Raw genomic sequence first — 229,454 nt, 5'->3', positions numbered from 1 at the left:
GGGTCTGGAACCCATCGCTCAATACGAGATTGCCGGGCGCCGTCTCGATTTTGCCCTCTTCGGTGCCGGCGACATCAAGCTTGATCTGGAAGTCGACGGACGCCGATGGCATGCGGACATGGACGGCAAGAGGAAGCTTGCCGACCACTGGCGGGATCAACAACTCAAATCCATGGGATGGCGCGTACGCCGCTTCTGGGTGGATGAACTAGCTAGGAACCTGGAGGAATGCATTGAACTCGTCGCAGAAGACCTTTCATAAGTCTCGGCGCTTCAGCTACATCTCGGCGGCGCTCGGCCTCATAGCCATCGCAGGCGTCGGCGCTGCGATCGTTCAGGTGGATTCTCTCGAGAAGACCTATGGCGCGATCCGCACCGACATCGCGAGGTTCAACAAAGAGCGTGACGATGCTCAGATCCGTCGCGACGGAGTGCTCACGGACATATCTAAAAGCACGTCCGAGGCCGAGGCGCAGCGAAGAACGATCGCAGATCTGAACGCACAAAAGGCGAAAAGCGCCGCTGACCTCGCCGATCAGGAAGAGAGAATCGCCAAGGCATCCGACGCATTGAAAGACATCGAAGGTCGATCTGCGGCCGCAACCGATGTCATTGCGAAAGCCGCTCAGGCTACCAGAGAACTCGCGGACATGCGGGCGCGAAGCTCTGCTCAGGAGAAGACGATCACGGCCAACCAGAGCCGGCTGGGCGAACTGAACGACGACATCGAGGTCGCGGAGAAAAAGAAGCAGGCCGCCGACGATGCCGCGACGTCGTCGGAAAGAGAGCGCGATCGCCGTCTGGCCGAAGTAAAGGACCTAGGCGAGCAAATCGAAGATCTCGACGTCAAGAAGCGGGAGCTAGCGGATGCGGAAGCACGCAGGAAATCCGCACAGTCCGATCTTGGCGAAGCAACTAAGAACATCGCCGACAAGACCAGAGAGGCCACGGCCCTTCAGGCTCAGCTTGGCTCCTTGCAGCAGCAAATAACGAAATCTAAGGACGAGTCGTCTTCGATCTCAGCGGATCTTGCGAAGCTCAAGGAGCAGAGGACGGGTCTCGAAAAGGAAATCAACCAGCTCGAGTCCAGCAGGGCGAAGGCGATGGGCGAGCTGGCGGCGCTTCAAGGAGAGGCCGAACGTGCAAGAGCCGACGCCGCGGCAGCAGAAGGCCGCGCGAAGGCCGCGGAAGACAAGTTGACGCAAGCTGGTCAGGATCTTCCCGCTCTGACAGCTCAGCTTGACTCAATCAGGTCCGACGTCGCCTCTGCGACGGCACAACGTGATGCAATGACTAGGGAGGTTTCGAGCCTGCAGGCGGCGAAAGCGAGCTTTGTACTCGACAAGACGGAGGTCGAGCGCACGTCGGGCAAGAAAATCACTCTTGAGGGATCGGTCGCCGATCTCGAGAAGAGGCATTCACAGGTGTCCAAGGATATCGAGATTGCAGAGGGCGAGCTGACAACGTTGAAGAACAAGGTCGCCGAGTTGAGCGGGCGACGTGGGAGCCTCATGCAAGAGGTCGAGACGCTGGAGGCTTCAAAGGCGGCGTTGCAGCCGAAGACTGCGGAATAGGGACAGGCACCGATGCTCACGGAAAACATACTGCTTCTAGTCCTCACCGCTGTTGCGCTTGTGTCTTTGATCGGCGCCCAGACTATTCTGGCGATCTACCATGATCGCGCAGTTACGGCCGCCGGCCCTACGATGACCCTCGAGGCTCTGATCGTGAGTATCGAACAGAAGCGAAACGCGCTTTCGGATATCGAAAGCGATCTGGCGGAGCGGCGGAAGGCGTTGGCGAACATAGCCGACGTCCAGGCCGATTACGACGCCACGAAGCGGCAGTTGGACGATCTCAAAACGGAGTGGCTCCAGCAGGACGAGCGCCGTGCGGAAGTGCGGGCGGTGCGCGAAGAAATCGAAGAGAAGATCAACGAAAAACTCGCTGTCGAGTCCGACCTGGCAACGGGTCGTGCCGACCTCGAGGCCGTTCGGGAGCGACTGGCGGCGGCCGAACGCCTATTTGCCGCCAACGACGAGATGAAGCGGGAGCATGCGGCGCTCGAAGCCAGGCTGGGAGAACTTCGGTCGGAAGCGGCCCGCCTCTCCGAAGCGCAGGAGCGCGTGCAATATCTTGAGGCCACGGCGTCGGAGCTCGCACGGGCCGTGGCGCAGGACGAGGGAAGGCTGGAAGTTGCGACCCGCGAACTGGCGGTCGCGCGGGAAGCGCTGGCTGCGGAACAGCAGGCCGTCGCGACCGTGCGTGCGGAGCTTACGCAGGCGGCGGCCCGAGCAGCGGCGTCCGAAGAACGGGCCATGGCCATCGAGAGCGAGATCGGCAAGCTCGACGAACGCAGGTCCTCGCTCATGGCCCAGCTCGCGAGGCTTGAGGATAACATCGGCGAGGCGGCAGGTTCTGGGTCCGGCGGAGAAGATGACGACGATCGCATCAAGGAACTCATCGCTCTTCCGCCGGTGCTCGAGCACATGAAGATCTGGCCGGAACGAGCGGGCGAGAACGAGGACGAAGCCATCACCCGCGTCAAGCGACGTCTCAGCGAAAACGGGCTGCAATACCCGGACCGTACAGTCATGGCGTTCCATACTGCGATGAAGACGAACGAGACCACGCAGATGGCCGTCCTTGCAGGCATTTCCGGCACAGGCAAAAGCCAGCTTCCGAGACAATACGCGGCCGCGATGGGGATCGGCTTCCTACAGGTGCCCGTACAACCCAGATGGGATAGCCCGCAGGATCTGATGGGCTTCTACAACTACATCGAAAAGCGGTTTCGTCCGACCGACATGGCCCGCGCACTCTATCAGCTTGACACCATCAACAATACCAAGAGTGAATTCCAGGACCGGATGATGATGGTCCTTCTGGACGAAATGAACCTCGCCCGCATCGAATACTATTTCTCGGACTTCCTAAGCCGTTTGGAAAGCCGGCCGAGCAGCGACAGGACGGGCGAACGGTCCCTCCGCAAGGATGCGGAAATCGAACTCGAGATCCCGATGCCGCGAAGCAAGAATCCGCCACGCATCTTCCCCGGATACAATCTGCTGTTTGCGGGCACGATGAACGAAGACGAGAGCACGCAATCCCTCTCGGACAAGGTAGTCGACCGGGCCAACGTCATCAGGTTCTCGGCCCCGAAGCGAATTCATACGAGCGCCCAGTCGGGCAAGTCGCCGGAGCCCGAGGCACTGTCGGCCAAGCGTTGGCGAAGCTGGGTCCGGTCGGTTTCCAACGTAGAAGGCGACGCAGCGGTTACATCCCGTATCGAGCGCATGGTCGAAGTCATGACGGACTTTAAGCGGCCCTTCGGGCATCGTCTCGGCCGGGCCATCATGGCCTATGTAGCTAACTATCCTGGCCGCGGCGGTGACGTTCGCATTCCTCTTGCAGACCAGATCGAGATGCGTCTTTTGCCCAAGCTGCGAGGATTGGAGGTCGACGCCAACGACTTTGCTTTCGGCAAGCTCAAGTCCTTCGTGTCCGACGATCTACAGGACGACGCGCTTGCACAGGCCATCGAGGCCTCGATCCAAACAGCGCGGGATGGCGCCGGTCAGTTTGTTTGGAACGGGGTCAGCCGCTGATGCTACATCTGGGGCGCCCGTGGGATCGTTCAGGGTTGGAAAGCTTCGGACCCAGCGATTGCCTGGTCAGCGAAATCGCAGGCGACGCTCCGCGTAAGGGCGGGCATGCCCGCCTCATGCGAACGCAGTTGCGCGACGGCGTGCGCGAGCTAATTCTACATCCCTATCCCAAGGGCGGCTACGCGCCCAATCCTCTCCGTCAGGGATTTCCAGTTCGTCCGCGAACGGCGAAAGAGCATGAGACGCCGGAAGAAGTCAGGGCGCGCGAGCTGCTTCGCAGGATGAACGAAGTTCTTGCCCGTGTGCAGGAACTCGGAGAGGCGCTGGAGGACCCGATCTCGGTCTGGTCGCGGTTGCGGCTCGCGTGGGAGCGAGCCGAAAATGAAGAAGACCCCCGAATGGCGGAAATCGTACGTCAGGCCGAGGACGTGCTTCCGAGACTGAAGGCCCTCGAACCGCGAATTCGCCGGGTACTTCGGCGAAGCCGCGAACTCGTTCCGCTCGACCGCGTGCAGGAGATGGACAGGGCGTCGATGCGCTGGCTGGTGCGCCAGCCTGGGCGTAACATCGCCGAAAGAGCGGGGGCCAGCCAGCGAATTCTCGCAACCGTTCGAAGGGAGAACTTCGACACGCCCGAAAATCGGGTTCTTCATGCCTATGCCCGCCTCGCTTCGGACGTCGCCAGAGAATGGATGCAGGAGCATCCCCGCGCCAAGGCTAGCAAACGCTATTTGGAAGTCGACGCGTTCGGCCGTTTCTGCAAGACGTTCGCCCGCATGCTCGCAGAGCTCGAAGTCCGCGTCGCCGACACCGGCATCGTTCCGAATTACGTCCTCATCCAGGATCCCGGCTATCGGGCGATCTACGAGGCATGGCGGCGGCTGCTGGAAGAGGACAAGGTGCTCGATGACCTATGGGCGTGGCAGGCCGAAACATGGACGGACTTTGCAGTCCTCGCCATGGTACTTGCCATCGACGAGCTCGAGGATTCCGAACTCGTCGCACAGTCGCCGATTGTCTGGCGTGCAGAGGCATCACTTGGCCGATGGTTCGAGCAGGATCGCCCTATTGCGGTGTTCTGGCTCAAGAACAGCGGGCGCATCGTCGAAGTCCAGGCCCGGCCCGAAGCGTCCGGCACGCTTCTAGCACTGGCGCGAGCTCACGTCTCGCTACGCATCACCGATGTCTCGCGAGCGGAGCTGCCAAGGCGAGTGGCGGTGTGGACTCCGCACACGATGGAAAGATTTGATCTCTCGCAAGCCGTCCTTCGGGCAAACGATCGTCTGGCTGACATTCAACCGTTCGCACAGACGGAGGTTCTCCGTAATGGACTAATCATTACGCCCTCCCATGGACAATTCGAGAAGCACTCCGCCACCGGCCCGCGGACCCATGTCGACGCAATCGCATTCGAAGCGTTCGGAGACGGTCTTCGAAGCGGACTGGAAGCGATCAGAGCGTTCGCGCGCAGCGAAATTTATAGAGCTGGGCCATGAAGAAGCTCACGGGCTTTGATCTGAATGGCTGGCGCGACTCCGCGGCGCGAAACTGGGAGGTGCTGGCGGACGGCGAAGAGCGGGAGGTGCCGTCGTCGATCGTGGATGGCGGTCTGAACAGTGTCGTGGTTGTGACTGGTGCAAAGGCCAATTCAGGCTTCGTCGGGGGCGCGCAGGCGGCACTCGCTCCGCACGGTCTTGGAGACGGCTGGGGAAACGTAGGCGGAGCCGGCAAGCGTGCGAGGGTGCGGAGCCTTATTTCCGGCGAGGGGTCCGTCGAGCAGTTGTCGGCAGCGTTCCGGGGCATTGCACCACATGCAGACTTCGGCGTCACTAGCTTGGACGATCATCCAGGCGTCAGCGAGCTGCAGCAGGAGCGATTGCTTGCCGCATTGCGGAAGGCGAGAAACGCCACTCCGCTGCTGGTGTGGCGCTCGGTGCTAGCGGCATTGCATGCCATTGAGCTAGGGGCGATCGAGCATGGGCAATTGGTCGGGATCATCAGTCACGTCGCCGACGGCTTCACTGTCCAGAAGCTTCGTATCCGCCGGGAGAACAGCCGTGGTCAGTCCCTTCTGGCGCCCGAACGACGGGCGGTGGGAAAGCTGACGGCTTCGGACCTTGGATACAACGGTCTTGCTCTTCGAGCCAGAGACGCGGTGCTGAACGCCTCGCAGAGTGATAGATATGAGCATCTGGAGTGGGCTCGCGCGCACGGTCGTCTTACTATCGGCGTCGAGGCTACCCCTGAAGTGCTCCGTTTGAAGAATGGATCCTGGGAGGTTCTGAATCCGCCGATGGAAATGCCTGTCGGCAGTCTCCCAGCAGCGCCCGACATGTCCCAAGAATTTCAACGATGCGACGTCGTGCTGTTCGAGACTTTGACCGAGGGCGCATTAAGCGAGGGCCTCTTTGCACGTGCGGCTAACGCCGTGGGAAGATCACCGCTGCGTTTGGCCGCGACCGCGGTGGCACAGGGAGCGTTGACGGCGGCTCGACGCCTTAGCAGACGCGAGCCGGTGTATTTCGACTTTCTCCCGCAGATTTCGACGATCGTTCAGCGCCGCGATGCAGCGGAGAACTTTGATCTCATCGATCCCGAATCCACGCTGCCGGCTGGGTCTGTTTATCGGAGTCCGTCGCCCGCGCGTCTGGCAATTCAGGCGGGCCAGGATCGGTTTTCGATCTTCCTACGCAAGGAAACTGCGGACCTTCCTCGAAAAGCCCAAGTCGTCATCGGTACGAAAGTCACTGAAGCGACGCCGGTCGATCTATGGGTGGAGCAGAGCCCGGCGTCCGGGCGCGCCAAGATCCTCGTACATGTACAGAAACTCGGCAATCAGTTTCAAATCGACTGGGACGGCGCTGCGGAGCTACCGACCCGATGGGAGGATCTCCTCGACGGGTTCAAGAGATCGCAGCCAACGGTTCCCGGACGTCTGGTGCTACCGTGCGGGCCGGATTCTTGGAACGACAACCCTCGCGGCGACGGACTTCTTACGCTGCTGTCAAAAAATGTCACGGCGAGCGCGGTAGACTGGACGGCGTTGGCAAAACGCTTGGCGGCGAGGCCTGCCGGGCGTTACGCGATCTCCAGCGACGGCGAGATTCCGCCCGGTATCGGGCAGGAGGCCGTCGCGCAACTGGACAGGCTTATCAAGCGAGCGGTGGAGGATGTCCGCCACAAGATCGATCAGCGCAGGGACGGTACGGATTCCCTCCGGTTCTTGACTTGGCTCTTCCGACGCTGTCCTGAGCAGGTCTCCGCCTGGCTATTAGATGCGTGGGATCAGGAGGAGCGAGGCGGCCACCCGATCTTCAAGATGGGCAGCCATTGGAAGCTGGCGTACCAGGGACTGGGTCGTATCGCCAGCGGCGAGGCCTACGAGCTTCGAGCCATCCGCACGATGCTGTCTAGGACGATAGATACGTGGAAATGGCAGAAGGAAACGGCCGCGATGGCATTTCTCCTGTCGCGTTCCGAAGTCGCTCCTCGGCTCGTCAACAGGACCGAAGCAGAGCGGATTGCGAAGCGCGTTCTTAGAGAGTTCAAGGAAAATCTAGGCTCGACATATACCCGATTCCAGTATGCTCCGTTGCTTCTGGTCGGTCTGCTGCGTTATCGGCTCCGCGAGCCATTCGCACTCGTCATCGGCCAGGATCCCATGGCAGATCGTCTTGGTCAGGCTGTCGAAGCAACGCTCGATGATCTCGCCCACAGAAGTAGGGCAAAGCCCCTCGCCAAATACGGTCGTATCCTCGAGCAGACTCTTGAAGAACTGCGCGGAGAGGGCTCGAATCCCGAACTCCTTCTCGATATTTTTGGTGGCGCAGAAGAGGACGAGCCGGCCGGCTAGAAGACGTTTAGGATGCAATAAATGATCGACAAGAGTTGCAACAAGAACATTTTTCAGATTTGGCGGGACAGGGGCGAAGTCCTCCCATTCGAAGTCATCCGCTGGTCATGGTCGCCATCCAGCAGCTTTCTCGTAGAGCAGATCGAAATCGGCAAGTAGCCCTATGGAAAAGCATGGGGGCGGAAGACAGTCGAATGCGGCAGTCCATCCGGAGCCTGAGAAGCCTCAGGTGCTCAGCCGGCAAATCATCTTGGGGGTAACACGTCGTGTTGGGCTTACCCGCCCTTGGCGAGACCACTCCAATTGCGGATTTGGACCGTATCGGGCTGACTCGCTCTCTAACATCACCGTCGGCGAGCGCCCATCGGAGGAACCCCGCGGGCCAATGAGCATGCAAACTAAGGGCTATTCCGATTTCCTCATTTTCACGTTGGAAATTGGGACCGGCAACGTTCTGAAATGTACCTGAGAAGGTCATCAAGCACACCCATGCTGGCCGTCTTCTAAGGTGCCTTCTCGGCATGCTTGGGGCCTTGTTGAGGAAGCAAAGTGTGAGCGCTCATTGACTGATACCGGGTGAGAATCAAGCGCTGATTGTGTATATCAACGCCATCGATGGATACGCGTGCGAGGACGCCACTTTGATCACCGCTCACCAACATACCGTTTTTGAAGTCCTCGGAGATAAGTTTCTCCACGAGATACCTGCCTATCAGCGGCCATACGCTTGGCGGACCGAAGAAGCAGAGCAACTCCTAGTCGATCTTCTGGAAGCGATGGATCATGCGACGGATGAACCTTATTTTCTCGGAAGCATCGTACTCATAAAGCCCAAGGGCGAGATCATAGGGCAGGTCGTTGACGGACAGCAACGCTTGACAACCGTGACAATTCTGGGCGCTGTCCTTAGAGACCTGGCTACTGCACCGCAGGAGCGCGCGGCCCTCGATTCCATTGTTTATATAGAACCGAACGCCTTCCTCGCGCAGCAGGAAGCAATTCGCCTTAAGGCTCACGAAGACGACCGGGTTTTCTTCAAAGAATCAATCCAGCGTCCCGGCGCGACTGGGAAAGAAGGGCCCTCGGAAAGCCCTAAGACCGAGGCGCAGAAGAATATGTGGGCAAATGCAAAAGCCCTTCGAACTATGCTGCGGGATTTGCCAGAAAACGTGCGCCAGTCACTGGTCACGTTCTTGATCAACAAGTGCGTGGTCGTCGTTGTGAGCACCGAGTCAAGGACGGCCGCGCTCCGCATCTTCAAGGTACTCAACGATCGCGGACTAGACCTGTCCAACGCCGACGTCATCAAAGCGGATTTGTTAGGCAAGTTCAAAGACGAACAGGAAATGAAGCATCAGGCACAACGCTGGCGCAATTATGAAAACGAGTTGGGCCGGCAAGAATTTGAAGGTCTTTTGGAGACGCTGCGGTTCATCAACGAAGAAGGAAAAAATCGGCGCACGTTGAGCGACGCCTATTCGGAGCGCTTCAAAAACAGCAGCGCCGATGATGTCAGGCAGTTCCTGGACGATGAACTTGCCCCAGCAAAGATTCATTACGCTCGAATAATCGAGGGCGATGTATCGTCATTTCCGGAGTCTGTACAGGGCGCCGCCGCGGAGGCTTTGGCAGGGCTTTCTTTGGTGCCAAACAAGGATTGGGTGCCGGTCGCACTTGCCGCATCGCTCCGGTTGCCGCCGGAGATGCTCATTCGAACGCTCGAGGGACTCGAAGGCATGGCCTGGATGATGCAGCTTGCTCGGCGTTACGATACGCAGCGTATGAACCGATACGTCGAGGTTCTTAAAGCCCTGAACCTTCAGCCAATCGAACTCGAGAAGTCGCTGGGCCTGACGCCCGAAGAGGCTCAGGAGGGACGTGATGCCCTTGGCGGTCCGCTCTACGGAAGGTTTCCAACCCGTGTCGTGCGTGCAATCCTTGAGCGCCTGGACCGTCTGCTGGGAGAACAACCTGTCAATTGGCCCGGCCACAAGACGGTCGAGCACATCTTGCCGCAAAATCCGGGCGAAGGATGGACCGAGTTCGAGGAGATTGAGCGCGAGCGCGTTACCAACACGCTTGGCAATCTTGTGTTGCTGACTGGCCGTAAGAATTCGGGTGCGTCGAACCTGCCGTACGCTGATAAGGTGAAGGTTTATTTCGGCCTCGGCCAGAGCGCCTCGTCGTCCAAGCGGGCTACATACGCCAGTGCTCAGGAACTGGCTCACATACCAGACTGGAAGCCTGCTGCATACGAATTGCGGCACGCGCGGCATGTCAGCCTCCTCTCAAAAAGGTGGAGGCTGACATAGCTTCATGGTGGCCTCTTAGTTCGCACGCACCTGTGAGGCTATGTCGAGCAACAGGGTTCCTGCAATGACTCATGCGACCAAGTCGCTCTAGAGTGGCCGAGTTAATCTTCAAGACTTGGCACTGCGGCCTGTCTTCTTCAGTCTGGTCTCAGTTAGCTTCAGAATAACCCTGTTTCCAGGTGACGATCTCATTGGCTAACTCACCCCAGAAACGTAAGCGGTGCTTTCCTCGCACATTGACCAGGCTTGATTGCCATTCCGAAAAATGCCGCTACGACATTGATGGCCAGAATGCGCCAACACCGGACATTAGGTGGGCGGCAACTACCATGCTGCGGAAAAACGACTCTGTTGCAGTTCGGCTTATCGTGCCATTCCCCGCCGACAGTTGAAGACAGAGGTCATTTTGAGCAAGCAGGAAACGGGTGGCACGAACCCTCCGTCCCAACTAGCACTGCGTCCGTTCTTCATTCACAACCAATGGGCTTACTATGCAGCAAGATAATCCCCTCTCATCGATGCAGATACTGGAGAAGATGTTCGATGTGGAAATGGCTTTCATGGCGTCCAAGGGGAAGGATTCCGTCATCTTGGCAGAAGCATTCCACACTGAAGTTGTTGTTCACGAGCCGACGTCGGTTCCCTACGCAGGAGATTGGAGGGGATTAGCCGGAGTAGCCGAGCTTATGCATCTGATGAGTGAGACGTTTAGCACGTTCGAGGTCGAGAACCTAACCTGTTCTGGCCCTCCTGCTAGCATGCACGTCTCCTGTACATTGCGGATGGTCTCTCGAAAAACAGGTATTTCAGTCTCTCAGCCATTCGCTCAACTGTTAAGATTTCAGGAGGGACTGCTGATCGAGGCAACGCCATTTTACTTCGACACAGACGAGATTAAAGCTGCTCTCGAAGTTCCTCCTGTGGCAGAGGTCCTCGCCACAGAAGCGCTATAAGCGGTTATCGGTGATGACAGCGCATCCGCTGAGCTATACCTATTCCAACTGACGTTTAGGAGAAATCATGGCAACAGATTCAGTCAAGGGTCCGGCTTCTTATTTTCCGTCTATCGAGGCCAAGTATGGCCGTCCCATTGCAGAGTGGAAAGACCTCATCCGTGGCCAAAGCGGAAAGAAGCACATGGAGCTTGTGGCTTGGCTCAGGCAAGAGCACGGCATGGGCCACGGTCATGCCAACGCCCTTGTCGCGGATACACTACGCGAGTAGTTGCCAGCCGCATCATGTTCGCCAAGGCCGACTATCGCCTTGGCAGGATTGCGCCAAAAGACAGGGCCTTAGCGTCAAAGTGTGAGCGCCTGCGCTGGAGGCGGCCCTGTCCGGCTACGGCTACGAGAGAGTTTGTGGCCGACGCCGAATCCAGACAAGACACAGTGGTTGCGGTTACCGCCGAGTCGCGAACCTCGTCGGGTGCTACCCACTAGAGCGTCAGCCCGCTACCTGCCTAAAGTGGTGCCTTCTAGCCGCTCTGCTTCTTCTCAGCACCGAACTGCAGTTCATCGCTCCTCTTCTGGAAGGTCGCCAGGTGCCGAGCAGGGCTCCAGACCCTCGAAAATCAATATGTGGAAAAGCATCAGCCGTCCTGGGCTGCGTCGATCACGCCGCCCATAGTGCGCGGATGACTCAATGTCCCTTCTGCACCGCGGAGTTGAAGCGAATCGTCTTCATGGACGATCATGTCGTCGCACTATGGGATGGCTTCCCGGTATCTCCGGGGCATCTGCTCATCGTTCCACGAAGGCATGCGGCGACATGGGATGATCTCTCCGAGGACGAAAGGCATGCCGTCTGGGGAAGCATCGACCGCGCAAAGGCTGAGATCGAACGCCAGCATCAACCTGACGGCTACAACGTCGGCTTCAATTTGGCGGAGGCCGCGGGCCAGACGATCTTCCATTTCCACCTGCATGTCATTCCACGCTACCTCGGCGACGTCGATGATCCGAGAGGCGGCGTTCGCCAGGTCATTCCGCACAAGGCCAACTATTTGGTCGAGGAGTTCGGCAGCACCGACGCGGTGAAGCGCCTCGTCACCGGTGGAAGCGATCACCTTCTGCCCCACCTCGTCCTGCACATGGATCAGGCAGACGCCTGCGACATTGCTGTGGCGTTCCTGCTGGACAGTGGCGCAAGGTTGATAGTCGAGCATCTGAAGGACTTCCTGGCCCGTGGCGGACGCGCCAGAATTCTCGTTGGCGACTATATGGACGTGACCGAGCCCATGGCGCTGCGGCGGCTGGCCGATCTGGAAGGCGACCTGACGCTTCGGGTTTTCGAGGCCGCGGCGCAGGGATTTCACCTCAAAACCTATATCTTCTTGTCGGACAGGGAGGGTGTGGCATTCGTCGGCAGTTCCAACCTGTCGGAAGCAGCGCTCACCACATCGATCGAGTGGAACTACAAGGTCATTTCGAGCCACGACCGGTCGGCCTTCCCCCAGATCACCGATAGCTTCGAGGACCTCTTCAATTCATATAACGCCTCGGCCGTCACGCCCGAGTGGATCGACCACTACGACAACCGAAGGAATCCGCTGGGTTTCAAGGATGCGGGGGTTGCATACGAGCCGCCGCTGCCTGCTCCCGAACCCCACACCGTCCAACAGCAGGCTCTCGCAGCACTTGAGCGGACGCGGCAGGACGGGTTCACTGCGGGGCTCATGGTTCTCGCAACGGGTCTCGGCAAGACTTGGCTGGCGGCCTTCGACAGTAATCGCATCGAATATCGTCGCATCCTCTTCGTCGCCCATCGCGAGGAAATTCTCAACCAGGCCGTCGAGACGTTCCGGCGTGTCCGGCCGACAGCGCGGATCGGCAGGCTGTCTGGCGATTACAAGGATTCGGACGTCGATCTCCTTTTCGCCTCCGTTCAGACGCTCGGCAAGGCCAACCGGATCAGACAGTTCCGACCGGACGCCTTCGACTATGTCGTTATCGACGAGTTTCACCATGCTGCGGCGAGCACCTATCGACGGATCATCGATCATTTCGAGCCGAAGTTCCTCCTCGGACTTACGGCGACGCCAGAGCGGAGCGATGGGGCCGATCTTCTCGGCCTATGCCAGGAGAATCTCGTTTTCCAGGCAGGCATTCATCTTGGGATCGACGGCGGGCATCTATGCCCCTTTCACTATTTCGGTGTTCCGGACAACGTAGATTACAGGAACATCCCCTGGCGCAGCACCCAGTTCGACCTGGCCGAACTTACCGCCGCCGTCGCCACGGAAGCACGCGCGCAGAACGCGCTCGAACAATATCTTCTGCGAGGCGGCAACAAGTGCATCGGCTTCTGCTGCTCCCAGACGCATGCCGATTTCATGGCCGACTTCTTCAATCGGCATGGCGTCTCAGCCGTCGCCGTTCATGCCGGAAGCAATTCGGCACCGCGGGCGACGTCACTACAGAGGCTAGAAGCGGGCGAAGTCGAGGTGGTGTTTGCTGTCGACATGTTCAATGAAGGCGTCGACATTCCGAGCATCGACACCGTGCTGATGCTGCGGCCGACGGAATCGACCATCATCTGGCTGCAGCAGCTCGGCCGCGGGTTGCGAAGGTCTGCGAACAAGGATCATCTCGTCGTCATCGACTATATTGGCAACCATCGTATCTTCCTCACCAAGCTTCGCGCGATCGCCTCTATCGCCGAAGTCGATGCATCGTCCAACGGTCGCATCCGCGAGCTTCTGGAAAGGCTGCAAAGCGATGAGGTCAGTCTGCCGACCGGTTGCGAAGTGACCTACGATCTTGCGGCGATCGATATACTGCGCGTGCTGGTCAAACCAGCCAGCACGGAGAACGCGCTGGAAGATTTCTACCGCGACTTCCTGGAGCGGCATGGCGTCCGGCCGACGGCGTCCGAGGTTTTCCACTCAGGCAACAATCCGAGAAGTAGCAGCGAACGTTCCTGGCTCAGTTTTGTGGAACGTATGCGCGGGTTGGATGATCTGGAGCAAGCGACCTGGTCGGAGCATCGGGAATTGTTCCAGGAGATGGAGAAGACCGAACTTACCCGGAGCTACAAGCTCGTGACGACGCTGGCATTGTTCGACGACGAAACTGTGCAGGACCGCTGCACCGTCGACGAGATCGTCGAGCGGGTAGCGCGGCTGGCCTCCCGCATTCACAAGCTCCAGCAGGATTTTTCTGTCGATCTAGCCAATCGGGCGGCACTCAAAGCGCTGCTGCTCAAGTTCCCGATAGATGTCCTGACGAAGCTGCGGGATGGCAACGGCGCTCCCTATTTCGTTCTGGATGGGGGCCAGTTCGGCTTGGCGAGCTCGCCACGGGATAGGGAGACCTTCGGCCATCTGCTGCGGGAAATCCTCGATTGGCGTCTCGCGCAATATCTGAGCCGAAGCGGTGGCACCAGTGAACTGACGGACTCGGTTTGCCGCGTCGCCCGAAACGCGAGCGGACAGCCTATCCTGTTCCTCGCGACGACGGACGGGGCAGGACAGTTACCCGAAGGTCCATTGGACGTTGTCGTCAACGATCAGCCGATGGAAGCGACGGTCGCTAAGATCGCGATAAATGTTGTGCGGAGAGTCGGCGAGCCATCCAACCAGTTACCCGCCATCCTGCGCGGATGGTTCGGCGACGATGCAGGACTGCCGGGCAAAGCCGATCGTGTCCGCCTCCGGTTCCAGAATGATTCCTGGCGAATGGAGCCAATGGGCGCACAGGGCCAAGCACAGGCCGGCCTGCGACTTTGGGAGCGCTATTCACGCGACGCCATCCCTTCGGCCTTCGGACTAACCTTCGATCAGGCGACGTGGAACGCTGGTTTCGTGCCAAAACCGCCTCACATCTTTGTTATGGTCACGTTGGAGAAGGAAGGGATGATGAACGAGCACCGCTATACCGATCTCTTCGTCTCAGCCACGGAATTCTCCTGGCAAAGCCAGAACAGGACCAGACAACGATCGAAGCATGGCGAGATGATCCGCGACCACCAAGCGCTCGGTCTTCATATCCATCTGTTGGTTCGCAAGACCAAGAAGATCGGGTCGAAACCGGCACCTTTCATTTATTGCGGCGAAGTGGATTTCGGGGCCTGGTCCGGCGAGAACCCAATTAACGTGACATGGCGACTGCGGGAGGCGGTGCCTCCAATGCTGCTGTCACAGTTGAAGGGCTGAACAAGCACACTGGAGTCCGTTGGAAGGCACATAGACGACTGTGGTCGAAATGGCCGTACTGCCAGCTCAGTTCGATGTTTCCGCTCCTGGGGAGGCCGCTGCTACTTATTGAATTTTGTATGCCTCGGAGCCACGGGTCGGAAGCGAACCATTGATCGAAAGGATGTCCGAAATTGTGGCTTTAATGGAAGTTTTGGCGAAAGCGTGGCCCGAAACACGTCTAGCCGTGTTGTCCATTTTGGACGAACTGGGCGACGAAGTAGATACGATCACCGCCTGCGACTATGTCTGGCGGACAGCTTTTGCTTTGCGGGCGGATTGAGTTGACCTGGGTGTTCTGAACCAGCACTGTGAAAATCAATTAGCCGCCGTCGTTAAATGAAAAGTGCATTCCGCAGCATCTCGATGTCGGCTTAGGGCCGACAGCAGACTTCAGCCGTTTGTTCTAATATTTCCACGGCTGGAGCTCATCGATGCGGCTCTGCTTGTGGCCGTTGACGATGGCGGTGAGCATGCTGGTCAGATAGGTCAGCGGATCGACGGCATTGAGTTTACAGGTCTCGATCAGCGAGGCGATGGCGGCCCAGTTCTCGGCTCCGGCATCATGACCCGCAAAGAGTGCGTTCTTCCGATTGAGCGCAATCGGCCGGATGGTCCGCTCAACAGGATTGTTGTCGATCTCGATGCGTCCGTCGGCCAGGAAGAGCTTCAGACCATCCCAGTATTTGGCGGTGTTGGCCAAAGCCTCGCCGAGTGGGGACTTGGTTGAGACACGGGCACGGTGATGGACAAGCCAGGTTTGCATGTCGGCAACGAGCGGCGCAGACCGTTCCTGTCGCCCGGCGAGGCGAGCCTCCGGATCAAGACCGCGCAGTTCGGCCTCGATCCGATACAGTTCACCGATCCGTTTGACGCCGCCCTCGGCAATAGATGCTGCTCCGTTCGGGGTGATCTCCACCAGCTTGCGACGAGCATGTGCCCAACAATAGGCAAGCCGAATGTCCTGTCCAATGCGGTCGGGTCCGACCACCCTGTTGTATCCGGCATAGCCATCGACTTGCAGAATGCCGGAGAAGCCCTCCCGTATCCGTTCGGAATTGGCAAGGTGGGAGTGGAACAGCGGTTACCCAGAAACATCCTCACACGTCTGCTCACCGTGCGTTTCTCTAATTGTTGACAATTGGTCCCATTTGCCGCCTGCTCGGTCCATGGATTCGACGTCGGAAATTATGAATGTTCTCCGCGCTGGGCGCGCTTTGATGGGACTTAGCCAGGACGAGCTGGCTGGCTTGGCTGGTGTTAGCCGTCAAATCATCGTTAGGATAGAGAGAGGCGAAACCAACATTCTCGTAGACGCAATCGAGAGGGTACGCGCCGCACTCGAGGCCCGCGGCGCAGTCTTCATCGACGGAAATAGCGAGCGCGGTCCAGGGGTTGCTATGACGCGCGTTGCTAACCACGAATCCAGCTTCAACAAGGTTCCGAAGTAGAATTAAATCGGCCCTCTGCGTTTCTAAAAGGTGCGGGTCTCCTGTACGGCGTCGCTTCTGTCAACCCTTAGTCGCCGCCGAATCCTTCAAGGATTCGACTGAATGAGGCAGGCCGGTTGCCCCTGCTGGCGCCCCGACGGCTCTATCATACTGCACGACCAACTATATATAACAAGTTGCTCATGTCAAGCCTTTTTGCTCGCTTGGTGATCGTGGCGATTATAGAGTAAGCAAAAAGTTTTGGCTATGGGTCGTTCTAGATCATCTTTTGCTTCTGAGCATGCAACGATGCTGCAGGACTCGTAGATAAGGAAGACTCAGCGAAGTGTACTTCAAGGATTCGACTAGTGCGTGAGTAAAAAATTGACATATTGTCAACAATTCCTCCAAAAGTTGCATTTATACTTGGTTTTTGCTAAAGTGTACATGATGGCGCACGAGCGGGAGACCGCTGGCCGGAGCCATCGTCAACAGAGGAGAATCGAAATGAGCCGATTCTATCGACTAAACGAAGCTTGCCAACGAACCACCCTCTCGGAAAGCACGATCAAGCGACGAGAGAAGGACGATCCGGACTTTTTCAAGCGTCATAGGATATCCAGAAGACGCATTGTCTATGACGCCGATCAGGTCGACGGCTGGATGGCGCGGCAGTTGCTGAATCCATGAAGCTCGGTTGGAGTTCCGGCCGGCGTCTTCGCCGGCCGGAAAGGCCGATGTTGTCAAAAATGTTGTCAAGCAGCTTTCCCCCAGCGGTTCGATGCCTGCAAACCACGTAAACGATTGGTAGGCGCGGAGAGATTCGAACTCCCAACCGAGCGGGTATGAACCGCCTGCCTTTATCGCCAGCCGGCACGGGCGTGTCGATAAGTATACGATCTCAAACGATTTTTCCCGAAAAACGATAGGGAGCGTGAGGCTTGTCCGAACGCGGCGTTCGCGTTGTTGTCTCGGAAGTGCCCAAGAGGCATGAAATGGTGGGCCCGGAGGGACTCGAACCCCCAACCAAGCGGTTATGAGCCGCCGGCTCTAACCATTGAGCTACAGGCCCTGACGCCGGTGGTGGGCGTCGCGGTGCCGAAGATCGGCACCGTGATGCCGGGGCAATGGTTCCCGCAGCATCGGTTCGCTCTAGCCCAAATTGCAGGGAGCCACAAGCGGGCAGGGCAACATCTGTGGATGATGCATATTTCATGGGCAAAGGCACTGGAACCTTGCCGCGCGGAATACACTTATTCGAATCAGATTCCGCATGAAAAGGGCGTTTGCAGATGGTCGCTTCGAACAGTGCCGTGGTGCTCATCGTGGAGGATGAGCCGCTGATCCGGTTCAATATCCTCGATGTGCTGGAGGATGTCGGGCACGTGGCGCTGGAGGCGGCGAATGCCGATGAGGCATTGGTGGTGCTGAAGGGCCGGCAGGATGTCGATATCCTGTTCACCGACGTCAACATGGCCGGTTCGATGGACGGCATCCAGCTTGCCAAGCGGGTGAGGGCGATGCGGCCGAATATCGGCATCATCATCACCTCGGGCATGGTGCGGCTCGATCCGATGGCGCTGCCCGCCAACGCAGCCTTCCTGCCGAAACCCTACATGCACGATACGCTGATCTCGACGATCGATTCCCTGATGACGTGAGCGGATGGCCTGGCGACAAGACAGGGGCGCGCAGCCGCAAAACGGGGACAGGTTTTGCGGCTGCGCGCGAGGCGCCGGGAGACATGCTCCCCTTCAGGCGGGCGGAGGGGAACCGCACCCTCAGCTGAAGCTGCTCTTCAGCGCCTCGTTCTCGTGTTGGGCCTTCTTTTCGTAGATCGTAAACAGCGCCATCGAGAGCAGATAGGAGAGGAAGGGATCTCCTATCTGAGTGGCGATGTCGCGGGATGCGAGCACATGGCGCTCGAGCGCGCTGATATCTTTCTGCGTTGTGGTTTCAGCGAGGCGGTTCATGCTGCCATCTCCAGGAATTGCGTCACGACCGAGCGGGTCGGAACGTGTCTGACATAAAGGGGTAGGGTCAGGCCGAGGGCGGCGCGCATCCTGCGCAGCACGCGATCCGACACTTCGAAGGCGCCGCAGCAGACGGGATACTTGCCGTAGCCGTCTGCGCGGCCGAGTTCTTCCACTTCGGCGCCTGCGCGCTTGTAGACGCGCTTGAGATAGGGTTCGTAGTTGGAAATCATCGTATGGATGCCGTGGTCGAGCGCGCATTCGCACAGCGCGAGCAGCATCATCGAAAAGGCGCGGCCGGCATCGATATTGGGGAAATCCTTGGCGATCGCGTCTTCATCGATGCACATGCGCGTGCCCTCCCAGATGCCTGGTGCGACGAGATCGGCGGCAGCGGGAAACGTCTCGCGGAAGACGTCGTAGAGAAGGGTCGGGCCGGTCGTCGGCATCAGGCGCATGCCGCCATAAAGACGCGTGCGGCTGTCGTTGCACCAGACGAGATAGGCCGGGGCGAGCGCATCATAGCTGTCGCGTTCGTAGGGGCCGATGACGGGAACGTCCCAGCCGAGCGTGTCGGCGAAGACCTTCTTGCGTAGGCGGAACATCTGGTCGAGTACGGCAGCGTGTTTCTGATACTCATGTGCCTGAATGATAACGAACATCTTGCCCTCCAGCGTTTGCAGTTCGTGGAGAGCAGAATGGTTCAGGCCGGCCGCATCGGAAATTCCCTCAGATGGGCCCCCACAGATGGGGGGATTAGCCCAAAAGTATGAGGACTGGGTTATGCCCTGCACACGGCAAGACGCCGAAGCGCGGCAACACTTCAGCGTCTCGAATCTCGCTTGCGAAAACAGGGTCGTGGATCGAAGAAAACGAAAAATGCTCTATGGATTGATGATGCGCAGTTGCACCGCCCGCGAGGCGGCCGCCGAAATCGTGGCGCAGCCGAGCTTGAAGCGGGCGGTCTTCAGGTAGTCGCGGGTGGTGTGCTCGGAAATGCCCAGGATCACCGAGATATCCTTGTAATCCTTGCCGAGCGCGGTCCAGTGCAGGCACTCGATCTCGCGTGGCGACAAGGCCGGCACCGGATCATGTTCGCCGTACAGTTCATAGACGGCCTTCTGATGGATCAGATGGGCGATCTCGATCCATTCGTTGCGGCAGCGACGCACGAGTTCGCTCCAGCCGTCGGCCGGGATGCGCGCATTCATCGACAGCAGCGCGCGGCGCTGCGCCTTGTCGGCAACGGGAATGGAATAACCATTGCCGCCGATGCCGTGCTTCTGGGCATCGACCAGCATGGCATAGGCCTCCGGCGTCGGCTCGACTTCGCTCCAGTCGAAGGGCAGCTGGCGTTCGAAGCCCTGCTTGACGATCGGATCGACCTTCACATAGCTGTTCAGGAGGTAGCGCGAGACCCAGGCATCGGGATAGGTGGTGCGCACGAAGGGCGAATCGATCTTGCTCGCGATCGTCTGGGCGAGATGGTAGGTGACGAAATCGAGGCCATATTCCGCCTGGAGAATACGGATGGCGGCATCCACATTGGGCGCAGCCTTGATCTGTTCGAAAGCGGGTTCGAACTTGTCGCTGTAAGTATTCTCAATCATTTCCATCGTCCCAATTCGCTCAATCCTACCGTGAGGACCGTCTAAAATACAAGGCATCCCCACATATGCGGGAGTGACAATCCGGGCACCACCTGCTAGCGCCTTCATGAGGAGACCTCATATGGACAGCAAGAGACCATTCGAGATTGCCGAATGCCAACAGGCCGCCAAAGGCCTCAAATCCAGCTGGCAGGACATGGCAGGTTCCGAAGCGTTGATCCGCGCCCTCGTTGCCGAACGCAACGGCGACAGCCCGCTGGCGCTGTTCTGGACCGAGGTCCATCGGGCACTTTGCCAGGAACACAAGGCTTTCTGACAAGTCTGCCCCGGCGAACGATTTCCGTCTTTTCCCTGATATGAACAGCATCGCCTGGCATCGAAGCCGGCCCCCCGGCGAAATGAAATCCGCGCTCCGCCCATGAGCCGGCTTCATGTCCACCCGTTTCCAATTTTGCAAAGAGGGTGTCGAGCGGCAATGTCGCCGGCGGGAAGGGGGATAGGCCTTATCCCCTATCTTTGTGCCAATATGCTTGATGAAGCGTTTAGAGCCGGAACAGTCGGCGGTCGGGGTGGCGGCTAGACTGTGCCATTACGGGTACTCTCTCTCCGCCCTCATCCTGAGGCGCCCCGGAGGGGCCTCGAAGGACGAGGGTCGGCCACCCCGCTCACTCAGCCCTGACCGGCCCGCGTTTCGATAGTTCCGGCAAGGCCTCGTAATCCAAGGCAATCAATGCCTCCTTCTTGCGGCGCGACCAGCCCTTGATCTGCCGCTCGCGGGCAATGGCGTCGATGACGCGGTCATAGGTTTCGGTAAAGACGAGTTCGACGGGGAGGCGCTTGGCGGTGTAGCCGTCATAGGTTCCGGCATTGTGCTCCCAGACACGCGCCTCGATCTCCTGCTTGGTGACCCCGGTATAGTATGAGCCGTCGCTGCAGCGGAGGATATAGACGGTGACTTCCATGACGGCAGGCTAGCATGGGGAGTGAACGGCCAGCAATCGGGCGGCGTTGGATCGCCCAGCCACCCCCGGTCTTCGGCCTGCCGTGGCCGACCTCGTCCTTCGAGGCCCCTGCGGGGCACCTCAGGATGAGGTCGGAGAGGGCGCAGCTTGTGGTCGGTGTGCCATGTGGCGGTGGCGCGTGTGATGCCGTGTAGAGAAGACCCTGGGGCTTGCCGCTCAGTCCTCCGATAAGCCGCGAGCCGCAGCCTCTCTCCGCCCTCATCCTGAGGTGCCCCGCAGGGGCCTCGAAGGACGAGGGTCGGCCACCGTGTCTGCTCCGGCAACGGATAAGGCTTAAAGCGCGTAGCCACCCGCCCCCGGAGGCTCCGGCCTTAGGCCTACGCACCTTCAGGATGAGGGCTGGTCGTGGTGCCGCGTAGCTGATGGGCTGATTGGTGTGCTGCGCGGCTGATGGTCTGATCGCCAGGCCGCGCGGCCGGCTCAACCAACCTTTGTCGACGGATTGATCCAGTCCTGGCTCGGCAGTTCCGGCCGTGGCGGCTTCGGGCGGAATTTCACCAGCACCTCGCGGCCGTCGACCGAGGCCTGCGTGCGCTCCAGGGCATCACGCTCGGCGACCGCCTGGCGCCAGTGTTCGTCGTCGCGGCCGTCGGGGCGGCCCTGCTTTTCCCAGATTGCGTAGGCTCGCTTGCTGATCCAATCGTGGCGTCTGTCGCTCATTTGTCCGTTCCGTTGGTGAAAAGGCGTTATTCGGCAATTCTGTCCGGCGGCACGGGCGCGCGGCGCTTGGCTGCCATCAGCAAGTCGAGTTCGATCGAGGAGGGCCCGAAACGGGTGAACAGGCTTTCGGCCTGCTCGCTGCGCAGGCCATATTTGGAGGCGAATTCGTCAAGACTATATGGACGGCCACGCAGAACCCTGGTCCGCCGCTCCGGTTCACGGATTTGCGTCATTGGTGGTAACCCCATCTGCTTTTTGCAAAGTGAGAACAAAACAGATTACAGCCGCAAAAGTTCCGTGATTTTTCACGGTTTTTCCGGCCTTTTGCACCAGTGCGGCGCGGCTGGCATGGATTTTCAAGAATGGCGTGTGGCGAGAAAATTTCGCCTAAAACATGCAGGAATTTCATGCCCTTAAGCAAATGGCTTCCGTTTCGGCGGAGAAATGGGCTTTATCCCTCGCGTGTTACTCTATAGAATCAATCGTGTTATTCGGTCTGCGAGGGGCAAAAAGCTGCGTTCCCCGCGTCGATGCCGACCGATCCAGGAGGAATTTGGCTTCAATCCATCAAGAGGAGACAGACATGATGAATGCCCTGCCGCCACTTCATAACGGCCACGCGCCGTTTACCCTCCAGCAGCTGTTTCGCGAGGCACTTTACGCCTTCGAGGAATGGGACAGTGAATTGACCGAACCGATCGTGACCCACGAAGGCCGGGTCATCCCGATCAGCTTCGTTTTCGAAGCCATGCGCGAATGCACCGACATCGTGCCGATGAATATCGTCGGCGCCGTCACCGAGCGGCTGACCAAGCCGTGGGAAGGCGAAGGTCCGCTCGACCAGATGACCTTCTCGACGGCGGCACGCGTCATGCGCGTGCTGGTGCGCAAACGTCTTCTCGCCAACGGCACGGCGGATCTCGTCGCCGTTTCCTCGCATGCGGCCGAAGACCAAAGCCGCGACTGACAGGAAAAGGATCGCGGCGCTTTAGGGCTGCGATCCTTTTCTGTTTCGGCGGAACCTCCCTTATTCCCAGCCGTTTCTTTCCATGTTTCCAATTCGCACCGGATTGGGAATTATTCAGTCATTCAGCGCGTTACAGCGTTCTCCGCGCCGTTTGCGCGCAGGTGCTGGAATGCGCAGACACAGCCCGTCGCATGATGACGGGCGAGGAATAGCACCATGCTGAAATCCATCGTTCAAGAAATCATCGGCACACCGCGGCGTGAGCCGGAACTTCCGCAATCGCTCGAACAGTTTCGCGACAGCAAGCGGGTGCTGATCATCTTCGCCGATGCGCAGGACGATCGCGCGGTGATCCAAGACGAATGGTTGCGCAACGCCCATATGCGTCTCATTGAGGAAGATGTCGAAGTGTTCATCATCGCCGGCGGCGGCGCCTTCTCGCTGTTCGACGACGACTGGGATCTTGATGCCGACGATGTCAGAGAGCGGCTGCAGGGACCGCCGTCGGGCGAGTTCGGGCTGATCCTGATCGGGCGCGACGGGACGGTGAAGCTGCGCTCCAGCGAACCGCGCACCGCCGAGGAGATTTTCGAGGCGCTGGACAGCCTGCCGAAGACGACGCCTTGGTGACTGCGACCCGCGTGGCATAGGCAGCCGCGCCGGCGCTCCCGTCAGAGTTCGAAGGCCTCCTTGAGGCCGAGGCTCTTGCGTTCGCGCAGATCGAGGTCGGCCTCGATATGGGCGATGTGATGCAGCATCAGCTGGCAGGCGCGGTCGAGTTCGTCGTTTTCGATCGCCGCGATGATATCGCCATGTTCGGAATGGCCGCAGCTTGAGGCGGTCGACTGGCCGTAGAGCGCGATCACCAGCGACGAGCGGGCGACGAGTTCCTCCATAAAACGCTGCATGATCGCATTGCCTGATATTTCCGCCAACATCAGATGGAAATCGCCCGACGCCTTGATCTCGGCGCGCCGCGCCGTCTGGCCGCGCTCGCTCATCAGCCGGCCTTCCTCGAGCAGCAGCTGTCTCAACTGGGCGATGTCGCCGGGCGTGATCCGCGCTGCTGCCTCGCGCAATATGCCCGGCTCGACCAGGCGGCGGGCGGCGAAGATCTGGCGGGCCTCGTCGGGGGAGGGATAGGCGACGAAGGCGCCGCGGTTCTTCTCGACGCTGACGAGACCTTCATAAGAGAGCGCCTGCAGCGCCGCGCGGGCAAGCGTGCGACTGACGTTGAACAGGTTGCCGACATCGCTCTCGGAAAGCTTGGTGCCGGGGGAAAGCCTGCGCTCGACGATCGCTTCGCGAATGGCGTCGCGGATCTGCTGCGCGCCGGTTTCGGCGGAGTCTTCGGCCTGCGCAGCCTTGGCGGCGGATTTCATGTAATTCTGTTCCCTGATGACGGGCAAACCATATCCGGCTTCGCGGCAAAAGTTAAACGGAATTTGTGGCCGAAGCAGCCGCTAAATTGTATACGATTTTTTGCGTAAATTGCGGACAATAGCCTAAATCATGTGCAGACGATGCTATGCTCATAATTTGCTCTAGCGCGGTCCTTCTGGGCAAATTCATTTATTTACAATGGTTTGAGCAGCTAAAATCGGATTGGCACGGCAGATGCATCATCTTCTTCGAACAGGGGAAGGCATGATGTCGAAAGCGGCAGAGATCGATATAGTATCCGTTTCGAAGGTCTATGGGGCGACGACGGCCGTCCATGGGATCAGCCTGAAGATTCCGGCCGGCTCCTATTGCTGCTTCCTCGGTCCGTCGGGCTGCGGCAAGACCTCGACGCTGCGTATGATCGCCGGCCACGAGAGCATTTCGTCCGGCGATATCCGGCTCGGCAATACCGTCGTCACCGATTTTCCGCCGGCCAAACGCGGCACGGCGATGATGTTCCAGTCCTATGCGCTGTTTCCGCATCTCGACCTCATCGACAATGTCGCCTTCAGCCTGAAGATGAAGGGCGTCGACAAGGCCGAGCGGCGGGCCAAGGCGCTCGAGATGCTGAAGCTGATGCAGATGGAGCCCTATGCCAACCGGCGGCCGGCCCAGCTTTCCGGCGGCCAGCAGCAGCGTGTGGCGCTGGCGCGCGCGCTGATCACCGATCCGGAGGCGCTGCTGCTCGACGAGCCGCTGTCGGCGCTCGATCCGTTCCTGAAGATCCGCATGCGCGCCGAACTGAAGAAGCTGCAGAAGTCGCTCGGCATCACCTTCGTGCACGTCACCCACAGCCAGGAAGAGGCGATGGCGCTCGCCGATATCATGGTCATCATGAATGACGGCCGGATCGAGCAGGCGGCGGCTCCGCGCGAGGTCTTCGAGAAGCCGGCGACTGCCTTCGTCGCCCGCTTCATGGGCGATCACAATGTGCTGACCGGCCGGGTGACGTCGAGCGGCAACGGCGTGCTCGTCATGACCGTGCCGGAGGGGCAGAGCTTTTCCGTGCGCGGCGCGGGCAGGGCAGTCGGCGAAGCTGTCGATATCGGCATTCGCACCGACCGCGTGCGCCTGCAGGTGGCGACCGAATGGACACTCGGCTTCAACGGCATCGTCTCCAACGTCGAATATCGCGGCTCCTCCGTGAAGATCACCGTGCTCGGCGCCGGCAGCGACGACTTCACCGTCATATCGGACGACAGCGACTATTTCGCCCGCCCGGTGGCCGTCGGCGAGGCGGTCTCGCTCAGCTGGGAACTCGATGATGCCTTGCTTCTCGGCCGCTCTTCCGCATGAACCATCACCATCAACAACCAGCCTTGCGCATTAACAAAAAGGGGAACTGACATGACGACTGAAACGACATCGACCAAGGCCGCGAATGGTCTTTCCCGCCGCACCCTGTTGAAGACGGGTGCTGCAGCCGTCGGCGCCATTGCCGGCTCCGGCGCTCTCACCGGCTTTCCCACCATTTGGGCGAAGACGAACATCACGCTTCGCCAGTTCGGCACCGGTGTTTCGAACATCAATGCCATCGCCGAGAAGTGCAAAGCCGATCTCGGCATCACGCTGGAGATGACGGCAACCGATTCCGACGCCGCCGCCCAGCGCGCCGTCACCCAGCCCGACAGCTACGACATTGCCGACATCGAATACTGGATCGCCAAGAAGGTGTTCCCGACGGGCGTGCTGCAGCCGATGGACGTCAAGAAGCTCAAATATTACGACAAGATCGTGCCGCTGTTCATCAACGGCAAGATGAAGCCGGACAGCGTCATCGCCCAGGGCACCGCGCCGCACACGGTCGGCTTCGTCGAGGGGCAGGATTCCAAGAAGTTCGCCAAGGAGCCGACGCAGTGGATGACGATGGTTCCGACCATCTACAACGCCGATACGCTCGGCATCCGCCCGGATCTCGTCGGCCGCGACATCACCAGCTGGGCCGATATCATGGACCCGAAGTTCAAGGGCAAGACCTCGATCCTCAACATCCCGTCGATCGGCATCATGGATGCGGCGATGATCATGGAAGCCATGGGCAACATCAAATATGCCGACAAGGGCAACATGACCAAGGAAGAGATCGACAAGACGATCGAATTCCTGATCAAGGCCAAGGGCGACGGTCAGTTCCGCGCCTTCTGGAAGAGCTTCGACGAGTCGGTCAACCTGATGGCCTCGGGCGAAGTCGTCATCCAGTCCATGTGGTCGCCGGCCGTGGCCGCCGTCCGCTCCAAGGGCATCGCCTGCAAGTATCAGCCGCTCAAGGAAGGCTACCGCGCCTGGGGCGGCGGCCTCGGCCTCGCGTCGCACCTCAAGGGCGCCGAACTCGACGCGGCCTATGAATATATCAACTGGTACACGTCGGGCTGGGTCGGCGGCTACCTCAACCGCCAGGGCTACTATTCCGCCTGCATGGAAACCGCCAAGAACTTCATGACGGCAGACGAGTGGGGCTACTGGATCGAGGGCAAGCCGGCGCAAGGCGATATCCTGTCGCCCGAGGGCAAGGTCATGGAAAAGGCCGGCGCCGTGCGCGACGGCGGCGCCTTCGAAGCCCGCATGGGTGCGGTTGCCTGCTGGAACTCGGTGATGGACGAAGACCGCTACATGGTCCGCCGCTGGAACGAGTTCATCGCTGCCTAAGGCGATTGCCGTTTTCCCCTCCCCAACCCTCCCCACAAGGGGAAGGGAGCCCGGAGGCGGTGCGGCAAAGAAACTCCCTCCCCCTTGTGGGGAGGGTTGGGGAGGGGCTTTCTGACCCTTCCCATTCGAAAACAAGCTTCGCGGTGGCCGAGACGCTGCCGGGATTCCTCTTCTCCCGGCGGGGGTCCGGAGGACGGGTCGAGACCAGTGGCTCGACCCAGGTAAAGGTGCCGGCAGGCGGATGAGGGGGCGGCACGCGCCTTCGTTCAACCTGACGTAATCAGAACGGAGAACGGGATATGGCAACCATCGCAATAGACACGGAAGAGCACAGCCGCCGCAGCCGCGCCTTCCGCCTCTCCCCCTCAGCCATCTCCTATCTCCAGGCGACGCCGCTGATCGCCATTCTCGGTTTCTTCTTCCTGCTGCCGATCGCCATGATCGCGGTCGTCAGCTTCTGGGATTACGACTTCGCCGGCCTCTATCCCGACTTTCTCACCATGAACTACACCGACACGCTCGGTTCGTGGGTAACCTGGAAGACCTATCTCAACACGCTGAAATTCACCGCCATCGTCTGGGCGCTGACGCTCGTCATCGGTTTCTGGGTAGCCTATTTCCTGGCCTTCCACATCCGCAAGACCTCGACGCAGATGATCCTCTTTCTCGTCTGCACCGTGCCGTTCATGACCTCGAACATCATCCGCATGATCTCGTGGATCCCGGTGCTCGGGCGCAACGGCCTCGTCAATTCGACGCTGATCGAGATGGGCGTCATCCCGCAGCCGATCGAATGGCTGCTCTATTCCGATTTTGCCGTCGTGCTCGCCATGGTGCATCTCTATACGCTGTTCATGGTGACGCCGATCTTCAACACGCTGATGCGCATCGACCGGTCGCTGTTCGAGGCGGCGCGCGATGCCGGCGCGTCCGGCTGGCAGGTGCTGTGGAACGTCGTCATTCCGCTTGCCAAACCCGGCATGGCGATCGGCACGATCTTCGTCGTCACCCTTGTCATGGCCGATTTCTCGACGGTGCAGGTGATGTCCGGCGGCCAGAGCGCCTCGGTGGCGCTGATGATGAAGAACCAGATGTCGCTGCTGCAATATCCGGCGGCGGCGGCCAATGCCGTGGTGCTGCTGGCCGTCGTGCTGCTGATGGTCGCGGCGATCCTGCGCGTCGTCGATATCCGCAAGGAGCTTTGAGATGAACCACGAGAAACGCGGCCTCGAATTCTATCTGCTGGCGATTTTCTTCGTCGTCTTCGTGCTGTTCCTTTACGGCCCGCTCTCGGCGATCCTGATCCTCTCCTTCCAGGGACCGGACGGCGGCCTGACCTTCCCGATGAACGGCGTCTCCACGCACTGGTTCTTCAACCTGTTCGAAAAGCAGGCGGTCGGCGATTTCGGCGCCTCCTTCCGGCGCTCCTTTTCGCTCGGGCTGATGGTCATGGTCGTGACCGTCGTCGTGTCGCTGCTTGCCGGTCTTGCCTTCCGCCGCCGTTTCCGCGGTTCGACCGCGCTGTTCTATGCGACGGTCGCCAGCCTCGTCGTGCCGTCGATCATCGTCTCGCTCGGTATCGGCGTCGTCTTCCAGGAGGGCGGGCTCAAACCCGCCTGGTATTCCTCCGCCTTCGGCGCGCATCTGACCTGGACCCTGCCTTTCGGCGTGCTGATCATGTTCGCGGTCTTCAACCGCTTCTCGCCGGCCTATGAGGAGGCGGCGCGCGACCTCGGCGCCAGCTCCTGGCAGACCTTCCGCCATGTCGTGCTGCCGATGATCGCGCCGAGCCTGATCGGCGTCGGCCTGTTCGGCTTCACGCTGTCCTATGACGAGTTCGCCCGGACGTTGATGACGTCGGGCACCTATAATACGCTGCCGCTCGAAATCTACGGCATGACGACCAACGTCACGACGCCGGTGCTCTATGCGCTCGGCACGGTGACGACAGTGTTTTCCTTCACCATCATTCTCATTGCGCTCGGCATCATGACCATGCTCAGCCGGCGACAGGCAAAGATCAACTGACATGCGCATTCTCATCGTCAATCCCAATACCACCGCCTCCATGACCGAAAAGGCGGCGACCGCCGCGCGCGCAGTGGCCGCATCCGGCACCGAGATCATCGCGGCCACCTCACGCATGGGGCCTGTCTCCATCGAGGGCCATTATGACGGGGCGCTGGCGATCCCCGGGCTGCTTTCCGAACTGAAGGAACGGCAAGCGGCCGGCTATGACGCGGCTGTCATCGCCTGCTTCGACGATACCGGGCTCGAAGCGGCGCGGAGTTTTGCCGACGTGCCGATCCTCGGGCTTTGCGAATCCGCCATCCTGACCGCAAGTTTTCTGGCGCAGCGTTTTACCGTGGTGACAACGCTGGAACGGTCGCGGGTGTTGATCGACAATCTGGTGCGCCGCTACGGCATGGGCGCGCGCGCCAAGGTGCGCGCCTCCGACATTCCGGTGCTGGAGCTCGAAGATGCGGCATCGGGCGCGATCGGCAAGCTCAGGGCAGAGATCGAGCGGGCGCTTGAAGAAGACGGCGCCGAGGCGATCGTGCTCGGCTGCGCCGGCATGACCGATCTGGCGCGTCAACTGCAGGATTTTTACGGCGTGCCCGTCGTCGATGGTGTCTCGGCCGCCGTCAAGCAGGCCGAGGCGCTGGTCTCGCTCGGGCTTTCCACCAGCAAGCGTGGCTCCTACGCCTCGCCGCTGCCGAAACCCTTCACCGGCGCGATGAGCGCCTTCTCGCCGGCCGGGAAGCTCGGCTGAGCCATGGCCATTTCCTTCGACTTCAAAGAGCTTTCCGAGCGCGAGCGTTACAAGCTGATGATCGGCACGATCATTCCGCGGCCGATCGCGCTGGTGACCACGGTCGATGAACACGGCCGGATCAACGCCGCCCCCTTCAGCTTCTTCAACTGCCTGTCGGCGGATCCGCCGATCCTGGCGATCGGGGTCGAGAATCATCCCGACATGTCGTTCAAGGACACCGGCCACAATATCCGCATGACCGAGGTTTTTACCGTCAACATCGTCTCCTTCGCGATTGCCGAGGCCATGCATGTCTGCGGCGCCAAATATCCGCGCGGCGTCGACGAGTTGAGGGAGGCAGGTTTGACGGCGATATCAGGCGAGAAGGTGGCTTCGCCGTATATCGCCGAGGCGCCGGCCGCCTTCGAATGCCGGCGGCATGTGACGCTGGAACTCGGTCGCTCCCGGCAGATCGTCATGGGCGAGATCGTCTATGCACATTACCGCGACGGCGTCGTCGATCCGGAGCGGCTGCATGTCGATCCGGCCGCGATCGACGCCATCGCGCGGCTCGGCGGCGATACCTGCGCCACAATACGCGACCGTTTCGAGATGCTGACGCCGAAGCTCTAACGCCAGGACAGATCCAAGTTTTGCTTTACTTTTTCGCCTCTGGCGAGAATGGTCTGCAACGGATCATTGCGGCAGAGGAGCGCCTTATCATGACACTCGACGACGATCTCAACCGGATCGCGGAGCAGGAAAAAGAGCTGAGCTTCGATGCCTTCGACCTGACGACGGCATGGCAGCTCGGCAAACTGCTGCAGGAACTCGCCACCGAGCGCTGCCTCGGCGTCGCGATCGACGTGACCCTGCATTCGATGCCGGTCTTCTATGCGGCGCTGCCCGGCGTGACGCCCGACAACGTCAACTGGGTCCGCCGCAAGCGCAATATGGTGTTCCGCTATTTCCGCAGCAGCTATGCCTCGGGCCTGAAGCTGAAAAAGGACGGCAAGACCGTCGAGGACAACGGCCTTTCCGGCGACGATTACGCGCCGCATGGCGGCAGTTTCCCGATCAACGTCAAGGGCACGGGCTGCATCGGCGCCGTGACCGTTTCCGGCCTGCCGCAGCGCGACGACCATAATCTTGTGGTCGAGGCCCTGGCGCTGATGCTGGCAAAGGATCTGGATACGCTGCGGCTCGCCCCGCTCTAAGCGGGACGTTGGCCGCGCCGGCGGGTGCCGGACCAGTGAACCTCAGAGCCTGCCGCCGGCCTCGGCGATGCCTTTCGTCAGGCTGCCGGTTGCCGGGAAGAGCGGAATGAGGCAGGCCTGCAGGGCGTGATAGATGTCGCCCTTGCCGGGGAAGAGCGAATGCGAGGGAACGAGGTCCTCCGTCAGTTCCTCGTGCCAGCCGCCGTTCTTGTGGTCGATGAAGGCGCGCTCGATGACGTTCCAGATCTTGCGGTAGCATTCCTCGTGGTAGTCGCTCGGCAGGTGCTCGTTGAGGAAGTGGGCGGCGGCGGCGCCCTCGCAGGCCGGCCACCAGAGCTTGTTGCGCTTGGCGGGCTTGTCGTTCCAATCGAGCGTATAGAAGAAGCCGCCCTTGTCACTGTCCCAGCCGAGCGCCATCGATTGCTCGAAGAGCGCCTTGGCCGCATCCGGCATCCATTCGATGCGTTTGCCGCCGAGCACCCAGAGCTGCAGGATGAGACGGGCCCATTCCAGCCAGTGGCCGGGCGTCGTACCGGCCGGGCGGAACATTTCGTTCGGATGATAATATTGCTTGTCGAGCTTCCATTCGGCGTCGAAATGTTCGGCGACGCGCCAGTCGACCGAGCCGGCCGCACGGCGGATGACGAGATCGGCGATGCTTTCGGCCTTGGCGAGGTATTGCTTGTCGCCGGTCGCTTCGAAGGCGGCCATCAGCGCTTCGGTCAGGTGCATGTTGGAATTCTGGCCGCGATAGGCGCCGCCATCGAGCGGCTGCCAGTCGGCGGTGAATTCCTCGGCGATCGCGCCGTGGCGCGGTTCCCAGAACTTCGTGTTGAGAATCTGGGTGATGTCATCAAGCATGCCGTCGGCAAGCGGATGGCCGATCGTCTTGGCGGAGGAGGCGGCCAGCAGCACGAAGGCGTGGCCGTAGCCCTGCTTGTTGCTGTCGACCGGACCATTCTTGTCGAGCGACCAGAAATAGCCGCCATTCTTGCGGTCGCGGTGATGGTTCCAGAGATAGTCCATGCCGTGGTCGACGACGTCGGCAGCACCCGGACGGCCGAGCAGGGCGCCGATGGCAAAACAATGCACGGCGCGCGCTGCGATATGGATATTGCGGACCTGGCCCTCGGCGTCGAGCGGCCTGCCGCTATCGTCGAGGTCGTAGAAGCCGCCACTGGGGTTGAGCGAATTGTGCTGGAAGAAATCGAAGAGGCCGTTTGCCTGGGCCAGCAGCCAGTCGCGGTGATAGGCGCGGCTCGTCCAGTTTCCAAGCGCGGCGTTGCCGGTTGCGGGTGCCATGATACTCCTCCGATTTGGTGGGCAATGCGTATCAATTGCCTATATAGAGGCCGTACAAGCCTGTCATCTGGCCAGCGTATCGTGCTTGCGAAAAATCGAAGTCGATTTTCGCAAGGCACGATACGCAGATTCAAAATGCTACAGCGTCCTGTGCGCGTCTGAAAAGACGCGCGGCGCTGTAGGCTTGCAAAGCACGAAATCGACCGGCATATATTGACATAAAGATATCTTTATGTGATTTGGATTGTCTGGTCTTATGACGTCAAGGAGCCCTCCCGTGTTTGATACTCTCTTTGGTCCGGAAACGGGCAAACGTGACGGCAGTGAAGTTTTCGCAGCGCTGCGCAAAGCCGCCAGCGAGCGCATCCTCGTCCTCGACGGCGCCATGGGCACGCAGATCCAGGGGCTCGGCTATGACGAAGACCAGTTCCGCGGCACCCGCTTCATCGGTTGCGCCTGCCATCAGAAGGGCAATAACGACCTTCTGATCCTGACCCAGCCGGATGCGATCGAAGAGATCCATTACAAATATGCCAAGGCCGGCGCCGATATTCTCGAGACCAACACCTTCTCCTCGACCCGCATCGCGCAGGCCGATTACCAGATGGAAGGCGAGGTCTATGCGCTGAACAAAGAAGGCGCGGAAATCGTGCGCCGCGCGGCAATCCGCGCCGAGCGCGAGGACGGCCGCCGCCGTTTCGTCGCCGGCGCCATCGGCCCGACCAACCGCACCGCCTCGATCTCGCCCGATGTCAACAATCCCGGTTTCCGCGCCGTCACCTTCGACGATCTGCGCTCTGCCTATGGCGAGCAGATCGACGGCCTGATCGACGGCGGCGCCGACATCATTCTGATCGAAACGATCTTCGACACGCTGAACGCCAAGGCGGCGATCTTCGCCTGCGAGGAGCGCTTCGAGGCCAAGGGCGTGCGCCTGCCGGTGATGATCTCCGGCACGATCACCGACCTTTCCGGTCGCACGCTGTCCGGCCAGACGCCGTCGGCCTTCTGGAACTCGGTGCGCCACGCCAATCCCTTCACGATCGGCCTCAACTGCGCGCTCGGCGCCAATGCGATGCGCCCGCATCTGCAGGAACTTTCCGGCGCCGCCGACACCTTCATCTGCGCCTATCCGAATGCCGGCCTGCCGAACGAGTTCGGTCAGTATGACGAAACGCCGGAACTGATGGCGGCGCAGATCGACAGCTTCGCCCGCGAAGGCCTCGTCAATATCGTCGGCGGCTGCTGCGGCTCGACGCCCGAACATATTCGGGCGATCGCCGAGACCGTCGCCAAATATAAGCCGCGTTCGATTCCCGAGCATCGTCCCTTCATGTCGTTGTCGGGCCTCGAGCCCTTCGAACTGACCAAGGACATTCCCTTCGTCAATGTCGGCGAGCGCACCAACGTCACCGGCTCGGCGAAGTTCCGCAAGCTGATCACCAATGCCGATTACACCGCAGCGCTCGATGTCGCGCGCGACCAGGTCGAGAACGGCGCGCAGGTGATCGACATCAACATGGACGAGGGCCTGATCGATTCCGAAAAGGCGATGGTCGAGTTTCTCAATCTGATCGCCGCGGAACCGGATATCGCCCGCGTGCCCGTGATGATCGACAGTTCGAAATTCTCGATCATCGAATCCGGCCTGAAGCGCGTCCAGGGCAAGCCGATCGTCAACTCGATCTCGCTGAAGGAAGGCGAGGAGAATTTCCTCGCCCAGGCGAGGCTCCTGCGCAATTACGGCGCTGCCGTCGTCGTCATGGCCTTCGACGAGACGGGCCAGGCCGACAATTACGACCGCAAGGTCGAGATCTGCACCCGCGCCTATAAGCTTTTGACGGAAAAGATCGGCTTCCCGCCGGAGGACATCATTTTCGACCCGAACATCTTCGCGGTCGCGACCGGCATCGAAGAGCACAATAATTACGGCGTCGACTTCATCGAGGCGACGCGGACGATCCGCGAGCGCATGCCGCTCGTCCATATCTCAGGCGGCGTCTCCAACCTGTCCTTCTCGTTCCGCGGCAACGAGCCGGTGCGCGAAGCGATGCACGCCGTGTTCCTCTACCACGCCATTCAGGCGGGCATGGACATGGGCATCGTCAATGCCGGCCAGCTTGCCGTCTACGACAACATCGACCCCGAACTGCGCGAGGCTTGCGAGGACGTGGTGCTGAACCGCCGTCCCGACAGCACCGAGCGACTGCTGGAAGTGGCCGAGCGCTTCCGCGGCGCCGGAGCCAAGGAAGGCCGGATCCAGGACCTTTCCTGGCGCGAATGGAGCGTCGAGAAGCGCCTTGAGCATGCGCTGGTCAACGGTATTACAGAGTATATCGAAGCCGATACCGAGGAGGCGCGCCAGCAGGCCGCCCGGCCGCTGCATGTCATCGAAGGGCCGCTGATGGCCGGCATGAACGTCGTCGGCGATCTCTTCGGTTCGGGCAAGATGTTCCTGCCGCAGGTGGTCAAGTCGGCGCGCGTGATGAAACAGGCGGTCGCCGTGCTGCTGCCCTACATGGAAGAGGAAAAGCGCCTCACAGGCGGCGACGATCGCCAGTCGGCCGGCAAGATCCTGATGGCGACGGTCAAGGGTGACGTGCACGATATCGGCAAGAACATCGTCGGTGTCGTGCTTGCCTGCAACAATTACGAGATCGTCGACCTCGGCGTCATGGTGCCGGCGACGAAGATCCTGGAAACGGCGATCGCCGAGAAGGTCGACGTCATCGGTCTCTCCGGCCTGATCACGCCGTCGCTGGACGAGATGGTGCATGTCGCGGCCGAAATGGAGCGGCAGGGCTTCGAGATCCCGCTGCTGATTGGTGGAGCGACGACCAGCCGTGTGCACACGGCGGTCAAGATCCATCCCGGCTACAACAAGGGCCAGGCGATCTATGTCACTGACGCGAGCCGCGCTGTCGGCGTCGTCTCGGCGCTGCTCTCGCCGGAAACGCGGCAGGGCTATGTCGACGATGTAAGGGCCGAATATGCCAAGGTGGCGGCCGCTCATGCCCGCAGCGAAGCCGAGAAGGTGCGCCTGCCATTGCCGCGGGCTCGCGAAAATGCCCATAAGGTGGACTGGTCTGCTTACCAACCGACGAAGCCGCAATTCTTCGGCACGCGGGTGTTCGAGGATTACGATCTGGCCGAGCTTGCGCGGTACATCGACTGGACGCCGTTCTTCCAGACCTGGGAACTGCGCGGCCGCTACCCCGCCATTCTCGAGGACGAGAAACAGGGCGAGGCGGCGCGTGCGCTCTGGGCCGACGCCCAGGCCATGCTCAAGAAGATCATCGACGAGAAGTGGTTCCGTCCGCGCGCCGTCATCGGCTTCTGGCCGGCCGGCGCCGTCGGCGACGATATCCGCCTGTTTACCGACGAGAGCCGCAGCCACGAGCTTGCCACCTTCTACACCCTGCGCCAGCAGCTGTCGAAGCGGGACGGGCGGGCGAATGTGGCGCTTTCCGACTTCGTCGCGCCTGTTGCAAGCGGCGTGCAGGATTATGTCGGCGGCTTCGTGGTGACGGCCGGCATCGAGGAGGTCGCCATCGCCGAACGGTTCGAACGCGCCAATGACGATTATTCCTCGATCCTCGTCAAGGCGCTGGCCGACCGTTTCGCCGAAGCCTTCGCCGAGCGCATGCACGAGCAGGTGCGGCGCGAATATTGGGGCTATGCGAGGGATGAGCACCTTAGCAACGAGGACCTCATCGGCGAGGCCTATGCCGGCATCCGCCCGGCGCCCGGTTATCCCGCGCAGCCGGATCACACGGAGAAGAAGACGCTCTTCAAGCTGCTCGATGCGGAACATACCGCAGGCGTGAAGCTGACGGAAAGCTACGCGATGTGGCCAGGTTCATCCGTCTCGGGTCTCTATATCGGCCACCCCGACTCCTATTATTTCGGGGTCGCCAAGGTGGAGCGCGATCAGGTGGAAGACTATGCCAAGCGCAAGGGCATGGAGATTTCCGAAGTCGAGCGCTGGCTCGGACCGGTGCTCAACTACGTGCCGCGCAAGGCGGACGACGAGATCGAGGACGCGGCATAATTGCCGAGTCTTCGTAGTCGCTTGAGGCGCCGTATTCAGAGATCGATTGAATGAATGGCAAGCCGAGAAGTGTTCACTTCCCGGCGCAATTTGATGACAAATGTGGTTACTCGGCGTCATCCTCGGCCTTGTGCCGAGGATCTGCTGCCCTATCGACCGGAGGCAGATGCTCGGGACAAGCCCGAGCATGACGAAGGAGAAGTTGGCGGACTTTGTCAGCAGTTTCCGGGATCATGCTTTTGATACGGCTCGATAATTACCGCGGTCAGACTGTTTGAATTCAATAGCGGAAATGACGATGGGATGGCATTCTTAAGCCAAGTTTGCAAATGAGGCCGCAATGCAAGTGACCATCCGGGCGGCAAAGGCCAATCTATCGAAATTGATCGATGCCGCTCTTTCCGGTGAGGACGTGGTGATCGCCAGGGGGCGCAAGCCCGTGGTGAAGATCATTCCGATTGGACGGTCTCCCTTCAAAGTCGGCCTGCTCAAGGGGCAAGTTACTGGAAATGGGCCGGACTTTTTCGCGCCTATGAACGAGGGCGAACTCGCGGTCTGGAAAGGGAGCGAGTGAACTCGCTTCTGCTCGACAACGCTTTATGTCAGCAGCTTGCAGCATCCATCTCAGCTTTCTCGATGGCATCGATGACGACGGGCGAGGCGTCGGCGGTTTTGTGCGCTCGTTGCGAGGCCGCTTTCTGCCAATCATAGTGCTCGGCCGACATCAGCACGAATTCGCATCGGCCATGACAGGTAATCTCGACGGGCTCATGCTGCGCCTGACGCTGAAATTCGCTGAATTTTCGCTGAAATTCCAGAGACGTGGTCCGAGCCATGATAGGTTTCCAGCCTTCGATATCCGGATATACGTATAATTTGGATAAGCTCAAGCCGCTATGTCACCCCGATCGTCAGTTCGGCGACGAAATCATAGGCGTCGCCGCGATAGAGCGAGCGGGTGAATTCCACGGCGCGGCCGGAGCCGAGATAGGAAATGCGCTCAATCGACAGGCCGGCGGCGCCGGCGGGGACGCCGAGAAGCTGGGCGTCGGCTTCCTTCATGTTGGTGGCCGAAATCCGCTGGACGGCGCGCACCGGGCGGACCTGGAGGCGTTCGAGTTCGGCGTAGAGCGAATTGGTGACGACGGACGGATCGGGCAGGAATTCACCGGAGACGCTGGCATTCTCGATTGCCAGCGGCTGATCATCGGCAATGCGCAGGCGGGAGAGGCGCGAAACTTTCACGTCGGTGCCGAGGCCGAGGATCATCATCTCGTCGGGCGAGGGGGTGTGGACACCCTTGTGCAGCCATTCGGAGCGGGAGGTCATGCCTCGGCGCGCCATGTCCTCGGTGAAGGAGGTGAGCTGCGACAGGCGCTGCTCGACCTTGGAAACCGGTTTGGCGACGAAGGTGCCGGAGCCGTGGCGGCGCACCAAGAGACCGTCGGCGACGAGTTCGTCGATCGCCTTGCGCACGGTGACACGGCTGACGGCGGCAAATTCGGCGATGTCGCGTTCCGGCGGCAGCGCATCGCCGTGACCGAGCGTGCCGGTGCGCACGGCCTCTTCGAGGGTGCGGCGCAGCTTGACATAGAGCGGGCCGGTGCCGGCTGCCTGCAGGCGCTGCAGGGACAGGAGGGTAGCGAGGTCGTCGGTCATGCCGCCCCTCTCTGCCGGTCGTTCAAAAGCTTGACGGCGAGTTCCACCGCACCCTGCAGGGCATCGCCCTTGGGGCTGGCAAGCCGCGATCTGTAACGTTCGGAAAGCCACGGCTCATAGGCTCCGGCAAGGCCGCCGAGCAGGCAGATCGACGGGCATTCGGGCCAGAGCAGTGCGTCAAGGCTTTCGCCGATCGCCGCTGCCGCATCCGTGACGATTCCGACCGCGACGGCATCGCCTTTGGCCGCATGCTCGAAGACAATGGGCGCATAGCGAGCAAAATCCGTCGGTCTTGCCGAATGCGCGAATTCGACGATGCGCTCAGGGTCGTTGCCGTATTCGGTCATCAGCGCTTCGGTGATCGCAGAAGCCGGACGCACACCGTCATGGGCAAGCAGTGATCGTTCCATGAGGTCGCGGCCGAGGCGGGCGCCGCTCGCCTGGTCGCCGACGACGAAGCCCCAGCCGCCAATGCCGTTCAGCCGGCCATTCCTGCGGGCATTATAGACCGAGCCGGTGCCGAAGGCGCCGACGATGCCGTCGTCGTCACCAAGCGCACCCTGCAGGGCAATCAGCGCGTCGGTGACGACCCGGCCTTCGGCAAAGGGCAGGGCCTTCTCGATTCGCTCGCCGTAATCCGTGACATTGGCGCCGGCGACACCGACGACAGCAGCGACAGAGGAGATTGTTTCATCTGCAAGCCCGGCATCGCGCAGCGCCTGCCGGGCAGATTCGACGATGTTGAGAAGAGAGTTTTCCAGGTCGGACAGGATATTGGCCGGGCCTGCTTTGCCGCGGCCGATGATATTTCCGTTTCTGTCTGCGACCGCGGCCCGGCAGCTGGTTCCGCCACCGTCTATGCCGATTGCAAGCTCCGTCATCGGGCCTCCGAATATGCCGTTCCCCGTGTTTTTTAATACAATACCAAAAAAATACCATTTACCAAGTGGGAAAGGTGGAGAAAATTTGCCTTTTTATCGTGTTGATTTTATTGATTAAAATTTTTTAATGAATTTTTGGAGTGCGAAAAGTTAAAATCGACTGGACAATTGGTATTTTTTTGGCCTTAATTCGGTAAAAGGGAACAGCACATCGAAGCCAACGAAAACCGGCAGCAAAGCCAAGTTGGAACCGCTTCGAAGATGATTGAGAACGACCCGCCGCCTGTCAGGCCGGTGGCGAAGTTCAGCATCCATCAGCTTTTCCCGATCGATTTTGCCGCGCCCGATGCAGGTGATGGGGCAGCGCGCAGTCCGGCCGCAAGCGATCCCGCCTTTGCGTCCGTCGAGCTTTCGGGGCCGGCAGGTGCTGGCGGCCCTCCAAGAGGCGTTGGGTGTTTCCTCAAGCACACCAATTGCTTGTTTCAGATCGAAAACAGCGCCTTGCGGCGCTCAAAACACAGGAGAGGGAAATGAAAAACACTGCTCTGAAAAGCTTGCTGCTTGCCTCCAGCCTGCTGACGTCAGCCGGTCTCGTGCATGCCGCCGATGTCACGCTGACGGTCGAAAGCTGGCGTAACGACGACCTGCAGATCTGGCAGGAAAAGATCATTCCGGCCTTCGAAGCCAAAAACCCGGGCATCAAGATCGTCTTCTCGCCGACCGCGCCGACCGAATACAATGCCTCGCTGAACGCCAAGCTCGATGCCGGCTCCGCAGGCGACATCATCACCTGCCGTCCGTTCGACGCTTCGCTGGAACTCTTCAACAAGAAGCAACTCGTGGACATCACCAGCCTGCCGGGCATGGAGAATTTCTCAGCCGTCGCCAAGGCCGCCTGGACCACCGACGACGGCAAGTCGACCTTCTGCGTACCGATGGCCTCGGTCATTCACGGCTTCATCTACAACAAGGATGCCTTCGATAAGCTCGGCATCTCGGTGCCGAAGACGGAAGACGAGTTCTTCGCAGCACTCGACAAGATCAAGGCCGACGGCACCTATATTCCGCTTGCCATGGGCACGAAAGACCTCTGGGAAGCCGCGACCATGGGCTACCAGAACATCGGCCCGAACTACTGGAAGGGCGAAGAGGGCCGCGAAGCGCTGATCGCCGGCAAGCAGAAGCTGACCGATCCGGAATGGGTCAAGCCCTATGAAGAGCTTGCCAAGTGGAAGCCCTATCTCGGCGACGGCTTCGAAGCCCAGACCTATTCCGACAGTCAGAACCTCTTCACGCTCGGCCGCGCCGCGATCTATCCGGCAGGTTCCTGGGAAATCGCGCTCTTCAACACGCAGGCGCAGTTCAAGATGGGCGCCTTCCCGCCGCCGGTTCCGAAGGCCGGCGACACGGGCTACATCTCCGACCATCCCGATATCGGCGTCGCCCTGAACGCGAAGAGCACGCATGCCGAGGAAGCCAAGAAGTTCCTCAGCTGGGTGGCTTCGCCTGAATTCGCCGATATCTACGCTAATGCGCTGCCGGGCTTCTTCAGCCTGAACTCCAAGCCGGTGAAGATGTCCGATCCGCTCGCTCAGGAGTTCGTCTCCTGGCGCGGCCCGTACAAGTCGACCGTGCGCTCGACCTACCAGATCCTGTCGCGCGGCACGCCGAACCTCGAAAACGAGACCTGGGTCGAATCGGCCAACGTGATCAACGGCACAGACACGCCGAAGGTCGCTGCCGAAAAGCTCCAGAAGGGCCTCGACAGCTGGTACAAGCCGACCAAGTGATGTGATCAGGGGCGGCGTTTGCAGCCCCTCATCCGGCCTGCCGGCCACCTTCTCCCCGCTTGCGGGGAGAAGGAGACTCGCAGCGACCTCTCAGCTCGATTTAGCATCCCAGCAGGGCATTGCCTCTCTCCCGGTCGGCAGAGAGTTCGGGTGAGGCGCAACATCTTCCATCTGCGTCCGCACGATTGCGGCCAGTCGACGAGAACAGGCAAACGCCATGAGCCAAACCGACAACGCGGCCGACATCGTCCCGATCAAGCGCCCGGTGCGCTGGCACATCTTCGTTTTCATGCTGCCCGCGGTGATCGTCTATTCCGCCGTCATGGTGCTACCGCTCATCGAAACGCTCAGGCTTTCGCTCTACAATACGGTCGACGGGCAGCCAGCCTTCGTCGGACTTGCGAATTTCAAGGTGCTGTTCGGCGATCCGCGCTGGGCGCATGATTTCTGGAACGGCCTGGTCAACAACCTGATCTTCTTCGCCATCCACATGTGCGTGCAGAACCCGATCGGCATTGCGCTCGCCGCCCTGCTTTCGGTGCCGAAGCTGCGCGGTGTGGCCTTCTACCGCACGGCGATGTTCCTGCCGACGCTGCTTTCCTTTGTCATCGTCGGCTTCATCTGGAAGCTGATCCTCTCGCCGATCTGGGGCGTGGCACCCTGGATGCTCGATCTCATCGGGCTCAAATTCCTGTTCGCGCCCTGGCTCGGCAAGCCCGGCTCGGCGCTGATCGCCGTGTCGCTGATCTCCAACTGGCAATATATCGGCATTCCGATGATGCTGATCTATGCCGCGCTGCTCAGCATTCCCGAAGAGGTGATCGAAGCGGCCGAATGCGACGGCATCACCGGCTGGGCCCAGTTCTGGAAGATCAAACTGCCGCTCATCCTCCCGGCAATCGGCATCATCTCGATCCTGACTTTCGTCGGCAATTTCAACGCCTTCGACCTGATCTACACGGTGCAGGGGGCGCTTGCAGGGCCCGATATGTCGACCGATATTCTCGGCACGCTGCTCTACCGCACCTTCTTCGGTTTCCAGCTTCAGCTCGGCGACCGCTCGATGGGCGCGACGATCGCCACCGTGATGTTCCTCATCATCCTCGCCGGCGTCTCGCTTTATCTCTTCGTCATCCAGCGGCGCATGCGTCGCTACCAGTTCTGAGGAGCGCGCATGTCCAAGGCACGCACATCTCCCATCCGCACCGGCCTCGTGCATCTGGCGCTCAGCGCCTACACACTGGTCGCGCTGTTTCCCGTGTTCCTGACCATCGTCAACTCGTTCAAGGATCGCGCCTCGATCTTCCGCGAGCCGCTGATGATTCCGACGCCGTCGACCTTCAGCCTGGTCGGTTACCAGACGGTGCTGGGGCAGGGCGATTTCGCCACCTATTTCCAGAACAGCTTCATCGTGACCATCGTCTCGATCCTGCTGGTGCTGCTCTTTGGCGCCATGGCCGCCTTCGCGCTATCGGAATACCGCTTCCGCGGCAATATGCTGCTCGGGCTCTATATGGCGATCGGCATCATGATCCCGATCCGCCTTGGCACGGTGGCGATCCTGCAGGGCATGGTGGCGGCCGGCCTCGTCAATACGCTGACGGCGCTGATCCTCGTCTATACCGCGCAGGGCATACCGCTGGCGATCTTCATCCTGTCGGAATTCATGCGCACGGTCTCGGACGATCTGAAGAACGCCGGGCGCATCGACGGGCTTTCCGAATATGCGATCTTCTTCCGCCTGGTTCTACCGCTGGTGCGGCCGGCCATGGCGACGGTCGCGGTCTTCACCATGATCCCGATCTGGAACGATCTCTGGTTCCCGCTGATCCTGGCGCCCGCCGAGGCCACCAAGACCGTGACGCTCGGCTCGCAGATCTTCATCGGCCAGTTCGTCACCAACTGGAATGCGGTGCTGGCAGCGCTGTCGCTGGCGATCCTGCCGATCCTGATCCTCTACGTCATCTTCTCGCGGCAGCTTATCCGCGGCATCACCTCGGGAGCCGTCAAGTGAGCCAGGAAAAACCGATCCGCGTTCTCGTCGCCGGCCTCGGCAATATGGGCCGCAGCCATGCGCTTGCCTATCACAACGATCCAGGTTTCGAGATTATCGGTCTGGTCAACCGCTCCCCGGCGAAGCTGGAGCCCGAACTGCGGGCCTATACGGTTCATCCCGATTTCATGACGGCGCTGGCCGAACTGAAGCCGGATCTCTGCTCGATCAACACCTATTCCGACAGCCATGCCGACTATGCCGTCGCCGCCTTCGAGGCCGGCTGCCATGTCTTCGTGGAGAAGCCGCTGGCGACCACAGTCGCCGACGCCGAGCGGGTGGTGTCGGCGGCGAAGAAAGCGGGGCGCAAGCTGGTGATCGGCTATATCCTGCGTCATCACCCGTCCTGGGCGAAGCTGATCGAGGAGGCGCGCAAACTCGGCCCGCCTTACGTCTTCCGCATGAACCTCAACCAGCAGTCCAGCGGCCCGACCTGGGCGACGCACAAGTCGCTGATGCGTACGACCTCGCCGATCGTCGATTGCGGCGTGCATTATGTCGACGTTATGTGCCAGATCACCGATGCCAGGGCCGTCGAGGTGCGCGGCATGGGGCTGCGCCTCTCCGATGAGATCGCCGCAGACATGTACAATTACGGTCAACTGCAGGTGCTCTTCGAGGATGGTTCGGTCGGCTGGTACGAGGCTGGCTGGGGGCCGATGATTTCGGAGACCGCCTTCTTCGTGAAGGACGTGATGTCGCCGAAGGGCGCGGTGTCGATCGTCATGGATCCGAACGCCAAGTCCGACGATATCGACACCCACACCAAAACTTCCGTGATCCGTCTGCATACGGCCGAAACCGGCCCGGACGGCAAGTTCATCCGGCCCGACCAGGACATGAGGATGACGGGCGAGCCTGGTCATCAGGCGCTCTGCGACCTGGAACAGGCCTTCATGCTGAGGGCGATCCGCGAGGATCTGAACCTCGATCGCCATATGGCGGATGCGGTGGCGTCGCTGCGCATCTGCCTTGCCGCCGACGAGAGCGTGCGCACCGGCCAGCCGGTCAGATTGTAAGGAAAAATCAGTGGGATCGCTTCAACTCAAATCCATCCGCAAGACCTATGGTACGCATGAGGTGCTGAAGGGCATCGACCTCGAGGTCAAGGACGGTGAATTCGTCATCTTCGTCGGCCCCTCGGGTTGCGGAAAGTCGACGCTCTTGCGCAGCATCGCCGGCCTTGAGGACGTCACCTCGGGCGCCGTCATTATCAACGGCCGCGACGAGACACTGACGCCGCCGGCCAAGCGGGGCATCGCCATGGTGTTCCAGTCCTATGCGCTCTATCCGCACCTGACGGTCAAGGACAATATGGGGCTCGGCCTCAAGCAGGCCGGCACGGCCAAGGATGAGATCGACAAACGCGTCAGCAAGGCGTCCGGCATGCTGTCGCTCGCGCCGTATCTGGCGCGGCGGCCGGCCGAACTCTCAGGTGGCCAGCGCCAGCGCGTCGCGATCGGCCGGGCCATCGTGCGCGAACCGGAGCTCTTCCTGTTCGACGAGCCGCTGTCGAACCTCGACGCGGCGCTGCGCGTTCAGACGCGTCTCGAAATCGCCCGGCTGCACCGCAGCCTGAAGGCGACGATGATCTATGTCACCCACGACCAGGTCGAGGCGATGACGCTTGCCGACAAGATCGTCGTGCTGAATGCCGGCGCGATCGAGCAGATCGGCTCGCCTATGGAACTTTACAACCGCCCGGCCAATGTCTTCGTCGCCGGCTTCATCGGCTCACCGCAGATGAATTTCATCGCCGGCGAGAAGGTCGGCGATCATAGCGCCAAGACGATCGGCGTGCGTCCCGAGCACATGACTCTGTCGCGTGAGCAGGGGAGCTGGGCGGCGAAAGTCGTGCATGTCGAGCATCTCGGCGCCGACACGATCATCTATCTCGAATCCGACCAGTGCGGCCTGCTGACGGCACGCCTCTTCGGTGAACACCAATACGAGCCCGATGAGATCGTCTACGTCACGCCGGATCAGGCGCGCGTGCATCGTTTCGATGCCGACGATCGGGCGATCCGCTGAACGATCCCATTCATCAGGACGATGCAAAATGGCGCCGCAAAACGGCGCCTTTTTGCATCCGCGACACGCGAATATCAATCGCGAATGATGAGCAGATCAGCTGCCATGAAACGCAGCGTCACGGTTTCGCCGGCTTGCGGCGGGGTGACGCCAGGGCTGTTGAACATGTCGAAGGAGATGACATTGCCGCCGACATTCATGCGGGTGCGGATGACCGACCCCAGGAAGTGAGCCGAGACGACCTGGCCGGTCAGCGCCGTATCGCTTCTGGCTGTGTCGGAGAGCGAGCCCGCTTCCGGGCGTAGCGCCAGCGAGATGGTCTCGCCGGCCTTATGGGCTGCGACTGACTGCTTCAACGTGATTTGCTGATCCCCGATCTGGATGAGGTTGGCGTCGGGGTCGACGACCTTGGCCTCGATGAGGTTCAGCGTACCGACGAAAGAGGCGACGAAGCGCGTCGCCGGCGTATTGTAGATCTCGAAGGGCGAACCGATCTGGTCGGCCTTGCCGGCATTCATGACGACGATGCGGTCGGAGATCGACAACGCCTCTTCCTGGTCATGGGTGACGAAAACCGTGGTGATGCCGAGCTGCTGCTGGATCTGGCGGATTTCCTCGCGCAGCGACACACGGATCTTGGCATCGAGGGCCGACAGCGGCTCGTCGAGCAGCAGTACCTGCGGCTTGACGGCGAGCGCGCGGGCCAGCGCGACACGCTGCTGCTGGCCGCCCGACATCTGATAGGGGAAGCGGTCGGCCAGATGGTCGAGCTTGATCAGACCGAGCATTTCCTTGACGCGGGCGTCGATCTCAGGCTTGGAGGCGCCGGCGACCTTCAGGCCGAAGGCGACGTTGTCGTGCACCGTCATATTCGGAAATAGCGCATAGGCTTGGAAGACCATGCCGATATTGCGCTGGTTCGGTTTCAGCGAACTCTGGTCCTTGCCGTTGATGCTCAGCGTGCCGCCGGTCGGCGTCTCGAAGCCGGCGATCATGCGCAGAACGGTCGTCTTGCCGCAGCCCGACGGTCCGAGGAAGGAGACGAACTCGCCCTTCTCGATGTTCATGTTGAAGTTCTTGACGACCTGCACCGGGCCGAAGGATTTCTGGATGTTGTTCAGTGTGAGAAAAGACATGAGCCGGTTACCTTAAGCCTTTGCCGGGCGGGCTTTGCCGAAGCGGGAAACGAGGTTGAGCAGGCCCATGCTGAGCCAGGTGATCGAGAAGGCGATGACGGCGAGCGCCGAAGGCTCGTAGGCCTTGTTGGCGCCGACAAGCTGCAGGTAGGGGCCGAAGGCCGGACGGTTGAGCAGGGCGGCGAAGGTGAATTCGCCCATGACGATCGCCAGCGTGATGAAGGCGCCCGAGAGCACACCGCTCATGACATTGGGGAAAATGCACCGGAACATGATGGTCGTCCAGCGCGCGCCGAGGCTCTCTGCCGCTTCCGTGAGGGTGCGGACGTCAATGGCGCGCATGGCGGTGTCGACGGCGCGATACATATAGGGCAGGGACAGCGTGATGTAGGAGAACACCAGCAGGACGTTGGTGCCGGTCGTCGAACCCGTCAACGGCAAGTAGGACGACGAATTGTACATCCTGAGATAACCGAAGACGATGACGATCGCCGGGATGACGAGCGGTAGCAGCGTGATGAATTCGACGACGGGGCGCATCTGCGGCAGGCGCAGCCGCACCCAGTAGGCGGTGGGAACGACGAGCAGCATGCCGAAGACGATGGTAAGAAGCGCCATCAGCATGGAGTAGCCGAAGGTCTCGCGGAACTGGGCATCGGAAAAGACCGACTGGTAAGCGTCGAAGCTATATTCGCCTCGGCGCATGCGCAGCGAAAACTCGATCGTGCCGATTAGTGGAATGACGAAATAGGATGCGCCCAGAATAATGGCGATCCAGGCGCCGAGGCGTTGAGCTTTCATTTCTGCCACCGTTCGGCGCGCATGCGCAGCATGAGGTAAAGGACGTTGGAGACGCCTGTTATGACGATCATGCCGAGCGCGATGGCATAACCGAGATTGGCATTGTGCAGGACGTCGCCGCGAATCTGGGCATAGAGCAGGATCGGTACGATGTTCAGCGAACTGCCGGTCAGTGCAAAGGCGGTGGCGATGGCGCCGAAGGCGTTGGCGAAGAGCAGCAGCGTCGTGCCGAGCAGGCTCGGCCACAGGATCGGCAGGGCAACCATCGTCCAGTATTGGCGGTTGGTGGCGCCCAGGATCTCAGAGGCCTCGCGCCATTCCTTCTTCATGCCGTCGAGCGCCGGCGTCAGGATCAGCACCATCAGCGGGATCTGGAAATACATATAGGTGATGGTGAGGCCGAAGAAGGACAGCAGATTAAAGCCGGTGCTGTAAAGGTTGAAGTCGAACCATTCGCGCAGGAAAACCGTCACGAGGCCGGTGCGGCCGAGCGTTGCGAGGAAGGCGAAGGCGAGGGGCACGCCGGCAAAATTCGACGCGACGCCGGAGAAGGTCAGAAGCGTCGAGCGCACCGAATTCGGCAGGCCGCCGAGCACCACGGCCCACGCGAGGAAGAAGCCGATCAACGCGCCGCCGAGAGCCGACGCTACGGAGACGCGAATACTGATCCAGTAAGCGCTCATGATCGACGGGGTAAAGAGATCGCCGATATTCTTCAGCGTGAAGTTACCCTCGGGCGTCAGAAACGCGCCCGCCACCAGATAAAGCGTGGGGATGATCAGGAACAGCAGCGAAAAGATAATGAAAGGTGCAATGCCCAGCCAGTCGATCACGCGGTCTCTGTTGATCAAGGGGGCGCTGCTCACCATAGGCGTTGAAACCGTGCTCATGAAAAGCTCATCCTGGGGCATCGGAGTGAGAAAAAAACCTCCCCGCCCTGAGGCGGGGAGGCAGGATCGAATATTACTTGACGCTGGCGCCGACGACGGAATCCCAGTTCTTGGTGATGGTTTCCTTGCCTGCAGCCTGCTCTTCGAGCGTCGGGAAAACAGCCTTTTCATAGGCTGCTGCCGGCGGCAGCTTGTCGAGCAGATCCTTCGGGATCTTGTTGTTCTTGGCAAGATCGTTGAAGCGGATCGGGTGGCAGTAGCCCTTCAGCCAGCCGAGCTGACCTTCGTCGGAGTAAAGATACTCCATCCAGAGCTTGGCAGCGTTCGGATGCGGAGCGAAGGCGGAAATCGCCTGGACGTAGACACCAGCAACGACGCCCGTCTTCGGCACGATGACCTCGAACGGAGGATTGCCCTTGAGGCTCTGACCCCAGGACAAGGCGTTGTAGTCCCAGGCGACGATGATCGGCGTCGAGCCTTGCGCGAAGGGAGCAGCCTTACCGACAACCGGCACGAAGTTGCCGGCCTTGTTCAGCTCGGCGAAGAACTTCAGGCCTTCTTCGCCTGCCTTGGCTGCGTCACCGCCCGATGCGGAAAGACCAGCGGCGTAGACGCCCTGGACAGCCTGGTTGGCGGTGCGCGGATCGCCGGCGAGCGCAACGGTGTTTGCGTAGTCGCTCTTCTTCAGATCGGCCCAGTCGGCCGGCGACTGCTTGACGAGGTCCTTGTTCACGAGGAACGAAAGAACGCCGTAATAGTCACCGTACCAATAGCCTTCCGGATCCTTGGCCGTATCCGGGATCGAATCCCAGGTGGAGACCTTGTAAGGCTGGATCAGGCCGTCTTTCTTGGCGGACGGGCCGAAGGAGAGGCCGACGTCGATGACATCAGGAGCCTGCGGGCCGGTGTTGCCCTTGTTGGCCTTGATGGCTTCGACTTCGTCGCCCGAACCGGCATCCGGGTTCAGCTCGTTGACCTCGAGGCCATATTTGGCCTTGAAGCCGGCAATGACGTCGCCATAGCCGCACCAGTCGTGCGGGAGGGCGATTGTGGTCAGCGTGCCTTCTTTCTTGGCGGCAGCGATAAGTTCTGCGCTCGGTTCTGCAGCGGCAATCGCGGTCGAAGCCACGATCATCGCAGTAGAAAGCGACAGGAGTCGAGAAATGTTAGAGATCACTGTTGTTCTCCTTCGGGTTTTCAGTGTCTGGCGATGCTGTTAATGAGCTTACATGAAGCTTGTGTGACGGCTACGTGACGGTGATTTTGCATGAATAGCGGGCGCTTGTGACAGATGTTCCATTTGCGACAGCGCGGTCTATTTCCGCAAAAATCCGCCATTGTTTTTCTCCCTCTTTGTCTTGTCCTCCTAACCCGGTTTGCGGAAGAGTTTGGTCTGCTCGAACAGCCCCTCCAATGTCTTCATGCGTTCCTTTGTCTCGTCCCAGGTCGAATTCTGGACGGCTTCGATCAGCGCCTCGACGATGAACAGGGTAACGACGGAGGAATCCCAGGCCGACGGTGCCTCGATCCGGACGCGGAAGGCGTGGCGGGCGAGTTTGGCGGCCGGTGAGCCCCATTGGTCGGTGAAGACAACAATTTCGGCGCCGCGCTTGCGGGCAGCGGTGGCAAGGCTGACCATTTCCTGCTCGTAGCGGCGAATGTCGAAGATGATCAGGATATCGCCGGCATTCATGTTGAGCGCATATTGCGGCCAGCTGCTGGAATTCGACGACAGCAGGGTCGTTGCAGGCCGGATGACCTGCATGTGGGTGAAGAAATACTCGGCCAGCGCGCCGGTGATGCGGCCGCCGACGAAATAGAGGCCGCGCTTGCGGTCCGACAGCAGCGTGGCGACGCTGTCGAAGGTCGCGGTGTCGAGATCGGTCAGCGTCTGGCGCAGATTGCCCATGATCGCATCGGCGAAGCGGTTGAGGATGTGGGTGCCCGGCGCGTTCTGGGCCCAGCGGTCGTGCTTGGCGATCGGGTTGGAGATCGTCGCCTCCACCTCCAGATGCAGGCGCGCCTGAAAGTCGGGATAGCCCTTGAAGCCGAGCTTCTGCACCATGCGCACGACGGTCGGCGTCGAGACGCCGGCATTCTCCGCGATCGTGGTGATGCTGCCGAGGCCGGAAACCGGATAATTGTCGAGAAGGCTTTCCGCCAACTGCTTCTCGGCACGCGTCAACACGCCGAGATGCGAATGTATGACGTCCGAAACCGTCTTCGACGCGGTGGTCACTGATCTTGCTCCCCGGGGGTGGTCTGGCGCCACTCCTCCGACCAAATTTAACAACGCTGTCACAATCCATGTCAACCACTGTCATGAAAAGAAATTTTCAGCGGATGCTTGACAGTCGCTAAAAGCTGAAGAATTCTTTTCTGTAAAGCTTTCATTAAGGGATAGGAGTGGCGCCGTTGGTGCTGGCCCGGCCGAAAATCCTCAGCGAAGCGGACGGCGATTGCGTCGGGATCGAACGCGCCGGCGGACGGAGCGAGGTGCTGCTCGTCTGCGAGCATGCCTCGAAAACGCTTCCCGCCCGTTTCGGTGATCTCGGCCTGCCCGCGGAGGCGCTGTCGAGCCACATCGCCTGGGATCCCGGGGCTTTGGCGGTGGCCCGCGGCGTATCGCACGCGCTCGACGCGACGCTCGTCTACCAGCGATTTTCCCGGCTCGTCTATGACTGCAACAGGCCGCCCAGTTCGCCCGGCGCCATGCCTGAGACTAGCGAGATCTACGCCATTCCCGGCAACAAGGATCTGACCGACGAAGAGCGCCTTGCGCGCACCGATGCGCTTTATGTGCCTTTCCATGATGCCATCCGCGGACTGATCCGCGACCGGCGGGCGAGGGGGCAGGATACCGTCATCGTGACGATGCACAGCTTCACGCCGGTCTATCACGGCCGCGAACGCGCCGTCGAACTCGGCATATTGCACGACGAGGACAGCCGGCTCGCCGACCGCATGCTGGATGCCGCGGCCGATGCGCCGCTTTACAGGACTGAACGCAACCAGCCTTACGGGCCCGAGGATGGCGTGACCCACACGCTGATCCTGCACGGGCTTTCGAACGGCCTGCGCAATGTAATGATCGAGGTCCGCAACGATCTCATCGCAGACGATGTCGGCCAAAGGGTCATGGCCGATTATCTGACAGGACTTCTCCAGCACAGCCTGGAAGCCTGATAAAAAAAGAAGACCCGAGGGAGCAGTTTAACTGCGGACGTCCGCATGGCGAAAATGCCGCGGGCAATTGGCACTGGATCGGCCCGCAATTCCGCGGCCGGTCGTGAACAGGGGGAAGTCATGTCGGACTATACCGAACTGGACAAGAAGCAGGATGTGCACATCCTGCATTCGATGGGCTATGCCCAGGAACTCGAACGGCGAATGAGTTCATTCTCGAATTTCGCCGTATCATTCTCCATCATCTGCATTCTCTCCGGCGGCATCAATTCGCTGGCCCAGGCGACCTCTGGCGCTGGCGGCGCGGCGATTGGCATCGGCTGGCCGGTTGGCTGCTTCATCTCGCTCGTCTTCGCCGTCGCCATGGCGCAGATCAGCTCGGCCTATCCGACGGCCGGCGGGCTCTATCACTGGGGCTCGATCCTCGGCAACCGGTTCACTGGCTGGTTGACCGCCTGGTTCAACCTGCTCGGTCTCGTCACCGTTCTCGGCGCCATCAACGTCGGTACCTATTACTTCTTCATGGGCTCCTTCGGCACCACTTATCTCGGGCTGACGGACACGATCACGGTGCGGATCATTTTCCTCGTCATAATTACCGGCGCGCAGGCGCTGGTAAACCACATGGGGATTGGCTTGACCGCGAAGCTCACGGACTTCTCGGGTTATCTGATCTTCGCAACCGCGATCGCGCTGGCGGCTGTCTGCCTTCTTTCGGCGCCTTCCTATGAGTTCGGCCGCCTCTTCAATTTCGCCAACTATTCCGGCGAAGTCGGCGGTAGCGTCTGGCCGTCGACCTCGGGGGCCTGGGTCTTTCTTCTCGGCCTGCTGCTGCCGATCTACACCATCACCGGTTATGACGCCTCGGCGCATACATCGGAGGAGACGGTCAAGGCTGCCCATTCGGTTCCACGCGGCATGGTCGCCTCGGTCCTGTGGTCGGCGCTATTCGGCTACATCATGCTGTGCGCCTTCGTCCTCATGCTGCCGAACATGGACGACGCGGCCAAACAGGGCTGGAACGTGTTCTTCTGGGCGATGGACAGCCAGGTGAACCCCGTTGTCAAGGATATCCTCTATCTTGCGATCTTCGTCAGCCAGTGGCTGTGCGGCCTTGCGACCGTCACCTCGGTCTCCCGGATGATCTTCGCCTTCTCGCGTGACGGCGGCCTACCGGCCTCCAAGGCGCTGTCGAAGGTCAGCCCGCAATACCGCACTCCGGTGGCCGCGATCTGGACGGGATCGATCCTGTCGGTGCTGTTCGTTTGGTTCACCTCACTCGACTTCGTGAAAATCGGCGATACGCCCGTTTACACGATCGTGGTGTCGTGCACGGTCATCTTCCTGTTCTTCTCCTTTGCGATCCCGATCACGCTCGGCCTCTTCGCCTGGGGCACGTCCAAGTGGGACAAGATGGGTCCGTGGAACCTCGGCGAAGGCCTCTTCAAGCTCTTTGCCGTGCTCTCGATCATCGCGATGGTCCTGATCTTCGTTCTCGGAGTCCAGCCGCCGAACGGTGCTGCGCTTTACGTTACCGTCGGGTTCCTCTTGCTGACGGCGATCGTCTGGTTCGGCTTCGAGCGCCGGCGTTTCAAGGGGCCGCCGATCGGCGCCGAAGTGGCGAAGCGCCAGGCCGAAATCGCGGCGGCAGAAGCGGCCGTCGGCGAAAGCGGCGAACGTTAAGCATCGAGGCTTCCCTCTCAAATGGCGGGGCCGCTCCTGCGGCCCCATCACCGGTTCAACGAAAAGGCATCGGGGCGCCAAACCAGGCCGAGCGCATGCGATTTCGTTGCCCCGATTTTTCAATCCCAATTTCAGGCGGATCACTCATGAGCAGCAGCTATACAATCGACGATCTCAGGAAGGATGTTGCCGAAGGGCGCATCGACACGGTTCTGGCCTGCCAAGTGGACATGCAGGGCCGGCTGATGGGCAAGCGCTTCCAGGCCGAATATTTCGTCGAAAGCGCCTGGAAAGAAACGCACAGCTGCAACTACCTGATCGCCACCGACATGGAGATGGAGACCGTCTCAGGTTACAAGGCGACGAGCTGGGAGAAAGGGTACGGCGACTATACGATGAAGCCGGATCTCGCGACGCTGCGCCGCATTCCCTGGCTTGAGGGCACGGCGCTGGTGCTCTGCGACGTCCTCGATCATCACACGCATGAGGAGGTCGCCCATTCGCCGCGCGCGATCCTGAAAAAGCAGGTGAAGCGCCTCGAAGACATGGGCATGAAGGCCTATATGGCGTCCGAACTCGAATTCTTCCTGTTCGACCAGAGCTACGAGGCGGCGCATGCGGCAGGCTACCGCAACCTCAAACTCGCCAGCGCCTATAACGAGGACTATCACATCTTCCAGACCACCAAGGAGGAAGAGGTGATGCGGGCGATCCGCACCGGGCTGCAGGGCGCCGGCATTCCGGTCGAGAATTCCAAAGGCGAGGCTTCGGCCGGCCAGGAGGAGATCAACGTCCGCTATGCCGACGCGCTCGCCATGGCCGACCGGCATGCAATCATCAAGAATGGTTGCAAGGAGATCGCCTGGTCGAAAGGCAAGGCCATCACCTTCCTTGCCAAGTGGAATTACAATGCTGCCGGCAGTTCCTCGCACATCCACCAGTCGCTCTGGAGCCTGGAGGAAAAGCCGCTGTTCTTCGACCATACCGGCAAATACGGCATGTCGCCGCTGATGCACAATTACGTTGCCGGACTTCTCGCCCATGCCAGCGAGATCACCTATTTCCTGGCGCCCTACATCAACTCCTACAAGCGCTTTATGGCCGGCACCTTCGCGCCGACCAAGGCGATCTGGAGCAAGGACAACCGCACCGCCGGCTACCGCCTCTGCGGCGAGGAAACCAAGGGGATCCGTATCGAATGCCGCGTCGGCGGTTCCGATCTCAATCCCTATCTCGCCTTCGCCGCGCTGCTTGCCGCCGGCATCGACGGGATCGAAAACAAGCTGGAACTCGAAGCGCCCTTCGTCGGCGACGCCTATGGCGGCAAGGATATCCGCGAAATCCCGCGCACCCTGCGCGCGGCGGCGACCGCGATGACGGAATCGGCAATGCTGCGCAAAGCGTTTGGCGATGATGTGATCGACCACTACACCCGCGCTGCCGAATGGGAGCAGGAAGAATACGACCGCCGCATCACCGATTGGGAAGTGGCGCGCGGGTTCGAAAGAGCCTAATAGGCATTGTGGGTTGCTTGCCCTCGCCCTAACCCGACCGGGGTCGAGCCGCGGGTCTCGACCCGTCCTTCGGACCCCCGTAAAACGGGGCGAGGGGACGTGCCCCGCGAGACGTTGGCGAGGGACGGAGAGGTTGCGGCTATCCCCCCTTCGCCCCGTTTACGGGGAGAAGGTGCCGGCAGGCGGATGAGGGGCTGGCCCTCGACGGAATTTTTGATCAATACGAGGACGGAAATCGATCATGGCAATGATCCAATGCATTTCACCGGTCGACGGATCGGTTTACGCGGAGCGTCCGGCGCTTTCGCTCGACGCCGCCAAGGAAGTTGTCTTGCGCGCCCGCAAGGCGCAGAAGGGCTGGGCGAAACGGCCGCTCGAAGAGCGTGTGCAACTGGTGCTGAAGGGCGCGGCACGGCTGAACGAGATGTCCAATGTCGTCGTGCCGGAGCTTGCCTGGCAGATGGGCCGGCCAGTCAAGTACGGCGGCGAATATAAGGGCTTCAACGAGCGCTCCAACTATGTCGCGTCGATTGCGGCTGATGCGCTGGCACCGCTCGTCGTCGAAGAGAGCGATCGTTTCGATCGCCGTATCGAGCGCGAGCCGCATGGCGTCGTCTTCGTCGTTGCGCCCTGGAACTACCCTTATATGACAGCGATCAACACGATCGCCCCGGCGCTGATGGCTGGCAACACGGTAGTGCTGAAACATGCCTCGCAGACATTGCTGGTCGGTGAGCGGCTGGTGCAGGCCTTTATCGAGGCCGGCGTGCCCGAGGACGTGTTCCAGAACGTCTTCCTTGATCACGAGACGACCTCGGCGCTGATTGCCGCCGGCAGCTTCAATTTCATCAACTTCACCGGATCGGTCGAAGGCGGGCGTTCGATGGAGCGGGCAGCTGCCGGCACCTTCACCGGCGTCGGCCTTGAACTCGGCGGCAAGGATCCGGGTTACGTCATGGAGGACGCCGATCTCGAGGCCGCCGTCGATACGCTGATGGACGGCGCCACCTATAATTCCGGCCAGTGCTGCTGCGGCATCGAGCGCATCTATGTGCACGAGTCCCTCTACGACGCCTTTGTCGAAAAGTCGGTGGCCTGGGTGTCGAACTACAAGCTCGGCAATCCGCTCGATCCCGAGACTTCGCTTGGGCCGATGGCGAACAAGCGCTTCGCCAAGGTGGTGCGCGAGCAGATCGCCGATGCGGTTTCCAAGGGCGCCAAGGCGCTGGTCGACCCGAAGCTCTTCCCGAGGGATGACGGCGGCGCCTATCTCGCGCCGCAGATCCTCGTCGATGTCGACCACTCCATGACTTTCATGCGCGAAGAGACCTTCGGTCCGGCGGTCGGCATCATGAAGGTGAAGAGCGACGCGGAAGCGCTTGCCCTGATGAACGACAGCCAGTACGGGCTGACGGCCTCGCTCTGGACGAGCGATGCCGAACGGGCAGCGCGGCTCGGCCGCGAGATCGAAACCGGCACCGTTTTCATGAACCGCGCGGACTATCTCGATCCGGCGCTCTGCTGGACCGGCGTCAAGGAGACCGGCCGCGGCGGCTCGCTGTCGATCATCGGCTTTCAGAATCTGACGCGTCCGAAATCCTATCATCTCAAGAAGGTCACAGCATGAGCAGCAACATCACCGCAAATTGGAGCTATCCCACGTCTGTCAAGCTTGGCCGGGGCCGCATCAGCGAACTGGCCGCCGCCTGCAAGAGCCTCGGCATGACGAAGCCGCTGCTGATCACCGATCGCGGCCTTGCTTCGATGGCGATCACCAAGAACGCGCTCGATGTCCTCGAAGAAGCCGGCCTCGGCCGGGCGATCTTCGCCGATGTCGATCCGAACCCGAACGAGAAGAACCTCGATGCCGGCATCAAGGCCTTCCGTGACGGCGGCCATGACGGCGTCGTCGCCTTCGGTGGCGGATCAGGCCTCGATCTCGGCAAGTGCGTCGCCTTCATGGTCGGCCAGACGCGACCCGTCTGGGATTTCGAGGATGTCGGCGATTGGTGGACGCGTGCGAGCCTCGAGGGCATTGCCCCGATCGTCGCGGTGCCGACGACGGCCGGTACCGGCTCCGAAGTGGGGCGCGCCAGCGTCATCACCAATTCCGAAACGCATGTGAAGAAGATCATCTTCCACCCGAAATTCCTGCCCGGCGTTGTGATCTCCGATCCGGAACTGACGGTCGGCATGCCTAAGATCATCACAGCCGGCACCGGCATGGATGCTTTCGCGCATTGCCTGGAGGCCTATTCCTCGCCCTTCTATCACCCGATGTCGGCTGGCATCGCGCTGGAGGGCATGCGGCTCGTCAAGGAATTCCTGCCGCGCGCCTATCGGGAAGGCACTGATCTCGAAGCCCGCGCCAATATGATGGCCGCCGCCGCCATGGGCGCGGTCGCCTTCCAAAAGGGGCTCGGCGCCATCCATGCGCTGTCGCACCCGATCGGCGCCGTTTACAACACCCATCACGGCATGACCAATGCGGTGGTGATGCCGGCGGTGCTGCGCTTCAACCGTGCTGCAATCGAAGAGAAGATCGGCCGGGCCGCCGCCTATCTCGGCATATCGGGCGGTTTCGACGGCTTCTACGACTATGTGCTGAAGCTTCGCTCCGATCTCGGCGTGCCGGAAACGCTGACGGCAATGGGAATCGCCTCCGACCGCATCGAGGAATTGTCGGCCATGGCGATCGAAGATCCGAGTGCCGGCGGCAACCCGGTTGCCATGACGCTCGAAAATACCAAGGCGCTGTTTAAGGATTGCTTCTGAGATCAGCGGAGCTGACCGCAGATTGGCCCGGAGAATCCTTGTTCTCCGGGCTTTTCATTTTTAGGGGCACCCTGAATTTTAGGGATGTGAAAAATACAGGCTGCAATTTCGCCGCGCGTGTTTGGAATTTGTTAACCATGATTAGAAAGGATGGATTAACCGCACGATGCTCCGATGGTGCGTAAAAGAGCGATTCCGGCTCGCACCATTTCCTTCCGAGGACTGAATATGCCTGTCATCACATTCGCAAATACCAAGGGCGGCGCCGGCAAGACCACCGCTGTTCTGCTGCTCGCGACCGAGCTTGCCCGCAAGGGTTACCGCGTCACCATTCTCGACGCCGATCCGCAGCACTGGATTTCGCGCTGGCACGAAATTTCAGGTTACGTGCCCAATGTTTCCGTGATCGATTTCGTGACCACCGCTTCGTTGCCGCAGCATATCAGCGAGAACAAGCACAATACCGACTATTTCATCGTCGACCTGCCGGGTGCGCGCAACCCACTGCTTGCCACTGCCGTCGGCCTTTCCGACCATGTGCTGATTCCGATCCAGGGCTGTGCGATGGATGCGCGTGGCGGCGCGCAGGTGCTGGAGCTGCTGCAATATCTGGACGAGAAGGCGGGGATCAAAATCGGCCATTCCGTGGTGCTGACCCGCGTCAATTCGATGGTGACGACCCGGGCGCTGCAGCTCGTCAAGTCGCTCCTCAGCGAGCGGCTTGTGCCGGTGCTCGACACCGCGATCATCGAACGTTCGGCCTTCCGCGACATCTTCGACTGTGGCGGCACGCTGCACACGATCGACCCCACGCGCGTCAGCAATCTCGACAAGGCGCGTGAGAACGCAACCTGTTTTGCCGAGGAAATGATGCGCAAACTGCCGGTCCGGCTGCCGGCCTCGGCTCGCATGGCGACAGCCGCCTGACTAAAGCGCGTCGCGATCTTTCAGATTCGCTCCTTGCGCTTTAGTTCTTTGTTTACGCATGTCGTTGACGCAAAACCGCTGCACACTTTTGCGCGACATGCTTTATCCCCTGCGATGAAACGAAAAAGGCCGCCGGAGCGATTGAACTGACCCCCAAAAGTTGGACGGTCTAAAGGCTGGGGAGATTTAGGGGCTGGGTCCTGTATTGTACAGGGCTCAGCCCTTTGAGTTTCAGTTTGATACGCTGATGATTATAGTAGTTGATGTAGTCTGCCACCCCATCTTGCAGGCTCTTGACGCTGTCAAAGTCGTTGGGGTGGAAGAACTCGGATTTGAGAATGGCAAAGAAGCTTTCGATGGCAGCATTGTCGAGACAGTTGCCCTTGCGTGACATGCTCTGATTGATGTGACGTTTCTGAAGCATGCGCTGCCAGGCCGGCATCTGGTAGTGCCATCCCTGGTCGGAATGCAGGATCGGCCGGTCATCGTCTTGCAAACGGCTCACGGCCTTGGTGAGCATGTTTTCGACGAGTTTGAACACCGGCCGTCTAGCGGTTTCGAACGCAATGATTTCCCCATTGAACAAGTCCATGATCGGCGAGAGATAGAGCTTTTCGCCGGCCACGTTAAATTCCGTCACATCGGTCACCCATTTCTGATTGGCGCGCTCGGCGGTGAACTGCCGCTTGAGGAGATCGGGAGCCACGCGTCCCTCCTCGCCCCTGTAGGATCGATACTTCTTCGGCCTGACCTTAGACTTCAAGCCGCTCTCGACCATCAGGCGCTGAACCGTCTTGTGATTGACCGTCTCTCCCAAGCCGCGCAGCGCCGCCGTCACCCGGCGATAGCCGTAGCGGCCCTTGTGGGTGTCGAAGATCGATTTGATCCTCTCCTTGAGAACTCCGTGCCGGTCGGGCCGGGACAATGCCTTTTGCTGATAATAGAACGTGCTGCGCGCCAGGCCCGAAAGCGCAAGCAACCCGTCAAGCGGATGGAACGGCCTTAACGCTTCGACGACTTGCGCTTTTTCGGCGCTCGTTGCTGCGTTAAGGCCTCCAGTTTTTTTAAGTAGGCATTCTCCATGCGCAGATAGTTCAGCTCCGCCAACAGATCTTCACGGCTCTTGGCATCGTCACTGTGTGGAGCATCTGGTCCACTGGCTATGATAGGCGACTTGGGCATCGATCGAGGTCTTCCTCTGCGGCGCGGGGCCAAGGCTTCGATCCCACCCCGTTCATATCGCCTCTCCCAATCCGGAAGGCAGCTGGCATTGCGAACGTCGAAGATCGCAGCCGTCTGGCGATAGGACAACCCATCCTCCCACATCCGCTGTAGGACCGATAGCTTGAAGTCAGCATTATAATGGCTGAATTTCTTCACCAATCCAGCCGAACCATGCGCAGCATGGCTCGCTACCCATTTGCGAACGGTCGCAGGATCAATGGCAAACCGCGTGCTCACCTCTTGATAGCTACGCTCGCCATTCCCGTAACACTCAACAACAGACTGCTTGAAAGCCAGGCTGTATTTGGACATGCAAAACCCCCGAAGGTGGATGTCCAACTTTCGGGGGTCAGTTCAGATCCGGCGGCCTTTTTATATTGCAGCAATAGAGATCAATCGACGAATTCCACCGTCACACCTGGCTTGACCATCTTGGCGAGTTCGGTCGCGTCCCAGTTGGTCAGGCGAATGCAGCCGTGGCTCTGGGTGCGGCCGATTTTCGAGGGCTCCGGTGTTCCGTGGATGCCGTAGGTCGGCTTGGAGAGCGCCATCCAGACGGTGCCGACGGGGCCGTTCGGGCCGGGCGGAATGTTGAGGATCTTATCGTTGGCACCCTGCTGGAAATTGATCTTCGGATTGTAGGTGTAGCCGGGATTGAAGGCGACGCGCTCGACCGTCACGGTGCCCGAGGGGGAGGGCGTGTCGGTGGAGCCGATCGAGGCCGGGTAGGCGGCAAGCAGATTGCCGGCGCCGTCATAGGCGAAGACCTGTTTGCGGGCCTTGTCGGCGATGATGCGGGCCACCTCACCGGATTTCGTTTCGCCGGGATTGACGACCTTGATCACCGTGCCGGGGACGCTGAAATCGGCGCCGGGGTTCATTTCCTTGAGGAAAGCCTCGTCCATGTGGAAGCGCTCGGCCAGCATTTCCGTGATCGAGGTATAGGCCAGCGACGGCAGAAGCGCCTTATGCGAATAGTCTTCCGGGATCGCTGCGACGAAGGGGCCGGCGGCATCGGCGGGCGTGATCGTATAGCTGACGACGGGCAGGCCGCCGTTCATGCGCAGCTCTTCGAGAATGGCATCAGTGTCGTTGGGGTCGAGCTTTGACCCGGTCATCTGGTCGTAAGCATAGATCCCCTTGGTGACGTTCGAGCCCATATGGCCGTCGATGACGCCGGGAGAGATGCCGGCGCGGTCGAGGAAGACCTGCAGCGCGACGATCTCGGGCTTCGACTTGTTCTTCAGCGTGATGACAGGCTCGTCAGGCGCGGCCGTCGGCGCATCGGCGGGCGGGATCTGCTGATCGGGATCGATCGAGGCGTAATCGTCGCCCGACTGCGGATTGCCGATGCTGTTGTCATCGGGATAGGGCTCCTCACCGAGCGGTTGGCGTTCGATCGCTGCGTCGCGCGGAATCCCGCCGGTGACGGCGCCGCGTTCGGCATAACGCGGATCGCCATAGGAATTATCGTCGGCATAATAGGGATCGTTGCCGTTCTGGTCGGCATCGCCGCCGCGCGGGCCGGGTCGCGGCGGGTAATAGCCGCGGGCGCGCATCTCGGTGGCGACGACATTGCCGTAGGCGTCGATCAGCACGCGATTGCCGCTGCGGTCGCGGGCGTAGATATAGCCGCGCGGGACATAGTCGAGGATTTCGCCGGTCGGCGTGACCAGGACGACGTCGCTCTGCCGGCGGTCACGAAACTGCTGCGCGCCTGCCTGCGGTGCCGCAGCCGCAAGGGCTGCCAGCACGGCCGCAAGCGAAAATGCCGACTTCAAAAAGCGATTCACGTCTCACACCTCGAACAGTGACTGGGCCGACACACACCCGCGAATTTTGACGCTAGTGTGGAATTTATGAAACCGTGCTGAACAAAATATGAAAATCCCTAAGATTTCCTTTTACTCATAAACGTTTGCGTCTCTGCGTCAGTTCCGCAAAATCCATGGTTGCGGCAAAAACACAAGAGGCGAAAAGCGCCCGATTGACGAAAGACGGCGCAAAACCTAAAGCGTAACGCGATCTTTCAGATTCGCTTGCCACGCTTCAGGTCCTTGATTCCAGCATGTCGTAATCGCAAAACCGCTGCTCACTTTTGCGCGACATGCTCCTACGCTACGCCGGCCGATAATCCTCGAGGAGACTGCGATGATCGAATTTGCCGCCGCAAGCGGGCCGCGCCTGATGCTCGATGAAACATCGGTGCTGGACATTGCCGGATGCATCGTCGAGGGCGTCGACATCGCCCCGAAGCGAGCCATTCCCGATGATGGCGATCCGCGAATCGATCACTCGCTGGAAGGCTTCCTCTTCACCTGCGGCCCGGACCATATCCGTCACCGCCAGCCGATCGCCGGGCGGGCGGACGGCAAGGTCTATCCGTTGCACGGATCGGCCTCCGGCCATGCGGCCAAGGTGCTGTGGACGAGGTATGAGAACGGCAATGCCGAATGCCGCGCTGATATCGACATTGTAACCGTCGAGGGACTGTCGCAGCGCCTCGAGCGGCTATGGCGGATCGATGGGGCGACCGGCGAGGTTCGGCTCGAGGACCGGGTCGTCAATACCAGCGACCGGACGGTGCCGACCTTCCTGATGTATCACATGAACACCGGCGGCAAATGGCTGGACGAGGGCACGCGGCTCGAAGGCCGGATGCTGGAGAATGGCGGTTTCCCCTGGGCATTCGGCGAGGAGCCGGGCGGCATCTTCTGTGTGCCGGCGCCGGCAACGGAAGACGGTTTGGCGGAAGTCCGCCTCGGACCGATTGCGGCGATCGGCGGCAGGACGCTCCGCGTGCGCTTTCGCGCCGACACGCTGCCCTATCTGCAGGTCTGGCGGAACCAGAAGGCGCCGGCCCATATTATCGGCATCGAGCCGGTGTCGCATCGCTGGGTATCGCGCGACGAGCTTGAGGCGGCCGGCGAATTCAATATGCTGGCACCAGGTGAAAGCCGCAGCTACGTGCTGAGCTTTGCCTTCCTCTGAGTGAAGTTTTGTTGACGCTCGCCGGCCTCCGTCGTAGACCTTCAGCCCACGATTTAATGAGGAGACAGGACGATGGATATTCGCCAGATCGACGATGAATATTCGGTCTCGGGCCAGATTACGCTCGAGGACCTCGACGAGATCAAGGCGCTGGGGTTCAAATCGATCGTCTGCCACCGCCCCGACCATGAGAGCCCGGATCAGACCTCGTTCTCGGTCATCGAGGCGCGCGCGCGAGAACTCGGCCTCGAGATCACCCATGTGCCTGTCGGGCCGATGGGCGTGACCGAGGAGGCGGTGCAGGGTATGGTCGATGCACTCGACGAATTCCCGCGGCCGATGCTCGGCTATTGCCGCTCAGGCGCCCGCTCGACGGCGATCTACCAGAAGACCCACCATATCCGCAGCTAGGCCCGTTCCGGCTGCCGATTTTCCGGCGCTGCACGGCAGCGCCATCACGTTCCATTCACTCAGGAGACTATGATGAGCATTAAGCGTATCGACGTCGGCGCACGCATGAGCGGCGCCGTCATTCACGGCAACACGATCTATCTCGCAGGCCAGGTCGGCGAGGGCGAAAGCGTCACCGATCAGTGCAAGTCCGCACTTGCCGAGGTCGATCGCCTGCTGGCTGCATCAGGCAGCAACAAGTCGAAGATCCTCCAGACCCTCGTCTATCTCTCCGACATCGCATATTTCGCCGAGATGAACGCCGCCTGGGAAGCCTGGATCGATCCGGCCAATCCGCCGGCCCGCGCCACCAGCGAAGCCAAGCTCGCAGCGCCGAAATACAAGGTCGAGTTCATCGTCACGGCCGCGATCGACTGACGTAGCGGAAGTTCTGTCTTTGAAAGCCGGTGGGGAAACCTACCGGCTTTTTGTTTGCGCGATTTCCGACAGCGTCCGTGTCGGCGTGATCGCCTCAGGATCGAGTTTGACTTCGATGATTGCCGGCTTGCCGCTGTGGCGCGCCCGCTCGAAGGCAGCGGCGAATTCCTCCGTCCGCTCCACCGTCTCGCCATGGCCGCCATAGGCGCGGGCAAGGGCGGCGAAATCGGGATTGGTGAGATCGGTGCTGCTGACGCGGCCGGGATATTCGCGCTCCTGATGCATTCGGATCGTGCCGTACATGCCGTTGTTGACGACGATCGCGATGATCGGCAGGCCGTAGCGGATGGCTGTGGCGAATTCCTGGCCGTGCATCAGGAAGCAGCCGTCGCCGGCAAAGCAGATGACCTCGCGCTCGGGAAAGAGCCGTTTGGCGGCCACCGCCGCCGGCAGGCCGTAGCCCATCGAACCGGAGGTGGGGGCGGCCTGGGTGTTGAAACGGCGGAAACGATGGAAGCGGTGCAGCCATGTGGCGTAGTTGCCCGCGCCGTTGGTGAAGATCGTGTCCGGCCTGGTATTGGCTTCCAGCCATTCCATGATCGGGCCCATATGGACGGCGCCCGGACCAGTTGCCGGCGGTTTCGACCAGGAAAGATAGGCCTGGTGCATGCGCTCAGTGCGCTCCGCCCAGAGCGGCTCGGCCGGCGCTTCGAGATCGGCGAGTGCGGCGACGAAATCGGAGGGAGCGGCGCAGATGGCGAGATCCGGGCGGTAGACGCGTCCCAGTTCGGAAGGATCGGGATAGACGTGCACCAGCGATTGCTGGGGGTAGGGGATATCGATCAGCGTATAGGACGAGGACGGCATTTCCGACATCCGGCCGCCAAGAAGGATCAGCAGGTCGCTTTCCTTTATTTCCTTGGCGAGGACAGGATTGATGCCGATGCCGACATCGCCGGCGTAACAGGGATGGAGATGATCGAACAGCATCTGCCTGCGGAAGGAGCAGCCGACGGGAAGCTGAAAACGCTCGGCAAATCCTGCAAAATCGGCGACGGCATCTTCATCCCAGCGCGTGCCGCCGAGGATCACCATCGGCCGATCGGCCTTCAGCAGTCTTCTATAGAGATCGTCGATCTGGCTGCGGCCGGGATGCGCCTCGACGCTCGTGTGACGCTTGGCGCCGGGCGCCTCGACTTCGTCGCGCAGCATATCCTCCGGCAGCGTGAGCACCACGGGGCCGGGGCGGCCGGAGGTGGCGATCGCAAAGGCGCGGGTGACGAATTCGGGAATCCGGGCGGCATCGTCGATCTCGCCCACCCATTTGGCGAATTCAGTGAAGGCGCGGCGGAATTCGACCTCCTGGAAGGCCTCGCGCTCGCGGGCTTCACGCTGCACCTGACCGATGAAGAGGATCATCGGGATCGAGTCCTGTCTTGATATATGCAGGCCGGCTGAAGCGTTGGTGGCGCCGGGGCCGCGGGTGACCATGCAGATGCCGGGTTCGCCGGTCAGCCTGCCCCAGCAATCCGCCATCATCGCCGCTCCGCCCTCCTGACGGCAGACGAGGACGTCGATATCGCTATCGCGCAGGGCATCGAGGACCGCAAGAAAGCTCTCGCCGGGCACGCAGGAAAGGCGTTTGACGCCATTGGCTTTCAGCGCCTCGACGATCAGTTCTCCACCGGTCCTCTTCATGACGATGCCTCCCTCTCGCGCTCGGCGAGCTCCGCCAGAATTTCTTCTCTGTGTTCGTCGAGGCGCGGGCTCGGCCTGACGTAATGCAGCGGCGTCTCGGACAGCACCACCGGCGTCCTGACCCCCGGGATGAGTGTGCCCACGGCATCCGCAAGGTCGATGCGCAGACCGCGGGCGCGCACCTGCGAATCGGCGAACATCTCCTCGATCGTATTGATCGCGCCGGCAGGAACGCCGTTCTCCTCACAAGCCTTCAACAGATCCGCTTTCTGCCATTTCAGCGTCTCGGTCGAAACGAGCCGGCGCAGTTCGGCCCGATTGCCGACCCGGGCCCTGTTGGTGGCGAAACGTTCGTCGCCGACAATCGCCTCAAGGCCGAGGATGCCGCAGAGGCGAGCGAACTGGCCGTCATTGCCGACGGCAAGAATGAGGTAGCCATCGGCCGCCGGCACGACCTCATAGGGCGAGATATTCGGATGGGCGTTGCCGAGCCGGGTCGGTGCAGCGCCGGAGACGAGGTAGTTCATGTTCTGATTGGCGAGCACGGCCGATTGCACATCGAGCAGCGCCATGTCGACCAGCTGGCCTTCGCCTGTTTTCAAGGCATGGATCAGGGCCGCCTCGATCGCCGAGACGGCATAGATGCCGGTGAAGATATCGGCGATCGCCACGCCTGCCTTCATCGGCTGGCCGTCCGGCTCGCCTGTAATCGACATGAAGCCGGACATGCCCTGAACGATGTAATCGTAGCCGGCCAGATTGGCATAGGGGCCGGTCTGGCCGAAGCCGGTGATCGAGCAATAAACGAGCTTCGGGTTCAGTTTGCGCAGGCTGTCGTAATCGAGCCCGTATTTGACGAGCCCGCCGACCTTGAAGTTCTCGATCACCACGTCAGCAGTGGAGACCAGCCGGCGGACGAGATCCTGGCCTTCCGGGCTTTTCAGGTCGGCGGCGATGGAGCGTTTGCCGCGATTGGCGGCATGGTAATAGGCGGCCGAGAGATTTTCGCCGTCGGCACCTTCGACAAAGGGCGGGCCCCATTGGCGCGTATCGTCGCCGCCATCGGGATTTTCGACCTTGATGACATCGGCGCCGAGATCGGCGAGCATCTGTCCGGCCCAGGGGCCGGCCAGCACGCGGGCGAGCTCGATCACCCGGATACCGGCAAGCGGCGGTTTTTTCGTCAGGCTCTCGGTCATGGTCCTCCCAGGCAATCTACGGCGCCAGCGTCACCTCAGATGTATCGGATACGGGTTTGGAAGCAAAGCGGCGCTCGCGCCAGAGGATGTAGATGCCGGAGGCGATGATGATCATGATGCCGAGCCATTTGATCGCATCCGGAAAGTCGCCGAAAACAAGCCAGGCAAAGATCGTGGCCGAGACGATCTCGAAATATTGCAGCGGCGCCAGCGTCGAAGCCGGTGCGGCGCGATAGGCGTAGACGCCGAAGATGCCCGCTATCGCGGCCATGGCGCCGACGCCGGCGACATAGAACCAGGCGTTGCCTAAGGGCATGACGGGATCGAAGATATCGGAGCCGCTGCCATCGCCGGCAAAAAGCAGGACGGCGCAGAAGATCAGGCCCCAGATGCCCATCTGAAACTGCATTGCCCAGGGATCTTCCTTGTGCGACAGGACGCGCGTCATCAGCACGAAAATGGCGATGCAGAGCGCGGTGAGGACGGGCAGGAGCGCGATGTAGCCGACTTCGTTGAAACTCGGCTGGATGATCAGCATCGCCCCGAAGAAGCCGACGCCGCAAGCGGTATAGCGCCGCCAGCCGATCGTTTCCTTCAGGAAAATGCCGCCGAGGATCGTCACGATGATCGGCTCGACGAAGAAGATCGCGATTGCGTCGGCGACCGCCATATATTTCAGCGTGGTGACGAAGCAAATCATCGAAATGGTGATGATCAGACCGCGGATGGCATGGAACAGGCTCTGGCGCCAGGAGAAATCGTCAAAGCTGCGCCGCCATATGACGATCGGCAGCATGCAGAGAGCCTGCACCGCGAAGCGGCCGGCGGTGACCTCGGCGGAGGGCACTGTGACGACGGCGAGCTTGGCGAAGATGTCGATGAGCGGCGAGAACATCACCGAAAGAAACATGAGCGCAAGCCCCATCGTCACGTCGGAGGGGGATGAAACGGGCCGGGCGGAGGTGCTGTTCATGGTGGGATTCTCGTCATCCGGGATTTTGGCCGTTCAGCTTTTGCCGACCGCGCCGTCACACCAGTCCGCGAAGGCGGCGATGGCCGCCTCTGCGCCGGTGTCATTCAGCGTTTCGTGCCGAATGTCCTGATATATCTCAGTGCTGATACGGGAGAAGCCCTGGCGTTTCAAATGGTTTGACAACCAGATCACGGCTTTTCCTCGCTCGGTCGCCGGATCTTCTCCGCCGCCGACCAGATGGATCGGCAGGTGGCGCCGCAGCCGGTCGAGATGCATCTTTCGCGGTGCGCGAAAGGTTAGTTCGAAGACATCGAGCCAGAGTGAAATCGAGGCGTCGAAGCCGCAAATAGGGTCGGCGACATATTTGTCGACTTCGTCAGGCTTCTGCGAAAGCCAGTCGAATTCCGTGCGGCGGTTGGCAATGGACCGGCCCCAGGCGGCGAAAGTGAGTTTCGGCAGGAGGCCGCTTGGCACATCCGAGCCTTTCAGCATGCGTTCGGCGACGAGGATCGCCTGGGCGGCGCGGCCGGCAAGGCCGACGGCGAAATTGGAATTCCAGACGGCGACCGCGTCGAAGTCGGCCGGGGCGGTGACGGCAGCATTGAGCGCAATGAGACCGCCCATCGAATGACCGAAGAGGATGACTTTCAGGCCCGGATGGCGCGAGACCGCGTGAGCGCGCATGGCGATGATGTCGCCGATCACCCGCTCGACGCCGTTGCGCCACGCGAAGCGGCCGATCGGGGCATCGGGCGCTGTCGTCTCGCCATGGCCACGGTGATCGTGGGCGTAGACATGATAGCCGCGCGCCGCCATCGCCTCGGCAAAGCGGCGATACCGCTTCGAGTGCTCAGCCAGCCCATGCGATATCAACAGAATGCCGCAGGCGGGGCCGGTCGCCTCGGCATGGTGATAGGCCAGCGATGCTCCCGGCACGGAGAGCCATTGCGTTTCAGAAAACATTCGGATCCTCCCGGCCGCAGCAGAGCAGATCGCTACCGCATAATTTCTTAATGCGAAATCGATTTGAGGATTCATGCTTCAACTCAAAGTGATGGAACGTCCTTTGTGTGACTTTAAAGCGTTAGAAGCAATCGATAACAAAATACGGGAACGTTGCGATTCAGGGTTGCTGATGTTTACTCTTTGTGCTTATCTGTTCGTGCATTGTTCTTATATGGGGGTTGAAATGAGCAGCATGCAGTTGCGTACCTTGACGTTCGCCGTATCGATAGCCCTTGCCGGCGCCGCCATGGCGCAGGAGGCCGACGGACGCACCCGTTTCATTCTTGCGGCGAGCTGGCAACCCGCCTTCTGTCAGACGAACCAGAAGAAGGCCGAATGCGCAAGCCAGACCGGCGAGCGCCACGACGCAACGAATTTCTCGCTGCACGGCCTCTGGCCGATGCGGCAGGATTATTGCGGCGTCAGCGACGACCAGAAGGCTGCCGACAAGGATGGTAAATGGGCTGCATTGCCGGAAGTGACGCTTTCGGCCGAGACGCAGGCGGCGTTGGCAAAGGCGATGCCCGGCACGCAGTCCGGCCTTGAACGGCACGAATGGACAAAGCATGGCACCTGCACGAAAATGAGCGCGGAAGATTATTTCGGCGTCGGCCTCCATCTCGTGGGTGCTCTCAACGCATCGGCCGTGCGCGACCTCTTCGCCGCCAATATCGGCAAGACGGTCAAGTCCGATGCGATCAAGGCGGCTTTCGACAAGAGCTTCGGGCCGGGTGCGGGCGACCGCGTCAAGATGAGCTGCCGGCGGGCCGGCAATGTCAGGATGATCAGCGAGCTGACGATCGGCCTGTCCCAGGATGCGGGAACGGCGTCGGCGAAAAGTGGCGCTCTCGGCGATCTGATCCAGGGGGCGGGAAAAACCTCTTTCGGCTGCGATGAAGGTGTCGTCGATGCAGCGGGCTTCTGACCGGAATCCTGCCTAAACCGGGTTTCGGCGTTGCCCACAGGCGCTGTTTCGCCTACATAGCGGCACGAAACGAAGTTTCCCGCCCGGAGCAGCGCAGCATGGCACGTCAATTCATCTATCATATGTCCGGCCTCAACAAGGCCTATGGCAACAAGAAGATCCTGGAGAACATCCACCTTTCCTTCTACCCGGACGCCAAGATCGGCATCCTCGGGCCGAACGGCGCCGGTAAATCCACTGTGCTGCGCATCATTGCCGGCCAGGACAAGGAGTATACCGGCGAAGCCTGGCTGGCCGAGGGTGCCACGGTCGGCTATCTCGAGCAGGAACCGCATCTCGACCCGAACAAGACAGTGTTCGAAAACGTCATGGAGGGCGTTGCCCCGAAGACGGCGATCCTCGATCGCTACAATGAATTGATGATGAACTATTCCGACGAGACCGCGGAAGAGGGCGCCAAGCTTCAGGACATCATCGACAGCCAGAACCTCTGGGATCTGGAAAGCCAGGTCGAGATGGCGATGGAAGCCCTGCGCTGCCCGCCGCGCGACGCCGAGGTCACCAGCCTGTCCGGCGGCGAGCGCCGCCGCATTGCGCTCTGCCGCCTGCTGCTTTCGCAGCCGGATCTGCTGTTGCTCGACGAACCGACCAACCATCTCGACGCCGAAACCATCGCTTGGCTCGAAAAGCATCTGCGCGACTATCCGGGCGCCGTGATGATGATCACCCACGATCGCTACTTCCTCGACAATGTCACCGGCTGGATCCTCGAACTCGACCGCGGCCGCGGCATTCCTTACGAGGGCAATTATTCGGCCTATCTGCAGGCGAAGGCCAAGCGCATGGAGCAGGAAGGTCGCGAGGAGGCCTCGCGCCAGAAGGCCATCAGCCGCGAACGGGAATGGATCGCGTCCAGCCCGAAGGCGCGTCAGGCCAAGTCCAAGGCGCGTATCAAGTCTTACGAGCAGCTGGTGGATGCCGCCGAGAAGCAGCGTCCCGGCGACGCGCAGATCATCATCCCGGTCAGCGAGCGCCTCGGCCAGGTGGTCATCGAGATGGAGGGCATCACCAAGGGCTTCGAGGGCCGCACGCTGATCAACGACCTGTCGATCAAACTGCCGCCGGGCGGTATCGTCGGCGTCATCGGCCCGAACGGCGCCGGCAAGACGACGCTGTTCAAGATGATCACCGGCCAGGAAAAGCCTGACAGCGGTTCGATCCGCATCGGTGAGACCGTGCATCTCGGTTACGTCGACCAGAGCCGCGACGCCCTGGCCGGCGACAAGACGGTCTGGGAGGAAATCTCCGGCGGCGCGGAAATCATCAAGCTCGGCAAGTTCGACATGAACTCCCGTGCCTATTGCGGCGCCTTCAACTTCAAGGGCGGCGATCAGCAGCAGAAGGTCGGCAATCTCTCCGGCGGTCAGCGCAACCGCGTTCACCTCGCCAAGATGCTGAAAGCCGGCGGCAACGTTCTGCTGCTCGACGAACCGACCAACGACCTCGACACGGAAACGCTGGGCGCGCTGGAAAACGCGCTGGAGAACTTCGCCGGCTGCGCCATCATCATCAGTCACGACCGCATGTTCCTCGACCGTCTGGCTACGCACATTCTCGCCTTCGAAGGCGAAGGCCATGTCGAATGGTTCGAAGGCAACTTCGAGGATTATGAAGAAGACAAGGTCCGTCGTCTCGGCCCTGATGCCCTCAACCCTGGCAGCCAGGCCCATAAGCGCCTGACGCGCTGATCGTCCTTCTTTTGGGCTGAGAAAGCCCCGGTTCGGCCGGGGCTTTTTTATGTCCGGCCCTGTCGCAATTTGAGCAGGCAATTTCGCTGGGAGGGCGAATTGGCGCTTGTCACCGTCGCCTAAATCACATAAAGATATCTTTATATCTTGATTGGGCCGAAGATGAGTGAACCCTTGAAGCTTGGATTGGATGGGCTGGTGGACGTCTTGAAGGCGGCCGGCGAGCCGACGCGGCTGCGTCTTCTGGCGCTTCTCGACGCCGGCGACCTGACGGTCACCGATCTTACCGAAATTCTCGGCCAATCTCAGCCCCGCATCTCCCGCCACCTGAAGCTGCTTGGCGAAGCCGAACTGATCGAGCGCTACCAGGAGGGCGCCTGGGCCTATTTCCGCCTCAAGCAGGAGGGCAAGGCGGCAATGCTCGTGCGGGCCTTGCTGAAACATGTCTCCGAAAACGATCCGACCGTCCTTCGTGACGGTGAACGGCTGTCAGCGGTCAAGCGCCAACGGGCCGAGCGGGCACAGGCCTATTTCAGCCGCAACGCGGCGGAATGGGACGAGCTTCGCCGCTTGCATGCGGCCGACGAGGAAGTCGATGCCGCCGTCATCCGGCTGCTCGGCAACCAGCCGATCGACTCGCTGCTCGATCTCGGCACCGGCACCGGCCGCATCCTCGAACTCCTGGCCGGGCTCTACCGCCGGGCGATCGGTGTCGATGCCAGCCGCGACATGCTGAGCGTGGCGCGCGCCAATCTCGACAAGTCCCGCATCACCAAGGCCACCGTGCGCCACGCCGATATTCTGAACCTGCCGTTCGAGGGACAGGATTTCGACCTGGTGACGATCCATCAGGTGCTGCATTTCTTCGATCAGCCTGAGATTGCCATCGCGGAAGCGGCGCGCATGCTGCGGCCGGGCGGACGGCTCGTCGTCATCGACCTTGCGCCGCACACGCTCGAATATCTCCGCGACGAGCATGCGCATGTCCGTCTCGGCTTTTCGCACCAGGCGATGTCCGACTGGCTGCGCAAGGCCGGGCTCGAGGTCGAGCAGGTCGTCGATCTTCATCCGGGTCAGCAGAGCGGGCAGGGACTGACAGTCACCGTCTGGCTCGCGCGTGATCCGAGGCGCCTCATGGCTTCGCAACTAAGCGAAGGCGCCGAACCTACATTTGCCGGGAGAGTATGACATGGCTTTGAAAAACGAAGCGCAGGCGCGCAACATCGGGATCTCCTTCGAATTCTTCCCGCCGAAATCGGAAGAGATGGAAGGCCAGCTCTGGAATACCGTCAGCGAACTGCAGGACTGGGATCCGGATTTCGTCTCGGTGACCTATGGCGCCGGCGGCACCACCAAGGCGCCGACGCTGACCGCCGTCACGCGTTTCCTGTCGCAAACACCGCTTGCCACCGCTTCGCACCTGACCTGCGTCGGCGCGACGAAGGAAGAGACGCACCAGATGATCGAGACGTTCCGCAAGGTCGGCGTCACGCATTTCGTGGCACTGCGCGGCGATGCCCCCGGCGGCGCCGGCGCCCCCTACCAGCCGCATCCAGGCGGCTATGCCAATGCGGCCGAGCTGGTGGCCGGCCTCAAGTCGGTCGGCGATTTCGAAATTTCGGTCTCCGCCTATCCGGAAAAGCATCCGGAGAGCCGTGACACGGCCGCCGATATCGACATGCTGAAGCGCAAGGCCGACAACGGTGCCGACCGGGCGCTGACACAGTTCTTCTTCGACAACGACAATTTCGAGCGTTATCTGGAGCGGGTTCGCCGGGCCGGTATCTCGATCCCGATCGTGCCCGGCATCATGCCGATCCAGAACCTGACGCAGCTGAAGCGTTTCGCCGGCGCTTGCGGCGCGGTTATTCCCGCCTTCCTCGACGAGCGGTTCGCGGGCTTTGACGACAAGCCCGAAGAGCGGGCGAAGGTGGCAGCCGATGTCGCCGCTGAGCAGATCGAAGATCTCGTCCGGCGCGGCATCCGCGATTTCCATCTCTATACGATGAATCGTTCGCCACTGGTTTCCGCCGTGCTCGACAATCTCGGCCTTTCCCGCCGGCCGGCAAAAAACGCCGGCGCGGCTGCCTGATCTTCCGCGTCCAACAAAGTGAAAAGCGCATGTCGGGCGGGACATGCGCTTTTTCATTGGCGGATTGATCAGGGGAGTTCAGGTACTACCAGTCGTCACACCCCGGCCGGCCAGCTCAAATAAAGAGCATGGACAGGACGAAGGCGAACGCTGCACTGACCAACAGAACATTCAAGGATTGCGTGAGTCCCATGTCTGTCTCCTCGCGTTAACCTGCCAATAATATGTCGGAAATGTGTCGGTTGGGAAGCGGAATCTATGCTGCATTGCCGAACGAGGCGGTGGATAAGGCGAAGGCTGAATCCGCAAGCTCCTGAAATTAAAAACCTATTTGCGACAAAATCGCATTCACAGAATTTAACATGCGGTTAAATCGGGCGATTGCCGATTTACCTATGCGCCTGAATCATGGCACGCGGCCAAGCGGTTGAAATCATGCGGGATTTGCAACCATTCTTCACGTCGTTCTCGCCAACAGGCGATATGCACGGCCATCGAGAATGACGAGGCCGCAACCGATCAGCGCCATGCCGGCGAATTCGGCAAGTGCGAGCCGCTCGCCGAGGAAGAGCACGCCGAGAAGGATGGCGCTCGGCGGCACCAACAAGGTGACGAGCGAGGCGTTGGTGGCGCCGGCCGCCGCCATGATCCGGAAATAGAGAATATAGGCGAAGGCGGTCGACACCAGCGCCAGCGCCAGTACGGCGACGAGGATATCGAGCGACGGCACGGGCAGCGTCCAGGGGCGATCGGCCAAGAGCGACAGCGGCAAGGTGATCAACGAGGAGGCGGTCAGCTGGCCGGCTGCGGTGACCGGGGCCGGAATAGTCTTGAACCGCTTGCCGTAGGTGGCCGCGAACCCATAGGAGACGGCTGCAAGCACCGGAAGCAGCAGCGCCCAGAGCGGCCCTTCGCCGCTGGCCGACAGGCTGGGGCCGATCAGCACGATCGTTCCGGCCAGGCCGACCAGGCAGCCGGCAATCTTGGCGGATGACAGCTTCTCGTCTGATGTGAAGTAGTTGGCGATCAACACGGTCCAGATCGGCGTCGTCGCGTTCAGGATCGCCGCAAGGCCGGCGCCGATGCGGGTCTGGCCGAAGAAGATCAGCGCGTGCGGCAGGGCATTGTTGATAAGGCCGAGGATCAGGAATTCGCGCCAGCGGGCTTCCAGGATCGGATAGATGCCGAAACGGCCGGCGATATAGACGTGCAGCGCCATCGCGGCCAGCAGCAGCCGGAGGAAGACGAGGGTCAGCGGCGGGACATGCTGGACGGCAATGCGGGCAAAGAAGAAAGAGCCGCCCCAGATGAGACCGAGCAGGAGCAGCAGGCTCCAGGTCCAGGCATTCATTCTGTTGTCCATGCCGCCGTCCTCTATCCCAAGCCGTTCCGCTGACGCCTCGTCGAACTCCGGAAGCGGATCCTCAGCATCATGCTTTAACGCCGACGGCGCGCGGCGCCACCCGTTTCTTGCGAAGCGAGCGGCGGAGCGGCAACGGTGCTCAGAGGGCGTTGAGAAGCGCCGGCGTCGCCCAGCCGTCGGCCGGTATGCCGAGGCGCTGCTGTTCCTTCTGGATGGCAATACGCGTGCCGGAGCCGAGGATGCCGTCGATCTCGCCGACATCGTGGCCGAGCGACTGCAGCTTCGTCTGCAGTGTCTTCATCTGGTCGTTGGCAAGACCCGGTTCCGGCGCGCCCTTGAGATAGGTCGGGGCGCCGGATAGGCGGGTCGCGAAATAGGCGGCCGAGGTCGTGTAGATGAACGACTTGTTCCACTCGAGATAGATCTTGAAATTCGGATAGGCGATGAAGGCTGGCCCCATGCGCCCCTGCGGCAGGACGAGGTCGCCTTCGAGATCACCGAAGCCGGTGTTGCCGTCGCGCGGCTTGACGCCGAGCGCGAACCACTCGCCGGCCTTCATGGTGCCGCCGAGGCCGGACTTCTCCCAGGGCAGGTTATCTGGCACGGTGACTTCCTGCAGCCACGGCTGGCCGCGCTCGAAGCCGAGATGCTGGATGAATTTCGCTGCCGTCAGGATGGCGTCCGGGCCGCTCTGCTTCAGGCGGATATGGCCGTCGCCGTCGCCATCCATGCCATAGGCGATGATGTCGCGCGGCAGCATCTGCACCTGGCCGATCTCGCCGGCCCAGGCGCCGGTGTTGGTGGCGGGATCGAGGTCGCCGTGCTGGACCATCTCGATGAGAGCGATCAGCTGCGGGCGAAAGAGCTCCGGGCGGCGGCAATCGTGCGACAGCGTCACCAGTGCGTTGCGGGTGTTGAAGTCGCCCTGGACGGCGCCGAAATCGGTTTCCATCGCCCAGAAGGCGGTGATGACGCCGGAGGGGACGCCAAATTCCTGCTCGGCGCGGGCAAAGACGTCGGCAAATTGCTTCATCTTCTGGCGGCCGATGTCGAGGCGGGCCTGGCTGACGGTACGCTGGGAAAATTCGAGGAAGGTCTGTTTGAAGACGCCTTGGGCGCGATCGCGGCTCAGGACCTTCGGGTCGATCTCGGCGCCGGCGAGCGCCTGGTCGGCCGCTGCGGCACTCGCGCCTGCGGCAATCGCATCGGCCTTGACGCCTTCGAGGAAAGCGGAGAGATCGCCGCCGCAGGGCGCTGCCGCCGGGGCGGCAGCCGGCGCCTGCTGGGCGGCGGCGGCGCCGGCAAGGGCGAGGGCAAACAGGAGGGCGAGTGCAGAGCGGCTTGTGAGCGAGCGGTGCATGAATGCGGTCCTTATATCAAATGGATGTCCGCCGCTTTCCCAGAGGAATGTGACGGAAGCAAGAAACATTGAAAGACGTTACTAAGAATTTCTATCCTTGGAAACGGCGGCGACCCAGTTGTTCCAGTTCTTTGCGCTGCCAGCAAAGACGTTGATATCGGTCGGTCCCTTGATGCCGGGAATGACGCCGGTCGAGGTATATTGCCAGAAGGCCCAGCGGCGGTCGGAATAGGTCACTTCGGGGTGTTTTGCCACCGAGCGGACCCAGAAATGATAATCCTGGAAATAGCCGGCGAGATTGTCGCGGTGGAAATCGACCGAGGTGTAGATGATTGGGCGCTTGCCGTAGTAAGCCTCCAGCCGGTCCATGAAACGCTGCATTTCGGAGCGCACTGTTTCCGGGTCGGGACGGTAGCGGCAAGTCTTCGATTCGCCGTTCCATTCGACGTCGAGCACCGGCGGCAGGCGCATGGCCTCCTTCGGCACGTTGCGTATGAACCAGTCGGCCTGCTCATCGGCCGAGGAGCAGAAATAATAGAAATGGTAGGGGGCGTGCGGGATGCCGGCGGCGCGCGCCTCTCGCCAATATTCGTCGAAGCGTGGATCGACCCTGTCCTTGCCTTCCGTCGCCTTGATGAAGGCGAAGCCGACACCGGAATTCCTCACCGTCGCCCAGTCGATATCACCCTGCCATTTGGAGATGTCGATGCCATGGATCGCATTCTGCTGCGGATGCTTCGGGCCGAAATCCTGCGGATCGGTGTCCTGGAAGCGCGTCTTCGGCTTTATCGATGCGGTTTCGAGATAGTCGTGACCGGAAGAGGAGCAGCCGGCCAGCATGATGGCCAGAGGCAAAACGCAAAACAAAAGCCGGCGCATGGGTATCCCGTCGTGAACCGAATGATCTCTTTGCCCCACAGCCTGACCTTCGAGAAAACGAGTCCAGCAGAGGAATAACCCTCTTTTCACCATATCAACGTAAAAAATCGGTTAGTTTCAAGCGAATTATGAGCGCTTGCTGATAATAGCCGCCCGCCAGGCATAACCGCCGCCGACGGTTTCAAACAACAATCTCGCGTTGTTTTCATGGGCTTGGGCTTCCAGGACCTCGCGCAGATCGGCGCGCGGGGTGACGTGGAATTTCGTAAGCCAGGACTGCAGCATGCGGCGGAACCAGCGCGGCAGGCCTTCCTGCTGGCCGAAATCGACGATGTGCAACTGGCCGCCGGGATTGAGTGCGGCGATCGATGCATCGACGGCGCGCTCCCAATCCGGGATCATCGACAGGGCATAGGAAATCAGGATGCGGTCGAAGCCGCTGACGCCGAATTCGCGCGGCGTGTACGCCGTGGCGTCGGCGACCCGGAATTCCGGGATTGTCGCCTTGGTGGCGAAGGTCTTGCGCGCCGAGATCAGCATTTCCTGGGAAATGTCGAGGCCGAAGAGCTTGGCGGTCGGGAAATGCTTATGGGCGAAGGCCATGTTGCGGCCAGTGCCGCAGCCGACCTCAAGCAAGGTGCCGCCGTCCGGCACGTCGAGATTGCGGATCGTACTGTCTCGGCCGAGAAGGTAATATTTGCGGGTGAGGTCGTAGATATGGCGCTGGTAGCGATACATGCCATCCATCAGGCTGGCATGTTCGTTGCTGTTTCCCGCCGTCTCGGTGCCGACCTTGCTCACGCCTTCTTCCCGTAAATGTGGAAGCCGCCATAGATCGCCGAGCGGTCGAGCGCCGTCAGCTCACGCGACTTCTCCTCGAAATAATCCCACTGATCGCGGATCGAAGGCGACAGGCGGCCTTCGATGATGCTCTTTTCGGCGGCGGTGCGGAAGATCACGCGCGCACCTTCACGCGCCGTGCGGGTGATTTCCCTCCAGACGTCGTTCAGCTGCGCGTCGGTCATCCAGTCCTGCGCGTCGAGCAGGATGTAACGGTCGCGCGAGGCGGCCGGCTCGCGGGCCAGAAGCTCGGTGAAGCTTGCGTGGTGAACGTTGACGCGGTCGACATTGGCGCGGATCACCTCATAGTGTTCCGACTTCAGATAGGTCGGCAGCGGGCCTTCCTCTTCAGTGCCGTAGCGGCGGCCGAAGGCCTGCCAGGCGAAATAATTGTCGCGCATCGGGAAATGACAGGCGAGCTTTTCCAGGCGATGCTTCAGCACCGGTGCGATCGAATGATCGGCGGCAAGACTTGCGAGCTCGTCATATTGCTGCGGCGGAATGCCGAGGCCGAAGAGTGAGCTCTTGCGGCCGGTGATCCAGCGCACGACCGGCTTTTCGAACAGCGGCGCGATCTGCTCTTCGAAGAACTGGCGCTGCTCGCGGATCGAGCGGGTCTTGGTCATTTCGCGCAGCTTGACGCCATGCAGGCGGGCGAGAAGGTGGGCTGCGCCGATGAAGCGGCCAAGCAGCCCGGTTTCGTAGATGTTGCGGTCGAAGACCGTGACGCGGCGGCGGCCGAACTTGCGGCCGTTCCAATAGCTGCGGGTTGCTTCATCGAGTTTGGCAGCGAGATGCTGGTCATAAGCGCGGCTGTTCGACTTCTCGTTCGGCATCGCCAGGAAGCGGACGAGATCGGCATGGACAGGCAGGTGCTTGAAGGCGGCAAGCTTCAGCCGGTTCAGCGCGATGTGGTGCGGGTTGAGGTCGACGACATCGATCGAGGCCGGCGCTTTGGAGAGATAGGCGAGCATGTTGCAGCCGCCGGAGCCGATGGTGACGATGCGATGGTTTGGCTTCAGCTCCATCGCCTGCATATCGAGATCCGGATCTTCCCAGATCTGCGGATAGACGAGGCCGGAGAAGAGAAGGCCGAAGAGACGCTCGGAAAAACCTTCCTTCGAAAAAGCCTTGTGGCGGAGAAGGGCGTCCTTGAGTTTCCGGTTCTTGCGGAAGCCGGCATCCGGTGCAAATTCTGACATGAGTCTGTCACCTTTTTAGCGTTCAGGGCGTGTAGCGCGCCACTGCTACAGTTTGATGACGCGGGCTGTGGGCGCCGTTCTCGGAAGGCTCCGGCATCAATGAAGAGTGATCGGAATGGTGCGCTACTTCGCGGCCCGCCCCTTTTCGACAGGCGCGATTCCTGCTTCTCTTCCGGCATGGAGGAATGCCATGCGATTTGTGCTGCGTGTCCTGAAGGCGCTTGCTCTCCTTGTGGTTCTCATCATCGCCGCCGGGACCGGCTGGCTCTTCGCCTGGCCGCCGGAGCTCTTGCGCGTCGGCGACGGCTACGCCGCCAAGATCGTCTGCTCCAATGTCTTCATCGCCGGCCGGGATGCCGACGATGTGCTGCATGACGACGTCCAGGCGCCGGGAAATCCGCTGCTGCGGCTGGTGCGCGTCAGTGTCGAGCGCGACAGCGGCCGGGTGACGGCGCGCTTCATGGGGCTGTTCGCATCGAGTTATGCGCTCTATCGCGGCGCTCTCGGCTGCACGAGCGTGCCGGACGGCAATTTCGAGGCGGCGATTGACGCTGTGCCGTTCGATGCGCCGGCCAAGATGCAGGCGAATGACGGGCTGTGGCCGCAAGGCGAGGACAGCGGCAATCAGCCGGACGCGAAGATCGCGGCGGTGCTGGCCGATGCGCGATTTGCCGGCCCGGCCATGCGGGCGATCGTGGTGGTGCGCGACGGCCGGATCGTCGCCGAAGCCTATGGTCCCGGATTTTCGTCGAAGACGCCGCTGGTCGGCTGGTCGATGACGAAGACGGTGAACGCGGCCATCCTCGGCCGGCTGATGCTCGAGGGCAAGGTCTCCTTCGACGACGATCAGTTGATGGCGCAATGGAAAGACGATCAACGTGCCAGAATCAAGGTTTCCGACCTGCTCGGCATGGAGAGCGGCCTTGCCTTCAATGAGGATTACGGCAGCGTCGCCGATGTGACGCGCATGCTCTATCTCGATCCAGACATGGTATCGCTGCCGGCCAATGCGCCGATGGAGGCGGCACCGGGCCAGCGGTTCCGCTATTCGAGCGGCACGGCGGCGCTCTTGTCACGCATCTGGATGGACAGGGTCGGGAATGCGCAGGCAGCCTTTTCCTATCCGCATGATGCGCTCTTCTCCCCGCTCGGCATGACCAGCGCCGTCTTCGAACTCGACGCGCGCGGCACCTTTGCCGGAAGCTCCTATCTCTATGCGACTGCGCATGACTGGGCGCGTTTCGGACAGTTCCTGCTGCAGGATGGCGTCTGGAATGGCCGGCGGCTGTTGCCGGAGGGCTTCGTCGGCGCCATGCGCACGCCGACGGCAGCATCGAACGGCCGGTATACGCAAGGCCAGGCGTGGCTCGTGCCCGGCGGCTCGAGTGCTGCATTCGGGCTGCCGGAGGATACGTTCTGGCTGACGGGGCATGACGGGCAGAGCATGGCGATCGTGCCGTCCGCCAATCTGGTCGTCGTCCGGCTCGGCCTGACGCCGGGCTGGCTCGGTTATCAGCCGCAAACGCTTCTCAAGGCAGTCGTGGCGGCGTCGCCGCAATCGGGCATGCCGCAACAGCAGGCTGGATCAGAGCGGCAGGTCCAGCCACGGCCATAGGCCGAAGCATTGAAGCCGTTTTTCTGGGGGTAATTGTCAGTAATTGCCCTGGGCGACGTCGTTCATGCCCTTGCGCTTGGCGTCATAATAATAGCCTCGCGCATAGAGGCGGACGGCATCATCTTCCTTGTTGTCGGAGACGAGCCAGGCACCACGCAGATATTTCGCGGCATATTTGATGTTGGTCTCGGCATCGAAGAGACCGCCTGGCGCGCCGTCATAGCCCATCGATTTGGCAGTGTTGTATTTGATCTGCATGAGGCCGAAATAACCCCGCTTGTTGTAGGCCTTAGGATTGTAGCGGCTCTCGCGATGAACGATGCGGTGGAGCAGCGTCTCGGGAATCTCGTAAATCTTCGAATATTTCTGGATGAGCTTGGTGACGAAACTTTTCTCGACGGTCGGCGCATCGTCCTTGTCGTCGTCGCTGAACATTGGAGGAGCCGTCGGCGGATCGATTGGCCCGGATTCGTCGAAGCCGTAATCCATGCTGGAACGCGGCGTCGTGTCGACTGCCGCAAGTGCTGCAAGCGCATTGTTCTGCGGGGTCGCGGCAAAGGCAAGCTGCGTCGCCGGCTGTGCCGGGGTCACCGGACGCGGCGTCGGCACGACCGACTGGATTGCGGTCATCTCGGGCGTCAGCGGGATCTGCGCATAGGCTGCCGGCTGGATGCCTGCCTGCATGGCGAGATCGGCGGGCTGAGACGCCGCAACCGTCGGCATCGCCGCTGCGGTCAGAGAGGAAGATGTCTGGGTTTGCGGAAGCATGGCGCCGGCGACCGCCTGGCCAGCTGTGCCGTCGGCTGTCGGGATCGCGGCCAGTGTTGCTTCTTCGCCGGGCTTGGGTGTCGGCACGACGGTCTGCACGGCTGTCAGTTCGGCCTGAGAGGTGTATTCGACGCTCGTGCAGCCGGCCATCACGCCACAGCAGAGCACCGTAGAAACGACAAGACTGCGTTTCAGGCCGGACAATCCGATCGCTACCATTCCGTCACTTTCGTGAAATCGCGCCGCCCCGGCAGCGTTATAAAAGTTACTAAAAAGCTTAAACCCTGCCGATCCCATTAACGTATTCGTGGCATTCCGGCAACCACGGAATATTTTTAGAGCCTTTCCCGGTCAGATTGCAGCATTCTGTTGGCTCAAACGGAGTCGGATGATCGACCGGCCGGCGCGCGTCGTAGCCCAGCTCTACGGCCAAGCCGGCCGGTCGATCAGCCGGCCCGTTTCAGCCAACCTGAAAGGCCGGGCATGTTTCCGCCAGGGCAGAGGCGATCGGCTCGGACATACCTTGAGGTATGCCCATCGCCAATCGCCTCTGCCCTGACGAAAACCTGCTCCGGCAGAATGCTGCAATCTGACCGGGAAAGGCTCTAAGCCGCAATACGGCGATAGCCGGCCGTTACAGCGCCAGCTGCGATCAGCAGGGTGCCGCCCGTGCGGTTTACGGCGCGCTGGACGCTCGCCTTGCGAATCAGTCCGCGCGCGCTATGGGCGAGAAAGGCGTAGGTGGAAGCGTTGAGGATCGCCAGCACGAGGAAGGTCGCTTCCATGATCGCCATCTGCCCGAAGAAGGGGAGGGCCGGGTTGAGAAACTGCGGCACGAAGGCGACGAAGAAGACGATGCTCTTCGGATTGAGGGCAGTGACGACGTAGGCGTGGAGGAAAATCTTGAGCGATCTTTCCTCCGGAAGATTGTCGTTGTCGGCAACCGGCTCACCGATGACGGGAGCCCGCCAGAGCTTGATTCCGAGCCATATCAGGTAGGCGCCGCCGATCCACTTGAGGACAGTGAAAAGAGCGGCTGAGGCGGCGAGGACGGCGCCGAGACCGAAGAGCGACGCCGTCATCGCGGTGAAGTCGCCGAGCGCCACGCCGGTCACCGTCGCAAAGGCCGTTCTGCGCCCATGGCCAAGCGCATAGGAGACGACGAGCAGTATCGTCGGTCCCGGTATGGCCAGCATAATGGCGGATGCGGCTGCAAAAGCGAGCCAGGCTTCAAACGACATGGTGTCTCCTCCCATTCCTCAGGAACAAGCAAAGACACCATATTAACCATCCGTCAATCATGCTTCTTTGTATTTCTGGCCTATATTGTCCATGACTTCGGCAAACCATGCTGTCGAAAGGTCAAAAGCCTTTCCGCCCTTGATGCGCGGGAATTCTATAGTGCGCAATTTACCATTCTGCGATTCATCATGGCCGGTGACGCCGGACACTTTATTGAGGGCGCTTTCGACGGCGAGATCGACCATGCTCTGGATCAATCGCAGGTCGTCGCCGTTTGCCGGCGCCGAGCGGGCGAAATAGCCGGATTTCTGCACGAGGGAACGCTCGGCGTTCAGGAGGCTGGCGAACTGCTTCTGGAACCATGCGCCGACGTTGATCGTGTCGATCTTGACATGGCCGAAGGCATCACGTTTGACGGTTTCGCCGGCGGCCTCGCGCTCGGCGACGATGGCGTCGAGGCAAGCGCCTTCCGACACGAAGACGGTAGCATGGCCGGTGCGATCCATGACTTCCTTCAGCCGGGCGGCCTCGGCATCGAGATCGAATGCCATTTCGGGCAGATAGACCGCGTCGATACCCTTCAGCTGCGCATCCATCATCAGACCGTCGACATATTGATTGCGGCTGGTGCGCTGAAGATAGGCCCGGGCGGTGGCGGCCGTCAGCCAACCGCAATGGCGTCCCATGACCTCATGGATGACGAGGGTGCGGGGGGCGGCAGTCTGCTCGTTGCCGACATTGTCGAAGAAATGGGCGCCAACTTCGGCGGCCGTCCAGGCGCCCAGCGACTGGCGGATCGGCACGACGTCGTTGTCGACCGTCTTCGGCAAGCCGACGACGGTCAGGTCGTAGCCGTTGGCGGCGAGGTAGGCCGCAAGGTCGGCGGCTGTGGTGTTGGTATCGTCGCCGCCGATCGTGTGGAGAATGGTGATGCCGTCATTGGCAAGGCGTTCGGCGGCGACCCTCAGCGGGTTCTCGCCTTCCTTGACGAGGCCGCGCTTGACGCAGTCGGCGGCATTGGTGAGCTTGACGCGGCTGTTTCCGATCGGCGAACCGCCATAGCGGTGCAGCAGCGGCGCCTTTTCACGCATCTGACGGGTGATCTCGATGCTGTCGCCGAGCAATACGCCCTGGTAGCCGGACTTATAAGCGACGATATCGAGCTCGGGCGCAACGTCGCTGTAGCGTTCGATGAGGCCGCCGACGGCGGAGGAAAGACAGGGTGCGAGGCCTCCGGCGGTCAGCATTGCAACTTTCTGCTTGGCCATGATTCCTCCTATGGCGTTTCGATGCGGCGGCGCAGGCTAAGGCGCTTCGCATCGAACTTCCGTATGCGATGCGTTTGCCCGTTGCTTGTGCATGCCGTGTCCCCGTGCCGCCGTAGAGTTCCGGGCGACATGCATCAGCGCATGGATGCGGCAGGGAACGGGGCCTGTAAAGTAAAGAATTTACGAAAAACGCCGCCTTTTCCCGCTTTGCGGCTGGAAGAGCTGATATAATCGTTTCAAGCGCGATACGCCGACCGAGAACTGTTGTGGAAATTGCGGCGTCGCGTCTCCAGCCAAAGTGAGACCGGTGGGGCAGGGCGCGCATTCGCTCAATCGAAGGGGGTGAATCGTTTGCTGCGGTGCGACAATTACAAAATCGTGAAAACTGTGTTCGCGCCTACGACCAATCGTCGCCTTGCAAAGGCTACGATTCTTTGGTCAAGCTGTTTGCTATAAGTTGACAAGTACGCGAGATTTTCGATGTCCTTCTGGGAAAAACTGGTGAATGCGATCGGCAATACTGCGGGCAATGCGCTGTCCGCGGTGATCGAGGCCATCCGCACGGTTTTCGAGGGCGATCCGGAGACACGGCGGAAAGTCGCTTTCTCGGTGGCGATCATCGCCCTTTCGGCGAAGATGGCCAAGGCCGACGGCATCGTCAGCGAGAAGGAGGTCGAGGCTTTCCGGGAAATCTTCGAGTTTCCGCAGGATCAGGCGAAGAACGTCGCCAGACTCTATAATCTCGCGCGTCAGGATGTTGCCGGCTATGAGGCCTATGCCGAACGTCTCTCGACGCTTTGCATTACCTGTGCTGCCAATTGCACGGTGCTGGAAGACGTGCTCGATGGCCTCTTCCATATCGCCAAGGCTGACGGGCTGATTCATGAGAAGGAATTGGATTTCCTGCGTCACATCGGCGAGATCTTCCAGATGAGCGAGACCCGCTTCGAGCAGATCGCCGCTCGCCATGTCTCGTCCGGCGGCGATCCCTACAAGGTGCTCGGCGTGACGCCTTCCGACGATTTTCCGACGATCCGCCGTCGTTATCGCGGCCTCGTCAGCGAACATCATCCCGATCGACTGATTTCGCGCGGCGTGCCGAAGGAATTCCACGTGATTGCCAATGAACGCATGGCGGCACTTAACGCCGCCTATGAGGCAATCGAGAAGGAACGCCGCGCCGCATGACCTCCTTCGAGGCGGATTACGCGGGAGCGTGCGTGCGGCCGTCGCCCAATCACGGGGAGCGGGCGGACGGGCGTCGCCCGGATATGATCTTGCTGCACTATACCGGCATGCCGACGCCGGATGGTGCGCTCGACTGGCTCTGCCGCGCCGAAAGTCAGGTTTCCAGCCATTATTTCGTGCATGAGAATGGCGAGGTAATCCAACTGGTGCCGGAAGGCAGGCGGGCGTGGCATGCCGGGAAGAGCAGCTGGCATCGCGAGAGCGACATCAATTCTCTCTCGATCGGCATTGAGATCGCCAATGCCGGCCATCCCGGCGGCCTTCCCGACTATCCGAAAGAGCAGATCGCGGCGGTGATCGAATTGTGTCGCGACTGTGTCAAACGTTGGTCGATCGCGCCCGAACGCGTGCTCGGGCATTCCGATGTCGCTCCGGTGCGCAAGGTTGATCCGGGCGAGAAATTTCCCTGGGCGGCTCTCCATCGCGCGGGTGTCGGGCATTGGGTCGAACCGGCGAAAATTACCGGCGGACGCTTCTTCCAGCGCGGTGACGCCGGCCAGCCGGTCGAAGCGCTGCAGTCGATGTTGTCGCTCTATGGTTACGGCACTGACATCACAGGTGAATTCTCCGAAGGGACGGCGGGCGACGTGGAGGCTTTCCAACGGCATTTCCGACCCGAACGGGTGGACGGCATCGCCGATTTCTCGACAATCGACACCTTGCACCGGCTACTGTCGGCTTTGCCGCGTTATTCCTGATTCCTCGACAGTTACTGAAACCCCGAATTTCGCACTGCAGCGCGAAATTCGACCTGCCACATCATTTCCCTATTATCTCCTCATTGCGATGGTCTAAGAACCTCCGCCAAGCGGTACTCGGGGTTGTTTTCGAGTTAAACCGCGGGCGCTATGTGAAACGATAAGAATTGCCGCGGATCCAGATCGGCCATTGATCTGGTATTCATCATGACAGCGAGGCGCGCCGTCCGGAAATTCTTTGGGTCGGAGTGTTCAAGACTACATGAGAAAACTGATTGTTGTTGCTGCAACATGCGTTGGCATGGTGCTGGCCGGAAATAGCTTTGCCTTTGCGAACGATTGGGGTGTGCGAGCTGATGCGCCGGTGAAGAAAGTCGAGCGTCCTTCGAAGAAGACAGAGCGTCCGTTGAAGAAAGCGGAGCGTTCGGTCAAGCCGGCGAAGCGTCCGCTCAAGACGGCGGAACGCACACTGAAGACGGTCGAGCGCCAGAGCGGTTATCCCGTCGCCAATATTTCCGGCAATTCCTATTCCGCACTGATCAGCAAATATGCGAACCAATATGATGTACCGGTTGCGCTTGCGACCGCTGTCATCCGTATCGAAAGCAATTTCAATCCGAATGCGCGCGGCAGCCACGGTGAAATCGGCCTGATGCAGATAAAGCCTGCAACTGCCCGCATGATGGGCTATTCCGGCAGCGCCAAGGGCCTGTTCGATCCGGAAACCAACATTAAGTACGGCATGAAATATCTGGCTGCCGCCCATGATCTCGGTGGTGGCGAAACCTGCAACACCATCCTCAAATACAATGCCGGTCATGGCGCCACGCGCATGAACCCGGTGTCCAAGTCCTATTGCGGCAAAGTTCTCGCAATGCTCTGAAGCGCTTATTCCTGACAAGAGCTGGATGATTCCAGATGATTGCCATGGTATCGCTGGAATTTAGCGAGGTGGGATATGGCGGTCGATTTCAGGTTCATCATCATCGGACGCGGCATGATGGGTGCCGCGGCCGCCCGGCATCTCTCTGCGATGGCTGACGGCATCGCGCTGATCGGCCCGCGCGAGCCGGCTGAGCGCAAATCGCATGACGGCGTCTTCGCCAGCCATTACGACGAAGCGCGCATCACCCGCACATTCGACGGCAATCTGGCCTGGGGAAGTTTCGCAGCCCGCGCGCTCGACCGCTACCGTGCGATCGAGGCAAAGAGCGGCATTTCCTTCTTTTCGGAAGTCGGCTGCCTGTTTGCGGCCCCTGAGAAGAGCGAGCAGGATTACATCGATCGGGCGTTGACCGTCAGCCGGACGCTCGGCAGCGAGATCGAGACCATCGCATCGTCGGACCTTTCGCGGCGCTTTCCCTATCTTGCCGTCGATGCCGATTTCAGCGGCTATTTTGAACGCAAGCGTGCCGGCTATATCAATCCGCGGGCGCTCGTGCGCGCCCAGGCTAAGCTCGCCGAACAGGGTGGCGTTACGCTGATCGCGGCAACGGCGACATCCGTACGCGACGCCGGCGCCCATGTCGAGGTGACGGTCGACGGGAGGCGTTACAGCGCCGAGAGGGTCCTGGTGGCGGCTGGCGGCTTCAGCAATTTCCATGCGCTGCTGCCGCGCCCCGTCGACACCCGGGTGATGGCGCGCACCGTTGTTTTCTATGAAATCGGCGAGCGCGAGATGGCGGTCTTCGGCGACATGCCGTCGACGATCGTGCTCGGCGAGCGGGAAGAGGATCACATTTATATTCTGCCGCCGGTGCGTTATCCCGACGGCAAGATCTATCTGAAGCTCGGCGGCGATACCGAGACGCTTTCCATCGATCGGCTGGAGGATGCCGGTGCGTGGTTCCGTTCGGACGGCAGCGCTGCCGAACGTGATCATCTCTGCCGCATCGCCCTGCAATTGATGCCGGCGCTTGCCGGCTGCCCAGTCACATCGGGTCCGTGCGTGGCGACTTTCACGCCGACCGGTTATCCCTATGCCGGGTTTACGCAGTCGCCACGCATTGCGGTTCTGACCGGCGGCAATTTCGTCGCCGCCAAATCCTCCGACGAACTCGGGCGGCTGGGCGCCGTACTGCTGACGGAAGGCGTACTCGGCGGCCAGCTGACGCCGATCTTTGCCTGAAGGGGAGCGGCATGGCAGTCGATTTCAAATATATTGTCGTCGGCCGCGGGTTGATGGGGGCGGCAGCTGCCCGGCATCTGGCTCGGCAGACGGACGGCGTGGCGGTGATCGGGCCGGACGAGCCGGCCGATCGCAAGACGCATCAGGGCGTTTTTGCCAGCCACTACGACGAGGGGCGCATCACCCGCACCATTGATCCCGACCGCAACTGGGCGCTGCTCGCCAACCGCTCGATCGGACGCTACGGCGAGATCGCTCGCGACAGCGGCATCGATTTCTATCGGGAGGTCGGCTGTGTCGTCGTCGCGCCCAATGGAAGCGATTATCTCGGCAGAACCAGGCAGGCCGCCGTTTCGCTGGGTGTCGAAACCAGGCTTCTCGACGAAGGGGCGTTGCAAGGCGCCTTCCCCTTCTTCGCCTTTGCTGATGGCTGCGCCGGCATCTTCGAGGCGAAGGGGGCCGGGCATATCAGCCCGCGCAAGCTGGTCAAGGCACAGTCGCTGCTGGCGGAAAAAGCCGGCGCCGCCGTCATCCGCGACAATGTCGTCTCGATCCGCGAGGAGGGTGGTTCGGCCGTCGTCAGAACTGCCGGCGGCCTGGCCTATCGTGCTGAGAAGGTGTTGCTGGCCGCAGGAGGGTTTTCCATTGCGGAGAATCTGTTACCGCGTCCGGTTGAGATGACGGTTTATGGCCGGACGGTAACGCTTTTCGAAGTGAGTGAAGCCGATGCCATCCACCTCGCCGGCATGCCGTCGCTTATTCTCGATGTGCCCGGGATCCATATCTACCTGCTGCCGCCGATCCGTTATCCCGACGGCAAATTCTATCTGAAGATCGGCGGTGACCCCGACGATCTGGTGCTTAGCAACGAGACGGAGATGCGCGCCTGGTTCAGGACCGAAGGGCGGGAGAGCGTGCGGGCGCATCTTCAACGCATTGTCGCTGATCTTGCGCCCGATCTGACACCGCTTTCGATTTCGACGGCCGCCTGCGTCGTGTCCCAGACGCAGAGCGGCTATCCGATGATTGGCTATACGTCTTCGCCTGCCATCGCCGTGATGACTGGCTGCGCCGGCACGTCGGCCAAGAGTTCGGACGAAATCGGCAGGCTCGGGGCCGAACTGCTTTTGTCGGGCAGAATCAGCGAACAGGGCTATTCGACGGATTTCGCACCGCTATTTCGTTAAGCCTATCGTTTTCGGTGGCAATTGCGATCTCGCTCGTTTATGGGAGCCCTGCCAGTTGGCCGGGCAGCCGCGCTTTACCAATGCCGAAAGGCGGTAAGGTGAGGAAAGTCCGGGCTCCACGGAGACACGGTGCCGGATAACGTCCGGCGAGGGCGACCTCAGGGAAAGTGCCACAGAAAGCAAACCGCCTGTCATGACAGGTAAGGGTGAAAGGGTGGGGTAAGAGCCCACCGCATTTCCGGCAACGGATATGGCACGGTAAACCCCACCGGGAGCAAGACCGAATAGGGATGACGCGGCGGGCCGAAAGGCCCTCCGGCCGGTTTCCAGGCCAGTCATCCGGGTGGGTTGCGCGAGGCAGCGTGCGAACGCTGTCCCAGAGGAATGGCTGCCACGTTCCGGTTCACGCCGGAGCCATACAGAACCCGGCTTACAGGCCAACTGGCGATTAACTTTCGTGGCGCGAAAACCTCTGATTTGACGAATCACCTCCAGGTAAGCCGCTGAAATCGAAAGTTTTCAAGCTGATGCTCATGAAATCCTCTGCGCGGAGATTGTTTTTGCGAAAGCACCGTCGCGCGCTCTTGCGGCAGGGTGATCCTAACCCTTTGTTAAACTTAACGGCTTATAAATTTTTGATCATGCGTCTCTTGCAAAACAGGCGCATCCCATTGACGCCCATATGGTCCCATGTTATCCCAAATGCGCACTGCACCAGGGCAATCACCTGCCCATTCATCGCAAAGCAAAGGCGTTTTCCTCTCCGGAAGCGTCGGGTGGGACCTTTCTCATCCGGCTTGCGAAGCTGTGCCTGATATGGGGAGTTTCGGGCGTCTTTCAGTCCGGATCCCTGCGGGAACGGATGTTTCGTGTCATGAGCCGCTTCCTTTCGAATGCGACCAACAGGATCGATGCCAAGGGCAGGGTTTCCGTGCCTTCGGCCTTTCGTTCCGTGCTGGCGCAGCGCAATATCCAGGAGCTTTACTGCTTTCAGGATTTTGTGTTTCCGGCGATCAGCGTCGGCGGTTTGGATCTTCTCGAGAGATTCGAGCGGCAGATCGCAGCGGAAGATCCGTTTTCGCCGGACGCGAACGAGATGTCGCTTCTGATTCACGGGGGCGGGGTCTTCATGAAGCTCGATGCCGAGGGGCGGCTGATGGTCACGGATTTCATCCGCGGCTTCACCGGCATCTCGGACGAAGTGACCTTCGTCGGTCGAGCGGATCATTTTCAGCTCTGGCAGCCGCAGGCATTTCTGGCGGCGCAGGCGCAGGCACGGGGGGAGCGCAAGCTGGCGGGCAAGCGTTCCTGAAAGGACGAGGGAACGGAATGGTGGCGAATCCTGGCGGAGGTTCAACTGATGCCGGTGGCGGACCGGTTCGTCACATTCCTGTTCTTCTCGAAGAGGTCCTTGCGGCGCTAGCGCCCGCGCCCGGGAAGCTCATTCTCGACGGTACGTTCGGTGCGGGTGGCTATACCTCTGCCATCCTTGCCGCCGGTGCCGAGGTGATTGCGCTCGATCGCGATCCGACGGCGATTGCGGCGGGGCAGGCGATGGTCGCCGCCCATGGCGGCCGTCTCAAGCTCGTTCATTCGCAATTCTCGCATCTTGCTGATCATGCGCCGCAGGGCGGCCTCGATGGCGTCGTTCTCGACATCGGCGTTTCCTCCATGCAGCTCGATGAGGCCGAGCGTGGCTTCTCCTTCCAGAAGAACGGGCCGCTCGACATGCGCATGTCGGCGACAGGCGTTTCGGCCGCTGACGTCCTCAATCGCGCCAAGGTCGCCGATCTCATCCGTATCTTCCATTTTCTCGGCGAGGAGAGCCAGGCGCCGCGCATCGCGCATGCGATCGAGAAGCGCCGTGCCGAAAAGCCGTTCGAGACAACTCGCGATCTTGCCGGTCTCATCGAATTGGTCACGCCGCGCAAGATGAAGGACAAGATCCATCCGGCGACACGAGTATTCCAGGCGCTGCGCATCTTCGTCAACGACGAGCTTGGCGAACTGGCGCAGGCATTGTTTGCGGCGGAAACGGTGCTGAAGCCCGGCGGACGGCTCGTCGTCGTCACCTTCCATTCGCTTGAAGACCGCATCGTCAAGAAATTCTTTTCCGACCGCGCCGGTAAGGCGTCGGGTTCGCGGCACCTGCCGGCCGCGCATGAGCGGGCGGCAACCTTTACGGCTGTGGGCAAATCGATGGTTTCGGCAAGCGAGGCGGAGGCCGAGAGCAATCCGCGCGCCCGCTCGGCCAAGCTGCGCGCCGGCCAGAGAACGGCCGCCGCCGCCGAGGCCGCCGATATGTCGCTCTTTGGATTTCCCAATCTGGCCAGCCTTGGAAAGCTTGGAGGTTGATATGCTGAAAACGTTCGATCTCGTGCTTATCGGCGTCATGACGGCAACTGCCGCCGTCACCTACACGATCAAGCACCGCGCCGAATTGAAGCTCGAGGAGGTCCATCGCCTCGAAGCCGAAATCAAACTCGAGAAGGATACGATCGATCTTCTCAAGGCCGACTGGGCGCTGCAATCGCAGCCGAACCGGCTGGAGCGGCTGGTCAAGGCCTATGATGACGAATTGCAGCTGCAGCCGACGGAATCGACGGCGCTGGTGCATGCCAAGGAATTGCCGATGCTTAAATCCGAGGTTCCCGTGCCCGATGTGACGGAGGCCAAGGCCAGCGCCAAGGGCGCGACCGTGGCCGGCGCCAAGGGTGCCACGGCGAAAGCGCAGCCCATCCCGGTGCCCGCGCCGCACGCTGGGGCCGAGGATGACGCAGATGCAGACGAGATCGAAACGGGGTCGGTGGAATAATGTCGTTTCTTTCCCGCATCATGGTTTTGAAGAGCCAGGCACATTTCTCCGCCGGCGTCTATAATCGTTTCGGCGGCCCTTCCGCCGGCGTGGCGATCGAGGGCACGCGCAAGAAGAAGTCGGGGCAGGCAAAGAGCCGTGTCGGCCTGCTGATCCTCGGTTTCATGGGTGTCTACGTCGTCATCGGCGGCCGCCTGGTCGAGTATGCGATGAAGGATCAGGAGGTCGTCTCCAGCATCCTGCCTCCCGACCGGCTGATGGCATCGCGCCCCGATATTCTCGACCGCAATGGCGAGGTGCTAGCGACCGATATCCGCACCGTCTCGCTGTTTGCCGAGCCGAACAAGATCGTCGATCCCGACGAGGCGGTCGAAAAGCTTGCAACGGTTCTGCCCGAGCTCGACGTCAAGGACACCTACAAGAAACTCTCGGTCAAGACTTCGCATTTCGCCTGGCTGCGCCGGCAGTTGACGCCGAAGCAGCAGAGCCAGATCCTGGCGCTCGGCATTCCCGGCATCGGCTTCCGGCCGGAAAAGCGCCGCTTCTATCCGGGTGGATCGACCGCCGCGCACATCCTTGGTTACGTCAACATCGACAACCGCGGCGTGGCCGGGATGGAGAAGTTCATCGACGACCAGGGGCTCGCCGATCTCGCCTCGGTCGGCATGACCAGCGATCAGCCGCTCGAGCCGGTGCGGCTGTCGATCGATCTGCGCGTCCAGAACATCGTTCGTGACGCTGTCGTCAACGCCGTCAACAATTTCCAGTCCAAGGGGGCAGGCGCAGCTGTCATCGATGTGCACACCGGAGAAGTGCTGGCAATGGCATCGGCGCCGGATTTCGATCCGAACGATCCGCAGGAGGGCGCCAAGGAGGGCTGGCTCAATCGGATGACCAACGGCACCTTCGAAATGGGGTCGACCTTCAAAACCTTTTCGCTGGCAATGGCGCTCGACACCGGCAAGGTGAAGATGTCCGACACGTTCGATGCCAGCAAGCCGATCTATATCGGCGGCTTCACCATCCACGATTTTCACGGTCAGCGCCGCTGGCTGACCGTGCCTGAAATTTTCCAGTACTCGTCGAATATCGGCACGGCGCGCGTCATCGACATCGTCGGCATCGACGCGCAGAAGGACTATCTGAACAAGCTCGGCCTGCTGACGAAGATGCAGACCGAATTGCCTGAGGTGAAGATGCCGACCCAACCGCGGGTGTGGAAGAAGATCAATTCGATCACCATTTCCTTCGGTCACGGCGTCTCGACGACGGCGCTGCAGACCGGGGTGGCGGCGGCCGCTCTCGTCAATGGCGGCAAGCTGATCGAGCCGACATTCCTGCCGCGCACACGCGAAGAGGCCGACCAGATCGCCAAGCAGGTGATCAAGAAGTCGACCAGCGACGAAATCCGCTATCTCCTCGATTTCAATGGTTTCAAGGGTTCGGGACGCGTCGCGCGTGTGCCGGGTTTTGCCGTCGGCAGCAAGACCGGCACGGCCGACAAGGTCGTGAACGGGCGTTATTCCTCGACGCTGAACTTCAACTCCTTCATCGCCGCCTTCCCGATCAACGACCCCAAATATGCCGTGATTACCTTCTGCGACGAGCCGAAGACCGGCGAGAAACAATATGGTGGAACGATCTCCGCCGGCACCGCCGGCCCGATCGCCCGCGAGATCATCAGCCGCGCCGCTCCCATTCTCGGCATCGAGCCGAAATTCGGGGAGGGTGGTTCGGCCTTGCTGGTGTCTTATTGAGCGTGAATGAATATCGACGCCGATTCGCGAGGGGCGGACCGGCTTCAAGAGGGAAAAGTGCATTCGATGAAATTGCGAGACCTGGCCGGAGATCTGTTTCCGGAACTTGAAGCACAGCTCGAAGGCCCGGCAGGCCTGCTCGATATTTCCGGCCTGTCTTCGGACAGCCGCAATGTGGCGCCGGGCAATGCCTTCGTCGCGGTCGCCGGCACCAAGGCGGACGGCGCGGGCTTCATCGCGGATGCCGCCGGCCGGGGGGCTGCCGTCGCGATCGCCTCCCAGCCCGTCGATGCTTCCATTCCGGTGCTTGCGGTCAAGGAGCCGCGCCGCTTCCTTTCGATCGCCGCCGCGCGGTTTTATGGCAGGCAGCCCGAGACCATGGTCGCCGTCACCGGCACCGCGGGCAAGACCTCCGTCGCCTCGTTCACCCGGCAGATCTGGGCGCATGCAGGCCATGCCGCCGCGATGATCGGCACGACAGGAGTCGTTTCGCCGACGCGCAACGAATATGGCGCGCTGACCACCCCGGATCCTGTCTCCCTGCACAAACTGCTGGCCGAACTTGCCGACGAAGGCGTCACGCATGCGTCGATGGAGGCTTCCAGCCACGGTCTCGACCAGAGCCGGCTTGACGGCGTAAAGCTTTCGGCCGCCGCCTTCACCAATCTCGGCCGCGACCACATGGATTATCATCCGACCGTCGAGGCCTATATGGCCGCAAAGATGCGGCTTTTCGATACATTGCTGCCGAAGGGCGCACCGGCGGTGATCTTTGCCGACGATCCGTGGTCGCGCCAAGCGGTCAAGGCCGCGGTCGATGCCGGTCTCGATGTACGCACCGTCGGGCGCAAGGGCGATTACCTCACTTTGAAACGCGTCGAGCATTTCCGCCATAAGCAGATGGCCGAGATCCATATTGGCGACGAGATTTTCGAAGTGGACATTCCGCTGGCCGGCGATTTCCAGGTCGCCAACGCGCTGGTCGCCGCAGGGCTTGCCATGTCGACCGGCGTCGTGCCGAAAGTTGCGATGGCCGCGCTCGAAAAACTCGTCGGTGCGTCCGGCCGCCTCGAGCTCGTCGGCCATACGAAAGATGGCGCTCTCGCCTATGTCGACTATGCCCATAAGCCGGATGCCCTGGAAAACGTGCTGAATTCGGTCCGGCCCTTCACGACCGGCCGCGTTGTCGTCGTCTTCGGCTGCGGCGGCGACCGCGACCGCGGCAAGCGGCCGATCATGGGCGAAATCGCCTGCCGGCTCGCCGATGTCGTCATCGTCACCGACGACAATCCGCGCTCGGAGGAGCCGGCCGCGATCCGGGCCGAGATCATGGCGGCAGCGGCTTGCGCCTCGGAAATCGGCGATCGCGCCACGGCGATCCGTGAGGCGGTCGGCATGCTGACATCCGGCGATACGCTGATTGTCGCCGGCAAGGGGCATGAGGAGGGGCAGACGATCGGGAGCGTCACATTGCCGTTCTCCGATCATGCGGAGGTGCGCAAGGCCTTGGAGGAACTGAAATCTTGAGCTGGCTCTGGACGACCGAAGACATGATCGCAGCGATGGCGGGGCGCCCCTTCGGCGCGCTGCCGGAAGGCATCACCGGCATTTCCATCGACAGCCGCTCGATTACATCAGGCGAAGCCTTCTTCGCGATCAAGGGCGACCGGGTCGACGGCCATGACTATGCGTCAATGGCGATGGCGAACGGCGCTTCGCTTCTCGTCGTCAGCGAGGCGAGGCTTCCGGCCATGGGCCGCCTGACAGTGCCGATGATCGTCGTCGAAGACGTGCTCGCGGCACTCGGGCGTCTGGGGCAGGCCTCCCGCGAACGCTCGCGCGCAAAAATCATCGCGGTGACGGGGTCGGTCGGCAAGACCACCACCAAGGAAATGCTGCGGCACGTGCTGTCGCCCTCCGGCAAGGTGCATGCCTCCGTCGCTTCCTTCAACAACCACTGGGGCGTGCCGCTGACGCTGGCCCGCATGCCTGACGATACGGATTACGGCGTCTTCGAAGTCGGGATGAACCATCCGGGCGAGATCCGGCCACTGGTGACGATGATCCGCCCTGATGTCGCCGTCATCACGACGATCGCGCCGGCCCATCTCGGCAATTTCAAGAGCATCAAGGAGATCGCCGCCGCCAAGGCCGAGATCTTCGAAGGGCTCGAAGCCGGCGGCCATGTCGTGCTCAACCGCGACAACGACCAGTTCAATTTCCTCGACCGCACCGCGCAATCGCTCGGCGTCGAGCATATCCATTCCTTCGGCCAGCATGCCAAGGCCGAATTCCGGCTCGCCGAATTCAACGGTTCTGACGAGAATTCGACGCTGTGGCTGACGATCGGCGGCGAGACGCTGGAAGTCGCGATCGGCGCGCCGGGGCGTCATATCGCCGAGAATGCGCTTGCCGCCCTCGGCGTCGTCAGGATCGTCGGCGCCGACCTGGAGAAGGCGATCGCAGCACTTGCGACGCTGAAGCCGGAAAAGGGCAGGGGCAAGCGTCACCGCCTTTCGATCGGCAGCGGCAACGGCAGCTTCACGCTGATCGACGAGAGCTACAATGCCAACCCGGCCTCGATGCGCGCGGCGATCGCGCTGCTGGCGGCGGCCGAGCCGACCGGCCGCGGACGCCGCATCGCCGTGCTCGGCGACATGCTCGAAATGGGCGAGTATGCCGAGAAGGTTCACACCGATCTCGCCGGGCCGTTGCTTGCGGCCGGCATCGAACATGTCTGGCTCGCAGGCGCCGACATGGCCGCGCTGAAGGAATCATTGCCGGAAAGCGTCCATGTCGAGTACCGCGAAAAGACCAGCGAATTGACGGATTATGTACTGAACGCGGTTGCGCCAGGCGACGTGTTGATGGTGAAATCGTCTCTGGGCATCGGTTTCGGCAAGATCGTCGCCGCGCTTCTTGACAAGTTCCCGGCATTTTCCGACACGCAACGCGAACTTTGACCGGGTAACAAGGGGCCCTGAATGCTGATCTGGCTTGTCGAACTGTCGGAATATTTCAAATTTCTGAACCTGTTCAGATATATTACATTCCGCACGGGCGCCGCTCTCTTCACCTCCGCATTGATCGTGTTCCTGTTCGGGCCGACCATCATCAATTCGCTGCGCATCCGCCAGGGCAAGGGCCAGCCGATCCGCGCCGATGGGCCGCAGACGCATTTCAAGAAGGCCGGCACGCCGACAATGGGCGGGCTGATGATCCTTGCCGGCATCGTCGGAGCGTCGCTGCTCTGGGCCGATCTTTCCAACGTCTATGTCGTCGCCACGCTGCTTGTTACGCTCGGCTTCGGCGCGATCGGCTTCTATGACGATTATCTCAAGGTGACGAAGCAGAGCCACAAGGGCTTTTCCGGCAAGGCGCGTCTCGGCATCGAATTCATCATCGCCGGCATCGCCGTCTATTTCATGATGCGCACTGCCCTTGCCTCAGGGACTGCCGGCTCGACCTTCGGCTCCTCGATCGCCTTTCCCTTCTTCAAGGACTTCCTGATCAATCTCGGCATCATGTTCGTGGTGTTCGGCGGCTTCGTCATCGTCGGCGCCGGCAATGCCGTCAATCTAACCGACGGCCTGGATGGGCTCGCCATCGTGCCCGTGATGATCGCCGCCGCCTCCTTCGGCGTCATCGCCTATCTCGCCGGCAACGTGGTGTTTGCGAACTACCTGCAGATCAACTTCGTGCCCGGCACCGGCGAACTGGCCGTCGTCCTCGGCGCCGTGATCGGCGCAGGCCTCGGCTTCCTCTGGTTCAATGCGCCGCCGGCCGCCATCTTCATGGGCGACACCGGCTCGCTGGCGCTTGGCGGCACGATCGGCACCGTCGCCGTCGCCACCAAGCACGAGATCGTCATGGCGATCATCGGCGGCCTCTTCGTCATGGAGACGCTCTCGGTCATCATCCAGGTCGGCTTCTTCAAGATGACCGGCCGTCGCGTCTTCCTGATGGCGCCGATCCACCATCATTTCGAGAAGAAGGGCTGGACGGAAAGCCAGGTGGTGATCCGCTTCTGGATCATCGCCGTCGGCCTGGCGCTGCTCGGCCTTTCGACCCTGAAGCTCCGGTGAGGCGGCAATGATTCCGGTCACGACGCTGAAAGACAGGAAGGTCGCGCTCTTCGGGCTCGGCGGCTCCGGCTTTGCCACCGCGCGGGCGCTGATCCTGGGCGGCGTCCGTGTGACCGCCTGGGACGACAACCCTGACAGCGTCGCGAAGGCCGCGGCAGAAGGCATCCACACCGAGGATCTGCACACGATCGACTGGAGCCAGCAGTCGCTTTTCGTGCTTTCGCCCGGCGTGCCGCTCACACATCCGAAGCCGCACTGGACGGTCGATCTGGCGCGCGCAGCCGGCGTCGATATCGTCGGCGACGTCGAGCTCTTCGTGCGCGAGCGCCGCGCCCACGCGCCGGATTGCCCCTTCATCGCCATCACAGGCACCAACGGCAAATCGACGACGACGGCGCTGATCGCCCATATCCTGAGATCAGCAGGTTACGACACACAGCTCGGCGGCAATATCGGCACGGCCGTGCTGACGCTCGATCCGCCGAAGGCAGAACGTTATTACGTCGTCGAATGCTCCTCCTACCAGATCGATCTGGCGCCGACGCTGAACCCGTCGGCCGGCATCCTGCTCAATCTGACGCCCGATCACCTCGACCGTCACGGCACCATGCAGCATTATGCCGACGTCAAGGAGCGGCTGGTCGCCGGCAGCGATGTCGCGGTCGTCGGCATTGACGATAGCCATTCGGCGCTGATCGCCGACCGCGTGCAGCGAGCCGGCGTCAAGATGGTCCGCATCTCGCGCCGCAACGTGGTGGCCGATGGCATCTATGCCGAGGGCACGAAACTCGTCCAGGCCGCCGGCGGCGCCATGCTGCCCTTCGCCGATCTCGACGGCATTCAGACGCTGCGCGGCAGCCACAATGCGCAGAATGCCGCGGCTGCCGTTGCCGCCTGCCTTGCGGTCGGTGTGTCCGCCGACGACATTCGCGCCGGCCTTGCCTCATTTCCCGGTCTCAAACATCGCATGCAGCCGGTCGGCCGACGTGGCCGAGTCGTCTTCGTCAACGATTCCAAGGCCACCAATGCCGATGCGGCGGCGCCGGCCCTGTCGAGCTACGACCGTATCTACTGGATTGCCGGCGGCCTGCCGAAATCTGGCGGCATCACGACGCTTGCGCCTTATTTTCCGCGTATCGCCAAGGCCTACCTGATCGGCGAGGCGGCGGCGGAATTCGCGGCGACCCTCGGCGAGGCCGTGCCCTACGAAATTTCCGGCACGCTGGAGCGCGCCGTCGCGCATGCCGCAGCCGACGCGGATCGCGACGAGGCGGCTGCTTCGGCCGTGATGTTATCCCCGGCTTGCGCAAGCTTCGACCAGTATAAGAACTTCGAAGTCAGGGGCGATGCCTTCGTCAGCCACGTGGCGGCACTTGACGGAATGACGATGCTGATCGGTCCTGTAGCAGGAGAGAAATGACATGGTAAGCCGCGCGGAACGTGGGCCTCTGGCCGATTGGTTCTGGACCATCGACCGCTTCTTCCTGGCGATGTTCATCTTCCTGATGGGCATCGGCTTCATGCTGTCGTTTGCGGCATCTCCCGCGGTCGCCGAACGTATCGGACTCGAGCCTTTCCACTTCGTCAAGCGCCATGCCGCTTTCATGATCCCGTCGATCGCCGTCATGCTCGGATTGTCCTTCCTGACACCGCGCCAGGTGCGGCGGACCGCGATCCTGCTCTTGATCATCTCGCTCGCCATGATGGTGCTGGTGCTGTTCGTCGGGCAGGAGGTCAAGGGCGGTAGGCGCTGGATCTGGATCGCCGGCCTTTCCATCCAGCCCTCGGAATTCATGAAGCCTGCCTTCGTCGTCGTCTGTGCATGGTTGTTTGCCGAACATGCGCGCCAGCCGGAAATTCCCGGCAACCTCTTTGCCATCATCCTGTTCGGCATCGTCGCGGCGCTTCTCGTTGCGCAGCCGGACCTCGGCCAGACCATCCTGACGACCGCCGTCTGGGGCGGCATGTTCTTCATGGCCGGCATGCCATGGATCTGGATCATGCTGCTCGGCATTGGCGGCGTCGGCGGCCTTTTCACCGCCTATTACGTCTTTCCGCACGTCGCACTGCGCATCGACAAGTTCATGACCGGCGAGGGCGACACGTTCCAGATCGACACGGCGCGCGAGGCGATCATCCGCGGCAGCTGGTTCGGCCAGGGACCGGGCGAAGGCATCGTCAAGCGCATCATTCCGGACGCGCATACCGACTTCATTTTTTCTGTCGCAGCCGAGGAATTCGGCATCGTCTTCTGCATGGCGCTCGTTGCGCTGTTCACGGTGCTGGTGCTGCGCGGTCTCTCGCATGCCTATCGCGAACGCAACGACTTCAACCGCTTTGCCGTCGCTGGTCTGGTGCTGCAGATGGGCATCCAGTCTATCATCAATATCGGCGTCAATCTCGAGTTGCTGCCGGCAAAGGGCATGACGCTGCCGCTGATTTCCTACGGCGGCTCGTCCATGGTGGCAATCTGCGTCACCGCCGGCTTCATTCTGGCGCTGACGCGTCATCGACCGGAAAAGCGCGCGCAGGACCGGAGCCTTTTCCGCGTCCCGCACGGCATGCCGGCGGAGTAAGAGAATATGAGCAAAGGCATCGTGCTGCTTGCCGCCGGGGGGACCGGCGGCCACGTATTCCCGGCGGAGGCGTTGGCCTTCAAGCTGAAGGAGCGTGGCTACTCGGTGCATCTCGTCACCGACAGCCGGGCCGAGCGCTTTGCCGGCAAATTCCCGGCCGAGGAAATTCACGTTGTGCCTTCGGCGACGATCGGCTCGAAGAACCCGGTTGCCGTCGCCCGCTCGCTGTGGACGCTGTGGAGCGGCATGCGGGCGGCCAAGAAGCTGATCCAGCGGCTGAAGCCTGTTATCGTCGTCGGTTTCGGCGGTTATCCCACCGTGCCGCCGCTGCTGGCCGCCACGCGGCTCGGTATCGCCTCGATGCTGCATGAGCAGAATGCCGTCATGGGGCGCGCCAACAAGGCGCTGGCCCCGCGCGTCAAGGCGATCGCCGGCGGCTTTCTTCAGGAAAGCGGCGATGTTTTTTCCGACAAGACGGTTGCGACCGGCAATCCCGTGCGACCGGCGATCCTTGCGGCGGCCGAACAGCCCTATCACCCCTCGCATCCCGGCGAGCCGTTCAATCTCGTCGTGTTCGGCGGCAGCCAGGGCGCGCAGTATTTTTCCAAGGCGATGCCGACGGCAATCAGCCTGCTCGACGACGAGCTGCGGGCGCGGCTTAGGGTCACCCAGCAGGTGCGTCCGGAGGATATGGAGATGGTGCGCGGCTGCGTGGCGCAGCTGCAGATGGGTGCGGATATCGCGCCGTTTTTCAACGATATGGCTGAGCGTCTTGCCAAAGCGCATCTGGTGATCTGCCGCTCCGGCGCGTCCACGGTTTCGGAAATCTCCGTTATCGGCCGCCCGGCTGTGCTGGTGCCGTATCCGCATGCGCTCGACCATGATCAGGCGGCGAACGCCGCCGCACTGGCTGCGACCGGCGGAGCGAAGGTGATTGTTCAGTCCGAGCTTTCGCCGGAACGCATCGCCTCTATACTGAGCCATGTGATGAACGATCCGGAAAAGCTGTCGCACATGGCGGCGGCGGCCAAGCTTGCCGGGAAACCGGATGCGGCAAACTTGCTTGCCGACATGGTTGAGGCTATTGCCGCCGGCAAGACAGTCTCAGAATTCAAGAGGACACGCGCATGAAACTGCCGAAGGCGATCGGTCTCGTCCATTTCATCGGCATTGGCGGCATCGGCATGAGCGGCATTGCCGAGGTGCTGCACAATCTCGGCCATAGGGTGCAGGGATCGGACCAGGCTGACAGCGCCAATGTCCAGCGTCTGCGGGACAAGGGCATCGAGGTCTCTGTCGGCCATCGGGCGGAAAACCTGGGTGACGCCGAGGTGGTCGTCGTGTCGACGGCGATCAAGAAGAGCAACCCGGAACTCATCGCAGCGCGTGAAAAGCTGCTGCCGGTGGTGCGCCGCGCCGAAATGCTCGCCGAACTGATGCGCTTCCGCAATGCGATTGCCATCGGCGGAACACACGGCAAGACGACGACCACCTCGCTGGTCGCGACCCTGCTCGAAGCCGGCGGGCTCGACCCGACCGTCATCAACGGCGGCATCATCAACGCCTACGGCACCAATGCCCGTATGGGCGAGGGCGAATGGATGGTGGTCGAGGCCGACGAATCGGACGGCACCTTCCTGAAGCTTCCGGCCGATGTCGCCGTCATCACCAATATCGATCCCGAACATCTCGACCATTACGGTAATTTCGATGCGGTGCGCGCCGCCTTCCGACAGTTCGTCGAGAATGTGCCGTTTTACGGTTTCGGCGTCATGTGCCTCGATCATCCCGAGGTGCAGTCGCTGGTCGGCCGCATTGAGGACCGCAAGATCATCACCTATGGCGAGAACCCGCAGGCCGACGTGCGTTTCAAGAACGTACGCATCGACGGCACGCGCTCGATTTTCGACGTCGAGATCCGCCGCCGCCGCACCGGCCAGGTGACCGAGCTCAAGGGGCTGGTCATGCCGATGCCCGGGCGGCACAATATTTCCAACGCGACGGCGGCGATCGCTGTCGCCAACCGGCTCGGCATATCGAGCGCCGACATCGCCAAGGGGCTTGCCTCCTTCGGCGGCGTCAAGCGCCGCTTCACCTTGACGGGCGAATGGAACGGGGTGCAGATCTTCGACGATTACGGCCACCATCCGGTCGAGATCAAGGCGGTGCTACGCGCTGCCCGCGAAGCCTGCAAGGGTCGCATCATCGCCGTCCACCAGCCGCACCGCTACAGCCGTCTCGCAAGCCTGTTCGAGGAGTTCGCGGCCTGCTTTAACGATGCCGACAGCATTTTTCTGGCGCCCGTCTATGCTGCGGGTGAAGATGCGATCGAAGGCGTCGACTCCACGTCGCTCGTCTCGCGCATCAAATCCGGCGGCCATCGCGACGCCCGCTTCCTGTCTTCGGCCGAGCTTCTGCCGCAGATGGTTGCAGAGGTTGCAAAGCCTGGCGATTTCGTGGTTCTGTTGGGGGCTGGGAGCATCACATCCTGGGCAGCCGCACTGCCCAAACAACTGGAAGGCCTATCGGGAAAGTCCGCATGAAACAGGTGAACGGGGAAAAGCTTCTCGCGTCTCTCGGAGACGGTGTAAAGGATATCCGCGGTCGTATCACGCCGGATGCCCCCATGGACCGCGTCACCTGGTTCCGGGCCGGCGGTCTCGCCGAGCTGATGTTCCAGCCGCATGATGTCGACGATCTCATCGCCTTCCTGAAGATCCTGCCGGAAGAGGTGCCGCTGACCGTGATCGGTGTCGGCTCCAACATCCTGGTGCGCGACGGCGGCATTCCCGGCGTCGTGCTGCGCCTGTCGGCCAAGGGTTTCGGTTTCGTCGAGCTGGCCGGTGAAAACCGCATCCTTGCCGGCGCCATCTGCCCGGACAAGCATGTCGCGGCGATGGCGATGGACAACGGTATCGGCGGCTTCCATTTCTACTACGGCATTCCCGGCGCCATCGGCGGCGCGGCGCGCATGAATGCCGGCGCCAACGGCGTCGAGACGCGCGAGCGGCTGGTCGAGGTCAACGCGGTCGACCGCAAGGGCAACAAGCATGTGCTTTCCAATGCCGAGATGGGCTATTCCTACCGGCATTCCGCAGCATCCGCCGACCTGATCTTCACTTCGGTGCTGTTCGAGGGCTATCCGGAGGATCGCGCCCAGATCCGCGCCGAGATGGACGCCGTGCGCAATCACCGCGAGACGGTGCAGCCGGTGCGCGAGAAGACCGGCGGCTCGACCTTCAAGAACCCGCCCGGCCATTCCGCCTGGAAGCTGATCGACGAGGCGGGCTGCCGCGGCCTCGTGATCGGCGGTGCCCAGATGTCGTCGCTTCACTGCAACTTCATGATCAATATGGGGCAGGCGACCGGCTACGATCTCGAATATCTCGGCGAGCAGGTGCGCCGCGAGGTCTTCGAGAAAGACGGCATTAAGCTCGAATGGGAAATCAAGCGCCTCGGCGTCTTCATGCCCGGCCGCGAAGTGCGCCCGTTCCAGGGTGTCACCAGCGAATAATGGCTACTTCACTGCCAGTTTCAGGCCTTGGCGCGGCGTGACGACGGGCGTCCAGCCCAGAACCTTGCGTGCCTGGGACATGTCGACCTGCAGCGAACCGCAAAGGCGTTGATAGACGGCCTCCTTCCCGACAGCCTTCGCCGCCATGTGCAGCAACGCGGAGGGGAAGGGGATCAGCATGGGTTTGACGCCGAGCCCCGCGGCAATTCCCCGGATGAGCTCCGGGGTCGACAGGTCCTCACCATCTCCGGCGAGGAAAATCTCGCCGCCGGCGGCGGGATGCGCCGCGCAGGTGATGATCAGATCGACGAGATTTTGCACCGCCACCAAGGTGCGGCGGTTCTTCAGAGAAGCGAAGGGGAGCGGTATCCGCTTGCGGACCAGCCCGACGAGAAGGGCGAAGTTGCCTCTCGCGCCGGGCCCATAGACCAGCGGCGGGCGGATGATGACGACTTCCATGCCGGTGCGGGCGGCGATTTCGCGCAGACCGATTTCGCTTTCCAGCTTCGAAATGCCATAGGGATCGATCGGCATCGGCGCGTCGTCATGCCGGAACGGCCGATTGTTCTCTTCGCCATTGACCTTGATGGTGCTGACGAAGACGAATCTCTTCACGCCCGCCCGGGCGGCCTGTTCGGCGAGGTTGAGCGTGGCGGCGGTGTTGGTCCGGCGGAATTCCGCCAGCGGATCGGCTGCACGGTCATTCATGATGTGAACGCGGGCGGCAAGATGGAGAATGACGTCGACGCCTGCAAGTGCCGCCGTCCAGTCGGTGCTGTCGGTCATTTCAATCGGAAAATGCCTGACATCATCAGGAAAGACAGATGTTTGAGATCTGGTGGTGACCACAAGATCGCAAATCTTCTCTGCATGCAGCCGCTCGACGAGTGGACTACCGACGAAGCCGGCAGCGCCGGTGACGAGGCATCGCATGATCTTCTCCCTACTCAATCCATGCGCCTTCGCTAACCGGAAGTCAGACCCGCATCAATACAAAAGCAGGGATGACCGCCCGCCGCGGCTCTCTGCATTAATCAATCAAGCTGCCACCCGCCGTTGCGGGATGACATCTCAGGCCTTTGACTGAGTTCATCGGGGTTCAGCGTGACACGATATCTTATTGAAGAGATAAGATTTTCCGCCTCTGCTCGGGCCCGTCTCCGATTAATGTGGGAATGGTGGCGAGATGAGCGAAAGGTAAAAGATCGCGAATTTCCAGGACAGAAGTTAACGAAAGTAAACACTTCATTAACCATAATGATGCTCTAATGCATGCAGGTCGGACAAAGGCCCGAAACGGCGCAGACAGCTTCGCGCAAGCGTCGTTTTCAAAGTTGGAAGTTATTTTTGGGGGTGTTGATGAGTCGCAAGCATGTCGCTGTCCTGATGGGCGGATTTTCCTCGGAACGGCCCGTCAGCCTTTCCTCGGGAAAGGCTTGCGCAGAAGCCCTCGAAGCCGAAGGCTTCAAGGTGACATGCATCGATGTCGCGCGCGACGTTTCCGAAAAGCTTGCGGCGCTGAAGCCCGATGTCGTCTTCAATGCGCTTCACGGACCCTTTGGTGAGGATGGCACCATTCAGGGCATCCTCGAATATCTCGAGATCCCCTATACACATTCGGGTGTGCTTGCCTCGGCGCTGGCGATGGACAAGGACAAGGCGAAGCTCGTCGCTGCCGCTGCCGGCATTCCGGTTGCCGAATCACAGGTTATCAATCGATTCGCCTTTCCTTCGACGCATCCGATGAAGCCGCCCTATGTGGTGAAGCCGGTTCGCGAGGGGTCGAGCTTCGGCGTCGTTATCGTTGCCGAAGATCAGGCGCATCCGCCGCAGGTCGTCAGCTCGCCCGAGTGGCATTATGGCGAGGATGTCCTCGTCGAGCGCTACGTCTACGGCCGCGAGCTCACCTGCGGCGTCATGGGCGACGTCGCGCTTGGTGTCACCGAGGTGGTGCCGCAGGGACACAATTTCTATGATTACGATTCCAAGTATGCAGCGGGCGGCTCAAAACACGTCATCCCGGCAAAAATTTCACCGAATATTTACCAAAAAATACAAACATTGGCCCTAAGGGCGCATCAGGCAATCGGTTGTCGCGGCGTCAGTCGGTCCGACTTTCGTTACGACGATCGTTTCTCCGAAGACGGCGAAATCATCTGGCTGGAGGTCAATACCCAGCCAGGTATGACTCCAACCTCGCTCGTGCCCGAAATGGCCGGCCATGCCGGTTATTCCTTTGGTGAGTTTCTCCGGTGGATGGTGGAGGACGCGTCTTGTTTGCGTTGACGGTCAAGAGGATAGGGCGTCCCAGCCATCATGCCGTGCTTCCGACCGTGGAAGCCGAAGAGCGATTCGTCCTGCCGCGTCCGCTGCGTCGCGTCACGCGTTTCCTGATCAGCCTCGGCAGCGGCCGTATCTATATCCCGGCCCATACGGGCACCGTTTCGGCGATGGCCTTCCTGGCCGCGACGGGGCTTTACGGCATGTCGCTCGGCGGTCACACGGAAGCCGTCGCTCAGGCGACGACGACGGCCGCTGGTTTTGCAATCGAGGACGTGAAGGTCTCCGGCAATTCGGAAACCTCCGAAATCGAGATCCTGCAGCTGATCGGCCTCGACGGCACGACTTCGCTGGTTGCACTCGATGTCGATGCCGCTCGCCGGAAGATCGCCCATCTTCCCTGGGTCGAAAGCGTCGAGGTCCGCAAGGTCTATCCGAAGACGATCGAGGTGAAGCTCAAGGAGCGCCAGGCCTACGCAATCTGGCAGCACGGGCAGGAGCTTTCGCTGATCGAAAAGAACGGCAGCGTGATTGCGCCGCTGCGCGACAACAAGTTTTCGTCGCTGCCGCTGGTCGTCGGCCGCGACGCGGAAACGGCAGCGGCTTCGCTCGACGACGCCTTCTCCAAGTGGCCCGACGTGAAGGCGCGCGTGAAGGCTTATGTCTGGATATCCGGCCGTCGCTGGGACCTGCACATGGACAATGGCGTCGTCGTCAAGCTGCCGGAAGACGGCATCGACCAGGCGCTGGCGACGCTGTCGGCGTTCGACAAGCAGCATCAGCTGCTGGAGCGCGACATCGCTGCGGTCGACCTGAGATTGCCGGACAGAACCGCCATCCAGCTGACGCCGGAAGCGGCGGTTCGCCGGCAGACGGCGGTAACGGAGCGTACCAAAGAATTGAAGAAGGCGGGGCAGAATATATGAGCTTGTTCGGTTCATCCCATTTCGGATTGCCGCGCCTGAAGCCGCTTTCGTCGAAGCGGTCGCATATCGTTTCGGTGCTCGACATCGGCTCGACCAAGGTGGTCTGCATGATCGGCCGGCTGACGCCGCGCGAGGAAAGCCAGATCCTGCCGGGGCGCACGCACAATATCGAGATCATCGGCATCGGCCACCAGCGGTCTCGGGGTATCAAGACCGGCGTCATTGCCGACCTCGACGCGCTGGAAGGCGTCATCCGTCTCGCCGTCGACGCGGCCGAGCGCATGGCCGGGCTGACCGTCGAGAGCCTGATCGTCAACCTGACGGCCGGCCGCCTGGGCAGCGACATCTATACCGCGACGATCGATCTCGGCGGCCAGGAGGTCGAGCTCAACGATCTGAAGAAGGTGCTGTCGGCTGCCTGCCAGCAGTCGCTGCGCCAGGATCGTTCGGTGCTGCATTCGCTGGCGACCGGCTTCTCGCTCGACGGCGAGCGCGGCATCCGCGATCCGCTGGCGATGTACGGCGACGCGCTCGGCGTCGACATGCATGTCGTCACCGCAGAGCGCTCGGCGCTGAAGAATCTCGAGCTCAGCGTCAACCGCGCGCATCTGTCGGTCGAAGGTATTGTCGCGACGCCCTATGCATCGGGCCTTGCCGCTCTGGTCGACGACGAGGTCGAACTCGGCTGCGCGGCGATCGACATGGGCGGCGGCACGACGACCATTTCGGTCTTTGCCGAAGGCAAGCTCGTTCATACGGATGCCGTCGGCCTCGGCGGCCATCACGTCACCACCGACCTGGCGCGCGGCCTTTCCACCCGCATCGAGGATGCGGAACGTCTGAAGGTCGTGCACGCCTCGGCCCTTTCGAATTCCTCCGACGAGCGCGAGCTGATCTCGATCCCGCCGATCGGCGAGGACGATCGCGACCAGCCGTCGCAGGTGCCGCGGGCACTGGTTTCACGCATCGTTTCGGCGCGGATCGAAGAGACGATGGAGCTGATCCGCGACCGCATCCAGCGCTCGGGTTTCAGTCCGATCGTCGGCAAGCGCGTCGTCTTGACCGGCGGCGCAAGCCAGCTGACGGGCCTTGCCGAGGTGGCGCGGCGCATCCTTGCCCGCAACGTCCGCATCGGCCGTCCGATGGGCGTTTCGGGGCTGCCGACGGCGGCCAAGGGGCCGGCCTTTTCGACGGCCGTCGGCCTGATGATCTATCCGCAGGTCGCGGACATGGAGACACATGCGTCACAGAGCGGTCTGCTCATGTCGCTTGGGGGAAATAACAGCCGCATAGCCCGGATGGGCCAGTGGCTGAAGGAAAGCTTCTGAAATTTGAGTAATTGGCCGGCGTGGCGATGCGGCCAGAGAGAGAAGGAACAGGTACCATGACCATCAAGCTGCAAAAGCCTGACATCACAGAGCTGAAGCCGCGCATCACCGTGTTCGGCGTCGGTGGCGGTGGCGGCAACGCTGTCAACAACATGATCACCGCCGGCCTCCAGGGCGTCGACTTCGTCGTCGCCAACACGGATGCCCAGGCGCTGACCATGACGAAGGCCGAACGGGTCATCCAGCTCGGCGCCAACGTCACCGAGGGCCTCGGCGCAGGTTCGCAGCCGGAAGTCGGCCGCGCGGCCGCCGAAGAGTGCATCGACGAGATCATCGATCACCTGAACGGCACGCATATGTGCTTCGTCACCGCCGGCATGGGCGGCGGCACCGGCACGGGCGCTGCGCCCGTCGTTGCACAGGCCGCCCGCAACAAGGGCATCCTGACGGTCGGCGTCGTCACCAAGCCATTCCATTTCGAAGGCGGCCGCCGCATGCGCCTCGCCGAGATGGGCATCCAGGAACTGCAGAAGTCTGTCGACACGCTGATCGTCATTCCGAACCAGAACCTCTTCCGCATTGCCAACGACAAGACGACCTTCGCCGACGCCTTCGCGATGGCCGACCAGGTTCTCTATTCGGGCGTTGCCTGCATTACCGACCTGATGGTGAAGGAAGGTCTCATCAACCTCGACTTCGCCGACGTCCGCTCGGTGATGCGCGAAATGGGCCGCGCGATGATGGGCACCGGCGAAGCCTCCGGCGCCGGCCGTGCACTGCAGGCCGCCGAAGCGGCGATCGCCAACCCGCTGCTCGACGAAACCTCGATGAAGGGCGCCCAGGGCCTGTTGATCTCGATCACCGGCGGTCGCGACCTTACCCTCTTCGAAGTCGACGAAGCCGCGACCCGCATCCGCGAGGAAGTCGATCCGGACGCAAACATCATCCTCGGCGCCACCTTCGACGAATCGCTCGAAGGCATCATCCGCGTCTCGGTCGTCGCGACCGGCATCGACCGGGCAATCAGCGAAGCCGCGGAACGCAACTTCCAGCCGGTTGCAAAGCCCGCTATCCGTCCTTCCGCGGCTGTTGCTCCGGCAGCGGCCGCAGTCCAGCCTGCGCCGGTGATGCAGGCACCAAAGGCCATTGATCCGATCGCGCAGACCATCCGCGAAGCCGAGATGGAACGCGAGCTCGAAATCCCGGCCCCGCGTGCCGCCGCACCGCTCCAGCAGCCGGCCACGCAGCAGGAAGTCTTCCGTCCGCAGAGCAAGATCTTCGCGCCTGCTCCGGAAGCTCCGGCCATGCGTCCTCAGGTGCAGCAGCAGGCTCCCGCACCGGTGATGAGCCAGCCGGTAATGAGCCAGCCCATCCAGCAGCAGCCCATCCAGTCGCAGCCGGTCCGGCAGGAGCCGATCATCCGTCAGGCGGCTGAACCGGTTCGCATGCCGAAGGTCGAAGACTTCCCACCAGTCGTCCAGGCCGAGCTCGACCACCGCACGCAGGCGGCTTCCGCGCATGGCCAGGAAGAGCGCGGCCCCATGGGTCTGCTCAAGCGAATCACCAATTCGCTCGGACGCCGCGACGATGACGCGGTTGCCGCCGACATGACCGCCGCACCGCCGGCCGCTTCGCAGCAGCGCCGTCCGCTGTCGCCGGAGGCAAGCCTTTATGCACCGCGCCGCGGCAATCTCGACGATCAGGGTCGCGCGGTTCCGCAGGCCCGGATGATGCAGGAAGACGACCAGCTGGAAATCCCGGCATTCCTGCGCCGCCAGTCGAACTGAGATCGGCGCTTCGGCACCGTTCATGCCCGGGATCCAGGTCCCGGGCATTGCTGTTTTTCGGCCTCGGATTCTCCAGCGATTTCAATCGCGTGACTTCGTAACAATGCGAAAGAAACAGTGATTTGGATTGGAAGGCCGGCGCACGTAAGTATGGTGCAAGGAAACTGCGCTAGGAGACTCCTCAACGAGGCTCCTTCTGCAGAATGAATGATAACCGCACCGTGGAACAGATCGCTGGAGCGGAAGAATAAAGGCAGATTTTATGGCAATTGGCTTGCTGGGTTTTCAAACGACGGTATCGCGTCCCGTGACGCTCTCGGGCATCGGGGTCCATTCGGGTGCGAATGTCTCGATCACGCTGAACCCGGCGGAATCGGACACCGGCGTCGTTTTCCAGCGCCTGCACGACAATGGCGATGTTACCGAACTCAAGGCCGTCTCTTCGCAAGTGGGCAATACCGACCTCTGCACCGTGCTCGGCTTTTCGCCGACGCATTCGGTTGCGACGATCGAACATGTCATGGCCGCCATCTATGCGCTCGGCCTCGACAATGTGGTGATTGAAGTGCAGGGCGCCGAAATGCCGATCATGGACGGCAGTTCGCTGCCTTTCGTCGAGGCGATCGAGCAGGCCGGTCTTGTCTCGCTCGGCGTCAAGCGTCGCTATATCCGCATCACCAAGCCGGTGCGAATCGAGCATGGCGGATCCTGGAGCGAATTCCGTCCCTATGACGGCACGCGCTTCGAGGTCGAGATCGATTTCGACTGCCCGCTGATCGGCCGGCAGAAATGGGCCGGCGACATGAGCGCAACGGTCTTCAAGACCGAGCTTTCCCGCGCCCGCACCTTCGGCTTCATGCGCGATGTCGAGCGGCTCTGGGCTTCGGGCCATGCGCTCGGCTCGTCGCTCGAAAATTCCGTCGTCATCTCCGATGACAACACCGTCATCAACGTCGAAGGGCTGCGTTACGCCAAGGACGAGTTCGTCCGCCACAAGACGCTCGATGCCGTCGGCGACCTGTCGCTCGCCGGCGTCCAGTTTATCGGTTGCTACCGTTCCTATCGTGGCGGCCACAAGATGAATGCCAATGCTTTGAAGGCGCTGCTCGCCGATCCCTCCGCTTATGAAGTGGTCGAGACGTCGACGCCGCGCCAGCGCGTCGCTGCTCGGGAAATGATCGCCGTCAGCGCTTCGGAATTCGCTCCCTGGTCGGCATGACCTCCAGCATATTCTTAAGACCAGGCCGCCTCTTTCCCAGAGGCGGTTTTTTTATGTCCCCTCGCGTTGCCGGCGATTGGTATTTTCCGGCAGATGCTTACAGCATGTCTCGCAAAAGTGCGCGCGGTTTTGCGATAAAGACATGCGTAAAAACAAAGACCTAAAGCGTGACAAGCGAATCTGAAAGATCGCGACACGCTTTAGCCGTGTGGCTCGGGAAGAAGAGGAAAAGCCGGTCATTCTGCCGCTGCTGCCACAAAAATGCGTTAATGCCTTATCATTGCGTTGCTCTTGATGCACATTTGTGGCTAGAAACGCCAGCGAGGCGTGGCTGCCGAGGAGCGAGCGGCGGCAGTGGGGTTCTTTGGAATGGGTTATGCAGGATCTGAAGGTATGATGAAGACAGCGCGCGCTTTGTTCGCATCGCTTCTGGTGCTCAGCGCAGGCGCCTCGATATCCGGCTGCCAGTCGGACCCCGATATCGACATCACCAAGCTCGGCCTCGAAACCGACCCGCCCGACGTGCTCTACACCCAGGGCCTTGCCAATATGAAGGCCGGCAACATGGCGGAAGCGGCACGCAAGTTCGACGCCATCGACCGCGAAAACCCGTTCTCCGAATGGGCGCGCAAGGCGCTTGTGATGAGCACCTTCGTCAAATATCGCCAGGGCAAGCTCGACGACGCGCTGGCCTCGGGCAACCGTTACATGGCGCAATATCCGAAGTCCCAGGATGCCGCCTATGTGCAGTATCTCGTCGGTCTCACCTATTCCAAGCAGATCGTCGACGTGACGCAGGACCAGCGCGCCGCCGCCAAGACGATCGAGGCGATGCAGGCCGTCGTCGACAACTATCCGAACTCCGAATATGTCGACGACGCGCAGGCCAAGATCCGCTTCGCGCGCGACCAGCTCGCCGGCAAGGAAATGCAGATCGGCCGCTACTATATGGAGCGGAAGGAATATCTCGCTGCGATTTCGCGCTTCCGCATCGTCGTCGAGAAATATCCGAACACCAACCAGATCGAAGAGGCGCTCGCCCGTCTCGTTGAAGCCTATTACGCCATGGGCATCGTCGACGAAGCGCAGACCGCGGCAGCCGTTCTTGGTCACAACTACCCCGACAGCCAGTGGTACGCCGATTCCTACAAGCTGCTGCAGACCGGTGGCGCCGAGCCGCGTGAAAACAAGGGCTCGTGGATCGCTGCGGCAGGCAAGAAACTCCTGCTCGGTTCCTAAGTCCAATGCTGATCCAGCTTTCGATCCGCGATATCGTCCTGATCGAGCGGCTGGATCTTGCCTTCGAGACCGGCCTTTCCGTGCTGACGGGTGAGACCGGAGCGGGCAAATCCATTCTGCTCGACAGTCTTTCGCTGGCGCTCGGCGGGCGTGGCGACGGCGGCCTTGTGCGCCATGGCGAGGACAAGGGCCAGGTGACGGCGGTGTTCGACGTCGGCACGGACCACGGCGCTCGCGCGCTGCTCAGAGAAAACGGCATCGACGACGAGGGCGATCTGATCTTCCGTCGCCAGCAATCGGCGGACGGGCGCACCAAGGCCTATGTCAACGACCAGCCGGTCAGCGTGCAGCTGATGCGCCAAGCCGGCCAGATGCTGGTCGAGATCCACGGCCAGCATGACGATCGCGCCCTTGTCGACACCAATGCCCACCGCACGCTGCTCGATGCCTTCGCCGGCCTCACCGACGAGGTCTCGGAGGTTGCCCGCCTCTATCGCCTCTGGCGCGACAGCGAGCGGACGCTGAAGAAGCACCGAGAGAAAGTGGAGAGTGCTGCGCGCGAAGCCGATTACCTGCGTTCTTCCGTCGACGAGCTTCAAAAGCTGTCGCCGCAGGACGGCGAAGAGGAGGAGCTCGCCGAAAGCAGGCAGAAGATGATGAAGGCCGAGCGGATCGCCGGCGACATCGCCGAAGCTTCCGAATTCCTGAACGGCAATGCTTCGCCGGTGCCCCATATCGCCTCGCTGGTGCGCCGGTTGGAGCGCAAGAGCCATGAGGCGCCGGGACTGCTCGAAGACACCGTGACGCTGCTCGATGCCGCGCTCGACCAGCTTTCCAACGCCCAGATGGAAGTCGAGGCAGCGCTGCGCAAGACCGAATACGATCCCCGGGAGCTGGAGCGGGTGGAGGAGCGGCTGTTCGCGCTGCGGGCCGCGTCGCGCAAATATTCCGTGCCGGTCACCGAGCTGCCGGCGCTCGCCGTTCGCATGATCGCCGATCTTGCCGATCTCGACGCGGGCGAAGAAAAGCTTGCACGGCTGGAAGCCGAGGTCGGCCTGGCGCGGGAGAATTACGATACCGCGGCACGCGCACTCTCCGACAAGCGCCATCATGCCGGCACGGCGCTGGCCGCGGCCGTCATGGCCGAGCTGCCGGCGCTGAAGCTCGAACGCGCCCGCTTCATGGTCCAGATCACCACCGATTCTCAGGAGGCGCTTGCCGAAGGCATCGACGTCGTCGAGTTTCATGTCCAGACCAATCCGGGCACGCGGCCGGGCTCGATCATGAAGGTCGCCTCCGGCGGCGAACTGTCGCGTTTCCTGCTGGCGCTGAAGGTGGCGCTCGCCGATCGCGGATCGGCGCCGACGCTCGTCTTCGACGAAATCGATACCGGTGTGGGCGGCGCCGTGGCCGATGCGATCGGCCAGCGACTGAAGCGCCTCTCCGCTCGGGTGCAGGTTCTATCGGTCACGCATGCGCCGCAGGTCGCCGCCAGGGCGGCGACACATCTTTTGATCTCCAAGGGGCCGGCGGCCGAGGGCTCCGAAAAGATCGCCACGCGGGTGGCGACGATGGCGCAGACGGACCGCACCGAGGAGATCGCCCGCATGCTGGCCGGTGCGTCGGTGACCGAAGAGGCGAGGGCGGCCGCCAAGCGGCTGCTGGCCGGCAACGGCTGATCGCCTAACCCGATTTAAGGCTGCAGCGTGACAAGCACCGCGCTTCGCGCTATGCGCATTTTCCCGATCCGACGCGATCCGTTGCCATGCGCCTTTTCCATTTCAGCGATGATCCCGATATCCCGGTGTTTGAGCCGCGCCCTGTTCTCATTCCCACGGTTCGCCCGGTAGGCCGGGAATGGCTGAATGGTCCGCTCGTCTGGGCGATCGATGGCGATCATGATTTCATGTATCTCTTCCCGCGTGACTGCCCGCGCATCCTGATCTGGGCAAAACCCGAAACACCGGAGACGGAGCGGCGGCACTTGCGGATTTCGAAGACCTTAACGATGCGGGCACGTGGGTGTCGCGCAGACGCGTCAGTCCGACGGAGCGGATGGCCATGTCGCGGCTCGATCGCGAGTTTGCGCCGCGTGGGGTGGAACTTCGGGTGGTCGATAGTCTCCGGCCGCTGAAAGGCCTCTGGACCACCGGCCTACATGTCAGCGGCATTCGGCTGCGCTATGCGCGGGATTGGTCATAGGGCGGAGAGGTGGGCGGCCTGTCCGATAGCGGGACATCCGGCATGCAGCATATCCACCCTCTCTTTTCATCCTGCAATTTTGCTCTAAAAACGATGCAGATTTCTGGCCAGATTCTCTGGAGTGATGTTCCATGTCCACCGAAGGTTCCGCCGTCGACACATTGACGATCGAAGAGGCTGCCGCCGAGCTTGAGCGGCTGGCCAAGGAGATCGCGCATCACGATGCGCTCTATCACGGCAAGGACCAGCCGGAGATATCGGATGCCGATTACGACGCGCTGAAGCGCCGGAATGATGCGCTGGAGGCGCGGTTTCCCGAGCTGATCCGCGAGGACAGCCCGTCGCGGCACGTCGGCGCCGCTCCCTCCGTCACCTTTTCGCCGGTCGTCCATGCGCGGCCGATGCTGTCGCTCGACAACACGTTTTCGCAGGAGGACGTGCAGGATTTCGTCGCCGGCGTCTATCGCTTCCTCGGCCGCCTGCCGGACCAGTCAATCGCCTTTACCGCCGAACCGAAGATCGACGGCCTGTCGATGTCGATCCGTTACGAAAACGGCAGGCTGGTTACCGCCGCCACGCGTGGCGACGGCACGACGGGGGAAAACGTTACCGCCAATATCCGTACCATCGCCGAAATTCCGAATGAGTTGCCGAAGGGCGTTCCTGCCGTGGTGGAGATTCGCGGCGAGGTCTATATGGCCAAGAGCGATTTCCTGGCGCTGAACCGGCAGATGGAGGCGGAGGGCAAGCAGACCTACGTCAATCCGCGCAATACCGCCGCCGGATCGTTGCGCCAGCTCGACGCCAAGGTGACGGCCAGCCGCAAGCTGAAATTCTTCGCCTATGCCTGGGGCGAGATGGCGGAGATGCCTGCCGACACGCAGTTCGGCATGGTGCAGACCTTCAAGGACTGGGGTTTTCCGGTCAACCCGCTGATGAAGCGGCTGAATTCGGTCGCCGACATCCTGGCGCATTACGACGAGATCGGCCTCGAGCGCCCGGATCTCGATTATGACATCGACGGCGTCGTCTATAAGGTCGACAGCCTGGAATTACAGCAGCGCCTCGGCTTCCGCTCGCGTTCGCCGCGCTGGGCGACGGCGCACAAGTTTCCCGCGGAACAGGCCTTCACCGAGGTCGAGAAGATCGAGATCCAGGTCGGCCGCACCGGCGCGCTGACGCCGGTGGCGCGGCTGAAGCCGATCACGGTCGGCGGCGTCGTCGTCACCAATGCGACGCTGCACAACGAGGATTACATCAAGGGCATCGGCAATAGCGGTGAGCGTATCCGGCCGGAGGAACACGATATCCGCGAGGGCGATACGGTCATCGTCCAGCGTGCCGGCGACGTCATTCCGCAGATCCTCGACGTGGTGATGGAAAAACGCGCCGCCGACGCCCGCTCATACGAGTTTCCGAAGACCTGCCCGGTCTGCGGCTCGCATGCCGTGCGCGAGGTCAACGAGAAGACCGGCAAGACGGATTCGGTGCGCCGCTGTACCGGCGGCTTCATCTGCCGGGCGCAGGCGACGGAGCATCTGAAGCACTTCGTCTCACGCAACGCCTTCGATATCGAGGGGCTCGGCTCCAAGCAGGTCGACTTCTTCTTCGAAAACGAGGATCCGTCGCTGCAGATCCGCACCGCGCCGGAGATCTTCACCCTGGAGAAGCGGCAGCAGGATTCGCTGACCAAGCTGGAGAATATCGACGGCTTCGGCAAGGTCAGTGTCGGCAAGCTCTATGCGGCGATCAACGAACGGCGCAGCATTGCGCTCCATCGCTTCATCTATGCGCTCGGCATCCGTCATGTCGGCGAAACCACGGCGAAGCTGCTGGCGCGCTCCTACGGCACCTACGAAGCCTTTGCGACGGCGATGAAGGAGGCTGCGCCGCTGTCCGGCGAAGCCTGGACCGATTTGAACGCCATCGAGGGCATCGGCGAGGTCGTGGCGCGCGCCATGGTCGAATTCTACAAGGAGCCGCGCAATGTCGAGGTGATCGGCCGCCTGCTCGACGAAGTAACGCCCGCGGAGGCTGAACAGCCGGTGACGGCAGGAAGCCCGGTCGCCGGCAAGACCGTTGTCTTCACCGGCTCGCTGGAAAAATTCACCCGCGACGAGGCGAAAGCGAGGGCGGAAAGCCTCGGCGCCAAGGTGGCGGGATCGGTGTCGAAGAAGACCGACATCGTCGTCGCCGGTCCTGGCGCCGGCTCCAAGCTCGACAAGGCGCGCGAGCTCGGCGTGCAGACCATGGACGAGGATGAGTGGCTGGCGCTGATCAGCGGGTGAGAAGCCGACGGCGGGCCATCAGCCTGGTTCGCTCAAGGTCTCAGCCGCGCCATGGTATAGGCGTCGACATACTCTCCCGATCGAAAACCGAAGGCCCTCAGCAGACCTTCCCGCTCGAAGCCGAATTTCTCATAGAGGCCGATGGCAGCGTCGTTGTCGGTATAAACGGTCAGTTCCAGCCGCTTGACGTCAAGCCAGTCGTCGGCGGCCTCGACCATGGCGCCGAGCAGGATGCGTCCGAAACCGCGGCCGGTGAAATCGTCATGCACGCCCATGCCGACGCTTGCGACGTGCTGCCGCCGTCCGCCGAGGCGATTGAGGCCGCAATTGCCGACAATCTTGCCGTCGAGCGTGACGACAAGGTTGAGCGCGCCGGGTGACGGATTCTCCATATTTTTGCGAACCTCTTCGACCCTTTGGTAGGGCGGCCGCAACGTGCCGGCGCGGTAGCCCGGCAAATTCATGAGATCGGTGAGTTCTTCCGCATCGGAAAGGCGGACTGAACGCACCAGGATGCCGTCCGGCAGGCGCGCTCGGCGGTTCGGTTCATTCTCTTCATTTTCGGACATTGGATGCTCTCCTTAAGGTTCAGGAGGAGAGCCGAGTTTCGAAACCCTGCTCGCCTCGGCAGGGTTTTCGGGATGATCGGACCGCTGCTAACGCGCCATTGCTCCCGCGTACCCTACAAGGGTCATGGTGTGATGGATGAGCGCAGCCATGGTTACGGAACCGATCATGGGTAGCAATCTTGGATATGTGCGCGGAAATGTCAACCACAGGGCGTGTGGAATTTGCGCGACCGCACGCGGGGCGGTATTCCTGTGGCCGGGGAAACGATTCGGTATGCAGCATTGAAGACCATTGCGATTGATTTCGAGACGGCAAACGAGCAGCGCGGCAGCGCCTGTTCCGTCGGCCTCGCCTGGATCGAAGAGGGCAGAGTGACGCGCGTCGAGGAACGGCTGATCCGGCCGCGCGACATGCGCTTTTCCGGGATGAACATCGCTATCCATGGCATCCGCCCGGAGCACGTCGAGGATGCGCCTGAGTTTCCCGAGGTGATGGACGAGTTCCATGAGGATATCAGCGGCGCGACGATGATCGCGCACAATGCGGCCTTCGATTTCAGCGTCTGGCGAGCGAGCCTCGATCTCTACCGGCAATCCTATCCCGAACTCACCTACCTCTGCAGCCTGAAGATGGCCCAGCGGATATGGCCGCATTTTCTTTCGCACCGGCTGAACCTGATCGCCGAACATCTCGGCCTGCGCTTCATGCACCACAACGCCGCCGAGGATGCTGCGGTCTGCGCGGCAGCAGCGATCGAGATGGCCAAGGCAGTCAAGGCGAAAGCCGTCGCGGCAATCCCGGCACTGATCGGCATGACGCCCGGACGGCTGACGGCGCGTGGCTACGCGCCTTGCACCTGCCGAAAGGCCTGAGTCATTGCTTGCAAAGCACGGGCGCGTGCCTATCTAGAATGCGCCAATTCAAAGCGATAGAGCGCTTTCAGCACGTCCCGTCGAACGTGCGGCGCTCCAGGGAGACGCCATGTCCAAGCCGCGCAATCTTTTCCTCGCCGCCTTCTCCTTTGCCGCCCTTTCCGCTGGCGCCGTCTCGGCCGAAGTCGTCGGCAAGGTCGGCGTCGACTGGATCGGCAACGACATCATCGTCGAGGCGCTCTCCGATCCCGAGGTCAAGGGTGTCACCTGCCACGTCACCTATTTCGATCGCAGCCTGATCGACCGGTTCAAGAACGGCAACTGGTTCGAAGATCCCTCCAACAATTCCATCGCCTGCCGGCAGACCGGACCGATCGAGATCGGCAATATCGACCTGTCCAAGGACGGCAGCGAGGTGTTCCGCCAGGGCATGTCGCTGATCTGGAAGACGCTGGTCGTTAACCGCATCTATGACAAGGCGAACGACACGCTGATCTACCTCGCCCATTCCCGGGAGCTGACGGATGGATCGGCGAAGATGTCGATTTCGACGATTCCGCTCTATGGGCAGAACGTGACCTGGAAGAATGGGAAGCCGTAGGGCTAAGCACGTCGGATATCTGGTCCTCGACGTAAAGACCCCGCCCCAAACCCCTCCCCACAAGGGGGAGGGGCTTAACTTGCCGCACCGACTTCCAGATCTTCAATGTTTCGCGAGAAGCGCGGCGGAGACCCGGGTTAGTCCTCCCTGTTATGGGAGGAGTTTCGGGGTATTCAGATCGGAACCATGCCAACCGCATCAAACAAAAAGGCCCGGACGAGCCGGGCCTTCCAACGTCAATGTCGAGAAAAATATCAAGCCGCCTGGTTCAGCTCGTCCGCAATCACGGTATCGAGGTTGAGGAAGCAGACCATGGTCTTTTCGAGTGCGACGATGCCGCGGCAGAAGGCGCGCTGGGCTTCCGGGATGATTTCCGGCGGCGGCTGCAGGTCTTCGCTCTTGATGGTCATCATGTCGGAAACCTGCTCGACCAGCAGGCCGACCAGCTTGCCGGCGATGTCGGTGACGATGATCGCCGAGCGCTCGGAAGGCTCGGTCATCTTCATGCCGAGGCGGCAGGCCATGTCGATGACCGGGATCACCGCGCCGCGCAGGTTGATGAGGCCCAGCACGTAAGGCGGAGTATGCGGCATCGGCGTCACCGGCGCCCAGCCGCGGATTTCGCGGATGGCCATGATGTCGATGCAGAATTCCTGATCACCCAGGTGGAACGAAACGATTTCGAGATAAGCGCCCGACTGCTTGATGGCGTTGTTGTTCATGGTCAGAATTCTTCCCAGTTGTCCCCGGCGGGAGAAGCGATGACTTTGGCGGCAGAACCGCCGTTGAATGCGCCCGCGACCTTGCCGATCAGGCTGCGCGCGGGAGAAGGTCTCGAATGCGAGGCGGCGGTAGCCTCTCGCGGCGTTTGCCGGGCGCTCATGCCCTCGCCGGTCTTGAATTGCTTGATCAGCTGCGTCAGGTTTTCCGCGTCGATGGCGAGCGTATGGCTTGCGGCGTTCGTCTCTTCCACCATGGCCGCGTTCTTCTGCGTGACCTGATCCATCTGGCTGATCGACGTGTTGATTTCGTTCAGTCCGACAGATTGTTCGCGCGCAGAGGTTACGATTGATTTAACATGTTCGTCGATGCGCAGAACATCTTCGCCAATCTGGCGAAGCGCTTCACCGGCGGCCGTCACCAGTTCGCCGCCGATCTTCACTTCTTCACCGGATTTCCCGATCAAAGCCTTGATATCCTTGGCCGCACCCGCTGCACGGCCGGCGAGTTCGCGCACTTCCTGGGCAACCACGGCGAAACCCTTGCCGGCCTCGCCGGCACGGGCGGCTTCCACACCGGCGTTGAGCGCCAGCAGGTTCGTCTGGAAAGCGATTTCGTCGATGACGTTGATGATCTTGCCGATTTCGCGCGAGGCACCTTCTATCCGTTCCATCGCAGCCATCGCATCGCCGACGACGATGTCCGACTTCGCCGTGTTCTGACGGGTATGCGAGACCATATGGCCGACTTCCTCGGCGCGGTTGGTCGCGTTGCGGACGGTGGCGGTGATCTGGTCGAGGGCCGCGGACGTTTCTTCCAGTGACGCGGCCTGCTGCTCGGTGCGTTTGGCGAGATCGTCGGCGGCGGCGCGCATCTGGCGGCTGTTCGCTTCGATCGAGCTGCTGTTGACGGCAATGTCGCTCATCGCCTTGCGCAGCGTCGCCGTCGTCTGGTTGAAATCCAGGCGCAGACGCTCCAGCTCCTCGCGGAACGGCTGGTCGATCGTAACGGTGACGTCGCCGCCCGACAGACGGGTGAGGCCGGCGCCGAGCGCGGCGACCGCGGCATTCAGCGCCTCTGCGTCGGCAAGCTTGGCGGCTTCGCGGGCGCGGTGCTCGGCGTCGCTGCGCTGGCGGTCGGTTTGAGTCTGGGCTTCGAGGTCGCGCTTCTCGATTGCGGCGACCCGGAAGGCATCGGCAGCCCGGGCCATTTCGCCAATCTCGTCGCCGCGGTTCTTTTCCCTGACGTCGCTGGCAAGATCGCCGTTCATGACGCGCTGCATGCTTTCCCGAACGGCACCGATGCCGCGGCGGATCGAGCCGCCATGGATATATTGCAGCACGCCCATGGAGAGGATCGCTAGGATACCGAGGCCGATCTGCAGGAAAAGAGCTCGCTGCGATATGGCATTGGCGGCTTCGACATGCTGGTGGGCGTAGGTGGCGCCTTCGGCGGCGAGCTTGTCGAGGGTTTGGGTCAGATTTTCGCCGGCGCCATCGATCTTGTCGTCGATCTTGTCAAAGTCGGCATCGGGCGCGCCCTGCTGAACCAGAGCGATGAGGTCGGTCTGGATCGCCTTGCCCATGTCGGCGACATCGGCGTCGTAGCTCTTCAGCAAAGCGCCGGCCTTCATGTCTTCCGCAAGCAGGCGCATATCCTTGGTGCCGTTGGAAAGCGTGGTCAGGGAGTCGCCGATCACCTTGATGCGTTCCGGCGGCACCACCTTGTCGTCCTTGTCGACGATGACGTCCATGGCGGCCAGCACCAGCGTCAGATTGGCAAGCCGCATTTCGTCGATCCGGTCGACGCTTGCCTGGATCTCGCTGGCGCGGCGCAGGCCGGCGTCGACGCGCGCATTTTCGTACCAGCCGACGCCGAGCATCGTTCCGAACCCGAGAAAGGCCGCGCCGCCGAGCGTCCAGAGCCGCTGGCTGACCGATAGGCTCTTAGGCACTGCTGAATTCGTCATCAAAAGACCCCTCCACAAACCGCTTGGGTTCATGTTTTTCCTACCCTCATGCGGATGTCCGGGGGTTCGCCACTCGGCAGACTTCATGTCAGAACGGCTCAATGGGCCGCACGCACTGCTAAATATAGATATGACGGCTTAAGCCTTTCCTAACGATATATCTTTCGCTGTTGCCTGCCGCGCTGTAAAGCATGTTCTTCAAAACACGAGGTTTTTTGACCTTGGCCAATTGCGGCGGACGGATCTTCCGCAAGCGGTGTCCTTATCCGATGAGACAATTAATCACGGGTCAGAAAACATATTCTTGAATTGCGTGCATGGGGCCAAGACTATAATCACGCGGAACGCGCAAGCGCGTCGCGATCGAGGTTCATAAAATGAAGACATTCCGTATCGTCATCTGGGTCGCCGTGCTGATCGTTGCCGGCGTTCTCGGCGCAATCACGCTCTATCCCAAGAAGTCTTCCGATGTCGTGGCGGAGGCGCCGTTCGGCGTGCCCTTTACCTTGATCTCCCAGAGCGGACAACCGATCACCGAGCAGGCGCTACGCGGCAAGCCGACAGCGCTGTTCTTCGGCTTCACCCATTGCCCGGAGGTGTGCCCGACGACGCTGTTCGAGCTGAACGGATGGCTGGAGAAGGTCGATCCCAAAGGTGACAAGCTGCAGGCCTATTTCGTGACCGTCGATCCCGAGCGCGACACGCCCGAAATCATGAACGCGTACGTCTCCAATGTGTCCAAGCGTATCACCGGCATTTCAGGCTCGCCGGAGAAGATCGCCGAAGTCATCAAGGGGTTCCGCGTCTATGCCAAGAAGGTGCCTGTCGATGAGAAGGATCCGAACGGCGACTATACGATGGATCATACCGCCTCGGTTTTCCTGCTCGATTCGGCCGGCCGTTTTTCCGGAACGATCGCCTATGGCGAAAACCCGGACACAGCGGTAAAGAAGCTGGAGAATCTCGTCAGCAAAGGGTGACGGCTTCAGCGTGATAGGGCGTTGGCTCGACCGGTGGCGGGCAACGAAAACGGGAAAGACCGCCTATCGTGAGTGAAATCCGCCTTTACGTATCGACGACCGAGAGCCAGGCCGAACAGATTCTCGATCTTCTCAGTGAAGTCTTCGGCGAAGAAGACTTTGCCATAGGCACCACCGAGGTCGATGAGAAGAGGGATATCTGGGAGGCCTCCGTCTACATGATGGCGGAGGATGAGGCGCAGGTGCGCTCCCGCGTCGAAACGGCGCTGAAAAGCGGCTTTCCCGATGCTCAGCTGCTGCGAGAGGTCATCCCCGACGTCGATTGGGTGGTGAAATCGCTGGAAGGACTGAAGCCGGTCAGGGCAGGACGCTTTCTGGTGCATGGCTCGCATGACCGCGACAAGGTCCGTCCCGGCGACATCGCCATCGAGATCGATGCCGGCCAGGCCTTCGGCACCGGCCATCACGGCACGACGGCCGGCTGCTTGGAAGTGATTGATCGCGTCGTGCGATCCCGCCGCGTCCGCAACGCGCTCGATCTCGGCACCGGCAGCGGTGTGCTGGCGATTGCGGTGCGCAAGCTCAAGAACATACCGGTTCTCGCCACCGACATCGACCCGATCGCGACGCGGGTGGCGGCCGAAAACGTTCGCCGCAACGGCATCGCCTCGGGCATCGTCACCAGAACCGCCCCAGGCTTTCACTCGACTGCTTTTTCCGAGCATGGTCCCTTTGACCTCATCATCGCCAACATCCTCGCCCGGCCGCTGATCCGCATGGCGCCGCAGCTTGCCGCCCATCTTGCGCCGGCTGGTTCGGTGATTCTTTCGGGGATTCTGGCCGCGCAGCGATGGAAGGTGATCGCCGCCTATAGCGGTGCGAGGCTCCGGCACGTCAGGACGATCTGGCGGAACGGCTGGGTGACGATCCATTTTGATCGGCCTTGACGAGGGAGAAATTTGGGCCTGACGGTGCGGCTTGCTCCCATCTTCGCCCCAGCGGTGAGAAGAGGAAGCAAACCGCGACCTTGATCACCTTTCCTGATTTCCCGAAACAACAAAAAAGGCGGCGCCAGTGGCACCGCCTTGGACCGGTCTATCCGGTCTATGCCCGCGAGCTCGAAGGAGGAGGAGCGCTCGAGCGGGCTCTACTGCATTCCAATAGGCCGGTCCGGGGAGGGAGGAGACGGACGGGCTTTCAGGCTTAGAACGCGTAGCTGGGGGCGCCCTGGTGACGCGTGACGCGCTGGCCGGCACCGAGCAGCTTGAGGCTGTCCTCGTTCTGCGGGCGGCGGGCGCCGATCACGTGACGCACGGTCTGGCGTTCGCCAGCCTGCACCGGGCTGCTGTATGCGAAGCGCGAGAGAGAGGCGGTCATTTCAAAAAATCCTTTGTTTGCTGGTTCGTCCGAACCGTTCGATGGCGCCTATATAGCTATTCTGAAATGCGGAGGCAGAGGGTTTTACTCATGGGAGCCATGCGGCCAATGCATAAAGCGTGCCAAATTAACTTTTACCGTCACAGTTCTGTCAAAATGCTGAGCGGCCCCAAGGGGTCGACTCGTTTCGTCGCTTTTTCTCCCCATCGATTGAAATTTCGCTAACATGGCCGGCATCCCATTAACCGGATTCGTCTCAACCATTCGGGTTTTCAGTATGTTCCAGTCCTTCGACGTCACCTCCACGCCGCATTTCGGCAGGGATCGGGTATCGGCACTGCGCGCCACTTTCGATTCGCTCGGCATCGACGCCTTCCTCGTGCCGCGCGCCGATGAATTCAACGGCGAATATGTTCCAGCATGTTCGGAGCGGCTGGCATGGCTGACGGGTTTCACCGGCTCGGCAGGCGTTGCGCTCATTCTGCGTACGCAGGCAATCGTCTTCGTCGACGGGCGCTATGTGACGCAGCTGGGCGAACAAGTCGATGGTTCGGTCTTTTCCGGTGGCGATCTCGTCAACGAGCCGCCGCATGTCTGGCTTGGCGCGAACGGAGCCAAGGGTCTGAAGCTTGGCATCGACCCTTGGCTGCACTCCGGCGCCGAGGTTCGCCGTCTGGAAAGGGCGCTTGCGCAGATCGGCGGAACGCTCACCTTCCTGCCGCACAATCCGCTCGACAGGCTTTGGAGCGACCGGCCGGCCGAGCCGCTCGGCACTGTGACCATCCAGAATGTCGCCCAGGCCGGAGTGCTGGCGAGCGACAAGATCGCGACGATCGCCGCCAATCTTTCGAAGAAGGAACTCGCGGCGGTGCTGATCGCCGACCCCTCGTCGGTCGCCTGGATCTTCAACATCCGTGGCGCCGACGTGCCGCACACGCCGCATCCGCTGGCGCGCGCCATCATTCTTGCCGACGGGCGAGCCGAACTCTTCCTTAACAAGCGCAAGACCGGCATCGAAGCGGAGGCCTATCTTGGGCAGATCTGCACGCAGCTGCCGCCTTCGGCGCTGGAAGAGCGGCTTGCCGCAGTTTCCAGGGATGGCGGCCGCGTGCTGGTCGATCCCGATATCGCTTCCTATGCGCTCGTCGAGATCATCCGCAAGGCGGGTGGAGAGGCTGTCGAAGGCATCGACCCCGCCAAGTTGCCGCGGGCGGTGAAGAACGATGTCGAGATCAACGGCTCGGCCGCCGCGCATCTGCAGGACGGCGCGGCGATGGTGGAGTTCCTCTGCTGGCTGTCGCAGGAGAAACCCGGCACGGTCAGCGAGATCGCCGCCGCCGAACGGCTCGAAGCAGCGCGCGCCCGCGTCGGCCAAAGCATGCAGAATCCGCTGAAGGACATTTCTTTCGATACGATATCAGGCGCCGGCGAGCATGCGGCGATCATGCATTACCGGGTGACGACCGAGACCAACCGGATGATCGAGGCCGGCGAACTCTTCCTGATCGATTCCGGCGCGCAATATATCAACGGCACGACCGACATCACCCGCACGGTGGGGATCGGCGCGGTTTCGGAGGAGCATCGCCGCTTCTTCACGCTGGTGCTGAAGGGCATGATACAAATCAGCACGGCGCGCTTCCCCAAGGGGACACGCGGCTGCGACCTCGATCCGCTGGCGCGCATCGCACTGTGGCGGGCAGGGGCCGATTTCGCCCATGGCACGGGCCACGGCGTCGGCTCTTATCTCTCGGTGCATGAGGGGCCGCAGCGCATCTCCAGGCTTTCGACGCAGGAGCTGCTGCCCGGCATGATCCTTTCGAACGAGCCGGGCTATTACCGGCCGGGCAGCTTCGGTATCCGCATCGAAAACCTGATCTATGTGCGTGGCGCCGAGGAGATCGAGGGTGGCGACATGGCCATGCTCGGCTTCGAGACGCTGACCTTCTGCCCGATCGACCGCAGCTTGGTCATCCCAGAGCTTCTGACCCATGACGAACTGCACTGGTTCAACGACTATCACCGCCGCACCCGCGAGGCGCTGATGCCGCTGACTCACGATCACGACGTCAGGGCGTGGCTCGAAAACGCGACGCTGCCCTTGGAATATTAGAGTGGTGCCGCCTGAACGCCGGCGTTAAACGCCGGCGCTATGGCGCCAGATCATCACGACGATCCAGGCGGCGACCAGCATCCATGTATGGGTGAAACGCAGGCCGACGAAGAGGGCGACGGCGAGCGCCAGCTTCGAATCCCAGCCGCCGATGAAGAAGGCAGGCGCGACCAGCGTCGTCAGAACGGCGGCCGGCACGGCATTCAGCGCCGCCTCCATGCGCGGTGGGATGCTCTTCATCCGGGTGATGAGGATGTAGCCGCCGATGCGGGTGGCGAAGGTCGCCGCCGCAGCGGCTAGGATGACGAGCGCCATGTGGAGATCGAATTCCATGGCTCAGACCTCGTGCACTTCGGATTGAAGGGCGTCGGCTTGAAGATCCGGCATTCGGCGCGGTAGCGGCAGCAGCGCGGCGAGCACGATTCCGGCGGCCGCACCGAGGCTCACATGCCAGGGCGAGCCGACATAACGATAGGCGAGGACGGAAGCCGCCGCGCTGACGAGTGCGACGGGCAGGAAATTGTCGCGCTTGCGGAAGCCGAGGACGATGCCGAGGAAATAGGCGGGAAGCAGGATATCGAGGCCGATCGCCTTGGGATCGCCGATGAAGCCCCCGAGCAGACCGCCGGCGACGCTGATCAGCACCCAGGGAATGTAGATGATGATGCCGAAGCCGAAATACCAGGCAAAGGTCAGCGGTTTGCCGGCCTCGCTGCGCTTCACCGCTTCGGCAAATTGAGGATCGACGAGCAGGAAGAAGGTGAAGAATTTCTGCACCGGCGTGAAATGGCCGATATAGCGCGCCAGTGCCGCCGAATAGAGCACGTGGCGAAAATTGACGGCGAGGATCGACAGCACGATCAGCCACGCGTGGACATTGTGGCCGAAGAGCTCGATGCCGACCATCTGGCTGGCACCGGCATAGACGGTGGCGCTCATGAAGGCGGTTTCGGACAGCGACATGCCATTTTCGACTGCGAGCGCTCCGAACAGCGCGCCGAAGGGTGCCGACGCCAACGCAACGGCCGAGCCGCCCCGCAAACCTTCAACAAAGTCGGCGCGATTCATGTGGATGATCCTGTTGGAAATTCCGTTTTCCCTTATGGTCTGAGATCTGCAACCGCAATTGAATTTCGTTGATTGATCAATCGATTTCGCTGAAGCATCAACGTGCTGATCGCAACCGGCGGAGAGGTGCCCATGAAGAAGATCGAATTTTCCAAGGACGCGAAAGCGGCGATGGTCTCGCGCATCCGCCGCTATTTCGAGACGGAACTCGACCAGCCGATCGGCGCCCTGCCGGCGGAGTTCCTGCTCGACTTCTTCGCCGAGGAAATCGGTGCCCACTATTATAATCAGGGTCTGCGCGATGCACACGCCGCCCTTTCGAAGAAGATGGAGGACCTCGCGGAGGACATCTATCTGCTCGAGCGCGACGAGAAGAACAGGGCCGCGAGCGCCTGAGCGGCGCCGCCTTAGCCTTCGCGCTTCATCCGCTCCCGGCGCGCCAGTTCGGCCTGCGAGGGCTCCTGCATCGCAAAGCTGCCGGGCTTGACCTCGCCAGCGCGCTCATAGACGCTCATGATGACGCCCGTCGTCGATACTGAGTTGGCTGTGAGCCTGAGCGCTTCCGGGGTAGCACCCGCGCCGAACAGGCGTTTGCCGGGGCCGAGGATGAGCGGGAAGGTCAGCAGCCGGAGTTCGTCGATCAGGTCGTGCGCCAGCAGGGTTTGCAGCAGGCCGCTGCTGCCCTGCGTCAGCAGGTTGGGGCCGTCCTCCTGCTTCAGCCGGGCGATTTCCGCGGCGACGTCGCCGCGCAGCGGCACGGAATTCTCCCAGGTGAGCGGGTCTTGCGATGTGGTCGCGACATATTTGGTCGCGGCATTGAAGGCCTTTCCGATGGGGTCGTCCTGCCCGACAAAGGGCCAGTGAGCGGCGAAAATCTCGTAGGTCTTGCGGCCGAGCAGCAGAGCGAATGGATCGGTAAAGATCCCGTCCATGAACCCGCCCATCGCCTCGTCCCAGTAATTGACGGTCCAGCCGCCCAGCTTGAAGCCGCCGGTCGGATCTTCCTCAGGCGCGCCGGGCGCCTGCATAACGCCGTCGAGGCTCACGAAGGCCGCAGTTACAAGCTTTCTCATCTCTCAACTCCCATGGTTGGTCGGTTCAGAAGCTAGGACGGATCGATATAAGCCGAACCGACATGGATGCATTATTCCGGCGAGGATATTTCACCTTAACGTCAAATTATCGGGGCGCCGCTATGGTCACGGCATTTCGATGACCGGGTGCTTCCGTTGGCTGTTATTGTCTCTAAAATCGATGAACCTCGATCAACAACGCTCGGCAAGACGTTGATCTTCCTGGTGTGGTTTGCGGTGGCTTGCGCGCTTTGCTGGTCAGAAACCGTTTGGCGAGACGAGGTTCGCGCCTTGTCGCTCGCCCTTCAGGGAGACAGTTTCTTCGACATGCTTCGCCAGATGCATGGCGAAGGTCATCCGGCTCTCTGGTATATGCTGTTGCGCGCCGCTCATCTTGTCGTCGGCTCACCCGTCGTCCTGAAAATCGTCGCGCTGACGATCGCGGCTGCCTCCGCCTACCTTCTCGTTTTCAGGCTTGAACTGCCGCGCTCGATCATGCTGCTGTCGTTGTTCAGCAGCTTTTCGGTTTTCGACTACGCCGCGATGGCGCGAAATTACGGCATCAGCATGCTTTTGGTCTTCCTTATCGCCCTGAGCTGGGTGAGGGGAATGCGCAACGGCATGGTGCTCGGCCTGTTGTTTGCCTTGCTGGCAAATACCAACGTGCACTCGGTCGTGCTGGTCGGCGGCTTTCTGGCCTACTGGTTTTTCGATCTGGTCCTGGCGCGTCCGAGACCTTCTCTGCCGGCATATCGGGCCTTTGCGACAGCCGCGGTCATTGCCGCAGTCGGCGTTGTTCTGTGCGTCATGACGGTCTATCCCACATTCAACGATGCCGGGCAGAACAATCTCGCAGGCAAGAATTTCGCCCCGCTTGTCCTTCATGCCTTTGCCGGGGCGACTTCCTATTTCATGGAGTTCTACCCCGACGGTATCCTTCGGCTGGCCGTGGCCGATCCATCGATTGCTCGGGTTTTCGCCTCGCTGATGGCGGTGCTCATCTATGGCAGTCTGCTTGGGCTGGCCAACCGGCGACCCGCGATGTTGGCGGCCGCATCGGTTCTCCTCGGGTTTTCGCTGCTTTTTACGCTCGTTTACCCAGGTAGCTACAGACATCAGGCCCTATGGCTGGTCTTCATGATCGGCATGATTGCCTTGATCAGCCGCTCCCGATCCGCAGCCGCGGGCATTACCGGTGTTGAGCCAGCCGGTGGCGTCGTCAAGATCGGACGTCTGTGCTTCATGATATTGCTGGCGCTGCAGGTCGCCTCCGGTATCGAAAAGGTTCATCAGTTCCTCTTCACCGACATTCCGTTTAGCCGAGCCCGGGATCTCGGGTCATTTATTCAATCGCGCCCGAATCTCAGGGATGCGATCATCATGGCGGATCCCGACTATCTCGTGGAACCCTTGCCCTATTACATCCCCAATCGCACTTATCTTCTACGGGAGCAGCGGTTCGGCGCGATCGTGCGGTATACCCGCAATGCGCGGCTTTCGCTCAGCCTTGCCGACATCCTGCAGACGGCGCGGCAACTGCAGCAAAGCGAGCACGCACCCATCGTCATTCTTCTCTCACAGCGGCTTGACCAAATTGCCGGCCCCGTCTCCTTGCATGAGAGTTACAATTGGCTGCTGTCGCTGACGCCTGAGGAGATTTCCGCATTCCGGAGCGAGACGACCCTCCTCAAGCGCTTCGGCCCGGTTGCCGGCAGCGATGAGACATTCGATGCCTATCTGTTGAATTAGGGGATCGGCGGTTTATTCGTGCAAGGCATCCGCGCTGTTGATCACGGTGATGCCGTGCACCCGCATCTCATCGATGGCAGCGGCGACGCCTTCAGGCGTGATCCCGCGGCTTGCGTCCTCGATGAAGCGCACGCGCACGCCCGGAATCATCTCCAGTGCGTCGAGCGCGGAGAATTTGACGCAGTAATCGGTCGCCAACCCGCAGACGTCGAGATCGGTCACACCCTGATCTGCGAGGAAATCGGAAAGGCCGGTCGAAGCGTCGCGGTCATTGTCGCGGAAGGCCGAATAGCTATCGATCCCGGGATCCTCGCCCTTCTGCTGGATCAGGTCGATTTCTTCGGATTTGAGCGCCGGATGCAGTTCGGCGTCAAGCGTGCCCTGGATGCAGTGGTCGGGCCACATCATCTGCGGTTTGCCGGACAATTCGCCCATTTCGAAGGGGGCGGCACCCGGATGAGCGGAGGCGAAGCTGCCGTGGCCGGGGGGATGCCAATCCTGGGAGGCGACGATCAGATCGTATTTGCCGCTGTCGATCAGCCTGTTTGCGACGGGAACGACCTTGTCGCCGTCCGGCACCGGCAGGTTTCCACCCGGACAGAAGCCGTTCTGAATATCGACGAGCAGCAGCGCTTTAATCAAGGCCAATCCCTTCGCGTTATTGCCGTGCAAATGCCAGATGCACCGAATGCATCAACTAGTGAATTCCCGGAAGCCCGCATGCAAGCGTTAATTCTGTCACTGATGGTAGTATTCGACGGAAAAAGAATACGCTAATTCAACCATTGCGATAGTTATTGGTGATGTAATAGCAACCGCAAAGGGCCTGGTCTTGCTCAAGGCCGCGAATTCTGCCTTTCTTGCCTCAGCAGCAAGCCGGAACCCAAATCATGTCCGAGCCTCAGCCGGAGGAAAAGATCGATGCGACTTTCCGCAACGGATCGCTGACGGCGACCGGGATCATTCTCGGTTTCTCCCTCAATTTCATCAGCCTTTGGGTGTCCAATCCCAATGACTGGAGCCGCGTCGATTTGCTGCCGATGTCATTCCTGACCGTCGGCATCGCCATCCAGGTGAAGGTGTTTGCCGATCTTTTGGCGCGAGACTCGCTGCTCGCCGTCAAATACGACCGGGCGCGCCGGCTGTTCCTGATCGGATTGTCGATCGTCGCCACCGGAATGGGGATCGCCCTGCTGAACGACATCCTCGGGCTCAGCAGCATGCGGATGTTCGGGTGACGGTCCTGCGGTATCGTCGCGCGGTCAGACGCGCTCGACGAAACCGTCCAGCACCCGCTTCTGCCCCGCACGGTCGAAGTCGATCGTCAGCTTGTTGCCTTCGATGCCGGTAATGTTGCCATTGCCGAATTTCATGTGGAATACACGATCGCCGAGGGTGAAGCGCGACGGCTCCGACGAGGTCGATTTTGCGACCAGCTCGCCGTCGATCGTGCGTCCCTTCGGGCCGCTTTCGCCATAGCCGATGCGTTCGACGGCGTGGCCGGAGCGGGTGCCCCAGTTGTCGCGCGTGGCGTCGGTCTTGTTGGCCTGGGCGCGTTTCCAGCCGGGCGTGGAATAGGAGTTGGCAAAGGGTTCGGCCTTGTCGAAGCGTGACTGGCCGTAGCCGCCGCGGCCGTAACCGCCGTAGCTCTGCTCCATCTCGGCAACCTCGACATGGGTTTCCGGCAGCTCGTCGAGGAAACGCGAGGGCAGTGTCGATTGCCAGAGGCCGTGGATGCGGCGGTTCGAGACGAACCAGATATGGCAACGGCGCTTGGCGCGGGTGATGCCGACATAGGCCAGGCGGCGTTCCTCCTCCAGGCCGGCCCGGCCGCTTTCATCCAGCGAGCGCTGGTGGGGGAACAGGCCTTCTTCCCAGCCCGGCAGGAACACAGTCTCGAATTCCAGGCCCTTGGCCGAATGCAGCGTCATGATCGAGACGGCGTCGAGGTTCTCGTTGGTCTCTGCGTCCATGACGAGGGAGACGTGCTCGAGGAAACCGCGCATCGACTCGAAGCTTTCCATCGAGCGGATCAGTTCCTTCAAATTTTCGAGGCGGCCCGGCGCTTCGGCGCTCTTGTCGTTCTTCCACATGTCGGTGTAGCCGGACTCCTCGAGGATCTGCTCGGCAAGTTCGGTATGCGGTGTGTTTTCAAGCAGTTCCTGCCATCGGCGGAAAGATTGAATCACGTCGAAGAGGGCTTTGCGCGCCTTCGGCTTCAGCTCGTCCGTCTCGATCATGTCGGCAGCGGCCGCCAGCATCGGGATATCGCGGGCACGCGCATAGTCGTGCAGGGCGCGCACCGTCGTGTCGCCGAGGCCGCGCTTTGGCGTGTTGATGATGCGCTCGAAGGCAAGGTCGTCGGCCGGCTGCGCGACCAGGCGGAAATAGGCCATGGCATCGCGGATTTCGAGGCGCTCGTAGAAACGCGGGCCGCCGATGACGCGATAGTTGAGGCCGAGGGTGACGAAGCGATCTTCGAACTCGCGCATCTGGAAGGAGGCGCGCACGAGGATCGCCATGTCGTTCAGCAGGTGCTTGTTGCGCTGGAGCTGCTCGATCTCCTCGCCGATGGCGCGGGCTTCCTCCTCCGAATCCCAGGAGGCGTGGACCTGTACCTTGACGTCATCCGGGTCGGCGCGGTCGGTGAACAGCGTCTTGCCGAGGCGGCCTTCATTGTGGGCGATCAGATGGGCGGCGGCACCGAGGATATGTTCGGTCGAGCGGTAATTGCGTTCGAGCTTGATCACCTTGGCGCCGGGGAAATCCTTCTCGAAGCGCAGGATATTGTCGACCTCGGCGCCGCGCCAACCGTAGATCGACTGGTCGTCGTCGCCGACGCAGCAGACGTTCTGCGGCTCGCCCTTGCTGCGCTGAGCCAGCAGCCGCAGCCACATATACTGGGCGGTGTTGGTGTCCTGATACTCGTCGACGAGGATATAACGGAAGCGGCCGTGATATTCCTTGAGAAGATCCGGATTCTTGCGGAAGATCGCAATTGGATGCATCAACAGATCGCCGAAATCACAGGCGTTGAGCGTCGACAGACGCGCCTGATAGGCGAAGTAGAGATCGCGGCCGCGGCCATTGGCAAAGGCGCGCGCATCGCCTTCGGGAATATCGGCCGGACCGAGGCCCTTGTTCTTCCAGGTGTCGATCATGCCGGCGAACTGCTTGGCCGGCCAGCGTTTGTCGTCGAGGCCTTCGGCCTGGATCAGCTGCTTGATCAGGCGGACGACGTCGTCGGTGTCGAGAATGGTGAAGTCGGAGCTGAGGCCGACGAGCTCGGCATGGCGGCGCAGAAGCTTGACGCCGATGGAATGGAAGGTGCCGAGCCAGGGCATGCCTTCGACAGCGCCGCCGACGAGGAGCGCGATGCGCTCCTTCATCTCGCGTGCGGCCTTGTTGGTGAAGGTGACGGCGAGAATCTGCGAGGGGAAGGCGCGGCCTGTATTGAGGATGTGGGCGATCCGGGTCGTCAATACCCGTGTCTTGCCGGTGCCGGCGCCGGCAAGGACGAGAACCGGACCTTCCAGGGTTTCCACGGCTTCCGTCTGTTCGGGATTGAGGCCGGCGAGGTAATCCGGTCGCTTGCCGCCGTCACGCGCCGCCATGGCGCGGGCGGCGATCCCGCCGGCCGCGGCGGGCGCCCCTCCGGCGGGGGCGTAGGCCCCCGGGGGTGCGGCAGGCGGCTGCGGCTTGCGCGCCATCTCACCCGGCTCTTCGTCGAAGAAGGGAATATCGTCGAAACTATTGCTCATGGCGCGTAATGTAGTGATTCGGGAAGGAAAGACCAGAAAAGATGTTCTGCTTTCATTCCCGAACCACCGCTATTGCGGGCCGATGCGGACGGCAGGGCGGGCCGCTGATGCGACTGCGATCGTCGTACGGCCGAGCAGCGAAAAAAACCGAGCGCAGCCTGTCGGAACCGATGCAGGCGAGACGTCCTCGGGGCATCGGACAGGTGTCCGGCAAACCTTGCCAACAGGAGGCTGTTCATGCCGCAGGTCGTTTCAAATCTCTGGTTCGCGGAGCAAGCGCGCGAAGCCGTCGAATTCTACGTATCGGTCATTCCAGAATCCAGGATCGGCCGCACCACAATATTGCCGGCGGAAACGCCGAGCGGGCCTCCGGGCAGCGTCGAACTGATCGAATTCACGCTCGGCGATCAAGCATTCCTGGCGATGAAGGCAGGCCCGCTCGACAGCTTCAACCATTCCTTCTCGATTGCCATCCTGCTCGACAGCCAGGCCGAGATCGATCGGATCTGGGATGCGTTTCTCGCCAATGGCGGCACGCCTGAAGCCTGCGGCTGGCTCAAGGACCGCTGGGGCCTATCCTGGCAGATCGTGCCGCGGGCGCTTTCCGAGATGGTCGCCGACAGCGATCGAGAGCGGGCCAAGCGCGTCACCGAAGTGATGCTCGGCATGGTCAAGATTGATCTTGCTGCACTGGAGAGAGCGTTCAACGGCTGAGGCCGGCGGAGGCGCGATTGCGAATCGGGCGCGTGATCGCCACGCGCCATTTTCCCCTGAAATTTACCGAATTTACTTTCGGCGCATCGGCAGCCGACCGATCGAAGCTGCCCTATCGGTTGCCGATCGCTGTTTTTTCGCATTCTCGAATCACGGGCGCCATTGCACACCTTTTTGACAACTATGTCACGTCGCTAAATGTGCTGATATCGCAATGACCCTTTTCTCAACTACAATATGAAACAGTTTCGCAGAGTAAAAAAATACCGGTGCATGCAATTTTTTGTGCATTGCTACAAACAGCCGGTGAGCGTCGAATATACCTACGAAACTATTGATTCTAAGGAACGCCGTGGCCATCTCGATGGTTATACGGCTTAGAGCCTGCGGCATAACCTTAATGGAGGTCCCATGCTGAGTGAATCCGTATTCGATGCGTTCACGCGCAGTTATGAAGCGCGACGCGAGACCGACATCTCGGTTTCGGAATATCTCGATCTCTGCAAGAAAGAACCGATCGCCTATGCGAATGCGACGGAGCGCCTGCTCGCGGCGATCGGCGAACCGCAGATGGTCGACACCGCCAGGGACGCGCGCCTCGGTCGGATCTTCATGAACAGGACCATCCGGGTCTATCCGGCTTTTGCCGGCTTTCACGGCATGGAAGAGACCATCGAACGCATTGTTTCCTTCTTCCGGCATGCGGCGCAGGGGCTCGAAGAGCGCAAGCAAATTCTCTATCTGCTCGGTCCCGTCGGCGGCGGCAAGTCGTCGCTCGCGGAGCGGCTGAAGCAGTTGATGGAGGTTCATCCGATCTACGTCCTGAAAGCGGGCGACGAGATCAGTCCCGTGTTCGAAAGCCCGCTCAACCTGTTCGATCCTGAGACAATGGGCTCGCTGCTCCAGGAGCAGTACGGCATCCCGCTGCGGCGCCTGAACGGGTTGATGAGCCCATGGTGCCTGAAGCGGCTCGACGACTTCGGCGGCGATATTTCCCGCTTCCGCGTCGTCAGGATACAGCCTTCGCGGTTGCGCCAGATCGCGATTGCCAAAACCGAGCCGGGAGACGAGAACAATCAGGACATCTCGTCGCTGGTCGGCAAGGTCGACATTCGCAAGCTGGAAACCTACTCCCAGAACGATCCCGATGCCTACAGCTATTCGGGCGGGCTCAACCGCGCCAATCAGGGCATTCTCGAATTCGTCGAGATGTTCAAGGCGCCGATCAAGATGCTGCATCCGCTGCTGACGGCGACGCAGGAGGGCAACTATATCGGCTCCGAAAATATCGGCGCCATACCCTTCTCCGGCATCGTGCTTGCGCATTCGAACGAGGCGGAGTGGCAGACCTTCAAGGCCAACAAGAACAACGAGGCGTTTATCGACCGTATCTGCGTCATCAAGGTGCCTTATTGCCTGCGCGTGACGGAAGAACAGAAGATCTACGAAAAGCTGATCGAGGGATCGGAGCTGGCGGATGCACCGTGCGCCCCGGCAACGCTCGAAATGCTAGCTCGGTTTTCCGTGCTTTCGCGCCTGCGCAAGCATGAGAACTCGACCTTCTTCTCGAAAATGCGCACCTATGACGGCGAAAGCCTGAAGGAGAGCGATCCGCGCGCCCGCAGCGTTCAGGAATACCGGGATGCTGCCGGCATCGACGAAGGCATGGACGGGATATCCACCCGCTTCGCCTTCAAAGTGCTCGCCTCCACCTTCAATCACGACACCACGGATATCGGCGCCGATCCTGTTCATCTGATGTACGTGCTGGAACAGGCGATCCGTCGCGAGCAATTTTCGGACGATGTCGAGAAGCGCTATCTGGAATTCATCAAGGCCGATCTTGCGCCACGCTACGCAGAGTTCATTGGCAACGAGATTCAGAAGGCTTATCTTGAATCTTATGCGGACTACGGACAAAACCTGTTCGACCGCTACGTGGATTATGCCGATGCCTGGATCGAAGATGTGGACTTCAAGGATCCCGATACCGGCCAGCTTCTCGACCGCGAGCTCCTCAATCAGGAACTGACGAAAATCGAAAAGCCCGCCGGAATTGCCAATCCGAAGGATTTCCGCAACGAAATCGTCAAGTTTTCGTTGCGATCGCGGGCAGCCAACGGCGGAAAAAATCCGTCATGGACGAGCTACGAGAAGATCCGGGAAGTCATCGAGAAGCGCATGTTTTCGCAGGTCGAGGATCTTTTGCCGGTCATTTCCTTCGGATCGAAGAAGGATTCGGAGACCGAAAAGAAGCATAGCGAATTCGTCTCGCGCATGGCCGCGCGAGGTTACACCGAGAGGCAGGTTCGACGCCTTGTGGAATGGTACATGCGCGTCAAACAGGCAAGTTAATGCGGAGCCATTATGCACATTGTCGACCGGCGGCTGAATCCGCGCGGTAAAAGTCTGGAAAATCGGCAGCGGTTCCTTCGACGCATGAAGGGCGCCGTGCAGCAGGCGGTCAAACGCTCTCTGCAAAACCGCAACATTCGCGATGTGCTCGACGGCGGGGAGATCAGCCTGCCGATCGATGGAATGGCTGAACCGAGCCTGCGCAGGGGCGAGGGCGGCATCAGCGATCATATTCTGCCCGGCAACAGGGCCTTCGTGGAAGGCGATATCCTTCCACGTCCGCCCGGCGGCCGAGGTGGAAAGCCAAAAGATGCGGGCGAGGGCGATGGCGAGGACGGCTTCCGTTTCGTGCTGACGCGGGAGGAATTCCTCGATGTGTTCCTCGATGATCTTGAACTGCCCGATCTCGCCAAGCGGCGTCTAGCCGAAACCGAGGAGGAAACGCCATTTCGGGCCGGCTATTCGGTATCGGGATCACCCTCCAACATCGCCGTCGGCCGCACGACGAAGCTTGCGATGATGCGCCGTGTCGCGCTTGGCCGTCCGCGCCGCGAGGAAATCGAAGCACTGCAGCGGCAGATCGAGGAATGCGAGGATGACGAGACCCGCCCGGCGCTTGAGGCAAAGCTCAAATCGCTGACGGAAAAAAGCCGCCGCATTCCCTATATCGATCCGCTCGACGTGCGATATCGCCGTTTCGAAAACGAGCCGAAGCCTGTGGCGAAGGCCGTGATGTTCTGCCTGATGGATGTCTCGGGCTCCATGTCGGAGCACATGAAGGACCTGGCGAAGCGGTTCTATCTGCTGCTCTATCTGTTCCTGTCGAAACGCTACAAAAAAGTGGAAATCGTCTTCATCCGTCATACCGACAGAGCCGAGGAGGTCGACGAGGAAACCTTCTTCTACGGGCCGGCGACGGGCGGCACGCTTGTCTCCAGCGCGCTTGCGGCAATGCGAGCGATCATCGCAGCCCGTTTCGATCCGGCCGAGTGGAATATTTACGGCGCCCAGGCCTCGGACGGCGACAACGCCCATTCCGACGGAAACCTGACCGGGCATTTGCTGCGCGAGATTTTGCCGTTGTGCCAGTATTTTGCCTATATCGAGGTCGGCGAGGAAGGCGGCGATTCTTCCATATCCCGGTCACCGCTGTGGATGCTCTATGACGGGATTCGTTCCGAAGCGTTGCCGCTTTCGATGCGCAAGGTCTGCCGGCGAGGCGAGATATTCCCCGTTTTCCACGATCTCTTCCAGAAACGTGATGCACAGGCGAGGGTGACGCCATGACCATGACGATGAGGCCGAGAGACCGGCTCTTGTTCGAGGGTGCCGACTGGGACTTCGCAACGCTGCAGCGCATTCACGACGCCTGCGAGGCGATTGCGCTCGGCGAACTTGGCCTCGACGTCTATCCCAACCAGATCGAGGTCATCACCTCGGAGCAGATGCTAGATGCTTATTCCTCAACCGGCATGCCGCTTTTTTACCGCCATTGGTCCTTCGGAAAACACTTCGCCCATCATGAAACATTCTACCGCCGCGGGATGCGAGACCTTGCCTACGAGATCGTCATCAACAGTTCCCCCTGCATCTCCTATCTGATGGAAGAGAACACGGCGACGATGCAGACGCTCGTCACCGCTCATGCGGCCTTCGGCCATAATCACTTCTTCAAGAACAACTATCTCTTCAAGCTCTGGACCGATGCGGAGGGAATTCTCGATTACCTCGATTTCGCAAAGGGTTATATCACGCGCTGCGAAGAACGGTATGGCGAGACCGCGGTCGAACGGACGCTCGATGCTGCGCATGCGCTGATGTCGCACGGCGTGCATCGATACGCAGGCAAGACTGCGACCGACCTTCGCCAGGAGGAGAAGCGGCTGCAGGAGCGCCGCGCCCACGAAGAGCAGATGTTCAACGACCTCTGGCGCACGGTTCCCGTCGGCAAGGCGAAAAAGGCGGGTGACATCGGCTTGGAAAAGCGCCGCGCCGCGCTTGGCCTGCCTCAAGATAATATCCTGTATTTTCTTGAGAAATCTGCACCGCGACTGCAGCCGTGGCAGCGCGAGATTCTTCGCATCGTCCGCCATGTCGCGCAGTACTTCCATCCCCAGCGGCAGACGAAGGTCATGAATGAGGGAACCGCAACCTTCGTCCACTACCAGATCATGAATCGGCTTCACGAGCGGGGGCAGATCAGCGATGGGAACTTCCTCGAATTTCTGAAGTCGCACGCCAATGTCGTCTTCCAGCCAAGCTACGACGATCGGCGGTTTTCGGGTTTCAATCCCTATGCGCTTGGTTTTGCGATGATGCAGGACATCGAGCGGATCGTCACGAAACCGACGGAAGAGGACCGCGCATGGTTCCCCGACATCGCCGGCCGCGGCGATGCGATGGCGGTTCTGCGCGACGTCTGGGCCAATTACCGCGACGAGAGTTTCATCAGCCAGTTCCTGAGCCCGAATCTCATCCGCCAGCTGCGGCTGTTCCATCTCTACGATGATCCGGAACAGACCGAGGGCGTGCTGGTTTCGGCGATTCACAATGAGCGGGGCTACTTGCGCATCCGGCGTCAGCTCTCCCGCGAATATGATATCGGCTGGACCGATCCGGCCATCGATATCGTTGATGTCGACCTGGCCGGCGACCGCCGGCTACTGCTGCAGCATATCGTCATGAACGGCTGCTATCTTCAGGAAAACGACACGAAGCTCGTTCTGCAACATCTCGCCGATCTCTGGGGCTACGACGTCTTGCTCCAGGAAATCGACGGTTCCAATACGGTGGCGAGGGAGCACACGGCGAGCCCGCGTAAAATCGTGCAATAATCACCGACACCGGTGACATGCTTGCCTGTTGCCAGTCGATGATATATATCATGATAGCTATCGTAATGGGAGGCTGTCATGGCCACGAAAACGGCTAAGATTTTTACGACCGGCCGCAGCCAGGCGGTGAGACTCCCCGCGGAGTTCCGCTTTGAAGAGAGCGAAGTGTTCGTTCGTCGTGATCCGAAGACCGGTGATGTCATATTATCGCGCAAGCCGGATTCATGGGATGGCCTTTTCGAACTCCATCGGAAGGATCCGATTCCGGACGATTTCCTTGGGGCGGCCGATCGCAGCCAGCCTTCGCAAGATCGTGATCCGTTCGAAGGTTGGAAGGAATGACGGCATGGATGCTCGACACGAATATCGCCAGTCATGTCATCAAGGGCGATCGGCCGGAGATACTTAGAAGACTGGCGGCGCTTCCGATGGACGGGATCGTCATCTCATCGATCACGGAAGGGGAATTGCTCTATGGTCTTGCCAAGCGAGACTATCCGAAGGCGCTATCCGAGCGAGTAAGGCAATTCCTCGTTAGGGTCGATGTTCTCCCCTGGGATCACGGCGTCACGCGAGCCTATGGCGACCTGCGCGCCGCCTGTGAAGCCAAAGGCACGATTCTGGCGCCCCTGGATATGATGATTGCCGCTCATGCCGTCGCGACCGCGGCAACCCTCGTCACGCGTGACAAGGCTTTTGCTCGCATTTCCGAGCCTTTAAAGGTCGATGACTGGACGAGCGAAAGAAGCTGAACCGCTTACGTCAGGAATGATGAGTGATCGATCAGCAATTACCGGTGGCAACAAAGGCAAAGCCTTCGTAATCTGTCGTCGCTGCGATCTTTCCGAGGCGGATAGCGCGGGGACGAGAGACCATGAGTGATACGCGGCGCAAGCTGACGACGATTTTCTGTGCTGACGTGCAGGACTATACGCGGCTGATGGGAGCCGACGAGGAGGGGACGCTTGCGACCCTGAAGCGCTGTCGCGAGGCGATGGGGCGGCTGATTGAAAGCCATGGCGGCCGTGTCATCAACACCTGGGGCGATGGGCTGATCGCCGATTTCCCGAGCGTGGTCGAGGCCGTGCGAGCGGCGGTCGACACACAGAACGAACTTGCCGGTTTCAATGCCCGCCGCCCGGCGGATGGGCGCATGCTCTTTCGTATCGGCATCAATCTCGGCGACGTGATTGTCGAAGGGGAAGATATCTACGGCGACGGCGTCAACATCGCCGCGCGCCTGCAGGCATCCGCGGCGCCCGGCGGTATCGTCATATCAAGCACGGTCTACAATCAGGTGCGCAACAAGGTGGCTGTCGGTTTCGAATTTCTCGGGCCGCTGACCGTCAAGAACGTTCAGGACGGCGTGCCGAGCTATGCGGTGAAGATCGGCGACGGAAGCGACGAGCCGCCGCCTTCCCAACGGCCAGTCGCGCCCCGGCCGCAGCCGGCAGCGGCGGTCACGGAGACGAGGCCGGCGCCCGAGCGGCGCAGACTGTTCAGCGTGCTCGGCGTCATCGGCATCGTGCTGGTGGGCATCAACCTCCTCACATGGGACGGCGTTTTCTGGGCTCGCTTTCCCTTGCTCGCCTTCGCCGTCATTGCCGCGCTCGCCTGGAGCCGCGACCAGAGGCGTTTCGACCGCCGGATGACTGGGCTCGCAATCGTGGCGATCGGCATTATCGGCATCAATGTCCTCACCTGGAGCGGGACGTTCTGGGCAGTATGGCCGATACTCGGGATAGCAGCGACGATCGGCCTGCGCTGGTCGATGCGCCGATAGATTTATGCCCCTCATTTTTTGGCGGGGGGCGATATTCGCTACCAAGCCGGCTCGCCGAAGACGTTTGCGACCTTCGTTCAAACAAAAGTGAGCAGCCGGGTTATTTCCATTCTTCGCTGATATTACAAATCGGTAATGCCGGGTGCCTATGCTTGCCGTTAAGCTGCAAAAGCGCGATATTGTCGCACCAGCGGGGAATCCTGATCCTTGGGATAAAGATCCCTTCGATCGCCATCCGCAGCGCCTCTTTCGACCGACCCTGGTCCAACCTCGAGTCCCTCCGGAGACGTGAATGGCCTTTTGGAAGCAGTTTGTACTTTCGCTCATCGTCATCATTGCCGGTTTTGCCGCGTGGGTTTTCTTTGTGCCGGGCGCCGGCGATACGATGCGCGCCGCGGGCATTCCCGACAATCTGGTTTCGATGATCGCGCAGAAGGCCGAGCCGGCGGCGGATGCCGAGGCTTCCAGGGCGGAAGGGCAGCAGCGCGGCCAAGGGCAGGGGCAGGGGCAGAACCGCCGCAGTGGCAGCGGGCGCAACAGCGCGATTCTCGTCGCGACCGAGGCCGTCGTCCAGGGCGTCGTCAACGATCGGCTGAATGCCATCGGCACAGGTGACGCGATCCGTTCCGTCGTCGTGACGCCGCAGGCATCCGGGACCATTCGCGAGATTCTCATCAAGTCGGGCGACAGGGTCAAGGCCGGCCAGGTGCTCGCCAAGCTCGACAGCGAGGAGCAGGTGATCGCCCGCGGCCAGGCGGATGTGGCGGTCAGGGCCGCCGTCGAAAAATCCAATCTCTATCATAATATCAAGTCCAGCGTGTCGCGCATGGACGTGTTCGATTCCGAGATCGCCGAGCAGGGCGCCCGGCTGCAGCTGCAGGCGGCCGAGCTCAACCTGGCGCGGCGCGATATCGTGGCGCCGATCGACGGCATCGTCGGCATCGTGCCGGTCAATATTGGCGACAACGTCACGACGACGACGCCGATCGTCACTCTCGATGATCGTTCGGAGATCCTCGTTGATTTCTGGGTGCCGGAGCGCTTTGCCAATACAGTCGCGGTCGGCCAGCCGGTCGAGGCAATGTCGGTCGCAAAGCCGGGGCAGATGTTCGCGGGCGTGATCGAGGCCGTCGACAACCGCATCGATGCCGCGAGCCGAACGCTGCGCCTGCGCGCCCGGATCGACAACTCGTCGGACGAGTTGCGCGCCGGCATGTCCTTCAGCGTCAGCATGAAATTCCCCGGCGACAAATATCCGGCGGTCGATCCGCAGTCCGTGCAGTGGGATTCGCAAGGGTCTTTCGTCTGGCAGGTGACCGACGACAAGTCGCATAAAGTGCGGGTGAGCATCGTGCAACGCAATCCGGACCTCATTCTAATCAAGGCCGACCTCAAGGACGGCGATAAGATCGTGACACAGGGCCTGCAGCGGGTGCGTGAGGGTGGGGCGGTGCGTGTTTCCGCCGATGTCGCCGCGAATGCGGAGGTCGCGACCCAATGAGCGTGACCGAGATTCATCACGGCGGATCGTCGGGAAAGCAGGGTTTCACCGCGCTTTTCGTTCGCCGGCCGATCCTGGCGCTGGTGTTCAACACGCTGATGGTCGTTGCCGGCCTTGCGGCCTATGTCGGCGTCGAAGTGCGCGAGTTGCCGGATGTCGACCGGCCGGTCGTCACTGTGCGCACCACTTTCGACGGCGCCTCGCCGCAGACGATCGACCAGGAATTGACCAAGGTGATCGAGGGCGCGGTCGCCCGCGTCAGCGGCCTGAAGTCGATCTCGTCGACCTCTTCCTTCGGCCAGAGCCGGGTGACGCTCGAATTTTCCGATGCGATCGATCTCGCGGTCGCCGCCAACGACGTGCGCGATGCGATCGGCCGCATCACCCAGAACCTGCCCGACGAGGCGGATGCGCCGCAGATTGTCAAGGCGGATTCGGATTCCTCGGCGATCATGCGCCTCGCCGTCACCTCCACCAAGCTCAACATGGACGACCTGACGCAGCTCGTCGAGAACGAGGTGATCGATCGGCTGGCCTCCGTCGACGGCGTGGCCGATGTCGAGGAATATGGCGACCAGGAGAAGGTTTTTCGCGTCGACGTCGACCAGGGCGCACTGGCGAGCCGCGGACTGACGATCGGCGACCTGACGAAGGCGCTCGACAATGCCGCACTCGACGTGCCGGCCGGCTCGCTGAAGAGCAGGACGCAGGACATCGTCGTGCGCGCCACCGCCAACCTTCAAACGCCGGCCGATTTTGCCAATGTCATGCTGCAGGACCGTGTCCGGCTCGGCGACGTCGCGACAGTGACGCTCGGACCGCGCGACGGCGGCACAGCGTTGCGTTCCAATGGCAAGCCGGGCATCGGCCTCGGCATCATCCGCCAGGCGCAGTCGAACACGCTGAACATCTCGACCGGCATCAAGGCCGCCGTCGAACAATTGTCGAAGACGCTGCCCGAGGGAACGACGATCGCCATCACCAGCGACGACGCCGTCTTCATCCAGGGCGCGATCCATGAGGTGGTGCTGGCGCTGCTGCTCGCCGCCATCATCGTCACCGCCGTCATCTACCTCTTCCTGCGCGACTGGCGGGCGACGGTGATTCCGGCGGTCAGCATGCCGGTGGCGCTGATCGGCACGCTGGCGGCGATCTACATGGTCGGCTTCTCGATCAACATCCTGACGCTGCTCGCCATCGTGCTGGCGACCGGCCTTGTCGTCGACGACGCGATCGTGGTGCTCGAAAACATCGTTCGCCGGCGCGCCGAGGGCATGGGGCCGCGGGCGGCGGCCGTGCTCGGCACGCGCGAGGTGTTCTTCGCCGTCATCGCCACGACCGCGACGCTGGCGGCCGTATTCATTCCGCTCTCCTTCCTGCCGGGGCAGGTCGGCGGCCTGTTCCGCGAATTCGGCTTCGTACTCGCCTTCTCGGTCGGGCTATCGTCGATCGTGGCGCTGACGCTCTGCCCGATGCTTGCCTCACGCATGCTGACGAAGCCGATGATCGAGGATCACGGCGCACTCGGCCGCGTCGGCGGCGCGTTCGCCAGCCTCTACAAATGGGCGCTGCACGGCTGCCTCAACGCGCCTTTCGTCGTTATCCTCTTCTCGGTGATGTTTGCTGCCGCGGCATTGATCGCTTTCTCGACCGTCAAGAGCGAGCTGACGCCGGAAGAGGACCGCTCGATGGTGATGATGCGGCTGACGACGCCGCAGGGATCGAGCCTCGAATATACCCGCGACAAGATGCAGCTCCTTGAGGAACATCTGCAGCCGCTGGTCGACAGCCGCGACATTCGCAACGTCTTCTCGATTTCCGGCCAGGGCGGCTCGCTCAACAGCGGCTTCATGGTGCTGACCCTTGCCCCCTGGGGAGAGCGCCAACGGACGCAGGCCGAGATCGTCGCCGACATCAACCAGGCTGCCGCGAAGGTGCCGGCGCTGCGCGGCAACGCCATCTCCTCCAACAGCCTGCGCATCCGCGGCGCCGGCAGCGGCGTGCAGATGGCGCTGATCGGCAATGATCACGAGGCACTGACGGCGGCGGCCGCAAAGCTGGTGCAGGCCCTGGAGGCGACGGGTCAGTATGACACGCCGCGTCTGACCAACGAACCCAGCCAGGCGCAAGTGTCGGTGGCGATCGACCGCGAGCGCGCCTCGGATCTCGGCATCGACATCACCGGACTTTCGACGGCGATCCAATCGTTGCTTGAAGGGCGCTCGGTGGTTGACGTCTTCGTTGACGGCGAATCCTATCCCGTGCTCCTGACCTCCACGACAAGGCCGATCGACGATCCAACCGACCTCGAAAACGTCTTCCTGAAGACCGGCGACGGCAAGATCGTGCCGATGTCGGTCATCGCCACGATGAAGGAAGGTTCGGTCGCGCCACAGCTCAATCGCGAACAGCAGCTCGCCTCCGTCGCGATCACCGCCGGTTTGAAGAACGGCATGTCGCTCGGCACCGCAGTCAGCCAGGTGACCGAACTCGCCGCACCGTTGCTGCCGCCGAGCGCGCGTCTGCTGCCGCTTGCCGAAGCGGCAACGCTGGAGGAGAACTCGAGCGGCATGGCGCTGACTTTCGGCTTCGCCATCGTCATCATCTTTTTGGTGCTGGCCGCACAGTTCGAAAGCGTGCTGTCCTCGCTGATCATCATGTCTACGGTGCCGCTCGGCCTTGCCTGCGCCGTCTTCGCGCTCATCATCACCGGCTCCAGTCTCAATATCTACAGCCAGATCGGCCTCGTGCTGCTGGTCGGCGTCATGGCCAAGAACGGCATCCTGATCGTCGAATTCGCCAATCAGTTGCGCGATCGGGGTGAGGATGTGCGGTCGTCGATCGAGAAGGCCTGCGCGCTGCGCCTTCGCCCCGTGATGATGACGATGATCGCCACCATCCTCGGTGGCGTGCCGCTGGTCTTTGCCCATGGCGCGGGTGCGGAAGCGCGCGTGGCACTCGGCTGGGTAATCGTCGGCGGTCTCGGTTTCGCGACGCTGGTGACGCTGTTCATCACGCCGGTCGCCTATCTGCTGCTTGCCCGCTTCGCCAAGCCGCACGCCCATGAGGAAGCGCGCCTGCACGAGGAAATGGCAGTCGCCGCGCGTGGGCGCGCAGCACAAGACGACGAGCAGCTGCAGGCTGCCGAATAAGCTTGCTTACATCCTGACTGAACACCCCCGCCGGATCCCATTCGGCGGGCTTCCTTATGGTATAGCAAGTCTTGCGGAATAAGATAAATTTCGTCTGAAGTTTAGCCGTTTGTTAAGCATAAGCGGCAATGATCGTGATCAGGAACCGACTGGTCTTCTCCGTTTCTCGAAGGCCGCAATGCGTTGGCTTCAGCGCCCCCGGACATGAGTGTCTGCGCGGATGGTTCATTCCTGGTTCAGTTGCGTTCTGTTGCGTTTTTGGAGTTTAGTTCCCGTGAGTATTTATCAGCGCGTCTCCGTTGATGCGGCGCTCCATGTGCTGCGCGATATCAATCGCAATATGACGGTCACGCAAAACCACGTCACGACGGGGATGCGTGTCGCCAAAGCGGCCGACAACGCCGTCTACTGGTCAATCGCCACCACCGCACGCACCGACAACAAGGCGGTTTCGGCGATCCAGGATGCACTCGGCATGGCCGCGGCGACGATGGGGACGGCCTATACCGGCGTCCAGAACGTCATCGACGTTGTCTCGGAGATCAAGGCGAAGCTGGTCGCGGCCACCGAGGACGGGGTCGACAAGTCCAAGATCGACGAAGAAATCAAGCAACTGCAGGAGCAGCTGCGCAGCGTTTCAGAATCGGCAACCTTCAACAGCGATAACTGGGTGATCCTCAACAACGACGCGACCCCGACGCAGCCGCGCCAAATCCCGGCTTCCTTTATCCGCAACGCCGACGGGACAATTTCGGTCGGCATGCTCAGCTATCATATCGACAACACGCCGGTCGGGGCCACGTCCTCCAAGGATGCGCGCTATCTGATCGACGACCGGGCCACCGGTTCGGGCGAATACGGCGTGCTGACCTCGGCCTATTTCGCAACCGAGCTCGGCACCTCGCAGGACTATGTGCTGATGACCAGCAAGAACGGCACCACCACGGGTCAGGTGGTGATCTCCCTGTCGTCGAGCACGACGAAAGGCCAGGTCAGCGAAATGATCAGCGTCGTCGATGCGGCGCTGACGCAGCTGACCACGGTCGGGTCCGCCTTCGGCGCGTTGGAAAAACGCATCGAGCTGCAGAATGACTTCGCCACCAAACTGCACGACAACATCACCGCCGGCATCGGCCGGCTCGTCGATGCCGACATGGAGGAGGAGTCGAGCCGGCTCAGGGCGCTGCAGACGCAGCAGCAGCTCGGTCTGCAATCCCTGAACATCGCCAACGCGACCTACGACACCGTCCGGCAGCTGTTCCAGAATTTCTAAAGGCGATCGCGCCCCACCCGCCCTCGTGGTTCGAGACGGCGCTGCAGGCCTCCTCACCATGAGGGCTAGTTGTTGTGCTCTGCCGCGAGGTATCGGCGGCGGGGCAGTGCGTTCTCCGTTGGGCATGCGGCAACCTCTCTCCGGCCTCATCCTGAGGTGCCCCCCAGGGGCCTCGAAGGACGGGGCCGGCCACCGGTATTCAGAGGTAGTGGCAGAGGGCTGATCGTCGCGGCTGCCCTGTCAGCTTGATCGAGTTGCGAAAACTGGTGATATCAGCGCATTGCTGCAACACGGCTGCTGTTTCGGCGCCTGAAATTCTCCTATCAAGAGAATATTTTCATTTTCTTGCCGCAATCCTTGCCATTTGCTCGCATCAGCTTCGAACGGAGACCATCCTGTCCATGATCAAGAAATTCATACTTCTGGCTGTCGCAGCAAGCTATCTCAGCGCCTGCACGACGACCGATCCCTATACTGGTGAGCAGAAGGTTTCCAACACGGCCGGCGGCGCGGCGCTCGGCGCGCTTGGTGGCGCTCTCGTTGGTGTCGCCGTCGGCGGCGGCGGGCATGGCAAGCGCAATGCGGCGCTGATCGGCGCCGGTATCGGCGCGCTCGCCGGCGGCGCGATCGGCAACTACATGGACCAGCAGGAAGCCGAGCTTCGCGCCCAGCTCGAAGGCACCGGCATTTCGGTGACCCGCAACGGCGACAACATCATCCTCAACATGCCCTCGAACATCACCTTCGACGTCGATCAGGATGCGGTGAAGCCGGGCTTCTACCCGACGCTGAATTCGGTGGCGATCGTGCTGCGCAAGTTCAACCGCACGCTGATCGACGTCAACGGCCATACGGATTCGACCGGCAGCCTGCAGCATAACCAGGATCTGTCGCAGCGCCGCGCGCTTTCGGTTGCCGATTATCTCGGCGGCCAGGGCATCGACCAGCGCCGCGTCTCCGCCGTCGGCTTCGGCCCGTCCCAGCCGGTCGCCTCCAATGCAAGCGAGGCCGGCCGCGCCCAGAACCGCCGCGTCGAAATCCAGATCGCGCCGATCACCCAGGGCTGAGCCCCGTCTCGCAGCGTTTGCGGAAAGGCCGGGTCATGCCCGGCCTTTTCGTCAGTGCTGCATCGTCGCACCCTTGGTGATCTTGTCGACGATCTTCTTTTCGGCGCGTAGCGCGATGCCGACGACCTTGGCATCGTCGGGCGCAAATTCGGCGAAGACGGCGCGGTTGGCCGCGTCGTGGCCGGTGGCAAACATCTCTTCGATGAAGAGCGAGGCAGTGACATCCCGTTCCAGCGCGCGGCGGTGGATCGCCTGCATCACCGCCTCGTCGGCGGACAGCACGATGATCGGCTGGACCGACAAGGGGTTGTAGATGTTGCCGGCCCGATCGCGGTAGGGCTCGCCGAGGATCTCGGGATGCCCGCCCGCGATGCCGGTCATCAGGAAGGCGGTGACGTTCAGCTTCTGCCAGGCGGCAAGATTTTTTCGCAAGACGACGGCGATTTTGGTATCAAACATCAGACGGTCTTTCACCTATATCAGGGTTATGGAGTCTCGGGCGCCTTGAGCCAGGATCTACATCCGCAGGTCTTCGAAGGTCTTGAACGTTTGTGCACGGGGCCATTCGGCAATGGCATCCTGACGGCGCCGGCCTTTCCCGGCATCGAGCGCATCGGCGCGCAATTTTCCGGCAACGCCTTCGAACCGCACCGGCACGACACCTACGCGCTCGGCGTCACCGTGAAAGGCGTGCAGACCTTTCGTTATCGCGGCGAGCGGCGCTTCAGCCTGCCGGGACAGGTGATCGTGCTGCACCCCGACGAGGAACACGACGGCGGGGCGGGAACGGAGGACGGGCTGCAATACCGCATGCTTTATCTGGAGCCGGCGCTGCTGCTCGAATGCCTGGAGGCGGAAGGCCTTGGCCTGCCGTTTGTCGATGAGCCGGTCATCGGCGATCCGGCGCTGGCCGTCGTGCTGCTGGCCGCACTCAGCGAACTCGACCGCGAACTGGACGAGCTCTTCGTCGACGATTTCGTGTCACGGGTGACGGGCGGCTTGTCACGGCACGCGCGGTTGCCGCGCCGGCCGCTCGGGGCGATCGCCTGGCGGCAGACACAGGCGGCGCGCGATTATCTTGAAGCGCATGCCACGCGGCCGGTTCATTCGGGCGAACTGGAAGCGGTCACCGGGCTTGATCGTTTCGCGCTGTCGCGGCATTTCCGGGCGGCCTTCGCCACGAGCCCGCATCGCTACCTCCTGATGCGGCGGCTGCAGCAGGCCCGCGCCATGATCGGCGCCGGTGAGGGCATTTCGGACACGGCGGCGGCGACGGGCTTTGCCGACCAGAGCCATCTCAACCGCCATTTCAAGAAGGCCTACGGCATGACGCCCGGGCAGTGGTCAGCACTCGTTCATGGCAACAGAACGTCGCAGGCCTTGAGAAAACAAGTATCGCTTTAGTCGGGATTTTTGCTGTCAGGCTTATAGGCTGCCCGTGTCTTCCCGAACCTTCAGGATACGGTCGATAAGACCCCATTCGAGCGCTTCCTCCGCCGTCATGAAGCGGTCGCGATCCATGCCGCGCTCAAAGTCTTCGTAGGAACGTCCGCAATGCTCCGCGTATAGCCGCGTCATGCGTTGCTTGGTCTTTAAAATTTCCTCGGCGTGAATCAGCATGTCGGAAGCCTGCCCTTGAAAGCCGCCGGAGGGCTGGTGAATGAGGATACTGGCATTGGGCAATGCGGCTCTTTCGCCGGGTTCGCCTGCCATCAGCAGGAAGGATCCCATTGAGCGGGCCGTCCCCATGCAAAGTGTATGAACCGGCGCATGGATGAAGCGCATGGTGTCATACATGGCCAGGCCGCTGGTCACGGCGCCGCCCGGCGAATTGATATAGAGGTTGATGGGCTTGTTGGGGTTTTCCGCTTCCAGAAACAGCAGTTGCGCGCAGACGAGCGCCGAAACGGTATCGTTCACCTCGCCATTGAGGAAGATAATCCGCTCGCGCAGAAGCCGGGAATAAATATCGAAGGATCGCTCCCCGCGGCTGGACTGCTCTATGACCATAGGGACGAGTTGCATCGCTTCGCGCATCGGCGACCTCCAGACTTTGAGAATTTTAGGGGGAGGCTCGCCGTATCAGGCGGCGAGCATGAGGGGCGGGCTGTTGCTGTTCGCCGACGCTTTTGTCATTCCAAGGAATCTGACGTTCGTCAGTTCGTGGACGATCCGAAGGCAAGTGCCGCCAGTAGCATTCGGGGTGACCGTAAACGTCACGGTGCTTTCAAGGAAAGGCGGGTTATCCTCACGCAGCTTGTAGCGAACTTCCTGGCCGGGAGTGACGGTGATCGCATCGGGATCAGCCAATGCCTCCTTCGGCAACCACCTTTCCCGAAGTTCGGGAATGGTGACGGCACGCCAGACTTTTTGCGGCGGATCGCCCAAGTCAAACTCCAACTCGACGCCGCTATCCTGTTCCTTGGTCTTCCCATCGTTCATTGATCCATATCCTTCAGCAAGACTTTGAGTGCTGCGATACGCTCCGGCCAATAGGCGCGGTATTTTGCGAGCCACTGGGCGATGAGAGTCAACCCAGCGGGATCGACTTCGTAATTCACGAAACGCCCCTGTCGTTCTTCCCTCACGAGCTTTGCACTGCGCAGAACTGCGAGGTGTTGCGACATCGCCGGCTGGCTAATGCCCATACCCTCGCGCAAGGCGCTGGCGTTCATGCTCCCTGCCGCCAGCTTCTCAAAGATCGCACGGCGGGTCGGGTCTGCCAAAGCTCGGAAGAAGTCATTCTCGATCATGCTAACACATAAGCATGGACTTATGTGATTCGCAAGCCATTTCGAGGCAGCTTTCTGTTGCTGCGGAAATCCGAAGTTCAACGACTGAACTCTCAGCATCGAAAAATGAAAGGAATTCCTTGTCGCAAAACCGGTGTTTAAGCGACGGGGTTTGCAATCGCCTGACGTCCGCATCGGGTCAGAGAATACGAGGCTTCAAGTCCGGATTGTTGGGTCGATCATCAGGCGGGATTTTCGGCAAGGCCGGAGCGGCGGGCGATGAAGCGGGCGAGTGCCGGGCCGATCAGCAGAATGACGAGGAATCGTCCGGTCTGCATCGCCATCACGAAGGGCACGTCGACACCGCTCGAGGCCGCGATGATGGCGACGGAATCGGCGCCGCCGGGGCTGGTGGCGAGATAGGCCGTCAGCGGATCGATGCCGGCGAAGACGTGCAGGGCGGCCGCCATGCAGCCGCAGAGCGCCATCAGCAGCACGATGCAGGCCGATACTCTCGGCAGGGCGCGCGCTACATGCGAAAGGATCGAGCGGGTGAAGCGCAAGCCGATGCTCCAGCCGACGAGCGCATAGGCGAGGGCGAGCAGCCACATCGGCAGTTCGATCTTGATCAGGCCCATGCCCTGCAGGAAGGCGCCTAGAAAGAGCGGCACGATGATCGTCCCGCCCTGGATGCGCAGGCGCCGGACGCCATAGGCGGAGATGGTGGCAAAGGCGATCGTCGCGGCAAAGGCCGACCAATCGACCGCGGGAAAGAGGACGAGCGGCGGCGGCTCGGCGCCGTCAGCGGCCACCCAAAGGCGCGAGATCACCGAGGCGCCGACGGCGACGAAGACGACGCGCAGATATTGCATGAAGGCGACGAGCCGGGCATCGGCGCCATAGGCTTCCGACATGATCACCATGGCCGAGGCGCCGCCCGGCGAGGAGCCCCAGACGGCGGTCGTTCCGGGCAGGACCTGCCAGCGCGTCAATAGCCAACCGAGGGCAGTGGCAATGGCAATGACCGAGAAGATGAACAGCAGGAAGAGCGGCGCATCCTTCGCCATGGTGCCGAGAATGTCGGGGGTAATGGTGCGGGCCATCATCAGGCCGACGAGGACCTGGCCGAGTTGCAGCGGCCAGACCGGCACGCGAAGCTTTCCCTTGCCCACGCTCAGCGCCAGCACGATGGCGGCGACCATCGGTCCAATCAGCAGCGAGGCGGGCAGATCGAAGCGTTCGAGGAAGACGGTGAAGGCGGTCGAGAGCGTCAGCAACAGCGCCCATTTCGGCAGGCCGACATCGCGCAGCAGGCGGCTGAATGGCATGTGTCCCGTATCTTTCCTAGCCGGCGCCAAGCCCTGAGGCTGAAGGTGGGAGGAAGCTCCGGCGTGACGAAGAGAGGCCGGCAGCAACGGCCGGCTGGCGCAGGTCCGGTATAGAGGCGGGCTTCGGACGCGGTCAATTGCGAAATCTGGCTCTCGGTCCCTTGAGATGCGAATTTGATTCAAGTGATTGGCTTAAGTCGCTGTTTTTATGGAGCCGCCTTGTCCTATGCCTCAGAGGCGCACATGGGCGGCGAGGAAATCGAGGAGGGCGCGGACCCTGGCCGGCAGTGGGCCGCCCTGGCCGATATAAAGGGCGTAGAACTCCTCGATATCGCCGGGGTTTGCCTCTTCGAGCACCGGTACCAGGCGACCTGCGTCGATATCGGCGCGCACAGTGAAGGAGGCCAGCCGGGCAAGGCCGGCGCCGGATAGAGCGAGATGCCGCATGGCTTCGCCGTCTGCGACCTGAATGCCTGGTGTGATCGGGATCGTCACCGTCTCGCCGCTCTCGCGCATCGGCCAGCCCTCGATGGCGCGGGCATAGGAAAAGCCGATGCGGCAATGGCGGCGGAGATCGGCCACCGAGCGCGGTTCGCCATGACGTCCGAGGTAATCAGGCGAGGCAACGATTAGCTTGCGGGTGGCGCCGAGCTTACGGGCGATCAGACTGGAACTCTTCAAGGGCCCGGCGCGGATCGCGACATCGGCGCGCTCTTCCATCAGATCGACGATCCTGTCGGTATGGGCAATATCCAGGGTCACGGCGGGATGAAGCGCCATGAAGGCGGGCACGAGCGGCGCCAGCACATGATTGCCGAAGGAGCCGCTGGTGTTGATGCGGATGCGGCCTGCTGCTTCCTCGCCAGACGAGGCCTGACGTTCGGCCTCGGCGATATCGGCAAGGATGGCGATGCTGCGCTCGTAGAAGGCACAGCCCTCCGGCGTCAGCTGCAGCTTGCGGGTGGAGCGGTTGACGAGGCGGACGCCGAGGCGTGCCTCCAACCGGGCGACGAGCTTGCTGACGGCGGACGGCGTCATGCGCCGCGCCGTGGCGGCCGCGGAAAAGCCACCGCGTTCGACGACGCTGACGAAGACTTCCATTTCGCCGGAGCGGTTGATGTCCTGACGGGCCATGATGAACTCAAATCACAGATGCTTTGCTGAATGGCAATCTATATCATCGCATGGGGCGGGTCTATCTCAGGAGAAACACAGGAGACAGAGCCATGGAATATAGAAATCTCGGTGCATCCGGCCTCAGGGTGCCGGTCTTGAGCTTCGGCGCCGGCACTTTCGGCGGTAAGGGGCCGCTGTTTGGCGCATGGGGCAATACCGATGCCGAGGAGGCGCGACGGCTTGTCGACATCTGTCTCGAAGCCGGCGTCAATCTTTTCGACACGGCGGACGTCTATTCGGCCGGCGCTTCCGAGGAAGTGCTCGGTCAGGCGATCCGCGGCCGGCGCGATGCCGTGCTGATCTCGACGAAGACGGCGTTGCCGATGGGCGAGGGGCCGCAGGACTGGGGAACGTCGCGGGCGCGGCTGATCCGCGCGACCGAGCAGGCGCTGCGGCGGCTTGGGACCGACTATATCGACCTTCTGCAGCTCCACGCTTTCGACGCCTCGACACCGGTCGAGGAGGTGCTGGCGACGCTCGACGGGCTCATCACCTCCGGCAAGATCCGGTATATCGGCGTTTCCAATTTTGCCGGCTGGGAACTGATGAAGTCGCTGGCGACCGCCGAGCGCCACGGCCATTCGCGTTATGTCGCCCATCAGGTCTATTATTCGCTGGCGGGGCGGGATTACGAATGGGAGCTGATGCCCCTCGGCGCCGACCAGGGCATTGGCGCTCTCGTCTGGAGCCCGCTCGCCTGGGGACGGCTGACCGGCAAGATCCGCCGCGGTGAGCCGCTGCCCGCGGCAAGCCGTCTGCATGAGACGGCGCAATACGGTCCGCCTGTCGACGATGAGAAGCTCTACGATATCGTCGAGGTGCTGGACGCCATCGCAACGGAAACCGGCAAGACGGTGCCGCAGATCGCCATCAATTGGCTGCTCGGCCGGCCGACGGTGTCGAGCGTCATCATCGGCGCCCGCAACGAAGAGCAGCTCAGGCAGAACCTCGGTGCCGTCGGCTGGAGCCTGTCGAAGGAGCAGATCGAAAGGCTCGACGCCGTCAGCGCCGCGACGGCGCCCTATCCCTATTTCCCTTATCGACGGCAAGAGGGCTTCGCCCGGCTCAATCCGCCGATCGTCTGAGGTGCCGCGCAGAGCGGAGCGTCCTATGACAAAAGGGGAATGAAATCTTCTCCCATTCTTAACTGGACAGCCGCTTTGACTTGCCGCATACCCTGCCTGGTCCCACGAAACGCGACGGAGTTTCGTGGAATGGCAGGGAGATCAAAGAGATGGCGCTAAAGGACGCAAAGGCCGGCACACGCAACGAGGCGGGCATTGCCGCTGTGCTCGGCATTCTCAAGCAGAGCTTCGGCGAGCGCTTCCAGACCGGCCAATCCTTCCGCGAGCAGCATGCCCATACGACGACTTATATTCCGCCGCAGCTGCCAGACGGCGTGCTCTTTGCCGAGAGCGCCGATGATGTGAAGACGGCGGTCAGGACCTGCGCGGCCCACAGGGTGCCGGTGATCGGTTTCGGCACCGGCTCCTCGCTGGAGGGGCAGGTCAATGCCGCCAATGGCGGTATCTCGATCGATTTCAGCCGCATGAACCGGGTGCTCGAGGTCAATTCCGAGGATCTCGACTGCACGGTCGAGCCGGGGATCACCCGCGAGGCGCTCAACATTCATCTGCGCGATACCGGCCTGTTCTTTCCGATCGATCCCGGTGCCAATGCTTCGATCGGCGGCATGGCCTCGACGCGGGCTTCGGGCACCAATGCCGTGCGCTACGGAACGATGAAGGACAATGTGCTCGCCGTCACAGCGGTCACCGCCAATGGCGAGGAAATCCGCACCGCCCGGCGCGCCCGCAAATCTTCGGCCGGCTACGACCTGACGCGGCTTTTCGTCGGCGCCGAGGGCACGCTCGGTATTCTGACCTCGGTGACGCTGCGTCTGCAGGCGATCCCACAGAAGATTGCCGGCGGCGTCTGCGCCTTTCCGAGCATTAAGGCGGCTTGCGATGCCGTCATCATGACGATCCAGATGGGCATCCCGGTGGCGCGGATCGAACTGCTCGATGCCGTGCAGATGCGGGCGTGCAACGCCTATTCCGGACTTTCCTATGCCGAAAGCCCGACGCTGTTCCTCGAATTCCACGGCACCGACGAGACGGTGCCGCTGCAATCGGCAGCCTTCGGAGAGATCGCCGCCGAATGCGGCGGCGGCGAATTCCTGTGGACCGCCAATGCCGAGGAGCGCACCAAGCTCTGGAAGGCGCGTCACGACGCCTATTGGTCCGCAAGGGCCCTGGCTCCAGGGCTTGCCGCACTTTCGACCGATGTTTGTGTTCCGATATCGCGGCTTGCCGATTGCGTTTCGCAAACGCAGGCGGATATCGAGGCGCACGGGCTGCTCGGTCCGATCGTCGGCCATGCCGGTGATGGGAACTTCCATGTGCTGCTGCTGTTCGACGACAAGAGCGCCGAAGACATCGCCGCTGCCGAGAGCTTCGTGCAACGCCTCAACCGGCGAGCGCTCGACATGGACGGCACGTGCACCGGCGAACATGGGATCGGGCAGGGGAAGATGGCCTTTCTGGAGCAGGAGCTAGGGGGAACGGTGGATCTGATGCGACAGGTGAAGCAGGCGCTCGATCCGGACGGCATCTTCAATCCCGGCAAGATTTTTCATCACGGCTGAAAACGGAATATTCTCATGAACTTGGGCCTTGCCCCCGGCATGAATAGCGCTAGTGTCGGCAATAGAATCCCGAACAGTGTCGGCAACAAAATCCCGAATGGAGAATCCTTGCATTGGTAGGCCGGTTCCTCGTCTTTCTGGGGGGAGTGATCGTCGTAGCGCTGTTTGTGGCGCTGCTTGCGCCGCTGTTCATCGACTGGACGGATTTCCGCAAGAACTTCGAGGATCAGGCAAGCCGCATCATCGGCAAGAAAGTCACCGTCCACGGCACGGTGGATGCCCGCCTGTTGCCGTTTCCATCGGTCACGCTGCATGACGTGCGCGTCGGTCAGGAAGCCGATGGCACGCCGATCGTCAGGGTCGAGCAGTTTTCCATGGACGCGGAGCTTGCGCCTTTCCTGTCGGGCGAGGCGCTGATCTTCGACATGCGGGTCGTCAATCCGAAGGTGCGTCTGAGGTTGCTCAAGGACGGCACACTCGATTGGATGCGTGGCAGCCGCGCCGAAATTCCGGCAAAGACGGTCGTTCTCGAAAATGTGCATGTCAGCGGCGGCGAGGTCGAGTTCATCGACGACCAGTCGGGCCGAGGCCGCCGCATCACCGGCCTGAATGCGGAGATGTCGGCCAAGTCGCTTGCCGGCCCGTGGCGCATCGAGGGCGATGCGGCGCTCGACGGCGAACACGGGAATTTCTCGATCTCGAGCAGCCAGCCGGACGAGAAGGGCGTGCTGCACATGCGCACGAAACTTTCCCCTGATAAGCACCCGGTCAACATCGATCTCGATGGCGAGCTGAAGCTCGTCGACCGCAAGCCGAATTACCAGGGCCAGCTTTCGGCTGCGATCGAACACCGCAACAGCGCCAAGTCGGCCAACAAGAATGAGCAGCCGCCGCGGGTCAAGGGTCGCTTCGAACTCACCAACGAACGCATCCGCATTCCCGAATACCGGATGGAGATCGGCCCGACGGACGATCCCTATGTCATCACAGGCGAGGCGACGCTCGACACCGGCAACGCGCCGGAATTCCTGCTGACGGCCGACGGGCAGCAGATCGACGTCAACCGCATCGGCAATGAAGGCGCGGCCGGCAAGACGACGCGGGACCCCGCGGTTTCGGCGCGGCAGCGGTTGAATTCGCTGATCGATATCGTCGCGCAGGTGCCGATCCCGCAGGTGCCGGGCAAGGCAAGCGTGAAACTGCCGGCGATCGTCGCCGGCGACACGACACTGCGCGACGTGCAACTGGAGCTGGAGCCGGCCGGCACCGGGTGGATGATCGACAGCGCCGTCGGCACGCTGCCGGGACGCACCCAGGTGGAAGGTAAGGGCAAGCTCCTGCTTCAGGGCGAGCCGTCGTTCAACGGTCAGATCGTGGTGGCCTCGAACCAGCCGACAGGGCTCGCCTCCTGGCTTGCCGGCTCGGTCGACCCGGCCATCCGGCAATTGCGGCAGGCGGGTTTTTCCGCCAATGTCAGCCTCACTCATGAATTGCAGCGTTTCGAAAACCTCGAAATCGCCATGGGATCGGCGACGCTGAGAGGCCGGCTGGAGCGGCAGGCGGTCACCGGCCAGACGCCGACCCTGTCGGTAGCGCTGAACGGCGACACGCTCGATCTCGACGCACTGCAGGCGCTGGCCGGGCTTGCGACCGGGCAGGACACCGGCGACAACGTTCTCGATCACAAGATCGCCGCCCAGCTCAAGGCCGACAAGTTCACCGCCTTCGGGGTCGACGCCGAGAATGTCGAGACCACCTTCACGATCGCTGACGGAGCGCTTGCGGTCGACCGGCTGTCGGTCAAGAACCTCGCGGGCGCCGAGCTGACGGCGACGGGCCGGGCGGAAGGCTCGCTGCTCGACTACAAGGGCGCGGGTGAGATCACCTTCAAATCGCCCGATCCGGGCGGGTTCTTCACCATGCTGCGCGAGCACCTGCCGCACCACCCGGTGCTCGACCGGCTGGTGCGCAATGCCGGCTGGTACGGCAATACGGCATTGCGCGGCGCGCTGACTCTCGGCGGCGACGAAGGCAATGCGCTGACGGTGACGCTGGCCGGCGTGGCGAACGGCAGCCGCGTCAATCTCGACTATCGCATGTCCGATCTGCTGGCGCTGACCGGTAACGGTACGACGAGCCTCGAGGCGACGCTCGAAAACGCCGTGCCGTCGATCCTCTTCGGCCAGGCCGGCCTCGACCCGCTGCCGGTCGATGTCGGCGCCAATGGCCGCCTGACGCTCAAGGTGAAGGCCTCGGGCAATGATCCCGCCGATGCGGCGCTGACCTTTGCCACCGACCGGACTTCGTTTACCGCCAACGGCAAGGTCGATGTCCGGCCGCAAAGTTTCATGAATGGTCAGATCGCGCTTTCGCTCGATAGCGCCGATATCGACCCCTATCTCATCATGAACGGCATCGCCCTGCCGCAGACCGGAACGGGATTGCCTTTCGGCCTGCAGGTCAATGCCGCCGTCGACAGCGACAAGATCGCCTTGTCCGATATCAAGGGGCATGCGGCCGACAACGAGTTTTCAGGGGCATTGAGTTTCGACCGGAAGGCCGCCAAGACGACGGCGAGCGGCGCGCTGACGCTCTCCAAAGCCGACGCCGGCTGGCTGGGCGAGGCCGTGTTCGGCCAGATCGTCGATCCCGCCACCGGCGCGCTGACGAAGGCCCCGCTCGGCTTGCCCGTTTTCAAGGATCTCGATGTCAAGGTGAAGCTTTCGGCCAAGGAATTCTGGCCCGGCCTGCCGGAAACGGCGGTGTCCGATTTTACGAGCAACGTCGCCTACAAGGGTGACGAACTGCAGCTCAACGACATGGCCGGCAACTGGGATGGCGGCAAGCTCTCCGGCAACCTGCTCTTCACCAATGCCGATGGCACCGGCTTCCTGCAGACAAAGCTTGCGCTGGCCGATTCCGATCTTGCCGGCGTCATTTGGCTGCGTGACGGTGCGCCGATCGCCAATGGCAAGTTCGGCCTGTCGCTGTCGATGGAGGCCTCGGGCAAGACGATCGGTGAGATTGCCAGCTCGCTCAATGGTTCGGGAGAGCTGCGGCTCGGCGATACCAGCATACGCGGGTTGAACCTTGCCATCCTTCCGCCGCTGCTTGCCGCGACCGACACGATGCAGGAACAGATCAATGCCGGCAAGGTGCACCCGATCGTCGAGACGCTGCTCAACAACGGCGAAGCGAAGCTGCCGCCGCTCGGAGTTCCCTTCAACATTACCGACGGGACGCTGAGGGTGCAGAATGTCACCGTCGCCAATGATCTGGCCCGCGTCACCGCCGATGCGCAGATCGCGTTGCCGGAGGAGCGGATCAGCGCGACGGTCGGCATCGGTCTCAATCCGGGCAAGGAGGTGCTTCCCGGCGCCGAACCGGCGCTGAGGCTGAATTTCTCCGGCATGCTGCCGTCGCCCGGCAAGACGATGGATGTGACTGATATCACCAGCTACCTCTCGCTGCGGGCCTTCGAGCGTGAGCGGCGGCGCGTCGAACGGCTGCAGGCGATCGTGCTCGAAAAGCAACGGCTGCGCCGCGAGGCCGCGCTTTATCGCTTCAATGCCGCCGAACGCGTCAGGGCGGCTGAGATCGAGCGGCAGCGGCAGGCTGAGGAAGAGCGGCTGCGCGCACTGGCACAGGCAGCGGCGGCCCAGAAGGCGGCCGCCGAGGCGGAGGCCGCGCGCGCGGCGGAAACCAAGGACAAGGCCGATGCGCAGGCGAGGGCGGCCGCGGAAGCGGCGCGGCGCGGCGGGCAGGAACAACCCGGTCCGCTCAATTTCGATCAGCTGCCGGGCGTTCAGGCGCAATGAAGGCTTGACGGACGCGTGGGTTTTATCGGCAATCGTCGCAGATTTCGATGGACAATTGCGGCGTCACGGCTCGCCGCCGCCGGCCTTCGCCCAGGAAAGCACATAGAGCCGCAGCGCCGACGACAAGTTGCTGTCCGGCGGGCGGTGGTCGTCGATCTCGGAAATCAGCGCGGCAAGCGACAGCGAACGGCTTGCGGCGATCGTCTTCAGCTCGGCCCAGAATTCATCTTCCAGCGAAAAACTGGTGCGGTGGCCGTGCAGTGTCGCCGAGTGCTTGCGGATCATGACGGACGATTCACAGCCCAATCTGCTTTGAGGATCGATTCAATAAATCTGCGCAAGTGGCTGATTGCAGAATCCATTCCGGCTCTTCAAGCTTCGCGTGAAGCCTCATGCGCCGTCGTCATCCGTCTCGATCCGGCCGTCGCGATGGGCTTTGTCGGCCTTCTCGTTCAGGCTGCGCGTGAGCTGCTTCTCGGCCTTGGTGCGGCCGAAGGAAATGCGGTTCTGCTCGGCCTGCTTCTCCTTTTCGGAGCGGAGCTGCTTCTTGCGGAACTGGCGCAGATTGATGATTTCGGCGCTCATGCGTGTGGCTGAATCCCTATGAAAAAGGGAGGCTGAACCTCCCTTTGAAATCACTGCTTCTTGCGGAAAGAGTCGAGCGAGACGACGGAGCCAGGTTTCTTCTCTTCGCCGTCGGCCGGTTTTGCGCCGGCGGTTTCGTCAGGCTTTGCTGCCGCATCGACCGGATAGGCGGTGATCTCGCCGGACGGCAGGTCCTCGCCATCGGCAAGCGGCACGTCGAATTCGAGCTCGAAATTGACGGAGGGATCGTAGAAGCCGCGAATGGCATTGAACGGAATGACCAGCTTTTCCGGAACGTCGGAGAAGGACAGGCCGATTTCGAAATGCGTCTCGGTGATCTTCAGGTCCCAGAACTGGTGCTGGATGACGATGGTCATCTGCTCTGGATATTTCGACTTCAGGTGCTGGGAAATGCGCACACCGGCCGCACCCGTCAGAAAGGTGATGAAGAAGTGATGGTCGCCGGGCAGACGCCCCGTCGTTGCGACTTCCGCCAAAACCTTGCGGATGACGCCGCGAAGTGCATCCTGCGCCAGAATGTCGTAGCGGATATGATCCTGCCCCATGCTTTTCCTGTCTTTCGTCGGTTAGGAAGTCTTTTCACAAGGTTATATGCCACGTCCGGGCGCCTTGGGAAAGACCGGAACCGAGTCACGTTTTTTCGCAGCATACATGATTTCGTCAGGAGGGAGAAGGTGAAGGCTTCTGTTGCCAGGTGCCTTCGGACCCCGCCTAGAGGTGCGAACCACTAGGACTTTGATTGAAGTGTCACACCGCGATTAAGCAGCGAGACGAGCTTCCGCATAGTTGTCGTTTGCAACTACAATTTTAGCCCGATAACGGCGGTACAATGCCGAGCAAAAAGTCGATCTTTACACCCTTGTCGATCCTGTTTCGCCCCCATCAAAAGCCGGCCTTCGATGCCGCCGGTTTTTGGTGGAGGCGCCGGGTACCGCCCCCGGGTCCAATAGGTTTATTACACCGCTCATTTATTGCCATAGCCGGCCCGAAAGCCGGCAGGGTTGATATAGTGATTTCCTTCGCCCAAGGAAAGGGCAAACGTCATAAAAGCGTTATCTCCGGCGGCAGAAAGGATGGGAAAATGCTGGCCGGCGATTGGTTTCCTCAATGCGAAGGCTTAAATTGAAGAAAACGGAATCAGCGCGCCATGCAGCAATATCTCGACCTCCTGAAGCATGTGATGGAAAAGGGCTCGGACCGGGGCGACCGCACCGGCACCGGCACCCGCTCGGTTTTCGGCTACCAGATGCGCTTCGACCTCGAAGAAGGCTTCCCCGTGCTGACCACGAAGAAGCTGCATCTGCGCTCGATCATCCACGAACTTTTGTGGTTCCTGAAGGGCGAAACGAATATCGGTTATCTCAGGGACCACGGCGTCTCGATCTGGGATGAGTGGGCCGACGAGAACGGTGACCTCGGGCCGGTCTATGGCGCCCAATGGCGCTCCTGGCCGGCACCGGACGGCGGCCATATCGATCAGATCGCCAATCTGGTCAAAGGCATCGTCCACAATCCGAATTCGCGCCGCCACATCGTCTCGGCCTGGAATCCGGCCGAAGTTGATAACATGGCGCTGCCGCCCTGCCATTGCCTGTTCCAGTTCTATGTCGCCGACGGCAAGCTCTCCTGCCAGCTCTACCAGCGTTCCGCCGACATCTTCCTCGGCGTGCCCTTCAATATCGCTTCCTACGCGCTGCTGACGATGATGGTTGCTCAGGTGACCGGGCTTAAATCCGGCGATTTCGTCCATACATTCGGCGACGCGCATCTCTACCACAATCATTTCGATCAGGCGAAGCTGCAGCTGACGCGCCGGCCGAAGCCGCTGCCCTTCATGCGCATCAATCCCGATGTAAAGGACATCTTCAGCTTCACCTTCGAGGATTTCGAGCTGATCGGCTACGAGGCCGATGCCAACATCAAGGCGCCGATCGCCGTCTGATCCGGGATATTTCATGGCCGACATTCGCAGGACCATCATCGCCGCCGTTGCCCGCAACGGCATCATCGGCCGCGACGGCGACATGCCGTGGCGGCTGTCGAGCGATCTCAAGCGCTTCAAGGCGCTGACGCTGGGCAAGCCTGTGGTGATGGGCCGCAAGACCTACGATTCGATCGGCAAGCCGCTGCCGGGACGGCCGAACGTGGTGATCTCGCGGCAAGCGGCGATCGATCATCCCGATGTCGCTATGGCGCATTCGCTGGCCGAGGCGATGGACGCGGCTGAAAGGCTGGCGCGCGAAACCGGCGTCGACGAGATCTGCATCGTCGGCGGCGGTCAGATCTATGCGCAGGCGATCAATCTTGCCGACAGAATGTGCATTACCCATGTCGAGGCCGATCTCGACGGCGACGCGTCTTTTCCTGACATCGATCCCGATCTCTGGCAGGCGGCAGAGACAATCGCGGTGCCGGCCGGCGAGAAGGACAGCTATCCCACCCGCTACGTCGTCTACAAACGTCGCCACGCCTGAAAACGAACTATTTTCCAATTAAATTGACCAAGTTTCTCACGCTGCGTTGAAAGCCGGTGCGGCGATACCTATAACGGTCACCAACGCATTCGCCGGTCAGCCCCCACGGTCCCGGATGCGGGGAAGACTTAACGAACAACGAGGTTTTGATGCCCTGGAGCAATCAGAATGGCGGCGGCGGCCCTTGGGGCGGCGGCGGTAATAATCAGGGACCATGGGGTCAGGGGCCAAACCGCCCGCGCGGCAGCGGCGGCAAGGGCGGACCGCCCGATCTGGAAGACATTATTCGGCGCGGCCAGGACCAGCTGCGCAACATCGTTCCCGGCGGTTTCAATGGCGGCGTGACGGTGATCGTTTTGGCAATCGTCGCCGTCTTCTGGCTGATCCAGTGCGTATACACCGTCCAGCCGGACGAACGCGGCGTTGAGCTGCGCTTCGGCAAGCCGCGGGAAACGGTATCGATGCCGGGTCTGCATTTCCATTTCTGGCCGATGGATACGGTCGAGATCGTCAAGGTCACCGAGCAGCTGCTGAATGTCGGCGGCACGCAGGGCAGCAGCAATACGGCTGGCGGGCTGATGCTGTCGGGCGACCAGAACATTCTCAACGTCCGCTTCAACGTGCTCTATCAGATCAGCGATGCGCGCGCCTATCTCTTCAACGTCGAAAGCCCGGCGCAGACGCTGCAGCAGGTTTCCGAAAGCGCGATGCGCGAAGTGGTCGGCCGCCGTCCGGCGCAGGACGCGTTCCGCGACCGCCGCCTGGAGATCGCTAGCGAAGTCGCCAACATCATCCAGGATACGATGTCGCGTTATAATTCCGGCATTTCGGTCAACAAGGTGACGATCGAAGATGTGGCACCGCCGCGTGAAGTGGCCGACGCCTTCCAGGAAGTGCAGCGCGCCGACCAGGACAAGCAGCGCCTGGTGGAAGAAGCCAACCAATACGCCAACCAGAAACTCGGTCAGGCACGCGGTGACGGCGCCCGCATCCGCGAAGACGCAGCCGCCTACAAGGACCGCGTCGTCAAGGAAGCCGAGGGCGAAGCGCAGCGCTTCATCGCCATCGACGAAGAATATTCGAAGGCGCCCGACGTCACCCGCAAGCGGCTGTTCCTGGAAACGATGGAACAGGTGCTGAAGAATTCCAAGAAGGTCATCATCGAAGAGAAGCAAGGTGTCGTGCCTTATCTGCCGCTCAACGAAATCTCCAGACCGTCGCAGCAGGGAGGTTGAGCCATGACTTCGAACAGGCTTCCCGTCATTCTCGTTATCCTCGCCATCGTGCTGATCGGGCTTTATTCCTCGGTTTACGTGGTCAATGCCCGTGAGCAGGCGATCGTCGTGCGCTTCGGTGAGATTCAGTCGGTCAAGACCGAGCCCGGCATCTATTTCAAGCTGCCGTTCAGCTTCATGGATGCCGACCGCGTCCAGCTCGTCGAAAAGCAGAAGCTGCGTCTCGACCTCGATAACATCCAGGTGCAGGTCAAGGGCGGCGCGACTTTCGACGTCGACGCCTTCGTGATCTACTCGATCAACGATGCTCGCCGCTTCCGCGAAACTGTCTCGGGCGATCGCGATGCGGCCGAAGCGCGGCTGCGCACTCGCCTCGATTCGGCATTGCGCCGTGTCTACGGTCTGCGGGAATTCGATGCCGCACTTTCCGACGAGCGCGTGTCGATGATGCTCGAGGTGCGCGACGATCTGCGTCCGGATGCCGAGCTCCTCGGCCTGAACATCCAGGACGTGCGCATCCGCCGCACCGATCTGACGGCCGATGTTGCGCCGAACACCTATAACCGCATGCGTTCCGAGCGTCTGGCCGAAGCCGAACTCTTGCGTGCCCAGGGCACGGAAGACGGACTGCGCCGGCGGGCGGTTGCCGACCGCCAGGTGGTGGAGATCACCGCGGATGCCCAGCGCGATGCGGAAATCCTGCGCGGTCAGGGCGATGCCGAACGCAACCGCGTGTTCGCCGACGCCTTTTCCAGGAATCCCGCCTTCTTCGAATTCTATCGTTCGATGGCGGCCTATTCGTCGGCGCTTTCATCGCAGGACACGACGCTGGTGCTGTCGCCGAATTCGGAATTCTTCCGTTATTTCGACAATGCCGCCGGCGCCTTGCAGCCGCCGGCAAACGCGGCCGCACCCGCTCCGGCGGTGCCCGGCGCGACTGCTCCGGCGGCACCCGCCCAACCGGCGAACTGACGGCAGCGGATGCTGTCCGCATCCCCGACAATTCCGAAGGGCCGGCCCGAGCGCCGGCCCTTTTTGCATGGAATGATTGAGATAATCCGGCTTTTGCGAGGGCACGTCATATTGCACGGGGATTTCGCGAAAAGGTGATTTCACCCTCCATCATTCCGCCTTATGCTGGTGCTCAATGTGCGCATTTACCGCTTATGAGGAAGCTTGATGGCCCCCACGAATCGCTCGCCCTTCAGACGAACGCTCGCGCTTCTGGCCAGCGTCGCCATCCTGGCGCAAGCCGGCGTGAGCGAGGTTGCTTTTGCGCAAACCGCGCCTGAAGCCACAGCACCTGGGGTTGCCGCGCCTGCTCCGGCTGCTCCCGCACCGACGCCACCCGCACCCGCGGCACCGCAGCAGACCCCGACCATTCAGGGCGTCGTGCCGAACAACGGTCCGGCTTCCGTCGCCGATCTGGCCGAAGGGCTGCTCGACGCGGTGGTCAATATCTCGACCTCGCAGAATGTGAAGGACGACGAGGGCGTCGGCCCGGCGCCGCGTGCGCCCGACGGATCGCCATTCCAGGAGTTCTTCAACGACTTCTTCAACAAGCAGCAGGGCGGCAAAGGCCCCAATCATAATGTCAGCTCGCTCGGCTCGGGCTTCGTCATCGACCCAACCGGGTATATCGTCACCAACAATCACGTGATCGAGGGCGCTGACGACATCGAGGTCAATTTCGCCAATGGCTCGAAGCTCAAGGCGAAGCTGATCGGCACGGATACGAAGACCGATCTTTCGGTGCTGAAGGTCGAGCCGAAGGCGCCGCTGAAAGCGGTCAAATTCGGCGATTCCAGCACGATGCGCATCGGCGACTGGGTCATGGCGATCGGCAATCCGTTCGGCTTCGGCGGTTCGGTGACGGTCGGCATCATTTCCGGGCGCGGCCGCAACATCAATGCCGGCCCCTACGACAATTTCATCCAGACGGATGCGGCGATCAACAAGGGTAATTCCGGCGGACCGCTCTTCAACATGAAGGGCGAGGTGATCGGCATCAACACGGCGATCATCTCGCCGAGCGGCGGCTCGATCGGCATCGGCTTCTCCGTACCGTCCGAACTGGCTTCCGGCGTTGTCGAGCAGTTGCGCCAATATGGCGAGACGCGGCGCGGCTGGCTCGGCGTGCGCATTCAACCGGTGACAGACGATATTGCCGACAGCCTCGGCCTCGACACGGCCAAGGGTGCACTGGTCGCCGGTGTCATCAAAGGCGGCCCCGTCGACGACGGTTCGATCAAGGCGGGCGACGTGATTTTGAAATTCGACGGCAAGACGGTCAATGAAATGCGCGATCTGCCGCGTGTCGTGGCGGAAAGCACGGTCGGCAAGGAAGTCGACGTCGTCGTGCTGCGCGACGGCAAGGAGCAGACCGTCAAGGTGAAGCTTGGCCGCCTTGAGGACAGCGATCAGGCTGCCGCCGGTGGCGGGGCGCCCGATGGCTCGCAGGACGACGGCGTGATCACCCCTGATCCCGACGAAAACAACGACATGGACGAGCCGGATACCGGCGATCAGGCCCAGCCCCTGCCGGGTGCGCCCGCGCCGGACCAGCACCAGGGCCAGGTATCGCCGGATGCGGCAACCCCCAAGAACGTGCTCGGATTGTCGCTGTCGCTGTTGAGCCCCGAAACACGCAAGGCTTTCGGCATTGCCGAAAGCGTCGACGGCGTCGTCGTGACGGAAGTGGCGCCCGGCTCGGCCTCGGCCGAAAAGGGGCTAAAGCCGGGAGACGTGATCGTCGAGGTGGCACAGGAATTCATGAAGTCGCCGGACGCGGTCGCCGCCAAGGTGAAATCGCTGAAACAGGAGGGCCGCCGCAACGCCCAGCTGATGATCGCATCGGCCAATGGCGATCTGCGGTTCGTGGCGGTGCCGATGGAATAGGGGAGCTCTGGCGGCACTTACCGCCTAGGTGTCCTTCGTCGCCGATCCGCCGTGGGCGGTGCATGGGTGCCTGTTCGGCGGTAGCGAGCTCGCCCGCCGGTGTCTCTACCTCCCTCATTCCTGTGCTCGTTAAAGGAATCCAACCACGGCGCGTCTGCGCCGTGAATGACACTCTTGCCGGGAGGAAGAGTCCCCCGCGCCCAAGGACTTGGGCGCGCTGGATCCCTGTGACGAGCACAGGGATGAGGGAGATTGGAGTGAGCGTTCTCGCCAAATTCCATGCCGACGCATCAGATAGCGCGCCGAATGCTTCATGATTGGCCCGGTTGGTTTAGTGACTAACCCATCACAAAATCCGTCTTCCGATAGCCCTGGATATAGAGCAGCGCCGTCAGGTCGGCGTGGTTGATGCGCATCTGCGCCTGGGCGGCGACCGTGGGTTTGGCGTGGAGGGCGACGCCGGAGCCGGCGAGCTGCAGCATGCCGAGATCATTGGCGCCATCGCCGACGGCGATCGCCTCCTTCGGCGAAATGCCGAGGCGTGCCGATATTTCGTTCAGTGCATCCACTTTCGCCTGCTTACCGAGGATCGGCTCGGCGACAAATCCGGAGAGGATGCCGCCATCGTCCAGCAAGGTGTTGGCGCGGTTCTCATCGAAGCCGAGCGTGGCGGCGATAGGGCCCGTAAAGACGGTGAAGCCGCCGGAGACGAGGGCGGTGTAATGGCCTTTCGACTTCATTGTGGCGATCAGCTCCGGGCCGCCCGGGGTGAGCGTGATACGCCGGGCGATGACTTCGTCGACGACCGAAATCGGCAGGCCTTTCAGCAGAGCGACGCGCTCGCGCAACGCCGGCTCGAAGGCGATCTCGCCGTTCATGGCGCGGGCGGTGATGGCGGCGACCTTCTCCTTCAGGCCGACTTCGGCCGCGAGTTCGTCGATGCATTCCTGGCCGATCATCGTCGAATCCATGTCGGCGATCAGCAGCTTCTTGCGGCGCGTCTCCTGCTCCTGGATGACCAGGTCGATCGCCGCGCCAGCGATGACGGCGAGAATATTGGCCTCCGCCGCCTGTGCATCCGTACCGTCACGCAGCGCGATATCGCAGGCGACGCCGTCGGCCAGCCAATAGAGACCGGAGGCTTCCACGGCCTCGGCCGCCTGTTCGGCGATACCAGGGGTCAGAACAGGATTTGACGGATTGGCAACAAGCGTGGCAACGAGGGCCATGATGGAAAACCTTCTGAGCGTAGAGAACGCGATCCTGATAACCGGGCCGACCGCCAGCGGCAAGTCCGCGCTCGCTGTCGAATTGGCCAAGCGCTATGGCGGCGCGGTCGTCAATGCCGATAGCATGCAGGTCTACGACACCTTGCGGGTACTGACGGCGCGCCCGTCGGAAGAGGAGATGCAAGGCGTGCCGCATCATCTCTACGGCCACGTGCCGGCAGGGGCCGCCTATTCCACCGGCGCCTGGCTGCGCGATGTCTCGGCGCTGTTGCCGGCACTGAAAGCCGCCGGGCAGCTGCCGGTCTTCGTCGGCGGCACCGGACTCTATTTCAAGGCTCTGACCGGCGGCCTTTCCGACATGCCGGAGATCCCTGAAGGTCTGCGGGAAGAACTCAGGATGCGGCTGGTTGCGGAGGGGCCGGAGGGGCTCCATGCCGAACTCGAAGCAATCGATCCTGCCATGTCGGCAAGCCTCAACCGCCAGGACGGGCAGCGCATTGTCCGGGCGCTGGAGGTGATCAAGGCGACGGGACGGTCGATCGCCGAATTTCATCGGCGGCTCGGGCCCGTGTTGATCGACGCCGATGAGGCGCGAAAGATCGTCGTTCTGCCGGACCGGGCGGTGCTGCATGCCCGCATCAATGGCCGTTTCGAAAAGATGCTGCAGCAGGGTGCCGAAAGCGAGGTGAGGGCGCTGCTTGCCCTTGGCCTGCCGGCCGTGGCGCCTGTCATGAAGGCGATCGGAGTTTCGCAGATCACGGCGATGCTGAAGGGCGAGATGACGCGCGAGGAAGTGCTTGAGAAGGGGGCTGCGGCGACACGGCAATACGCCAAGCGGCAAATGACCTGGTTCCGCAATCAGATGGACGAGAGCTGGGAGCGGCTGGCCCCATAGGGCGTAAGCCCGGGCTGCCCTTCAAGTCCAGTTACGTTCCGCACTCCTGCAGCAGTTTGGCGAGTTCGCCCACCGCCGCCTGCAACTGCTCCGGTGGAAAACCGCCGAAACCCAGCATCAGGCCAGGGCGCGCCTTCTGCGCGCCATACATGGGGGAGATCGCCCTTACTGCGAGGCCGGCCGAAAGGGCGCGCGCTGCCAGTCGCACATCGTCGGCGTCCTCGGGCAGCCATAGCAGGATGTGCATGCCCTGATCGCTCGGCTGAACATGGCACCCCGCCGGCAGAACCCGCTCGAGCGCCGCGAGCAGAACAGCGCGGCGTTCGGCATAAAGACCGCGAATGCGCCTGATATGCGCCTCGAAATAGCCTTCCCTGATATAGGCGGCCAGAACGTGCTGTTCTGATATCGGCGAATGCCGGTCAAGAATGGCGCGTGCGCCGGCGAAGGCTTCTGCGAGCGGCGCCGGCGCGATGACGTAACCGAGCCGCAACGACGGAAAGAGCACCTTGCTGAAAGTGCCGAGATAGATGACGCGCGACGGACGCAGCCCCTGCATGGAGGGGAAAGGATGTCCGGCATAACGCAGTTCGCTGTCGTAGTCGTCCTCCACGATCCAGGCTGGGTTCTGGTCGGCCCAGGCGACCAGAGCGTTGCGCCGCGCCATGCTGAGCGGCATGCCGACCGGATACTGGTGCGAAGGAGTGACGAATGCGGCGCGCGCTTCTGGACACAGTTCAAGGCCGCGTTCCACATTCATTCCTTGTGCATCGACCGGAATTCGATGCGTCCGTACGCCGAGATCGTCGAGCACCGCCGTCAGGCCGGGATAAGCGGGATCCTCGGCCCATACCGGGTCGTCATGCGACAGAAGAACCCGGCCAGCCATATAGAGACCCTGCTGCGTGCCTGACGTAACGATGACCTGCTCGGGCTCGCAATGAACGGCCCTTGCGCGGCGGACGTGGCCGGCGATGGCGATGCGCAGTTCGAGCACACCCATCGGATCATGGTAGCCCGACGGTGCGGCCTGCCTTGAGGCGCGCATTCGATTGCCGAGACGGCGCCAATTGTCGTCGGGCGCGATGCCGGAAGCGGGCACGGCAATAGCGAAGGGAACGGGCGGGTGAGGGGTCAGCGCACGGGCGATCGAGATCAGCCGTGCAGCCGGGGCAGGCAGGTCGATCGCCTTTGCGGCCGCCGGCGCGGGCGGTGGCGGCGGCAGTGCCGGCGCCATGTCCGTCAGGGCGGCAGCAACACGGGTTCCCGCGCCTACTCTCGCCTCGAGATAACCTTCGGCGGTTAACTGGTCGAAGGCTTCGACGACGGTGCCGCGGGCGATCTTCAAAGAGGCGGCAAGGCTACGCGTCGAAGGAAGGCGCTCGCCCGGCCGCAACTCGCCGCAGGCAATGGCGTTCCGCAGGGCCTGTGCAAGCCGACGGCCGACATGGGCCGTTCTGTCGATCCCATGGAGAGACGGAATTTCGATGGTCGCCCGCCGCTTCGACATTACAAAATGGTCCATGAAGATTCTTGAAAATGGCGCTTCATGATGAACCAATTTTAGAAGAGAAGGAAGGCCTCAGCGACTTCTGGAAAGCGGACATGCAGGATCTTCTCGTCGTCTATATCGCCTATATCGTCGCAGCCGGAAGCCCGGGACCAAGCAACATGGCGATCATGAATGTCGCGATGAGCCAAGGACGCCGACCGGCCCTGGCGCTTGCCGCCGGCGTGATAACGATGTCGACATGCTGGGGACTGATTGCCGTCACTGGCATTTCGACATTGCTCGTTGGCTATGCTCATGCCCTGTTATTCCTCAAGATCGCGGGCGGGCTTTACCTCCTCTGGCTCGCCTGGAGGGCGGCTCGCTCGGCGGCTGCCGCGGACGCGCCGGCACGCAAACTGGCGCGGCCGTCGACGGACTTGGGCGTGCTCTACCGCCGTGGGATCCTGATGCATCTCGGAAACCCCAAAGCGGTTCTGGCCTGGGTCGCGATCATGTCGCTCGGCCTCAAACCGGGCGCTTCGCCCGAGATGGCGGTGACGGCGTTCGGCGGCTGTGTGCTGTTCGGCATATCGATATTCGCCGGTTATGCCCTGCTGTTTTCGACAGCGCCGATGGTGCGCGGCTATGCCAGGGCGCGCCGCTGGATCGAGGCAAGCCTCGCGGTGTTCTTCGCGGGCGCCGGATCGCGCCTGCTGTTCTCAAACTGACGCTTTTTCAGGATCACATCATGTCTTGGGCTTCTCCATTTCATGGCCTTTCGGCCTTTCCGGCAACGCCTGCGAATATCGATGGCCGTGTCGACACCGAAGCCCTCGGCCGCCTTCTGGAACGCTTGTGCGAGGCGGGCGTCGCCTCTATCGGACTTCTCGGCAGCACCGGGATCTATGCTTACCTCACGCGCGAGGAGCGGTTGCGCGCCGTCAAGGCCGCGGCGGAATGCGTCGCCGGCCGTATTCCCCTCATCGTCGGGGCCGGGGCTCTCAGAACGGACCACGCCGTGGGTCTTGCCAGGGATGCCGAGGCGGCCGGTGCGGATGCTCTTCTGCTGGCGCCGGTCTCCTATACGCCGCTGACGCAGGAAGAAGCCTATGAGCATTTCCTGGCGGTCGCGAAGGCAACGAAGCTGCCGGTCTGTATCTACAACAATCCCGGCACGACCCATTTCACCTTCAGCCGGGAGCTTCTCCAGCGACTCTCCGATATCGAAACGATCAAGGCGGTGAAGATGCCGCTGCCTGTTGACGGCGATTTGCCAAGGGAACTTGCGGCCTTGCGGGAGAAGACCGATCTCGCGATCGGCTACAGCGGCGATTGGGGCGCGGCCGACGCGCTGCTTTCCGGCGCAGACGCCTGGTACAGCGTCATCGGCGGTTTGCTGCCGCGCACGGCTCTCGGCCTGACCAGGGCCGCCATGGCGGGGGATGTCGATGAGGCCCGCCGCCTCGACAAGCTGTTCGAACCCCTATGGCAAACCTTCAAGGCATTCGGAAGCATTCGCGTCGTTTACATGCTGCTCGAGCATCTCTCGCTCGCCCGGGCGGAGCTTCCGCGACCGCTTTTGCCGCTGAAATCAGCGGATCGTCAGCGTGTGCTCGATGTCGTCGAGCCGCTGATCGCCCTGGAGGGCGGTCAGAAGGCTCAATCCTTGTTGTAAAGGCTGCTCAGCGGCTTTTTCAAAATGCTTTCGCGCAGCGATGCGCCGGGTTCCCGGCGGGTGATGGCCGGTTGATCCGCCTGCGGCGCAGGCCGCGGAAAGATCGGTTCCTCGCGGCGCATCTCGCGGCGCAGTGCGTCGAGCCGAGGATCGACGGATGGAGGTGCGGCCGGGTCCAGCCGCGGCGTCTGCGGCAGCAGTTCGCGCCGGTAGGATTCGAGAGGCGCTGAAGCCGGCGGTGGCGAGGCCGGTGGAGGCGGGGCGTAGGGCTTGGCCTCGAGATGCTCGTCGGCGTCATTCTCCTCGTCGGAACCCGCCGTCGATGCGCCGAAGCTCTGCTGGAAGTTCGAAATGTCGGGCGCGACCGTCACCGCCCGCATGCGGGTGACGATCTTGCGCAGATCGACCGTATCCGGATCTTCCTCGCTGTGCTTGCTGTTGGCGCTGGCAGCCTTGGGGAGCAGATTTTCCTCGACTCGGGAAAAGCGCATGCGCATCGGCACGCTGATCGCCTCGCCGAAGGCGATCGCCTCGCCATTGCCGATCGACGAGATGAAGCTTGTCGTCGAGATCGACGAATTCGGGATGGCCGAGCGGATGATTTCCTGGTCGCGGTCGTTGGCCAGGCGCATGGCAAACAGCGTCGAGCACTGCGACAGGATCGTCTGGTCGAGCTCGCCCGGCCGCTGGGTAATGATCCCAAGCGAGACGCCGTATTTTCGGCCTTCCTTGGCGATGCGGGCGATTGCCTGACGTGTCGGCACGAAACCGAGGCTGGGATCGGAGGGGATGTAGCGGTGGGCTTCCTCGCAGACGACGAGCATGTGGATGGCGCCGTCGCTCCACAACGCCACCTCGAAGGCCATGCGGCAGAGCACGGAGGCGACCGAATTGACCACCTCGGAGGGAATGCCGGCAAGCTGGAAGGTGCAGATCGGCTTGCTGTCGCCGGGAATGCGGAATATCTGCGCGATGGTGTCGGTGATCGTATCGCTGATCGTATTGTTGGAAAACATGAAGTGATAGCGCGGATCGTTGATCGCAGCGATGAGGCGCATCTTCAGCGACCGCAGGGAAGGTTTCTCCGCGCGGCCCTCGAGGCGGCCAATGCGCTCGTCGATCAGGGCCAGGAGATCGGCCATGCGATAGGGAACCGGCGTGTCGGCGGTAATCGAGCTCTTTTCCGTCGTCCGGCGCACCAGCGAATTGTCGCTGCCGCGGAAGGCGCGCTTGGCCTCCGGCATGATATCGCGGAGCATGTCGAGCTCTTCGGGCACCGGCGGGCGGCCGCGAAAGACGACTTCGGCAAACTCCTCCAGCCGCATCAGCCAGAAGGGCAGGTCGAGCGTATCGGTATCGATGGTGACGGCGTGCTTCGGAAATGCGGCGGCGAATTCATTGTGCGGATCGAGGATCAGCACGCGCAGTTTCGGGTCGGCCGCGATCGCCTTGTGCAGCAGCAAAGAGACGGCCGTCGATTTGCCGACGCCGGTCGAGCCGACGACGGCGAAATGCTTGGAGAGCATCGAGGGGATGTGGATCGCCGCATCGATGCTTTCGTCCTGGGTCAGCTTGCCAATGACAGCGGTCGTGCCCGTTCCGGCATCATAGATGCGCATCAGGTCGGCGGCGCGGATGCGGTGGGCGATGGCGCCGAGATAGGGATAGCGCGAGATGCCGGTCGAAAATTCCTCGCGTCCGTTTTCGTCGACGCGGACTTCGCCGAGAAGCTCGGTCTCGATCTTGAAATTATTGTCTTCGCCTTCGCCCCAGGCATGGCTGCCGGTTTTCATGGAGTAGACGAGCGCAACGACGCGGTTGCGGCCGACGCTGATCGAGATCAGCTTGCCGACGGACCAGAGTTCGGTGAGATCGGTGCCGCCCTCGACGGCGACGGCGGCAATCGTCGCTCTCGATCCGCTGCATGCAACGACACGGCCGAGAAAGCGATTTCCCGGCGCATGGCCGTCGCGTCGATCGTGCTCGCCTGCCTTGTCAGACATGCGCAAGTCGTTGTTGAGCAAAGGCTACTCCCTGCGGTAGCGTTAAAGGATAAAGTCGATCCTTTAACAAATCCTTCATCCTATCGATTTTCAGGGGCGAAGGCGCCGGGCAGTTTTTTATTGCGGCATGCGTTGACGCTGCGAAATTTTCTGTCTATCACTTCCGGCCATGAAAATGGCAACGGCTCTTATCGTGGTGGGAAAGCGCATGGGCAGGATGGTGTAACCATCCGGCGACAGCCACCCATGCGCTAGATGACAGGCTCCTCCGGGGCCTTTTTTTGTGCCCGAATTTCGGGCTTCCGGCCACAAACGCAAATCCCAGCATCAAACGGAACAGACAGATGAGCACGGACAATCAGGCGGCAGGCAATCGGATGACGGGAGCGGAGATCGTTCTCAAGGCGCTGAAGGACAATGGCGTCGAACATATCTTCGGCTATCCCGGCGGCGCGGTTCTGCCGATCTATGACGAGATCTTCCAGCAGGACGATGTCAAGCACATCCTCGTGCGCCATGAGCAGGGGGCCGGCCATGCGGCTGAAGGTTACGCCCGCTCCACCGGCAAGGTCGGCGTCATGCTCGTCACCTCGGGTCCCGGCGCCACCAATGCGGTCACGCCGCTGCAGGATGCGCTGATGGATTCGATCCCGCTCGTCTGCCTGACCGGCCAGGTCCCGACCTCGCTGATCGGCTCCGACGCCTTCCAGGAATGCGATACCGTCGGCATCACCCGGCCCTGCACCAAGCACAACTGGCTGGTCAAGGACGTCAACGAGCTCGCCGCCATCATTCATGAGGCCTTCCGCATCGCCCAGTCCGGCCGTCCGGGTCCCGTTGTCGTCGATATTCCGAAGGACGTGCAGTTCGCGACCGGTACCTATACGCCGCCCGCCGATTACCCGATCCAGAAGAGCTACCAGCCGAAGATCCAGGGCGACCTCAATCAGATCCATGCGGCGATCGAGCTGATGGCGAATGCGCGCCGGCCGATCATCTATTCCGGCGGCGGCGTCGTCAATTCCGGCCCGGAAGCTTCCAAGCTGCTGCGCGAACTGGTCGACCTCACCGATTTCCCGATCACCTCGACGCTGATGGGCCTCGGCGCCTATCCGGCTTCGGGCAAGAACTGGCTGAAGATGCTCGGCATGCACGGCTCTTACGAGGCGAACATGGCGATGCATGACTGCGACGTCATGGTTTGCATCGGCGCCCGCTTCGACGATCGTATCACCGGCCGTCTCAACGCCTTCTCGCCGAACTCGAAGAAGATCCATATCGATATAGATCCGTCCTCGATCAACAAGAACGTCCGCGTCGATATCGGCATTCGCGGCGATGTCGGCCATGTGCTGGAAGACATGGTCCGCCTGTGGCGGGCGCTGCCGAAAAAGCCGGAGAAAAACCGCCTCGCGGATTGGTGGAGCGATATCGCTCGCTGGCGGGCGCGCAACTCCTTCGCCTATACGAAGAACAACGACGTGATCATGCCGCAATATGCGCTGGAGCGCCTCTATGCGCATACCAAGGACCGCGACACCTACATCACGACCGAGGTCGGCCAGCATCAGATGTGGGCAGCGCAGTTCTTCGGCTTCGAGCAGCCGAACCGGTGGATGACTTCGGGCGGCCTCGGCACGATGGGCTACGGCCTGCCGGCGGCCCTCGGCGTCCAGATCGCCCATCCCGAAAGCCTCGTCATCGATATCGCGGGCGACGCCTCGATCCAGATGTGCATCCAGGAAATGTCGACGGCCATCCAGTATGATGCGCCGATCAAGATCTTCATCATGAACAACCAGTACATGGGCATGGTGCGCCAGTGGCAGCAGCTCTTGCACGGCAACCGCCTGTCGCACTCCTATACCGAGGCAATGCCGGATTTCGTCAAGCTGGCGGAGGCCTACGGCGCGGTCGGCCTGCGCTGCGACAAGCCGGATGAGCTCGACGACGCCATCGTCGAGATGATCGAGGTCAAGAAGCCCGTCATCTTCGATTGCCGCGTCGCCAACCTCGCCAACTGCTTCCCGATGATCCCCTCGGGCAAGGCCCATAATGAAATGCTGCTGCCCGACGAAGCCACGGATGAAGCGGTCGCCAATGCGATCGACGCCAAAGGCCGTCAGCTCGTATAACGACAAGGTAGGAACCCAGGACCATGAACGCACATCTTCAGCCCACCGGCTCTGCCTACTTCATCTCGCCGGAAACGACGGCAATCGAGAGCCATACGCTTTCGGTGCTCGTCGACAATGAACCGGGCGTCCTTGCCCGCGTCATCGGCCTGTTCTCCGGCCGCGGCTACAACATCGAAAGCCTCACAGTCTCGGAGACCGAGCATCAGGCGCATCTTTCCCGCATCACCATCGTCACGCGCGGCACGCCGCACGTGCTGGAGCAGATCAAGGCGCAGCTTGATCGCATCGTGCCGGTTCATCGCGTCGTCGATCTGACGGTGCGCGCTCGCGAACTTGGCCAGGAACGGCCGATCGAGCGTGAAGTGGCGCTGGTCAAGGTGATCGGCGAGGGCGAGACGCGCGCCGAGACGCTGCGCCTTGCCGATGCCTTTCATGCCAAGGTGGTGGACGCGACGATTGATCACTTCATTCTGGAGATCACCGGCAAGTCCTCGAAGATCGACCAGTTCATCGCGATCATGAAGCCGCTCGGCCTCATCGAAGTCTGCCGCACTGGCATCGCCGCGATGAACCGCGGCGCGCAGGGGATGTGAGGCACAAGCTTCATCCCTTCCTCGGCGTCAGCCTCGGCCATGCGTGCCAGCCAAGGGCTGGCAAGGGACGGAGACGACGCGGCAAAGCTCTTCTCCCCGCTGGGAAGAAGGGGGAAGCGCGAGGTCGCGGCATATAGCTGATAGGCGTGGAGCAGTTCGAGCCGCTGGAGATCAAATCATCTCCAGCGGCTTTTTCCTTGCCGGCGGTGGGAAGGCGGCGTCGAGCGCCTGCCAGTCCTCGTCGGTGATGTCGAGCGAGACGCAGTCGCGGTTCTCAGCCACGCGATCGGCATTCGATGTCTTCGGGATGACGATGACGCCGTCGCGTTCGAGGAGGAAGGCGAGCGCCAGCTGGGCGGGCGTCGCCTGATAGGCCTTGGCGATGTGGATCAGTTCGGGATGGTGGAGGATGTGTCCCTGCTCGATCGGCGAATAGGCCATGACCGGGATTCCGCGGCTCTGGCACCAGGGCAGGAGATCATATTCGATGCCGCGGCGGGAGAGGTTGTAGAGCACCTGGTTGGCGGCGACGTTGGCGCCTTCGGGCACGGAGAGCAGCTCTTCCATGTCTTCGGTGTCGAAGTTGGAGACGCCCCAGGCGCCGATCTTGCCTGACGCTTTCAGCATTTCGAAGGCGGCAACGGTCTCGGCGAGCGGATGATTGCCGCGCCAGTGCAGAAGGTAGAGATCGATGCGGTCGGTGCTGAGCCGTTCGAGACTGTGCTCGCAGGCCTCGATCGTGCCTTTCAGGCTGGCGTTCCAGGGATAGACCTTGCTGACAAGGAAGACCTCGTCGCGCCGCCCCTTGATCGCCTGGCCGACGATCTGCTCGGCGCCGCCGTCGCCGTACATTTCGGCGGTGTCGATCAGCGTCATGCCGAGATCGATGCCGGCCTTGAGGCTCTCGATCTCTATCTTCGCATGGCCGGCATCCTCGCCCATGGCCCAGGTTCCCTGGCCGAGCGCCGGCACTTCCGTGCCGTTCGGGAATTTGACGGAGGGGATGGGGTCGTCTTGCATGATTTTTCCATTTTTCAGGAGATTGCGCCTAGTTCCTATCTTTCAAGTAATCCTGTCACCATGACAATGATGTAATGGCATCAAGAGTTTAGGGCAGTTATGCTGACCTAACTAAGAGAGGCCGCGGAAAAGAGCCGGTTTCGGGAGGTCGCATGCCGCTGGATACGTTTTTCGCTCTTGTTCTCTTCGCCTTCGCGACCTCGATCACGCCGGGGCCGAACAATATGATGCTCTTCGCCTCGGGGGTGAATTTCGGTTTCCGCAGGACGATCCCGCATATGTTCGGCATCGGCGCCGGTTTCTTTTCGCTGCTGATCGGCGTTGGTCTCGGGCTCGGGGCGCTGCTGCACACGCTGCCGCTGGTCTATACGGTGCTGAAGTTCGCCGGCGGCGCCTATCTCGTCTGGATCGCCTGGAAGATCGCCTCCTCGCGTTCGCTGAGCGAAGGCAGCAACAGTGCCGCGCCGATGTCCTTCGTCTCGGCGGCGGCCTTCCAGTGGGTCAACCCGAAAGCCTGGGTGATGGCGGTCACGGCGATGGCGACCTACACCAATCCAGAACTTTATCTCGCCAGCGTGCTGATCGTCGGCCTGGCTTTCGCGGTGGTCAACGTGCCGAGCGTCTCGACCTGGGCGGGCTTCGGCTCGGCGCTGAGAGACTGGCTTTCCGATCCGGTGCGGCTGAAGTGGTTCAACATCACCATGGCGGTGCTTCTCGTGGCGAGCCTCTGGCCGATGCTAAAATAATGTGATCGACGGTTTCGTTAGCATCAGCCAGAAAATGCCGATGACGGCTGAGAAGGCCGGAAAGCCGAAAGCGAACCAGACGCGGTACAGTCTGAAATAGGCGGGCGGCAGGGCGCTCGCCGATGCCGCCGCAGTGCGGGCGAGATCGCGCAGGCGAATCTGGATCCAGACGACCGGCAGCCAGAAGACGCCGGTGACGACGTAAAGCAGCAGCGACAGCGAAATCCAGCCTTCCGTCAGGTCCCAGCCGATCGATCGGGCGAGGAGATAACCGGTCACCGGCTGGAAGATTGCGGCCGTTGCGGTGAAGACCGTATCGGCGATGACGACGGTTCCGGCGACATGGGCGATCAGAACCGCGTCGCCCGTGCGATGCGCCATCACCATGAAGAAGGCGATGCCGGCGCCGGTGCCGAAGAGCACGGTCGCGCCGATGACATGGGCAAGCAGCAGCAATTGCTCGAGCATCAGCGTTCATCCAGTGTGGCAAGCGCCGTCAGCGTCAGCACGATCGACGGCAGCACCTTGACGAGGGGCCCGAGCGGATCGAGCCAGAGCGCCGGTTCAAGAAGTGTGCCACCGGTCAGATAGGCCAATGAGACGGCGAGCATGCCGAGAAGGGCGCGTTTGGCGAGCGGGCGAACAAGCACTGCGGCGCCGAGCGCCATGTCGACGAGGCAGGTCGTAAGCGTCAGCGCCGTTGAAGCTGCTTCAGGCATGAAGGGCAGGAAGTGCGCGGCGGCCCTCTCTACCGAAAGCAGCGGGATCAGCCCGGAAAGCAGCCAGAAGGCCGACAGGCCTGCGATGACGAGCGGTTTCAGGAGATAGAGCCGGGCAAACCAGAGATCCTGGACGCCGGAGGGATTGGCCGCGAGAGTTGCCGCAGCGGATGTCGCGACGAGCCCGCTTTCTCTTTTCGCACTTCGTATGCCCTCCGACATAACGGTCATCGCCGTCGAACGCAGCGGCGAACGCCAGCCGAGCCGGCCAGCCATATCGGCAAGCCAGGTCACTGGTTTCGTAAGCGAGGGAGCGAGGGAAAAGACGCGAGCGGGCGGCAGCCCGAGCCATTGCCGGTGTAGGCGCACGAGATCGGCAAGCGTCAGGGCTTCGTCGGCGGCAAGAACGATATCACCGCGGAGCTCACCTGCGACCGCCCAAGACACGGCTTGCGCTACATCATCCACCGACAGCGTTTCGACCGGGCTTTCGGCGTGGACAAGCGGCAGCGCCAGGGGAAAGGCGGCAAGCGCTCTCAGCAGCGACGAGCCGCCATGGGCATTGCGGCCGAGAACGAGGGCAGGGCGCAGGATGAGATGGGGCAGGTCGCTTGCTACCAGCGCCTCGTCGGCTAGGCGCTTGGTGGAAAGGAAGGGCAGATCGGCCGCCGCCCCGGTGGTCCGCGCCGATATCTGCACGATCAGAGGCCGCGACCGCTTGGCGGCGGCATAGAGCGCCAGCATCGCATCCGCCTGGGTCGCCGAGAGATCGTCCGAGAGCCCATCCTGCAGGGCGCCGGCGCAATTGACGATGGCATGCCGATCCTTGAGGAGATCCTCCCAGTCCTCAGGCTTCGTCATCTGGGCAAGATCGGCGCGCCGCCAGTCGATCGCCGGCTGTTTGAGTCGCGACTTCGCGGGATTGCGGCCAAGCCCGGTCACGGCATGGCCGTCCGCAACGAGCCGGGCCGCGACGACGGAGCTTATGAAGCCGGTTGCGCCGAGAATCAGGATGTTCATGGCGGGAGATTAGCGGAAAAGTTTGATTGGGATAGAAGGGCTTGGCGGGGTTGTGGTGTATGGTAGAAAGAAGGGAGACGGTTTTACCGACCTGCTTTGAATTGAGGCGAGAGGTTGCCACGACTCCGCTTCTCCCCGGCGGGGAGAAGATGCCGGTAGGCAGATGAGGGGGTGAGCGGGAGCCGCGAATGCACGGAGCGCAAGCGAAGGGCAAATCATGAAGGGCGTGCCGTGCGGCCCCCCTCATCCGACCCTTCGGGCCACCTTCTCCCCGCTGGGGAGAAGAGGAGGAGCGTGCCACGCGCATTGAGGAAACAGGGCGGCCGATCGCCGTTCCGGGAGGATATTGCCTTGCACGACGACCACAATGACGATCACGACCATCACCACGATCATGCCCACGACAACCATTACTCCGACATGCAGGCCCGCGTCAAAGCGCTGGAGACGCTGCTGACGGAGAAGGGTTTGATCGATCCGGCGGCGATCGATGCGATTGTCGAGACTTATGAGACGAAGGTGGGGCCGAGGAACGGCGCGCGTGTCGTTGCCAAAGCCTGGAGCGATCCTGATTTTGCCGACTGGCTGAAGCGCGATGCGACGGCGGCGATTGCAAGCCTCGGTTATACCGGCCGGCAGGGCGAGCATATGCGCGCAGTCTTCAACACTGTTGATACCCACAATCTCATCGTCTGCACGCTCTGCTCCTGTTATCCCTGGTCCGTGCTCGGCCTGCCGCCCGTCTGGTATAAGGCGCCGGCCTATCGTTCACGTGCCGTCATCGATCCGCGCGGCGTGCTTGCCGAATTCGGGCTGACGCTGCCGGCGGACAAGAAGATCCGCGTCTGGGATTCGACGGCGGAGCTGCGTTATCTCGTCATCCCCGAGCGGCCGGAGGGCACGGACGGGATGGATGAGGCCGCACTTGCCGGTCTCGTCAGCCGCGACGCGATGATCGGTACGGCGGTGGCCGGCAGCCCGGAGGCGCTCGCATGAACGGACCGCACGATCTCGGCGGGCAGATGGGCTTCGGGCCTGTCGCGCCGGAAAAGGACGAGCCGTATTTCCATGCCGAATGGGAAAAGCGGGCGCTCGGCATCACCCTTTCCTGCGGCGCTTTCGGCGCCTGGACGATCGATGAAAGCCGGCATGCGCGCGAAAACATCCCGCCGGCCGATTACCTCGCCGCGAGCTATTACGAGATCTGGATCCGTGGCGTCGAGACGCTGCTTGCGCGGCACGGCTTTGCGACGCGCGAGGAACTGCTGTCCGGCCACAGGCTGCAGGAAGGTACCGCACCGAAGCGGGTGCTGAAGGCGGAGATGGTGCCGGCCGTGTTGGCAAGGGGCGGGCCTTGCGATCGTCCCGTCGAAACCGCGCCGCGCTTTGCCGTCGGCGAGACGGTGAGGACGAGGAATTTCAATCCGGCCACCCATACGCGGCTGCCGCGTTATGCGCGCGCCAAGACGGGCGTCGTCGAAGCGGTGCAAGGCTCCTTCGTCTTTCCCGACGACAATGCGCATGGCAAAGGCGAAAATCCGCAATGGCTCTACACCGTCGTCTTCGACGGCGGCGAGATCTGGGGCGAGGGGGCGGATCCGTCGCTGACGGTCTCGATCGATGCGTGGGAGAGCTATCTTGAGCGCGTGTGAGGTGCCCTCGCAGCTGGCGCAATCGCCAGGCCTGCCGAAGTCGCCGGAAGGCGCGCCGGTCTTTCCCGAGCCCTGGGCGGCCGAAGCTTTCGCCATGACCGTGCATCTACATGAGAAGGGGCTGTTTGCCTGGAGCGAATGGGCGGAAACGCTTTCGCGGCAATTGCATCAGCCCGGCCGCGCCGACGACGGCAGCGATTATTTCGACTGCTGGGTGGCGGCCCTCTCCGAATTGCTGGTCAGCCGCGGCATAGCGGATGCCTCCGCCATTCTCGACCTGCAGCAAAGCTGGCAGCGGGCGGCCGAAGCGACGCCGCATGGGCAGCCGATCGAGCTCGCCAACGATCCGAAACGCTGACCCTCAAGAAGGGAACTGCCGGTAGCATTCCTCGGCGACGCCTCGCAGCGTCTCACGCGAGATTTCGCCGGTGACGGCGTAGCCGAGTTCGCCGTCGATCCAGTAGAAGGTTTCGAGATTGCCCGACGAGGCGAAGCGGAAGCTCGTCGTGCGGTTTTCCCTGTTGCGGCCGACAATGACCGTCAGGCGTTCGCCGGCCTGGTTCTCATACATGAACATCGCGCCCGGCCTGCCGTCGACCGGCAGCAGGCGGCCGCCGACCAGCTTGAAGCCGAGCGACTGCAGGTCGGGGATCTTCAAATTCTCGATTGCCAGCCGCTTTCCGAGCCAGGTGGCGAGATGAGCCTCCTCGTCGGCGAAGACCTCGACGGGGTGGCGAACCTCGGCGGCATAGACGGTGAAGGCGGTCGCGGCCTGTTTCGGCAGAGTCTCGGAGCCTGTAAGCCGCAGGTCCGGCTTCTGAAGAAGTGTGGGACCATAATGGCCGCTGACGGCGCCGAGCGCGAAGACGAGCAGGGCCGCGGCGGCGGCCATCCAGCGATTCGGCGCGGAGGAGGCCGCGCGTGGCGGGGCGACGAGTAGGGCATCGGTGTCCTTGGCCTTCTCATAGCCTGAAAACAGCGTCTTGATGCCGGTATTCTGCCCCTGCCATTCGGCGACCATCGCCGCCTCATCGGGATTGTCGGCAAGGAAGGCCTCGACGCGGGCGCGGGCCGTTTCCGCCAGCTGGCCATCGGCATAGGCGTGGAGATCGGCTTCGGTGACGATCGGATTGGTCTCGTTCATTTCGGTCTCCGAAGCGTAATGACGTTATCGGCCTTCAGCCGCTCGGCGATGCGCTGGCGGGCGCGTGACAGGCGGGACATGACGGTGCCGATCGGGATTTCGAGCGCGGCGGCGACCTCGCTGTAGCTATATCCCTCGATGACGACGAGCATCAGCACGGCGCGGTATTCCTCCGAAAGGCTGTTCAGCGCATCGTCGAGCCGCGCGCGCTCCAGCGGATCGGCCGGCGGTTCGGGCGAGGCCATATCCTCCGCCGCGTCGAGTTCGACCATGCCGTCGCGCGCCCTGCCGCGCCGGCCGTTGCGATAGAGATTGGTCATGATCGTCAGGACCCAGCCGCGCAGATTGAGGCCGCGCCACTGGCCGCGGCGCGCCAGCACCTTCTCGACACAATCCTGGAGCAGATCCTCGCCATCGGCATCCGAGCGCGTCAGGCTTCGCGAATAGCGCCTCAGTGAGGGGAGGAGGGCCAGGACCTGGCCCTCGAAGCTTTCGGGTGCGGGTGTCTTCACGCCGGCTCTCTTTGTATCAGGCTCTGGCCATCAAGGCTTGGCAAGCTCCCAGTTGCCGCCAACGCCGTCGCCGGTAATGTCGCCCATCTTCTTGTCCTTGACCCAGAAATAGAGCGGCATGCCGTCCTTGGCCCATTGCTTCGTGCCATCCTTGCGATCGATGATCGAATATGCACCATCGGCCTTGGCATCGCCAGACGCCATCAGCGGCGGCCAGTTCTTGGCGCAATCGCCGTTGCAGTTGGAAACCCCCTTGGCGTCCTTCTTGAAGGTGTAGAGGGTCATGCCGTTTTCGCCGGCAAGAACCTTGCCCTTGGTGGACTCGACTGTCTTGACGGGAGCGGCGGCGAAAGCTGCGGTTGCGGCAAGGGCGCCAGCCGCCACGACGGACAGGAATTTCACGGATTTCATGATGTCTCTCCTCGGGTTGGGGCACGCAATTCTGCGATACCTTTGATGAGACACCGGAGCAGGCGGGTTTATTCCAGGCGGAGGAAAAAGCTCTGATGGCGGGTGCAGCAACATGCTGCTCTGGCGGTTCATTTACATCAGGCTTATTTGAGGATACTGTTTATCCTTAATCTATTCGCAAGCCCAGCCGCACGAGTCGTTGAATGATTCTGAAAAGCCAGGTCGAGTGGGCGCTTCATTGCTGTGCCATTCTCGCGGGCCTGCCCGAAGGCAGGTATCTCTCCACCAAGGCGCTCGCGGAGCTTCATGGTCTGCCGAAGGAATATCTCTCCAAGGCGCTGCAGAGCCTGTCACAGGCGTCCCTCGTCGATACCACGCTCGGCCCGAGCGGCGGCTACAGGCTTGCCAGGGCCTCGTGCGAAATCAACTTCCTCGACATCGTCGAAGCGGTCGAGGGCAAGGCGCGCAGCTTCACCTGCACGAATATCCGCGAGAACAACCCGTGCCGGCCGGCCGGCTATTGCGACAGCAAGCCCTGCGCCGTCGCCCGTATCATGTGGGAAGCCGACGAGGCTTGGCGGGAGACGCTGAGGCGTGTGCGGCTTTCCGATCTCGTCGATAGCCTGTCGCAAGAGGTACCGCACGACATCTGGCAGAGCACGTTCCAATGGGTTCTCAAACGGGCCGGCTGATTATGCTCTGAAGATGGTCCTGATGGTTTTCAGGATGGCATGCGCATTGCGCGCCTGTTCGGGCGGTAAAGCCGCGCCGTCACGAAAACGTTCGGCGCGGCCGGCGAGGTCTTCGGCGATTTCTTCGGCCAGCAGCGGGCGTTCGGCCAGCAGCGGCGCAAAGGCTTCCTGATCGATTTCATAGACCGTCACCGGTGTCAGCGCCTCCAGGGTGCAGACTTCCTGCATGCCGGCGAGCAGGCCGGTCTCGCCAAAAAAATCGCCGGGCGCCAGCCGCCCGCGCTCCTCGCCTCGATGCCGCGCGCCGATAACGCCGGCCCGCAGCATCATCAGCGAGGGCAGCATTTCGCCCTCCCGCACGATCACATCGCCCTTGCGGAACTCCCTGACGGAGGTGGTCTCGGCGAGCTTCTGCTTCTCATCGACCGTCAGGGCCGCAAAGATCGGAATGGCGTCGATCAGCGCAAGTGGCGTCACGCTCGGCGGCTGCGCGGTTTCTTCCGTCGGCAGGTTGGCAGTCAGAATCGACGCGGATGCAGGAACGGCCAGAAGCAGGCCTGCCGATTTGCAGTGGCGATAGACGCGGTCGAGCACCTCGTTTCGTGCCGCCGCCCGCTGGCTCGGGCTCGTCACCCGAAACTGCAGCTCGACTTCGAGCGCGGTGGCATCGAGCCCTTTGAATGCGACGACCGGAGGCGGGTCGCGCACGATCGAATTGCAGCTCGCGAGCGCCGATACCATGACGTGGCGGATCGAGGATGGCATTCTCGTCGGCGCGATGCGGATGGCAAGAATGAGGAGGTGGGTCTCGTCCGGCCGGCTGACATTGGTCAGGGCGAGCTTGGCCAGAAAGCTGTTCGGCAGGACGACGACATTGTTTCCACCGGTCAGGATATGCGTGGCGCGCCAGTTGCTTTCGATGACGCGGCCCTCCGTGCCATCGCTCAAAAGGATCCAGTCGCCGATGACATAGGGCCGGCCGAGCGTCAGCGCGATGCCGGAGAAGACGTCGGCGAGAGTGTTCTGCAGCGCCAGGCCGAGAATGATGGCGACCACCCCGGAGGTAGCGACCAGGGTTCCGATCGGTACGCCGAAGACGAAGGCCAGGATCGAGAGCGCCATGCCGATATAGACGACGCCGATGACGAGGTCCTGCAGCAGGCGCGCTTCTCGCGGGCTGCCCTCCAGCACCAGATAGAGCCTGATGAAGCCGATGACGGCCCATGCCAGGTGGACCCACCAGAGCGACTTCGCGAGAATGACAAGCAGGGCCTGCGGATCGCGGGAGTCGTAGCCCTGAAACCTGTGTGGCTCGATGCCGCTGCCGACGAGGATCACTGTCATCACGCCGAAGAACAGGATCTGCACCACCAGCCGCGTCGTCGGCCGCTGGCTGGAGAGGAAAAACCAGACGACGATGCCGGCAAATCCGACTGCTGTGAGCGATGTCAAAGGGTTGCCGAAGAGCGCGTCGTAAATCATTTCTCTGTCTCCGGATGGGCGGCGGCACATGATCCGGCATGACGGCCGCCCGCGCAAGCAGAGTGCTCGGGGTGGGCGGCCATCGGCCGATCGTCACTTCTTCAGCGGGAAGGTCAGCTCTTTCTGCTTGGTGTCGACGACGAAGACGGCGAGCAGGCGGGCGGGCTTCGTCTTGCTGCCGTTGGCGCTGACGCCGTGGCGGTCGCCCGGCATTTCGGAGAAGCTCGCACCGGCATGATAGGTCTTGACCGGGCCGTCATTGACCTGGCTGCGGATCGATCCTTCGAGCACAGTGGCGTAGATGAAGGCCGTGTCGGGATGGGTATGGCCTTCGGAGAATCCACCCGGGCCGTATTCGACCAGCACGCCCTTGATGCTCTTGCCCGGCACGTTCGGAAGCTCATGCTCGTAGACGAGCGTGACCTTGGCAGCCTTGCTGCCGTCACCGGCACTGGCGCCGGTGGCAGCCAGAAGAGCAAGGCCGGCGGCGAGGATTGTTTGTCTGATCATCAGAATCCCCATGGTTGGGAACGACGCGCCCGAGCGGCCGCGTCGGTAGGCCACGTAACCTGGGCTCGGCATGACGGATCTCCGTTCGCTGCCGGGATCCCGGCAGCGTCAAAGTCGAATCTTCCCAATGAATTGTGCGGTTTAGTTCAGGCCGGCCTTGTCGAGGCCATAGGCCTTGTCGGCCGAGCCGGGCACCGTCTTGAAGCCGACATTGACGCGGTTCCAGGCGTTGATCGCCATGACCACGAAGGTTAGGTCCGAGATTTCCCTTTCCGAAAGCTGGCCGCGAATCCGTTCATAGATCTCATCGGAAATGCCGCCTTCCGGCAGCTTCGTCAGGGCTTCGGTCCACGCAAGGGCGGCGCGCTCGCGGGGAACGAACAGGTTCGATTCCCGCCAGATGGCGACGTGATGGAGCCGCAATTCGCTCTCGCCGAAGATTTTTGCCTGCTTCACATGCATGTCGAGGCAAAAGCCGCATCCGTTGATCTGCGAAGCGCGGATCTCGATGAGGGCCTGAAGCTTTTCGTCGATCACGCTGCTCTTCAGCGCCATGCTGAATTCCATGAATTTCTTGAAGAGCTCGGGGGACTGCTGGGCGTAATTCAGTCGCTGGGTCATAACTTTCTCCTTTAATTAAGGACATTTTATATCCTTATGGATAAAAAATATCCGTTATTGCTGGACTGTAAAGCCATTCTCCCTTAGTTTGCCCGCATAAAGCCTATGCGCAAAAGTATGAGGGGGCGGGGATGGATATCGTTTCGGCATTGCGAACCTTCCAACGCGTCGTCGAGACGGGGTCCTTCTCGGCGGCGGCGCACGATCTCGACGTGACGCAGCCGGCGGTCTCGCGGCAGGTCGCAGCGCTGGAAGGCCATTTCAACACGCGCCTCCTGCACCGCACAACGAGCGGCCTGTCGCTGACGGCGGAAGGGGAGCGGATGCTGCCGATGGCGCTCAGGATCATCGAAGCGGTGGAGGAGCTCGGCGATGCGGCCGGCTCTGAGGGCGCCATGGCTTCAGGGAAGGTCAGGCTTAGCGTTCCCGCGCCGCTCGGCCTCTATCTCAGCGAGCGGCTCGGTGATCTGCTTGCCGCGCATCCGAAACTCTCGGTTGAACTGCTCTTCAGGGAGGAGAGTTCCGACATGATTGAGGAGCGCCTGGACCTTGAAGTGCGCCTCGGCCCGGTCGCCGACAGCAGCCTCGTCTGCCGGCGGATCGGCTGGACGACGGCGTTCCTCGTCGCGTCTCCCGCCTATCTCGCGCGCAAGGCGGCTCCGCGCACGCCGCGGGACATCAAGGATCACGAATGCCTTTGGTACACCAGGGCAGGCGAGGCTAACAGCTGGTCCTTCTCGAATGGCTCGGAAGACATATCGGTCAGGATTTCGCCGCGGCTGACCGCCTGCAATGCCGTCGCCATTCACCGGGCGGCCCTTGCCGGAGCGGGACTCGCAGTGCTTTCGCACATCATCGCGACGCCCGATATCGCCGCCGGCCGGCTGGTTCCGGTCATGAAGGATTTCCAGCCGAGCCGGCTGCCGGTCACCGTCGTCTATCCCTCGCGGCGCAACATGCCGCTGCGCGTCAAGACGGTTCTGGATTTTCTCATCGGCGCAATGACGCAAGACCCGTCGGTGTGTGCGAGCGGTACGGGCCGGCCGTGGGAGGCATGATCGTCCGGCCGGACGATTTGCCGTTTTCCGCCTTGCCTAACGCCGGCGAATCCTGCCAAGTCGCTGATCATGCAATTTGCGCCGCAACAAGACGAAGCCCTGAAGGCTGTTTCGAAATGGCTGAATGAAGGGCGCTCGCCGCTCTTTCGCCTGTTCGGCTATGCCGGGACGGGCAAGACGACGCTTGCCCGGCATTTCGCCGAGAATGTCGACGGCGATGTCCTTTTTGCCGCCTTCACCGGCAAGGCCGCGCAGGTGCTGCGCTCGCGCGGCGCCTCCAACGCCAAGACCATCCATTCGCTGATCTATCGCCCGCGCGGCGAAGAAGCGGTGGAGGACGAGGAGACCGGCAAGACCTCGATCGCGCCGATGTTTTCGATCAATCGGCAGAGCCCGGTCGCCAAAGCCGCCCTGATCATCGTCGACGAATGCTCGATGGTCGACGAGGCGCTCGGTAAGGATCTGATGAGCTTCGGCACGCCGATCCTGGTGCTCGGTGATCCCGGCCAGCTGCCGCCGGTTTCGGGCGGCGGTTACTTCACCAATCAGGAGCCGGATTACCTGCTCACCGATATCCACCGCCAGGCGCGCGACAATCCGATCATCAAACTCGCCATGCAGGTGCGCGAGGGCAATGAGGTGATGTATGGCGATTACGGCACCGCCAAGGTGATCTCGAAGAACGAGGTGACGCAGCAGCTGGTGCTCGACGCCGACCAGGTGCTCGTCGGCACCAACAGGACGCGGCGGCGCTACAATCAGCGCCTGCGAGAGCTGAAGGGCTTCAGCGCCGATTATCCGCAGACCGGCGACAAGCTCGTCTGCCTCCGGAACGACCCGGCCAAGGGCCTGCTGAACGGCTCGCTCTGGCAGGTGATGACCTCGTCGAAGGAAACGACGAAGCCCGGCATCAACCTGCTCGTCCGTCCCGAGGACGACGACATGGATCGGGGCGCGGCCAAGATCAAGCTTTTGAAGCAGGCCTTCGAGGATGTCGAAGGCGAGATCCCGTGGAACACCCGCAAGCGTTATGACGAGTTCGACTACGGCTATGCCCTGACCGTCCATAAGGCGCAGGGCTCGCAATGGAACGACGTCGTGCTCTTCGACGAGAGCTGGGCCTTTCGCGATACGCGCGAGCGCTGGCTTTATACGGCGATCACCCGCGCGGCGGAGACGCTGACGATCGTTCGCTGAACCGGTTTCGGTGGGAAGGACGGTGGCGGCCGTCGGCCGGCAGGCGTCAGGCTTGCACGATGCCGAGCAGGACAGCCTTGGCGATTGCTTGAAAGCGGTTGTTGGCGCGGAATTTCAGGATGATTCCGGCTTCGAGATCCCTCGTCTCGTCGTGTTTCAGATCGAGCGCTCGGGCGATGCGCTGGGTGGAATAGCCTTCCGCCATCAGTTCCAGGCAACGTCTTTCCTGCGAGGTCAGACTGGAATTATCCTGGTTGTCGTTGAGCGGCTGCGTCTCGACGCTGCCGTCGTAATCGAGAAGGTCGCCGACCTGCTGGAGCTGGCGGTGCAGCGTCGACATCTCCGCCGTCAGTTCGCGCCGGCGCACCTGTAGGGCCTCGCGGAACATTGCCTCGGCCTTTTCCTGCGAATCGGCTTTGCGGAGCTCGTCCATCAATTCCTGGATCACGGCAATCGGCATGCCCGTCTCGCGGCAGACGGTGATGACGGCCATGCGCATCACGTCGTCCTGGCCGTAGACCCGCATCAGGCCGATGCGATTGGCCGAAATCAATCCCTTCTCTTCGTAGAAATGCAGCGTCCTGTGCGTAACGCCGAATGCGTTGGCCATATCGGCAATGGGCACCGGACCTTCCGGCAGATCCGGCGGCAGCGCGGCGGAAGGCAGGAACCGGTATTTCGACCGGGCCTCCGAAGCGAAACCGGCGGCAGCAAACAGGCGTTTGGAACCGTCTGGCATGAACCCTCCTAGGGCATCTTGTTGCACCTCATGCGGTTTTGCCAGTTGCTTCCCGGGCGCGGCGAGTGGGGTTTCCTCTAGGCTGTCTTTTCGGTGGGAAAGAAGCAGTACGCGGCTTACGTTTACGCGACACAATGCCCACGTTATGCGTGAACGAACTTTTTTATAAGTGCTAAAAATAATCTCTTTTAAATGGGATAGCAACGGAAGGGCATATTTTGCCGGTATGCCTTCTGTGCTGCAGCATAACATGTGCTGCGCCGCCGCATTGGGCGGATGTCTTCGAAGGCGACGGGAATTACTGTTTGCGGTACGCTTGCCACCGAAGTCCGACTGAAATGCTTGGATTTCATCAACGACCGGCATCGCACCCATCTGCGAATCTCGTTGGCCATTGGAAGGCTCATGGCTTAAAAGTAGGGCCTCTTGTTTCGTCACCGATGGATGCCAGACATGCCCGCCAAGCTCTCCGTGAACCTCAATGCCATCGCCATGCTGCGCAACCGACGTGACCTGCCCTGGCCGAGCGTCGAAGCGCTCGGGCGAATCGCCCTTGCCGCAGGCGCCAGCGGCTTGACCGTGCATCCGCGCCCCGACCAGCGTCACATCCGCTTTTCCGACCTGCCGGTCATCCGCAACCTGATCGACGACGAATTTCCGAATGCCGAGTTCAACATCGAAGGTTATCCGACTGCGGAGTTCCTCGATCTCTGCGCCGGCGCGGCCCCCGAGCAGGTGACCTTGGTGCCCGACGATCCCTCGCAGGCAACTTCCGACCACGGCTGGGATTTCCGCAAGCACCAGGCGTTCCTGACCGATGTCGTGGGGCGGCTGAAGACGATGGGGTGCCGCGTCTCCCTCTTTGCCGACGGCGATGGGGATGCGCAGGCGGTAACAATCGCCAAGGCAGTCGGCGCCGATCGGATCGAACTTTACACCGGCCCCTATGGCGGCTGCTACGACGCGCCGGAACGGGCAGCGCCGATCCTCGAAGCGCTTGGGAAGACCGCGGATGCCGCGCTCGCCATCGGCCTTGCCGTCAATGCCGGGCACGATCTGACGGTCGCCAACCTGCCGGCATTGGTGAAGCGGATCCCGGATCTGGCCGAAGTCTCGATCGGCCACGGACTGACCGCCGATGCGCTGGAGTACGGGATGGCCGAGACGGTGCGCCGGTTCTGCCGGGCGTGTGGGCAGGTGGTTTGAGGAAGGTCGTTTCCTTCTTGTGTAGTGGCAGCGACTAATTTGCTGCATTGCAGGGGTTTCCCGTGCCCACGAGTGAGGGCGCGGGATTCCTGTGCTCGTGACATCCGACCTGCGAAGTGGCCATATTTCCAACACATGCTCATCTCCTAGTTCTTTCAACCGGAGGGGATGGGATGCGAGTAGTTACGCGTCATTATATGTTCGTCGCGGCAGCGTGGGCATTTTTTCTCTGCTCCGGTGGAGCCGGCGTCGCCGATCCCCGGCCGGAAAGATGGGTGGAAAGGTGCGGCGGCGCCTACGCTCTTTGCGGCTATGTCGACAGAGCGACGTTAGAACCGCGGATCGATCACAAGTTTGAAGTTGCACTGCCTTTCTCGGAGGGGCTGGCTGCCGTGCGTTCCGAGGGGAAATTCGGCTATATCAATTCGAATGGTAAGATGGTGATCGCGCCTGCATTCGACCTTGCCCGCAGATTTCGCAAGGGTCATGCCGAAGTGGTGGTCGGTGGTAAGGCAGGAATTATCGATAGAACGGGAAAGTTTCTGCTGTCGCCGAACTATGCGCGCGCCATTCCATTCGGAGCCGGGGCGGCGCTCGTTCGTCCCGGCAAAGCGGTCGTGCCGGATCCTATTGGCTTCCCGCGTTTCATGTTCGACGAACTGTTTTTTGAGAGGATCGATCACCCCTATCTGCTTGTCGATCTGCCTTCAGGAAAGATACTGAAGGACGAGCTGACCATCAAAGAATTCGAATTCAGCACTTTCGCTTGGGCCGCTCAACCGGGAGATAAACGATACGGATTGCTTGCTCCCGACGGAGGCTGGAAGATCGAACCTCGCTTCGAAACAGCCGGTAAATTTAGTGGAGGAAGAGCAATTGCCTGTTATGGCGGGTCGGCTGGACACAAAGGCCAGTCGAGCCAACGTGACCGGGCCGACGCCACCCAATGCGGCGTGATCGGCCGAGACGGCCAGATTATTATCGCCCCACGGCAATTTTGGATCCAGGATTATCGAAACGGTTTTTACCGTGTGAGTAAAGACCAGAAAGTGGGCATCCTTGACGATGCTGGACGGTTGCTTGGTGGGCGTCTGTTTGATGATGCAAGCCTGCCGGATTATTCCGGCGAGGCGGCCAGGATATTGGTCGACGGCCAGTGGATCGGACTCAACCGGGCCGGGGATCAGGTGCCCGACCCGGAGGACGGGAAGGCGTGGGCGGCATGTCCTTCGGGTATCAAATTCATCCACCGCGACAACCGTATTCAGGTCGTTGGAGCGGAGGGAAAGCCGACGGTTCCGTACCTTTTTGACAACACCTACATGACTTGCGAATTCCCTGTATCGGTTCGGTACAATGGAAAATGGGGGTTTTTGAAGCAGGACGGCAAACTGCTTGTCGATCCGCCTTCATTTCAGAGTCAGTTTGGTTTCAGCGGTGGTTATGCCGGCGTCAAGGTTGGGGGTAAATGGGGAATATTGAATAGCGACGGTGTGATGGCCCTCGCTCCGCAGTTCGACGAGATGCGACCCGATTCCGGCTCCTATGCGGTATCGAAGGATGGGCGCACGTTTTGGATCGATGCATCTGGACGCGAAGTCTCCGAGCCGCGCCGCCTGGAGGATCGGCGATCAAAATTGCGCTGCGGAACCGACGGCGGACAGCTCGTCTCGAGGAATTCGAACGGAACCTTGCTTTGGGGCATTCAAGATGCTGCCGGCAATATCGTCGTCGAGGCGAAATATCGGGCCATCAGCTGTTTCCGGGATGGTCTCGCATGGGTTCCGTTCGACGAACGACGAGAATGGTGTGCAATCGATCGGAATGAGCGGAAACGAGAGAGCGTCGCGTGCGTCAAGAACTGGGCTGACAGCAACACCGCCGACGCGCGAACCGAGACAATGTCCGACGACCCCTACGAAAGCGGTGTGCTCTGGATGCGAGCCGAGCTCGAATACGGGCTTAACCTTAGGGACAAACCGCCTGGCTTCGTTTCGCAACTCTGAAGAGTGACCCTCCGACGCGTCAGTGTCGTTAGTCAGACATCTAATGTGATACGGGATTCAGCATGCAAATTCGGTGTCCGCTCATTCCTGCGGCAGCGCAGGGATGAGCGGAAAGCTCAATGGCCTCCGTTACCAGGTGACGTCAGCGCGGCCTTATGCGCTACGAAGAAATCCTTCAGCGATTGCGGCTGTTTGCCGGTCAGTTTGGTGAAATCGCCGGTGACGATGTCGAAATTGCCGGCGCGGATGTTGGCGTCGGCGGAGACCAGCATGTCGGCGACGAAGCCGGGGAGGCCGGCGCCGCGCATGCCTTGGCCAAGCTGTTCGTCATTGACGTCGACCACTTCGAGTGGCTTGCCTGATGCTTCGGAGACGATGGCCGCGATCTCGCGGTTGTTCAGCGACACCGCGCCCGTCAGCGTGTAGGTGGCGCTCTCGGACGTGCCGGAGGCGAGCGCGGCGGCGATCGCCAGGGCGCAGTCGTCGCGCGAGATGGTCGAGACCTTGCCGGCGCCGGTGGCGCTGTACCATTTGCCGCCCTGCAGGTTATGCGGCATTCCATACAGATAATTGTCGTGATACCAGGAGTCGCGGATGATCGTGTAGGCGACGCCGCTCGCCTTGATGGCGTTTTCAGTGCCGAGATGGTCAGGTGCGAAGGTGACGAGCGAATTGTCCGGCGCCGGCATCGAGGTGTAGGCGATGTGCTTGACATCAGCCTTGGCGGCAGCAGCGACGGCTGCCTTATGCTGGGTCAGGCGCTTGCCGGGGGTATCGAGCGCATCGGTGCTGATGATCAGCAGCCGGTCGATGCCGGAGAAAGCCTGTTCCAGGCCGGCCGCGTCATCGAAATCGGCCTTGCGGGTGAGAACGCCCTTGCTTGCGAGTTCGGCGAGTTTTTCCGGGCTGCGTGTCGCCGCGACGATTTTGCCGGGGGCGACCTTGTAGGTCTCGATAAGGTGATGGATGACACGCTGGCCGAGCTGTCCGGCAGCGCCGGTGACCAGGATGGTTTCGCTCATAGGTCGTTCCTTCTGCGTTGTGCGAGGTGGTCTCAAAAAGAGACTAACGCTAGAATAGGAATTGACTTCACCCTGTAAAGGAGGCAGCTTTTCGGCTGTAAGTTACCAAAAGGGAACCGAGAGATGAGCGGCGTCCTCAATCTGAAGAACCGGATGCCGGGGGCGCGGCGCGAAATCGACCTCGCCGCCCTCGATTTTTCCAACTGCCCGGTCCGGGACATGATGCAGCAGATCGGCGGCAAATGGTCGACGCTGCTGCTGGAAGTGCTGGCAGCCGAGCCACGCCGCTTCGGCGAACTCAGGCGGATGCTTCCCGATATCTCGCAGCGCATGCTGACGCAGACGCTGCGTGATCTGCAGAGGGATGGTTATATCGCCCGCGAGGTCTTTCCGACCAAGCCGCCGAGCGTCGAATATTCGATGACCGAACTCGGCCGCTCGCTCTACCAGCCGCTGTCGCAGTTGTTGAACTGGGCCGAAGCGAATCATGATTCCGTTCGCGCCGCCCGCTCACGTTTCGATTCCGTCGATAACTAGAGTGGTGAGAGCCTCTGTCACTTCGCGCGCGTAAACAGCGCGCGAAACAATTCCTCCGATCGCCTTAAACCTTCGTCGCTGAGAACGAGGGACTTGGCCTTGCCCGCCGGATTGGCAATCAGGCCCTTCTGATGCAGACCGTCGAGTACGTCCCAGTCGAAACCCTTCCAGGCCCGATCCCCTCATGCAGCGTCAGCCAGAGCAATGCCAGGACGGCATCGTCGATCTTTTCTTTATCTATCTCCATGCCGGAAACACCCCGTAAGAGAGAAAAAATCTAGCCACCTTAACCTACGTATCACCCCGAAATCGACTCCGATTTTCGGGGTGATACATCAGGCCGTCTTACCTTTCGCGCCGTTCCGTCAGGAACAGCAGGAAGGCGAGCGCCGGGAAGGCGAAGCCGATCCAGGCGGTCATCGACCAGCCGCCGGTGGCATAGGCCCAGCCGCCGAGTGCCGAGCCGATCGCGCCGCCGGTAAAGAAGGTGGCCATGAAGAGGCCGTTCAGCCGGCTGCGATGTTCCGGGTTCAGCCCATAGATGGCGCGCTGGCCGCAGACAAGATTGGTGGTGACGCCGAAATCGAGCGTGATCGCCGCGACCGTCAGCAGGATCAGGGCGGTGAGCGAGCCGTCGTCGGCGAAATGGCTGATCAGGAAGGACGCCATGCCGAGCAGCATGGCGATCGTCGAGGCGACCTTCGTCATGCCGCGGTCGGCAAGCCGGCCGGCAATCGGCGAGGCGATGGCGCCTGAAGCACCGGCAAGCGCGAAGAGGGCGATGCCGTTCTGCGTCAGGCCGAAGGCCGGGCTTGCAAGCAGCAGCGGCGTCGTCGTCCAGAACAGGCTGAAGGCGCCGAACATGCCGGCCTGGTAAAGGGCGCGGCGCTGCAGCACGCGCGAGGTCAACGCCAGATGCGCCATGGAGGCAAGCAGCTCGCCGTAGCCGAGCTTCGTCTTCGGCACGCGGACCGGCAGGTTGGCGCGTAGGATGATGGCGAGCACGATCATCAATGCCGCAGTGATGTAGTAGACCATGTGCCAGGACGACGCCTCGGCGAGAAAGCTCGCGAAGGGGCGGGCGAGCATTATGCCGCAGAGCAGGCCGCTCATGACGTTGCCGACGACCTGGCCGCGCGTCGCATCCGGCGCCATGTTGGCGGCGAAGGGCACGAGCACCTGGACGGCGACCGAGGCAAGGCCGATCGACAGCGAGGCGGTGAGGAACATGGCCGGCGTCGAAGACAGCGCAGCGCCGATCAGGGCGAGGGCGGAGACGGAAATCAGCAGCAGCACCAGGCGGCGATTTTCGGTGAGGTCGCCGAGCGGCACGATCAGCAGCAGGCCGAGGCCATAACCGATCTGCGTCAGCGTGACGATCAGGCCGGTGGCGGCCGGCGTGAAGCCGAGATCGGCGCTGATCGGGCCGGCCAGCGGCTGGCCATAATAGAGATTGGCGGCCACCAGCCCGCAGGCGGCGGCGAAAAGGAAGGTGAGCCAGGGGGATAGCGCTCGGGGAATGGCATTATCCGGCGTAGTGGCTGAAATGCTCATCAGAGACTCCGGTATGATTGAAAGGATTAGTCGCAAATCGTCTTGCCGCCGGCCACCCGTTTCCCGCCGCGGCCCAGGGAAGTGCGGGACTCCGGGAGTGCCGAGCACTCCGGGAGTGCCGGGCACGCCGGGGGAGTGTCATGTCACCAGTTTCATCGCGGCTTCGGCGGCGGCCGCCATTTCTTCGCCGCTGCGGCCCGTCTTGCCGATGACGCGCATGCCCTTGGTGAGGCAGAGCAGCGCCAGCGATGTGGCAGAGACATCGACATTCCAAGAAATCGAGCCGTCGGCCTGGCCGAGACGGATCAGGTCGGCCAAAAGCGCCTCGTCGGTCATGAAGGCGGTAGCGACGCGTTCGGCCGCCTCCTCGTCGAAGAGAGCGAGGTCGCCGGCGCTGCCGACGACGAGGCAGCCCTGCCTGCCGATTTCACCGTGGGACGAGCCGGCAAAAAAGGTGATCAGTGCATGGAGCTTGTCGCGGCCGGTCTCGACGCTTGCGAGTTCGGCGTCGAGCAGGCCGCGGCGCACGGCGCGATAACGATCGAAGGCGGCGAGGAAGATGCCGCGCTTATCGCCGAAGGCCTTGTAGACGCTGCCGGCGGCAAGGCCCATGGCTTCGGTGAGCTCGCTGATCGAAGCGGCGTGGTAGCCGCGCTCGGAAAAGACGCGCAGGGCGGCATCGAGTGCAGCCTCGGCGTCGAATTCGCGCGGGCGGCCGCGGCTTCGGGTCTTCTCGTGAAGGAGCGTTGCGTTCATGTTTGCCTAATTAGGAAATGATCGTTTCCAAATCAAGCAAAACATTTGCAGTGCAGCAAATCAGAGAGTGAGAACCCAGGTCTGGCCGTTGGCCTCCGGCCCGAACATGCGATGTCTCTCCTCGGAGACAAGGCGGAAGCCAGCCTTAATATAGATGGCGCGGGCGGTCTCCAGCATGTCGTTGGTCCAGAGCGAAAGCTCGCGGTAACCCTTCTGCCTGCAGAAGCGGATGCATTCGTCGACCAGCAGCTTGCCGAGCCCGAGGCCGCGGGCTGATTTGTCGACATAGAGCAGCCGTAGCTTGGCGATGCTATCGCCACCATTGGTGACCAGGACCGAGCCGACATTGATGCCGCCACGTTCGGCGATCCAGCAGTATTCCATGGTGGGATCGAAATTGGCGAGGAATTTGCCGGCGACCTCGGCGACCAGCGCCTCGAAGCGCAGGTCCCAGCCATATTCCTCGGCATAGAAGCGGCCCTGGCTCTGAACGATCCAGCCGATGTCGCCGGCGCGGTGGGGGCGGATGATGGCGGGTGTCGGCTTGGTCGCCGGGTCGAGCAGCGCGCGGATCGTGTCCATGGCCGCGACGACGGCCTGTGGCTCGCCGGTGGCGAGCATGTCGAAACGGGCGGCGATCTGCGCATTGGCGCGCCGGCCGAGTTCCTCGAACTCTCCGTGTCCCCGATCGGTGACGGTGATGATCTGGCTGCGCAGATCGGCCGGATCGGGACTGGTCTCGATCAGTCCCTCGGCGCGGAAACGCTTGAGGATGCGGCTGAGATAGGCGGGATCGAGATGCAGGTCTCGGATAAGTGCGGTGGCGCTGACGCCGTCATGCGAGCCGATCTCGAAGAGGATGCGGGCATCCGTCAGCGTATAGGGCGAGTCGAGATAGGCCTTGTTCAGCAGGCCGAGGAAATTCGTGTAGAAGCGGTTGAAATCACGGGCGGTTTCGATGAGGGCGGTATCGGACATGGTGATCTCCGGATGGAGATCTCGCCACCGCTGAAAAGGCTCGTTCCTCGCTCGACGTCATCCTCGGCCTTGTGCGAGGATCTGCTGCCCTATCGAATGGAGGCAGATGCTCGGGACAAGCCCGAGCATGACGAAAGAAGGTGGCCGTCTGACAGGCGGACGACATCTCCGGATGGAGATATTTGTCATTCATTTAGTGGACTGAGTCAACTAAATTGGAGGCACCCTCAAGCAGCCTCTTCCGTTTCCTCTTCCTCGCCGCCAAGCGCAAATTCGACGGCCGCCCGGGCATGGATCGTGGTGGTGTCGAAGCCCGGCAGCGGCAGGCGGTCGGGATCGAGGATCAGGCAGATCTCGGTGCAGCCGAGGATGATGCTGTCGGCGCCATTCTCGACGGCGCGGTCGATGATGTCGATCAGCTTTTCGCGCGAACGGTCGTGCACCCTGCCGGCGCAGAGCTCGTTGAAGATGATGTCGTGCACGGTGGTGCGGTCGGCGGCCTCCGGCACCATGATATCGAGACCGAGGCTCTTCATCCGCTCGCCGTAGAAGCCGTGCTCCATCGTGTAACGCGTGGCGAGCAGCAGCGGCCGCTTGCGGCCGGCGGCCTGCAGTGATTTCGCCGTCTCGTCGATGATATGGATCAGCGGTACTGAGACCTTGGCGGCGACTTCATCGGCGATCAGGTGCATGGTGTTGGTGCAGATCAGGATGCAGCCGGCGCCGGCCGCCTGGAGGCGCTCCGCCGCATCGCCGAGGCGGCGGGCAGCTCCCGCCCAGTCGCCAGCCTTCTGAAGCGCGACGATTTCCTCGAAATTGACCGAATGCAAGATGATTTCGGCCGAGGCGAGGCCGCCCCTGCGGGCGCGCACCATCTCGTTGACGAGGCGGTAATAGACCGCAGAACTTTCGAAACTCATGCCGCCGATCAGGCCGATCGTTTCCATCTCTTCATGCTCCCATGCTTCGAGTTTCGAAAATGATGCCGCAATGCCGGCGCGGCGTGTTTGCGTTGTTTGTTCTTTGCGAGCAATATGTGCTACGATTTTGCGAGGTTTGGCGAAATCGCGCAAAATCAGGGCGCAATGTTTAGATCATACAATGCTGGACGATCGTGACAGACGTATTCTCGATATGCTGCAGAAGGATGCGGGCATATCCGTGAGCGATCTTGCCGAGCGCGTGGCGCTATCGGTTTCGGCCTGCTCGCGGCGCATCCAGCGGCTGGAGGAAAGCGGCCATATTCTTCGGCGCATCGTCGTGCTCGACCGGGAAAGCATGGGCGTGCCGACGACGGTCTTCGCCCTCGTCAAGACGGCGCACCACTCGGACGACTGGACGGAAACCTTCCGCCGGATTATCGGCGACATCCCCGAAATCGTCGAGGCGCACCGGCTGACCGGCAATCACGACTACATCCTAAAAATCGTGCTGCCGCGCGTCGAGCATTACGATGTCATCTACAAGCAGATCGTGCGCAAGCTGGAACTCTTCGACGTCTCGGCCTCGATCTCGATGGAAGAATTGAAACACGGAATGGCGATACCCGTGGGTTACGCGCGGTAAGCCGGCATTTTGAGGGCTGCGATAATATGAGCATTGGCATTCATAGCTATTTCCTGCCCGGAGAAAAGCTTCTTTGGTCCGGCCGTCCCGCACAGGGATTTCGTCTGACAAGATGGGATTTCGCCCTGGTTCCCTTCTCGCTTTTTTGGGGCGGCTTTGCTCTCTTCTGGGAGACGAGCGTTTGGACGACGCCGGGGACGCCTGTATTCATGCGCCTATGGGGTATCCCGTTCGTTCTGATAGGACTTTATTTGATTGCCGGACGCTTTGTCGTTGATGCGGCCGTGCGGGCTCGTACGGAATACGCGCTGACCGACCGGCGCGTCATCATTCGCAGAAGCGGTTTGCTTCCGAATTTCTCTGCCACCCAACTCGAGCTGCTGCCGTCGATCAATCTGGAAGAGGGCAGCTTAGGGACGGGGACGATCACATTCGGCGTGTCTTCCCCGCAGCGGTACAAGACGGCGGGAGTTTGGACGCCCAGCCTGTCGAAAGACCCTCAGCTTTTGGGAATCGACAGCGTGCGGCAAGTCTATAACCTCCTGGAGAAAGCAAGGCTTGATTGCCTGAAGAGCCGATGATCCTTCGAGCCGTCGATAGCGATTAACTTGCCTCGATATGGAACGTTTTCCGACATACTACGTTCACCTTTGGTTCAGGAGGAGGGGAGGATAGTCTCTCCTCTTGGAGGAGTAGAGGAGAACAGTCATGAGAAAGCTAACCGTCGCCGCGTTATGCTTGATCATAGGTATCCCCGGCGTCACGCCGGCTCAGGCGTTTCCGGCTATTAACCCGCCCAGAATCGAACCTCAGCAACCGATAGAGAACGTGCAATGGCATGGCGGCCACGGCCGCTGGCATGGCGGCCATCATGGTGGTTACCATCATGGTCATGGATCGGGCTGGGGCTGGGCTTTGGGTGGTCTGGCCGTCGGTACGATCATAGGCGGCGCACTGGCCCAGCCCTATTACGGCTCGTATTACGGCTCGCCCTATGGCTATTACGGCTCGCCCTACCGCTATTATGGCCGGCCTTACGGTTATTATGGCCGGCCTTATGGCTATTACGGTTCGCCTTACCGCTATTATGGCCGGCCCTACCGCGCCTATGCGTCGTCTGCCTATTATGGAGGCGGCCGAAGCCACGAGGCTTGGTGCTATGCGCGCTACCGTTCGTACAGGGCATTCGACAATACGTTCCAGCCCTATTACGGACCTCGTCGCCAGTGTGTCGGTCCCTGATCGATAGGCAAGGCAAAACTGAGCTGTGAACTGGTTCCAGGCCGCTCCTCAATCGAGGTTCGGCCTGGGCAGCGATAACTGCGTCTCCGCTCCACAACCTCCATCGGGCTCGATCCCCTGAAAGCCGATAATTCCGAGTGCCCTCGATTGCCGCCAGCGCAGGGCAGGCATGCCGAAACGGCGGTTGCAACCTTTGCGGTGAAGGCCACATTGGCTTTCAGCGAAATGGCGCAAAGGGGCAGGTCATGAGCGATCATCATGTCGTGGTTATAGGCGGCGGTTTCGGCGGGCTGCAGCTCGTCAACGGGTTAAAGGGCGCAGGCGTGAGGATCACGCTCGTCGACCGGCGCAATCATCATCTCTTCCAGCCGCTGCTCTATCAGGTGGCGACGACCATCCTCTCCACCTCGGAGATCGCCTGGCCGATCCGCCGCCTCTATGCCGACCGGCCAGATGTGACGGTGCTGCTCGGCGAGGTCACCGGTGTCGACAGCAGCACCAAGACGGTATCCCTCCGCAACGGCATGACTCTGGGTTACGACACGCTGGTGCTGGCGACCGGGGCGACGCATGCCTATTTCGGCCATGACGAATGGGAGCCGGTGGCGCCCGGCCTGAAGACGCTGGAAGATGCGACGACGATCCGCCGGCGCGTGCTGCTCGCCTTCGAGAAGGCGGAGATGGAGACCGATCCCGCCGTGCGCGACGCGCTTCTGACCTTCACCATCGTCGGCGCCGGACCGACCGGCGTCGAGCTCGCCGGCATCATCGCCGAGCTTGCGCATATCACTCTGCCCAGGGAATTCCGCAACATCGATACGCGCAAGACCCGTGTCGTGCTGGTTGAGGCTGGCCCGCGGGTGTTGCCGACCTTTGCCGAGGAGCTTTCTGCCTATGCGCAAAGGGCGCTGGAGAAACTCGGCGTAGAAGTGCTGCTCGGCAAGCCGGTCACCGAGTGCAGTGCCGATGGCGTCCGGATCGGCGAGACCTTCGTCGCCAGCCGCACGATCGTCTGGGCGGCCGGCGTCACCGCTTCGCCGGCGGCCCGCTGGCTTGGCGTGCCGGCCGACCGGGCAGGGCGCGTCGTCGTCGAAAAGGACCTGAGCGCGCCGGATCTGCCCGACGTCTTCGTTATCGGCGATACCGCCTCGGTCATGCGCGAGGACGGCAAACCGGTGCCGGGTATTGCGCCCGCCGCCAAGCAGCAGGGCGGTTACGTCGCCAAGGTCATCCGCGCCCGCCTGTCCGGCAAACCGGCGCCCGCGCCCTTCAAATATTGGCACCAGGGCAGCCTGGCGACCATCGGCCAAAGTGCGGCGATCATCGATTTCGGCCGGATCAAGCTGAAAGGCTGGATCGCCTGGTGGATCTGGGGCCTCGCTCACATCTACTTCCTGATCGGCACCCGCTCGCGTTTCACCGTCGCCTGGAACTGGCTGTGGATCTATTTGAGCGGCCAGCACAGCGCCCGGCTCATTACGCAGCGGGAGACGATGCGGGAGGAGGGGTAGGTTCCTGCGCCGCCTCTCCGGCCTCATCCTGAGGTGCCCCGAAGGGGCCTCGAAGGACGAGGCCGGCCACCGCCGATTTACATTGCGATATCGGATACCGCCCAGCCACCCGCCCTCGTGGTTCGAGACGGCCCTTCGTTCATCGCTGCAATCGATTCGCTGGATCGATTGCTTTGCTCCTCACCCTCACCATGAGGGCTGATCGGTGTGCCGGGGCGCGCCCAACCTTGACACATCTCCCCACCCGCCCTTAGCATCCCGCCCGCGTCTGCCCACTACCGTGGGGTGCCGCGTCCAGCCGTAACAACGGATAGAGGTTCCAATGCGCCGATTCACTTCTCACGAAAATCACATCCGAATTTCTGAGAAGGTGGTGGTTCATGCGCACTATGAATCTGGGCATCCTCGCCCATGTGGATGCAGGCAAGACTAGCCTTACCGAAAGACTGCTTTTTAACGCCGGCGTCATCGACAAGCCCGGCAGCGTCGATAGCGGCGATACACAGACGGATACGCTCGAACTCGAACGGCAGCGCGGCATCACGATCCGGGCCGGTGGTGTCGTTTGCGATCGGCGGCAGGACCGTCAATCTGATCGATACGCCCGGCCATCCGGATTTCATCGCCGAGGTGGAGCGGGTGCTGGGATTGCTGGATGCGGCGGTGGTCGTCGTCTCCGCCGTCGAAGGCGTGCAGGCGCAGACGCGCGTGCTGGTGCGGGCGCTGCGGCGGATCGGCGTTCCCTTCGTCTTCTTCGTCAACAAGGTCGATCGCCTCGGTGCCCGGTACGGGGAGGTCATGGAGGCGCTTGCCGCGCAGCTCGCGGTCCGGCCCATCGCCATGTCTTCGGTCATCGAGGCCGGCGGCAAGCTTGCCCGGGTGGAGCCGCTGGACCCAGGGAACGAGCCGCTTTTTTCGGCGCTCTGCGAGGCGCTCGGGGAAAACGACGAGGCCCTGCTCGCTGATTATGTGCTCGACCCCGAGCGTCTGACCGGGGAAAGGCTCGGTTGTTCTCTGGCCGATCAGGTGGCGCGCGGTCTGGTGCATCCGGTCTTTGCGGGCGCGGCGATGACCGGCGCCGGCGTGCCGGCGCTCGCCTCTGCCATCGCGGCGATCCTGCCCGAGCAGCACCCCAACCCGGATGGGCCGGTCGCCGGCAAGATCTTCAAGATCGAGCGCGGCTGGGGCGGCGAGAAGCTGTGTTATGTGTCTCTGACGGCGGGCACGGTGCGGCTGCGGCAATATCTCGATCTGCCGAATGGCCCGGAGAGAGTAACCGCTATCCAGCTCTTCCAGGGCGGGCGCAGTCATGGCGCCGAGAGTTTTGGCGCCGGACAGATCGCGCGCGTCAGCGGGCTTGCCGGCGCCCGGATCGGTGATACCGTGGGCGGCGATCAGGGGGCTACCGGAAGGGTTCACTTCGCGCCGCCGACGCTCGAAACGCGCGTCCTTGCCCGGCGGCCTTCGGAGAGGGCCGCGCTGTGGCTGGCGTTGAGCCAGATGGCCGAACAGGATCCGCTGATCAACCTGCACCGGAACGAAGAGGCCGACGAGGTTTTCGTTTCGCTCTATGGCGAGGTGCAGAAGGAGGTGATCCAGGCGACCTTGCAGGCCGATTTCGGCCTTGAGGCGAGCTTCGAGGAAAGCACCGTCATCCTGGCCGAGAGGCCGGCGGCAATCGGAAGCGGCCTGCAGATCCTCTTCAAGGAGCCCAATCCGTTTCTCGCCACCATCGGCCTGCGAGTCGAGCCGCGCCCTGCCGAGGCAGGCAACAGCTTCGCGCTCGAAGTGGATGTCGGCCAGATGCCGGTCGCCTTCTACCGGGCGGTCGAGGAAACCGTGTTCGAAACGCTGAAGCAGGGCATTTTCGGCTGGCAGGTCATCGATTGCCATGTGGCGATGACGGCGGCGCGCCACAGCTCACCGGCCAGCACCGCCGCCGATTTCCGCCAGCTGACGCCCTGGGTGCTGGCATCGGCGCTCTCGGCAGCGCAAACCGTCCTCTGCGAGCCGGTCGACCGCTTTCATCTCGAAACGCCGGCCGAGAGCCTCAGCGGCGTACTGACCCTGCTGGCGAAATTCGCCGCGACGACGACGGATTCGGTGATCGCTGATGGCGTCGCCCAGCTCGAAGGCACGCTGGCGTCTCAGATGGTCCAGAGTGTCCAGCAGCGATTGCCGGGGCTGACGAGCGGGGCAGGGACGATGGAGACGGCTTTCGATCACTATGCCCCGCTATCAGGGCCACCGCGCCGGCGGCCGCGTTTTGGGCCTGATCCGTTCAACCCGGTGGAGTATTTGCTGTGGTTGCGGGGAAGCGGGGAGCGCGGGTCGCGAGACGGTTGAAGCGGTTCGGGTGAATGACTCACCTCAAGAGAGATGATGATGAAGGGAGTGACAGTCTCTTCTCGCACTCATGCGGGGGGTCATTCACCGCGCAGACGCGCGGTGGCTGGATTCCTGTGACGAGCACAGGAATGAGGGAGGAGAAGTGGCGCCCCGACAACGGATGCAGCAACCCCGCGCCATTACATCGAGCCATCCGACGCCCTTATAGCGAGGGCAGATTTGATGCGAAGCGCTCACCTCAACCTCCCTCATTCCTGTGCTCGTCACAGGAATCCAGCCACGGCGCGTCCGCGCCGTGAATGACTCTTAAGCTTCCCGTAAAAGGCGGAGCCTCGTGCTTCGAGGCTCCGCCCTGCGGGCTACCCACCTCAGCATGAGGAGGTTCGAGTGCCGCCACAAAAAGCGGCTCCCGAAGGAGCCGCCCTGCATTCCTCAAGCCGCCAGCGAGGCGATGTCGATGACGAAGCGGTAGCGGACGTCGCTCTTGACCACCCGCTCGTAGGCTTCGTTGATATTCTGGATATCGATCTTCTCGATCTCCGAGACGATGTTGTGCTTGCCGCAGAAGTCGAGCATCTCCTGGGTTTCTTTGATCGAGCCGATCATCGACCCCGCCAGGCTCTTGCGCCCGCCGATGACCGAGAAGGCGTGGACTGGAACCGGGTGCTCGGGAACGCCGACCAGAACCATTGTGCCGTCAGACTTCAACAGGTTGAGATAGGCATTCCAATCGATTGCCGTGCCAACCGTGTTGATGATCAGGTCGAAGGTGCCGGCGAGCTTGGTGAAGGTCTCGGCGTCGCTCGTTGCATAATAGTCCTTGGCGCCGAGCTTGAGACCGTCTTCCTTCTTCGACAGCGACTGGGAAAGGACGGTGATGTCGGCACCCATGGCAGCACCGATCTTCACGCCCATATGGCCGAGACCGCCCATGCCGACGATCGCGATCTTCTTGCCGGGACCGGCTTTCCAATGCGCGAGTGGCGAGTAGAGCGTGATACCGGCGCAAAGCAGCGGGGCGCCGGAATCGAGCGGAATATTGTCGGGGAAGCGCAGCACATAGCCTTCCTTGACGACGATCGAGTCGGAGTAGCCGCCGAAGGTCGGGGTCGTGCCATCGGCTTCATAGCCGTTATAGGTCGGGACGAGGCCCGGCAGGTAGTGTTCGTAATCTAGATCACGCGTGGCGCAGCCGACGCAGGAATCGACGAAGCAGCCGACGCCGACGCGGTCGCCGACCTTGAATTTCGTGACCTTGGAGCCGACGGCGGAAACGACGCCGGCAACCTCGTGGCCCGGTACCATCGGGAATATCGAGTTGCCCCACTCGTTGCGGGCCTGGTGGATGTCGGAGTGGCAGACGCCGCAATATTGAACCGCGATGACGACGTCGTCATCATTGGGTTCGCGGCGCTCGAAGGTGAAGGGGGTCAGCGGTTGCGACGCGTCGGTTGCGGCATAGCCTTTTGCGATAGCCATCTGAAGCTTCCTTTGGGGTTGGGAGGGGTTGAGCGGGATGGCGCACTATTGCCCGCAACATGGCGAGGGCGTTAGAGCGATCCTCTCGGCTTCTTGCACGATCCTGCAAAAGTGAGGCGCCCGGCTGTTTGCGAAATGGCAAAGACACTCTAGATAAGGGCGGTATCGCCCGCGTCAGACAGCTGACAGTCAGACAGCTGACAGAGAGAGTTGCCGCATGACTTTGCCCTTCAGCCCCTATCAGGAAATCGTCGATATCGCGATGCGCTTCGCGCCAGATGACGGCGAGTTCTCGACTAATATCGGCAATCTCCACATCAGCCGCCGGTCCAGGCCCAGCGATCCCTTGCACAGCAGCTACCGGCCCTGCTTCGCCTTCGTGCTGCAGGGGGCCAAGAGCCTGCAGCTCGGCACGGAACGCATCAGCTACGGGACCGGGGACTATCTCCTGACGTCGCTCGACCTGCCGGTCGCCTGGCGGGTCACGGAGGCAAGCCCCGAGGTTCCGCATCTCTGCCTGGGGCTGGCGATCGATTCGGAGAAGCTCCTGGAACTGCTCAGCCGCATCGATATTCCGCGACCGGCCGCCGATACCGACGGGCAGCGCGGCATGGTGGTGAATGTCGCGCCGCCGGAGCTGATGGATGCCGCCGTCCGCCTGCTGCGCTTGCTCGATCGCCCAGGCGACATTCCCGCCATGGCGCCGCTGATCGAGCAGGAGATCCTCTACCGCGTGCTGACCGGGCCGCACGGCGCGCGACTGATCAACATCGCCACGGCGGACAGCCACAGCAACAGGATCGCGCGGGCCGTCGCCTGGCTGAAGGAGAATTTCGCCCGGCCACTGCGCATCGAGGACCTCGCCGAACGCGTCAACATGAGCGTTTCGTCCTTCCATCACCATTTCAAGTCGGTGACAGCGATGACGCCGGTGCAATACCAGAAGCAGCTTCGCCTGCACGAGGCGCGCCGGCTGATGCTGGTGGAGCGACTGGATGCCGGCACGGCCGGCCACCGCGTCGGCTATCAAAGCCCGTCGCAGTTCAGCCGCGAATACAGCCGCCTCTACGGTGCTTCGCCGGCGCGCGACATCGACGGCGTGCGCGAGATGATGGCGGCGGAATAGAGCACCGCGCCCGGCGCGATACACTTGCTTTGCGCTGTATTAAAGGATGTTTGACCTTTGGCGGCTAGTCTGACGCCAAACATCCAGCAGGCACCGACGCGCGCATGACGCAAGCACCACTTCTTTCCATCGTCGCTCCTTGCCATAACGAGGAAGAGGGGCTGCGCGAATTCTGCCGCCGCGCGGCTGCTGCCGCCCAAAGCGTCGCCGGCGATGCCTTCGAGATTATCCTCGTCGATGACGGTTCCTCCGACGGCACCTGGGAGATCATTTCGGAACTGGCGGCGAAGCTTCCGCAGGTGCTCGGCGTTCGTCTGTTGCGCAATCACGGCCACCAGCTCGCATCGACGGCAGGGCTTTCCGCCTCGCGCGGTGAGCGCGTGCTCTTGATCGACGCCGATCTTCAGGACCCGCCCGAGCTGCTCTTGATGATGATGCCGATCATGGAGCGGGGCGCCGACGTCGTCTATGGCCAGCGCACGCGCCGCGAGGGCGAGACCTGGTTCAAGCTCGCGACCGCTTCGCTGTTCTATCGAACGCTTTCCAGGCTCGCTTCGGTGACTATTCCGCGCGATACCGGCGATTTCCGGCTGATGCGCCGGCGCGTCGTCGATATCCTGCTGGCGATGCCGGAACGCGATCGCTTCATTCGCGGCATGGTCAGCTGGATCGGCGGCAGGCAGGTGGCGCTGCCCTATGAGCGCGACGCGCGTTTTGCCGGCACGACGAAATATCCGCTGCGCAAGATGATCAATTTCGCGCTCGATGCGATCACCAGCTTTTCGACGACGCCGCTGCGCATCGCCACATGGCTCGGCATGGTCAGCGCCGGTGTCGCGATGGCGCTGCTCGTCTATACCTTCGTGCGCTGGCTGCAGGGCGAGACGGTCACCGGCTGGTCGTCGATCATGGCCGCCGTCAGCGCCTTCAGCGCCATCCAGCTGATCTGCATCGGCATCATCGGCGAATATCTCGGCCGTCTCGTGCAAGAGAGCAAGAAGCGCCCGATGTTCATGATCGAGACCATCCTGCGCGGCGGCGAACAGGCCGAGCTGCCGACGGCCTTTTCGGAAATGGGCGCCGCTGACAAGCGCGTAGCACTGGATGCGGCCTTTACCTCGGGCGAACCGCGCTCGAAGAAGAACAGCCGGACCGGATGATGGACCGGATCGCTGCGCCTGTTCATGCGGCAGCCGGGCCTGAGGATCTGACCGCCCGGCAGGACTCGACGGTTGCGATCATTGCTTTCGTGGCGCTTGCCGCGGCCCTGGTGCTCTTCTTTCGCTTTCCGCCGGTTCTCGATTACGCCAATCACTACGCCCGCATCTGGCTTCTTTCGGGCGGCATCGGTGAGCAGCCGTTTCCCGAAATCTATGCGATCGATTGGAACCGCACCTTCACCAATGTCGGGATCGATCTTCTGGCGGCCTGGATAGGCCCGCTTGTCGGCGCCGACAGGCTGGCGCGGGCCTTGCTTTTCCTGGCGATCGTGCTGCCGCCGCTTGGCTCGATCGCGCTGCACCGGGCGCTGTTCGGCGGCCGGCACTATTGGCAGATCGCCATGCTGTCGCTCGGCTGGTGCGCGACGATGGTCGGCGGCTTCATCAATTTCCAGATCGGCCTCGGCATGGCCCTGTTCTTCGCCTGCGCCGACCTGCGGCTGCAGCGCCGCAATTTCGCCCTGCTGTTTGCCTGGCGGCTGGCCGCCGCACTGCTCTTGACGGTGATGCACATCTTCTCGCTCGGCTTCTATATGGCTGTTGTCTGCGGCCTCGAATTTTCCTGGCGTTTCGACATCTTGCGGTCGAAGGCGGGGCTGATGCGGCTTGCCGGCCGTTTGACGCTGGCGATCGGCGCCTGCGCCCTGCCGCCGCTCGCGCTCTATCTGCGCACCACCGCGTTGCCGAATGCCGGCGGCGATGGCCTTGGGCTGGTCTGGAACGATGGCATCGTTCTGATCGTCATGAACCTGCTTTCCGCCATCACCACCTATGTCCCGGTCGTCGATGTCCTGCTGGTTCTGCCGCTGATCCTCATCTGCACGCGCGCCGTTCGCACGGGCAACATCCGAGTGCATGCGGGGCTTGCGGTTGCCGCCTGCGGGCTGCTGCTTCTCTCTTGCATCTCACCGCTCCACATGCTCGGCACCGGATGGATCAGCTGGCGCTTTCCCGTTATGGCGGCGCTCGTCGCCATGGCGATGGTGTGCCCCTTCGCCAATCTGACGCGCCGCCAGGCGCTGTTGCTGGCGCTTATCGTCAACATCGCGGTTTTCGGCCGGACCGGCTGGGTCGGCTGGAACTGGTGGCTGGCGCAGAAGGACGTCGCTGCCGTCGAGACCGTGCTCAAAAAGGTGCCGGCCGGCGCGGCCGTTCTGCCTCTGGGGCACGAAGCCGAGATCGTCGGCGGTTTTGCTCACTCCAACCGGCATTTTGCCTGGGGGCTGGACACCTTCCGGCACCTGCCGACGCTCGCCGTGCCCTTCTCGCATGCTTTCGTGCCGACGCTGTTCACGGCCAAAGGCAAGCAGCCGCTCACCGTTCTGCCGCCCTGGTCGGAGATCGCGGTTCCCGAGGGCAATCTGGTGTCGATCGGCGTGCTTTCCTGCCCTGAGATGATGCAGGGATACAAAGCCTATGCGCCTTATCTTTCCGACTGGCGCGAACGTTTCGATTTCATCCTTGTCGCCAATGCCGATATTCCCGACCGTTATGTCGGCACCGCGATGCCGGCCGGCCTCACGCTGGTCGAGGATGCCGGTTTCACCAAGCTCTACGCGATCGACAAGGCGGCGCCGGCGGAACCTCTTTCGGCTCCCGCCGGTTGCGTGGCGGCTCTATGAACCGCTGCCTGTTTTGAGATCGAGCGCAAGCTGTCGCGCCTGCCGGGCCGTCTCTTCGTCGCAGATCAGCACGTTGCCAAGTCCCGACAGCAGCACGGCGGCGATGGCCTGCGCCTTGTTCAGGCCGCCAGAGGCGAAGATGACATTGGGAATGGCGCGCAGGGCTTCGAGTTCGGGAGCGATGGCGCATCTGTTGATCGCATGTTCGATCGGCCGTCCTGTCTTGTCGACGAACTGGCCGAGAACATCGCCGCAGGCGCCGGCTGCGACCAGTTCCTCGATATTGATGCTGCTCGGCAGGCCGTAGCGCATCAGCAGCGAGCGTTCGGTCATGTCGCCGATGCTGAGCACGATGACGTCATTGGCTTCGATCTGGCGAAAAGCCGTTTCAAAAACGTCCTGCTTGATGATCGCGGTGCGCGACTCCGGGCTGCCGGCATAGATCGGCGCTGCCAGGTAGGCGCATTCGGCATTGAGCTGGCGGGCGAGATCGCTCGCAATGTCGAACGTATTGATCTCGATGCCGTGCGTCAGCCCGCCCATGACCGAATTGACGCAGAGATCGGGCCGCCTCAGCGACGGCATATGACGCACCATTTCGCGCAGCGTCGCCCCCCAGCCGACGCCGACGCCGCGGATGTTGCCGCCGTTCAGCAATTGCACGAGATAATCGGCGGCCGCCTGGCCGAGCAGGACGGGGATGAGTTCCGCATCCTCCGGCGTCGGTACGATGATCGCGCGATTGAGCGAGAATTCCGCCGCCAGCTGCTGTTCCAGGGCGACGCAGGAGGTCAGCCGGGAATTGAGGGTGATCGTCACGAGGCCGGAGCGGCGCGCCTCGGCGATGATCTTGTTGACGCGAAGCCGGTTGGTCGACAGCGCTTCGGCGATCTCGCCCTGCGTGCGTCCCTCCATGTAATAGAGCCAGACGACGCGCACCTGCATCTGCTCGTCGGGCAGCGCTACGGGCGCGAGAGAAGCACTTCTGTTCTGTGACATGCGATAAACTGCGCCTCCGCTTCGACGCCATGGATCTCAAATCCCCGGCGCTTGTCAATCGCAGGGGACCGCCGTCAGCCGTCAATCGGTTCGCCGCCCCGTCGTCCTGTTGAAGGGATGCAGATCATCCCTCCGCACATGACAGGACATGCGCTCGCCTTCCTGCAGGTGCCGATCGGTGGGGACGCTCGCCACGATGCGCCTATCGCTGCCGTCGATGCGCAGATGCACGTTGTTCTCGTCGCCGACGGTCTCGATCAATTCGACATAAGCGTCGAACCGGAGATCGTGCGCCGATCCGGCGCCGAGATCGACCGCGCCCGGCCTGATGCCGATGAGATCCGTATCTCTCGGCAGCGGGAGGTCGCAGGGGCCGAGCTCGTCCAGATCGATGAGGTTCATCGGCGGAGAGCCGATGAAGCCGGCGACGAAGACGGTTTCGGGGCGCCGATAGACCTCGATCGGCGTGCCGATCTGCTCGATCCGGCCGCCATTCATGACGACCAGCCGGTCGGCCAGCGTCATGGCCTCGAGCTGGTCGTGCGTGACATAGAGGCTCGTCGTCTTCAGCTGCCGCTGCAGCCTGCGGATTTCGACGCGCATCTGCACGCGAAGCTTCGCATCGAGATTGGACAGAGGCTCGTCGAACAGGAAGGCGGCGGGATCGCGGACGATGGCGCGGCCCATGGCGACGCGCTGGCGCTGGCCGCCGGAAAGCTGGCGAGGGCGCCGCTCGAGGAACTCGCCGATCTCCAGAATGCCGGCGGCGTTGGCGATTCGCCGGTCGATCTCGCCGCGCGGCACGCGGCGGTTCTTGAGGCCGTATTCGAGATTCTGGCGAACGGTCATGTGGGGATAGAGCGCGTAATTCTGGAAGACCATGGCGATGTTGCGATCGGCCGGATCGACATGGCCGACGTCGTTTCCAGCGATCCTGAGGTGGCCCGAGCTGATGGCTTCGAGGCCGGCAATCATCCGCAGCAGGGTCGACTTCCCGCATCCCGAAGGCCCGACCAGCACGATCATTTCGCCGTCGGCGACGCTGAGATTGATCCCTTTCACCGCGGGAACCGCGCCGTAATTCTTCTTCAAGTCGATGAGTTCGATCGCTGCCATGGCATCCTCCTTCGCCGTCGTCATACAATTGTAACACGCTATTGACATTTGTAACAAGTAACCCCAACCTTGTTTTATCGCCGCTCTGGGAGGGGTTGACCGGCGCAGACGCGCCGGTCGGCGAACAACGGCTATGGAGAGGAAAACGAAATGACGGCAAAGTCTTCGATGGGCGCCCGTTTGCGGCGGACGATCCGCTCGTTCGCGGCGGGTGCGGCTCTGGTGACGCTCGGATTGGCAGCTGCGGGTGACGCCAGCGCGGCCGATCGCGTCAAGATCGAATGGTGGAATGCGGCAGGCGGGCGCCTCGCCGAGATTACCAACAAGCTGATTGCCGACTTCAACGCCTCGCAGGACAAATACGAGGTCGTCGGCATCGGCAAAGGCAATTACGAGGAGACCATGGCGGCGATGGTGGCAGCCTACCGCGTCCACCAGCAGCCGGTGCTGATCCAGGCGGCCGAGCGGGGATTCCTGACCATGTACAATTCGGGCGCCATCATTCCGGTTCCGGAACTGATGGAAAAGGAAGGCTACAAGATCGACTGGAACGATTTCGTCGCGCCGGTCGCCGGTTTCTATCTCGTCGACGGCAAGCCGGCGGCGATGCCCTTCAACAGCTCGACGCCGATCTTCTGGTACAATGCCGATCACTTCAAGGCAGCCGGCTTCGACAAGCCGGGCGAGACCTGGCAGGAGCTCGACAAGCAACTACGCGCCATCAAGGAGAAGGGCGTTTCGAAGTGCCAGATGGCGCTGGCGAACGACTTCTACTGGAGCCTGATCGAGAACTACGCGGCGATCCAGGACCAGCCTTATGGCACCAAGGCGAATGGCTTCGGCGGCCTCGACACCGAATTCATCTTCAACAAGAGCCCGCTCGTCGTCGGCCAGGTGACGCGCCTGAAGACGTGGCTCGACGCCGGCATCCTGCAGATCGCCGGCCAGGGACTCTCGCCCGACCAGCTCTTCACCTCGGGCACCTGCTCGACCTATGTGGCCTCCACCGCGGCCCATGCTGCCGTCGAAAGCGGCGCGAAATTCAATTGGAGCGCGACCTTCCTGCCGCATGAGGAAGGCATCGAGCCGAAGAACAGCACCATCGGCGGCGGCGCGCTCTGGGTCCTGAAAGGCAAGTCGGAGGAGGAATATGCCGGCGCTGCCGCCTTCCTGAACTTCCTCGCCTCACCGAAGACGCAGGTCTGGTGGAGCAAGCAGACCGGCTATGTGCCCGTCACCAACGCCGCCTATGAGCAGGCCAAGTCCGAGGGCTATTTCAAGGATCACCCGACCCGCGAGATCGCCATTCTCCAGCTGACGCGCGGCACGCCCACCGACAATTCGCGCGGCTTCCGCTTCGGCAACCATAACCAGTCGATGGCGCTTCTGGTGGAAGAGATCCAGGGTGTATGGACCGGTCAGAAGACCCCGCAGCAGGCGCTGGATGCGGCGGCGGCGCGCGGCAACCAGATCCTTCGCCAGTACGAGCAGCTTCATGCAGCAAAGTAGAACCATGGGAAAGATGGAAGGCGCCTTCCGGCGCCTTCGCATCCCGGATCTTCTGTCGACGGGGCGCTCCATCGGGCAGCCGTCGGAGGCCGGGTTGAAGTCCGCCCATTTCAACAGGCCGTGGCTTGCCTTCGGCCTAGTCGCGCCGCAGCTGCTGATCCTGCTGTTCTTCTTTTTCATCCCCTCCTACAAGGCGCTGTCGCTGGCCTTCGTTCAGGTCGATCCCTTCGGCGGCACTGAGATTTTCGTTGGGCTCACGAATTTCTACAATCTGTTCGCCAGCCCGGAATATCGCGGTAGCGCGCTGTTCACGCTCTGGTTCACCGTTGCCCAGAACGCCGCAACGCTTCTGCTTGCCGGTCTCTTTGCCTTCGCGACCGATTTCGTGATCAGGGGCAGGGGGATCTACAAGAGCATCATCCTGCTTCCCTATGCGATCGCGCCTGTCATTTCGGGCGTCATCTGGGCCTTCCTGTTCAATCCGGCGGTGGGTCCGGTCGCTCAGCTTCTGCATGGGTTCGGCTTTGAATGGGATCCGAACCGGCGGCCTTTCGATGCGCAGCTTCTGGTGACGATCGCCTCGGTCTGGAAGAATGTCTGCTACGACTACATCTTCCTCGTCGCCGCGTTGCTGGCCGTGCCCGCCTCGCTGCTGGAGGCGGCAAAGCTCGATGGCGCAAGGCCGGTGCGGCGCTTCTTAACCATTTCGCTTCCTCTGATCTCGCCGACGATCTTCTTCCTCGTGGTGATGAACTTCGTCTACGGCCTGTTCGAAACCTTCGGCATCATCGATGCGGTCACCCGCGGCGGTCCGGCGGGGGCGACGAACAGCCTGGTCTACAAGGTCTATCAGGACGGTTTCGTGCAGCTCGACCTCGGCTCGTCGGCCGCGCAATCGGTGCTTTTAATGCTGATCGCCATCCTCTTCACCATCGTTCAATTCCGTGCGCTCGAGCGCAAGGTCAATTACCAGGTGTAGCCATGCCCGAACGCCATCTCGGTCTTTCGATCTTCTGCCACGCCATATTGCTGATCGGCGCGGTTTTCGTCTGCCTGCCGCTCTATTTCGCCTTCGTCGCCGGCTCGCTGACCCTGCAGGAGGTTCAGCAGGCGCCGTTTCCGGTGTTGCCGGGCTCGCATTTCTTCGAAAATCTCGCCGCCGCCTGGCAGCAGGGCGAATTCTCGCAGCTGTTCCTGAATTCGATCATCGTCACCGCCGGCATCGTCGTCGGCAAGCTGGCGATCTCGCTGATCGCCGCGTTCGGCGTCACCTATTTCCGCTTCCCGTTCCGCATGACGGCGTTCTGGCTGATCTTCGTGTCGCTGATGCTTCCGGTCGAGGTCCGCATCATCCCGACCTATGAGGCGGTCGCCGATGCCGCCGGGCCGATCCGTTGGCTGGCCGGGGTGATCGGCCTTTCCGGTGTCGTCGAAGGGCTGACGGGATACAGCATCGAAGCCTCTTTGAAATGGAACATGGTCAACAGCTATGCCGGCCTGATCCTGCCGCTGATCGCCTCCGCCTCGGCAACCTTCCTGTTCCGGCAGTTCTTCCTGACCGTTCCCGACGAGCTTTGCGAGGCGGCCAAACTCGACGGCGCCGGCCCCTTGAAGTTCTTCAAGGATATCCTGCTGCCGCTGTCGAGCGCCAATATCGCGGCGCTCTCGATCATCCTGTTTCTCTATGGCTGGAACCAGTATTTGTGGCCGCTGCTCTTCACCACCGACAAGGAGATGGGAACGGCGGTGCTCGGGCTGAAGCAGCTCGTTCCGGTCTCCGACTCCGCACCCGCCTGGAACATTGCGATGAGCGCTGCGCTGCTCGTCATGCTGCCGCCTGCGGCCGTCATTCTCTTCATGCAACGCTGGTTCACCAAGGGGCTGGTGGACTCGGGAAAGTAACACGCCGAACTTCAAGGATATTCAGACGATGGTGCATATCATCGGCCACCGCGGTGGCCGCAATCTCTGGCCTGAAAACAGTCTTTCGGGCTTCCGCAAACTTGCGCAAATGCCGGTCGACGGCGTGGAATTCGACATCCACCTGACTCGCTCGGGCGAAATGCTCGTCATTCACGACCCGACGCTCGAACGCACGACGGATGCAAATGGGCCGGTCGCCGATCTCGGCCACGGAAAACATCGTGAAATCAACCTCAAGGACAGCGACGGGGAGGCGATCCCGACCTTGGAAGAGGTGCTTGCCGTCTTCAAGAACACGCCGCTCGAGCTTCATATCGAACTGAAGACCCATGCCGATGGCACGCCCTACGAGGGGCTGGCCGCCAAGGCATTCGCCGCCGTCGAGCGGCTTGCTCTGACGGAGCGCTCGATCCTGACGAGTTTTCATCCCGAGGTGCTTGCCGATATCCGCAAAGCCGCGCCCGGGATTCGCACCCTGTCGTCCTTCGACGCCAAGTCGGCCGAGCGCCTCAGCCTTGCGAGCGGCCTCAGCCTGATGAAGCAATGCTCGGATATCATCGCCGTCGAGAAGTCGCTGCTTCAGGCGCAGTGGGACGAGATTACCAGGCTCGTGCCGCTCGACCGGCTCGGCGCCTGGGTTCCGAACGAGACGAGCGATCTCGAATATTGGCTTACCAAACCGATCCGGCAGATCACCACGGACCGGCCGGATCTCGCCCTGCAGGCGCGGAGGTGAGGCATGCTCGATAGCCGCATCGATCATCCCGGCACGCGAGGCGCCATGGACAGCATCGACCTCGTGATCTTCGATTGTGACGGCGTGTTGATCGACAGCGAGCCGATCGCCAGCCGTACGCTTGCGGAAACGCTGCAAGGCGCAGGCGTTGCGATCAGCGCGGCGGAGGCCCATGTCAAATTCACCGGCAATTCGGAAAGCATCATCGCCGAAATGTGCCGGCGCGAATACGGAATCAGCAATGTCGCCGCGCTGTTCGAGCAGTGGCATCTTCATCTGTTCGAGGAGTTCGCCCGTTCGCTGACGCCGATTGCCGGCATCGCCGAGGTCGTCAACAGCCTCGACCGTCCGAAATGCGTCGCCTCGAACAGCACGATGCAGCGGCTGCGCAACAGCCTGGGCAAGCTCGATCTCTGGAGTGCCTTCGGCGAGGGCGTGTTCAGCGCCGAAGCTGTCTCGCGGCCGAAGCCGGCCCCGGATCTGCTGCTGCATTGCGCAGAGCGTTTCCGGGCGCGCCCGGGCAAGTCAGTCATGATTGACGACAGCGTCCATGGCGTGGCGGCGGCAATCGCCGCAGGCATGACGGCCATCGGGTTCGTCGATCCGGCCGATCCGAGGCCCGGCCGCCGCGCGGTGCTCGATGCCGCCGGAGCGACCGCCGTCGCTACAGGGGCGGGGGAACTTACCGCCATTCTCGAAAATGTCGGAGGAAGGCTGTGACGGCGTCTGTCCAGCGCGCTGACCTCCTTGCCATGGCGCCGCGACTGCGTAATGTCAGCCTCCCCGGAGGCGATCTTTCCAGACACAGGTTTTGAAATCCGGCTGAAACACCCATCAACCCGATCGCAGGCGATCTGAAGCGAGAGACCATGAGCGACACATCTCATACCCCGGAAGCGGATGCCAGATATGTCATCGGCGTCGATGTCGGCACCGGCAGCGCCCGGGCGGGCCTGTTCGATATGGCCGGCAGCATGCTTGCCTCCGCCAAGCGCAATATCAGCCTGTTTCATGAAGCCGGTTCCATCGTCGAGCAGTCGAGCAGCGAGATCTGGCGGGCGGTTTGCGCCGCCGTGCAGGAGGCGGTTGCCGCAGCCGGCGTCGATCCGGCTTCGGTGGTCGGGCTCGGCTTCGACGCCACCTGCTCGCTCGTCGTCCTCGGCGAAGGCGGCAAGCCGCTGCCCGTCGGACCGTCGGAAGATCCGGACCGGGATATCATCGTGTGGATGGACCACCGCGCCGTCCCGCAGGCGGAGCGCATCAATGCCTTCGGCCACGACGTACTGCGTTATGTCGGCGGCCGCATCTCGCCCGAGATGGAAACGCCGAAGCTTCTCTGGCTCCGGGAAAACCGTCCCGCCGTGTTCGATGCCGCCTGGCAATTCTTCGATCTTGCGGATTTCCTGACTTGGCGGGCGACCGGCGACCTGTCGCGCTCGACCTGCACGGTCACCTGCAAGTGGACCTATCTCGCCCATGAGAAGCGCTGGGACGGCAGCTATTTCCATCAGATCGGCCTCGGCATGCTGGCAGACGAAGGTTTTGCCCGCATCGGCACGTCCATCGTCGAGCCCGGTTCGGCGCTTGGCCAGGGACTGACTGCTGCGGCAGCGGGTGAACTCGGCCTGGTGCCGGGAACGGCCGTCGCGGCCGGGCTGATCGATGCCCATGCCGGCGGCGTCGGAACCGTCGGCGCCGATCCGCAGGCCAATCTCGCCTATGTCTTCGGGACCTCTTCCTGCACGATGACCTCGACGGCAGAACCGTCTTTCGTTTCCGGCGTCTGGGGTCCTTACTATTCGGCGATGGTGCCGGGGCTCTGGCTGAACGAGGGCGGCCAGAGTGCCGCCGGCGCGGCGATCGACCAGCTCCTCTCCTTCCATCCGGCGGCCGGCGAGGCGAGGGAGCTTGCGACGAGCGCCGGCACTGCGCTGCCGGTCCTGCTTGCCGACATGGCCGCCGGCAGGGCAGGCCGTGCTTCCGATGCGGTCAAGCTGGCGGCCGGCCTGCATGTCGTTCCCGAGTTCCTCGGCAACCGCGCGCCCTTTGCCGATCCGCATGCCCGGGCTGTTATCGCCGGTCTCGGCATGGAGCGGGATCTCGACAGTCTGGTTGCGCTCTACATCGCCGGGCTTTGCGGCATCGGCTACGGCCTCAGGCAGATCATCGAAACGCAGGCCGAGGCGGGCGTCAGCGTCGAAAACATCGTCATCAGCGGCGGCGCCGGCCAGCACGATTTCGTCCGCCAGGTGCTCGCCGATGCGAGCGGCAAGCCGGTGGTCGCTACGAAGGCCGAGGAGCCGGTGCTGCTCGGCGCGGCCATTCTCGGGGCTGTCGCCGGCCGCCAATTTGCCGATGTGCGCGCGGCGATGAGCGAACTCACCAGGGTGGAAACACGTTTTCAGCCGTCGCAGGGTGAGATTTCCGATCTCCACCGCAAGCGTTACGAAGCCTTCAAGGAGTTGCAGACGTTGGCGCGCAAGCTTCGCAGCGATGGCTGACATGTCTGCGCGAGGCTAATTGTTGATGGCGATGATCGCCCAATGGCTCTCGTCGCAGGCGTTGTCGTCGCAGACCGCGCCCATCCAGACGGCGCCGTTTGCGAGCATCACGCCCTCGCTGCTGACGAAGAGATCCTCATATTGCTGGCGGCCGACGGCGCGGCGGGTCTCCGGCGTCACCAGATCGTCGAAATTCTCGACGAAATCCTCGGGGTTCTCGACATCGTAGGTTTCGCCATTGGCCTTCACGCTCAGCGGATATTCGGCAAGGCCGGCAATGGTCTCGGCATCGCCGGAGCGCATGGCGAGAACGAGCTGGCGCAGCGGCCGATCGAAGCCCGCCGCATCGCCGTGCAATTCCTCGATGCGATCATAGACCTCGCTATCCGCCTGCGCGGCGGCGCGGCCGGTGAAGGGCGCCGTCGCCAGGAGCATCGCTCCGGCCAGGAGAAGGGCAGCAGAATGGCGCGGCATGGAAGGCTCCCGGCAAATGACGTTCGACAAGCATTATGCAATCGCCATCAGTGTCCGCCTATCCAATTCTGGTGCTGCGCCCGCCTTTCCCGTATAAAAATCTGCCGGGCCCTGCTTGACGGCCCGATGGGTTTGCCGCATAAAGCTCACGAACCGTACCGTACGGTACGTATATGGGAGCCATGACCGTGTCCGTCGATACTGCAGAGCCGAGCGAATTTTCGCCGCGCCAGAACGCCGTTCTGGAGCAGGCGCTGCGGCTGCTCGTCGATGGCGGCGAGAAGGCGCTGACGACCTCGGGGGTGGCGCGCGCCGCCAATTGCTCGAAGGAAAGCCTCTACAAGTGGTTCGGCGACCGCGACGGTCTGCTCTCTGCGATGATCGCCTATCAGGCGAGCAAGGTGCGCACCTTCGAGCGCAACGGCGAGCGGCTGACGGCGGCGAGCCTGCACGACCATGTCGTCATCTTCGCGCGCGACCTGCTCGAGGTGCTGGCCGGCGACGTCTCGCTGGCGCTGAACCGGCTCGCCATCGGGCAGTCGCATCGCGACGGCTCGAAGCTCGGAAAGCTTCTGCTGGAGCGCGGCCGCCGCCAGATCGACCGGCGCGCCATGGCGCTGATCGATGCCGGCAAGAGGGCGGGGCTGCTGCGCTTTGTCGATGCCGACGAGGCCTATCATACGCTATACGGCCTTGTGGTCTCCGACCTGCATGTGCGCATGCTGCTCGGGGAGCCCGGCCTCAAGGATACCGCGCGCCAGGCGGAGAAGGCGGTGACCGCCTTCCTCCGGCTCTACGGCACGGAAAAGGTACTGGCGGAGATGCCGGCTCTCGGCTGATTTCGCCTTAATGACAGTCAACAGGACAAGCACAAGGGAAGGAACTTCAAATGCGCGTCTATTACGATCGTGATGCCGATCTCAACCTCATCAAGGCCAAGAAGGTCGCTGTCATCGGCTATGGTTCGCAGGGCCGCGCCCATGCGCTGAACCTCAAGGACAGCGGCGCCCAGAACCTCGTCATCGCTCTGAAGGCCGGTTCGCCCACCGTCAAGAAGGCCGAAGCCGACGGCTTCAAGGTCATGACCGTTGCCGAAGCTGCCGGTTGGGCCGACCTGATGATGATGGCGACGCCGGACGAGCTGCAGGCCGACATCTACAAGGCCGACATCGCGCCGAACATCCGCGACGGCGCAGCCATCGCGTTTGCCCACGGCCTCAACGTTCACTTCGGCTTGATCGAGCCGAAGGCTTCGGTCGACGTCGTCATGATCGCGCCGAAGGGCCCGGGCCACACGGTTCGCGGCGAATACCAGAAGGGCGGCGGCGTTCCCTGCCTCGTTGCCGTTCACCAGAACGCATCCGGAAACGCGCTTGAACTCGCTCTCTCCTACGCCTGCGGCGTCGGCGGCGGCCGTTCGGGCATCATCGAAACCAACTTCCGCGAAGAGTGCGAAACCGACCTCTTCGGCGAACAGGTCGTTCTCTGCGGCGGTCTCGTCGAGCTCATCCGCGCCGGTTTCGAAACGCTGACCGAAGCCGGTTACGCGCCCGAAATGGCCTATTTCGAGTGCCTGCACGAAGTGAAGCTGATCGTCGACCTGATCTATGAAGGCGGCATCGCCAACATGAATTACTCGATCTCCAACACGGCCGAGTGGGGCGAATACGTCACGGGTCCGCGCATTATCACCGAAGAGACCAAGGCCGAGATGAAGCGCGTCCTCAAGGACATCCAGACCGGCAAGTTCACCTCCGAATGGATGCAGGAATACCGCTCGGGTGCCGCCCGCTTCAAGGGCATCCGCCGCAACAACGACAGCCACCAGATCGAGGAAGTCGGCGCCAAGCTGCGCGGCATGATGCCCTGGATCGGCAAGAACAAGCTGGTCGACAAGTCGGTCAACTAAGCGATTTGGCCGACATCAAACAGGCAGGCCGGGGTGGAAGCTCCGGCCTCTTTTGTTATTGCTGATTCCGTTATCGACGCTGTGATATTGGGATTTTGATGTGTTTGAAGCGATTACGCGTTCTGTAAGGCAAGACTGGAAGACAGCCTCGGGACGCTTTAATGCGCATTCACGTCCTTGAATGGTTCAAGGGCAATTTCATCGAAAATGCGTTCATCGGCTTGATCGATGCGATACCGCCACAACGGCATTGGCTCGTCGAACCCTACTCGATGAAATAAGAGAATTGCGGTGTCTGCCTTTTCGCGCTGGGCCGCCGGATTGACAACGCCGCTGCCGCCGATCTTAGAAGCGGTCGCATCAAATATCAGACCTCTCAAATAGAGGCGGCCTTATGACCGCAAGCTTGGCCATAGCAATTGCTGCGGCGGGTTCCTGGCAGCGGCGATGAAGCGGCCATTGTGGCAGAAGCTTGCGCCGGGCACGCCGGACGCGATTCCGTGGTCGATCGGCTATGCGAATTGCCGCACAGGAAAACGTCTGATCTCGAACCAGGAGGTGCTCTTCGGTTTGTTGGGAACGTAACTTGAGTTGCTCGGTTAGTGGAAAAATATTCGATCTACTTCAGGGACCAAATGCCTAAGGTCGGAATTCTAACCTTTCATCGCTGCATAAATTACGGCTCCTATTGGCAGGCCCACTGTCTGGCCGAAGGCCTCGCGTCCATGGGAGTAGAAGCTGTCCTTCTGGAACACACGTCCGATCGCGTGAACCGCGCGGAATGGCGATGCGCTTTGCAACCGCTGCTTCCAGCCGCAACGCCGACGGAAGATTACCCGCTCTACAAAGCGAAGATCCGGAAATTCTTTCGCTCGTTTGCCAGTTTGCCTCTTTCATCGCCTTTTCCGTTGGAGAACCCCGCCGCAATGGACGACTATTCGCTCATCGTCGTCGGCAGCGACGAGGTGTGGAACCTTCGCCACCCCTGGTATGGGGGCTATCCAGCATTTTATGGAGAGGGCCTGCGATGCCGACGACTTGTCTCCTACGCCGCGACGTTTGGAAGTCTGGCGTCGTCGGAGCGACTGGAGGGCTGGGCGGAAAAGCTGCGAAAGTTCTCTCATATTTCGGTGCGGGACCTGCATTCGGAGCGGATCATCCGCGAGACGTTGGGACTAGAGGCAGAACTCGTCCTGGACCCGTGTCTGCAATTTCCCCAGATGGTGAAGGTGAGCAGAGATGACGGGGACGCGGCAACCTATATAGCCGTCTACGGGCACAGTTTTCCCACCTGGTTCCAGGATGCGGTGTGCCGATGGGCAGGAGACCGGGGCTATCGGCTTGTCAGCATCGGCTATCGGAACGATTGGGCCGCCGAGCAATGGATTGACGCCGGGCCGGAGGACTTCGCCACATTCATTTCCGGAGCAAAGGCTGTCGTAACGAACTTCTTTCACGGATGCGTGTTCTCGCTTGTCAAGGAGAAGCCATTTGCATGCGTTCTTTCCGATTACCGCTCCAACAAGATTCGCGATCTGACGCGGCTTGTCGGAGCCGACCATCATGTCCTGACCGAAGATACGACACCTTCGCATCTGGATTTTATCCTTGGCAACCCGCTTCCCATGAACATTTCGCAGCGAATATCTTCCTTGCGCGATACGTCCAACGCCTATCTCAGCCATGCCTTGCAATAGCTCCGATCAACAGAATCCGCCCACACCGGCCATCGCTCCCAAGGCGATTACAGGCTCCGGCCTCTGCATCGGCTGCGGCTCCTGCGTGGCTAAGTCAGCTCGGCCTGGTGTGCGCATGCAGCTCGACCGGTACGGGCAGATGAAGCCCACGGGCCCGGGGACTTGGTTGCAGAGCCGCGATGAAGAGTTTGCGCGAATTTGCCCATTTTCCCCGGGTGCTCGGGACGAGGACGAATTGGCGGCCGAACATTTTTCCCGCGCGAAAAACCGACACCCTCTCTTGGGCCGTTTCGAGGCTGCCTTCGTCGGCCATGTCGAGGAAGGGGAATATCGTTCGAACGGCAGCTCCGGGGGCATGGTCACCTGGGTGGCGGCTGAACTGCTGCGGGTAGGACTTGTCGACTGCGTCGCTCACGTCAAGCAGAGCGATGATCCGCAATCGGAAGGGCGCCTGTTTCATTATTCGCTGTCACGTAATCTGCAGGAACTTCAGGCAGGCGCCAAATCTCGATATTATCCCGTCGAGCTTTCCGGCGTGCTTCAGTCCATTCGCGAGGCGCCCGGCCGTTATGCCGTGGTAGGTATTCCCTGTTTCATCAAAGCGGTGCGACTGGCCTGCGCCGATGACCCAATATTGAAAGAGCGAATTGCCTTCACGCTAGGGCTGTTTTGCGGCCATATGAAAAGCGCGCGCATGGCCGAGAGCTTTGCGTGGCAGATGGGTCAGGACATCAGGCAGGTTAAACGGCTCGACTACAGGAAGAAAACCCCGGAAAGGCCGGCGAATTGGTATCGGGCCCAGCTCACCCTCGAAAACGGAGAGACGCGTGCGCAGGACTGGTGGCATCTGGTCGATGGGGACTGGGGCGCGGGCTTTTTTCAGAATCCCGCCTGCAATTTTTGCGACGATGTCGTTGCAGAAACGGCCGATATTGCTTTCGGGGATGCCTGGAAGGAGCCCTACTCCTCTGATGGAAGAGGAACGAACGTGGTGATCGTCCGCTCGAAAGGACTTCTAGATGCGATCCATGCGGGGATCGATGAGAAGAGGATCGCGCTGTCAAACGTCGATTCCGAATTTGTTGTCGCCACTCAAGCCGCCGGGTTTCGCCAGCGCCGCGAGGGTCTCTCATTCCGTTTGACCTGGCCTCGTATGGGTATGCGCCCGCGCAAACGCGTCCATACCGGCAGCCATAGCCTGTCTCGGCAGCGCATGGCGGTCTATATCATGCGCTATTGGATCAGTTTTTGGAGCCATCGCGTCTTTTCAATCGCCGAACTCTTGCATTGCCCCGGAGTCTACATGCTGTGGGCTCGTGCCGCCTTGGCATGCTATCAGGGAGTGGCTTATTCCCGGGGGCCGATTGGCAGAATAGCCCAGAGCCTGGGTTTATCCGGCTCCGAGGGGCGTTCGTGATTCAAGCCTCGGCAACCGGGCGGCTGACTTCGCAACGCGTTCCGCCCTCCCTGCTCGGAGCGTAACGGTCGACCATTTCCTCGCAGAACGTGGCGAATTCTTCCGGCACCAGTGGCGCGCTCGTATGGTGCGCCGCGATACCTCTATGCTCCGGCGTGAAGCAGAACGTCACCGTTACGTCGAAGTCTTCGAGGGCCTGCATCTGTCGGTCGAACCAATCGAGGGCATTGGGCCGGAACCGGTCCGCCCAGGAAAGCCCGGTGCGCACAGATTTCACGCCCAACCGCTTCATCCAAGCAGCGGCCTCATCCAGCCGCGGGTCTTCGAAATGAAACCATTGCACCAGCCCTAAGTCCGGCGTGTGTTTGGCAAACTCATCAAGCGCTGGTTTGGGCGTTCCGTCTTCGCGCAGAATGCCCATATAGTAGTGCCGATAGTAGGAGGAGCCTTCGGCTTCGCGATGACGCGTCGTCGCCTCCCATGATCGAGGGAGGTCGTAGAGGCTGTACCATTGGCAGCGCTCGATTCTACCCTTGAGCAACTCGGCGGTTCGTTGCAGACCCCACAACTGGACTTCCTCCGCACCGAAGGTCGAGACACCTACTTCGCTGACCCAGATCGGCAGGTCGGTAACAGCGCGGATTTCGTTGATTTTCTCAGGCCACTCATGAATCTGCCAGAGGTTCCAGTCGAGGGGGAAACCATGCAGCGCGACCGCATCGAGGTGGTCGAGCACGCCGTAATTCTTCATGCGGCTGATGAAGAAGGGGTCGATCGGCGATATTCCGCCGAGCACTTTCGTCAGTTCCGGATTCCTGGCCGCGATAGCGTCGGCCGCGAGGATTGCCATTTGCGCAAACAGGCTCCATTCGGGATCGATCTCGGGATCCCAGTGCGATTTGTTGTTCGGCTCGTTCCAGATCATTGCAGCTTCGATCATTTGACTTCCCCGTGGGAGGATTTAACGGACCGGTTATAAGGTCACTTCGTTGAGCGTCATCACTTTTGCACCCCAGTCGCCGATCACAACCGACGTGACGGAGGCGGGCGCAATGTCAAATCTGGGCCAAGCATCGATCGGCAGTCCCAGAATATGACTGACAGCCGCCTTAATGACATCGGCATGAGACACCAGAGCTATTCGCCGATCGTTACCGCCGCTGGCCAGAGTCTCCATCAGGCCGAAAATCCGAGTTTGGACATCCAGCATCGTCTCGCCACCTGGCGTGCGGGTAAGGCTGCGCGTGGTGTTCCACCGGCGCCAGCGGGGATCGTCATTGAGAATTTCGAACGTCTTGCCGGACCAGTCGCCGTAGTTCACCTCGTCCAAAGCAGCGTCTGTTTGCGGCAGAGCCAGATCGCAGGCTGATGCGATACCTTCTGCCGTCTCCCGTGTTCGTTCGCGCGGACTGGTGTGGATCTCATCGATGTCCTCGCGGCGCAGCCTCTGCCCGAGATGATGAACTTGTGCGCGACCGGCTTCGCCAAGCGAAATACCAGCTGTACGGCCCGCCAGGAAGTTCCCGACATTGTCGTGCGCGGCGTGACGTACCAGTAAAAACGTTGCCGTCATTCCGCGGCTCCGCGCAGAACATCCTCCTGGTCATCGATGAAATTCTGCGTTCGGCGGCGAGCCTCGTGATCGGTGAATTGTTGCGGCGGCGATTTCATGAAATAGCTTGACGGTCCTGTCAGGGCTCCGCCAAGACCTCGGTCGAGGGCCAGTTTTGCGCAGCGTATCGCATCGATCACCACGCCGGCGGAATTGGGCGAGTCCCACACCTCGAGTTTGAGCTCTGCATTGAGCGGCACGCCTCCGAAAGTGGTGCCCTCGAGACGAATATAGGCCCATTTCCGATCGGTGAGCCACGGGACGTGGTCACTTGGGCCGACATGGATATCGTCAGCAGGAAGCGGAATATCCAATTGGCTGGTGACCGACTGGGTTTTGGAGATCTTCTTTGATTCCAGCCGCTCGCGCTCGAGCATATTGAGAAAATCGGTGTTTCCGCCGAAATTCAGTTGATAGGTGCGATCCACTCGGACGCCTCGTTCGCGGAAGAGATTGACGAGCATTCTGTGGACGATCGTTGCCCCCACCTGGCTCTTGATATCGTCGCCGATGAGCGGCAGCTTGCGGGCAGCAAACTTCTGCTGCCATTCCGATTTGGAGGCTATGAATACCGGAATGCAATTGATAAAGGCGCAACCTGCCGCCAGCGCCTGTTCGGCGTACCATTTCGTTGCTTCCTCCGAGCCGACGGGAAGATAGGAAACCAGCACTTCCGTCCGGGTTTGCCTAAGAATTTCCGCCACATCAACTGAAGGCTCCGCCGATTCCTCGATCCGATCTTTAAGATACTTGCCTATCCCATCCATCGTTCTGCCGCGTGTCACCTCGACCCCAATTGGAGCGACATCTGCGAAACGTTGGGTGTTATTTGGCTCGGCGTAGATTGCTTCCGCGACGTCACGCCCAACCTTTGAAGCCGCGACATCGAAGGCGGAGGATATCGCAATGTCGTGCACGTGATATCCACCGAGATCAATGTGCATGAGGCCTGGAACCGGCTCGTTTTCCCGGGCGTTATCATAGTAGGTAAGTCCTTGAACCAATGACGAGGCGCAATTGCCAACTCCCACCAATCCAACGCGAATGGATTTCGAACGCATGGCTCCCTCCAGGGGCTGCTTGCTGCGGCATCTACAAAGCTAACCAGCGGGAACCGCAGCGGTTCCCGGCTTTTCTGTTTTTTTAATCACGTCTGACGATCTCCAATCAGTTCGGGCAGGCATTGCGGCAGGAAGGAGGACCGGGTGCTTGTCTATGGTGACGTCGAGCACATCGAGAGCGCGGCAGCAGTACGCGCATCGATTTCAAGACTGATGACTGCGTGCATTGAAATGCAGCCAAGCCGCCAGCGCCACGAAAACTTGGTCCGAGCCTTCATGCTGACTGGAGCACTGGTGCAGGGATTGGCCGATCAGGAATTCGCAAGCAAAGGCGCCGACGACCTGTCCGAGCTTCAGGACGCTGGCGCGAAACTTCTGCTCATACAAGCACGCGCCATTATGCAATCATGGCGAATCGGGTTTGCCGGCATTTTGTCCTTTCCAGATGATTGGGCGGCCGAGCTTGAGTCTCTAGACAGCGTCGATCCGGTGCGGATGAAGCGTGCAGAGGGTTACGCCTTTTATGCCTTGTATCCCGAGAGCTATATCGAGGCGGCTTCGATCTCAAATCTGACGCCTAAAACAGTTGTGATAGGGATAAGAAGCATCGGGACCGGACTTGCTGCCCTGGTTTCCGCAGCCTTGGGTGCCGAGCCTGCCTATTCGCTGCGGCCAACTGGCCACCCCTTCGAGCGGCAGCTGCACGTCGCACCGGCTCTTTCCGAGCGCATTCTTGCGGACCCTGAAACCGATTTTGCCATCGTCGATGAAGGGCCGGGGCTGTCGGGGAGTTCGTTCGGCTGCGTTGGGGATTGGCTGCAGGCAAACGGTGTGGCATCTGGTCGACTTCACTTTTTTCCGAGCCACGCAGGTGAACCGGGCCCCCATGCAAGCGAGCCGCATCGGACCCGTTGGCGAGATCGGCCACGCCATGTTGTCAGCTTCGACGATCTAATGCTCAAGGCCAAAGATCCAAGACATCGTCTGCACATATGGGCGGCCGATGCTGTCGGAGTTGCGCGATCCTCGTGGCGAGACCTGTCCGGTGGCGCATGGCGAGCTGTTCGTTATCGCGATCCGTCGCTTTGGCCGCCGAGCTATATGCAGATGGAAAAACGCAAATTCCTGATGGAAGCCGAAGGAGGGGCCTGGCATGTCAAGTTTGCCGGGCTTTGCGGGATCGACGTGGACAAGGCAAGAAGAGGCTCTTTGCTGAGCGAAGCCGGCTTCATTCCGAAGATTGCCGGCACTTGTTACGGATTTATTATCGAGGAATGGCTGGATGGAACACCCTTCGACACTAGCGGTCTGAGCAGGCGCCACATCGTGGATCACCTCGGACGTTACCTCGGTTTTCGCGCCCGTCACCTCCCGGCACGAAACGGCGGCGCCTCGATCCAGAAACTTTGCGAAATGGCTGTTTTCAATATCGCCGAAGCGGCAGGATCGGACACAGCAGGAAATTTGAGGCGGGTGATAGGCGCGCCCGAGCGGCTATCACGGCGATTGCGACGCGTCGATACGGATAACCGTCTTCATCCATGGGAATGGCTGACCGCCACGACCGGGCGCATCATGAAGACGGATGCGCTCGACCATAATGCGGCCCATGATCTGATCGGCTGCCAGGATATCGCCTGGGACGTCGCGGGCGCCTGCGTGGAATTCCAACTCTCGAGCAAGGAGCGCGATCGTCTTGCCGATCTCGTCGGTCGGGAAGCGGACTGCGATTTGCGCGACGATGTACTCAGGTTTTTCGAGGCATGTTATCTCGGTTTTCAGATAGGTCTGTGGTCGCAGGCGAAAGCCTGCGTCGATTGCGCCGAGATGGAGCGCATCGGAAGCATTATCAAACGTTACCTGGATCGCTTGCCGGGATTGGTTCGACCCTGACTGCGGAAGCCATCTGGGTGAAATTCTGCTGGCAAAGTGAGGGAGGCGGTTCCGCCATCTGGTGGCGGGTTCCATGTTCTACCAGATAAACTTCCGGTTCCGGATTGGCACGAATGACAAACCCGGCGCTTCTCAGCATCGCTTCGACCGCCGCCTTGTTCGGAATGAACCAGTTGGTGGGGTCGCCAGCGTAACGTTCTTCCACAAAATAAAGCTTCGGAAAGCCGCGCTGCTCAAATATCGCCGTGTCGGAGAAATCGTAATTTTTACTGAGCGCCGCGACTTGCTCTTCACCTCGCTGCATGCATTGAAACAGCATCTTTCCGCCGACCACATGCTCATGCAGAAGGTCGAGCGCCAGTAGCGGATGCCGCAGGTGATAAAGGACACCCATGAAAAGGACCAGGTCGAATCTCTCCTTGAGTTTTTCAACCTCATAGACCGACATCAGCTTGAACTCGATATCCTCACCTGTCTGTCTGGCTGCGAACTCGGCTTGCCTGAGATAATGGGGGTCGGAATCGATTCCGACGACCCGCCCGGCATTTCTTCTCTTCATTTCAAGCGAGTAGAACC

General features: G+C 61.6%; 206 protein-coding genes, 1 tRNA gene, 2 other RNA genes and 6 pseudogenes (2 of these 215 cut by a window edge). 133 read left to right on the top strand and 82 right to left on the bottom strand.

From position 1 onward, the window contains the following. The 10 genes from AMC88_RS15075 to AMC88_RS33645 form a co-directional block, all read left to right on the top strand. Positions 1–262, top strand: partial view of an AAA domain-containing protein gene (locus tag AMC88_RS15075; RefSeq protein ID WP_237353149.1) — the end only. Its footprint begins 2,861 nt before the window's first position; only the last 262 of its 3,123 coding nucleotides appear in the window; its start codon lies beyond the left edge, outside the window; it ends in the stop codon at positions 260–262. After that, positions 234–1,574 carry a coiled-coil domain-containing protein gene (locus tag AMC88_RS15070; RefSeq protein ID WP_064829976.1) on the top strand — a complete coding sequence of 447 codons (1,341 nt, stop codon included), beginning with the start codon at positions 234–236 and terminating at the stop codon, positions 1,572–1,574. Before AMC88_RS15075 ends, AMC88_RS15070 begins: the two co-directional genes overlap by 29 nt. A 12-nt stretch (positions 1,575–1,586) precedes the next feature. Beyond that, positions 1,587–3,608: an McrB family protein gene (locus AMC88_RS15065; RefSeq protein WP_190311516.1), complete on the top strand. Its 2,022-nt coding sequence runs from the start codon at positions 1,587–1,589 to the stop codon at positions 3,606–3,608. 35 nt (positions 3,609–3,643) lie between these two features. Further along, positions 3,644–5,104: a DUF2357 domain-containing protein gene (locus tag AMC88_RS15060; RefSeq protein ID WP_237353148.1), complete on the top strand. Its 1,461-nt coding sequence runs from the start codon at positions 3,644–3,646 to the stop codon at positions 5,102–5,104. Continuing rightward, positions 5,101–7,461 (top strand): hypothetical protein, encoded by a 2,361-nt coding sequence (locus AMC88_RS15055; RefSeq protein ID WP_064829974.1) that lies wholly within the window; start codon positions 5,101–5,103, stop codon positions 7,459–7,461. Before AMC88_RS15060 ends, AMC88_RS15055 begins: the two co-directional genes overlap by 4 nt. A gap of 596 nt (positions 7,462–8,057) precedes the next feature. After that, the gene (locus AMC88_RS15050) at positions 8,058–9,773 is read left to right on the top strand and encodes a DUF262 domain-containing protein (RefSeq protein ID WP_237353147.1); all 1,716 of its coding nucleotides are present in this window, start codon (positions 8,058–8,060) and stop codon (positions 9,771–9,773) included. 491 nt (positions 9,774–10,264) lie between these two features. After that, the gene (locus tag AMC88_RS15045; protein ID WP_237353146.1) at positions 10,265–10,726 is read left to right on the top strand and encodes a nuclear transport factor 2 family protein; all 462 of its coding nucleotides are present in this window, start codon (positions 10,265–10,267) and stop codon (positions 10,724–10,726) included. A 67-nt stretch (positions 10,727–10,793) separates the two neighbouring features. Beyond that, positions 10,794–10,997: a DUF4287 domain-containing protein gene (locus tag AMC88_RS15040; protein WP_064829972.1), complete on the top strand. Its 204-nt coding sequence runs from the start codon at positions 10,794–10,796 to the stop codon at positions 10,995–10,997. 457 nt (positions 10,998–11,454) lie between these two features. Further along, positions 11,455–14,925, top strand: a complete 3,471-nt coding sequence (locus tag AMC88_RS15035; protein WP_064832928.1) for a DUF3427 domain-containing protein — start codon at positions 11,455–11,457, stop codon at positions 14,923–14,925. A 151-nt stretch (positions 14,926–15,076) separates the two neighbouring features. Further along, complete coding sequence (locus tag AMC88_RS33645) at positions 15,077–15,247, top strand: hypothetical protein (protein WP_167355286.1); 171 nt, start codon at positions 15,077–15,079, stop codon at positions 15,245–15,247. A 123-nt stretch (positions 15,248–15,370) separates the two neighbouring features. Here AMC88_RS33645 and tnpC read toward each other — a convergent pair. Further along, positions 15,371–16,024, bottom strand: a pseudogene (tnpC, locus tag AMC88_RS15030) (IS66 family transposase); the annotation flags it as partial. On the opposite strand from tnpC, the gene AMC88_RS34595 reads away from it, so the two are divergent. Beyond that, positions 15,990–16,415, top strand: coding sequence for a helix-turn-helix transcriptional regulator (locus AMC88_RS34595; RefSeq protein ID WP_335726530.1), 426 nt, complete (start codon positions 15,990–15,992; stop codon positions 16,413–16,415). The pseudogene tnpC and the gene AMC88_RS34595 sit on opposite strands and share 35 nt — an antisense overlap. A gap of 486 nt (positions 16,416–16,901) precedes the next feature. Beyond that, positions 16,902–17,084, top strand: a complete 183-nt coding sequence (locus AMC88_RS15020) for a helix-turn-helix transcriptional regulator (RefSeq protein WP_167355285.1) — start codon at positions 16,902–16,904, stop codon at positions 17,082–17,084. 306 nt (positions 17,085–17,390) lie between these two features. Here the strand turns inward: AMC88_RS15020 and AMC88_RS15010 are convergent. Continuing rightward, positions 17,391–17,466: transfer RNA gene (locus AMC88_RS15010), tRNA-Ile, on the bottom strand. A 220-nt stretch (positions 17,467–17,686) separates the two neighbouring features. Between AMC88_RS15010 and AMC88_RS15005 the strand changes: the two genes are divergently transcribed. Beyond that, the gene (locus tag AMC88_RS15005) at positions 17,687–18,055 is read left to right on the top strand and encodes a response regulator (RefSeq protein WP_064818666.1); all 369 of its coding nucleotides are present in this window, start codon (positions 17,687–17,689) and stop codon (positions 18,053–18,055) included. Positions 18,056–18,175: 120 nt separating this feature from the next. On the opposite strand, the gene AMC88_RS15000 is transcribed toward AMC88_RS15005, so the two are convergent. The 3 genes from AMC88_RS15000 to AMC88_RS14990 form a co-directional block, all read right to left on the bottom strand. Then, positions 18,176–18,367 carry a hypothetical protein gene (locus AMC88_RS15000; protein WP_004677735.1) on the bottom strand — a complete coding sequence of 64 codons (192 nt, stop codon included), beginning with the start codon at positions 18,365–18,367 and terminating at the stop codon, positions 18,176–18,178. Then, positions 18,364–19,029, bottom strand: coding sequence for an acyl-homoserine-lactone synthase (locus tag AMC88_RS14995; RefSeq protein WP_064825480.1), 666 nt, complete (start codon positions 19,027–19,029; stop codon positions 18,364–18,366). Before AMC88_RS14995 ends, AMC88_RS15000 begins: the two co-directional genes overlap by 4 nt. A gap of 222 nt (positions 19,030–19,251) precedes the next feature. Next, entirely contained in the window at positions 19,252–19,977 is a 726-nt protein-coding gene (locus AMC88_RS14990; RefSeq protein ID WP_029531407.1) for a LuxR family transcriptional regulator, read from the bottom strand. A gap of 121 nt (positions 19,978–20,098) precedes the next feature. Between AMC88_RS14990 and AMC88_RS14985 the strand changes: the two genes are divergently transcribed. After that, a complete protein-coding gene (locus AMC88_RS14985) occupies positions 20,099–20,293 on the top strand; it encodes a hypothetical protein (RefSeq protein ID WP_004677738.1) in 195 nt (64 codons plus the stop codon). A gap of 349 nt (positions 20,294–20,642) precedes the next feature. Here AMC88_RS14985 and AMC88_RS14980 read toward each other — a convergent pair whose 3' ends face one another. The 3 genes from AMC88_RS14980 to AMC88_RS14970 form a co-directional block, all read right to left on the bottom strand. Continuing rightward, positions 20,643–20,939, bottom strand: coding sequence for a GIY-YIG nuclease family protein (locus AMC88_RS14980; RefSeq protein ID WP_064825479.1), 297 nt, complete (start codon positions 20,937–20,939; stop codon positions 20,643–20,645). Between the two features lie 480 nt (positions 20,940–21,419). Further along, the gene (locus AMC88_RS14975) at positions 21,420–21,659 is read right to left on the bottom strand and encodes a DUF2934 domain-containing protein (protein ID WP_004674437.1); all 240 of its coding nucleotides are present in this window, start codon (positions 21,657–21,659) and stop codon (positions 21,420–21,422) included. Positions 21,660–21,685: 26 nt separating this feature from the next. Continuing rightward, complete coding sequence (locus AMC88_RS14970; protein ID WP_004674439.1) at positions 21,686–21,892, bottom strand: hypothetical protein; 207 nt, start codon at positions 21,890–21,892, stop codon at positions 21,686–21,688. Positions 21,893–22,242: 350 nt separating this feature from the next. Between AMC88_RS14970 and AMC88_RS14965 the strand changes: the two genes are divergently transcribed. Continuing rightward, complete coding sequence (locus tag AMC88_RS14965) at positions 22,243–22,626, top strand: BRA0787 family protein (RefSeq protein ID WP_004674441.1); 384 nt, start codon at positions 22,243–22,245, stop codon at positions 22,624–22,626. A gap of 216 nt (positions 22,627–22,842) precedes the next feature. Further along, on the top strand, positions 22,843–23,256 hold the full coding sequence (locus AMC88_RS14960) for a DUF4174 domain-containing protein (protein WP_041683705.1): 414 nt from the start codon (positions 22,843–22,845) through the stop codon (positions 23,254–23,256). Positions 23,257–23,297: 41 nt separating this feature from the next. On the opposite strand, the gene AMC88_RS14955 is transcribed toward AMC88_RS14960, so the two are convergent. Beyond that, positions 23,298–24,008, bottom strand: a complete 711-nt coding sequence (locus AMC88_RS14955) for a GntR family transcriptional regulator (protein WP_004674445.1) — start codon at positions 24,006–24,008, stop codon at positions 23,298–23,300. Positions 24,009–24,276: 268 nt separating this feature from the next. Between AMC88_RS14955 and AMC88_RS14950 the strand changes: the two genes are divergently transcribed. The 7 genes from AMC88_RS14950 (at position 24,277) to AMC88_RS14920 (ending at position 30,687) form a co-directional block, all read left to right on the top strand. Next, positions 24,277–25,365 carry an ABC transporter ATP-binding protein gene (locus tag AMC88_RS14950; protein ID WP_012484557.1) on the top strand — a complete coding sequence of 363 codons (1,089 nt, stop codon included), beginning with the start codon at positions 24,277–24,279 and terminating at the stop codon, positions 25,363–25,365. 51 nt (positions 25,366–25,416) lie between these two features. Next, a complete protein-coding gene (locus tag AMC88_RS14945; RefSeq protein ID WP_012484556.1) occupies positions 25,417–26,715 on the top strand; it encodes an ABC transporter substrate-binding protein in 1,299 nt (432 codons plus the stop codon). 299 nt (positions 26,716–27,014) lie between these two features. Further along, positions 27,015–27,920, top strand: coding sequence for an ABC transporter permease (locus AMC88_RS14940; RefSeq protein ID WP_064825478.1), 906 nt, complete (start codon positions 27,015–27,017; stop codon positions 27,918–27,920). Position 27,921: 1 nt separating this feature from the next. After that, positions 27,922–28,743 carry an ABC transporter permease gene (locus AMC88_RS14935; RefSeq protein WP_064825477.1) on the top strand — a complete coding sequence of 274 codons (822 nt, stop codon included), beginning with the start codon at positions 27,922–27,924 and terminating at the stop codon, positions 28,741–28,743. Between the two features lies 1 nt (position 28,744). Further along, a complete protein-coding gene (locus AMC88_RS14930; protein ID WP_064825476.1) occupies positions 28,745–29,488 on the top strand; it encodes an aspartate/glutamate racemase family protein in 744 nt (247 codons plus the stop codon). 3 nt (positions 29,489–29,491) lie between these two features. Beyond that, on the top strand, positions 29,492–30,103 hold the full coding sequence (locus AMC88_RS14925; protein ID WP_064825475.1) for a flavin reductase family protein: 612 nt from the start codon (positions 29,492–29,494) through the stop codon (positions 30,101–30,103). An 89-nt stretch (positions 30,104–30,192) separates the two neighbouring features. Next, entirely contained in the window at positions 30,193–30,687 is a 495-nt protein-coding gene (locus AMC88_RS14920; RefSeq protein ID WP_012484552.1) for a heme-degrading domain-containing protein, read from the top strand. A gap of 42 nt (positions 30,688–30,729) precedes the next feature. On the opposite strand, the gene AMC88_RS14915 is transcribed toward AMC88_RS14920, so the two are convergent. Further along, positions 30,730–31,989, bottom strand: coding sequence for an AGE family epimerase/isomerase (locus tag AMC88_RS14915; protein WP_012484551.1), 1,260 nt, complete (start codon positions 31,987–31,989; stop codon positions 30,730–30,732). A 277-nt stretch (positions 31,990–32,266) separates the two neighbouring features. On the opposite strand from AMC88_RS14915, the gene metH reads away from it, so the two are divergent. After that, complete coding sequence (gene metH / locus AMC88_RS14910) at positions 32,267–36,040, top strand: methionine synthase (RefSeq protein ID WP_041683704.1); 3,774 nt, start codon at positions 32,267–32,269, stop codon at positions 36,038–36,040. 340 nt (positions 36,041–36,380) lie between these two features. Further along, a complete protein-coding gene (locus AMC88_RS14905) occupies positions 36,381–36,614 on the top strand; it encodes a type II toxin-antitoxin system Phd/YefM family antitoxin (RefSeq protein ID WP_010017092.1) in 234 nt (77 codons plus the stop codon). Between the two features lie 28 nt (positions 36,615–36,642). Here AMC88_RS14905 and AMC88_RS14900 read toward each other — a convergent pair whose 3' ends face one another. Genes AMC88_RS14900 through AMC88_RS14890 form a run of 3 tightly spaced genes read right to left on the bottom strand, consistent with a single transcriptional unit; the run spans position 36,643 to position 38,580 of the window. After that, a complete protein-coding gene (locus tag AMC88_RS14900; RefSeq protein ID WP_016733630.1) occupies positions 36,643–36,876 on the bottom strand; it encodes a type II toxin-antitoxin system prevent-host-death family antitoxin in 234 nt (77 codons plus the stop codon). A gap of 58 nt (positions 36,877–36,934) precedes the next feature. Then, positions 36,935–37,699, bottom strand: a complete 765-nt coding sequence (locus AMC88_RS14895) for a GntR family transcriptional regulator (protein WP_012484548.1) — start codon at positions 37,697–37,699, stop codon at positions 36,935–36,937. Continuing rightward, positions 37,696–38,580: a glucosamine kinase nucleotide-binding domain-containing protein gene (locus tag AMC88_RS14890; protein ID WP_012484547.1), complete on the bottom strand. Its 885-nt coding sequence runs from the start codon at positions 38,578–38,580 to the stop codon at positions 37,696–37,698. Before AMC88_RS14890 ends, AMC88_RS14895 begins: the two co-directional genes overlap by 4 nt. A 530-nt stretch (positions 38,581–39,110) precedes the next feature. Here AMC88_RS14890 and AMC88_RS14880 point away from each other — a divergent pair. The 5 genes from AMC88_RS14880 to AMC88_RS14860 all read left to right on the top strand — a co-directional run bounded on the left by AMC88_RS14880 (position 39,111) and on the right by AMC88_RS14860 (position 44,454). Beyond that, positions 39,111–40,370: an ABC transporter substrate-binding protein gene (locus tag AMC88_RS14880; protein WP_012484545.1), complete on the top strand. Its 1,260-nt coding sequence runs from the start codon at positions 39,111–39,113 to the stop codon at positions 40,368–40,370. 217 nt (positions 40,371–40,587) lie between these two features. Beyond that, a complete protein-coding gene (locus tag AMC88_RS14875; protein ID WP_012484544.1) occupies positions 40,588–41,535 on the top strand; it encodes a carbohydrate ABC transporter permease in 948 nt (315 codons plus the stop codon). 9 nt (positions 41,536–41,544) lie between these two features. Further along, positions 41,545–42,384: a carbohydrate ABC transporter permease gene (locus AMC88_RS14870; RefSeq protein WP_012484543.1), complete on the top strand. Its 840-nt coding sequence runs from the start codon at positions 41,545–41,547 to the stop codon at positions 42,382–42,384. Further along, complete coding sequence (locus tag AMC88_RS14865; protein WP_012484542.1) at positions 42,381–43,442, top strand: Gfo/Idh/MocA family protein; 1,062 nt, start codon at positions 42,381–42,383, stop codon at positions 43,440–43,442. The genes AMC88_RS14870 and AMC88_RS14865 overlap by 4 nt, the downstream gene beginning before the upstream one ends. Positions 43,443–43,452: 10 nt before the next feature. Next, the gene (locus tag AMC88_RS14860; protein WP_012484541.1) at positions 43,453–44,454 is read left to right on the top strand and encodes an ABC transporter ATP-binding protein; all 1,002 of its coding nucleotides are present in this window, start codon (positions 43,453–43,455) and stop codon (positions 44,452–44,454) included. Positions 44,455–44,528: 74 nt separating this feature from the next. Here the strand turns inward: AMC88_RS14860 and AMC88_RS14855 are convergent, their stop codons facing one another. The 5 genes from AMC88_RS14855 to AMC88_RS14835 form a co-directional block, all read right to left on the bottom strand. After that, on the bottom strand, positions 44,529–45,590 hold the full coding sequence (locus AMC88_RS14855; RefSeq protein WP_012484540.1) for an ABC transporter ATP-binding protein: 1,062 nt from the start codon (positions 45,588–45,590) through the stop codon (positions 44,529–44,531). Positions 45,591–45,602: 12 nt separating this feature from the next. Further along, positions 45,603–46,391: an ABC transporter permease gene (locus AMC88_RS14850; RefSeq protein WP_004668496.1), complete on the bottom strand. Its 789-nt coding sequence runs from the start codon at positions 46,389–46,391 to the stop codon at positions 45,603–45,605. Beyond that, on the bottom strand, positions 46,388–47,281 hold the full coding sequence (locus AMC88_RS14845) for an ABC transporter permease (RefSeq protein WP_004668498.1): 894 nt from the start codon (positions 47,279–47,281) through the stop codon (positions 46,388–46,390). Before AMC88_RS14845 ends, AMC88_RS14850 begins: the two co-directional genes overlap by 4 nt. Positions 47,282–47,354: 73 nt before the next feature. Continuing rightward, positions 47,355–48,458: an ABC transporter substrate-binding protein gene (locus AMC88_RS14840; RefSeq protein WP_012484539.1), complete on the bottom strand. Its 1,104-nt coding sequence runs from the start codon at positions 48,456–48,458 to the stop codon at positions 47,355–47,357. A 189-nt stretch (positions 48,459–48,647) separates the two neighbouring features. Beyond that, on the bottom strand, positions 48,648–49,520 hold the full coding sequence (locus AMC88_RS14835) for a MurR/RpiR family transcriptional regulator (protein WP_041683703.1): 873 nt from the start codon (positions 49,518–49,520) through the stop codon (positions 48,648–48,650). Positions 49,521–49,696: 176 nt separating this feature from the next. Between AMC88_RS14835 and AMC88_RS14830 the strand changes: the two genes are divergently transcribed. The 6 genes from AMC88_RS14830 (at position 49,697) to AMC88_RS14805 (ending at position 57,366) form a co-directional block, all read left to right on the top strand. Then, positions 49,697–50,467 carry an N-formylglutamate amidohydrolase gene (locus AMC88_RS14830; protein ID WP_041683702.1) on the top strand — a complete coding sequence of 257 codons (771 nt, stop codon included), beginning with the start codon at positions 49,697–49,699 and terminating at the stop codon, positions 50,465–50,467. A gap of 120 nt (positions 50,468–50,587) precedes the next feature. After that, complete coding sequence (locus AMC88_RS14825) at positions 50,588–52,150, top strand: amino acid permease (RefSeq protein ID WP_012484536.1); 1,563 nt, start codon at positions 50,588–50,590, stop codon at positions 52,148–52,150. 146 nt (positions 52,151–52,296) lie between these two features. Beyond that, complete coding sequence (locus tag AMC88_RS14820; protein WP_012484535.1) at positions 52,297–53,664, top strand: glutamine synthetase family protein; 1,368 nt, start codon at positions 52,297–52,299, stop codon at positions 53,662–53,664. A 241-nt stretch (positions 53,665–53,905) separates the two neighbouring features. Further along, positions 53,906–55,291 carry an aldehyde dehydrogenase family protein gene (locus AMC88_RS14815; RefSeq protein ID WP_012484534.1) on the top strand — a complete coding sequence of 462 codons (1,386 nt, stop codon included), beginning with the start codon at positions 53,906–53,908 and terminating at the stop codon, positions 55,289–55,291. Further along, positions 55,288–56,439 (top strand): iron-containing alcohol dehydrogenase, encoded by a 1,152-nt coding sequence (locus tag AMC88_RS14810; protein WP_012484533.1) that lies wholly within the window; start codon positions 55,288–55,290, stop codon positions 56,437–56,439. The genes AMC88_RS14815 and AMC88_RS14810 overlap by 4 nt, the downstream gene beginning before the upstream one ends. Before the next feature lie 228 nt (positions 56,440–56,667). After that, positions 56,668–57,366, top strand: a complete 699-nt coding sequence (locus AMC88_RS14805; protein WP_041683701.1) for a ParA family protein — start codon at positions 56,668–56,670, stop codon at positions 57,364–57,366. Positions 57,367–57,535: 169 nt separating this feature from the next. On the opposite strand, the pseudogene AMC88_RS33155 reads toward AMC88_RS14805, so the two are convergent. Continuing rightward, positions 57,536–58,902 (bottom strand): annotated as a pseudogene (locus tag AMC88_RS33155) (IS3 family transposase). An 80-nt stretch (positions 58,903–58,982) separates the two neighbouring features. Then, positions 58,983–60,383 carry a L,D-transpeptidase gene (locus tag AMC88_RS14790; protein ID WP_012484531.1) on the bottom strand — a complete coding sequence of 467 codons (1,401 nt, stop codon included), beginning with the start codon at positions 60,381–60,383 and terminating at the stop codon, positions 58,983–58,985. A 358-nt stretch (positions 60,384–60,741) separates the two neighbouring features. On the opposite strand from AMC88_RS14790, the gene AMC88_RS14785 reads away from it, so the two are divergent. The 3 genes from AMC88_RS14785 to AMC88_RS14775 all read left to right on the top strand — a co-directional run bounded on the left by AMC88_RS14785 (position 60,742) and on the right by AMC88_RS14775 (position 62,409). Further along, a complete protein-coding gene (locus tag AMC88_RS14785) occupies positions 60,742–61,581 on the top strand; it encodes an aldose 1-epimerase family protein (protein ID WP_012484530.1) in 840 nt (279 codons plus the stop codon). A 72-nt stretch (positions 61,582–61,653) separates the two neighbouring features. Beyond that, complete coding sequence (locus tag AMC88_RS14780) at positions 61,654–61,992, top strand: protein tyrosine phosphatase family protein (protein ID WP_012484529.1); 339 nt, start codon at positions 61,654–61,656, stop codon at positions 61,990–61,992. Positions 61,993–62,064: 72 nt separating this feature from the next. Continuing rightward, positions 62,065–62,409 carry a RidA family protein gene (locus tag AMC88_RS14775; protein WP_004668514.1) on the top strand — a complete coding sequence of 115 codons (345 nt, stop codon included), beginning with the start codon at positions 62,065–62,067 and terminating at the stop codon, positions 62,407–62,409. Between the two features lie 39 nt (positions 62,410–62,448). Here the strand turns inward: AMC88_RS14775 and AMC88_RS14770 are convergent, their stop codons facing one another. From AMC88_RS14770 to AMC88_RS14755, 4 genes are read right to left on the bottom strand one after another with little or no spacing between them, the layout of a single operon-like run. Further along, complete coding sequence (locus AMC88_RS14770) at positions 62,449–64,107, bottom strand: thiamine pyrophosphate-binding protein (protein ID WP_012484528.1); 1,659 nt, start codon at positions 64,105–64,107, stop codon at positions 62,449–62,451. Continuing rightward, positions 64,104–65,306, bottom strand: a complete 1,203-nt coding sequence (caiB, locus tag AMC88_RS14765; RefSeq protein WP_012484527.1) for a succinate--glutarate CoA-transferase — start codon at positions 65,304–65,306, stop codon at positions 64,104–64,106. The genes AMC88_RS14770 and caiB overlap by 4 nt, the downstream gene beginning before the upstream one ends. 16 nt (positions 65,307–65,322) lie before the next feature. Then, positions 65,323–66,279: a DMT family transporter gene (locus AMC88_RS14760; RefSeq protein WP_012484526.1), complete on the bottom strand. Its 957-nt coding sequence runs from the start codon at positions 66,277–66,279 to the stop codon at positions 65,323–65,325. Positions 66,280–66,312: 33 nt separating this feature from the next. Continuing rightward, positions 66,313–67,242, bottom strand: coding sequence for an alpha/beta fold hydrolase (locus AMC88_RS14755; RefSeq protein WP_064825474.1), 930 nt, complete (start codon positions 67,240–67,242; stop codon positions 66,313–66,315). A gap of 226 nt (positions 67,243–67,468) precedes the next feature. Between AMC88_RS14755 and AMC88_RS14750 the strand changes: the two genes are divergently transcribed. From AMC88_RS14750 to metF, 4 genes are all read left to right on the top strand, one after another. Then, a complete protein-coding gene (locus tag AMC88_RS14750; protein WP_012484524.1) occupies positions 67,469–68,209 on the top strand; it encodes a ribonuclease T2 family protein in 741 nt (246 codons plus the stop codon). A gap of 98 nt (positions 68,210–68,307) precedes the next feature. Beyond that, positions 68,308–69,957, top strand: a complete 1,650-nt coding sequence (gene ettA, locus AMC88_RS14745; RefSeq protein ID WP_004668527.1) for an energy-dependent translational throttle protein EttA — start codon at positions 68,308–68,310, stop codon at positions 69,955–69,957. Between the two features lie 162 nt (positions 69,958–70,119). Then, positions 70,120–71,145, top strand: a complete 1,026-nt coding sequence (locus tag AMC88_RS14740; RefSeq protein ID WP_012484523.1) for an ArsR/SmtB family transcription factor — start codon at positions 70,120–70,122, stop codon at positions 71,143–71,145. A 1-nt stretch (position 71,146) separates the two neighbouring features. Continuing rightward, complete coding sequence (gene metF / locus AMC88_RS14735) at positions 71,147–72,049, top strand: methylenetetrahydrofolate reductase [NAD(P)H] (protein WP_012484522.1); 903 nt, start codon at positions 71,147–71,149, stop codon at positions 72,047–72,049. 457 nt (positions 72,050–72,506) lie between these two features. Here the strand turns inward: metF and AMC88_RS14730 are convergent, their stop codons facing one another. From AMC88_RS14730 to AMC88_RS14710, 5 genes are all read right to left on the bottom strand, one after another. Beyond that, on the bottom strand, positions 72,507–73,412 hold the full coding sequence (locus tag AMC88_RS14730; protein WP_012484521.1) for a DMT family transporter: 906 nt from the start codon (positions 73,410–73,412) through the stop codon (positions 72,507–72,509). 139 nt (positions 73,413–73,551) lie between these two features. After that, positions 73,552–74,772, bottom strand: a complete 1,221-nt coding sequence (locus AMC88_RS14725; protein WP_012484520.1) for a lytic murein transglycosylase — start codon at positions 74,770–74,772, stop codon at positions 73,552–73,554. An 81-nt stretch (positions 74,773–74,853) separates the two neighbouring features. Continuing rightward, on the bottom strand, positions 74,854–75,651 hold the full coding sequence (locus AMC88_RS14720; protein ID WP_010069633.1) for a glycoside hydrolase family 25 protein: 798 nt from the start codon (positions 75,649–75,651) through the stop codon (positions 74,854–74,856). Between the two features lie 126 nt (positions 75,652–75,777). Next, the gene (locus tag AMC88_RS14715) at positions 75,778–76,452 is read right to left on the bottom strand and encodes a class I SAM-dependent methyltransferase (protein ID WP_010069632.1); all 675 of its coding nucleotides are present in this window, start codon (positions 76,450–76,452) and stop codon (positions 75,778–75,780) included. Further along, entirely contained in the window at positions 76,449–77,693 is a 1,245-nt protein-coding gene (locus tag AMC88_RS14710) for a BtaA family protein (protein ID WP_064825473.1), read from the bottom strand. Before AMC88_RS14710 ends, AMC88_RS14715 begins: the two co-directional genes overlap by 4 nt. 190 nt (positions 77,694–77,883) lie before the next feature. Here AMC88_RS14710 and AMC88_RS14705 point away from each other — a divergent pair, with 190 nt between their 5' ends. Continuing rightward, positions 77,884–79,308 carry a serine hydrolase domain-containing protein gene (locus tag AMC88_RS14705; protein WP_064825472.1) on the top strand — a complete coding sequence of 475 codons (1,425 nt, stop codon included), beginning with the start codon at positions 77,884–77,886 and terminating at the stop codon, positions 79,306–79,308. Between the two features lie 36 nt (positions 79,309–79,344). Here the strand turns inward: AMC88_RS14705 and AMC88_RS14700 are convergent, their stop codons facing one another. The 3 genes from AMC88_RS14700 to AMC88_RS14690 form a co-directional block, all read right to left on the bottom strand. After that, positions 79,345–80,295: a lytic transglycosylase domain-containing protein gene (locus AMC88_RS14700; RefSeq protein ID WP_004675032.1), complete on the bottom strand. Its 951-nt coding sequence runs from the start codon at positions 80,293–80,295 to the stop codon at positions 79,345–79,347. Positions 80,296–80,681: 386 nt separating this feature from the next. Beyond that, complete coding sequence (locus AMC88_RS14695; protein WP_012484514.1) at positions 80,682–81,317, bottom strand: LysE family translocator; 636 nt, start codon at positions 81,315–81,317, stop codon at positions 80,682–80,684. A 57-nt stretch (positions 81,318–81,374) separates the two neighbouring features. Then, positions 81,375–82,586: a pyrophosphate--fructose-6-phosphate 1-phosphotransferase gene (locus AMC88_RS14690; protein ID WP_012484513.1), complete on the bottom strand. Its 1,212-nt coding sequence runs from the start codon at positions 82,584–82,586 to the stop codon at positions 81,375–81,377. Positions 82,587–83,066: 480 nt separating this feature from the next. Here AMC88_RS14690 and AMC88_RS14685 point away from each other — a divergent pair, with 480 nt between their 5' ends. From AMC88_RS14685 to murB, 18 genes are all read left to right on the top strand, one after another. Next, positions 83,067–83,774 carry a J domain-containing protein gene (locus AMC88_RS14685; RefSeq protein WP_064829967.1) on the top strand — a complete coding sequence of 236 codons (708 nt, stop codon included), beginning with the start codon at positions 83,067–83,069 and terminating at the stop codon, positions 83,772–83,774. Beyond that, a complete protein-coding gene (locus tag AMC88_RS14680; protein ID WP_010025668.1) occupies positions 83,771–84,532 on the top strand; it encodes an N-acetylmuramoyl-L-alanine amidase in 762 nt (253 codons plus the stop codon). The genes AMC88_RS14685 and AMC88_RS14680 overlap by 4 nt, the downstream gene beginning before the upstream one ends. Before the next feature lie 262 nt (positions 84,533–84,794). Further along, positions 84,795–85,415 carry a lytic transglycosylase domain-containing protein gene (locus AMC88_RS14675; RefSeq protein WP_012484509.1) on the top strand — a complete coding sequence of 207 codons (621 nt, stop codon included), beginning with the start codon at positions 84,795–84,797 and terminating at the stop codon, positions 85,413–85,415. Positions 85,416–85,490: 75 nt separating this feature from the next. Further along, the gene (locus AMC88_RS14670) at positions 85,491–86,660 is read left to right on the top strand and encodes an NAD(P)/FAD-dependent oxidoreductase (RefSeq protein ID WP_064825471.1); all 1,170 of its coding nucleotides are present in this window, start codon (positions 85,491–85,493) and stop codon (positions 86,658–86,660) included. Positions 86,661–86,671: 11 nt separating this feature from the next. Beyond that, positions 86,672–87,847, top strand: a complete 1,176-nt coding sequence (locus AMC88_RS14665) for an NAD(P)/FAD-dependent oxidoreductase (RefSeq protein ID WP_012484507.1) — start codon at positions 86,672–86,674, stop codon at positions 87,845–87,847. A gap of 51 nt (positions 87,848–87,898) precedes the next feature. Continuing rightward, positions 87,899–88,296: RNase P RNA component class A (gene rnpB, locus AMC88_RS14660), an RNA gene on the top strand. Between the two features lie 425 nt (positions 88,297–88,721). Next, on the top strand, positions 88,722–89,159 hold the full coding sequence (gene mraZ, locus AMC88_RS14655) for a division/cell wall cluster transcriptional repressor MraZ (RefSeq protein WP_004674707.1): 438 nt from the start codon (positions 88,722–88,724) through the stop codon (positions 89,157–89,159). Positions 89,160–89,176: 17 nt separating this feature from the next. Then, positions 89,177–90,202 (top strand): 16S rRNA (cytosine(1402)-N(4))-methyltransferase RsmH, encoded by a 1,026-nt coding sequence (gene rsmH, locus AMC88_RS14650; RefSeq protein ID WP_012484505.1) that lies wholly within the window; start codon positions 89,177–89,179, stop codon positions 90,200–90,202. 1 nt (position 90,203) lies between these two features. Continuing rightward, a complete protein-coding gene (ftsL, locus tag AMC88_RS14645) occupies positions 90,204–90,662 on the top strand; it encodes a cell division protein FtsL (protein WP_012484504.1) in 459 nt (152 codons plus the stop codon). Further along, positions 90,662–92,419: a peptidoglycan D,D-transpeptidase FtsI family protein gene (locus tag AMC88_RS14640; protein WP_012484503.1), complete on the top strand. Its 1,758-nt coding sequence runs from the start codon at positions 90,662–90,664 to the stop codon at positions 92,417–92,419. The genes ftsL and AMC88_RS14640 overlap by 1 nt, the downstream gene beginning before the upstream one ends. Positions 92,420–92,425: 6 nt before the next feature. Beyond that, positions 92,426–93,946 (top strand): UDP-N-acetylmuramoyl-L-alanyl-D-glutamate--2,6-diaminopimelate ligase, encoded by a 1,521-nt coding sequence (locus tag AMC88_RS14635; protein ID WP_012484502.1) that lies wholly within the window; start codon positions 92,426–92,428, stop codon positions 93,944–93,946. Beyond that, positions 93,943–95,382: a UDP-N-acetylmuramoylalanyl-D-glutamyl-2,6-diaminopimelate--D-alanyl-D-alanine ligase gene (locus AMC88_RS14630; RefSeq protein WP_016733600.1), complete on the top strand. Its 1,440-nt coding sequence runs from the start codon at positions 93,943–93,945 to the stop codon at positions 95,380–95,382. Before AMC88_RS14635 ends, AMC88_RS14630 begins: the two co-directional genes overlap by 4 nt. Positions 95,383–95,403: 21 nt before the next feature. Next, positions 95,404–96,504, top strand: coding sequence for a phospho-N-acetylmuramoyl-pentapeptide-transferase (gene mraY, locus AMC88_RS14625; protein WP_004668823.1), 1,101 nt, complete (start codon positions 95,404–95,406; stop codon positions 96,502–96,504). Between the two features lie 7 nt (positions 96,505–96,511). Then, positions 96,512–97,924 carry a UDP-N-acetylmuramoyl-L-alanine--D-glutamate ligase gene (gene murD, locus AMC88_RS14620; RefSeq protein WP_012484500.1) on the top strand — a complete coding sequence of 471 codons (1,413 nt, stop codon included), beginning with the start codon at positions 96,512–96,514 and terminating at the stop codon, positions 97,922–97,924. Between the two features lies 1 nt (position 97,925). Beyond that, the gene (gene ftsW, locus AMC88_RS14615) at positions 97,926–99,080 is read left to right on the top strand and encodes a putative lipid II flippase FtsW (RefSeq protein WP_004668819.1); all 1,155 of its coding nucleotides are present in this window, start codon (positions 97,926–97,928) and stop codon (positions 99,078–99,080) included. 6 nt (positions 99,081–99,086) lie between these two features. Continuing rightward, positions 99,087–100,211 carry an undecaprenyldiphospho-muramoylpentapeptide beta-N-acetylglucosaminyltransferase gene (murG, locus tag AMC88_RS14610; protein ID WP_012484499.1) on the top strand — a complete coding sequence of 375 codons (1,125 nt, stop codon included), beginning with the start codon at positions 99,087–99,089 and terminating at the stop codon, positions 100,209–100,211. Beyond that, entirely contained in the window at positions 100,208–101,623 is a 1,416-nt protein-coding gene (murC, locus tag AMC88_RS14605) for a UDP-N-acetylmuramate--L-alanine ligase (protein WP_012484498.1), read from the top strand. Before murG ends, murC begins: the two co-directional genes overlap by 4 nt. Next, positions 101,620–102,594 carry a UDP-N-acetylmuramate dehydrogenase gene (gene murB, locus AMC88_RS14600; RefSeq protein WP_004668813.1) on the top strand — a complete coding sequence of 325 codons (975 nt, stop codon included), beginning with the start codon at positions 101,620–101,622 and terminating at the stop codon, positions 102,592–102,594. Before murC ends, murB begins: the two co-directional genes overlap by 4 nt. A 3-nt stretch (positions 102,595–102,597) precedes the next feature. On the opposite strand, the gene AMC88_RS14595 is transcribed toward murB, so the two are convergent. Continuing rightward, positions 102,598–103,527, bottom strand: a complete 930-nt coding sequence (locus AMC88_RS14595; RefSeq protein WP_012484497.1) for a UDP-glucose 4-epimerase family protein — start codon at positions 103,525–103,527, stop codon at positions 102,598–102,600. Positions 103,528–103,953: 426 nt separating this feature from the next. Between AMC88_RS14595 and AMC88_RS14590 the strand changes: the two genes are divergently transcribed. The 7 genes from AMC88_RS14590 (at position 103,954) to recN (ending at position 113,052) form a co-directional block, all read left to right on the top strand. Further along, on the top strand, positions 103,954–104,880 hold the full coding sequence (locus AMC88_RS14590; RefSeq protein WP_012484496.1) for a D-alanine--D-alanine ligase: 927 nt from the start codon (positions 103,954–103,956) through the stop codon (positions 104,878–104,880). Further along, entirely contained in the window at positions 104,868–105,800 is a 933-nt protein-coding gene (locus AMC88_RS14585; RefSeq protein WP_064825470.1) for a cell division protein FtsQ/DivIB, read from the top strand. The genes AMC88_RS14590 and AMC88_RS14585 overlap by 13 nt, the downstream gene beginning before the upstream one ends. Next, positions 105,797–107,128, top strand: coding sequence for a cell division protein FtsA (gene ftsA, locus AMC88_RS14580; protein ID WP_004668807.1), 1,332 nt, complete (start codon positions 105,797–105,799; stop codon positions 107,126–107,128). The genes AMC88_RS14585 and ftsA overlap by 4 nt, the downstream gene beginning before the upstream one ends. A gap of 56 nt (positions 107,129–107,184) precedes the next feature. Continuing rightward, positions 107,185–108,915: a cell division protein FtsZ gene (ftsZ, locus tag AMC88_RS14575; RefSeq protein WP_012484494.1), complete on the top strand. Its 1,731-nt coding sequence runs from the start codon at positions 107,185–107,187 to the stop codon at positions 108,913–108,915. Between the two features lie 262 nt (positions 108,916–109,177). Further along, a complete protein-coding gene (gene lpxC, locus AMC88_RS14570; RefSeq protein WP_004668803.1) occupies positions 109,178–110,134 on the top strand; it encodes a UDP-3-O-acyl-N-acetylglucosamine deacetylase in 957 nt (318 codons plus the stop codon). 369 nt (positions 110,135–110,503) lie between these two features. Continuing rightward, the gene (locus AMC88_RS14565) at positions 110,504–111,373 is read left to right on the top strand and encodes an outer membrane protein assembly factor BamD (RefSeq protein WP_004668799.1); all 870 of its coding nucleotides are present in this window, start codon (positions 110,504–110,506) and stop codon (positions 111,371–111,373) included. Between the two features lie 5 nt (positions 111,374–111,378). Further along, positions 111,379–113,052: a DNA repair protein RecN gene (gene recN, locus AMC88_RS14560; RefSeq protein ID WP_012484492.1), complete on the top strand. Its 1,674-nt coding sequence runs from the start codon at positions 111,379–111,381 to the stop codon at positions 113,050–113,052. Positions 113,053–113,066: 14 nt separating this feature from the next. Here recN and AMC88_RS33890 read toward each other — a convergent pair whose 3' ends face one another. After that, positions 113,067–113,273, bottom strand: a complete 207-nt coding sequence (locus AMC88_RS33890; protein WP_064825469.1) for a hypothetical protein — start codon at positions 113,271–113,273, stop codon at positions 113,067–113,069. On the opposite strand from AMC88_RS33890, the pseudogene AMC88_RS34065 reads away from it, so the two are divergent. After that, positions 113,178–113,575: pseudogene (locus AMC88_RS34065) on the top strand (DUF6886 family protein). The gene AMC88_RS33890 and the pseudogene AMC88_RS34065 sit on opposite strands and share 96 nt — an antisense overlap. Before the next feature lie 131 nt (positions 113,576–113,706). Beyond that, the gene (gene ligA, locus AMC88_RS14550; RefSeq protein WP_012484490.1) at positions 113,707–115,863 is read left to right on the top strand and encodes an NAD-dependent DNA ligase LigA; all 2,157 of its coding nucleotides are present in this window, start codon (positions 113,707–113,709) and stop codon (positions 115,861–115,863) included. Between the two features lie 32 nt (positions 115,864–115,895). Here ligA and AMC88_RS14545 read toward each other — a convergent pair whose 3' ends face one another. After that, entirely contained in the window at positions 115,896–116,432 is a 537-nt protein-coding gene (locus AMC88_RS14545) for a GNAT family N-acetyltransferase (RefSeq protein ID WP_012484489.1), read from the bottom strand. Between the two features lie 282 nt (positions 116,433–116,714). On the opposite strand from AMC88_RS14545, the gene AMC88_RS14540 reads away from it, so the two are divergent. Together AMC88_RS14540 and AMC88_RS14535 are read left to right on the top strand one after the other, a co-directional pair. Beyond that, positions 116,715–117,305, top strand: coding sequence for a 3'-5' exonuclease (locus AMC88_RS14540; protein ID WP_012484488.1), 591 nt, complete (start codon positions 116,715–116,717; stop codon positions 117,303–117,305). A gap of 109 nt (positions 117,306–117,414) precedes the next feature. Next, on the top strand, positions 117,415–117,906 hold the full coding sequence (locus AMC88_RS14535) for a CreA family protein (protein ID WP_004668787.1): 492 nt from the start codon (positions 117,415–117,417) through the stop codon (positions 117,904–117,906). A gap of 254 nt (positions 117,907–118,160) precedes the next feature. Here AMC88_RS14535 and AMC88_RS14530 read toward each other — a convergent pair whose 3' ends face one another. Next, on the bottom strand, positions 118,161–118,628 hold the full coding sequence (locus AMC88_RS14530) for a chemotaxis protein CheW (protein WP_004668786.1): 468 nt from the start codon (positions 118,626–118,628) through the stop codon (positions 118,161–118,163). Positions 118,629–118,630: 2 nt separating this feature from the next. After that, a complete protein-coding gene (locus tag AMC88_RS14525; protein WP_012484487.1) occupies positions 118,631–120,595 on the bottom strand; it encodes a methyl-accepting chemotaxis protein in 1,965 nt (654 codons plus the stop codon). Positions 120,596–120,972: 377 nt separating this feature from the next. Here AMC88_RS14525 and AMC88_RS14520 point away from each other — a divergent pair, with 377 nt between their 5' ends. Further along, complete coding sequence (locus AMC88_RS14520) at positions 120,973–121,575, top strand: SCO family protein (protein ID WP_012484486.1); 603 nt, start codon at positions 120,973–120,975, stop codon at positions 121,573–121,575. A gap of 68 nt (positions 121,576–121,643) precedes the next feature. Then, a complete protein-coding gene (locus tag AMC88_RS14515; RefSeq protein WP_012484485.1) occupies positions 121,644–122,522 on the top strand; it encodes a 50S ribosomal protein L11 methyltransferase in 879 nt (292 codons plus the stop codon). A 256-nt stretch (positions 122,523–122,778) separates the two neighbouring features. On the opposite strand, the gene AMC88_RS33640 is transcribed toward AMC88_RS14515, so the two are convergent. Further along, positions 122,779–122,952 (bottom strand): hypothetical protein, encoded by a 174-nt coding sequence (locus AMC88_RS33640; RefSeq protein WP_004668779.1) that lies wholly within the window; start codon positions 122,950–122,952, stop codon positions 122,779–122,781. A 277-nt stretch (positions 122,953–123,229) separates the two neighbouring features. Between AMC88_RS33640 and AMC88_RS14510 the strand changes: the two genes are divergently transcribed. Beyond that, positions 123,230–125,065, top strand: coding sequence for an aminopeptidase P family protein (locus AMC88_RS14510; RefSeq protein ID WP_064825855.1), 1,836 nt, complete (start codon positions 123,230–123,232; stop codon positions 125,063–125,065). A 24-nt stretch (positions 125,066–125,089) separates the two neighbouring features. On the opposite strand, the gene AMC88_RS14505 is transcribed toward AMC88_RS14510, so the two are convergent. Continuing rightward, the gene (locus AMC88_RS14505; RefSeq protein WP_004668772.1) at positions 125,090–125,398 is read right to left on the bottom strand and encodes an AzlD family protein; all 309 of its coding nucleotides are present in this window, start codon (positions 125,396–125,398) and stop codon (positions 125,090–125,092) included. Positions 125,399–125,401: 3 nt separating this feature from the next. Continuing rightward, a complete protein-coding gene (locus AMC88_RS14500; protein WP_012484483.1) occupies positions 125,402–126,133 on the bottom strand; it encodes an AzlC family ABC transporter permease in 732 nt (243 codons plus the stop codon). 132 nt (positions 126,134–126,265) lie between these two features. On the opposite strand from AMC88_RS14500, the gene AMC88_RS14495 reads away from it, so the two are divergent. After that, entirely contained in the window at positions 126,266–126,529 is a 264-nt protein-coding gene (locus tag AMC88_RS14495) for a DUF2164 domain-containing protein (protein WP_004668769.1), read from the top strand. Between the two features lie 11 nt (positions 126,530–126,540). On the opposite strand, the gene AMC88_RS14490 is transcribed toward AMC88_RS14495, so the two are convergent. Beyond that, positions 126,541–127,206, bottom strand: a complete 666-nt coding sequence (locus AMC88_RS14490) for a dihydrofolate reductase family protein (protein ID WP_064825468.1) — start codon at positions 127,204–127,206, stop codon at positions 126,541–126,543. Positions 127,207–127,362: 156 nt separating this feature from the next. Here AMC88_RS14490 and AMC88_RS14485 point away from each other — a divergent pair, with 156 nt between their 5' ends. After that, on the top strand, positions 127,363–128,955 hold the full coding sequence (locus AMC88_RS14485; protein ID WP_012484481.1) for a hypothetical protein: 1,593 nt from the start codon (positions 127,363–127,365) through the stop codon (positions 128,953–128,955). A gap of 12 nt (positions 128,956–128,967) precedes the next feature. On the opposite strand, the gene pncA is transcribed toward AMC88_RS14485, so the two are convergent. Continuing rightward, the gene (pncA, locus tag AMC88_RS14480) at positions 128,968–129,603 is read right to left on the bottom strand and encodes a bifunctional nicotinamidase/pyrazinamidase (protein WP_012484480.1); all 636 of its coding nucleotides are present in this window, start codon (positions 129,601–129,603) and stop codon (positions 128,968–128,970) included. Positions 129,604–129,845: 242 nt separating this feature from the next. Between pncA and AMC88_RS14475 the strand changes: the two genes are divergently transcribed. Next, the gene (locus AMC88_RS14475; protein WP_012484479.1) at positions 129,846–130,193 is read left to right on the top strand and encodes a hypothetical protein; all 348 of its coding nucleotides are present in this window, start codon (positions 129,846–129,848) and stop codon (positions 130,191–130,193) included. A gap of 24 nt (positions 130,194–130,217) precedes the next feature. On the opposite strand, the gene AMC88_RS14470 is transcribed toward AMC88_RS14475, so the two are convergent. Then, on the bottom strand, positions 130,218–132,716 hold the full coding sequence (locus AMC88_RS14470; RefSeq protein WP_012484478.1) for an ATP-dependent helicase: 2,499 nt from the start codon (positions 132,714–132,716) through the stop codon (positions 130,218–130,220). Positions 132,717–132,953: 237 nt separating this feature from the next. On the opposite strand from AMC88_RS14470, the gene AMC88_RS14465 reads away from it, so the two are divergent. The 11 genes from AMC88_RS14465 to AMC88_RS14410 all read left to right on the top strand — a co-directional run bounded on the left by AMC88_RS14465 (position 132,954) and on the right by AMC88_RS14410 (position 147,395). Continuing rightward, complete coding sequence (locus AMC88_RS14465) at positions 132,954–133,430, top strand: VOC family protein (protein ID WP_010025238.1); 477 nt, start codon at positions 132,954–132,956, stop codon at positions 133,428–133,430. Between the two features lie 411 nt (positions 133,431–133,841). Next, a complete protein-coding gene (locus AMC88_RS14455) occupies positions 133,842–135,785 on the top strand; it encodes a PrkA family serine protein kinase (protein ID WP_004673346.1) in 1,944 nt (647 codons plus the stop codon). Between the two features lie 12 nt (positions 135,786–135,797). After that, the gene (locus AMC88_RS14450; RefSeq protein WP_012484476.1) at positions 135,798–137,072 is read left to right on the top strand and encodes a YeaH/YhbH family protein; all 1,275 of its coding nucleotides are present in this window, start codon (positions 135,798–135,800) and stop codon (positions 137,070–137,072) included. Continuing rightward, a complete protein-coding gene (locus tag AMC88_RS14445) occupies positions 137,069–138,619 on the top strand; it encodes a SpoVR family protein (protein WP_016733577.1) in 1,551 nt (516 codons plus the stop codon). The genes AMC88_RS14450 and AMC88_RS14445 overlap by 4 nt, the downstream gene beginning before the upstream one ends. A 78-nt stretch (positions 138,620–138,697) precedes the next feature. Beyond that, positions 138,698–138,961 (top strand): antitoxin, encoded by a 264-nt coding sequence (locus AMC88_RS14440; RefSeq protein ID WP_012484474.1) that lies wholly within the window; start codon positions 138,698–138,700, stop codon positions 138,959–138,961. Continuing rightward, positions 138,958–139,371, top strand: a complete 414-nt coding sequence (locus tag AMC88_RS14435) for a type II toxin-antitoxin system VapC family toxin (RefSeq protein ID WP_012484473.1) — start codon at positions 138,958–138,960, stop codon at positions 139,369–139,371. The genes AMC88_RS14440 and AMC88_RS14435 overlap by 4 nt, the downstream gene beginning before the upstream one ends. Positions 139,372–139,493: 122 nt before the next feature. Next, positions 139,494–140,402, top strand: a complete 909-nt coding sequence (locus AMC88_RS14430) for an adenylate/guanylate cyclase domain-containing protein (RefSeq protein ID WP_064825466.1) — start codon at positions 139,494–139,496, stop codon at positions 140,400–140,402. A gap of 292 nt (positions 140,403–140,694) precedes the next feature. Continuing rightward, positions 140,695–141,903 (top strand): efflux RND transporter periplasmic adaptor subunit, encoded by a 1,209-nt coding sequence (locus tag AMC88_RS14425; protein ID WP_012484471.1) that lies wholly within the window; start codon positions 140,695–140,697, stop codon positions 141,901–141,903. Next, entirely contained in the window at positions 141,900–145,055 is a 3,156-nt protein-coding gene (locus tag AMC88_RS14420) for an efflux RND transporter permease subunit (RefSeq protein WP_012484470.1), read from the top strand. Before AMC88_RS14425 ends, AMC88_RS14420 begins: the two co-directional genes overlap by 4 nt. A gap of 274 nt (positions 145,056–145,329) precedes the next feature. Beyond that, complete coding sequence (locus tag AMC88_RS14415; RefSeq protein WP_012484469.1) at positions 145,330–146,328, top strand: flagellin N-terminal helical domain-containing protein; 999 nt, start codon at positions 145,330–145,332, stop codon at positions 146,326–146,328. A gap of 401 nt (positions 146,329–146,729) precedes the next feature. Beyond that, positions 146,730–147,395, top strand: a complete 666-nt coding sequence (locus AMC88_RS14410; protein WP_004673336.1) for a YiaD family glycine zipper/OmpA-like lipoprotein — start codon at positions 146,730–146,732, stop codon at positions 147,393–147,395. Positions 147,396–147,446: 51 nt separating this feature from the next. Here AMC88_RS14410 and AMC88_RS14405 read toward each other — a convergent pair whose 3' ends face one another. Then, positions 147,447–147,854: a DUF2000 family protein gene (locus AMC88_RS14405; RefSeq protein ID WP_012484468.1), complete on the bottom strand. Its 408-nt coding sequence runs from the start codon at positions 147,852–147,854 to the stop codon at positions 147,447–147,449. 45 nt (positions 147,855–147,899) lie between these two features. Here AMC88_RS14405 and AMC88_RS14400 point away from each other — a divergent pair, with 45 nt between their 5' ends. Next, positions 147,900–148,799: an AraC family transcriptional regulator gene (locus tag AMC88_RS14400; RefSeq protein WP_012484467.1), complete on the top strand. Its 900-nt coding sequence runs from the start codon at positions 147,900–147,902 to the stop codon at positions 148,797–148,799. Between the two features lie 21 nt (positions 148,800–148,820). Here the strand turns inward: AMC88_RS14400 and AMC88_RS14395 are convergent, their stop codons facing one another. The 5 genes from AMC88_RS14395 to AMC88_RS14375 form a co-directional block, all read right to left on the bottom strand. Further along, positions 148,821–149,432: an ATP-dependent Clp protease proteolytic subunit gene (locus AMC88_RS14395; protein ID WP_010023402.1), complete on the bottom strand. Its 612-nt coding sequence runs from the start codon at positions 149,430–149,432 to the stop codon at positions 148,821–148,823. A 45-nt stretch (positions 149,433–149,477) separates the two neighbouring features. Next, the gene (locus tag AMC88_RS14390) at positions 149,478–149,837 is read right to left on the bottom strand and encodes an SRPBCC family protein (protein WP_010023404.1); all 360 of its coding nucleotides are present in this window, start codon (positions 149,835–149,837) and stop codon (positions 149,478–149,480) included. Further along, positions 149,834–150,148: an ArsR/SmtB family transcription factor gene (locus AMC88_RS14385; protein ID WP_010023406.1), complete on the bottom strand. Its 315-nt coding sequence runs from the start codon at positions 150,146–150,148 to the stop codon at positions 149,834–149,836. The genes AMC88_RS14390 and AMC88_RS14385 overlap by 4 nt, the downstream gene beginning before the upstream one ends. Before the next feature lie 221 nt (positions 150,149–150,369). After that, positions 150,370–151,455: an AbrB family transcriptional regulator gene (locus tag AMC88_RS14380; RefSeq protein WP_012484466.1), complete on the bottom strand. Its 1,086-nt coding sequence runs from the start codon at positions 151,453–151,455 to the stop codon at positions 150,370–150,372. Between the two features lie 231 nt (positions 151,456–151,686). After that, positions 151,687–152,589: a LysR family transcriptional regulator gene (locus AMC88_RS14375; protein WP_064825465.1), complete on the bottom strand. Its 903-nt coding sequence runs from the start codon at positions 152,587–152,589 to the stop codon at positions 151,687–151,689. Positions 152,590–152,681: 92 nt separating this feature from the next. Here AMC88_RS14375 and AMC88_RS14370 point away from each other — a divergent pair, with 92 nt between their 5' ends. The 3 genes from AMC88_RS14370 (at position 152,682) to AMC88_RS14360 (ending at position 159,096) form a co-directional block, all read left to right on the top strand. Continuing rightward, positions 152,682–153,716, top strand: a complete 1,035-nt coding sequence (locus AMC88_RS14370) for an aldo/keto reductase (RefSeq protein WP_010022891.1) — start codon at positions 152,682–152,684, stop codon at positions 153,714–153,716. A gap of 149 nt (positions 153,717–153,865) precedes the next feature. After that, entirely contained in the window at positions 153,866–155,278 is a 1,413-nt protein-coding gene (locus tag AMC88_RS14365) for an FAD-binding oxidoreductase (protein WP_012484464.1), read from the top strand. A gap of 113 nt (positions 155,279–155,391) precedes the next feature. Further along, the gene (locus tag AMC88_RS14360) at positions 155,392–159,096 is read left to right on the top strand and encodes an AsmA family protein (protein ID WP_012484463.1); all 3,705 of its coding nucleotides are present in this window, start codon (positions 155,392–155,394) and stop codon (positions 159,094–159,096) included. A gap of 63 nt (positions 159,097–159,159) precedes the next feature. On the opposite strand, the gene AMC88_RS14355 is transcribed toward AMC88_RS14360, so the two are convergent. The 4 genes from AMC88_RS14355 to ssrA all read right to left on the bottom strand — a co-directional run bounded on the left by AMC88_RS14355 (position 159,160) and on the right by ssrA (position 160,738). Beyond that, entirely contained in the window at positions 159,160–159,381 is a 222-nt protein-coding gene (locus tag AMC88_RS14355) for a ribbon-helix-helix domain-containing protein (RefSeq protein WP_012484462.1), read from the bottom strand. 105 nt (positions 159,382–159,486) lie between these two features. Further along, complete coding sequence (locus AMC88_RS14350; RefSeq protein WP_004677236.1) at positions 159,487–159,681, bottom strand: DUF4169 family protein; 195 nt, start codon at positions 159,679–159,681, stop codon at positions 159,487–159,489. Between the two features lie 50 nt (positions 159,682–159,731). Further along, positions 159,732–160,247: an SspB family protein gene (locus AMC88_RS14345; RefSeq protein ID WP_012484461.1), complete on the bottom strand. Its 516-nt coding sequence runs from the start codon at positions 160,245–160,247 to the stop codon at positions 159,732–159,734. A gap of 128 nt (positions 160,248–160,375) precedes the next feature. Continuing rightward, positions 160,376–160,738: a transfer-messenger RNA gene (ssrA, locus tag AMC88_RS14340) on the bottom strand. 111 nt (positions 160,739–160,849) lie between these two features. On the opposite strand from ssrA, the gene AMC88_RS14335 reads away from it, so the two are divergent. The 5 genes from AMC88_RS14335 to AMC88_RS14315 all read left to right on the top strand — a co-directional run bounded on the left by AMC88_RS14335 (position 160,850) and on the right by AMC88_RS14315 (position 166,309). Continuing rightward, entirely contained in the window at positions 160,850–161,644 is a 795-nt protein-coding gene (locus tag AMC88_RS14335; RefSeq protein WP_064825464.1) for a thymidylate synthase, read from the top strand. A gap of 13 nt (positions 161,645–161,657) precedes the next feature. Further along, positions 161,658–162,176, top strand: coding sequence for a dihydrofolate reductase (locus tag AMC88_RS14330; RefSeq protein ID WP_012484458.1), 519 nt, complete (start codon positions 161,658–161,660; stop codon positions 162,174–162,176). Between the two features lie 149 nt (positions 162,177–162,325). Further along, positions 162,326–163,411 (top strand): FtsH protease activity modulator HflK, encoded by a 1,086-nt coding sequence (hflK, locus tag AMC88_RS14325; RefSeq protein WP_004677233.1) that lies wholly within the window; start codon positions 162,326–162,328, stop codon positions 163,409–163,411. Positions 163,412–163,414: 3 nt separating this feature from the next. After that, the gene (gene hflC, locus AMC88_RS14320; protein WP_004677232.1) at positions 163,415–164,383 is read left to right on the top strand and encodes a protease modulator HflC; all 969 of its coding nucleotides are present in this window, start codon (positions 163,415–163,417) and stop codon (positions 164,381–164,383) included. A gap of 207 nt (positions 164,384–164,590) precedes the next feature. Further along, entirely contained in the window at positions 164,591–166,309 is a 1,719-nt protein-coding gene (locus tag AMC88_RS14315) for a DegQ family serine endoprotease (RefSeq protein ID WP_012484457.1), read from the top strand. Between the two features lie 338 nt (positions 166,310–166,647). On the opposite strand, the gene serB is transcribed toward AMC88_RS14315, so the two are convergent. Further along, positions 166,648–167,538 carry a phosphoserine phosphatase SerB gene (gene serB / locus AMC88_RS14310; RefSeq protein WP_012484456.1) on the bottom strand — a complete coding sequence of 297 codons (891 nt, stop codon included), beginning with the start codon at positions 167,536–167,538 and terminating at the stop codon, positions 166,648–166,650. On the opposite strand from serB, the gene miaA reads away from it, so the two are divergent. Then, positions 167,537–168,433 carry a tRNA (adenosine(37)-N6)-dimethylallyltransferase MiaA gene (gene miaA / locus AMC88_RS14305; protein WP_170960077.1) on the top strand — a complete coding sequence of 299 codons (897 nt, stop codon included), beginning with the start codon at positions 167,537–167,539 and terminating at the stop codon, positions 168,431–168,433. The two genes, serB and miaA, sit on opposite strands and share 2 nt — an antisense overlap. Positions 168,434–168,464: 31 nt before the next feature. Here miaA and pdxR read toward each other — a convergent pair whose 3' ends face one another. Beyond that, positions 168,465–169,943 carry a MocR-like pyridoxine biosynthesis transcription factor PdxR gene (gene pdxR / locus AMC88_RS14300; protein WP_185185230.1) on the bottom strand — a complete coding sequence of 493 codons (1,479 nt, stop codon included), beginning with the start codon at positions 169,941–169,943 and terminating at the stop codon, positions 168,465–168,467. A 95-nt stretch (positions 169,944–170,038) separates the two neighbouring features. Between pdxR and AMC88_RS14295 the strand changes: the two genes are divergently transcribed. Together AMC88_RS14295 and AMC88_RS14290 are read left to right on the top strand one after the other, a co-directional pair. Further along, positions 170,039–170,653: a LysE family translocator gene (locus AMC88_RS14295; protein WP_012484454.1), complete on the top strand. Its 615-nt coding sequence runs from the start codon at positions 170,039–170,041 to the stop codon at positions 170,651–170,653. A 20-nt stretch (positions 170,654–170,673) separates the two neighbouring features. Continuing rightward, positions 170,674–171,600, top strand: coding sequence for a dihydrodipicolinate synthase family protein (locus AMC88_RS14290; RefSeq protein WP_012484453.1), 927 nt, complete (start codon positions 170,674–170,676; stop codon positions 171,598–171,600). On the opposite strand, the gene AMC88_RS14285 is transcribed toward AMC88_RS14290, so the two are convergent. Further along, positions 171,585–173,624, bottom strand: a complete 2,040-nt coding sequence (locus tag AMC88_RS14285) for an ATP-binding protein (RefSeq protein WP_041683698.1) — start codon at positions 173,622–173,624, stop codon at positions 171,585–171,587. The genes AMC88_RS14290 and AMC88_RS14285 overlap by 16 nt on opposite strands. A gap of 323 nt (positions 173,625–173,947) precedes the next feature. Between AMC88_RS14285 and AMC88_RS14280 the strand changes: the two genes are divergently transcribed. After that, positions 173,948–175,738, top strand: coding sequence for an acetolactate synthase 3 large subunit (locus AMC88_RS14280; protein ID WP_016733560.1), 1,791 nt, complete (start codon positions 173,948–173,950; stop codon positions 175,736–175,738). Positions 175,739–175,761: 23 nt separating this feature from the next. Further along, the gene (gene ilvN / locus AMC88_RS14275) at positions 175,762–176,334 is read left to right on the top strand and encodes an acetolactate synthase small subunit (protein WP_004677216.1); all 573 of its coding nucleotides are present in this window, start codon (positions 175,762–175,764) and stop codon (positions 176,332–176,334) included. 171 nt (positions 176,335–176,505) lie between these two features. On the opposite strand, the gene AMC88_RS14270 is transcribed toward ilvN, so the two are convergent. Beyond that, positions 176,506–177,354: an aldo/keto reductase gene (locus AMC88_RS14270; protein WP_012484449.1), complete on the bottom strand. Its 849-nt coding sequence runs from the start codon at positions 177,352–177,354 to the stop codon at positions 176,506–176,508. A gap of 152 nt (positions 177,355–177,506) precedes the next feature. On the opposite strand from AMC88_RS14270, the gene AMC88_RS14265 reads away from it, so the two are divergent. After that, positions 177,507–178,100: a LysE family translocator gene (locus AMC88_RS14265; RefSeq protein WP_012484448.1), complete on the top strand. Its 594-nt coding sequence runs from the start codon at positions 177,507–177,509 to the stop codon at positions 178,098–178,100. On the opposite strand, the gene AMC88_RS14260 is transcribed toward AMC88_RS14265, so the two are convergent. Next, on the bottom strand, positions 178,092–178,568 hold the full coding sequence (locus tag AMC88_RS14260; RefSeq protein ID WP_012484447.1) for a DUF2269 family protein: 477 nt from the start codon (positions 178,566–178,568) through the stop codon (positions 178,092–178,094). The genes AMC88_RS14265 and AMC88_RS14260 overlap by 9 nt on opposite strands. Continuing rightward, positions 178,568–179,839: an SDR family oxidoreductase gene (locus AMC88_RS14255; protein WP_064825462.1), complete on the bottom strand. Its 1,272-nt coding sequence runs from the start codon at positions 179,837–179,839 to the stop codon at positions 178,568–178,570. Before AMC88_RS14255 ends, AMC88_RS14260 begins: the two co-directional genes overlap by 1 nt. Before the next feature lie 420 nt (positions 179,840–180,259). Between AMC88_RS14255 and nthA the strand changes: the two genes are divergently transcribed. From nthA to AMC88_RS14240, 3 genes are read left to right on the top strand one after another with little or no spacing between them, the layout of a single operon-like run. Further along, on the top strand, positions 180,260–180,835 hold the full coding sequence (gene nthA, locus AMC88_RS14250) for a nitrile hydratase subunit alpha (protein ID WP_012484445.1): 576 nt from the start codon (positions 180,260–180,262) through the stop codon (positions 180,833–180,835). Beyond that, positions 180,832–181,491, top strand: coding sequence for a nitrile hydratase subunit beta (nthB, locus tag AMC88_RS14245; protein ID WP_004674779.1), 660 nt, complete (start codon positions 180,832–180,834; stop codon positions 181,489–181,491). Before nthA ends, nthB begins: the two co-directional genes overlap by 4 nt. Continuing rightward, positions 181,478–181,849: a nitrile hydratase accessory protein gene (locus AMC88_RS14240; RefSeq protein WP_029531385.1), complete on the top strand. Its 372-nt coding sequence runs from the start codon at positions 181,478–181,480 to the stop codon at positions 181,847–181,849. The genes nthB and AMC88_RS14240 overlap by 14 nt, the downstream gene beginning before the upstream one ends. A gap of 3 nt (positions 181,850–181,852) precedes the next feature. On the opposite strand, the gene AMC88_RS14235 is transcribed toward AMC88_RS14240, so the two are convergent. From AMC88_RS14235 to AMC88_RS14225, 3 genes are read right to left on the bottom strand one after another with little or no spacing between them, the layout of a single operon-like run. Further along, complete coding sequence (locus tag AMC88_RS14235) at positions 181,853–182,635, bottom strand: anti-sigma factor family protein (protein WP_012484444.1); 783 nt, start codon at positions 182,633–182,635, stop codon at positions 181,853–181,855. After that, positions 182,632–183,147 (bottom strand): RNA polymerase sigma factor, encoded by a 516-nt coding sequence (locus AMC88_RS14230; RefSeq protein WP_010025744.1) that lies wholly within the window; start codon positions 183,145–183,147, stop codon positions 182,632–182,634. Before AMC88_RS14230 ends, AMC88_RS14235 begins: the two co-directional genes overlap by 4 nt. Before the next feature lie 30 nt (positions 183,148–183,177). After that, the gene (locus tag AMC88_RS14225; RefSeq protein ID WP_004674773.1) at positions 183,178–183,558 is read right to left on the bottom strand and encodes a COG4315 family predicted lipoprotein; all 381 of its coding nucleotides are present in this window, start codon (positions 183,556–183,558) and stop codon (positions 183,178–183,180) included. Between the two features lie 203 nt (positions 183,559–183,761). Here AMC88_RS14225 and AMC88_RS14220 point away from each other — a divergent pair, with 203 nt between their 5' ends. Then, positions 183,762–184,250, top strand: coding sequence for an RrF2 family transcriptional regulator (locus tag AMC88_RS14220; protein ID WP_012484443.1), 489 nt, complete (start codon positions 183,762–183,764; stop codon positions 184,248–184,250). On the opposite strand, the gene AMC88_RS14215 is transcribed toward AMC88_RS14220, so the two are convergent. From AMC88_RS14215 to AMC88_RS14205, 3 genes are all read right to left on the bottom strand, one after another. Further along, complete coding sequence (locus AMC88_RS14215) at positions 184,251–185,732, bottom strand: mechanosensitive ion channel family protein (RefSeq protein WP_012484442.1); 1,482 nt, start codon at positions 185,730–185,732, stop codon at positions 184,251–184,253. A 93-nt stretch (positions 185,733–185,825) separates the two neighbouring features. After that, positions 185,826–186,242, bottom strand: a complete 417-nt coding sequence (locus AMC88_RS14210; RefSeq protein ID WP_012484441.1) for a cupin domain-containing protein — start codon at positions 186,240–186,242, stop codon at positions 185,826–185,828. Between the two features lie 141 nt (positions 186,243–186,383). Then, the gene (locus tag AMC88_RS14205) at positions 186,384–186,863 is read right to left on the bottom strand and encodes a carboxymuconolactone decarboxylase family protein (RefSeq protein WP_012484440.1); all 480 of its coding nucleotides are present in this window, start codon (positions 186,861–186,863) and stop codon (positions 186,384–186,386) included. Between the two features lie 131 nt (positions 186,864–186,994). Here AMC88_RS14205 and AMC88_RS14200 point away from each other — a divergent pair, with 131 nt between their 5' ends. Together AMC88_RS14200 and AMC88_RS14195 are read left to right on the top strand one after the other, a co-directional pair. Further along, complete coding sequence (locus AMC88_RS14200; RefSeq protein ID WP_012484439.1) at positions 186,995–187,921, top strand: LysR family transcriptional regulator; 927 nt, start codon at positions 186,995–186,997, stop codon at positions 187,919–187,921. Positions 187,922–187,990: 69 nt separating this feature from the next. Then, positions 187,991–189,118: an ATP-dependent DNA helicase gene (locus tag AMC88_RS14195; protein WP_012484438.1), complete on the top strand. Its 1,128-nt coding sequence runs from the start codon at positions 187,991–187,993 to the stop codon at positions 189,116–189,118. A gap of 46 nt (positions 189,119–189,164) precedes the next feature. Here AMC88_RS14195 and AMC88_RS14190 read toward each other — a convergent pair whose 3' ends face one another. After that, the gene (locus AMC88_RS14190) at positions 189,165–189,857 is read right to left on the bottom strand and encodes a MerR family transcriptional regulator (RefSeq protein WP_010005836.1); all 693 of its coding nucleotides are present in this window, start codon (positions 189,855–189,857) and stop codon (positions 189,165–189,167) included. 453 nt (positions 189,858–190,310) lie between these two features. Between AMC88_RS14190 and AMC88_RS14185 the strand changes: the two genes are divergently transcribed. Further along, complete coding sequence (locus tag AMC88_RS14185; protein ID WP_012484437.1) at positions 190,311–191,063, top strand: pyridoxine 5'-phosphate synthase; 753 nt, start codon at positions 190,311–190,313, stop codon at positions 191,061–191,063. Between the two features lie 173 nt (positions 191,064–191,236). Beyond that, on the top strand, positions 191,237–193,069 hold the full coding sequence (locus AMC88_RS14180; RefSeq protein ID WP_012484436.1) for a WG repeat-containing protein: 1,833 nt from the start codon (positions 191,237–191,239) through the stop codon (positions 193,067–193,069). Positions 193,070–193,185: 116 nt separating this feature from the next. Here the strand turns inward: AMC88_RS14180 and AMC88_RS14175 are convergent, their stop codons facing one another. After that, positions 193,186–194,091 (bottom strand): SDR family oxidoreductase, encoded by a 906-nt coding sequence (locus AMC88_RS14175; protein WP_064825461.1) that lies wholly within the window; start codon positions 194,089–194,091, stop codon positions 193,186–193,188. A 123-nt stretch (positions 194,092–194,214) separates the two neighbouring features. On the opposite strand from AMC88_RS14175, the gene AMC88_RS14170 reads away from it, so the two are divergent. Further along, on the top strand, positions 194,215–194,628 hold the full coding sequence (locus tag AMC88_RS14170) for a winged helix-turn-helix transcriptional regulator (RefSeq protein ID WP_012484434.1): 414 nt from the start codon (positions 194,215–194,217) through the stop codon (positions 194,626–194,628). Positions 194,629–194,645: 17 nt separating this feature from the next. On the opposite strand, the pseudogene AMC88_RS34060 reads toward AMC88_RS14170, so the two are convergent. The 5 genes and pseudogenes from AMC88_RS34060 to AMC88_RS14150 form a co-directional block, all read right to left on the bottom strand. After that, positions 194,646–194,875: pseudogene (locus AMC88_RS34060) on the bottom strand (DUF6429 family protein). A gap of 98 nt (positions 194,876–194,973) precedes the next feature. After that, positions 194,974–196,182: an MFS transporter gene (locus AMC88_RS14165; protein WP_012484433.1), complete on the bottom strand. Its 1,209-nt coding sequence runs from the start codon at positions 196,180–196,182 to the stop codon at positions 194,974–194,976. A gap of 138 nt (positions 196,183–196,320) precedes the next feature. Further along, positions 196,321–196,938 (bottom strand): TetR/AcrR family transcriptional regulator, encoded by a 618-nt coding sequence (locus AMC88_RS14160; RefSeq protein WP_012484432.1) that lies wholly within the window; start codon positions 196,936–196,938, stop codon positions 196,321–196,323. A 60-nt stretch (positions 196,939–196,998) separates the two neighbouring features. Continuing rightward, entirely contained in the window at positions 196,999–197,916 is a 918-nt protein-coding gene (locus tag AMC88_RS14155; RefSeq protein ID WP_010019845.1) for a bifunctional helix-turn-helix transcriptional regulator/GNAT family N-acetyltransferase, read from the bottom strand. Between the two features lie 227 nt (positions 197,917–198,143). Continuing rightward, on the bottom strand, positions 198,144–198,863 hold the full coding sequence (locus tag AMC88_RS14150; protein WP_012484431.1) for an aspartate/glutamate racemase family protein: 720 nt from the start codon (positions 198,861–198,863) through the stop codon (positions 198,144–198,146). Between the two features lie 154 nt (positions 198,864–199,017). Here AMC88_RS14150 and AMC88_RS14145 point away from each other — a divergent pair, with 154 nt between their 5' ends. The 5 genes and pseudogenes from AMC88_RS14145 to AMC88_RS14125 all read left to right on the top strand — a co-directional run bounded on the left by AMC88_RS14145 (position 199,018) and on the right by AMC88_RS14125 (position 204,581). Next, positions 199,018–199,482 carry an Lrp/AsnC family transcriptional regulator gene (locus AMC88_RS14145; protein WP_012484430.1) on the top strand — a complete coding sequence of 155 codons (465 nt, stop codon included), beginning with the start codon at positions 199,018–199,020 and terminating at the stop codon, positions 199,480–199,482. A gap of 26 nt (positions 199,483–199,508) precedes the next feature. After that, positions 199,509–200,063, top strand: coding sequence for a hypothetical protein (locus tag AMC88_RS14140; RefSeq protein WP_012484429.1), 555 nt, complete (start codon positions 199,509–199,511; stop codon positions 200,061–200,063). A gap of 127 nt (positions 200,064–200,190) precedes the next feature. After that, on the top strand, positions 200,191–200,724 hold the full coding sequence (locus AMC88_RS14135; RefSeq protein WP_012484428.1) for a BA14K family protein: 534 nt from the start codon (positions 200,191–200,193) through the stop codon (positions 200,722–200,724). Between the two features lie 245 nt (positions 200,725–200,969). After that, positions 200,970–202,235: an NAD(P)/FAD-dependent oxidoreductase gene (locus tag AMC88_RS14130; protein ID WP_064825460.1), complete on the top strand. Its 1,266-nt coding sequence runs from the start codon at positions 200,970–200,972 to the stop codon at positions 202,233–202,235. A gap of 380 nt (positions 202,236–202,615) precedes the next feature. Then, positions 202,616–204,581, top strand: a pseudogene (locus AMC88_RS14125) (GTP-binding protein). Positions 204,582–205,016: 435 nt separating this feature from the next. Here the strand turns inward: AMC88_RS14125 and AMC88_RS14120 are convergent. Further along, positions 205,017–206,063, bottom strand: coding sequence for an NAD(P)-dependent alcohol dehydrogenase (locus AMC88_RS14120; protein ID WP_004674733.1), 1,047 nt, complete (start codon positions 206,061–206,063; stop codon positions 205,017–205,019). Positions 206,064–206,280: 217 nt separating this feature from the next. On the opposite strand from AMC88_RS14120, the gene AMC88_RS14115 reads away from it, so the two are divergent. The 3 genes from AMC88_RS14115 to AMC88_RS14105 all read left to right on the top strand — a co-directional run bounded on the left by AMC88_RS14115 (position 206,281) and on the right by AMC88_RS14105 (position 210,031). Then, positions 206,281–207,189 carry an AraC family transcriptional regulator gene (locus AMC88_RS14115; protein ID WP_064825459.1) on the top strand — a complete coding sequence of 303 codons (909 nt, stop codon included), beginning with the start codon at positions 206,281–206,283 and terminating at the stop codon, positions 207,187–207,189. Between the two features lie 104 nt (positions 207,190–207,293). After that, the gene (locus tag AMC88_RS14110) at positions 207,294–208,349 is read left to right on the top strand and encodes a glycosyltransferase family 2 protein (RefSeq protein WP_016733537.1); all 1,056 of its coding nucleotides are present in this window, start codon (positions 207,294–207,296) and stop codon (positions 208,347–208,349) included. After that, a complete protein-coding gene (locus AMC88_RS14105) occupies positions 208,349–210,031 on the top strand; it encodes a hypothetical protein (protein ID WP_064825458.1) in 1,683 nt (560 codons plus the stop codon). Before AMC88_RS14110 ends, AMC88_RS14105 begins: the two co-directional genes overlap by 1 nt. On the opposite strand, the gene AMC88_RS14100 is transcribed toward AMC88_RS14105, so the two are convergent. Both AMC88_RS14100 and AMC88_RS14095 read right to left on the bottom strand, forming a co-directional pair. After that, positions 210,026–211,030, bottom strand: coding sequence for a sugar-binding transcriptional regulator (locus tag AMC88_RS14100; protein WP_016733536.1), 1,005 nt, complete (start codon positions 211,028–211,030; stop codon positions 210,026–210,028). The two genes, AMC88_RS14105 and AMC88_RS14100, sit on opposite strands and share 6 nt — an antisense overlap. Before the next feature lie 81 nt (positions 211,031–211,111). Beyond that, on the bottom strand, positions 211,112–212,146 hold the full coding sequence (locus AMC88_RS14095; protein WP_012484421.1) for a sn-glycerol-3-phosphate import ATP-binding protein UgpC: 1,035 nt from the start codon (positions 212,144–212,146) through the stop codon (positions 211,112–211,114). A 150-nt stretch (positions 212,147–212,296) separates the two neighbouring features. Between AMC88_RS14095 and AMC88_RS14090 the strand changes: the two genes are divergently transcribed. From AMC88_RS14090 to AMC88_RS14065, 6 genes are all read left to right on the top strand, one after another. Then, positions 212,297–213,655, top strand: coding sequence for an extracellular solute-binding protein (locus tag AMC88_RS14090; RefSeq protein WP_064825457.1), 1,359 nt, complete (start codon positions 212,297–212,299; stop codon positions 213,653–213,655). Continuing rightward, positions 213,642–214,634, top strand: coding sequence for an ABC transporter permease subunit (locus AMC88_RS14085; RefSeq protein WP_064825456.1), 993 nt, complete (start codon positions 213,642–213,644; stop codon positions 214,632–214,634). The genes AMC88_RS14090 and AMC88_RS14085 overlap by 14 nt, the downstream gene beginning before the upstream one ends. A 2-nt stretch (positions 214,635–214,636) precedes the next feature. Further along, positions 214,637–215,557 carry an ABC transporter permease subunit gene (locus AMC88_RS14080; RefSeq protein ID WP_064825455.1) on the top strand — a complete coding sequence of 307 codons (921 nt, stop codon included), beginning with the start codon at positions 214,637–214,639 and terminating at the stop codon, positions 215,555–215,557. A gap of 28 nt (positions 215,558–215,585) precedes the next feature. Then, positions 215,586–216,314 (top strand): glycerophosphodiester phosphodiesterase family protein, encoded by a 729-nt coding sequence (locus AMC88_RS14075; protein WP_064825454.1) that lies wholly within the window; start codon positions 215,586–215,588, stop codon positions 216,312–216,314. A 3-nt stretch (positions 216,315–216,317) separates the two neighbouring features. Further along, positions 216,318–217,034 carry an HAD family hydrolase gene (locus tag AMC88_RS14070; RefSeq protein ID WP_010023529.1) on the top strand — a complete coding sequence of 239 codons (717 nt, stop codon included), beginning with the start codon at positions 216,318–216,320 and terminating at the stop codon, positions 217,032–217,034. A 149-nt stretch (positions 217,035–217,183) separates the two neighbouring features. Next, the gene (locus tag AMC88_RS14065) at positions 217,184–218,815 is read left to right on the top strand and encodes an FGGY-family carbohydrate kinase (RefSeq protein ID WP_064825453.1); all 1,632 of its coding nucleotides are present in this window, start codon (positions 217,184–217,186) and stop codon (positions 218,813–218,815) included. 15 nt (positions 218,816–218,830) lie between these two features. Here AMC88_RS14065 and AMC88_RS14060 read toward each other — a convergent pair whose 3' ends face one another. Continuing rightward, on the bottom strand, positions 218,831–219,289 hold the full coding sequence (locus AMC88_RS14060) for a hypothetical protein (RefSeq protein WP_064825452.1): 459 nt from the start codon (positions 219,287–219,289) through the stop codon (positions 218,831–218,833). A 173-nt stretch (positions 219,290–219,462) separates the two neighbouring features. On the opposite strand from AMC88_RS14060, the gene AMC88_RS14055 reads away from it, so the two are divergent. Both AMC88_RS14055 and ilvC read left to right on the top strand, forming a co-directional pair. Further along, positions 219,463–220,128 carry a TetR/AcrR family transcriptional regulator gene (locus AMC88_RS14055; protein ID WP_010017716.1) on the top strand — a complete coding sequence of 222 codons (666 nt, stop codon included), beginning with the start codon at positions 219,463–219,465 and terminating at the stop codon, positions 220,126–220,128. A gap of 50 nt (positions 220,129–220,178) precedes the next feature. Next, complete coding sequence (ilvC, locus tag AMC88_RS14050; RefSeq protein ID WP_004668557.1) at positions 220,179–221,198, top strand: ketol-acid reductoisomerase; 1,020 nt, start codon at positions 220,179–220,181, stop codon at positions 221,196–221,198. A gap of 158 nt (positions 221,199–221,356) precedes the next feature. Here the strand turns inward: ilvC and AMC88_RS33140 are convergent, their stop codons facing one another. Together AMC88_RS33140 and AMC88_RS34680 are read right to left on the bottom strand one after the other, a co-directional pair. Next, positions 221,357–221,578 carry a hypothetical protein gene (locus AMC88_RS33140; protein ID WP_141397933.1) on the bottom strand — a complete coding sequence of 74 codons (222 nt, stop codon included), beginning with the start codon at positions 221,576–221,578 and terminating at the stop codon, positions 221,357–221,359. Continuing rightward, positions 221,559–221,686: pseudogene (locus tag AMC88_RS34680) on the bottom strand (MYG1 family protein); the annotation flags it as partial. The gene AMC88_RS33140 and the pseudogene AMC88_RS34680, both read right to left, overlap by 20 nt. A 147-nt stretch (positions 221,687–221,833) precedes the next feature. Here AMC88_RS34680 and AMC88_RS14045 point away from each other — a divergent pair. Both AMC88_RS14045 and AMC88_RS14040 read left to right on the top strand, forming a co-directional pair. Further along, positions 221,834–222,895 carry a polysaccharide pyruvyl transferase family protein gene (locus AMC88_RS14045; RefSeq protein ID WP_064825451.1) on the top strand — a complete coding sequence of 354 codons (1,062 nt, stop codon included), beginning with the start codon at positions 221,834–221,836 and terminating at the stop codon, positions 222,893–222,895. A 115-nt stretch (positions 222,896–223,010) separates the two neighbouring features. After that, positions 223,011–224,312, top strand: coding sequence for a Coenzyme F420 hydrogenase/dehydrogenase, beta subunit C-terminal domain (locus tag AMC88_RS14040; protein ID WP_016733525.1), 1,302 nt, complete (start codon positions 223,011–223,013; stop codon positions 224,310–224,312). Between the two features lies 1 nt (position 224,313). Here the strand turns inward: AMC88_RS14040 and AMC88_RS14035 are convergent, their stop codons facing one another. From AMC88_RS14035 to AMC88_RS14025, 3 genes are read right to left on the bottom strand one after another with little or no spacing between them, the layout of a single operon-like run. Continuing rightward, positions 224,314–225,252 (bottom strand): hypothetical protein, encoded by a 939-nt coding sequence (locus AMC88_RS14035; RefSeq protein ID WP_064825450.1) that lies wholly within the window; start codon positions 225,250–225,252, stop codon positions 224,314–224,316. A gap of 33 nt (positions 225,253–225,285) precedes the next feature. After that, the gene (locus AMC88_RS14030; protein ID WP_010017995.1) at positions 225,286–225,885 is read right to left on the bottom strand and encodes a histidine phosphatase family protein; all 600 of its coding nucleotides are present in this window, start codon (positions 225,883–225,885) and stop codon (positions 225,286–225,288) included. Further along, a complete protein-coding gene (locus AMC88_RS14025; RefSeq protein WP_012484407.1) occupies positions 225,882–226,985 on the bottom strand; it encodes an inositol-3-phosphate synthase in 1,104 nt (367 codons plus the stop codon). Before AMC88_RS14025 ends, AMC88_RS14030 begins: the two co-directional genes overlap by 4 nt. Before the next feature lie 144 nt (positions 226,986–227,129). On the opposite strand from AMC88_RS14025, the gene AMC88_RS14020 reads away from it, so the two are divergent. Continuing rightward, positions 227,130–228,878: a protein kinase family protein gene (locus tag AMC88_RS14020; RefSeq protein ID WP_064825449.1), complete on the top strand. Its 1,749-nt coding sequence runs from the start codon at positions 227,130–227,132 to the stop codon at positions 228,876–228,878. Here the strand turns inward: AMC88_RS14020 and AMC88_RS14015 are convergent. Then, positions 228,835–229,454 carry the 3' portion of a TIGR04290 family methyltransferase gene (locus AMC88_RS14015; protein WP_225880689.1) on the bottom strand. 196 nt of this gene lie beyond the right edge of the window, so 620 of the gene's 816 nt are visible here — the last part of the coding sequence; its start codon lies beyond the right edge, outside the window; its stop codon occupies positions 228,835–228,837. The genes AMC88_RS14020 and AMC88_RS14015 overlap by 44 nt on opposite strands.

The sequence above is a fragment of the Rhizobium phaseoli genome (assembly GCF_001664385.1).
Classification (GTDB): Bacteria; Pseudomonadota; Alphaproteobacteria; order Rhizobiales; family Rhizobiaceae; genus Rhizobium; species Rhizobium phaseoli.
Note: the sequence above shows the minus strand (reverse complement) of the source record. Positions and strands in the feature narration are given on the sequence as shown.

Bases quoted from the DNA above. Each gene is read 5' to 3' on its own strand.
- AMC88_RS15065 (WP_190311516.1), top strand. From the start codon at position 1,587: ATGCTCACGGAAAACATACTGCTTCTAGTCCTCACCGCTGTTGCGCTT.
- AMC88_RS15055 (WP_064829974.1), top strand. From the start codon at position 5,101: ATGAAGAAGCTCACGGGCTTTGATCTGAATGGCTGGCGCGACTCCGCG.
- AMC88_RS15045 (WP_237353146.1), top strand. From the start codon at position 10,265: ATGCAGCAAGATAATCCCCTCTCATCGATGCAGATACTGGAGAAGATG.
- AMC88_RS15040 (WP_064829972.1), top strand. From the start codon at position 10,794: ATGGCAACAGATTCAGTCAAGGGTCCGGCTTCTTATTTTCCGTCTATC.
- AMC88_RS15035 (WP_064832928.1), top strand. From the start codon at position 11,455: ATGGACGATCATGTCGTCGCACTATGGGATGGCTTCCCGGTATCTCCG.
- AMC88_RS34595 (WP_335726530.1), top strand. From the start codon at position 15,990: ATGCCGGAGAAGCCCTCCCGTATCCGTTCGGAATTGGCAAGGTGGGAG.
- AMC88_RS15020 (WP_167355285.1), top strand. From the start codon at position 16,902: ATGAGCCGATTCTATCGACTAAACGAAGCTTGCCAACGAACCACCCTC.
- AMC88_RS15005 (WP_064818666.1), top strand. From the start codon at position 17,687: ATGGTCGCTTCGAACAGTGCCGTGGTGCTCATCGTGGAGGATGAGCCG.
- AMC88_RS15000 (WP_004677735.1), bottom strand. From the start codon at position 18,367: ATGAACCGCCTCGCTGAAACCACAACGCAGAAAGATATCAGCGCGCTC.
- AMC88_RS14995 (WP_064825480.1), bottom strand. From the start codon at position 19,029: ATGTTCGTTATCATTCAGGCACATGAGTATCAGAAACACGCTGCCGTA.
- AMC88_RS14990 (WP_029531407.1), bottom strand. From the start codon at position 19,977: ATGATTGAGAATACTTACAGCGACAAGTTCGAACCCGCTTTCGAACAG.
- AMC88_RS14985 (WP_004677738.1), top strand. From the start codon at position 20,099: ATGGACAGCAAGAGACCATTCGAGATTGCCGAATGCCAACAGGCCGCC.
- AMC88_RS14980 (WP_064825479.1), bottom strand. From the start codon at position 20,939: ATGGAAGTCACCGTCTATATCCTCCGCTGCAGCGACGGCTCATACTAT.
- AMC88_RS14975 (WP_004674437.1), bottom strand. From the start codon at position 21,659: ATGAGCGACAGACGCCACGATTGGATCAGCAAGCGAGCCTACGCAATC.
- AMC88_RS14970 (WP_004674439.1), bottom strand. From the start codon at position 21,892: ATGACGCAAATCCGTGAACCGGAGCGGCGGACCAGGGTTCTGCGTGGC.
- AMC88_RS14965 (WP_004674441.1), top strand. From the start codon at position 22,243: ATGATGAATGCCCTGCCGCCACTTCATAACGGCCACGCGCCGTTTACC.
- AMC88_RS14960 (WP_041683705.1), top strand. From the start codon at position 22,843: ATGCTGAAATCCATCGTTCAAGAAATCATCGGCACACCGCGGCGTGAG.
- AMC88_RS14955 (WP_004674445.1), bottom strand. From the start codon at position 24,008: ATGAAATCCGCCGCCAAGGCTGCGCAGGCCGAAGACTCCGCCGAAACC.
- AMC88_RS14950 (WP_012484557.1), top strand. From the start codon at position 24,277: ATGTCGAAAGCGGCAGAGATCGATATAGTATCCGTTTCGAAGGTCTAT.
- AMC88_RS14945 (WP_012484556.1), top strand. From the start codon at position 25,417: ATGACGACTGAAACGACATCGACCAAGGCCGCGAATGGTCTTTCCCGC.
- AMC88_RS14940 (WP_064825478.1), top strand. From the start codon at position 27,015: ATGGCAACCATCGCAATAGACACGGAAGAGCACAGCCGCCGCAGCCGC.
- AMC88_RS14935 (WP_064825477.1), top strand. From the start codon at position 27,922: ATGAACCACGAGAAACGCGGCCTCGAATTCTATCTGCTGGCGATTTTC.
- AMC88_RS14930 (WP_064825476.1), top strand. From the start codon at position 28,745: ATGCGCATTCTCATCGTCAATCCCAATACCACCGCCTCCATGACCGAA.
- AMC88_RS14925 (WP_064825475.1), top strand. From the start codon at position 29,492: ATGGCCATTTCCTTCGACTTCAAAGAGCTTTCCGAGCGCGAGCGTTAC.
- AMC88_RS14920 (WP_012484552.1), top strand. From the start codon at position 30,193: ATGACACTCGACGACGATCTCAACCGGATCGCGGAGCAGGAAAAAGAG.
- AMC88_RS14915 (WP_012484551.1), bottom strand. From the start codon at position 31,989: ATGGCACCCGCAACCGGCAACGCCGCGCTTGGAAACTGGACGAGCCGC.
- AMC88_RS14905 (WP_010017092.1), top strand. From the start codon at position 36,381: ATGCAAGTGACCATCCGGGCGGCAAAGGCCAATCTATCGAAATTGATC.
- AMC88_RS14900 (WP_016733630.1), bottom strand. From the start codon at position 36,876: ATGGCTCGGACCACGTCTCTGGAATTTCAGCGAAAATTCAGCGAATTT.
- AMC88_RS14895 (WP_012484548.1), bottom strand. From the start codon at position 37,699: ATGACCGACGACCTCGCTACCCTCCTGTCCCTGCAGCGCCTGCAGGCA.
- AMC88_RS14890 (WP_012484547.1), bottom strand. From the start codon at position 38,580: ATGACGGAGCTTGCAATCGGCATAGACGGTGGCGGAACCAGCTGCCGG.
- AMC88_RS14880 (WP_012484545.1), top strand. From the start codon at position 39,111: ATGAAAAACACTGCTCTGAAAAGCTTGCTGCTTGCCTCCAGCCTGCTG.
- AMC88_RS14875 (WP_012484544.1), top strand. From the start codon at position 40,588: ATGAGCCAAACCGACAACGCGGCCGACATCGTCCCGATCAAGCGCCCG.
- AMC88_RS14870 (WP_012484543.1), top strand. From the start codon at position 41,545: ATGTCCAAGGCACGCACATCTCCCATCCGCACCGGCCTCGTGCATCTG.
- AMC88_RS14855 (WP_012484540.1), bottom strand. From the start codon at position 45,590: ATGTCTTTTCTCACACTGAACAACATCCAGAAATCCTTCGGCCCGGTG.
- AMC88_RS14850 (WP_004668496.1), bottom strand. From the start codon at position 46,391: ATGAAAGCTCAACGCCTCGGCGCCTGGATCGCCATTATTCTGGGCGCA.
- AMC88_RS14845 (WP_004668498.1), bottom strand. From the start codon at position 47,281: ATGAGCACGGTTTCAACGCCTATGGTGAGCAGCGCCCCCTTGATCAAC.
- AMC88_RS14825 (WP_012484536.1), top strand. From the start codon at position 50,588: ATGTCGGACTATACCGAACTGGACAAGAAGCAGGATGTGCACATCCTG.
- AMC88_RS14820 (WP_012484535.1), top strand. From the start codon at position 52,297: ATGAGCAGCAGCTATACAATCGACGATCTCAGGAAGGATGTTGCCGAA.
- AMC88_RS14815 (WP_012484534.1), top strand. From the start codon at position 53,906: ATGGCAATGATCCAATGCATTTCACCGGTCGACGGATCGGTTTACGCG.
- AMC88_RS14810 (WP_012484533.1), top strand. From the start codon at position 55,288: ATGAGCAGCAACATCACCGCAAATTGGAGCTATCCCACGTCTGTCAAG.
- AMC88_RS14805 (WP_041683701.1), top strand. From the start codon at position 56,668: ATGCCTGTCATCACATTCGCAAATACCAAGGGCGGCGCCGGCAAGACC.
- AMC88_RS14785 (WP_012484530.1), top strand. From the start codon at position 60,742: ATGATCGAATTTGCCGCCGCAAGCGGGCCGCGCCTGATGCTCGATGAA.
- AMC88_RS14780 (WP_012484529.1), top strand. From the start codon at position 61,654: ATGGATATTCGCCAGATCGACGATGAATATTCGGTCTCGGGCCAGATT.
- AMC88_RS14775 (WP_004668514.1), top strand. From the start codon at position 62,065: ATGAGCATTAAGCGTATCGACGTCGGCGCACGCATGAGCGGCGCCGTC.
- AMC88_RS14770 (WP_012484528.1), bottom strand. From the start codon at position 64,107: ATGAAGAGGACCGGTGGAGAACTGATCGTCGAGGCGCTGAAAGCCAAT.
- caiB (WP_012484527.1), bottom strand. From the start codon at position 65,306: ATGACCGAGAGCCTGACGAAAAAACCGCCGCTTGCCGGTATCCGGGTG.
- AMC88_RS14760 (WP_012484526.1), bottom strand. From the start codon at position 66,279: ATGAACAGCACCTCCGCCCGGCCCGTTTCATCCCCCTCCGACGTGACG.
- AMC88_RS14755 (WP_064825474.1), bottom strand. From the start codon at position 67,242: ATGTTTTCTGAAACGCAATGGCTCTCCGTGCCGGGAGCATCGCTGGCC.
- AMC88_RS14750 (WP_012484524.1), top strand. From the start codon at position 67,469: ATGAGCAGCATGCAGTTGCGTACCTTGACGTTCGCCGTATCGATAGCC.
- ettA (WP_004668527.1), top strand. From the start codon at position 68,308: ATGGCACGTCAATTCATCTATCATATGTCCGGCCTCAACAAGGCCTAT.
- AMC88_RS14740 (WP_012484523.1), top strand. From the start codon at position 70,120: ATGAGTGAACCCTTGAAGCTTGGATTGGATGGGCTGGTGGACGTCTTG.
- metF (WP_012484522.1), top strand. From the start codon at position 71,147: ATGGCTTTGAAAAACGAAGCGCAGGCGCGCAACATCGGGATCTCCTTC.
- AMC88_RS14730 (WP_012484521.1), bottom strand. From the start codon at position 73,412: ATGGACAACAGAATGAATGCCTGGACCTGGAGCCTGCTGCTCCTGCTC.
- AMC88_RS14725 (WP_012484520.1), bottom strand. From the start codon at position 74,772: ATGCACCGCTCGCTCACAAGCCGCTCTGCACTCGCCCTCCTGTTTGCC.
- AMC88_RS14720 (WP_010069633.1), bottom strand. From the start codon at position 75,651: ATGCGCCGGCTTTTGTTTTGCGTTTTGCCTCTGGCCATCATGCTGGCC.
- AMC88_RS14710 (WP_064825473.1), bottom strand. From the start codon at position 77,693: ATGTCAGAATTTGCACCGGATGCCGGCTTCCGCAAGAACCGGAAACTC.
- AMC88_RS14705 (WP_064825472.1), top strand. From the start codon at position 77,884: ATGCGATTTGTGCTGCGTGTCCTGAAGGCGCTTGCTCTCCTTGTGGTT.
- AMC88_RS14700 (WP_004675032.1), bottom strand. From the start codon at position 80,295: ATGGTAGCGATCGGATTGTCCGGCCTGAAACGCAGTCTTGTCGTTTCT.
- AMC88_RS14695 (WP_012484514.1), bottom strand. From the start codon at position 81,317: ATGTCGTTTGAAGCCTGGCTCGCTTTTGCAGCCGCATCCGCCATTATG.
- AMC88_RS14690 (WP_012484513.1), bottom strand. From the start codon at position 82,586: ATGGCCAAGCAGAAAGTTGCAATGCTGACCGCCGGAGGCCTCGCACCC.
- AMC88_RS14685 (WP_064829967.1), top strand. From the start codon at position 83,067: ATGTCCTTCTGGGAAAAACTGGTGAATGCGATCGGCAATACTGCGGGC.
- AMC88_RS14680 (WP_010025668.1), top strand. From the start codon at position 83,771: ATGACCTCCTTCGAGGCGGATTACGCGGGAGCGTGCGTGCGGCCGTCG.
- AMC88_RS14675 (WP_012484509.1), top strand. From the start codon at position 84,795: ATGAGAAAACTGATTGTTGTTGCTGCAACATGCGTTGGCATGGTGCTG.
- AMC88_RS14670 (WP_064825471.1), top strand. From the start codon at position 85,491: ATGGCGGTCGATTTCAGGTTCATCATCATCGGACGCGGCATGATGGGT.
- AMC88_RS14665 (WP_012484507.1), top strand. From the start codon at position 86,672: ATGGCAGTCGATTTCAAATATATTGTCGTCGGCCGCGGGTTGATGGGG.
- mraZ (WP_004674707.1), top strand. From the start codon at position 88,722: ATGAGCCGCTTCCTTTCGAATGCGACCAACAGGATCGATGCCAAGGGC.
- rsmH (WP_012484505.1), top strand. From the start codon at position 89,177: ATGGTGGCGAATCCTGGCGGAGGTTCAACTGATGCCGGTGGCGGACCG.
- ftsL (WP_012484504.1), top strand. From the start codon at position 90,204: ATGCTGAAAACGTTCGATCTCGTGCTTATCGGCGTCATGACGGCAACT.
- AMC88_RS14640 (WP_012484503.1), top strand. From the start codon at position 90,662: ATGTCGTTTCTTTCCCGCATCATGGTTTTGAAGAGCCAGGCACATTTC.
- AMC88_RS14635 (WP_012484502.1), top strand. From the start codon at position 92,426: ATGAATATCGACGCCGATTCGCGAGGGGCGGACCGGCTTCAAGAGGGA.
- mraY (WP_004668823.1), top strand. From the start codon at position 95,404: ATGCTGATCTGGCTTGTCGAACTGTCGGAATATTTCAAATTTCTGAAC.
- murD (WP_012484500.1), top strand. From the start codon at position 96,512: ATGATTCCGGTCACGACGCTGAAAGACAGGAAGGTCGCGCTCTTCGGG.
- ftsW (WP_004668819.1), top strand. From the start codon at position 97,926: ATGGTAAGCCGCGCGGAACGTGGGCCTCTGGCCGATTGGTTCTGGACC.
- murG (WP_012484499.1), top strand. From the start codon at position 99,087: ATGAGCAAAGGCATCGTGCTGCTTGCCGCCGGGGGGACCGGCGGCCAC.
- murC (WP_012484498.1), top strand. From the start codon at position 100,208: ATGAAACTGCCGAAGGCGATCGGTCTCGTCCATTTCATCGGCATTGGC.
- murB (WP_004668813.1), top strand. From the start codon at position 101,620: ATGAAACAGGTGAACGGGGAAAAGCTTCTCGCGTCTCTCGGAGACGGT.
- AMC88_RS14595 (WP_012484497.1), bottom strand. From the start codon at position 103,527: ATGCGATGCCTCGTCACCGGCGCTGCCGGCTTCGTCGGTAGTCCACTC.
- AMC88_RS14590 (WP_012484496.1), top strand. From the start codon at position 103,954: ATGAGTCGCAAGCATGTCGCTGTCCTGATGGGCGGATTTTCCTCGGAA.
- ftsA (WP_004668807.1), top strand. From the start codon at position 105,797: ATGAGCTTGTTCGGTTCATCCCATTTCGGATTGCCGCGCCTGAAGCCG.
- ftsZ (WP_012484494.1), top strand. From the start codon at position 107,185: ATGACCATCAAGCTGCAAAAGCCTGACATCACAGAGCTGAAGCCGCGC.
- lpxC (WP_004668803.1), top strand. From the start codon at position 109,178: ATGGCAATTGGCTTGCTGGGTTTTCAAACGACGGTATCGCGTCCCGTG.
- AMC88_RS14565 (WP_004668799.1), top strand. From the start codon at position 110,504: ATGGGTTATGCAGGATCTGAAGGTATGATGAAGACAGCGCGCGCTTTG.
- recN (WP_012484492.1), top strand. From the start codon at position 111,379: ATGCTGATCCAGCTTTCGATCCGCGATATCGTCCTGATCGAGCGGCTG.
- AMC88_RS33890 (WP_064825469.1), bottom strand. From the start codon at position 113,273: ATGATCGCCATCGATCGCCCAGACGAGCGGACCATTCAGCCATTCCCG.
- ligA (WP_012484490.1), top strand. From the start codon at position 113,707: ATGTCCACCGAAGGTTCCGCCGTCGACACATTGACGATCGAAGAGGCT.
- AMC88_RS14545 (WP_012484489.1), bottom strand. From the start codon at position 116,432: ATGTCCGAAAATGAAGAGAATGAACCGAACCGCCGAGCGCGCCTGCCG.
- AMC88_RS14535 (WP_004668787.1), top strand. From the start codon at position 117,415: ATGTCCAAGCCGCGCAATCTTTTCCTCGCCGCCTTCTCCTTTGCCGCC.
- AMC88_RS14530 (WP_004668786.1), bottom strand. From the start codon at position 118,628: ATGAACAACAACGCCATCAAGCAGTCGGGCGCTTATCTCGAAATCGTT.
- AMC88_RS14525 (WP_012484487.1), bottom strand. From the start codon at position 120,595: ATGACGAATTCAGCAGTGCCTAAGAGCCTATCGGTCAGCCAGCGGCTC.
- AMC88_RS14520 (WP_012484486.1), top strand. From the start codon at position 120,973: ATGAAGACATTCCGTATCGTCATCTGGGTCGCCGTGCTGATCGTTGCC.
- AMC88_RS33640 (WP_004668779.1), bottom strand. From the start codon at position 122,952: ATGACCGCCTCTCTCTCGCGCTTCGCATACAGCAGCCCGGTGCAGGCT.
- AMC88_RS14510 (WP_064825855.1), top strand. From the start codon at position 123,230: ATGTTCCAGTCCTTCGACGTCACCTCCACGCCGCATTTCGGCAGGGAT.
- AMC88_RS14505 (WP_004668772.1), bottom strand. From the start codon at position 125,398: ATGGAATTCGATCTCCACATGGCGCTCGTCATCCTAGCCGCTGCGGCG.
- AMC88_RS14500 (WP_012484483.1), bottom strand. From the start codon at position 126,133: ATGAATCGCGCCGACTTTGTTGAAGGTTTGCGGGGCGGCTCGGCCGTT.
- AMC88_RS14495 (WP_004668769.1), top strand. From the start codon at position 126,266: ATGAAGAAGATCGAATTTTCCAAGGACGCGAAAGCGGCGATGGTCTCG.
- AMC88_RS14490 (WP_064825468.1), bottom strand. From the start codon at position 127,206: ATGAGAAAGCTTGTAACTGCGGCCTTCGTGAGCCTCGACGGCGTTATG.
- AMC88_RS14475 (WP_012484479.1), top strand. From the start codon at position 129,846: ATGTCCGAGCCTCAGCCGGAGGAAAAGATCGATGCGACTTTCCGCAAC.
- AMC88_RS14470 (WP_012484478.1), bottom strand. From the start codon at position 132,716: ATGAGCAATAGTTTCGACGATATTCCCTTCTTCGACGAAGAGCCGGGT.
- AMC88_RS14465 (WP_010025238.1), top strand. From the start codon at position 132,954: ATGCCGCAGGTCGTTTCAAATCTCTGGTTCGCGGAGCAAGCGCGCGAA.
- AMC88_RS14455 (WP_004673346.1), top strand. From the start codon at position 133,842: ATGCTGAGTGAATCCGTATTCGATGCGTTCACGCGCAGTTATGAAGCG.
- AMC88_RS14450 (WP_012484476.1), top strand. From the start codon at position 135,798: ATGCACATTGTCGACCGGCGGCTGAATCCGCGCGGTAAAAGTCTGGAA.
- AMC88_RS14445 (WP_016733577.1), top strand. From the start codon at position 137,069: ATGACCATGACGATGAGGCCGAGAGACCGGCTCTTGTTCGAGGGTGCC.
- AMC88_RS14440 (WP_012484474.1), top strand. From the start codon at position 138,698: ATGGCCACGAAAACGGCTAAGATTTTTACGACCGGCCGCAGCCAGGCG.
- AMC88_RS14435 (WP_012484473.1), top strand. From the start codon at position 138,958: ATGACGGCATGGATGCTCGACACGAATATCGCCAGTCATGTCATCAAG.
- AMC88_RS14430 (WP_064825466.1), top strand. From the start codon at position 139,494: ATGAGTGATACGCGGCGCAAGCTGACGACGATTTTCTGTGCTGACGTG.
- AMC88_RS14425 (WP_012484471.1), top strand. From the start codon at position 140,695: ATGGCCTTTTGGAAGCAGTTTGTACTTTCGCTCATCGTCATCATTGCC.
- AMC88_RS14420 (WP_012484470.1), top strand. From the start codon at position 141,900: ATGAGCGTGACCGAGATTCATCACGGCGGATCGTCGGGAAAGCAGGGT.
- AMC88_RS14410 (WP_004673336.1), top strand. From the start codon at position 146,730: ATGATCAAGAAATTCATACTTCTGGCTGTCGCAGCAAGCTATCTCAGC.
- AMC88_RS14405 (WP_012484468.1), bottom strand. From the start codon at position 147,854: ATGTTTGATACCAAAATCGCCGTCGTCTTGCGAAAAAATCTTGCCGCC.
- AMC88_RS14395 (WP_010023402.1), bottom strand. From the start codon at position 149,432: ATGCGCGAAGCGATGCAACTCGTCCCTATGGTCATAGAGCAGTCCAGC.
- AMC88_RS14390 (WP_010023404.1), bottom strand. From the start codon at position 149,837: ATGAACGATGGGAAGACCAAGGAACAGGATAGCGGCGTCGAGTTGGAG.
- AMC88_RS14385 (WP_010023406.1), bottom strand. From the start codon at position 150,148: ATGATCGAGAATGACTTCTTCCGAGCTTTGGCAGACCCGACCCGCCGT.
- AMC88_RS14380 (WP_012484466.1), bottom strand. From the start codon at position 151,455: ATGCCATTCAGCCGCCTGCTGCGCGATGTCGGCCTGCCGAAATGGGCG.
- AMC88_RS14375 (WP_064825465.1), bottom strand. From the start codon at position 152,589: ATGGCCCGTCAGGACATCAACCGCTCCGGCGAAATGGAAGTCTTCGTC.
- AMC88_RS14370 (WP_010022891.1), top strand. From the start codon at position 152,682: ATGGAATATAGAAATCTCGGTGCATCCGGCCTCAGGGTGCCGGTCTTG.
- AMC88_RS14365 (WP_012484464.1), top strand. From the start codon at position 153,866: ATGGCGCTAAAGGACGCAAAGGCCGGCACACGCAACGAGGCGGGCATT.
- AMC88_RS14355 (WP_012484462.1), bottom strand. From the start codon at position 159,381: ATGATCCGCAAGCACTCGGCGACACTGCACGGCCACCGCACCAGTTTT.
- AMC88_RS14350 (WP_004677236.1), bottom strand. From the start codon at position 159,681: ATGAGCGCCGAAATCATCAATCTGCGCCAGTTCCGCAAGAAGCAGCTC.
- AMC88_RS14345 (WP_012484461.1), bottom strand. From the start codon at position 160,247: ATGGGGCAGGATCATATCCGCTACGACATTCTGGCGCAGGATGCACTT.
- AMC88_RS14335 (WP_064825464.1), top strand. From the start codon at position 160,850: ATGCAGCAATATCTCGACCTCCTGAAGCATGTGATGGAAAAGGGCTCG.
- AMC88_RS14330 (WP_012484458.1), top strand. From the start codon at position 161,658: ATGGCCGACATTCGCAGGACCATCATCGCCGCCGTTGCCCGCAACGGC.
- hflK (WP_004677233.1), top strand. From the start codon at position 162,326: ATGCCCTGGAGCAATCAGAATGGCGGCGGCGGCCCTTGGGGCGGCGGC.
- hflC (WP_004677232.1), top strand. From the start codon at position 163,415: ATGACTTCGAACAGGCTTCCCGTCATTCTCGTTATCCTCGCCATCGTG.
- AMC88_RS14315 (WP_012484457.1), top strand. From the start codon at position 164,591: ATGGCCCCCACGAATCGCTCGCCCTTCAGACGAACGCTCGCGCTTCTG.
- miaA (WP_170960077.1), top strand. From the start codon at position 167,537: ATGATGGAAAACCTTCTGAGCGTAGAGAACGCGATCCTGATAACCGGG.
- serB (WP_012484456.1), bottom strand. From the start codon at position 167,538: ATGGCCCTCGTTGCCACGCTTGTTGCCAATCCGTCAAATCCTGTTCTG.
- pdxR (WP_185185230.1), bottom strand. From the start codon at position 169,943: ATGTCGAAGCGGCGGGCGACCATCGAAATTCCGTCTCTCCATGGGATC.
- AMC88_RS14295 (WP_012484454.1), top strand. From the start codon at position 170,039: ATGCAGGATCTTCTCGTCGTCTATATCGCCTATATCGTCGCAGCCGGA.
- AMC88_RS14290 (WP_012484453.1), top strand. From the start codon at position 170,674: ATGTCTTGGGCTTCTCCATTTCATGGCCTTTCGGCCTTTCCGGCAACG.
- AMC88_RS14280 (WP_016733560.1), top strand. From the start codon at position 173,948: ATGAGCACGGACAATCAGGCGGCAGGCAATCGGATGACGGGAGCGGAG.
- ilvN (WP_004677216.1), top strand. From the start codon at position 175,762: ATGAACGCACATCTTCAGCCCACCGGCTCTGCCTACTTCATCTCGCCG.
- AMC88_RS14270 (WP_012484449.1), bottom strand. From the start codon at position 177,354: ATGCAAGACGACCCCATCCCCTCCGTCAAATTCCCGAACGGCACGGAA.
- AMC88_RS14265 (WP_012484448.1), top strand. From the start codon at position 177,507: ATGCCGCTGGATACGTTTTTCGCTCTTGTTCTCTTCGCCTTCGCGACC.
- AMC88_RS14260 (WP_012484447.1), bottom strand. From the start codon at position 178,568: ATGCTCGAGCAATTGCTGCTGCTTGCCCATGTCATCGGCGCGACCGTG.
- AMC88_RS14255 (WP_064825462.1), bottom strand. From the start codon at position 179,839: ATGAACATCCTGATTCTCGGCGCAACCGGCTTCATAAGCTCCGTCGTC.
- nthA (WP_012484445.1), top strand. From the start codon at position 180,260: ATGCAGGCCCGCGTCAAAGCGCTGGAGACGCTGCTGACGGAGAAGGGT.
- nthB (WP_004674779.1), top strand. From the start codon at position 180,832: ATGAACGGACCGCACGATCTCGGCGGGCAGATGGGCTTCGGGCCTGTC.
- AMC88_RS14235 (WP_012484444.1), bottom strand. From the start codon at position 182,635: ATGAACGAGACCAATCCGATCGTCACCGAAGCCGATCTCCACGCCTAT.
- AMC88_RS14225 (WP_004674773.1), bottom strand. From the start codon at position 183,558: ATGAAATCCGTGAAATTCCTGTCCGTCGTGGCGGCTGGCGCCCTTGCC.
- AMC88_RS14220 (WP_012484443.1), top strand. From the start codon at position 183,762: ATGATTCTGAAAAGCCAGGTCGAGTGGGCGCTTCATTGCTGTGCCATT.
- AMC88_RS14215 (WP_012484442.1), bottom strand. From the start codon at position 185,732: ATGATTTACGACGCGCTCTTCGGCAACCCTTTGACATCGCTCACAGCA.
- AMC88_RS14210 (WP_012484441.1), bottom strand. From the start codon at position 186,242: ATGATCAGACAAACAATCCTCGCCGCCGGCCTTGCTCTTCTGGCTGCC.
- AMC88_RS14205 (WP_012484440.1), bottom strand. From the start codon at position 186,863: ATGACCCAGCGACTGAATTACGCCCAGCAGTCCCCCGAGCTCTTCAAG.
- AMC88_RS14200 (WP_012484439.1), top strand. From the start codon at position 186,995: ATGGATATCGTTTCGGCATTGCGAACCTTCCAACGCGTCGTCGAGACG.
- AMC88_RS14195 (WP_012484438.1), top strand. From the start codon at position 187,991: ATGCAATTTGCGCCGCAACAAGACGAAGCCCTGAAGGCTGTTTCGAAA.
- AMC88_RS14190 (WP_010005836.1), bottom strand. From the start codon at position 189,857: ATGCCAGACGGTTCCAAACGCCTGTTTGCTGCCGCCGGTTTCGCTTCG.
- AMC88_RS14185 (WP_012484437.1), top strand. From the start codon at position 190,311: ATGCCCGCCAAGCTCTCCGTGAACCTCAATGCCATCGCCATGCTGCGC.
- AMC88_RS14180 (WP_012484436.1), top strand. From the start codon at position 191,237: ATGCGAGTAGTTACGCGTCATTATATGTTCGTCGCGGCAGCGTGGGCA.
- AMC88_RS14175 (WP_064825461.1), bottom strand. From the start codon at position 194,091: ATGAGCGAAACCATCCTGGTCACCGGCGCTGCCGGACAGCTCGGCCAG.
- AMC88_RS14170 (WP_012484434.1), top strand. From the start codon at position 194,215: ATGAGCGGCGTCCTCAATCTGAAGAACCGGATGCCGGGGGCGCGGCGC.
- AMC88_RS14165 (WP_012484433.1), bottom strand. From the start codon at position 196,182: ATGAGCATTTCAGCCACTACGCCGGATAATGCCATTCCCCGAGCGCTA.
- AMC88_RS14160 (WP_012484432.1), bottom strand. From the start codon at position 196,938: ATGAACGCAACGCTCCTTCACGAGAAGACCCGAAGCCGCGGCCGCCCG.
- AMC88_RS14155 (WP_010019845.1), bottom strand. From the start codon at position 197,916: ATGTCCGATACCGCCCTCATCGAAACCGCCCGTGATTTCAACCGCTTC.
- AMC88_RS14150 (WP_012484431.1), bottom strand. From the start codon at position 198,863: ATGGAAACGATCGGCCTGATCGGCGGCATGAGTTTCGAAAGTTCTGCG.
- AMC88_RS14145 (WP_012484430.1), top strand. From the start codon at position 199,018: ATGCTGGACGATCGTGACAGACGTATTCTCGATATGCTGCAGAAGGAT.
- AMC88_RS14140 (WP_012484429.1), top strand. From the start codon at position 199,509: ATGAGCATTGGCATTCATAGCTATTTCCTGCCCGGAGAAAAGCTTCTT.
- AMC88_RS14135 (WP_012484428.1), top strand. From the start codon at position 200,191: ATGAGAAAGCTAACCGTCGCCGCGTTATGCTTGATCATAGGTATCCCC.
- AMC88_RS14130 (WP_064825460.1), top strand. From the start codon at position 200,970: ATGAGCGATCATCATGTCGTGGTTATAGGCGGCGGTTTCGGCGGGCTG.
- AMC88_RS14120 (WP_004674733.1), bottom strand. From the start codon at position 206,063: ATGGCTATCGCAAAAGGCTATGCCGCAACCGACGCGTCGCAACCGCTG.
- AMC88_RS14115 (WP_064825459.1), top strand. From the start codon at position 206,281: ATGACTTTGCCCTTCAGCCCCTATCAGGAAATCGTCGATATCGCGATG.
- AMC88_RS14110 (WP_016733537.1), top strand. From the start codon at position 207,294: ATGACGCAAGCACCACTTCTTTCCATCGTCGCTCCTTGCCATAACGAG.
- AMC88_RS14105 (WP_064825458.1), top strand. From the start codon at position 208,349: ATGGACCGGATCGCTGCGCCTGTTCATGCGGCAGCCGGGCCTGAGGAT.
- AMC88_RS14100 (WP_016733536.1), bottom strand. From the start codon at position 211,030: ATGTCACAGAACAGAAGTGCTTCTCTCGCGCCCGTAGCGCTGCCCGAC.
- AMC88_RS14095 (WP_012484421.1), bottom strand. From the start codon at position 212,146: ATGGCAGCGATCGAACTCATCGACTTGAAGAAGAATTACGGCGCGGTT.
- AMC88_RS14090 (WP_064825457.1), top strand. From the start codon at position 212,297: ATGACGGCAAAGTCTTCGATGGGCGCCCGTTTGCGGCGGACGATCCGC.
- AMC88_RS14085 (WP_064825456.1), top strand. From the start codon at position 213,642: ATGCAGCAAAGTAGAACCATGGGAAAGATGGAAGGCGCCTTCCGGCGC.
- AMC88_RS14080 (WP_064825455.1), top strand. From the start codon at position 214,637: ATGCCCGAACGCCATCTCGGTCTTTCGATCTTCTGCCACGCCATATTG.
- AMC88_RS14075 (WP_064825454.1), top strand. From the start codon at position 215,586: ATGGTGCATATCATCGGCCACCGCGGTGGCCGCAATCTCTGGCCTGAA.
- AMC88_RS14070 (WP_010023529.1), top strand. From the start codon at position 216,318: ATGCTCGATAGCCGCATCGATCATCCCGGCACGCGAGGCGCCATGGAC.
- AMC88_RS14065 (WP_064825453.1), top strand. From the start codon at position 217,184: ATGAGCGACACATCTCATACCCCGGAAGCGGATGCCAGATATGTCATC.
- AMC88_RS14060 (WP_064825452.1), bottom strand. From the start codon at position 219,289: ATGCCGCGCCATTCTGCTGCCCTTCTCCTGGCCGGAGCGATGCTCCTG.
- AMC88_RS14055 (WP_010017716.1), top strand. From the start codon at position 219,463: ATGGGAGCCATGACCGTGTCCGTCGATACTGCAGAGCCGAGCGAATTT.
- ilvC (WP_004668557.1), top strand. From the start codon at position 220,179: ATGCGCGTCTATTACGATCGTGATGCCGATCTCAACCTCATCAAGGCC.
- AMC88_RS14045 (WP_064825451.1), top strand. From the start codon at position 221,834: ATGCCTAAGGTCGGAATTCTAACCTTTCATCGCTGCATAAATTACGGC.
- AMC88_RS14040 (WP_016733525.1), top strand. From the start codon at position 223,011: ATGCAGCTCGACCGGTACGGGCAGATGAAGCCCACGGGCCCGGGGACT.
- AMC88_RS14035 (WP_064825450.1), bottom strand. From the start codon at position 225,252: ATGATCGAAGCTGCAATGATCTGGAACGAGCCGAACAACAAATCGCAC.
- AMC88_RS14030 (WP_010017995.1), bottom strand. From the start codon at position 225,885: ATGACGGCAACGTTTTTACTGGTACGTCACGCCGCGCACGACAATGTC.
- AMC88_RS14025 (WP_012484407.1), bottom strand. From the start codon at position 226,985: ATGCGTTCGAAATCCATTCGCGTTGGATTGGTGGGAGTTGGCAATTGC.